Below are 229,520 nucleotides of genomic sequence, written 5' to 3'. Positions count from 1 at the left end.
CATGAAGAGGAGCAGCGAGACCTGCTGGCCGATGGAGAGGGGTTCGCCCATCGCCTCCGCGACGAAGATCGAGGACATCGTCAGATAGATGGCGGTGCCGTCGAGGTTGAAGGAGTAACCGGTGGGGACGGTGATGCCGACGACGGGCTTGCTGACGCCCAGGTGCTCCATCTTGGCGATGAGCCGCGGCAGCGCCGACTCGGACGACGAGGTGGAGAGGATCAGCAGGAACTCCCGCGCCAGATACTTCAGCAGCGCGAAGACGCTGACCCCGGCGACCAGCCGCAGGATCGTGCCGAGCACGAGGATCACGAAGAGCAGGCAGGTGACGTAGAAGCCGACCATGATGACGGCGAGCGACTTGAGCGCGTCCACGCCCGTCTCGCCGACGACCGCCGCCATCGCGCCGAACGCGCCGACCGGGGCCGCCCACATGATCATGGCCAGTACGCGGAAGACCAGCCGCTGGATGTGGCCGATGCCGCGCAGGACGGGTTCGCCGCTCGCGCCGAGGGCCTGGAGGCCGAAGCCGACGAGGAGGGCGACCAGCAGGGTCTGGAGGACCTCGCCCTTGGTGAAGGCGGAGACCATGGTGGTGGGGATGATGCCGAGGAGGAAGTCGACGGTGGAGCCGCCGTCCTTGGCCTGCGCCTCGCCCGCGTGCCGGACCGTCTCCGTCAGATGCAGTCCGCTGCCGGGCTCCAGGAGATTGCCGACGACCAGCCCGATGGCGAGGGCCACGGTCGACATCAGCATGAAGTAGACCAGTGCCAGGCCGCCGACCGCGCCGACCTTCGCCGCCTTGCGGACCGATCCGACGCCGAGCACGATCGTGCAGAAGATGATCGGCGAGATCATCATCTTGATCAGGTTCACGAACCCGGTGCCGAGCGGCTTCAGCTCCACGGCGACGCCGGGTGCGGCGAAGCCGACGAGGATGCCGAGGAGTACGGCGACGATGACCGCGATGTAGAGGAAGTGGGTGCGGTCCCTCTTCCCGGGCTTCGTGCTCTCCTGGCTCTTCGTCGGGGCCTGCTCGGGCCCGTCCGGCGACGGTGACGGTGAGGGTGTCTGCGCTGACACGGTGGTGCTCCTCGGTGGACGGCGTGCGGCTCTGGCGGCCCGCGCTCTCCCGACGAGTGGGGCCCCGCAGACTATGCACCCGTCTGTGACCGCGGTCACCCTTACGTGCATTACGTTCACGGCTCAACCGGAGGGCAGACTGTCGGCCATGCGCAGACCCCGCATATTCGGCATACGCCGCGTAGTACCTCGCGTAGTGCCCCGCGTACCCCGTGTGCCGCGCCCCCGCAGCCTGGCCGGCCAGCTCTTCGCGATGCAGATCGTGCTGGTCGCGGCCGTGGTGGCGGGGTGCGCGTTGTTCGCGTACGCCACGGGGCGCGGGCAGGCCGAGGACACGGCGCGCCGCCAGGTGACCGCGACGGCCGCCGCGGTGGCCGGCTCGCCGTCCGTACGGGACGCCGTCGGCTCCGCCGATCCCAGCGCGGCGCTCCAGCCGTACGCGGAGCGGGTGCGGCGCGACGCCGGGGTCACGTTTGTGACGATCATGGACCCGCGCGGGACGCGCTGGACGCACCCCGACGCGGCCCGCATCGGCCAGGAGTTCCTCGGCCACACCGAGCCCGCGCTGCGCGGGAAGGCGTTCTCCGAGACGTACACGGGGACGCTCGGGCCGTCCGTACGGGCGGTGGCGCCGATCCGCTCCGGGGCGCGGATCACGGGGCTGGTGAGCGTCGGCATCACGGTCGACGAGATCAGCGCCGAGGTGCGGCGGCAGGTCATGGCGCTGCTGGGGGTGGCGCTGGGGGCGCTGGCGCTCGGCGGCGTCGGCACGTACATCGTCAACGCCAGGCTGCGGCGGCACACGCACGGCATGAACGCCGCCGAGCTGAGCCGGATGCACGACTACCACCAGGCCGCGCTGCACGCGGTGCGCGAGGGGCTGGTGATGCTGGATGGGGAGCGCCGCATCGCCCTCATCAACGACGGCGCCCGCGACCTGCTGGGGCTCACGCCGGGGGCCGTCGGGCTGCACGTCACCGACCTCGGCCTGCCGGCCCCGCTCACCGAGACGCTGCTGGCGGCGGGCCCGTGCGTGGACGAACTCCATCTGACGGCCGACCGGATCGTCGTCGTCAACACCTCGCCGGTCAGCGGCGGGGAGCGCAGCGGCACCGTCGTCACCCTGCGGGACCACACCGAACTCCAGGCCCTTTCAGGTGAGTTGGACTCCGTACGCGGCTTCACCGAAGCCCTGCGCTCCCAGGCCCACGAGGCCGCCAATCGGCTGCACGCCGTGGTGTCCCTGATCGAACTCGGCCGCGCCGACGAAGCCGTCGACTTCGCCACCGCGGAACTCGAACTGGCCCAGGCCCTGACGGACCAGGTGGTCGCCGCCGTCGCCGAGCCCGTACTGGCAGCCCTCCTCCTGGGCAAGGCCGCCCAAGCCAACGAACACGGCGTCGAACTGACACTCACCCCCGACAGCCACATCGACGACGGCGTCCTGCCGACGGGCCTACCGGCGCGGGACCTGGTCACGATCCTGGGCAACTTGATCGACAACGCCGTCGACGCCAGCTCGGCTGCGCCGCAGCTTCCGGGCCTGGGTGCCCCGGGGGACCTGACCTCCGGCCTCCGGCCGGGGGGTGACGCGGCTACCGCCGCGGAGGGGCTTGCGGGCGGGGCGCCCGCTCCTGCGTCCGGCCTGCGGACGGGGGTTGGCGCGGCTACCGCCGCGGAGGGGGTTGCGGGCGGGGCGCCCGCTCCTGCGTCCGGCCTCCGGCCGGGGGATGGCGCGGCTACCGCCGCGGAGGGGGCTCCGGGCGAGCCGCCCGCTCCGTTCTCCGGCCCGGGGCCGGCGCCGGGCGCGGCTCACGGGAGCGCGACACCCGCCCCTGCGTCCGGCCTCCGGCCGGAGGCCGGCGCTGCTGCCGCGGCGGGGGACGGGGGCGGGACGCCCGCCCCTGTGTCCGGCCTGCGGCCGGAGGTCGGCGAGGCGACCGGCGCGCAGGGGGTTGCGGGCGAGCCGCCCGCTCCATCCTCCGGCCCGAGGCCGGTCCCGTGCGCGGCTCACGGGAGCGAGACACCCGCCCGTGCATCCGGCCTCCGGCCGGGGGATGGCGCGACTACCGCCGCGGTGAGCCTCGCGGGCGAGCCGCCCGCTCCGTTCTCCGGCCCGGGGCCGGCGCCGAGCGCGGCTCACGGGGGCGGGACGCCCGCCCCTGCGTTCGGCCTTCGGCCGGAAGAACGCGCGGCGTTCGGGCCAGGCGGAGGTGGGGGCGTGGCGTGCGCGGGTGAGAGGGGTGCTGCGGGGGCGGGTGAGCGGCGGTGTGTGACGGTGATGGTCAAGGCGGAGGGTGGGGAGTTGTTGGTGCGGGTGGCGGATACGGGGCCCGGGATCGATCCGGGGGCGGTCGAGGAAGTCTTCCGGCGGGGGTGGAGCACGAAGGCGCCGGGGCGCGGGCTCGGGCTGGCGCTGGTGCGGCAGGCGGCCCGCCGGAACGGCGGGGACGTGAGCGTGGCACCGGCATCGGCGGCGGGCGGGGCGCAGTTCACGGTGTCGCTGCCGCTGCGCGGCGGTGCCGTCGCGGCGGGCCCGGCCGGTCCCGTAGGAGCGCGCCGATGAGCGCGCCGCCGCCGGTCGACGCCGCCCCGATCCGGGTCCTCGTCGTCGAGGACGACCCGCTGGCGGCGGACGCGCACGCGCTGTACGTACGCCGGGTGCCGGGGTTCGCCGTGGCGGGGGTGGTGCGTTCGCGGGCCGACGCGTCGCAGTTCCTCAAGCGGACGGCGGTCGACCTGCTGTTGCTGGACCTGTTCCTGCCCGATGGGCACGGGCTCCAGCTCGTACGGTCGCTGCGCGCGGCCGGGCACACGGCCGATGTGATCGCCGTGACGTCGGCGCGGGATCTGGCGGTCGTACGCGAGGGCGTGTCGCTCGGCGTGGTGCAGTACGTACTGAAGCCGTTCACTTTTTCCACCCTCCGCGACCGGCTGGTGCGCTACGCGGATTTCCGCGCCGCCGCCGGGGAGGCGAGCGGTCAGGACGAGGTGGACCGCGCCCTGTCGGCGCTGCGGGCGCCGCAACCCGCCGCTCTGCCGAAGGGGTTGAGTCTGGACACGCTCCAGACGATCACCGAGGCGCTGCGCGCGGCCGGCGCGGACGGCCTGTCGGCGGGGGCGGCCGCGACCGCCGTGGGGATCTCGCGGATCACGGCCCGCCGCTATCTGGAGCACTTGGTCCATACGAGCCGTGCCGGCCGCACCCCGCAGTACGGGCATGTCGGGCGGCCCGAGCTGCGTTACCGGTGGTTGTCCCAAACCGGGCGCTAAGGGGCTATTCCCAGCGCCGCGCACGCGCCGTCCACCGTCGCCCGCCGCAGTTCCTCCGGCGGCGCGTCCGGGAACTGGATCGTGCAGTCCTGGATTCCGCCGAAGGCGATGGCGGCCCTGGTGGCCTGTTCCAGCGTGGGTTCGGGGCCGTGCAGCAGTTGTCCCAGCCGTCCGCGCCAGGCCATGACGCGGTCGATGAGGCCGAGGTCGGCGAGGGTGGTCAGCTCACTGAGCATGAGCACCATCTCGTCGCGGTGGCGGTAGTGGAAGTCGAAGTAGCCCTCCAGCAGGGCGCGCGGCTCCACCTCGGCCAGCGCCTCCTGCCGCGTCAGGAACTCCTCTTCCTCCTCCAGGATCGGCAGGACGATGCTGCGGACGAGTTCCTCGCGCGAGGAGAAGTGGTAGTAGAGCGCCGGTTTGGTGATGCCGAGGCGGGCGGCGATGTCCTGGAGGCTGGTGCGCTGCACCCCTTGTCGCAGGAACAGTTCGCGGGCGGCCTCCAGAATCCGCTGCTTGGTGTCGGAGGGCCGGGGGCGCGGCGGCCTGCCGGGGGAAGAAGTCACAGCGCGACCCTATCTGACTTATCGATAGGTAAGTACGCTGGAGACCTGCTTACCTACCGTTAAGTAAGGGAGCGATCATGCACGTCCTCATCTCCGGCGCCAGCATCGCCGGCCCGGCGCTGGCCTACTGGCTCACCCGGCACGGCTTCTCCGTCACCGTCGTCGAGCGCGCGCCCGCGCTCCGCAAGACCGGCGGCCACGCGGTCGACCTGTTCCGGCCCGCGATGGACATCACGGAGCGGATGGGCGTACTCCAGGCCGTGGCGGAACGGGCCACCGGGGCGCGGCGGATGACCCTCTTACGGGAGGGTGCGCGGCGGCCCGTTCGGGTGGACCTGGCCAGGATCTTCAGCGCCGCGTCCGACCGGCACGTCGAGATCATGCGCGACGACCTGAGCGAGATCTACTACGACGCCACGCGCGACGACGCCGAGTACGTCTTCGGCGACTCGATCACCGCGATCTCGCCCGACGGCGAGGTGCGGTTCGAGAACGCCGCGCCGCGCCGCTTCGACCTCGTCGTCGGCGCGGACGGGCTGCACTCCAACGTGCGCCGCCTCGCCTTCGGCGACGAGTCGCTCTTCGCCGAGTTCATCGGCGCCTACCTCGGGGTGCTGACCCTGCCCAGGTCCTACGCGCGCGACGGCGAAACCCTCATGCACGTCGGCGTCGGCCGCACCGCCGCGATGTACGGGGCGCGCCACCTCGACGACGCGCGGGCGCTGTTCCTGTTCCGCAGCGAGCGCGAACTCGACTGCCACCACCGGGATGTGCCCCGCCAGAAGGAACTGCTGCGCGACGCGTTCACCGGACTCCACGCCGACGTGGACCGCTGGCTGGCCGAGCTGGACCGCACCCCGGCGTTCTACTTCGACTCGATCACCCAGCTCCACATGGACACCTGGTCGCGGGGGCGGGTGACGCTCGTCGGCGACGCCGGCTACTGCCCGGGCCCGGCCGTCGGCGGCAGCACCACGCTGGCCATCGTCGGCGCGTACGTCCTCGCGGGCGAACTGGCCCGCGCGGGCGGCGACCACGAGCGCGCCTTCCCGGCGTACGAGGCCGCGATGGCGGACCATGTGCGCGGCAGTCGCGCCGCCGCCCTGAGCGCGGTGAAGACCCTCGTCCCCGCCTCCGGCCTCGGCGCCTGGGGCCTAGCCCAAGGCGCCCGCCTCCTGTCCGCCCTCCCCGCCGGCCCCAGCCGCGCCCTCGCCCGCCGCACCACCAAGAGCGCCCGCCTCTACGCCACCATGCCCCTCCCCGCCTACCCGCCCTCCCCCACCGCCTCACCGGCCCGTGCAGCAGAGGGCCACGGGCCCGGGGCGTGACGGCCGCCCGGCGGCCGGGAGTTCAGGGGAGGGGGTGCCCCGGGTCCCCGAGCCACGCGGTCTGGCCGCGCTCCGTCACGGTCAGGCCGAAGTCGAACAGGGAGGGCCGTCCCGCTTCGTCGCGCCACCAGTCGGCGGCCGCGCGGGTCTCGTCGTAGAGATCGCGCGGGCCCCACTGGTACACGGCCTCGCCGGTGGCGTAGGCCCAGGAGTCAGGGGCGCACCACCAGTGCCCGTCGCCCTGTTCCCAGTGGGCGACGCCGGGCAGCAGCAGGCCGATGGCGAAGGCGGCGTGCGGGTCGGTGAGGGCGAGGCCGTCCAGTCCCCCGCCGAGGGCGGATTCGCGCGCCTCCCGCCAGGTCTCGTCGGTGAACAGCTCGCCGATCGGGGAGCGCGGGCGTTGGCCGCGTACGGTCATGAAGGTCATGGCACCGGCGAAACGGCCCGTCGCCCGGCCGCCGTCGACGGTGAGGCGAGCGAGTCCGTGGGAACAGAACGCGGTGCGGAACGGGGTGAGGATCAGGCCCCCGGTGCGGGTCTGCTCGACCCAGGGGTAGGGGACGGTCAGTACGGCGGCGGTGGACAGCACCCGGTCGTAGGGCGCGCCCGGCGGATGACCGGCCTCTCCGTCCCCGTGCACCACGGTGACGTTCCCGCAGCCGGCGGCGGCGAGCGCGGCGCGGGCCCGGGCGTGCAGCGTCTTGTCGATCTCGACGGTGACGAGGCGGTCGCCGCCGACGCGCCGGGCGATGAGCGCGGCGTTGTATCCGGTCCCCGTGCCGATCTCCAGGACGGTGTCCGAGGTCCGCAGGTCGGCTTCGGCGAGCATGGTCAGCACGGCGTTCGGCGCGCTGATGGAGCAGGTCGGCAGGGTGCCGAGGCCGCCGGCGGGGGTGCGGCCGTCGTCGACCTGGGTGACGAGGCCGTCGCAGGGGTCGTACGCCGCCGCGGCCCATCGCCCGGGGTCGTCCGTACGGCCGTAGGCCCGGTAGCCGTCCGGCCCCTCGGCCCACACGGTGTCCGGTATGAACGCGTGGCGGGGCACGCACGCGAAGGCTTCGCGCAACCAGGGCCGCGCGAAGGCGCCCAGGCCGCCGAGCACCCCGGCGGCCTGGGCGCGCAGCGCGGTGAAGTCCATAGTCATGTTGGTCGCTTCGGTTCGCGGTGGCCGCCGTCACATCGGAATCAGGGACAGCAGGGCGGGCCTCTACGTCACCATAACGTCACGGGGAGTGCGCACCCGCCAAGCCCCCCGTTAGGAAACGTTCCTAACCACCGTCTTGTCGCGGGCATGACCTGTCGCTAGCGTTCACGCACGTTCACCCCACCCCCCATGGAGGTTCGACGTGCGTCGCAAGAGAATCGTCTCCGTGCTCTCCGTGCTGTCCGCCGCCGCGCTGGTCGGCGGGGGGCTCGCGGCCGGGGCGCAGGCCGCGCCCGCGCCCGGCCACGGGGCCGGCGCCGGGCAGGCCGCCGCGCCCAGTGGGCTCAATGGGCCCTATCTGTACCTCGGTTGGGGCAGTCCGCCCAAGGCGACGTCCGTGATGTCGGCCACCGGGATCAAGCAGTTCACGATGGCGTTCATGCTGTCCGACGGCGGGTGCAATCCGAAGTGGGACGGGAATCGGGCGCTGACCGGTGGGGTCGATCAGTCGACGATCAATTCGATACGGTCGGCCGGCGGCGATGTGACGGTGTCGTTCGGCGGTTGGAGCGGGAACAAGCTGGGCGAGAAGTGTTCGTCGGCGGGGGCGCTGGCGGGCGCGTATCAGAAGGTGATCGACGCCTATAAGTTGAAGTCGATCGATATCGACATCGAGAACACCGAGGTGTCGAACGCGACCGTGCGGCAGCGCGTCATCGACGCGCTGAAGACGACGCAGACGAAGAATCCGGGCCTGAAGATCTACGTCACGTTCGGCACGACCACCACCGGCCCGACCGCCGACGGCAAGGATCTCGTCAAGCGCGGCGCGGCCAAGAAGCTCGACGCGGAGTGGGCGGTGATGCCGTTCGACTTCGGCAAGGGCGCCGTGGACATGGCCGCCGCCACGAAGTCGGCGGTGGACGGGCTGAAGAACACCGTGGCGAGCGAGTACAAGCTGTCCTCGGACGCCGCGTACCGCAAGTCCGGCTTCTCCTCGATGAACGGCCACACCGACCAGGCCGGCGAGGTCGTCTCGGTCGCGGACTTCAAGTCGATGGTGGCGTACGCGACGAGCCACCACCTCTCCCGCGTCTCCTTCTGGTCGCTCAACCGCGACCGCAAGTGCGGATCGGGCGGCGGCGGTGACGCGTGCAGCGGCATCGACCAGGGAACGTACGACTTCACCAAGGTGCTGGCCGGTTACCACGGCTGACAGCCGCGGGGGCGATGCCCCCACCGGCGAGGGTCATACGGTCACCGGGCAGCCCGCCGAGGCGAGTTGGAGGTCGAGCCCGTGCGCCCCACCGTTCCACTGATCCTCGTCGCCGCCCTCGCCGCAGGCACGCTCACCGCCTGCGGCGTGGGGTCGGTCTCCCATCCGGACACCGTGAAGGTCGCTTACCAGCGGAATACCAACAGCAAGGTCCGTTATACCGACGACTATCTGGCCATGGTGAAGAAGGAGTTCGAGAAGACGCACCGGGGCAAGAAGGTCAAACTGATCCCGATACAGGCGTCCGAGAACGACTACTACGCCAAGATCCAGCAGATGATGCGGTCCGCGAAAACCTCGCCGGATCTCGTGTACGAGGACACGTTCCTCATCAACGCCGATATCAAGAGCGGCTATCTGCGCCCGCTGGACGACAAGATCAGCACATGGGCCGACTGGAAGCAGTTCGCACCGGCCGCCAAGGCCGCGACGAGAGCGGAGGACGGCAAGACGTACGGCGTGCAGGACGGCACCGACACCCGCGCCCTCTGGTACAACAAGGAAATCTTCGCCAAGGCCGGACTGCCCGCGAGATGGCAGCCGAAGACCTGGCAGGACGTGCTGGACACGGCCCGTACGATCAAGCGCGAGGTCCCCGGCGTCACCCCCTTCAATGTCTATACGGGAAAGGGGCCGGGCGAGGCGTCCGTGATGCAGACCTTCGAAATGCTGCTGTACGGCACGGGAAAGGACCCGCTCTACGACCCGGCGGCCAAGAAATGGGTCACGGGCAGCAAGGGATTCCGGGACTCGCTGGACTTCGTACGGAGCGTCTACGCCGAAAAGCTCGGGCCGGAGATCTCCGACGCCCTCGACCCGAACGTCGGCGTGCGCAACGTCAGCGAGTGGCTTCCGGCCGGTGAGGTCGCGATCAGCCTCGACGGCTCCTGGCTCGGCGAGTACTGGCTGCCCACCGGCGGCAAGCCGTGGCCGCGCTGGTCGAAGGTGATGGCGCAGGCGCCGTTCCCGACGCAGCACGGGCAGGCCCCCGGCAAGGTCAGCCTCTCCGGCGGCTGGGCCTGGTCGATCCCCGCCAAGTCCACCAACGCCGACCTGGCCTGGCAGTTCATCGAGACCCTCCAGTCCAAGCGGAACGCCGTCGAATGGGACATCCGGGGCGCGCAGATCGCGGTCCGCGACGATGTCGCCGCCGACGCCACGTATCTGAAGTCCATGCCCGGCATCGAATTCTTCACCTCGCTCGTCAAATACAGCCACTTCCGTCCCGCGCTGCCCGTCTACCCCAGGGTCTCCGCCGCGATCGGCGAGCAGATGGAGAACGTGACCACCGGGGACTCGTCGGTCGCCGAGGCCGCGAGGGCCTACGACAAGCAAGTCGCGTCGATCACCGACGGCGCGGTGGTGAGCAAGCCGTGAGCGCGCTCACCACGGCCCGCGGCCGCGGACCCCGCCTGCGCTGGCTGCCCATCGCCCCCGCCACCCTCCTGCTGCTGCTCTTCCTCGGCGGGCCCATCGCCTACTGCGTCTACATCGCCTTCACCGACATGCAGCTCACCGGTGCCTCGTCCACGCACTTCGTGGGTTTCGACAACTTCCGGCGGGCCTTCGCGGACGACAAGTTCCTCAACGCCGTCGTCCTGACCCTTGTCTTCACCGTGCTCTCCTCGATCGTCGGCCAGAACACCCTCGGCCTCGGCCTCGCCGCCCTGATGCGGCGCGCCTCCCGGCCCGTACGGACGCTGACCGGGGCGATCGTCATCGCCGCGTGGGTGCTGCCGGAGATCGTCGCCGGGTTTCTGCTCTACGCCTTCTTCGAACGGCGCGGCACCCTCAACGACATCCTCGGCCTGCTCCATCTGCCCAGCCAGAACTGGCTGTTCACGCTGCCCATCCTCGCCGTGTCGTTCGCCAACGTCTGGCGCGGCACCGCCTTCTCGATGCTCGTCTACTCCGCCGCGCTCGGCGACATCCCCCAGGAGATCACCGAGGCCGCCGAGGTGGACGGCGCGAGCGGCTGGCAGCGGATGTGGCGCGTCACGCTGCCGATGATCCGCCGCTCCATCGCCACCAATCTGATGCTCAACACGCTCCAGACCCTCTCGGTCTTCGGCCTGATCTGGGCGATGACGCGCGGCGGGCCCGGTACGCGCAGCCAGACGCTGCCCGTCTTCATGTACGACCAGGCGTTCTTGAAGGCGCTCATCGGCTACGGCACGGCGGTGGCGCTGCTGCTGCTCCTGGTGGGGGCGCTGTTCTCGCTGGTGTACCTGCGCCTGCTGCGCGAGGAGGTCTGAGATGCGCCGCTCAGCAAGCGGGGCCCAGCGACCACGCGCCCGTACGGCCAAGCTGCGGCGCGCCACCCGGCAGCGGCTCGCCGCCGACGCCGCGCTCCTCGTCGTCGCCATCGCCTTCGCCGTGCCGCTCGCCTGGCTGGTGCTCTCCTCCCTCGACGAACACGCCTCGCTCGACGTCTCCGTGCCGACGGAGCCCACGCTCGCCAACTTCGACGCCCTGATGAATTCGGAGATCACCTACCGGCCGATGCTCAACAGCCTGCTGCTGTGCGGCGGCGCCACGGCCCTGACCATCGGCTGCGCGGCCCTCGCCGCCTATCCTCTCTCGCGGTTCCGCTCCCGCTTCAAGCGCCCGTACCTCATGGCGGTGCTGTTCACCACCTGTCTGCCGGTCACCGCGATCATGGTCCCGGTGTACGGCCTCTTCGTGCGGATCAACCTCATCGACACCCTTTCCGGCACGGCCCTCTTCCTCGCGGCGACCCAGTTGCCGTTCGCCATCTGGCTGATGAAGAACTTCATGGACGCCATCCCCGTCAGCCTGGAGGAGGCCGCCTGGACCGACGGCGCGAACCCGATGCAGGCCCTGGCCCGGGTGGTGCTGCCGCTGATGGGGCCGGGTGTGGCCGTCGTGACGGTCTACAGCTTCATCATGATGTGGGGCAATTTCTTCGTCCCCTTCATGCTGCTGCTCACCCCGGACCAACTCCCGGCGTCCGTCTCGATCTTCACCTTCTTCGGCTACCGCGGAGAGGTGGCATACGGACAGCTCGCCGCCTTCTCCATCCTCTATTCGACGCCCGTGATCCTGCTGTACGTCCTGATCGCCCGGCGTCTGGGCGGCGGCTTCGCGCTGGGCGGCGCGGTGAAGGGGTGAGCGCCGTCCGGCCGGGGTCGCAGTTCGCCCGGAAGAGCGCCGGCCGGCCCGGGGCGCCGTTCGCCCGGAAGTCGGAGGCGCGTACATCCTGAGTACGACGTACGGGCCCGGCATCGGCCATTTGGCCGGTGCCGAGGTCGGGCCGTGCGGCCGAGGTGAGGAGGGGGGCGGGTGGCCGAGGATGGGGGAGCATTCATCCCCCGCTCTCCCAGGAGACCTTGTGTCCCGTTCCGCCCCCTTCCCCACGTCCGCCCCCTTCCCCACGTCCGGCGCCGCCGCCCCCGTCGCCGTCGCCGCGCGGGCGACCGAACTGAGCAAGGTGTACGGGCAGGGCGAGACCCGGGTGGTCGCGCTGGACGCGGTGTCCGTGGAGTTCCGGCGCGCGGAGTTCACCGCGATCATGGGGCCGTCCGGGTCGGGCAAGTCCACGCTCATGCACTGCATGGCGGGGCTCGACTCCCTCTCGTCCGGTTCGGCCCGGATAGGCGACGTCGAACTGGCCTCGCTGAACGACCGGGAGCTGACGCGGCTGCGCCGGGGCCGGGTCGGCTTCGTCTTCCAGGCGTTCAATCTGCTGCCGACGCTCAACGCGATCGAGAACATCACCCTGCCGATGGACATCGCGGGCCGCCGGCCCGACCAGGCGTGGCTGGACCAGATCGTCGCGACGATGGGGCTGTCCGCGCGGCTGACGCACCGGCCGTCGCAGCTCTCCGGCGGCCAGCAGCAGCGCGTCGCCGTGGCCCGCGCGCTCGCCTCCCAGCCGGAGATCATCTTCGCGGACGAGCCGACCGGCAACCTCGACTCCCGCTCCGGCGCGGAACTCCTGGGCTTCCTCCAGGAGTCGGTCCCCGCCCTCCGGCAGACGGTCGTGATGGTGACGCACGACCCGGTCGCCGCCTCGTACGCGGACCGCGTGATCTTCCTGGCCGACGGCCGGATCGTGGACGAGCTGCGCGGGCCGTCCGCCGACGCGGTCCTGGACCGGATGAAGGCGTTCGACTCCAAGGGCCGTACGAACTGAGGAACCCCCGCCCACCGCTCGACGCCGGACCCGGCACTCCCCGTCCCCCGCATTCCAGGACTGACACACGTGCTTCGCACCGCCCTGCGCAACGTATTCGCGCACAAAGCCCGGCTGGTGATGACCGCTCTGGCGATCATCCTCGGCACCGCCTTCGTCTCCGGCACGCTGATATTCGGCGACACCGCCGGCAACGCGTACCGCAACGTCTCGGCCAAGAACTACCGGGGCGTCGCCGTCCTGGTGACCGCCAACGAAGGCATTCGCGCCCCCGGCGACCAGCACCGGACGGCGCTCGACGAGCGGCTGGCCGACAAGATCCGGGCGCTGCCGGGCGTCGCCTCGGTGCGGCCGAGCGCCACGGGGTACGCCACGATCGCCGACAAGAAGCAGCGGCCCATGGGCGAGGAGTGGCAGTCGCTCGGCGCCGACTTCACGCCGGGCAAGGACGGCAAGGACAGCCGCTACCCGCTCACCTCCGGCCGCGGGCCCGCCGCCGCCGACGAGATCGCGCTGAGCACGAAGGCCGCCGCCGACGGCGGGTACCGGCTCGGCGACCGGGTCCGGTTCGCGATCGACGGGCCGGTGCTGACCAAGAAGCTGGTGGGCACCGTGGACACGACGGACCCGCGGGTCACCTCGGGCGGCACGCTGGCGCTGTTCGACACCGCGACCGCGCAGCGGCTGTACTCCGGCGCGGGCTCGTTCAGCGAGTTCTCGGTGGGGGCGCGGCCGGGCGTCGACGACGTCGAACTGACCGAGCGGATCCAGCGGATGCTGCCTGAGGAGAAGGCATCCGCGCAGAGCGGTTCGGAGCTGGCCCGTATCCAGGCCGACGAGATCACCATGAGCACCCGGTCGCTGACCAAGTCGCTGATGGTCTTCGCGGGCATCGCGCTGTTCGTCGGGGCGTTCATCGTCGCCAACACCTTCACCATGCTGATCTCGCAGCGCCGCCGGGAGATCGCGCTGCTGCGGGCGGTGGGCGCGTCCCGCCGCCAGGTGGTGCGCTCGACGCTGGTGGAGGCGGCGGTGCTGGGGCTGCTGGCGTCGGTGGCCGGGTTCGTGCTGGGTCTCGGGGTGGCGCTCGGGCTGCGGCCGCTGCTCAACTCGACGGGCGCGCACCTGCCGGACGGTCCGCTGATCGTCGAGCCGGCCTCGTTCGGGTACGCGCTGGTGATCGGCGTGGTCGTGACCGTGCTGTCCGCGTGGCTGCCGGCGCGGCGGGCGGCGCGTGTCGCCCCGGTGGAGGCGCTGTCCGAGATCGACCAGGCGCCCGCGCAGCGGAGCCTGGTGGTGCGCGGCGTGATCGGCGCGGTGCTCGGCGGCGCGGGCGTGGCGACCATGTTCTACGTGGCGACGAAGACGTCCAGCGAGGGCATCAACGCGGGCATGGCGGGGTCGGCGCTCGTCCTGGCGGGCGCGGCCGTGCTGGCCCCGCTGCTGTCGCGCCCGCTGGTGACGTTCGCGGGCAAGGGGCTGGCCCGGATGTTCCCGGCGAGCGGCCGGCTCGCGACGCGCAACGCCCTGCGCAATCCGCGCCGTACCGCCGCGACGGCGTCCGCGCTGATGATCGGCCTCACGCTGATCACCGGGCTGACGGTGCTGGGCCACTCGGCCACGCTGGGCGTCGACAAGATGATGGAGCGGCAGGGGCTGACGGCCGATTACCAGGTGAGTTCGGAGGGCGGCTGGGGGCTCGGGAAGGACGCCGCGGGCCGGCTGTCCGCCGTGCCGGGCGTCGCCGCGGCCGTGCCGCTGCGTACGGTCGGTGTCGACCTGGGGTCCGACGCGGGCGGCCTGACCGGCACGGACGTGTCGAACCTGGGGAAGGTGGCGGGCCTGCGGTTCACCAGCGGGTCGGCGGAGGCGGTACGGGCGAAGAACACCATCGCCGTGTCGGAGAAGACGGCGGGCGAACGCGGTCTGCGGACCGGGCAGCGCCTCAAGGTCACCTACAACGGCGACGAGAGCGGCGCGGAGGACGAGAAGCCGGGCCGTGCGAAGGGGCCGAAGACGGCCACGTACACGATCGGCGGCATCTACACCGACAACGAGGTGGTCCCCAAGGCGTTCGTGTCGCTGGCGACCATCGCGAGCCATGTGAACCAGCCGTCCCTCGCCAACGAGCGGATTCTGGTGAAGGCGGAGCCGGGCAAGGCGTCCGGTCTCGCCGACAAGCTCCGTTCGGCTCTCGGCAGCAACCCGCTGGTGAAGGTGAAGGACCAGTCGGTGCTGCGCGCCGAGCGCAGTGGGTCGATCGGCGACATCCTGAACATGACGTACGGGCTGCTGGGCATGGCCCTGGTCATCGCGGTGGTCGGGGTCGTCAACACGCTCGCCATGTCGGTCTTCGAGCGGACCCGGGAGATCGGGATGCTGCGGGCGATCGGGCTGGCGCGCCGCGACGTGAAGCGGATGGTGCGGCTGGAGTCCGTGATGATCTGTGTGTTCGGCGCGGTGCTGGGGATCGTGGTGGGCGGGTTCCTGGCCTGGTCGGGCGGGCATCTGGTGAAGTCGTCGTTCCCGGCGTACGAGTTCGGTCTGCCGTGGCCGCGGATCGGCCTGTTCCTGCTGATCGCGTTGGTGGTGGGCGTGCTGGCGGCGGTGTGGCCGGCGCGCCGGGCGGGCCGGCTGAGCCCGCTGGAGTCGATGGGCGTGCAGTAGGCCCGCGGGTACGCGAAACGGCGGTGGGCGCCCCTCAAGGAGAGGGGCGCCCACCGCCGTTCGGGTCGCTGCGGTGCGTCAGCCCTGCTGCGCGGGCTGCTGCTCGGCCTTCTGGCCGCCGAGGTGGTGCACCCGGACCATGTTGGTGGTGCCGGGGATGCCGGGGGGCGAACCGGCCGTGATGATCATGGTGTCGCCCTGGTTGTAGCGGTTGAGCTTGAGCAGCTCGGCGTCGACGAGGTCGACCATGGCGTCGGTGTTGTCGACGTGCGGGACGACGTACGTCTCGATGCCCCAGCTCAGCGTGAGCTGGTTGCGGGTGTCCGCGTCGGTGGTGAAGGCGAGGATCGGCTGGACCGCGCGGTAGCGGGAGAGCCGCTTGGCGGTGTCGCCGGACTTGGTGAACGCCACCAGGGCGGTCGCGTCGAGGAAGTCCGCGATCTCGCAGGCGGCGCGGGCGACGGAGCCGCCCTGGGTGCGCGGCTTCTTGCCCGGGACGAGCGGCTGGAGGCCGCGCGAGAGCAGTTCCTCCTCGGCCGCCTCGACGATGCGGGACATCGTCTTGACGGTCTCGATCGGGTACGAGCCGACGCTCGACTCGGCGGAGAGCATGACCGCGTCGGCGCCGTCGAGGATGGCGTTGGCGACGTCGGACGCCTCGGCGCGGGTCGGCCGCGAGTTGGTGATCATCGACTCCATCATCTGGGTCGCGACGATCACCGGCTTGGCGTTGCGGCGGCACAGCTCGATGAGGCGCTTCTGCACCATCGGGACCTTCTCCAGCGGGTACTCGACCGCCAGGTCGCCGCGGGCGACCATGATGGCGTCGAACGCCGCGACGACGGCCTCCATGTTCTCGACGGCCTGCGGCTTCTCCACCTTGGCGATCACCGGCACCCGGCGGCCGACCTCGTCCATGACGCGGTGCACGTCGCGCACGTCGTCGGCGTTGCGCACGAAGGAGAGCGCGACCATGTCGCAGCCCATGCGCAGCGCGAACCGCAGGTCCTCGACGTCCTTCTCGGCCAGGGCGGGCACGTTGACCGCCGCGCCGGGCAGGTTGATGCCCTTGTGGTCGGAGATGACCCCGCCCTCGATGACGATGGTCCGCACCCGCGGGCCGTCGACCTCGGTGACCCGCAGCTCGACGTTGCCGTCGTTGATCAGGACCTGGTCGCCCTTGGAGACGTCGCCGGGCAGCCCCTTGTACGTGGTGCCGCAGATCGTCTTGTCACCGGGGACGTCCTCGGTGGTGATGGTGAACTCGTCGCCGCGCTCCAGCTCGACCGGGCCGTCGGCGAACGTCTCCAGCCGGATCTTGGGGCCCTGGAGGTCGGCGAGGACGCCGACCGCGCGGCCGGACTCCTCGGCGGCCTTGCGGACGCGGTGGTACCGCTCCTCGTGGTCCGACTGGGTCCCGTGGCTGAAGTTGAAGCGGGCCACGTTCATGCCGGCCTCGATCAGCGCTTTGAGCTGGTCGTAGGAGTCGGCGGCGGGGCCCAGTGTGCAGACGATTTTGGAACGGCGCATAAAGCTGATCCTATCGGTTTGTTTCGGGGCGGAATAATCCAGTGGGGGGCAGGGGCGGTTCCCAGATGCGCGCCGCCGCCTGGCGGACGGCCCGTATCTAGGCGCTGACCAGCGCGTACGTCTGAGTGGCGATCTCCAGCTCCTCGTCGGTGGGGACCACGGCGACCGCGACGCGGCTGGTGTCCGCCGAGATCAGCCGCGCCGAGGAGCCGCGCACGGAGTTCCGTACCGCGTCCAGCTCGATGCCGAGCGCGCCCAGGCCGCGCATCGACGCCTCCCGGACGGCCGCGGAGTTCTCGCCCACGCCCGCCGTGAACGCGACGGCGTCCACCCGCCCGAGCACCGCCGTGTACGCGCCCACATACTTGCGCAGCCGGTGCACGTAGATCTCGAAGGCGAGCTGCGCGGCGCGGTCGCCCTCGCCCATCCGGCGGCCGATCTCGCGCATGTCGTTGTCGCCGCAGAGCCCGATCAGGCCGCTCTTCTTGTTGAGCAGTTCATCGACCTCGTCGACGCTCATCCCGGCCACCCGCCGCAGATGGAAGGTGACCGCGGGGTCGATGTCACCGGAGCGCGTACCCATCACCAGCCCCTCCAAGGGCGTCAGCCCCATGGAGGTGTCCACGCACCGGCCGCCCTCGACGGCGGAGGCGGAGGCGCCGTTGCCCAGGTGCAGCACGATGACGTTGACGTCGGTCACGTCCCGGCCCAGCAGCTTCGCGGTCTCGCGGGAGACGTACGCGTGCGAGGTGCCGTGGAATCCGTAGCGGCGGATGCGGTGCGCGTCGGCGGTCTCGACGTCGAGGGCGTAGCGGGCCGCGTGCTCCGGCATCGTGGTGTGGAAGGCGGTGTCGAAGACCGCGACCTGCGGCAGGTCCGGGCGCAGGCCCATGGCCGTGCGGATGCCGGTGATGTTGGCCGGGTTGTGCAGCGGGGCGACGGGGATCAGCCGCTCGATCTCCGCCAGCACCTCCCGGTCGATGACGGTCGGCCCGCTGAACCGCTGCCCGCCGTGCACGACGCGGTGGCCGATCGCGGCGAGCTTCGGCGAGTCGAGCCCCAGCCCGTCCGCGGTCAGCTCCTCGGTGACGGCCCGCAGCGCCTCCTCGTGGTCGGCGATGGGCTGCTCGCGCTCGCGCTTCGCGCCGCCGGTGGCGAGCGGCGCGTGCGTCACCCGGGAGGTCTCCTCGCCGATGCGCTCCACGAGGCCGGTGGCGAGGCGGGTGCTGTCGGCCATGTCGAGGAGCTGGTACTTGACCGAGGAGGACCCGGAGTTGAGGACCAGGACTTGGGTCGCCTCGGCCGGGGCATCGGCCTGGGCGGCGGCGGTGGCATCGGTGGCGGGGCCGGCGTTCGCGGTCATGGGCGGGCTTTCCGGTAGGCGGCGGACGGGTGGGCGGCGGTGCCGGGCGGCGGAATCACGGCTGCTCGCCCTGGGCCTGTACGGCCGTGATGGCGACGGTGTTCACGATGTCCTGCACCAGCGCGCCGCGGGAGAGGTCGTTGACCGGCTTGCGCAGCCCCTGGAGGACCGGGCCGACGGCGACGGCGCCCGCGGAGCGCTGCACGGCCTTGTACGTGTTGTTGCCGGTGTTCAGGTCCGGGAAGATCAGCACCGTGGCGCGGCCCGCGACCTTGGACTCGGGCAGCTTGGTGCGCGCGACCGCGGCGTCCACGGCCGCGTCGTACTGGATCGGCCCCTCCACCAACAGGTCCGGGCGGAGTTCGCGGACCAGCTCGGTGGCCTTGCGGACCTTGTCGACGTCCGCGCCGGAGCCGGAGGTGCCGGTGGAGTACGACAGCATCGCGATCCGCGGCTCGACGCCGAACCGGGCGGCGGTGGCGGCCGACTGGATGGCGATGTCCGCGAGCTGCTCGGCGTCCGGGTCGGGGTTGACGGCGCAGTCGCCGTAGACGAGGACCCGGTCGGCGAGGCACATGAAGAAGACGGACGACACGATCTGCGCGCCCGGCCTGGTCTTGATGATCTCGAAGGCGGGGCGGATGGTGGCGGCGGTGGAGTGCACGGCGCCGGAGACCATGCCGTCGGCCATGCCCTCCTGCACCATGAGCGTGCCGAAGTAGGACACGTCGGAGACCACGTCGTACGCCAGCTCGTAGCTGACGCCCTTGTGGGCGCGGAGCCGGGCGTACTGCTCGGCGAACCGCTCGCGCAGCGGGGAGGTGTGCGGGTCGATCAGGTCCGCGTCGCCGAGGTCGATGGAGAGTTCGGCGGCGCGCTTGCGGATCGCGGACTCCTCGCCGAGCAGCGTCAGATCGCACACGTCCCGGCGCAGCAGCACGTCGGCGGCGCGCAGCACGCGCTCCTCGGTGCCCTCGGGCAGGACGACCCGGCGGCGGCCGGCGCGGGACCGCTCGATCAGCTCGTGCTCGAACATCATCGGCGTGACCCGGCCGGAGCGGGCGACCGAGATACGGCGCGTCAGCTCCGCCGTGTCGACGTGCCGTTCGAAGAGGCCGAGGGCGGTCTCGGCCTTGCGCGGGGAGGCGGCGTCGAGCTTGCCCTCGATGGAGAAGAGCTGTTCGGCGGTGGGGAAGGAGCCGCCGGGCACGGAGACGACGGGCGTGCCGGGGGCGAGCCGGGAGGCGAGCGCGAGGATGTCGGGGCCGGGGCGCTCGTCGAGGGTGAGCACCACGCCGGCTATGGGCGGCGCCCCGGCGCTGTGCGCGGCGAGCGCGCCGACGATCAGGTCGGCGCGGTCCCCGGGGGTGACGACCATGCAGCCGTCGGTGAGGGCCTTGAGGAAGGTGGGCAGCATGGCGCCGCCGAAGACGAAGTCGCGGATGTCGCGGGCGAGCCCGGCGGCATCGCCGAGCAGCACCTCGGCGCCGAGGGCCTGCACGATCTGGGCGACGGTGGGCGCGGAGAGGGAGCCGTCCTCGGGCAGCGCGTAGCAGGGCACGGGGAGCCGGGCGGCGAGCCGTTCGACGACGGCGTCGCGGTCGCCGGGCGCGACCCGGTTGACGACCACGGCGACCACGTCGCAGCCCAGCGCCTCGTAGGCGCGGTAGGCGTTGCGGGCCTCGGACCGTACGGTCTCGGCGTTCTGGTCCTGGCCGCCGACGACGGGGACGACGAAGGCGCCGAACTCGTTGGCGAGCCGGGCGTTGAGGGCCAGTTCGTCGGGGAGGTTGGTGGCGCCGTAGTCGGTGCCGAGCACCAGGACGTACTCGTACTCGCGGCCGACGGCGAGGAAGCGCTCGACGAGCCGGGAGACCAGTTCGTCGGTGCCCTGCTCGGCCTGGAGGGCGGTGGCCTCCGCGTATGTCATGCCGGAGGCGGCCTCCGGCGTCTGACTGAGCCGATAGCGGGACCGCAGCAGGTCGAAGAGGCGGTCGGGGCCGTCGTGCAGGAGGGGGCGGAAGATGCCCACCCGGTCCACATGGCGGGTCAGGAGCTCCATCACCCCGAGTTCGACGACCTGCCGGCCGTCGCCGCGGTCGATCCCGGTCACGTATACGCTGCGCGTCACGCGTGTTCTCCTTGATCCATCTCGGTGCACCTCGGCCACTGACAGTTGTGCTTTTTGCCGGTTTTCCCGGCAAAAACACCCGGTATGGCGGGCTTGCCCTCTTGACAATACCCGCGCCCCTGGATAGGGCGCAGCGAGAGGTGGGGGCAGCGGTACCACCGGGGTCATGAAACAATCGGACTGGCTCACATGTACCGGTAGCGAGCAGGAGACACAGCACGATGCGCATCGGAGTTCTCACCGCAGGCGGCGACTGCCCCGGCCTCAACGCTGTCATCCGGTCGGTGGTGCACCGCGCGCTCGTCGGCCACGGCGACGAGGTCATCGGCTTCGAGGACGGCTTCAAGGGCCTCCTCGACGGACGGTTCCGCAAGCTCGACCTCGACGCGGTCAGCGGCATCCTGGCCCGCGGCGGCACCATCCTCGGCTCCGCCCGGCTGGAGCGCGCCCGGCTGCGCGAAGCGTGCGAGAGCGCCCAGGACTTCTCCCGCGCGTACGGCATCGACGTCCTCATCCCCATCGGCGGCGAGGGCACCCTGACCGCCGCCCGGATGCTCTCCGACGCGGGCGTCCCGGTGGTCGGCGTCCCCAAGACCATCGACAACGACATCTCCGCCACCGACCGCACCTTCGGCTTCGACACCGCCGTCGGCGTCGCCACCGAGGCCATCGACCGCCTCAAGACCACCGCCGAGTCCCACCAGCGCGTCATGGTCGTGGAGGTCATGGGACGGCACGCGGGCTGGATCGCCCTGGAGTCCGGCATGGCCGGCGGCGCGCACGGCATCTGCCTGCCGGAGCGCCGGTTCGAGGTCGGCGACCTGGTGAAGATGGTCGAGGAGCGCTTCGACCGCGGCAAGAAGTTCGCCGTCATCTGCGTCGCCGAGGGCGCGCACCCCGCCGAGGGCTCGATGGACTACGAGCGCGGCGCCATCGACCAGTTCGGCCACGAGCGCTTCGCGGGCATCGGCAACCGGCTCGCCGTCGAGCTGGAGAAGCGCCTCGGCAAGGAGGCCCGCCCCGTCATCCTCGGCCACGTCCAGCGCGGCGGCACCCCCACCGCGTACGACCGCGTCCTCGCCACCCGCTTCGGCTGGCACGCCGTCGAAGCCGCCCACCGGGGCGACTTCGGCAACATGACGGCGCTGCGCGGCACGGAGATCACGATGGTGCCGCTGGCGGAGGCGGTGACGGAGCTGAAGACGGTTCCGGAGAGCCGGATGAACGAGGCGGAGTCGGTCTTCTAGGAGGGCTTGAGGGGGGAGGGCGACCGGCCGCTCCCCCCTGGGCCGCTCGGCCCGGGGTCGCTACGGCCGGACTGCTACCGCTGGGCTGCTACGGCCGGGCCGCTTCGCCTTCACCTTCGGCTTTGCCTTCATCTTCGCCATCGCCTTCGCCTTCGGCTTCGCCGAGGAGGTCGGCCACGAGCCTGCGGGCGTACGCCGGTTCGAGGCCGGCAGGGCGGAAGAGGATGCGGTACATCAGAGGGGCGACGACGCGGTCCATCACCGTCTCGACGTCGGGGGCCGCCTCCTCGCGCCCGTCGCGGTCCTCGCGGTCGAGCACCCGGGCGAGGATGACGTCGACCTGTTCGGCCGCGTAGGCCGAGCACTGGCCGGCGTTGCTGCCGTCCGGGTCGCCGAGCAGCGCGTCGCGGATGTAGGCGCGGCCCGAGGGGGACGACATCTCGTCGAGGAACTGTTCGGCCCAGGCCGTCAGGTCCGAGCGCAGGTCGCCGAGGCGCTCCGGCTCGGTCTCGGGCCGCAGCCGCTCCACCGCGACGTCCGACAGCAGTTCCTGGAGGTCGCCCCAGCGGCGGTAGATCGTCGAGGGGGTGACCCCGGCGCGCTGGGCGACCAGCGGCACGGTCAGCGCGTCGCGGCCCTGCTCCGCCGCGATCTCACGGACGGCGGTGTGCACCGCCGCCTGGACCCGGGCGCTGCGCCCGCCCGGGCGCACCATCTGCTTACGACTCATAACGCCACCTTAAAGCACAGTCCTTGCTTTTAGAGGGGCGCCGCGTTCAGGCGACGGGCGCGAGCGAACGGGCGGACTGGGTCCGTTCGTAGGCGTGGCCCACGCGCAGCAGCGCCTGCTCGCCGAAGGGCCGCCCGAGGAGCTGCATGCCGATCGGCATGCCCGCCGTGTCATGGCCCACCGGGACGGACAGCGCGGGCACCCCGGTGATGTTGGCCGGGGCGGACAGCCGTACGTAGGCGTCGGAGACGGCCTCGGCCGTACCGTCGGCCCAGGTGACCGTCGTCTGGTCGGCCTTCACCGCGGTCATCGGGACCGACGGCGCGGCGATCACGTCGACCTCCTCCTGCATACGGGCCCACTCCTCCCGCATCAGCGTCCGGGAGCGCTGGGCGCGCAGGTAGTCGCCCGCGCCCATCAGCTCGCCGGCCTCCAGGAGGATGCGGACGTCCGCCTGGTAGCGGTCGGGGACCGTGCGCAGCGTGCCCTCGTGGTAGGCGGTGGCCTCCGGCACCATCAGCCCCCATTGGGTGGCCTGGATGTACCGGGTCATGGGGATGTCGACATCGACGAGGCGGGCCCCGAGCGCGGCGAGTTCCGCGATGCCCCGGCGGACGGCGGCCTCCACCTCCGGGTCGACGTGGTCGAAGTAGTAGTCGCGCGGCACCCCGACCCGTACGCCCGTCAGGTCCGGCTCCCCTTCCGTCAGGTGGGCGGCGTGGTCGAGGGCGGGCAGGTCCAGCGAGGCGGGGTCGCGCGGGTCGTGTCCGGCGAGGACGCCCAGGACGAGGGCCGCGTCCTCGACGGTGCGGGTGACGGGGCCGACGTGGTCCAGCGACCAGGACAGGGACGTGACGCCGTGGCGCGGCACCAGGCCGTAGGTGGGCTTGAGGCCGACGACGCCGTTGAGAGCCGCGGGGACCCGGATCGAGCCGCCGGTGTCGGTGCCGAGGGCGAAGGTCGCCGCGCCGGCCGCCACCGCGACGGCCGATCCGCCGCTGGAGCCTCCGGCGACCCGGCCCCGGTCCCAGGCGTTGCCGGTCTGCGGGGTGGTCAGGCCGTAGGCGAACTCGTGGGTGTGGGTCTTGCCGACGAGGACGGAGCCCGCGGCGCGGAGCCGGGCGGCCACCGTGCTGTCGGCGGCGGCGCGGTGCCCCTCCCGGACCCGGGAGCTGGCGGAGGTGGGCGAACCGGCGACATCGATCAGGTCCTTGAGCCCGGCCGGGACGCCGTGCAGGGGGCCGCGGAACGCGCCGCGGGCCGCTTCCCGCTCGGCCTCGCGCGCCGCGGCACGGGCATGCTCCGCGGTGACGGCGACGTACGCCCCGACGTGCGGGTCCACCGTGCCGATGCGGTCGAGGACCGAGTCCACCAGCTCGACGGGGGACAGCTCGCGGGCCCGTATCCGCCGCGCGGCGTCGGCGAGGGTCAGCTCATACGGCTGCATCGTGCTTCTCCTTTCCGGCGCGGTAGGCACCGGCTGTGGCGCGGTAGGCGCCGGCGGGCGGGGTGTCGCCGAAGTCCAGTTCGCGCAGGACCGCGACGACGGAGTGGATGTGGTTGGCGGTGGCGGCGGCCGCGGCGTGGCGGTCGTCGGGGAGGTGGAGCCCGGCGCGGGCGGCCCAGCGGGCGGCCTCGGGCGGTGTGAGGTCAGCGGGGGACACGACTTCTCTCCTGGTCAGGGGTGTGGCGACGGAGCACTCCGAGCCAAAAGCTAACGGTTTGCGTTAACCCGACTGTAGGCTCTACGGTCTCTTAAAGCAAACCCATTGCGTTTACGAAGGGAGTCTCAGCCCCATGCCCAGCGTCTTGTCCGACGCGCAAGCGCCGCGCCGCGCCCGACGAGCGGCCCGCGCCCGGTCGGCTGTCCTGGCGGTGGCGGGTGGCGACGCGCACCACACCGGTCGGGCCGCCCCCGTCCAGACGGGGGTACGTCCGCACTCGGCCAACCCCGCCCGTACGCAGCCCCGTACACGGCCGCGTACGGCGAACCGCGCGGCCTCCTTCGCCCTCGACGCGTCGATCCTGGCGGCCCTGCTGGCCGCGTCCAGCGCGCCGACCCCGCTCTACCCGCTCTACCAGGACCGATGGGGCCTCTCCGCGCTCGCCGTCACCGTCGTCTTCAGCGCGTACGCCCTGGCGCTGCTGCTGGCCCTCCTCACCACCGGCGCGCTCTCCGACCACCTCGGGCGGCGCCCCGTCCTGGCCGGCGCGCTGACCGTGGCCGCCGCATCCATGGCTCTGCTGGCCACGGCGGACGGCGCGGTGTCCCTGACGATCGCCCGGGTCCTGCAAGGTCTGGCCACCGGCGCGGCCACCAGCGCCGCGGGCGCGGCCCTCCTCGACCTGGAGAACCCCCGGCGGCCGGGCCGGTCCGCCCTGACCAACAGCGTGACCCCGGCCGCCGGGATGGCCGCCGGCGTGCTCGTCTCCACCCTGCTCGTCCGCTACGCCCCCACCCCCACCGTCACCGTCTACGCGCTGCTGGCGGCGGTGTTCCTCGCCCAGGCGATCGGGGTCGCGTTCATGACGGAGACGGCGCACCGCCATGCCGGCGCGCTGCGCTCCCTGCGCCCGCGGCCCAGCGTTCCGGCGACGGTCCGCCGCACCCTGCCGGCCGCCGGCGCCGCGGTCGCCACGGTCTGGGCGCTGGGCGGCTTCTACTCCTCGCTCGGCCCGGCCCTCGTACGGCTGGTGGCCCCCGACGCCCCGCAGGCGGCCCGCGGGATGGTCTTCTTCACCCTCAGCGCCACCGCCGCGCTCACCGTGTGGACGCTGCGCCGCCGGGCGCCCCGCGCCACGCTGACCGGCGGCGGCCTGGCCGTCCTGCCCGCCGCGGCCCTGACCCTGACCGGCCTGCACGGCGCCGGGCTGCCCGCGGTCTACGGCGGCGCGGCGCTGGCGGGCATCGCCTTCGGCGCGGTATCCCAGGGGGCGATGCGGATGCTCCTCGCCTCACTCGCCGAGCGGGACCGCGCCGCGACGCTGGCCGCGTACTACATCCTCAGCTACCTCTCCATGAGCCTGCCCGCCATCGCCGCGGGCGCCGCGACCCAGCGCTACGGGCTGGGGGCCACCGCACACGCCTACGCGATCGGCGCGGCCGTGCTCGCGCCGGCGGCCCTCGCGACGCTGAACGCGACACGGCGCCGGACGCCCGACGCCGCCACCTCCCACTGACCCGCCCGAAGAATCCGCAGAGAACGCAGAGAACGAAAGAAGCCCGCCATGCACACCGCCCCCACCACCTCCGCCACCCCCTTCTGGACCGTAGGCGGCATCACCGTCCACCGCGTCGACGAGATCGCCCTGCCGCCCGCGACCGGCCCCTGGCTGCTGCCCGACGCCACGTCCGAGGTGGTGAATGGCCAGGACTGGCTGCACCCCCACTTCGCCGACGAGGACGGCATCCTGCGCATCGACAGCCACAGCTTCGCGTTCGTCGTGGACGGGCTGCGCGTGCTCGTCGACACCGGGATCGGCAACGGCAAGGAGCGGGCCAACCCCGCCTGGCACGACCTGCGGACGGACTTCCTGGAGCGCCTGACCGTCGCCGGCTTCCCGCCGGACTCCGTCGACCTGGTGGTCCTCACCCACCTGCACGCGGACCACATCGGCTGGAACACCCGGCGGGTGAACGGCGCTTGGGCGCCCACCTTCCCCAACGCCCGTTACGTCACCGCCCGCGCCGAGCGGGAGTTCTGGGCCACGTACGACATGGAGGAGGCCCGCGCGCAGATGTTCCGCGACTCCGTGATCCCCGTCGAGGAGGCGGGCCTCCTGCACACGGTCGACGTCCCGGCCGAGGGCGTCGAGATCGCCCCGGGCGTGCGCCTGATCCCGACCCCCGGCCACACGCCCGGCCACGTGGCGGTGGAGCTGACCAGCGAGGGCCACACGGCGCTGATCTCGGGCGACTGCGTCCACCACCCCGTCCAGCTCACCCACCCCGCCATCGGCGCCTGCGTCGACATCGACCCCCAGCGGTCCGAGGCCACCCGCCGCACCCTCCTCGCCTCCCTCGCCGACACCGACACCCTCCTCCTCGGCACCCACTTCGCCGCCCCCACCGCCGGCCACGTCATCACCCACGGAGCCGCCTACCGGCTGGACCCCGTCCCCGCTTCCTGACACGCGCAGACGAGTCGGTGGCCGGTTCGGAGCCGGGTGCGCGCGCGACGGCAAGTCGCCCGCACCCGTGGCCGGAGCCCGCGCCCGAGGGAAAGCCAGGGGGCGCCCTCGGGTCTCATACGCCGGAGGTGGAGACGCCCCTCGCCCAGGCGTGTGCGGCGGATGCGGCGACCCTGTCGATACGGGAAGAGTCGACGACATGGTGCAGGTTGCCGCCGAGAGCCAGGGAGGCCACTCCGTGCGCGATCGCCCATAGCTCGGCGGCGCGGCCCACCACCTCCTCCCGGGGGACGTGGGGCTGGAGCGCCGCCTCCAGCCGTTCCTGGACGCGCCGTGTCTGTTCCAGCAGTTCGGGGTGGGACGCCTTGTCGATTCCGGAGGCGAACATGACCTCGAACCGGGCCGGGTCCTGGCGGGCGAAGGCCACGTAGGCGACGGCGATCCGCGCCGCGCATTCCGGGAGCGGTTCCTCCAGTACGAGCGCCGCGAATTGCGTTTCCAGTTCGGTGAAAGCGAGCTGGGCAGTGGCCGCGAGCATCGCGTCACGGTCGGCGAAGTGCCGGTAGGGAGCCGAGATGGACACCCCGGCCCGGCGAGCGGCCTCGGAGACGCTGAACCCCCGCGCCCCGCGCTCCTTCACCAGTTCCCTGGTCGCCCGCAGCAGCGCGTTGCGCAGGTCGCCGTGATGGTACGTGTTGCGCCCGGCCATGAAACCTCCTGATGTTGAAGCCTCTCACATTCTCGCCTACCCTCAAAGTGAGAGGTTCTTACATAGGCGTGGCCGACGGCGCCACGGACGAGGAGAGACCCATGCAGTACACGGATACGACCGCTCTGGTGACAGGTGCGAGTTCCGGGATCGGCACCGAGTTCGCACGCCAGTCGGCCCGTCGCGGTGCTGACGTCGTACTCGTCGGGCGGCGGGAGGACGCGCTGCGGGAGCTCGCGGCCGAGATCACCGCACAGACCGGGCGTACGGCCTGTCCCGTGGCTTTCGACCTGGGCGTCGAGCGCGGCGGGCAGCTCCTCAAAGAGCGGCTGGACGGACTCGGGGTCCGGGTGGACACCGTGGTCAACTGCGCGGGCGCGGGGCTGACCAAGCCGTTCGCGGACTCCACCGCGGACGAGGTGCGTGCGCAGTTGCAGCTCGACATCAACGCCGTGGTCGAGACGTCTCACGCGTTTCTGCCGGATCTGGTCGCCTCCGGGCGGGGGGCGCTGCTCAACATCGGCAGCCTGACGGGCTACATGCCGATGCCGGGCATGGCCGTCTACAGCGCGGCCAAGGCGTTCGTGATCCGCTTCACCGAGGCCCTCGCGTACGAGCAGCGCGCATCGGGCCTGACCGTGATGGCGGCATCCCCGGGACCGACGAGCACCGGGTTCTACGCGCGCTCCGGCACCAGCACCCAAGGCGCCCGGTTCCAGACGCCGGAGCAGGTGGTCACCACCGTGCTGGCGGCACTCGACCGGCGCACCCCTCCGGCCAGCATCGTGTCCGGCCGCGTGAACCGGCTCGTCAGCCGCCTCGTCCCGCTGTTCCCGACCCGGACCGTGCTCAAGATGTCCGAATCCCGCTCGGCCACCTGAACCGGCCCCGCTCCGCCATCTCCACCCTGCTTGGACACTCACGCCCACCTGTGGGAGGCCATCATGCGCGGCCTCACCTCCGACGGGAACCTGGTCGGCTTCCTCTGGGGCATCCGCTTCGCCCCCCTCCACACCCCCGAGGACCCGTACGCAGGCGTCTACGCGGGCGCCCTCGCCGCCCTGCACGGCGGCAAGTCGTACGCGGCCCAGCGCTGAGCGATTGAGCAACAGCCCATCACCACAGCCGTCTTCAAGCATTGAACGCCCTCCCGGTGTTCAACGGCGGGTCACATAGGGCCATTCGACAAGGCGCCGCCCCCGTGGAGTCGCGGGGGCGGCGCCTTTCCTGGTTTCGCAACCTAGGTGTATGCGGGGTGAACAGGCCCTGCCCGCAAGGGCTTTGGGCCTTCCGGACATGACCGATGGGACACGGAACGGAAGCCTCGGCTTCGGGTAGATCGTTCTTGACTCAACAGGCGCGCACCTGGCACGCTTCTTGAGTAACCTAAAGTCGGAAACCGACTCTTAGTCAGAACCTGGGGCAGGTTCAGCGCGGCTGGCCGCGCGGGACGGCCGGTGTGACTGCCGGTGGGTTACAGGGCCTCAACGTGCCTAACGGGGAATTACCAAGGGGAAACACGTGTCAGCGTCTGTGTCGTCCGTAATTCGACTTGATCGGGGGATCGCACCACCCGTGCATCTGCGGCCCAAGCCACCAAATCACGCCGTGGACACCACTCTTGACGTGGGAGCGTCCCTACTCACCGGGTGTTCGCCCTGACCGACACACGACCCATCCCCCCACACTCCCCGTCGCCTTCGCGGCGTTCCGCCGGCCTGGCGGCGCGCCCGCCGTCGCGTCGGCGCAATTCACGGCCCTAGGCCGGCGCGCGGTCGCACTGCCGCACTGCCGCACTGCCGCACTGCCGCACTGCCGCACTGCCGCACTGCCGCACTGCCGCCACGGCATTTTTCGTAGCCGTGCCGCCTCCGCGCCGCGCCTTTTACCTCCTCCTCGTATCCGCCCTCACTTCGCAGTGGCTCTTCGAGGCCGCTCGGGGTCGCCTGCCGCAATCCGCCCTGCGTGAACGGCCGCCGTAGTGCCATGCCGTTCCGCGATCCCCCATTCCATCGCCCGCAATGCGGCGCGGCATTTCCTATACCGACCGCACCACCACCGCCACCGCCCGCCTTCCACCGTCGCGGCGGCGCCATTTCCCGTGCCCGACCTATGACCGATCCATGACCGATCCATACCCGTAAGGAGCTTTTACGTGCCCGTATTCGAGTCGTCCGACAAAGCGGTCCGCATCTTCAGCGAACTGTTCACCATCCTCCTCAAGGACGAGACCTTCACCCAGCGCATGCGCGAGTCCGGGATATCCCTCCACCTCATCCAGGTGAAGCCCGACGTCGAACTGTTCGTCACGCCCGACGGCGTGAACGTCGGCGCTCCCCCGGCGCCCGCCGCGATCCGCATCAAGATGAGCAGCGACACCGCGCACAGCCTCTGGCTGGGCAAGCTGCTGATGCCGGTGGCCCTCGCCACCGGAAAGGTGCGTATCAAGGGCAGCGTGGCCAAGGTGCTGGAATTCGTGCCCCTCCTCCAGCCCGCCTTCGACCAGTACCCGACGATCGCCGCCGAAGACGGCCTGCCCGTCTGACGGGCCCCCGCGCCCGCAACTCGTAGGGCCTGCCCGCCCGACGTGGCCGACCCGCGCCCGTACCACCTCGAACACCACCCCTTCCCTGCGGCACCACGCCGACGGTTCCGCATGGCACAGCACCGGGCGTGTCTTTCGCGCGCCCAGAAAGAATGAACGGAAACCCATGAGCGACACTGCCTTCCACAGCGCCCCCGTCGACTTCCTCGCGGAACCGCCGCAGATCCAGGAACTGCGGGCGCGCGTCCGGGAGTTCGTCGACAAGGACGTACGCCCCCGGGTCGCGGACAACGACCGCGCGCCCGCCGAGGAATTCGACTGGGAGCTGGTGCGCCTCGGCCACGAGGCCGGGCTGCTGCGCCTGGTGGTCCCGAAGGAGTACGGCGGGCTGGGGCTGGGCGTGCTCGGTGTGGCGGTGGCCCTGGAGGAGATCGCGGCGGCCTGCGCCGGCACCGCCCTCATCTTCGGCGCGACGCTGCTGGGCCAGGCCCCGGTGCTGCTCTCCAGCGACCCGCGCCTCCAGGCCCGGTTCCTGCCGCTGTTCTCCGGCGACAACCCGGTCCTGGCCTGCAACGCGATCACCGAGGACCAGGCCGGCTGCGACCTGCTGATCCCGCAGAACGCGGAGCACGCCACCGACGTGGTCCAGGCCCGCCGGGACGGCGACAGCTATCTGCTCACCGGCCGCAAGCGGTTCATCACCAACGCCCGGCTCGCGGAGTTCGGCAGCGTGTACGCCAACATCGAGGGCCACCCCGGCGCCACCGGCCTCACCGCGTTCATCGTGCCGCTCGACTCCCCCGGCGTCACCCGCGGCCCGGTCGCCGACAAGCTGGGCTACCGCGCCTGCCTGGGCAGCGAATTGCTCTTCGACAACGTGCGCGTGCCCGCCGAGAACGTCGTCGGCGGCGAGGGCAACGGCATGCTCATCAACATCCAGCAGATGAACATGGCCCGCGCCACCGTCGCCGCGATCTCCACCGGCGTCGCCCGCGGCGCCTTCGACCTCGCCAAGGACTGGTGCGCCGAGCGCGTCCAGGGCGGAGTCCCGCTCCACCAGCACCAGTTCACCGCCCGCAAGCTCGCCGAGATGACCTCGAAGGTCGAGGCCGCCCGGCTGATGTACCTCAAGGCGGCGCAGGCGGCGGACACCGAGATCCCCGCCCCCGCGTACGAGCCCGCCACCGCGAAGCTCTTCGCCGACCAGGTCGCCATCGAGGTGGCGCAGGAGGCCATGTCCCTCATGGGCGCGCGCGGATACCTGCGGGAGAACGCCATGGAGAAGTTCGTACGGGAATCCTTCGGCGCCCGCATCTACGAGGGCACGCCCGAGGTGCTCGCCCTGGCCATCACCGAGGCCCTTTACGCGGAGGACGACTTCTGAGCGCCCGCACCGCCCAGGCCTCATTTCCGTTCTTCCCGTTCTCTCTGCCAACGTGAGGAGCACCAAATGACCACGACGACTCCGCCGGCGGCCGGCTCCGCCCACCCCTGGCTCGTGCCATTGGGCCTTCCCGCCGAAACCGAGGACTCCCCGGCGCCCGCGCCCGCCGAGCCCGAACCGGTCGTTCCCGCCGAACCGTTCGTCCCCGCCGGGGCCGATGCCCCCGCCCAGCCGGTCGCCCCCGCCAAGACCGGATCGCCGGTCGAAAGCGCCCCCGAAGGCACCCTCGAAGATGCCCCCGTCACCGGCCCCGGGCCCGACAGCGGTGTACGCCGCCGCTATATAGCCGACATACTCCGGCTGCACAGCCGGCTCAGCTTCGGCGGCCTCGCCGGCCGGCTGCACCGTACGGATTCCCATGTCTACCGAGCCGCCCACGGCAAGGGCGTCATCACCACGGCCGCGCCCACCGAGGCGATACCCGAGCGCTATCTGCTGGGCCTCGCCGGGTTCCGGCTCTCCGAATATCTGCGGGCGGGCTACGCGAGCGAGGACATCGTCTTCGACAACTCCCTGTTCTGCGAACCGGTGCAGGGAATCCACCAGTCGGATATCCACGTCATCACCACCGATCAGGTGACCGGCCGCATTCTCGGCTATGTCTCGCTCGCACACAGCGAGGACCACTCCCCGCGCCCCCTGGACGCCCCGGACCGCAGGCTGTTCCCCTGCGAACAGGCCCACAATCTGCGGCTGTTGTCGCTGCTCCCGCCCTCCGACGGGCTGACCACGCACTCCGTACGAGAAGTGAAGCGCTTCGTGCAAGCGCACTCCCTCACCGACCGCACCCTGCGGCTGCGCGTCATGCTGGGGCTGCTGGCCGGCATCTCGGGGATTCTCTGCCAGGAGCGCCACACGACCAGAATGCTGATCGGCGACGTGGAAAAACACGTGGCGCTGCGCCACCTGGTTCTCCTGGGCCTCGACGTGCATCTGCTGGACGGGACGACACCGCGCCTCGGCCTGAAGGAACTCATGCACCCCATGTACGTCACCCGCGAGAAGGTGTACCCCTTCCTCGCCCACCTCCCCTCGCCCGAGGAGACGGTCCGCCGCAGCGCCGTGGTCCAGCGGGCCGCCGCGGCCGACGCGCCCTTCAAGGCCGTACGGGACCTGCTGTCCGAACTCTCCGGCTCCGTACAGCACATCGAGGTGGCGGCGTAGTGACTGACATTTCGCTATCCGACGCCTCGGCATCAGGCAGTCGGGTGGCTTCCGACCGGCCGTCGGACCCGGGGCTCGCGATCCCCGCCGACCGCCGCGCCTTCTACGCCGAGTTCACCGTGCGCAACCGCGGCTTCATCTCCACCGCCACCCAGCAGCGACTCGAACAGGCCCGGCTGCTGATCGCCGGCTGCGGCTCGACCGGCGGGGCCGCCGTGGAGCCACTGGCCCGGATCGGCGTGCAGTCGTTCGTCATGGCCGACACGGGCAGCTTTGAGCTGAACAACCTCAACCGGCAGCACGCCGCCTTCGCCGACATCGGCCGGCACAAGGCGAAGGTGGCCGCGGAGCGGGTACGGGCCATCAACCCGTACGCCGAGGCCGAGACCGTCCTGGAGGGCATCACCGAGGACAACGCGGACAAGCTCGTCGCGGGGTGTTCGGTGGTGATCGACGGCGTCGACGTCACCGAGCGCTCGGGCTGGCAGGCCAAGTACGCGCTGCACCGCGCCGCCGCGCGGGCCCGCGTCCCCGTGCTCACGGGGTACGACATGGCGGGCACGCAGTACATCCGGTTCTACGACTACCGGCGGGCGGGGGCCGAGCCGTTCGACGGCAGGATCAGCGCGCACCAGGTCGACCACGGGGTCATCTGGGCGCTGCTCTTCCGCGTCATCCCCACCCGGTTCATCCCCCTGGAGATGCTCAAGAACGCCCGCGAGCACCTGGGCGAGGACGGCTACAGCGTGCCGCAACTCGTCTACGCGTCGCTACTGTTCGGCGCGCTCACCGCCCGGATGACCGCGGAGATCGTCTCCGGGGCGCCGGTCAAGCGCCACGTCGCCGTCAACGCGCACAGCGCCACCCGCCCACTGCCCCGCCGACTGGCAGCGGAACTGGAGAAGCCGCTCGTGCTCATCGGCGGACTCCGCAAGCTCGCTACGCGCAACCGCGCCGCGAGCGACGCGGCACGGAACGGCCGGGGCACCCCCGAAGCGGCTTCCTGAACCACACCCGGCACACGGGAGCCGTACGTACCCGGCGAAAGGGCCGGGCGGGGCGTCACACGATGACCCCCGCCCGGCCCGCCGCACGCTCTTGGACGCCCGTACGTACGGCGCGATTCGACTCGCCCGTACGCCTGAGGCGGCTCAGGGCCCGTACGCCCCGCGCCCGCACGTACGGCACGATTCGACGCACCCGTACGCCTGAGGCAGCTCAACGCCCGTACGCCCCGCGCCCGCACGTACGGCTCGACGGCGTCAGGCCGGCTTCCCCGGCGCCCCCGGCGCCGTTCGCGCCATCGGCTTGCGCAGGCCCTCCAGCATGTGGCCCACCACGACCGACATCTCCTCATAGGTCTGCGTGGGGTTGCGCGCGAAGGCGACCGATGTGGCCGCCTCGCAGAGGGTGCCGAAGACGACGACGGCCGTGGCGTCCAGCGACACGGGCTGGAGCTCGCCCCGCGCCCGTACGGACTCCAGCAGGCCCCGCATGTGCGGCAGGGCCAGCTCCTCGTCGATCTCCCGGCACCGCCGCACGCCGAGGACCTCGGCGGACTGGCGCAGCAGCGACCGCTTGAGCTCGTCCTCCACATAACCGCGCAGGAACGCCCGTACGGCCTCGGCCGCCACGTCCCACGGGGTGGCGCGCTCCCCGGGCACGGCCAGCGCCGCCTCCAGGACCCGCCCGATGGCGTCTTGTTGGGCGACCCGGAACACCTCGTCGAAGATGGCCCGCTTGTCCGCGAAGTGGTGGTAGACGGCGCCCTTGCTGACCCGGGCCGCGGCGGCGAGGTCGTCGATGGACGTGGCGTCGAACCCCTTCTCCGCGAACAGGCCCGAGGCCGCCTCCAAGAGCGCGGCGCGGGTGAGAGCCGCGTATTCCTCACGTCTGGACTTGACTGCCATAGTGCCCCCAAGGATACTCACCGACTGAGGGTCGGTGTTCGACTCGAAGTATTCCCGCTCTCCACTATCCCCACTGCCGCCCGACTTCTCCAGGCTCTGGGAGCCCTCACATGTCTGAACAGCTCTCCACCCCGCCCGCGTCCGCGTCGGCGCCCGCACCGGCGCCCGCGTCTCCGGACGGCGATCCGGCGGACGGCCCGGCGCGCCCGGACCTCGCCGCCCGCGCCTCCCGGCTGATCGGCCGGGCGCGTTGGCCGCTGCTGGGGGTGTGGCTCGTGGCGCTGGCGGTGTGCGGGCTGGGCGCGATGTCCATCGCGGGCTCGCTCAGCGGCGGCGGATGGTACGCGGCCGGGGCCGACTCGACCAAGACCGCGGCCCAGCTCGAACACGGCTTCAAGGGCCGGGGAGCGACGACGGTCACCCTGGTCGTGCACGACAGGCAACACCGCGCCGGCTCCCCGGAGTTCGACAAGCGCGTACGGGCCGTGGCCGCGCAGGTGATCGCCGACCCCGCGCTCAAGGCGACCGAGAGCTACGGCTGGACCACCCTCTCGGCCCAGAACCGCGCCGCCTACGTGGGCAAGGACCAGCGCACGGCGATCGACTCGGTGGCCCTCGCGCTCGACGACGGCACCGCGCGCCGCGAACTCCCCAAGATCCAGAAGAAGGTGGCGGACCGCTTCGGGCCGCAGGGCATGGACGTCTCCCTGGTCAGCCCGTCGTCGTTCTGGGGAGAGGTCAACGACCTGAGCCAGCAGAGCCTGATGAAGGCCGAGCTGATCACGATGCCGCTCATCATCGTCATCCTGCTGCTGCTCTTCCGCAGCGTGGTCGCCGCCCTGGTCTCGCTGGCCGTCGGGGTCAGCGCCATCGTCTTCACCCTCGGCCTGCTCTCCCCGGTGGCCCACCACTACGAGCTGTCGGTCTTCGTGGAGAACGCGGCCACCATGCTGGGCCTCGGCGTCGGCGTGGACTACTCGCTCTTCATGGTCACCCGGTTCAAGGAACAGCTCGCCAGAGGCCAGTCCGTCGAGGCCGCCGTGGCCGCCACCCTGCGCACCTCCGGACACACCGTCATCGCCTCGGGCATCACGGTCGTCCTGGCGATGTGCACGCTGTTCCTGATCGATCTGAACGTCATCCTCTCCATCGCGCTCGGCGCCATCGTCGTGGTCGCCTTCTCCGTACTGGCCGCCGTGCTCTTCCTGCCGGTCCTGCTGCATCTGCTGGGCGAGCGGATCAACGCCGGCCGGGTGCGGCTGCCGCGATGGCTGAGCGGGGGCCGCACCGGCCCCCGGGACGAGGAGTCCAGCCGCTGGTACCGGATCGCGCTGCGGGTGATGGGCCGCCCCGTGCTCTTCCTCGCGGGCAGCGCCGTCGTCCTGATCGCGCTGGCCGCCCCCGCCGCGCAGTTGCGCACCTTCTCCCCCGACGCGCGCATCCTGCCCAGCTCCTCGCCCGTACGGGTCGGCTACGACCATGTGCAGGACGCGTTCGGCGTCGGCCAGACCTCCCCCATCCAGGTGGTCGTCGGCTCCGACCGGCCGCTCGGCGAGAGCGACGAGGCGACGCAGGTCGTGCGCCTCCGCGACCGGCTGCGCGAACTCCCGCACGTCGTACGGGTCGACTCGGCCGTCGACACGCTGCGCACCGCCTCCCCCGACAAGCCCTTCGCCGCCCTGAACGGCTCCGTCCTGGGCCGGCTGCCCGCCGACGCCCGCGACACCGTCCGCCACTTCGCGGCCGCGGACGACCGGAAGACCGTCCTCGAAGTGATCATGGACGACCGCGCGGCGGGCGACGCCGCGCGCACCCTGCTTCGCCAGGTGCAGGACGAGGCCCGGACCCTGACCGGCCCGCTGCACGCGGTGGTCGGCGGCGAGACCGCCGAGGGCATCGACGCCAACCGCGTCATCCAGGACAAGCTGCCGGCCGTCATCCTGCTCATGCTCGTCGCCGTGTACGTGGTGCTGCTGCTGACGTTCCGGTCGCTGCTGCTGCCGCTGAAGGCCATCGCCATGAACCTGGTCTCCATCGGGGCGACGTACGGCGTCCTCGTCCTCGTCTTCCAGCACGGCTTCGGGACCGGCCCGCTCGGCTTCGAGAAGACCGACTACCTCCAGAACTTCGTGCCCGTGCTGCTCCTGGCCCTGCTCTTCAGCCTCAGCACGGACTACGAGGTGTTCCTGCTCGGCCGGGTCCGCGAGGAGTACCTGGCCACCGGCGACAACACCGTCTCCGTCGCCCGCGGCCTCACCCGCACCGCACCGCTGATCTCCGGCGCCGCCCTGCTGATGGTTGCCGTCTTCGGCTCCTTCGGCTTCACCGGCATCGTCCCCATGCAGCAACTCGGCTTCGGCATGGCGATAGCCATCCTCCTCGACGCCACGCTCGTACGCCTGCTGCTCGTACCGGCCGCCATGCGCCTGATGGGGCGCTGGAACTGGTGGCTCCCCGGCCGCCACGAGGGGCCGCGCTGACGCGGAGAGGCCGCGTCGACGCGGAGGGGCCGTGCTGACGCGAGGGGCCGCGTCGACGCGAGTGCCGGGGAACGTCGTGGGTGACGTTCCCCGGCACTTCGCGTGCGGCGGTCACTCCATGCCGCTGTGCAGCCCCGGAATGCGCAGCGTGCCGCCGAACTGGCCCGCCTGGATGGCGGTGAAACCGGTGAAGAAGATCTCCGGCGGCGTGATGGGCGGCGGGAAGTCGGGCGTGAAGGTGACCGGCAGCACCCCGAAGAGATTCCCCTTCAAGCTCTCCGTGTACATGGTGACCCCTCCGTCGATGGTGGAGGTGGTCCCCTTCCCCCCGCGTACGTACGTCCGCAGGCCGCCGACCTCCTGGTCGGCCGACTGGTCGAGGTTGTGGATCGACGCCGAGTCCATCGTGAACTTCAGCGCCTGCTTGGTCCGGCCGTCGGCCGTCCGCAGATTCACCACGCCGTGGTATTTGAGGTTGTGCATCGTGATCAGGTCGGACTTCAGCGTCCACGGCTGATTCGGCAGCCCTACGGGCGTCTGCTCATCCTTGCCGTCGGACTTCTTCTCCACGACACAGGGGTACGGCTTCTTGCCGTCGGCGTCCGGTTCGCCGGAGGGGGTGGCGGTCGGAGTGGGGTCGGGAGATGGGGTGGTGTCGGAGCTGGGGGTGGGAGGGGCCGAGGGGCCCTTCGCGTCGCCCTTGTCGACGTCGTCGGCCTTGGCGTCCTTCTTGCCCTGGTCGCCCTTCTCCGTCTCGTCGGATGACGAGTTCTCGGATTCGGATGACGAGTCGCCGGAAGGCTTGCCGGTGACGGACTTCTGACCCGAAGACTCGTCGGCGGCGGACTTCCCATCGGTCGGCGTGGCCGTCGGGCTCGGTGTGGTCGGCTGTGCGGACTTGCCCGCGGCCTTGCCGTAGCCCCCGTTGAGCAGGTCCTTGATCTTGTCGCCGATGCCCAGGGGATCGAGGGGGTTGCGCGTGGCGGACGGCGAGGGGGCGGGGCTGTGCGGAGAGGCGGGCGGGCTCTTGTCCTCGGACTTTTCCTCGGACTTGCCCTTGGTTTCCTTGTCACCGGAGGCGCTCGGGGAGGGTACGGTGTCGACCTTGCCGGTGACCGTCTTCTCGCCTTTGGGCTTATCGTTGCCCTGGCCGCCCTTGGCCTTGTCGTCGCCTTTATCGTCCTTGGACTTGCTGTCGTCCTGGGGCTTGCTGTCGTCCTTGGCCTTGTCGCCGTCTTTGGCCTTGCTGTCCTTGCCGTCGGCGTCCGCCGTCTGGTCCGGCGCCGTGACGCACGGCCCGTTCTGGAACGGATTCTTCGGCAGCGGCTTGGCCTGGGCGAGTTGGGGCGTGAACCCCAGGCCCATCAACACCGCGCTGGGCATGGCCGCGATGGCGATCGCCTTGCCCGCGGGCACGTGGAACCGAGTCAGCAGAGTCTTCCTCGGCGCCGCGTGCCGCGGACCGGCTCTGTCCCGGTCGGCGGCGGCCTCAGCGCCTCGCCCGTCCTGTTCTTCATCAGGCGGCACGGTACCTCCCGTTCATCGGGCTCGCCCCCGGCAGGTCACCGCCCAGGGAACCGCCCTTACCGGTGTTCTCTCCGCCCTCCGCGGGCCGCGTTCCCGTGTGCTGTTCGCCGGCGCCGTCGGCGCTCATCGCGGCGGTCGGCTCGGCGGTCGGCTCGGACGGCGATCTACGCGCCGGCTTGATGCCCGGCACCCACGACACCCCGAGCGCACCGCCTATGAGCCCCAGGAGGAAACCCACCAGGAAGGCCCCGAAGTTCGACACGACCAAGGAGACCAGGGCCAGCAGGATCGCCGCGACACCGGCGAACACCCGTGACTGCGGCTGGAACCACATGGTCAGGCCGAGCACGATCAGCAGAATGCCGATGATCAGCGAACCCGCGCCCGCCGTAGTCGCCAGTCGGACGGTCAGCGAACCGAGGGTGAGGTTCTGATAAGGGACGTACATGATCGGGACGCCGGCCAACAGCGTCAGCAGGCCGGCCCAGAAGGGGCGTTGTCCGCGCCACCCCCGGAAAGATCGGCGCATTCGGCCAAGCGTGTCGATCAGCCGTGGCCGCGTGTCGGCGCTCATGTCGTACAGCTCCTCAGGACTGGCGAATCGGTGGTACGTGAGCGGGTGTGCGGGCTCGACAAAAGCCGGCGCACGGGTGCGAGGGGCAGTCACCGCCCCGCACCCGTCCGTTCACTTCTTCAGCTTGCACTCAGCGTCGGAGCCCTTGCTGACTTCCATGTGCAGGCCCTTGAGTGTGAACGTGCCGGCGGTGGTCGCCCAAGCGCGCTGCTCGACGTTGTCGAACACCGCGACGTCCGCCTGTTGGGCGAAGGAACCGGGCTTGTACTTCCCCTTCGCTCTGTCGCCCGCCGACGGGCCGGTCTTGGTCTTGTCCACGTCCACACCGATGTCGATGTTTGTGAACTCCGCGTCGGCGTGCAGGTCGTCGGCGTCGATGTACAGCGTCTTGGCCTCGACCGGCTTCTGGCTGCCCGCTTGCAGCTTCATCGTCATCTTGCCGATGAGCGGCACCGGCACGACCACGGACTGGCAGAGATCATTGATCGTTGCCGATTTGAAGCCGACCACAGCCACCGGCTTGTTCTTGTCCTTGCCCGAATTGGTCGTGTCAGCCGCTCCGTACTGGACGAAGTCCTCGCCCACAAGGTGCGAGGCCGTGACCTTGAACTGTTGTCCCGACACACTGAACGAGGCCGCGAGCGCCCCCTGTGACAGGGCGACTCCAATCGCCGCCGTAGCGGCGACGCTCGGCACCATGACGACAGCGAACCGCTTCCATCTGGTCCCGCCACGAGCCAGGGACTCCATGACTTTCCTCCTTCTCGGACGTACATCTCCGGTACGGGCCGCGCTACTTGAGCCGGTCGTCATCCGGGATGGGAGAAGTGCTACGTCCTCGGGAAGGAGAGCGCCGTCATCGGAGGCGCGCACCGCGTTCCGAATCCATTGGCGATCACCCCCGAGCGACAACCACTGGCCGCGCTCCCGCGCAACCTGCTGGACAGGCCCCGCCGATGGCGACGGAGACCCCCCTGTCCACAGACCGGTGGCGGCGCCGCCGGCCGCTCGGTGGGGACCCATGCCCCAAGACGCGACCGGCTGCCGGGCTTCGGGAATGGACCGAGCTTGGCCGATCGTGGTCCATTCCCGGCCGAGGCACAAGGGGCTCGTTACTAGCGAGTAACGGACAGATCAACAATGCTCGACCGACCGCCATCGAGCGGGCACCGACGGTTGCGGCGAAGTGGTCGGAAACAAACGGAGAAATCGCAAAAATCCGGCCATAGCACCGGAGTTCTCTTACTGCGAGTAACAGCGGCCGCGTTTACCAAGTTTTGGTAAAGCGCGGCCGCTGCGTCGTTTGAGACAGGGGTGAGGCGGGAGTGAGCCAGGAGCGGTCAGAAGGCGGTCAGAAGAGCGCTCGGGAGAGCGCCATCCGGGCGGCCGTGACCCTCGGATCGTCGGCGCCGATCACCTCGAACAGCTCCAGCAGCCGGAGCCGGGCGGCCTCGCGGTCATCGCCCGCCGTGCGCTTCACCGTGTCGATCAGCCGGCCGAAGGCGTCCTCGACGTGGCCGCCGACCAGGTCGAGGTCGGCCGCGGCGATCTGCGCCGCCGCGTCCGCCGGGGACTCGGCCGCGGTCTTGCGTACCTGCTGCGGGTCCAGGTCCTGCACCCGCCGCAGCAGTTCGGCCTGGGCGAGCCCCGCCTTGGCCTCCTCATTGCCGGGGTCGTCCGAGAGCACGTTCTTGTACGCCTGGATGGCCCCGCCCAAGTCGCCCTCGTCCAGGGCCTGATGGGCCGCGCCCAGCGCGCTGTCGTACGGGCCGGCGGGCTGCTCCGGGGCCTCGGCGCCCTGCGCGCCGGCCGCGTCGGCGCCCGCCGCCGCGGGGTCGATCGGCGCGCCGACGATCCCGAACCGCTGCTCGGCGACCTGGACGAGCTGGTCCAGCACCTGCCGGATCTGCGCCTCCGGCGCCGAACCCTGGAACAGCGGCAGCGCCTGCCCGGCCACCACCGCGAACACGGCGGGGATGGACTGCACGCCGAACTGCTGGAAGAGCAGTTGATTGGCCTCGACGTCGATCTTGGCGAGCACGAACCGCCCGGCGTACTCGCCGGCCAGCCGGTCCAGCAGCGGGCTGAGCTGCTTGCAGGGCTCGCACCACTCGGCCCAGAAGTCGATGACGACCGGCACCTCGGCGGAGCGCTGGAGCACCTCCTGCTCGAACCCCGCCTCGTCGACGTCGAAGATCAGACGGGCGGCTCCGGCCGCCCCGGCGTCGCCGCCGCCGCGCGCGGCATCGGCGCGCGTCTGCTCCGCCTTCTGCTTCGCTTCCCCGGCCGCCTTCACCGCGGCGAGGTCGACCACTCCACTCATGGACATATTCCGTGGCTGCATGGGCCTATCCTCCCCCTTTTGCGAGGCGATCGGTAAAGCAAGTTGCGCAATGCACGGACCGGGCCCGACCGTAGCCCTCCGCCGGGTTGCGGGGCATACGGTCGCGCACGGCCCGAAAGTCCTGAAAAGCCCCGAAGGGCCAGATCGGCGCCGGGTCCCCACCCATGACGCTTGTGGCTGCCGCTCTTTCGCTACGCCTCGTAGCGTAACTGGAACGACCGACCCGGCAACAGGGCCTCTCCGTGATCTCACTCACGGATTCCACGCCCTGGGACAGTGGACTACCCGGCGGTAAGGTCACCGCATGAATCCCCCCGCCGGCCGTACGAGCCGTACCGGCCGCCCGGGCCGGCCGCGCAGTCCGGAAGCCGATCTCGCGATACTCGCCGCGACCCGGGCGGCGCTCGTCGAACTCGGCTGGTCCAAGCTCACCATGGGAGACGTCGCGGCGCGTGCCGGGGTTGCCAAGACCACCCTCTACCGCCGCTGGGCGGGCAAGAGCGAACTGGTCGTCGACGCCGTCGCCGCCCTCTTCGACGCCCACCTCGACCTCCCGGACCGGGGTAGCCTCCAGGCCGACGTGGAGGACGTGGTCCTGCGGTTCGCCGCCCTCCTGGAGCGCCCGGAGACCAAGACGGCCCTGATGGCCGTCGTCGCCGAGTCCACCCGTGACGACGCGCTGCGCGCCCGTATCCGCTCGGCCATCGTCGACCGGCAGAAGACGCTCGTGCTGCTCGGCCGGGAGCGCGCTCAGGCCCGCGGCGAGCTGCCGTACGAGGCCGACCCCGTCACGGCGGCCCGCAACGCGGACCTGATCTTCGACGTCATCGCGGGCGCGGTGGTGCACCGCGCGCTCGTGAGCGCCGAGCCGGTCGACCCCGACTGGGCCCGCGCCTTCACCGCCCTCCTGGTGGCGGGCCTCCGGGCGGCCCTCCCCCAGCCGCCGCCCGAAGGCCGCTGAGGGCGGGAAACACTGGGAGGGGCAGAGGGAGCCCGAGGCAATACGGACGTACGCCCGTGCTGTGCCGTACCGTGCCGCGCCTTGCCGACCGGACCCCCGTACCGCTCGCCCCGCGCCACCCCGGTCGGCCGGGCCTGCCGCGCCTACCGCCCGTACGCCCGTACCGCTCGTACCGTCCGACGGCCCGTACCGCTCAGAACCCCGCGGGCTCCGTGTACGTGCCCCACTCCTCGCGCAGCGCCTCGCAGATCTCGCCGAGCGTCGCCTCCGCCCGGACCGCCTCCAGCATGGGCTCGATCATGTTCGAGCCGTCGCGGGCGGCGGTGAGCAGGGCGGAGAGGGCGGCCGTGACCTGGGCGTCGTCGCGGGCGGCCCTGCGGGCGGCGAGCGTACGGACCTGCTCCCGCTCGACCTCGTGGCTGACGCGGAGGATTTCGAGGTCGCCCGTGACCGAGCCGTGGTGGCAGTTGACGCCGACGACGCGCTTGTCGCCCTTCTCCAGGGCCTGCTGGTAGCGGAAGGCGGATTCGGCGATCTCGCCGGTGAACCAGCCGTCCTCTATGCCGCGCAGGATGCCGCTGGTGATCGGGCCGATCGGGTGCTGTCCGTCGGGCACGGCGCGGGCGCCGCGCTCCTTTATCTGCTCGAAGATCTTCTCGGCGTCGGCCTCGATGCGGTCGGTGAGCTGCTCTATGTACCAGGAACCGCCCAGCGGGTCCGCGACGTTGGCGACGCCGGTCTCCTCCATCAGCACCTGCTGGGTGCGCAGGGCGATCTCGGCGGCCTGCTCGGAGGGGAGCGCCAGGGTCTCGTCGAGGGCGTTGGTGTGCAGGGAGTTGGTGCCGCCGAGCACCGCGGCCAGCGCCTCCACGGCGGTGCGGACCACGTTGTTGTAGGGCTGCTGGGCGGTCAGCGAGACGCCGGCGGTCTGGGTGTGGAAGCGCAGCCACTGCGCCTTGTCGGTCTTGGCACCGTAGACCTCCTTCATCCAGCGGGCCCAGATGCGGCGGGCGGCGCGGAACTTGGCGATCTCCTCGAAGAAATCGACGTGGGCGTCGAAGAAGAAGGAGAGGCCGGAGGCGAAGGCGTCCACGTCGAGGCCGCGGGAGAGGCCCAGTTCGACGTAGCCGAAGCCGTCGGCGAGGGTGTAGGCCAGCTCCTGCGCGGCCGTCGCCCCGGCCTCGCGGATGTGGTAGCCGGAGACGGACAGCGGCTTGTAGGCGGGGATGCTGCGGGCGCAGTGCTCCATCAGGTCGCCGATGAGGCGCAGGTGCGGCTCGGGCTGGAAGAGCCACTCCTTCTGGGCGATGTACTCCTTGAAGATGTCCGTCTGGAGCGTGCCGTTGAGCACACCGGGGTCGACGCCCTGGCGCTCCGCGGCGACCAGGTACATGCAGAAGACGGGGACGGCGGGGCCGCTGATGGTCATGGACGTCGTGACGTCGCCGAGGGGGATGTCCTTGAAGAGGACCTCCATGTCGGCGGCCGAGTCGATCGCGACGCCGCAGTGGCCGACCTCGCCGAGGGACTTCGGCTCGTCCGAGTCGCGGCCCATGAGGGTGGGCATGTCGAACGCCACGGAGAGGCCGCCGCCGCCCGCGGCGAGGATCATCTTGTAGCGCTCGTTGGTCTGCTCGGCGTTGCCGAAACCGGCGAACTGGCGGATGGTCCACGTCCGGCCGCGGTAGCCGGTGGGGTGCAGGCCGCGGGTGAAGGGGTACTCACCGGGCCAGCCGATCCGCTCGAACCCCTCGTAGGAGTCGCCGGGCGCGGGCCCGTAGACGGGCTCGACCGGGTCGCCGGACAGGGTCGAGAAGTCCGCGTCGCGCTTGCGCGCCTTGTCGTAGCGGGCCTGCCAGCGGCTGCGCCCTGCCTCGATCTCCTGTGCATCCATCGGTCTCTTCGCCTCTCCGCGCCCCGGCGCGAGTCTGTGACGTCGCCTTGATGACGCCGGCGGCCGGTTTCGACCGCACACAGATTTACTAGGACGTCCTAGTAAATGGTCGCGCAAGACCGCCCCGAGCACAAGGGGCGTCGGGGCGGCTGTGGATGGTGCGGCCTGGGGTGGGCTGTGGCCCGGGGTGGTGGGCTGTGGCCCGGGGTGGTGGGCTGTGGCCCGGCGGCCGGCCGGGCGGCGTCAGACCTTCGCGGGCGCGGCGGAGTCGTCCGCCACCAGCGGGGCGAGTTCCCGGGCGACCTTGCGCTCGACGAAGAAGGCGGCGGTCGGGATGGTGCCGGCGATCAGCACCCAGATGAGCTTGCCGAACGGGTACCGGGCCTTGGAGCCCATGTCGAACGCGAAGATCAGGTAGAGGACGTAGAGCCAGCCGTGCGCGATGGCGACGACCTTGGTGAAGTCCGCGGCGCCGTCCATGCCCAGCAGGTACTTGGCGATGCAGCCGAGAGTCAGGAGGACCAGCAGCACGCCGGTGACATAGGCCATCACGCGGTAGCGGGTCAGCACGCTTCGTTTCACTGGGGGTTCCCTCGCCTTGCCGTCTGGGGGCGGCCTCGTCCCGGCCGGGAGCCCGGGGGAAGGGCCCCGGGAGACTGCCGCATGGAGTCGAGCGTAACCGCACGTTCTGGGCGATCTTGCGGCCGGGGGGTGCGAAGTGGCCGTGCGGCCGGCTGTGGGTGCCGGGCTGGGGGCGGGCATGTCGGGCGGCTCGCGCGGCGGCCTGGGGCGGGCTGGTCGGCCGGCTCGCGCGCCGGCCCTGGGCGGGCTGGTCAGCCGGCTCGCGCGCCGGCGCTCCCCTCAGCGTTCCCCGGCGCCCGCCTTCTGCCTTTCCGCCCGGCTTTCTTCCGGGCTGCCCTCCCAGCCTTCCCCCCGCGCACCCTCCAGGTCTTCGTCCTGGCCGGCCCCTGGGCCGTTCCCTTGGCTGTCCCCTTGACGGTCCTCGAAGTCGCCCGCGGCGACCCGCAGCGGGCGGAGCATCGCGAAGATGTCCGTGCACTGGTCCGCGTCGTACGCCCCGAGGCCGAAGTCCATCGCCATCAGGTCGCGGGTCGCCCCCTCGACGACCTCGCGGCCCTTCTCCGTGATGGCGGCGAGCGTGCCGCGCCCGTCGTTCGGGTTGGGCCGCTTGTCCACGAGACCCGACTTGACCAGCCGGTCCACGGTGTTGGTCACGGACGTGGGATGCACCATCAGCCGCTCGCCGATCTTCGACATCGGCAGTTCGCCCGCCTTGGAGAAGGTCAGCAGCACCAGCGCCTCGTACCGCGCGAAGGTGAGGCCGTACGGCTTGACGACGGCGTCGACCTGGCCGATAAGGATCTGCTGCGCGCGCATGATCGAAGTGATCGCGGCCATGGAGGGGACGGCGCCCCACCGCTCCCGCCAGAGCTCGTCGGCGCGGGCGATGGGATCGAACGTGAGGCTGAGGGGCTTCGACACGGGGTCGAGCCTACCGGCCGGTCATATCGTGGTCATGGCCATCCCACACTCCGGAACGCCCACTTCCAGCCAACTCGCGGGCGTGCCGGGCACGCCGCTCGTGTGGTCGGCCACGGGCCGGGCTCGGCTCCCGCGAAGGCTTCGCCGCCCGCGCGGCGGGGCGGGATGCGGCGACGGCCGCCGGGAGAGCGCCACCGCTGGCACGGTTGGCGAAGGCCGGGGGCGGCCTCCGGCCGAGGCTTTGCCGCTTACGCGGCCCAGGGTGGGTCTGCGGCGGGCGCCGCACGGTCGAGCGGCGGCACTCGTATCGCCGGCCACGGGCCGGGCCGGGGCGCGGCGAAGCTTCGCCGCCTGCGCGGGCGGGGCGGAACGCGGCAACGGCCGCCGGGAAAGCGCCACCGCTGGCACGGCCAGCGAAGGCGTGGACGTCGGCCTCCGGCCGAGGCTTTGCCGCTTGCGCGGCCGGGGTGGGCTTCCGGCGGACGCCGCCGGTCGAGCGGCGGCGCCCGTACGGTCGGCCACGGGCCGGGCTTCGGGCAAGGCTTTGCCGCTTGCGCGGCCGGGGGGGTCTGGCGGGGGCCGCCGGGTGAGGGGTGGGGCTCGTACGGTGGGTGGGCGCCTTGGTGGGGGGATGGAGGGGGAGGGTGCGGTGGGGTATCGGATGTGGTTTGGGGCCGCGGATTTGTTGCGGTGCCGGTTCGCGATCTCGCCGTTGTGGGAGACGCAGGAGGCCGTGCGGACGCTGAGCCGGCCCGATCGGCACGGTTACCACCTGCCGTGGCTGCGCCGGATGCGGGAGGCGGCCGACGGGATCGATCTCGCGCCGGTCCGGCTGCTGATGCCGCCGCACGGCTACAACCCGGACTTCCTGTGCCCGCCGCCGACCGGCCCGTTCGCCTCGTTCGCGGACGAGTTGGCGCGCGTGCGGGCCGCCGACCCGCGCTCCGTACGCGCCGAGGTGGCCCGTTCACTCGCCGACACGCCCGGCGCGGCGGACACCCCGCGGGGGCGGGCGCTGCTGGCCGATCCGGCGCGGACCGTACGCGAATTGGCGGACCTGCTGGAGCAGGTCTGGGACGCGCTGGTCGCGCCCCATTGGCCGCGGCTGCGGGCGCTGCTGGAGGCCGATGTCGCCTTCCACTCGCGGCGGCTGGCCGACGGCGGTCTGGAACAGCTCTTCGCGGGCCTGCACCCGCGGCTGAGCTGGTCGGACGGCGTGCTGACGGTGGCGAACCGCTCGCCATCCCGGCACGCCCGGACCCTGACGGGCGAGGGGCTGATGCTCGTGCCCAGCGTTTTCGTCTGGCCCGATGTCGTCAGCGGCTTCGACCCGCCGTGGCAGGCGACCGTGGTCTACCCCGCGCGCGGCATCGGCTCCCTGTGGGCCGACCCACAACCGGGCGGGCAGGCCCTGGCCCGGCTGCTGGGCCCGAACCGTGCCACGCTCCTCGCGGGCCTCGACGCCCCCGCCACCACCACGGACCTCGCCCACCGCCACGGGCTGGCCCCCTCGTCCGTATCGGCGCACCTGTCCGTGCTCCGCGACGCCGGACTCCTCCGCTCCCGCCGCGACGGCCTGCGGGTTCTGTACGAGCGCACGCCGCTCGGGACAGCGCTGGCCGAGGGTCGCTGACAGCGCCGGAGGCGCGTCGGCGGCAGGGGACGCCCCGTCAGCCGCCGCGGCCCGGACGGGCCACCTGGGACGTCTGGGACACCTCCGTGATGTGGGCGTTCAGAGCCGCGCACATCTCGCGCAGGAATTCGTCGAAGCGGTCGAGCAGTTCGGGCGGGTAGCGCGTCAGCAGGGCGTCCACGCGGGCTCCGAGGGGGCCGAAGAACTCGTCGGCGCGCTCCTGGATGTGCGGGCTGCTGTGCAGGGTGACGATCCGCCGGTCGGCGTGCTCGCGGGTGCGGACGATGTGTCCGGCGGCTTCCAGGCGGTTCAGGAGGGCGGTCGTGGCGCCCGAGGACAGCGGGATGCGCTCGGCGAGCCGGGCCGGCGACAGCGCCGTGCCGCGCTCCTCCGCGCTGATGATCTCCAGCAGGGCGACCGCGTCGGTGGAGTGGAGGCCCAGCCAGGCGGCGAAGCCCCGGCTCAGTTCGGTGTGCTGGCCGCCGTAGGTCCGCAACCCCTCGACCAGCCGGTCGCGTCGCGCCGCGATGTCGCCGTGCGTCGGCGTCGGTTCCTCCGCCAAGACCCGCCGCCCTCCTTCCGTTCCCGTCGGTGATCCGAGATCCGAGCCCCCGGCTCGTCTTTGACAACCTATCGCCCCCCATCTACCTTCGCCGTGGAATTACTTCATCATGGAGGTACCGAGATGCGTGACCCTTCCCCAGCCCGCCGCTGGCTGGGCCTGATCGCCATCGCGCTGGGCGTGGCGCTGATCGTCGTGGACACGACGATCGTCAACGTGATCGTTCCGTCCGTCGTCGAGGACCTGGGCATCTCCTCCGGCCAGGCCCAATGGATCCAGGAGTCGTACGCGATCGTCATCGCGGCGCTGCTCCTGCTGGCCGGCCGGTGCGCGGACGCGCTCGGCGCCCGCCGCGTCTTCGTGACCGGCGTGGTCGTCTTCGGCGCGACCAGCGTGCTGGCCGGTCTCGCGCCCACCGGCGGGCTGCTCGTCCTGGCCCGCTTCCTCCAGGGCGCGGGCGCGGCCATGATCCTGCCGACCTCGCTGGCCCTGCTGAACGCGACGTTCACCGGCAAGGAGCGCGGTCAGGCGTTCGCCGTGTGGGGCTCGACCATCGGCGCCGCGTCGGCGCTCGGCCCGCTGCTGGGCGGCTGGCTCGCCGCGCACGCCTCCTGGCGCTGGGCGTTCGGCATCAACGTGCCGCTCGCCGCGCTGATCGCGGTCGGCGCGCTGCTGTTCCTGGCCCCCTCGCCCCGGGTCGCGGGGCGCGTCGACGCGGCCGGAGCGGTCCTGTCCGCGCTCGGCCTGGGCCTGCTCGCCTTCGGGCTCGTCGAGGGGCGTACGTACGGCTGGCTCGCCTCGATCCGCCCGCTGGACGCCCTCGGGTTCACGTGGGACGGCGGCCCCTCGCCGGTACTCGTCGCCCTGGTGCTCGCCCTCGTCGCCCTGGCCCTGTTCGTACGCCGCCAAGCCGTCCTCACCCGCGGCGACGACCCCGCGCGAGCCCTGATGGACATACGGCTGTTCTCCATCGCCTCGTTCCGCAACGGCAACATCGCCACCCTGATCATCGGCCTCGGCGAGTTCGGCATCGTCGCGGTGCTGCCGCTGTGGCTCCAGTTCACCCTCGGCTACAGCGCGCTCCAGGCGGGGCTCGCCCTCGTGCCGGTGGCCATCGGCAGTTTCGTCGCGAGCGGCGCGAGCTTCCCGATGTCGGCGAAGGTCGCGCCGCTCGGCCAGGTCCGCTTCGGGCTGGCCATGGAGGGCGTCGGGCTGGCCGGGCTCGGGCTGATCGCGGCCACGGACAGCCCCTGGTGGTCGATCGCGCTGGTGCTCTTCGCGTACGGCATCGGCGTGGGGTTCGCCACGGCCCAGGTCACCAATGTGGTCCTCGCGGAGGTCCCCGGCCACAGCGCGGGCCAGGGGTCCGGCATTCAGAGCGCCTTCCGCCAGTTGGGCTCCGCCCTGGGGATCGCCGTGCTGACCACGGCGTTCTTCACCACGCTCGGCTCCCGGCTGCGCGCCGGCCTCGGCGACGCCGGTCTGTCGGCGGCGGAGTCCGGCCGGTACGCGCACGCCGTCACCGACAGCGCGGGCGCCGCCATCGGCCCGCTGGCCGCGCACCCGGCGACCGCGCCGGTCGCCGACGCGGCGCGCTCGGCCATGACCACGGGCATCACCGTCGGCGGCCTCATCGCGGCGGGCTTCGTCGTCCTCGGGCTGATCGCCACCGCCCTGATCCCCGGCACACCGGCCGGGGCGTCCGCCGCCCCGGACCCGTCCCCGGCGGAACCGGAGCCCGCACGTCCGTAGGCAGCTCCCATCGACTCGCCCGTAGACACCAGAGCGGCCGATGCCGACCGGGGCCGGGCCCTTGAACCGGGCCGCGTGGCCATCCGTACGCTCCGGCGCTTCGCGGAGCCGGTACGCGTCGAAGCCGAGCCCGCGCGCGGGCGTCGAGGCCGAGGAGCCCGCCCGTACGCCGCAAGCCGAAGCCTCGTCCGTACGCGGACGCGCCGAGCCCCTGTGTGGGCACCGAGCCGACGACCGTACGTACGCGCCGAGCCGACCTTGTACGCACCCGGAGACGCCGAGCCCCTTCCGCACGCGCCAAGCCGGCGGCCGTACGGACGCGTCAGCGCCGATCCCGTACGGACGCGTCAGCGTCGGTCCTGTACGTACGGGCGCGGCGGCCGGTATCGCCGGGTCGCCGCCACCGTCGGCCGCGCTCCCCCTCACGCCCCGTCAGGGGGGCAGGTTCAGCGCCGGTCCTGTACGTGCGGACCCGGCCGCCGGTACCGCCGGGTCGCCGCCGCCGTCGGCCCCGTTCCCCCTCGCGCCCCGCCCCGTCAGGAGGACAGGTAGCGCTCGACCGTTTCGACCTTCTTGGTCAGGCCGTCGGTGACGCCTTGGCGGATGTCGGCCTTGAGGACCAGGGAGACGCGGCCGGAGCGGGCCTCGACGGCGGCGACGGCGCGCTTGATGACGTCCATCACCTCGTCCCAGTCGCCTTCGAGGGAGGTGAACATCGCGTCGGTGCGGTTCGGCAGGCCGGACTCGCGGACCACGCGGACCGCTTCGGCCACGTACTCGCCGACGTCCTCACCGACGCCGACCGGGGAGACGGAGAATGCGACGATCATGCGTTGACCACGCCTTCCTTGCGGGCGCGCGCGGCGATGAGGCTGGCCTCGGCCTCGCGGCGGAGCATGCGCTCGGCGAAGAAGCCGCCAGTGGGCAGGACGGAGAGGACGAAGTAGAGGGCCGCGGTCTTCACCGGCCACTTGGTGCGGTTCCAGGCGTCGGCCCAGAAGAGCACGTAGAGGACGAAGAGCACGCCGTGGATCATGCCCATGGCCGGCACGGCGTTGAAGTCGGTCGTCCGCTTGAGCACCGAGCAGACGATGAGCAGCAGGAACGAAATGGCCTCCGGGGCGGAGATCAGTCGGAGCCGGCGCAGGGCGGAGGCGGTCTTGATGTCCACGGATACCTCTTGTCGACAGTGGCGGCTCTTGTGAACGTGATCACAAGAGGAATCCATTATCGCCCCCGCCCGCGCGTTCTCCGCGCGCGGGGGCGGGGGCGGCGGCAGAAGCGCAGGCGGGAGGCGTGCCGGGCGGCGCGGCGCGCGGGCCGGGGCAGCGACGACCGGGCGGCACGGCGAGCCGCGCGGGCCGGCGGCGGCCACCCGGCCCCGGTGACGGCCCGCCCCGCGCCGGATAGCGTCTGGGGCGTGGCTCAGTTTCGGCTCCAGGGGAGCAAGATGCTCGCCGTCGACATGACGGGCGACGCGGTCAAGGCCAAGAACGGCGCGATGGTCGCGTACGACGGCGAGATGACGTTCAAGAAGCGCACGGGCGGCGGCGAGGGCCTGCGGGGCATGGTCACCCGCCGCCTCACGGGGGAACAGATGGAAGTCATGGAGGTGAAGGGCCGCGGCACCTGCTATTTCGCGGACCGGGCGAGCGAGATCAACCTGGTGAGCCTGCACGGCGAGAAGCTGTACGTCGAGGCGAGCAATCTGCTCTGCACGGACTCGGCGCTGCGCACCGGCACGACCTTCACCGGGCTGCGCGGCGCGTCCCAGGGCAATGGGCTCTTCACCACCAGCGTGGAGGGCACGGGGCAGGCGGCGATCCTCTCGGACGGCACGGCGATCGTGCTGCGCGTGACGCCGCAGACACCACTCCAGGTCGACCCCGGCGCGTACATAGCGCACACCGGCAATCTGAAGCAGCACTTCCAGTCGGGCGTGAACTTCCGCACGTTCATAGGGGAGGGCTCGGGCGAGGCGTTCCAGATCCGTTTCGAGGGGGACGGGCTGGTGTACGTGCAGCCGAGCGAGCGCAACACGATCGGGGGTGACGTGTAGTGCCGTTCCAGATGCTCAACTCGCGCATGGTGGAGGGCCGGGTCCTCCCCGGGCAGCGGATGTTCAGCCAGCGCGGCGCGATGCTCGCCTACCAGGGTGATGTGTCCTTCACGCCCAGCATCACGGGTGGCCAGGGCGGCGTGCTGTCGATGATCGGGCGGCGGGTGGCCAACGAGGCGACGCCGCTGATGATCGTGGAGGGCGACGGCACGGTGATGTTCGGCCACGGCGGGCACCATGTGCACGTCATCGAGCTGGCCGGCGACACCCTGTACGTGGAGTCGGACCGGCTGCTGGCCTTCGACGGGACGCTCGACCAGGGCACGATGTTCATGGGGTCGCAGGGCGGCGTGATGGGGATGGTGCGTGGCCAGGTCACCGGGCAGGGGCTGTTCACCACCACGCTCAAGGGACACGGGGCCGCGGCCGTGCTGGCGCACGGCGGCTTCGTCGAGCTGCCGATAGCCCCGGGCCGGCCCGTGCACGTGGACCCGCAGGCGTATGTGGCGCACCGCGGTGACGTGCGCAACAAGCTGTCCACGGCGATCGGCTGGCGGGAGATGGTGGGCCGCGGCTCGGGCGAGGCGTTCCAGTTGGAGCTGTCGGGCAGCGGCACCGTGTACGTACAGGCGTCGGAGGAAAAGCTGTGAACGGTCCGGAGATCTACGACGCGCAGACGCTGCCCTCCGACGACAACGTCAACTCGTACGCCTTCAGCGTGGACCTGGACGGCCAGTGGTTCCTCCAGAAGGGGAAGATGGTCGCCTATTACGGGCAGATCGACTTCCACGGCATCGGGCTGGGCCGGCTCGACAGCCTCATCGCGCACAGTTTCCACTCACCGCTGCACGCCTCGGACTGGGTGGTGGCCGAGGGCCGGGGCAAGATGGTGCTCGCGGACCGGGCCTTCGACGTCAACTCGTACGACCTGGAAGACGGCAATCTCACCGTACGCTCCGGCAATCTCTTGGCCTTTCAACCGTCCCTCTCGCTGAAGCAGTCGATCATTCCGGGGTTTCTGACGCTGATCGGCACGGGCAAGTTCGTCGCCGCGTCGAACGGGCCGGTGGTCTTCGTGGAGCCGCCGATCCGGGTCGATCCGCAGGCGCTGGTCGGCTGGGCCGACTGCCCTTCCCCCTGCCACCATTACGACCACCAGTACCTGCGCGGCGTACTGGGCGGCGTACGGGCGTGGACGGGGATCGGGGGCACGTCGGGCGAGGAGCATCAGTTCGAGTTCGTGGGCAGCGGCACGGTGCTGCTGCAGTCGACGGAGGAGCTGATGCCCGAGCTGGCGACGGGCGCGGTACCGCAGCAGGAAGGCGTTCCGAATGCAACCGGTGCAAACCAGCCATCCCAACCGGGCGGCTCCGGCCAGCTCGGGGCCCTCCAACGTCGTTTCGGGCTGTGAGCGGTACTCTGCAGAGGGTGACGTCGAACGCGTGACCATATAGCGTCGCCCCGCGCCGCCCGCACCCCGTCCGGTACGCCCCGAACGCTCGCGTACCGGCGCCGCCGGGCGGCAGGGTCCAGCACCGCCTCGCATGGCCGATAATGATTCATATTTCAACTTCCTTAGGTAGAATCCACCCATGGACACCGAGAACGGCACCCGCTGGCTCAGCGACGAGGAACAGCGCGCCTGGCGTGCCCACCTGGACGTCAGCCGGCTCCTGTCACACCAGCTCGAACGGGACCTCCAGCCCTTCGGCCTCACCAACAACGACTACGAGATCCTGGTCAATCTCTCGGAGTCCGAGGACCACCGGATGCGGATGAGCGACCTCGCCACCGCCACCCTCCAGTCCAAGAGCCGCCTCTCCCACCAGATCACCCGCATGGAGAACGCCGGGCTGGTCCGCCGCGAGAACTGCGAGTCCGACCGCCGCGGCCTCTACGCCGTCCTGACCGAGCAGGGCTGGGACACCATGCGCCAGGTCGCCCCGCACCACGTCGCCTCCGTGCGCAAGCACTTCATCGACCTGCTCACGACCGACGACCTCAAGGCGCTGTACGGCTCCCTCGCGCCCGTGGCCAAGCACCTGCGCTCCACGCGCGGCCGGGTCTGAGACGGCGGCGGGGGCTGGGGACTGGACGGCGGGCGGGTCTCCGTCGGCTACGGGCGGGTCTCCGTCGATTGCGGGCGGGTCGGGGCGCTCATGCCTGGGAACCCGCCCGTTCCAGCCGTAGTTCGAAGCACGCGCCGCCGCTGGGCGACGCGCGCACCGTGAGCGTCCCGCCGTGCCGCGCGGCCACATCGCGGGCGATGGCCAGCCCCAGCCCGGCCCCGCCGTCGTCCCGGCTGCGCGCGTCGTCGAGCCGTACGAACCGCTCGAAGATCCGCTCCCGTTCCGGCTCCGGCACCCCCGCCCCGTCGTCGGCGACGGCCAGTACCAGCCACCTTCCCTCGGCCCGTACGGAGACCACGACCTCCGACTCCGCGTGCCGGCACGCGTTGTCCACCAGGTTGCCCAGCACCCGCCCCAACTGCCCGCGCGAGCCCAGCACCTCGCCGGGCGCCAGCTCGGCCGCCCGTACCGCGACCCCGCCCCGCGCCGGGGCCGCCCGCCGGGCCGTCTCCTCGCGCGCCAGGCCCGCGAGGTCCACCCGCCCGTCCGCGGGCCGCTCCCCCGCGTCGAGCCGCGCCAGCAGCAGCAGGTCCGCCGCCAGGTTCTGGAGCCGTACGGTGTCCTCCACCGCGCCCGCCGCGTCCAGCAGCTCCGGATGGGCCACGCCCACCTCCAACTGCGTGCGCAGGCTGGCGATCGGGCTGCGCAGCTCGTGCGAGGCGTCGGCGACGAACCGCCGCTGCCGCTCCACCGACGCCTGGAGCGCCGCGAGCGTCTCGTTGGTCGTACGGGCCAGCCGGGCCACCTCGTCCCGCGCCCGCGGCTCCGGCACCCGCCGCGCCAGGTCCTCACTGGCCGTGATGGCGGCCATCTCGCGCCGGATGCCCTCCACGGGCCGCAGGGCGCGCCGCGTCACCAGCCAGGTCACGCCCGCCACGACGAGGAGCAGCAGCGGCAGCCCGATGAGCATCGCGCCGCGCACCGTGGCGACCGCGTCCTGCTCGGTGGCGAGCGGCGCGCCCACGTAGACGGTGACCTTCTCACCCTTGGGCGTACGGGCCTCCACGGCGGCGAAGCGGTAGTCGCCCGTCTTCCCGTGGACACGGGCCGTACCGGTGCTGATGTCGACGTCGTCGGAGACCTTGGCGCGGCCGGGCCCGGGCCCGCCCTCGGCCTCGTCGCTGTCGTCACCGTCGTCGCTGTCGTCGTCCTTGTCGTCCGCCTGGGACCCCTGGGCCTCCTGGGTCGGCGAGGGCTGGGCCTTGACGCTCTTGCTGCCCGTGCCGCTCACCGCCTCCAGGTGGTCGCTGACGGCCCGTACGCGCTTGTCGTCGTCCACGACCTGCATCGGATGGTGGTCCTCGGACTCCAGCTTCTTGAACGGCTCCCCCGTCGCGATCTGCGACGCCACGCCCCGCGCGTCCGCCTCCGCCTGGAGGTCGGCCTGGTCGGTGAGGTTGCCGCGCAGCACCGCCAGCACCGCGATCCCGGCGGCCACCAGGGCCACCGCCACCACCAGCGTCGCGCCCAGCGCGGCCCTCGCCCGTACGGAGCCGAACCCCCTACGCACGTGCCACCAGCCGGTATCCGGCGCCGCGCACCGTGGTGATGGACTCGGAACCGAGCTTGCGGCGCAGCGCGCTGATGTAGACCTCGACGATGTTGGGGTCCCCGTCGTAGGCGAAGTCCCAGACGTGCTCCAGGATCTCCGCCTTGGAGACGACCTCCCCGGCCCGTACCGCCAGGTGTTCCAGGACGGCGAACTCCTTGGCGGTCAGCGCCGCCTCCACGCCGTCCCGCCAGACCTTGCGCGCGGCCCGGTCGACGCTCAGGGCGCCGAGGGTGAGCACGGGCGCGGCGCCGGTGCCGCGGCGGCGCAGCAGGGCCCGTACCCGCGCCACCAGCACCACGTACGAGAAGGGCTTCGTCAGGTAGTCGTCGGCGCCGGTGTCGAGCCCCTCGGCCTCGTCGTACTCGCCGTCCTTCGCCGTGAGCATCAGGATCGGCACCTCGCTGCCCTCGGCGCGCAGGGCGGCGCAGATCCGGTAGCCGTTCAGGCCGGGCAGCATGATGTCGAGGATCAGCAGGTCGTACGAGCCTTCGCGGGCCCGGTGCAGCCCCTCCAGGCCGTCGTGGACGGCGTCCACGGCGAACCCCTCGGCGGTGAGCCCCTTGGCCAGCGAGAGCGCCAGCCGCTTCTCGTCCTCCACGATCAACAAGCGCATGGGACGACTCTGCCAAAGGGAGCCTGAAGAAATCTTCAGGCCGCTTCAGGCTGCCTTCAGGGACGGGGAGCCACTGTGGGGACCGTCGAGGGCGGACGACCCGCTCGACGACCCACTGACCCAGTGATCGGGAGGAATTCCTCATGAGGCGCAACATCGCCATCGCCACCGTGGCCGCGGCCGCCGTGATCGCCGGAGGCACCGCGACGGCCGTCGCCGTCACCAGCGACGGCGGCGGGACGGCGCACCACGCGTCGTCGCAGAGCCGGCCGGCGACGGACGACGGGCAGGCGTCGGGGAACGGGCACTCCTCCGACGACTCCGACGATCATGGCTCCTCCGCCGACCACGACTCGGCCGACGACCACGACTCGGCCGACCACGACTCCTCCGACGACCACGACGCGAAGGGGTACACCGGGCCGAAGTCGAGCCTGCGCGTCAAGGACGACGACGCGCACGAGGACCTCATCGAGGCCCGTACCGCCAAGATCACCGCACCGGAGGCGGCGGCCGCGGCGCTCAAGGCCGTGCCGGGCACCATCACGGAGATCGACCTCGACGAGGACGACCCGGGGCTGGTCTGGGAGCTGGACGTGCTCGGCAAGGACGGCAAGTTCCACGACGTCACCCTCGACGCCGGCAACGCCCGCGTCCTCGACCAGCACACCGAGCACAAGGACAACGGCTACCACGGCGTCTCCCACGCCCGTAAGGAGCTGAAGGGCGCCACCGTCGACGCCACCGAGGCCGCCCGCAAGGGGGCGCGCGACGGGGCGACGGTGACGAAGGTCGACCTCGACGACGACGGCGCACCACCCGACGGCCGGTACGCCGGCCGCGGGCGCGTCGTGGCTGATCGCGCAGTTCCCCGCGCCCCTGCGGGGCGCTGCCGGGAGGCGCCTGACGCGCCCGCCGGTCGGTGGCACGCGCCCCCTGCCGGGCGCTGCCGGGCCGGGCCCGCGCCCGGCGGACGGCGCCCGGCCGGCGCACCACCCGACGGCCGGTACGCCGGCCGCGGGCGCGTCGTGGCTGATCGCGCAGTTCCCCGCGCCCCTGCGGGGCGCTGCCGGGAGGCGCCTGACACGCCCGCCGGCCGGTGGCACGCGCCCCCTGCCGGGCGCTGCCGGGCCGGACCCGCGCCCGGCGGACGGCGCCCGGCCGCCGCGGGGCCGGGGCCCGCGCACCGGCAGCGGGCGACGGTGATCAGGGCCCGGCCCGGCGGACGGGCGGGAACCCGGTGCCGGGCTCAACGACGGAGTCAATGGGCGGCCACCGGGCCGGAGGCCCCCGTCAGTCGCTTTCGGTGATTCCGGCGACCAGTTCGTCGGCCGCTGTGTACGGGTCGAGCGTCCCCGTGATGATGCGCTCGGCCAGGGCGCCCAGCCGCCGGTCGCCGCGCAGGTCGCCGATCTTCTCCCGCAGGGCGGTGACGGCGATCGTCTCGACCTCGCGGGCGGCGCGCTGGGCGCGCCGCCCGGCGAGGGCGCCGTGTTCGTCCATCCAGGCGCGGTGCTTCTCCAGGGCCTCGACGACCTCGTCGGTGCCCTCGCCGCGGGCGGCGACCGTCTTGACGATGGGGGGCCGCCAGTCGCCGGGGGCGCGGGACTCGCCGAGGCCGAGCATGTGGTTGAGCTCGCGGGCGGTGGCGTCGGCGCCGTCGCGGTCGGCCTTGTTGACGACGTAGACGTCGCCGATCTCCAGGATTCCGGCCTTGGCGGCCTGGATGCCGTCGCCCATGCCGGGGGCCAGCAGCACCACGGAGGTGTCGGCCTGGGCGGCGATCTCCACCTCGGACTGTCCGACGCCGACGGTCTCGACGAGGATCACGTCGCAGCCGGCCGCGTCCAGCACCCGGATGGCCTGCGGCGCGGCCCAGGCGAGGCCGCCGAGGTGGCCGCGGGTGGCCATGGAGCGGATGTAGACGCCGGGGTCGGAGGCGTGCTCGGACATCCGCACCCGGTCGCCGAGGAGCGCGCCGCCGGAGAACGGCGAGGAGGGGTCGACGGCGAGCACGCCCACCCGCTTTCCGGCCCGGCGGTAGGCGCTGACCAGCGCGGACGTGGAGGTGGACTTGCCGACGCCGGGCGATCCGGTGAGCCCGACGACGTACGCGCCGCCGGTGAGCGGGGCCAGCGCGGCCATCACCTCGCGGAGCTGCGGGGACGCCCCCTCCACCAGTGAGATCAGCCGGGCCACCGCGCGCGGCCGGCCCTGGCGCGCCTGCTCGACCAGAGTGGGGACGTCCGCCATCACTGCTCCGTTCTCAGTACTCGTCAGTACTAGCTGTTCAAGTACTAGCTGTTCACTTACCCGGTACGCGGATGATCAGTGCGTCGCCCTGCCCGCCGCCGCCGCACAGGGCCGCGGCGCCGACCCCGCCGCCGCGCCGCTTCAGCTCCAGCGCCAGATGGAGTACGAGCCGGGCGCCGGACATCCCGATGGGGTGACCGAGCGCGATGGCCCCGCCGTTGACGTTCACCTTTTCCGGGGAGATTCCGAGGTCCTTCATTGACTGCGCGGCGACGGCGGCGAACGCCTCGTTGATCTCGATGAGGTCGAGGTCGTCGACGGTCAGTCCGGCCTTGTCCAGGGCGTGCCGGATGGCGTTGGAGGGCTGCGACTGGAGGGAGTTGTCGGGGCCGGCGACGTTGCCGTGCGCGCCGATCTCCGCGATCCACTCCAGGCCCAGCTCCTCGGCCCTGGCCTTGCTCATCACGACGACGGCGGCGGCGCCGTCGGAGATCTGCGAGGCGGTGCCGGCGGTGATCGTGCCGTCCTTGGCGAACGCGGGGCGCAGTTTGGCGAGCGATTCGGCGGTGGTCTCGCCGCGGATGCCCTCGTCCTGGGCGAAGATGACCGGTTCGCCCTTGCGCTGCGGGACCTGTACGGGCGTGATCTCGGCCTCGAAGAGGCCGTTCTTCTGGGCGGCGGCGGCGCGCTGGTGGGAGCGGGCGCCGATCTCGTCCTGTTCGGCCCGGCCGATGCCGAGGCGGGTGTTGTGCTTCTCGGTGGACTCGCCCATCGCGATGCCCTCGTAGGCGTCGGTGAGGCCGTCGAGCGCCATGGAGTCGAGCATTTCGACGGCGCCGTACTTGTAGCCCTCGCGGGACTTCGGGAGCAGGTGCGGGGCGTTGGTCATGGACTCCTGGCCGCCGGCCACGATGGTGTCGAACTCGCCCACGCGGATGAGCTGGTCGGCGAGGGCGATGGCGTCGAGGCCGGAGAGGCAGACCTTGTTGACGGTCAGCGCGGGCACGCTCATGGGGATGCCGGCGGCGACGGCCGCCTGCCGGGCGGGAATCTGGCCGGCGCCCGCCTGGAGCACCTGCCCCATGATCACGTACTGCACCTGGTCGCCGCCGATGCCGGCCCGGTCGAGGGCGGCCTTGATCGCGATGCCGCCGAGGTCGGCCCCGGAGAAGGACCGCAGGGAGCCGAGCAGGCGGCCCATGGGCGTGCGGGCGCCCGCGACGATCACAGAGGTGGTGCCGGTCGTACCAGTCATGGTGCGGCCCCTTCGCGCTGAGGGATGTTAACGAGGGTTCCCGTCAATGTACTGAGCGGTACCCGCCCGGTCACCGGGCAGCGGGTGTGATCGCGCGCACGTTGCGTAACCACGCGTGCGAGCGGTGCACTGGAGGCATGCTGACGCGAATCGACCACATCGGGATCGCCTGCTCCGACCTCGACGCGACCGTCGAGTTCTACCGTGCCACGTACGGCTTCGAGGTGTTCCACACCGAGATCAACGAGGAACAGGGCGTACGCGAGGCCATGCTGAAAATCAATGAGACGTCCGACGGCGGCGCCTCCTACCTCCAGCTCCTGGAGCCGATCCGCGAGGACAGCGCGGTCGGCAAGTGGCTCGCCAAGAACGGCGAGGGCGTGCATCACATCGCCTTCGGCACCGAGGACGTCGACGGGGACGCCGCGGCCGTACGGGACAAGGGCGTCCGGGTCCTCTACGACGAGCCGCGGCGGGGTTCGATGGGCTCCCGCATCACCTTCCTCCACCCCAAGGACTGCCACGGAGTCCTCACCGAACTCGTCACCGCGGCGACGGAGCACTGACCTCTGCCATCCCCGGCCGGTAGAGTGCAGGTTCGGCCGGGGTACGGGATCTGGGGCTCGGCCCAAGCTTTGCCGATGATCTGACACCATTTCCTCGGAAGGGCCGGCTCCGCGTTCGAACGAGCACGCAGGACGGAGCAGGCCGCCAACGCGACCAGGGGACGGATGGACCGCGCAGTGCGGGGCGACGACCGCTACGAGCCTGAAGACCACCTCTCGAAGTTCGAAGCCGAGATGAAGCGGCTGCGAACCGAGCGGGAGAAGGCCGTTCAGCACGCCGACGACCTCGGCTATCAGGTCGAGGTGTTGCGCGCCAAGCTGCACGAGGCGCGCCGCAGCCTCGCGGCACGCCCTGCCTACGACAGCGGCGACCTCGGCTACCAGGCCGAGCAACTGCTCCGTAACGCGCAGATCCAGGCCGATCAGCTCCGTACGGACGCCGAGCGCGAGGTGCGCGAGGCCCGGGCGCAGACGCAGCGGCTGCTCCAGGAGCACGCCGAGCGGCAGGCCCGGCTCGAATCCGAGCTGCACGCCGAGGCCGTGGCCCGCCGCCAGCGGCTCGACGAGGAGCTGGCGGAGCGCCGCCGCACCGTCGAGTCGCACGTCAACGAGAACGTGGCGTGGGCCGAGCAGTTGCGCGCCCGCACCGAGGGCCAGGCCCGCCGGCTGCTGGACGAGTCGCGGGCCGAGGCCGAGCAGGCGGTCGCCACGGCCCACGCGGAGGCCCAGCGGCTGACCGAGCGCGCCCGGGAGCGGCTCAACTCCGCCGCCGAGGACGCCCGCGCCGAGGCCGAGGCCATACTGCGGCGGGCCCGTACGGACGCGGAGCGGCTGCTGACCGCCGCCTCCACGCAGGCGCAGGAGGCCACCGACCACGCCGAGCGGCTGCGCACCGGCGCCGCCGGGGAGTCCGAGGAGGCCCGCCGGCGCGCCGCGGAGCTGACGCGGGCCGCCGAGGCGCGGATGCGGGAGGCCGAGACGGCGCTGCGCGAGGCGCGCGCCGAGTCGGAGAAGCTGGTCTCGGAGGCGACGGAGGCCGCGGCGAAGCGGCTGGCCGGCGCCGAGTCGGAGAACGAGCAGCGCACCCGTACCGCCAAGGCGGAGATCGCCCGGCTGGTCGCCGAGGCCACCAAGGAGGCCGAGGCGCTGCGCGCCGAGGCCGAGCAGGAGCGCGACGACGCCCGGGCGAAGGCGGAGCGGCTGGTCGCGGAGGCCGCCGAGGCGGCCCGCAGCGCCGCCGCCGAGGACTCCGCGGCGCAGCTCGCGAAGGCCGCCCGGCAGGCCGAGGAGGTGCTGACCAAGGCGTCCGAGGACGCGCAGGCCACCACCAAGGCCGCCGCGGCCGAGGCGGAGCGCATCCGCCGGGAGGCCGAGGCGGAGTCCGACCGGCTGCGCGAGCAGGCCGCGGAATCCGCCGAGCAGCTCAAGGGCGCGGCGAAGGACGACACGAAGGAGTACCGCGCCAAGACCGTCGAGCTCCAGGAGGAGGCGCGGCGGCTGCGCGGGGAGGCCGAGCAGTTGCGCTCGGAGGCGGTCGCCGAGGGCGAGCGGCTGCGCACGGAGGCGCGGCGCGAGGCGGTCCAGCAGATCGAGGAGGCGGCCCGTACCGCCGAGGAGCTGCTGACGAAGGCGAAGTCCGACGCGGAGGAGACCCGCGGCGGCGCGAGCGCCGACAGCGAGCGGGTACGGGCCGAGGCGGCCGAGCGGGCCGCGGCGCTGCGCAAGCAGGCCGAGGACACCGTCGAGAAGGCCCGCGCGGAGGCCGAGGAGACCCGCGCGGAGGCCGCGAGCCAGGCCGAACTGACGCGCGCGGAGGCCGAGGAGACGGCCCGTCGGACGCGGGAGGAGGCCGAGCGGGGCGCCGAGGCGCTGCGCGAGGAGGCCGCGGCGGAGCTGACGCGGCTGCGCGAGGAGGCCGAGACGCGGGTCGCCGCGGCGGAGACCGCGCTGGACGAGGCCCGTGCCGAGGCCAAGCGGCTGCGCAAGGAGGCGTCCGAGGAGACGGAGCGGCTGCGCTCGGAGGCCGCGGAGCGGCTGCGCACGCTCCAGCAGCAGGCGGAGGCCGAGGCGGAGCGGGTACGCGCCGAGGCGGTCGAGGAGGCGGCGAGCGCCCGCTCCGAGGGCGAGGCCGCGGCCGTGCGGCTGCGGGAGCGGGCCACGGCGGAGGCGGAGCGGCTGCGGGTCGAGGCCAAGGAGGCCGCCGACCGGGTGCGGAGCGAGGCGAGCGCCGCGGCGGAGCGCACCGAGGCGGAGGCCGCCGAGGCGCTGACGGCCGCTCAGGAGGAGGCGGCCCGGCGCCGCCGGGAAGCCGAGCAACTCCTCGGCGACGCCCGCTCCGAGGCGCAGGCCGAGCGCGAACAGGCCCACGAGCAGAGCGAGGAGCTGCTGGCCTCGGCCCGTAAGCGGGTCACGGAGGCGCAGGAGGAGGCGCAGCGGCTGTCCGCGGAGGCCGAGACGCGGGCGAGCGAGCTGGTCGCCGCGGCGGAGCAGACCGCGCAGCAGGTGCGGGACTCCGTGGCGGGCCTGCACGAGCAGGCCGAGGAGGAGATCTCCGGGCTGCGGTCGGCCGCCGAGCACAACGCGGAGCGCACCCGCACGGAGGCGCAGGAGGAGGCGGACCGGGTCCGCGCCGACGCGTACGCCGAGCGGGAGCGGGCCGCCGAGGACGCCGCGCGGGTCCGCAAGGAGGCCAAGGAGACCGCGGAGGCCGCCGACGCCGCGGCGGAGCGCACGGTCGCGGAGGCCACGGCCGAGGCGGAGCGGCTGACCGCCGAGGCGACGGCGGCGCTGGACGAGGCGCGGGAGGCGGCGAACGCCCGCCGCACGGAGGCCGCCGAGCAGGCCGACGAACTCCTCGCGATGGCGACGGAGGAGGCCGACCAGCAGCGCGCGGCGGCCGCCGAGACCGTCGAGAACGCCCGTACGGAGGCGGAGCGGCTGCTGGAGGAGGCGCGCGAGGCGGGCGACGCCCGGCGCGCCGAGGCCGCCGAGCAGGCCGACGCGCTGGTCACGGAGGCCACGGCGGAGGCGGAGCGGCTGCGCGCCGAGGCCGCGACGGCGCTGGAGGAGGCCCGCGCGGCGGCTGAGGAGCTGCGCGCGCAGGCCACCGCGTACTCCGACCAGTTGGTCGAGGACGCCACGGCGGAGGCCGAGCGGCTGCGCGCCGAGGCCACGACGACGCTGGAAGAGGCCCGCGAGGCCGCCGTGACGCACCGCGCGGAGGCCTCCGCGCACGCCGAGAAGGTCGTCGCGGACGCCACGGCGCGGGCCGAGCGGATGGTGGCGGACGCCTCCGCCAAGGCCCAGCAGTTGCGTACGGACGCCTCGGACGCGCTCGCCTCCTCGGAGCAGGACGCGAACCGCACCCGCGCCGAGGCCCGCGACGACGCGAACAAGATGCGCGCCGAGGCCGCCCAGCAGGCGGAGGGGGTGCGCGCGGAGGGCCGCGCCGAGGCCGAGCGCATCATCAACGAGGCCACGGAGCTGACCTCGTCGGCGCAGGAGGACGCGGACCGCATCCTCGACGAGGCGCGGGAGGCGGCGAACGCCCGCCGCACGGAGGCCGCCGAGCAGGCCGACCGGCTGATGTCGGAGGCGCTGACCGAGGCCGAGGCGCTGGTCACCGACGCCACGGCGAAGGCGGAGAAGCTGGGCGCGGACGCCGCCGAGGCGCTGGAGACCGCGCAGGCCGAGGCGGACCGTACGCTCGACGAGGCCCGCGAGGCGGCGGGCGCGCGCCGGAGCGAGGCGGCCGAGCAGGCCGACGCGCTGATCGCCGAGGCCACGAAGGAAGCGGACCGGCTGCGCGCCGAGGCCGCCGAGACGGTCACCTCCGCGCAGGAGCACGCGGCCCGTACCCGCGCCGAGGCGGAGCGCGTCAAGGCGGCGGCCGAGGAGGAGGCGGAGCGGCTGCGCGCCGAGGCGGCGGCGCAGGCGCAGGAGGCGCTGGACGAGGCGCGCCAGGAGTCGTCCAAGCGCCGCAACGACGCCGCGCGGCAGGCGGACCAGTTGGTCGCCAAGGCCCAGGAGGAGGCCGTACGGGCGGCGACGGCCGCCGAGGAGCAGGCCGACACCATGGTCGGCGCGGCCCGCAAGGAGGCCGAGCGGATCGTCACGGAGGCCACCGGCGAGGGCAATGCGCTGGTCGAGCAGGCCCGTACGGACGCGAACACGCTGCTGGCCGAGGCGCGCGGGGACGCGACGGCCATAAGGGAGCGGGCGGAGGAGCTGCGGGCCCGGATCGAGGCCGAGGTCGAGGAGTTGCACGACCGGGCCCGGCGCGAGGCGTCGGAGGCGATGCAGTCGGCGGGCGAGCGCTGCGACAAGCTGGTGGCGGCGGCGACCGAACAGCTCGCGGAGGCCAAGGAGAAGGCGGAGAAGCTGGTCTCGGACGCCGGCAGCGAGGCGAGCAAGGTCCGTATCGCCGCGGTGCGCAAGGCGGAGGGGCTGCTCAAGGAGGCCGAGCAGAAGAAGGCCGATTCGATCCGGGAGGCGGAGCGGCTGCGCGCCGAGGCCACCGCGGAGGCCCAGCGGATCGTGGACGAGGGCAAACAGGAACTGGAGGTGCTGGTACGTCGCCGCAAGGACATCAATACCGAGATTTCCCGCGTTCAGGACGTGTTGGAGGCGTTGGAGTCATTCGAGTCACCGAACGCCGCCGGGGGTAAGGACGGCGGCGGCGTCAAGGCGGCGGCCGGAGCGGGTTCCACCCGTACGAGTGGCAAGCAAAGCGATAACTAGCCACTCGAATGAGCGGACATTCTCCAGACCAATCGGACGTTGACTCGATGACACGCCGTTCGCACCCCTAGGATTCCCTCTATCACCTCACCGGTCTCTTTCGACAGGAACCCCATGAGCGACACTTCCTCCCCCTTCGGCTTCGAGCTCGTGCGGCGTGGATACGACCGCGGCCAGGTGGACGACCGCATTACCAAGCTCGTCGCCGACCGTGACAGTGCACTGGCCCGTATCACCTCTCTGGAAAAGCGGATCGAGGAGCTGCACCTCGAAACGCAGAACGCCCAGGCCCAGGTCAACGACGCGGAGCCGTCCTACGCCGGGCTCGGCGCCCGTGTCGAGAAGATCCTTCGGCTGGCCGAGGAAGAGGCCAAGGATCTGCGCGAGGAGGCCCGCCGCGCCGCCGAGCAGCACCGGGAGCTGGCCGAGTCCGCCGCCCAGCAAGTGCGCAACGACGCCGAGGCGTTCGCCGCCGAGCGGAAGTCGAAGGCCGAGGACGAGGGCGCCCGGATCGTCGAGAAGGCGAAGAGCGACGCCTCCACCCTGCGTGCCGAGGCGCAGAAGGACGCGCAGTCCAAGCGCGAGGAGGCGGACTCCCTCTTCGAGGAGACCCGCGCCAAGGCCGCTCAGGCCGCCGCCGACTTCGAGACGAACCTGGCCAAGCGCCGCGAGCAGTCCGAGCGCGACCTGGCGGCCCGTCAGGCGAAGGCGGAGAAGCGGCTGGCGGAGATCGAGCACCGCGCCGAGCAGCTCCGCCTGGAGGCCGAGAAGCTGCGTACGGACGCGGAGCGCCGGGCCCGGCAGACGGTGGAGACCGCGCAGCGCCAGGCCGAGGACATCGTGGCCGACGCGAACGCCAAGGCGGACCGTATCCGCAGCGAGTCCGAGCGGGAGCTGGCGGCGCTCACCAACCGCCGCGACTCCATCAACGCCCAGCTCACCAACGTCCGCGAGATGCTCGCGACGCTGACCGGCGCCGCGGTGGCCGCGGCCGGCTCGCCCGGCGACGACGAGGTCACGCGCGGCGTCCCCGCGCAGCAGACCCGCTGACGCCGGGCTGGGCTCGTCCGGGCACGGCTGGGCTCGGCTGGGCTCGTCGGGGCTCGGTGATGCGACAGGGAGCGCCCCCGCTCCGCCCTTGCGGCGGCGGGGGCGCTCCGGTGCGTAGGGGCCCCTGGAGTAGGCTCCGGCCGCCGTCCGGCCAGGGGTGGCGGAGGCCCGCATACCCCCTTAGCGTGAACGCATGATCGAGCTTGAGGGGCTGAGCAAGCGATACGGCGACAAGCTCGCCGTGGACGATCTCACGTTCACCGTGCGGCCCGGGATGGTCACCGGCTTCCTGGGGCCCAACGGCGCGGGGAAGTCCACGACGATGCGGATGATGCTGGACCTGGACAACCCGACCAGCGGCAGCGTACGGATCGACGGCAAGCACTACGCGCAGCTCACGGACCCGCTGCGGTCCATCGGGGCGCTGCTCGACGCGAAGGCGATGCACGGCGGCCGGACCGCGTACAACCATCTGCTGTGTCTGGCGCAGAGCAATGGCATCCCCACCGCCCGGGTGGGCGAGGTGCTGGAAATGGTCGGCCTGTCCGGGGTCGCGAAGAAGCGTTCCAAGGGATTCTCGCTCGGCATGGGACAGCGGCTCGGGATCGCGGGCGCGCTGTTGGGCGACCCGGAGATCCTGATGTTCGACGAGCCGGTCAATGGGCTCGACCCCGAGGGCATCCACTGGATTCGCAATCTGATGAAGTCGCTGGCCGCGCAGGGCCGTACGGTCTTCGTCTCCAGCCACTTGATGAGTGAAATGGCGCTCACCGCCGAGCATTTGGTCGTCATCGGCCAGGGGCGGTTGATGGCCGACACATCGATGGCCGAGTTCATTCGCGAGAATTCTCGTTCATACGTACGAATCAGTTCGCCGGAGTACGAGCGGCTGCTCGATGTGCTGGAGAGCGCCGGAATCACCGCGGTGACCGCCTCCGACGGCCATCTGGAAGTGGACGGCGTGGCCGCTTCGACGCTCGGCGAGCTGGCGGCCGAGCACCGGCTCGTACTGCACGAGCTGAGCCCGCAGCAGGCGTCCCTGGAGGAGGCCTTCATGCAGCTCACCGCCGGGTCCGTCGAGTACCACGCGCACTCGTCGGCGACGGGGCTCGCGGCGGAGGCGCCGATTCCGCCGGAGGCGGGCGCGGGTTACGCGGAGGGAGCGCCGCCGGCGGCCGGGTGGGGTGCGGGCTGGGAGCGGGAGCGCGAGAACCGGAAGAACCGGAAGAGGGGCCTCTGACGATGGCGGTCGTGCAACAGGTCCTCCGGTCGGAGTGGACCAAGATCAAATCGGTGCGGTCCACGGCGTGGACGCTGGGCCTCGCGGCCGTGGTGACGATCGCGCTCGGCGCGCTCATCAGCGCCGTGTCCGCGAACAGCTTCGACACCATGTCGCAGGAGGACCAGCTCACCTTCGACCCGACGCTCATCAGTTTCGCCGGCACCGGGCTCGGCCAGCTCGCGATGATCGTCTTCGGGGTGCTGGTGGTCTCCAACGAGTACAGCACCGGCATGATCCGCACCTCGCTGGCGGCCGTACCGCAGCGCGGCACGTTCCTCTTCGGCAAGGTCGCGGTCGCCACGGTGCTCGCCCTCGTCGTCGCCATGGTGACGTCGTTCCTGACGTTCTTCATCGGCCAGGCCATGCTGGGCGACCACAAGGCGACCCTCGGCGACCCCGGGGTGCTGCGCGCGGTCATCGGCGGCGGGCTCTACATGACGCTCATCACGATGTTCTCCATGGGCATCACCGCGGTGCTGCGCAGCCCGGTCCTCTCGCTCGGCATCCTCATGCCGTTCTTCTTCCTGATCACCAACATCCTCGGCACCGTCTCCGCCACCAAGAAAGTCGGCCAGTACTTTCCCGACCAGGCCGGCGGAAAGATCATGCAGACCGTGCCGACCAGTGACGATGCGCCCTACGGGCCGTGGGGCGGGTTCGGGATCATGGCGCTTTGGGTGGTGGCGGCGCTGGTGTTCGGGTATGTGACGCTTCGGCGGCGCGATGCGTAGCAGCTCCGCTGGGGTTGGGGCCTTGCACCTGCGGGTGCGTGGGGGTTTTTCGCGCAGTTCCCCGCGCCCCTGCTGGGGCGGGTCGTAGCCCGGCTGCGGGTGCGTCTGGGTTGAGCGCGCAGTTCCCCGCGCCCCTCCTGGGCTGGGGCGTACGTCGCCTGCGGGTGCGATTGGGTTGAGCGCGCAGTTCCCCGCGCCCCTGCTGGGCCGAGGGCGTACGTCACCTGCGGGTGCGTTGTGGCTGGGCGCGCAGTTCCCCGCGCCCCTCCTGGGCCGAGGGCGTACGACGCCTGCGGGTGCGTCTGGGTTGAGCGCGCAGTTCCCCGCGCCCCTGCTGGGCCGAGGGCGTGCGACGCCTGCGGGTGCGTTTGGGTTGAGCGCGCAGTTCCCCGCGCCCCTCCTGGGGCGGGGGCGTTCCTCGCGCCCCTTTTGGGGCGGGGTGTGCGGCATCTGTGGGGGTGTTCCTGCCTCATTCTCATTTAACGGGAACCGTCAATGCGTGGTTATCCTCCTAACGCTTACGGGGGCGTGCGCCCCGACCATCTCGTGAGGGGCGGAGAATGATCGAGGCAGCCGGCCTGACGAAGCGCTACGGCGCCAAGACGGCCGTGTACAACCTGTCGTTCCAGGTGCGGCCGGGGACCGTCACCGGATTTCTGGGGCCGAACGGCTCGGGGAAGTCGACGACGATGCGCATGGTCCTCGGTCTGGACCAGCCCACCTCGGGACGGGTCACCATCGGCGGTCACCCCTTCCGCGAGCTGCCCAACGCACCGCGCCAGGTCGGCGCCCTGCTCGACGCCAAGGCGGTGCACGGCGGCCGGAGCGCCCGGCAGCACCTGCTCTGCCTCGCGCAGCTCTCCGGCATCCCCGCGCGCCGCGTGGACGAGGTGCTCGGCGTCGTCGGACTCCAGGACGTCGCGCGGCGCCGGTCCAAGGGGTTCTCGCTGGGCATGGGCCAGCGGCTCGGGATCGCGGCGGCGCTGCTCGGCGACCCGCAGGTGCTGCTGTTCGACGAGCCCGTCAACGGTCTGGACCCGGAGGGCATCCTGTGGGTCCGCAACCTGATGAAGTCGCTGGCCGCCGAGGGCCGCACGGTCTTCGTCTCCAGCCACCTGATGAGTGAGATGGCTCTCACCGCCGAGCACCTGATCGTCATCGGCCGCGGCCAGCTCCTGTCCGACATGAGCGTCAAGGACTTCATCTCGCAGAACTCGGCGGACTTCGCGCGCGTCCGCACCCCCGACACGGAGCCGGAGCTGCGCGAGAAGCTGACCGCCGCGCTCATCGAGGCGGGCGGCCAGGTGCTGCCCGAGCAGGACGGCGGGCTGCGGGTCACCGGGCTGCCGCTGCCGCGGATCAGCGATGTGGCGCACGACGTGGACGTACGGCTGTGGGAGCTCTCGCCGCACCAGGCGTCGCTGGAGGAGGCGTACATGCGGCTCACGCAGGGCGCGGTCGACTACCGCTCCACGGCCGACCAGCGGATCGGCCTGCACCAGCAGGTGCCCGCCGGGTACACGCCGGTCGGCTACAACCCGGCCGACAGTTGGGGCGCGCAGGCCGCCGGCGCGCCCCAGCCGGGCGGCGGGTACGGGCAGCCCGGCGCGCAGCCCAATCCGTACGCGGCACCCCAGCCGCAGGCTCCGCCGCAGCCCCCGCGGAGTCCCGCCCCGGCCGATCTGAACAAGCGCGACAACGAGGACGCCCGATGACGACCCCGAACCAGCAGCAGGCCCCCCAGGAGCCCGTGCCGCCGCAGGGGCCGCACGCCGCTCACGCCCCGCAGCAGCCCCCGGCCGCGCCCGCGCAGCCGTACGGGCAGCCTCCCGTGCCGCAGGGTCCCCCGCCGCAGCAGCAGTGGCAGGGCCAGTACCCCGGCCCGTACGAGAACCAGGGGCAGCTCTACGGCTACGCCTCGCCGATCCCCGTGCGCCAGGCGAACCTCGGCGACGCCCTCGTCTCCGAGTGGACCAAGATCAAGTCGGTCCGGTCGACGATGTGGACGCTCGGCGTGATGGTCGCCCTCGTCATCGGCATCGGCCTGCTCGTCGCGGTGGCCGTCGGCGCCCAGGGCAACGAGGTCCACACGCCGCTGCCGAGCTTCGGCTTCTTCGGCGTGCTGCTCGGCTCGATCTGCGTGATCACGCTCGGCGCGCTCACGATGACCTCGGAGTACGGCACGGGGATGATCCGTACGACGCTGACCGCCTGCCCGAGCCGGGGCCGGGTGCTCGCCGCGAAGGGCCTGATCTTCTTCGCGGTGGCGTTCGTGATCACCCTCGTCACCACCACGCTCGTCGCGCTGATGCACTCCGCGCTGCTCAGCGGCACCGTCACCGACGCGGCGGACACCGGCGCCTGGCTGCGGGCGACGGTCGGCGTGAGCCTGTACGTCGCGACCCTCGGCCTGCTGGCGATGGCCGTCGGCACGCTGCTGCGGCACTCCGCGGGGGCCGTCACCGTCATGCTCGGCGTGGTGCTGCTGCCGCTGGTGCTGGGCCTGTTCATGTTCTCCGAGAGCCTGGAGAAGGTCCGCGAGTTCCTGTTCCTGTACTCGATCCCCAGCCAGCTCGGCGGGTTCTACGGCACCGCGGTCGGGGACGAGGGGCCGACGGGCTGGACGCCGCTGTGGATCATGCTGGGCGTCACGGCGGTCGTGATGGGCGGCGCGTACGCCTCGCTGACCAAGCGCGACGTCTGAAGGCATCCGAGAAGCCAGGAGAGAAGAGAAGCCGCGGCCCGTCAGTACCGCGGCGCGTTACGGGACCGCTGGAGCCGCGCGCTCCGGCGGTCCCGCGCGTTCCAGCAGGCCTTGTGCCAGTGCCGCCGGTCGTCCACGCCGCCGTGGTCGGGCCAGGCGACGACGTGCGGCACGCCGGGCGGGATCTCCTGGTCGCAGCCGGGGCAGCGGTAGTGCTTGGCCGCGGCGCCGCCGCCGACCATGCGGACGATCCACGGCTCGCCGCGCCAGTCCTCCGAGCGCTCCAGTCCGTACCGCTCGCTGGGGGCGCCGCCCTCGTCTCGCGCGGCGGATTTGTCGGCGCCGCCTCGCGGGCGGTTTCGGCGCGGGGACACGGGACACCTCATGGGGGTCTGGAGAGCTACGGGGCGTCACCAGGTTACGCGTCAGGGTCACCGCTCCGGGTACACGTAGGGCAGCCGCTCCCCTGGTCCCCCTCTGATCATCATGAAAGTTTATGCGAAGCCGTGCCCTTGGCACGTGTCACACGTTGTTGCCTACAGGGGGATGTCGCGTCGGTCGCTAGGAGGCGTAAGAGCGATGCGCGTTGGAGCTTTCGTCCTGGCAGCGCAGTTCCCCGGCCAGGGGCACGGGGAGGCGCTGCACCGGGCCGTACGGACCGCGGAGGTCGCCGAGGAGGCGGGGCTGGACGACGTCTGGCTCGCCGAGCACCACTTCGTGCCGTACGGCGTCTGCCCGTCCGCGATCACCCTCGCCGGGCTGCTGCTCGGCCGTACCCGCCGGATCGGCGTCGGCACCGCGGTCAGCGTGCTGCCGTCGGCGCACCCCGTCGCCCTGGGCGAGCAGGCGGCGCTGCTGCACCTCGTCTCCGGCGGCCGGTTCACCCTCGGGGTGGGGCGCGGCGGGCCGTGGGTGGATCTGGAGGTCTTCGGATCGGGGCTCGGCGCGTACGAGTCGGGCTTCCCGGAATCCCTCGAATTGCTGACGCGCTGGCTGCGTGAGCCGAGAGTGGCGGCGGATGGGGAGCGGTACGCCTTCCGCGAGGTCGCCGTCGTGCCGCGCGCGGACGAGCTGCCGGAGCTCGCCGAGCCACCCGTGATCGTCGCCTGCACGTCGCCGAAGACGGCGCGGCTCGCGGCCGAGCGCGGGCTGCCGATGCTGCTGGGCATGCACTGCGGGGACGACGAGAAGGCGGAGATGGTGGCCCTGTGGCGGCGGCACGCGCTGGCCGCGGGCCGCTCGCCCGAGGAGGTCGCGGCGGCCGGGCATGTGTCGGCCGGGGTCGTGCAGATCGCGGACGAGCCCGGCGCGGCGGCGGAGACGCTGCGCAAGTCGATGCCCGGCTGGCTGCGCCAGGGGCTGGCCGCCCATGTCACGGTCCACGGTGAGCGGCGGCCGATGCGGGACCCGGTGGCCTACACGGAGCTGCTGTGCGACCTGCACCCGGTCGGCCCGCCGCGGCTGTGCGCGGACCGCCTGGCGGCCTCGGCCGAACGCACCGGCGTCCGGCGGTTCGCCCTCCTCGCGGAGGGCTCGGGCGATCTCGCGGCGACGGAGGAGAACGTCCGCCGGCTCGGCGCCGAGGTGCTCCCGCTGCTCGGCTGACCGGGCCGGGGTGCTGCCGCCCTGGTGAGTGAACGCACCTCCCGCACACCGGGCGGCAGCGACGTCACCTCAGCAGTCCCGGAGCTCCGGCGACTGGTTCAGCAACTGGCCCCGCACCGAGGTGAAACGGGCGAGACGGTCGTCGGCCGCCGGGTCGAGCGGGAAGACCGCGACCCGGTGGCAGTTCTGGAAGGCCAGACGGACCCCGAAGTGCCGCTGGAGGGCGCCGCGGATCGCGTCACTCGCCAGCGCGCGCAGCAGTTGGCCGCGCGCCTGCTCGTTCGGGGGAGGCGTCTGGTTGTCGGCGAACTCGCCACCATCGACCTTGAGCTGGGCCACCAGGGAGCTGACCATCTCCCATGCGTAGGGCAGGGAGGTCCGGACGCAGTCGACGAATTCGGCTTCGTCGACCTCGCCTCGCTCGGCCTGTTCGAGGAGGGCCGGTGAGACGTCGAGCGACATGGGTTCTCCTCTCGCGACCCCGCGAGCGGGGTCTAAGGGATGGGCGGACGGTCGACAACGGAGAGTGCCCGTACGGCGACCGCCCCCTTCAACGGTAATTCGGCCACTGCCGACGCACCAGGAGAATGCGCCGACAACCGGCCATCGCCGTTTGGGTTCATCCGGGGCGAATCGCGTGGACGGCCCGGCGTCGAGTAGCGTGGCCGACCATGCGTCTCGTCATCGCCCGTTGCTCCGTGGACTACGCGGGCCGGCTCACCGCCCATCTCCCCTCGGCTCCGCGGCTCATCCTCGTGAAAGCCGACGGCAGTGTCTCCATTCACGCCGATGACCGGGCCTACAAGCCCCTCAACTGGATGTCGCCGCCCTGCACGCTGAAGGAGGGCGACGGCGATGTGTGGACCGTGGTGAACAAGGCGGGCGAGAAGCTCATCATCACCATGGAGGAGGTTCTGCACGATTCCTCGCACGAACTCGGCGTCGATCCCGGGCTCATCAAAGACGGCGTGGAAGCACATCTGCAGGAGCTCCTCGCCGATCGGATCGAGACACTTGGCGAGGGCTGGACGCTGATCCGGCGCGAATACCCCACCGCCATCGGCCCGGTGGACATCCTCTGCCGGGACGCGGACGGCGCGACGGTGGCCGTGGAGCTCAAGCGGCGCGGCGAGATCGACGGCGTCGAGCAGCTCACGCGCTACCTCGAACTCCTCAACCGGGACCCGCACCTCGCCCCGGTCAAGGGCATCTTCGCGGCCCAGGAGATCAAGCCCCAGGCGCGGGTGCTGGCCACCGACCGCGGCATCGGCTGCGTCGTGCTGGACTACGACGCGCTGCGCGGGATCGAGGACGACAAGCTCCGCCTCTTCTGAGCGCCATCTGGGCCTCTGGCCCTCTTTTGAGTACTAACCGCTCTTTTCAGACCGAGCCGTGAGTGTTACGGGCCGTACGGGAGGCTCCCGTACGGCCCGTTCCCATTCCGCTTCCGTCACGCCGCGTACGGGCCGGGGCGGGCCCATGAAGCCCATGAAGCCCCTGGAGCGGGGCCCCGGGCCCGTACGGCGGGTGCTAGGCGGTCCTCGACGCGGTGGGCGCCCCGGGGCCCGAGTGCGTCTGTGACGCGGGGGCCGACTGGGACGCCGACTGCGTCACCGTCTGGCTGGTCGACGGGCCGGTCGTCGGGGACTGCGGCGTCGTCGGCTCCTGCGTCGGCTTCGTCGGCGAGTCCGTCGGGGTCGGCTTGCCCGTCGGGCTCTGCGTGTGCGTCGGCGGGTTCGTGGGCCGCGACGGGGAGCCCGTCGGCTCGGTGGTGCCGTCCGTCGGCCGCGACGGCGAGGACGGCGTGTGCGAAGGCTCCCCGCTGCCGGTCGGGTCGTCCGGTGACGCGCTGCCCGACGGGCTCGGCGTCTGGGAGGGCCCGTCCGTGCTGGTCGTGGGCCCCGGCTTGCCGGCGGTGCCGGTGTGTCCCGGCGCGCCGCCGCGCCCGTTCTGGCCGCCGCCCGGCTTGTCGGCGGTCAGGCCGTCGTCGCCGTCCTGCTGGGCCGCCGACTGGCCGGGCTTGACCTTGTCGGAGGGGCCCTTGTCGCCGCCCGAGGTGGCCCCGAGGGTGACCACGGTGCCCAGGACCGCCGCGAGCAGCACGCCCGCGCCCGCCGCGACCAGGTTGCGCCGGGTGCCGCCGACGACCGTCTTGCGCGCCGGGGGCGGCGGCGGTACCGGGCTCGGGGCCGCTCCCCCGTCGGCGGCGAGCCGGGTGATGATCGTCGTCGTGTTGTCGTCGGGGCCGGCGGCGGCCGGCGGCGCCGAGAGGCCGCCGGGCGGCGACGCCGACTCCTCGGACCGCGCGTCCGGGACCTCCTCCCCCGCGGGCGTGTACCCGTCGGGCGTCGGCGGCGTCACGACGGGCCGCCCGGAGCGGTCCGCGACCAGGGCGAGCGCCCTGCGGCCGGCGACCGTGCCGCGCCGGTCGGCGAGCACGCCGCGCAGCCCGATGGACGCCTCCAGCTCGGCGCGGGCCCGGTCGAGGTTGCCGGTGCAGAGCGCGAGGATGCCCAACTCGTGGTGGAAGTACGCCTCTTCGGCGACCTCGCCGGCGATCCGGGCGGCCTCCTGCCCGTACCGCAGGCTGCGCTCCCAGGCGCTCCAGTGCAGCGCGGCGGCGAAGGCGGGCGCCGCCGTACGGGCCAGCAGCACGGCCGCGGCCGGGTGCCCGGCCTCCCTGCCGGCCACGAGGACGCCCATCGCGGCGAGGATCGCGTCGGCCTCGACCGCGATGCGCTCGGGGGTGACCGAGGGGTGCCCGGCCCACCAGGCGTAGTGCTGGGCGGCGAGCTGCGCGTGGGTGGCGGTGTCGGTGCCGTACCCGGCGGCCTGGAGCTGGGCGAGGACGCCGCCCGCCAGCCGGTAGTGGGCGCCGGCGGGGGTGATGAGCCCGCAGTCGATCAGCTCGCCGAGCGCGGCGTCGGCGTGGGCGTCCCCGACGAGGGCGGGGAGGTGCGCCTGGTGCGGGAGTTCGCCGCCGAGCGCCACGGCGATGCGCAGGGTGTCCTGGCCGGTCTCGCTGAGGCGGGCGGCGAGCAGCGCGGCGGGTTCGGCGGCCTCGGCGGTGGAGGGCAGCGGGACGCCGCTGCCGCCGGCCGCGTCGGCCGGCCGCTCGCCGAAGACGCTGTAGTCGCCCTGCTCGTCGAGGGAGGCGGCGTCGGCTCCGGAGCCGGCGCGGGCCGCGTCGCGCTGCCGCAGCAGCGCCCCGGCCTGTACGTACCGCAGCGGCAGCCCCTCGGACTCGAACCACAGGTCCGCCGCCCAGCCCGCCTCGTCCGCGGCCGGGGGCCGGCGCACGGCCCGCGCCAGCAGTTCCAGCCAGGTCTCGCGGCCGAGCCCGCCGAGGAAGACCTCTTCGAGGTGCGAGTCGGCGGAGGGCGCGGCGACGTCCGGAGTGGCGGCGATCAGGAAGGCGCACTCGGGGGTCGCGTCGAGGAGGTCGTCGAGCGCGGCGCCGCCGAATTCGAGGTCGTCGAGGACGACCACGGCCCCGATCCGGCCCACCAGGGCGAGGAGTTCGTCGCGGTCGGGGCGGTGCGGCGGGGCGCGGTGGACGGCGGCGAAGAGGTCGTACAGGAGGTCGGTGGAGGTGCGCCGGTAGCCGGAGAGGCGTACGACGCCGTCCGGGGCGAGGGTCGCGCAGTCCTCGGCGACGGCGTCGAGGAGCGTGGTGCGGCCCGCTCCGGGCGGCCCGGTGAGCCGTACGGACCGGCCGCGGGCCAGCAGCCGGACGAGCCGTTCGCGCTCCTCCTCGCGGCCCAGGAAGGGCAGTTCGGAGCCGGTGGTCCCGGGCGGGGGCGGCGGGGCCGCCGCCCGGCGCAGTTCGGCGCGCTCCTCCGGCAGGTGCTTGTCCGGGTGGCCGGGGCGGTCGGCCGGCGGGCAGACCTCGATCTCGCTGCCGTCCACGGGGTTGATCGTGAGGAGGTAGTCGCCGGCGATGAGCTGCGCGGTGCGGGCGAGCGCCGGGGCGTCGCCGCCGGGGCCCTGCGCGGTCCGCTCGTGCGCGGCCGGCCGCGGGGCGCCGTTCGTCGGTGTACGGCCGTCCCGGCGCTCGTCGCCGTCGCGGCCCTTGTGGTCTTCCGGTCCCCGGTCCATCGGGTCCATGGTCAAGCCCCCCAGATGCGTGGCGTGCCGTATTGCCCTCCCGGCCTGTCCGCACGCTCGCCGTCGCTTCTGGTCCGGTGCCCGCCGTAGGCTTTCGGAAAGCGGCGGGGACACCGAACCCTAAACCTTCCCACAGTATCCCCGCACCTGAGGGGTGTCGCGCCGGGCGGGACGTCACAGTCCGATGGCGGATTGACAGGACACGTCCTGATCTGGTCACCACCCCGCGCCGGTCCGGCCGGACGCGGCGGGGGTGTCAGACGCGCGGCAGCGACTCCGCCTCGATGCCGCCCTCGATGGCGAGGATGCGGTGCAGCCGCGTGGCGACCAGGAGGCGCTGCATCTGCGGCGGCACGCCGCGCAGCACGAGCCGCCGGCCCGTGCGGCCCGCGCGGCGGTGCGCGCCCATGATGACCCCGAGCCCGGTGGCGTCCCAGGAGTCCAGCTCGGTGAGGTCCAGGACCAGATCGCCGCGGCCGGAGTCGACGGCGGCGTGCAGGGCCGTACGGGCGTCCGCCGCGCTGCGGACGTCGAGGCGGCCCCCGACGACCAGCTCGGCGTGGTCGCCCCTGATATGCATATGCGCTCCCCGGATCCGGTACGTGATGTTGCCTCCGTGTCTACAGAACTGACTGCCTCTCATCCCGCAAAGTTGCCGTCTGTAAGCGAACCGATACCGAATTCACCCCTCGGGGTGATCCCGAAGTGGATGGTCCGCACAACCGCCTCTCAGTGCTGATAGAAGCCCTGGCCGCTCTTGCGGCCGAGGTCCCCCGCGTCGACCATGCGGCGCATGATCTCCGGCGGTGCGAACTTCTCGTCCTGGGACTCCGTGTAGATGTTGTCCGCGGCGTGCAGCAGGATGTCGACGCCCGTGAGGTCGGCGGTGGCCAGCGGGCCCATCGCGTGCCCGAAGCCCAGCTTGCAGGCGGTGTCGATGTCCTCCGCGGTGGCCACCCCGGACTCGTACAGCTTGGTCGCCTCGACGACCAGGGCCGAGATGAGGCGGGTGGTCACGAACCCCGCGACATCCCGGTTGACGACGATGCAGGTCTTGCCGACGCCCTCGGCGAACTCCCGCACGGCGGCGAGGGTTTCGTCACTCGTCTTGTACCCCCGGACGAGCTCGCACAACTGCATCATGGGCACGGGCGAGAAGAAGTGGGCGCCGACGACCCGCTCCGGGCGCTCCGTGGCGGCCGCGATCTTGGTGATCGGGATGGCCGAGGTGTTGGAGGCGAGCACGGTCTCGTCCCGGACCAGCCCGTCGAGGGTGCGGAAGATCTCCCGTTTGGTGTCGATGTTCTCGAAGACGGCCTCGACGACGATGTCGGCGTCGGCGGCGGCGTCGAGGTCGGTGGTGGTGGCGATGCGGCCGAGCGCGGCCTCGGCGTCGGCGGCCGCCAGCTTGCCCTTGGCGACGAACCGGTCGTACGACGTCTTGATGGCGTCCGTGCCGCGCGCCAGCGCCGCGTCGGTGACGTCGCGCAGGACGACGTCCCAGCCCGCCTGGGCGGAGACCTGGGCGATGCCGGAACCCATCAGGCCGGCTCCGATGACGGCGAGCTTCTTCGCCACGACACACACCTCTCCTCGACGCTGTTTGCCGGACCTTAACGCCCGTTCACCCTTCGTGGCAGCAGGGTGAGGTGCGCGTCACTGTGTGTTCTTCGCCGCATATCCGCCGCATATCCGCCGGGTGTCCACCGTGTAGTTGACGGCCCGTCCGCTGAGCTGGGACCGGCCGGATCTCGCCGTTCCGCCCCGTGACGGGCGGCACACATCCCGGCCGCGTGCCCGCTGCGTAGTTAGGCTCGTACACATGGTCAATCTGACGCGCATCTACACCCGCACCGGGGACGACGGCACCACCGCACTCGGCGACATGAGCCGCACCGTGAAGACGGACACCCGCATCGCGGCGTACGCCGACGCGAACGAGGCGAACGCCGCCATCGGGGTGGCCGTCGCGCTCGGGCAGTTGCCCGAGGAGGTCGTGAAGGTGCTCGTACGGGTCCAGAACGATCTCTTCGACGTGGGCGCCGACCTGTCGACCCCGGTCGTGGAGGACCCCGAGTTCCCGCCGCTGCGCGTCGAGCAGCCGTACATCGACAAGCTGGAGGCGGACTGCGACCGCTTCCTGGCGGAGCTGGAGAAGCTGCGCAGCTTCATCCTGCCGGGCGGCACGCCGGGCGCGGCCCTGCTGCACCAGGCGTGCACGGTGGTCCGGCGCGCTGAGCGCTCCACGTGGGCGGCGCTGGAGGTGCACGGCGACATCATGAACCCGCTGACCGCCACGTATCTCAACCGCCTCTCGGACCTGCTGTTCATCCTCGCGCGGACGGCCAACAAGGCGGTCGGGGACGTCCTGTGGGTCCCGGGCGGCGAGCGCTGACCACGCCGTCGGAGCACGTACGTACGACCGAAGGGGCCCCGCCCCGGGGCCCGTCACGCGCCACCTCGTACAACAGGAGAGATTGATGACGATCCGCCAGGTGAACCACATCGTCCTGTCCGTCAGCGACATCGAGGTCTCGACCCGCTTCTACCGCGACGTCCTGGGGCTGAAGGTGGTGGACAGCATCCCCGGGGACGGCCCCGTCCCCTTCATGGTCTTCCTGCGCACCGCGCAGGAGTCGGACAACCACCACGACCTGGGCCTGATCCGCGCCGAGGCGCCGGACGCGGTACGCCCCGACGCGGCCCCGCCGGGGCTGCTGCACGTCGCTTTCGAGGTCGGCACCCTGGACGAGCTGGCCGAGGTCAAGGAGCGGCTGGAGGCCGAGGGCCGGTTCAAGGAGACCTTCGACCAGGGGATGCACCTGTCGGTCTACGGCACCGACCCGGACGGGATCGAGATCGAGCTGCTGTGGCCGACACCCCGTGACTCCTGGACCTACGGCGAGCCGATCGTCCGCAAGCCGCTCGACCTCGACGAGGCGCGGCGGCGCTGGGGCGGCGCGGTCAGCGCCCGCTGAGGTCCCGTACCGCCTATTCCAGCTTCTTGCTGAACGAAGGCGACCGGTCCGTCTCACAGCCGGCCCCCTTGTGACCGAACGCCTCGCCGCCGGGCTCCGCGCCACCGCCCGGCGGCCGCTTCGGGAAGAACGTGTAGCTCCCCGCGATGATCAGGTTGATGCCGATCACCCAGACCATCTTCATCTGCCACGCGCGCAGCGAACCGGTGTCGCCGCCCTCCCCCACGTACCAGACGGCGCCCTGGAGCAGCGCCATCGCGACGACGGCGGCGAGGATCCAGCGGCCCGCGGTCTTCCACTCGTGCGCCGTGCGCGCCATGCCGTACTTCGGCGGCTTGGCGGGCCTGGGGGCGCCCGCCCAGCGGTGGGCCACATGCCCGTCGACCCACTTGATGGTCTGATGGCCGAGGCCCACCGTGAAGCCGATGTAGACGGCGGCGAGGCCGTGCTTCATGTCCGGCTCCGCGCCGTTCTTCAGGTCGATCGCGGTGACGGCGAGCAGGACCACCTCCAGGACCGGCTCCAGCAGCAGGACCGCGAGCCCCGCCCGTGGCATCTTCGCCAGGTAGCGCAGGCTCAGTCCCACGGCCAGCAGCACCCAGAAGGCCACCTCGCAGGCGACGATCAATGCGACGATCACGACTCTCTCCCGTCTCTCCCCTCCAGCGTCACCGGCGCCGCGGGCGTACGCGTCGTCGCCCGTGACGATCCGGCGCTGCATCCTTCGATGTAGTCGCCGGCCGGTACGCGCGCCCGCACGCCGACGCCCCCGGCCCGCCCCACGTGCTGTGATGGACCCATGCCCCGCCACCTTCCGGCCCGCCCGCACCGCCATGACGTGCTCATCGCGGCCGGCGGGCTGCTCGGCGGGCTCACGCTGTGGTTCCTCGGGCTGACCGGCGGCCGGCCGATCGACGGGTTCGCCGAGCCGCTGACCCTGGTGGCGCTCGCCGTGATGGCCGGGGCCGAGCTGCTGCGCCGCACCGCGCCGCAGACGGCGCTCGGCATCGGGGTCCTCGCGCTCGCCCTGGACCTGAGCACCAGCACGCTGATCGCCACCGTCGTGATGTTCACCGACTTGGTGTACGCGGCCGTGCTGTACGGCCCGCCGGCCGCCGCGCGCCGCGTCCCGCGCGGCTCCGAGCTGTTCACGGTGCTGGTGACGCTGGTGTCGCTGGCGGTGCTGCGCCGGCCCGAGGCGCTGCTCCTCGGCGTCGCGGCGGCGCTGGTGACCATCGCGCCCGCCTGGACGGGCGTCGGCATCCGGCAGTACCGGGACAGCGCGCGGGCGGCCCGGCTGGAGGCGGAGCGCACGGCGCTGCTGGCGGAGCTGGACCGGCGCGAGGCGGTCGGCGCGGAGCGCGCCCGGATGGCGCGGGAGCTGCACGACATGGTGGCCAACCACCTCTCGGCCATCGCCATCCACTCCACGGCCGCCCTGTCGATAGGCGAGCCGAAGGCGGCCGCCGACGCGCTGTCCGTGATCCGCGCGAACAGCGTGCAGGGGCTGGCGGAGATGCGCCGCCTGATCGGCCTGCTGCGGGACGCGGGCGGCGAGCAGGAGCCCGCCGCCGCCCCCCGGCTGGACGCCCTGGACGCGCTGGTCGAGCAGGCCCGTGCCAACGGCTCGGCGGCCGGGCTGCGCTTCGCCCTGCTCGACGAGCGCGCGCCGGGCCCGCTGCCGGCCCCCGTGGAGCTGGCGGCCTACCGCATCGTCCAGGAGTCGCTGACCAACGCCCTCAAGCACGCCGCGCCCGGCGAGGTGACGGTCCGCCTCGGCCGCCGCCCCGACGGCCCGCTGGAGGTCAGCGTGGCCAGCCCGTTCGGGGACCGGCCGGGGCCGCGCGCGCCCGGCTCGGGGGCGGGGCTGGTCGGGATGCGCGAGCGGGTGGCCCTGCTGGACGGGGAGTTCGAGGCGGGCCCGGTCGCGGACGGCAGTGACGATCGCAAGGCATGGCGCGTACGGGCCGTGCTCCCGCTGCACGAGAGAGGATCGCAGTGAGCGCAGAAACCCCCGGGGAGCCGGTCCGGGTGCTGGTGGCGGAGGACCAGTCGGCGGTACGGGCCGGGCTCGTCCTCATCCTCGGCTCGGCGCCGGGCGTCGAGGTGGCCGGGGAGGCGGCCGACGGCGAGGAGGCCGTGCGGCTCGCCCGTGAACTGCGCCCGGACGTCGTGCTGATGGATGTGCAGATGCCGCGCCTGGACGGCGTCTCGGCCACCCGGCGGATCACCGAGGAGCGGCTGGCCGACGTCCTCGTGCTGACCACCTTCGATCTCGACGAGTATGTCTTCGGTGCGCTGCGGGCGGGCGCGGCGGGGTTTCTGCTGAAGGACAGCGAGGCGGCCGAACTGGTCGCGGCCGTACGGACGGTGGCGCGCGGCGAGGGCATGATCGCCCCGGCCGTGACGCGCCGGCTGATCGCGGAGTTCGCGCGCCCGGCGCCGGCGCCCTCGCCGCACGCGCCCGATCCGGCCGTGCTGGAGGCGCTGACCCGCCGCGAGGGGGAGGTGCTGGTCTGCCTGGGCGAGGGGTGCTCGAACGCGGAGATCGCGCGGCGTCTCGATATGGCGGAGGCGACCGTCAAGACGCATGTCAGCCGCCTGCTCGCCAAGCTGGAGCTGCGCAGCCGGGTGCAAGCGGCGGTTTTGGCCCAGGAGTTGGGGCTGATCCGGCCCTCTTGACGTTGGTACAGACCTCTTGACCGCTGGTCCAGACCTTCTTACTCTCCCCTCACAACTGTGGTGAGCGTATTCACCGAGCCCACGCTCACCTGGCGGCACAGGTTCCCCATCGGACCTCTTCGAGGAGCACTCCTTGAGCACAGGAACCTTAGGACGCACCAATCGCTCCAGACGTACCGTCACCCGAGTCGGCGCGGCCCTCGCCTCGCTGCTCCTCCCCATCGCCGCACTCGTCGGCCTGACCGCGACGCCCGCGCAAGCGGCCACCGACGCCACGGCGGCCTTCGTGAAGACCTCCGACTGGGGCACCGGCTTTCAGGGCGAGTGGACCGTCAAGAACACCGGCACCTCCAGCATCAACGGTTGGACCGTCGAGTGGGACTTCCCCTCCGGCACCACCGTCGGCGCGTACTGGGACGCCCTGATCACCAGTTCCGGCACGCACTACACCGCGAAGAACCGCGAGTACAACGGCACCATCGAGCCCGGCGCCAGCGTCTCCTTCGGCTTCGTCGCGTCGGGCAACGGCGAGCCGAGCGGCTGCAAGCTCGACGGCGGCCCGTGCGACGGCTCCTCCCCCACCGACACCCCGCCGACCGCCCCCGGCCAGCCCACCACGACCGGCGTCACAGCCAGCACCATCTCGCTGACCTGGGCCGCCGCCACGGACGACAAGGGCGTCAAGAACTACGACGTCTACCGCGGCGACACCGTGGTCGGCACCGTCGGCGACACCTCCTTCACGGACACCGGGCTGAGCGCCGACACCGAGTACACGTACAAGATCGTCGCCCGCGACACGGCCGGCCAGACCGGCCCGGACTCGCCGTCGGCCACCTTCCGTACGAGCACCGGCGGCGGCACCGACAACCCGCCCTCCGCGCCCGGCGCCCCCCGGGCGACCGCGACCACCGACACCACGATCGCCCTCAAGTGGCCGGCGGCCACGGACGACAAGGGCATCAAGAACTACGACGTCTTCCGCGGCACCGTGAAGGTCGCGACCGTCGGCAAGCTCGCCTACACCGACACCGGGCTGACCCCGGGCACCGACTACACGTACACGGTCGTCGCCCGCGACACCGCCGACCAGGTCGGCCCCGCCTCCCCGCCGCTGACCGTGCGGACCACCGGCGGCGAGGAGCCGTCCACCGAGCGCATCAAGGCCGGCTACTTCGTGCAGTGGGGCATCTACGGCCGCGCCTACACCATGAAGAACCTGGTCTCGACGGGCGCCGCGGCCAAGCTCACCCACCTCAACTACTCCTTCTCCAACATCGACCCGAACAACCTCACCTGCCTCAACGGCGTCACCAAGGCCACCACCCCCAACCCGCAGGACCCCAACCAGGGCGACGGCGCGGGCGACTCCTGGGCCGACTACGAGAAGGGCTTCGGCGCGGGCGAGTCGGTCGACGGCGTCGGCGACACCTGGGACCAGCCGCTGGCCGGCAACTTCAACCAGCTCAAGAAGGTCCAGGCCAAGTACCCGAAGCTCAAGGCCCTCATCTCGATCGGCGGCTGGACGTACAGCAAGTACTTCTCGGACGTCGCCAAGACCGACGCCTCCCGGCAGAAGTTCGTGAAGTCCTGCATCGACATGTACATCAAGGGCGACCTGCCGGTCACCAACGGCCGCGGCGGCAAGGGCGCGGCGGCCGGGATCTTCGACGGCTTCGACATCGACTGGGAGTGGCCGGGCGCCGAGGGGCACGCCGGCAACCACATCTCCAAGGACGACAAGGCCAACAACACGCTGCTCTTCGCCGAGTTCCGCAAGCAGCTCAACGCCCTGTCCGCGGAGACCGGCAAGAAGTACCTGCTGACCGCCTTCACCCCGGCCGACCCCGCCAAGATCGACGCCGGCTGGGACATCACCACCAAGGACGGCACCCCCAGCGTCTTCGACTACATGGACTTCGCCAACGTCCAGGGGTACGACTTCCACGGCTCGGGCAGCGACAACAGTTGGGAGCCCAAGCGCACCGGCCACCAGGGCAACCTCTACCAGGACGCCAAGGACCCGTACGACACCAAGTTCAGCGTCGAGAAGACCGTGAACGCCTACCTCGACGCGGGCGTCAAGCCCAGCCAGGTGGCCCTCGGGCTCGCCTTCTACGGGCGCGGCTGGCAGCAGGTCGCGGACGGCGGCGCGAACGGCGTGTGGCAGACCGCGAACGGCGCGGCCCCCGGCCAGTTCCCGGAGGAAGCGGGCACCCGCGGCTACGACAACCTGATCGCGTCCGTACCGAACCTGAAGATCTACCACGACGAGCAGTCGGTGGCGACCTACGGCTACACCGGCAACAACGGCCAGTGGTGGACCTTCGACGACGTCTGGTCCATCAACAAGAAGACCGCCTGGCTCAAGACGAAGAAGCTCGGCGGCGCGATGATCTGGGAGATGACCGGTGACAGCGGCGCCCTGATGACCGCGGTGGACAACGGCCTGAAGTAACCGGGCCGCCATGAGACGGCCGGGGGCAGCGAGTCGCCCGCTGCCCCCGGTCTCGCGCGTACGGGCGTCTCGCGCGTACGGGCGTCCCGCGCGTACGGGCGTCCCGCGCGTACGGGCGTCCCGCGCGTACGGGCGTCCCGCGCGTACGGGCGTCCCGCGGGTATGGGTCCCGGCCCCGCGGGTGCGGGCGGGCCGCCGCCCCGGTTCAGGCCACGTTGACCCGCTGGCCCGGCGGCGCCGCCTCCAGCCAGGCCAGGAAGCCCGTCAGGGCGTCCTCGCTCATCGCCAGCTCCAGCCGCGTACCGCGGTGCACACAGACCAGGACGACGGCGTCGGAGAGCAGCGCCAGCTCCTCCTCGCCGCGCGGGGTGCGGCGGTCCAGGACCTCGATCGAGGCGCGCTCCAGGACGCGGCGCGGCCGGGGCGCGTACGAGAAGACGCGGAACCACTCGATCCGGTCACCGTTGTAGCGGGCCACCCCGTACACCCAGCCCTTGCCGCTGGGCTCCGGGTCCGCCTCGGTCACATTCCAGCGCAGGGAGCAGTCGAACGTCCCCCCGGAGCGCTGGATGAGCCGTCTGCGCAGCCCGAAGACGAAGAGTCCCACCAGGACCAGCAGGACGACGCTGCCGCTCACGAGCAGAGCGAGGGCCATCTTCACCGACCTCCTCGCGTCATCTAGTCCAACCGCACCTGCATCGCCTCAGCCGCGGACTGCCCTGGAGTGATCCAGTGCCGTCCGCGGCTGAGGATTGTGCGGGTCTCCGGGACACGTCCCGGAACCCACAGTACGTTCTTATGGGCCGTGGGTTCAGTGGACGCCCGCGACCGCGCGCAGCCGGACGTCCGCGCGCCGCTCGGCGGCCGCGTCCGTCTCCGCCTTGGCGCGCTCCAGCGCCCGCTCGGCGCGCTGGACATCGATCTCGTCCGACAGCTCGACGATCTCGGCCAGCAGCGAGAGCTTGTCGTCCGCGAACGAGACGAACCCTCCGTGCACCGCGGCGACGACGGTGCCGCCGTCGCTCGTACGGATGGTCACCGGGCCGGACTCCAGCACACCGAGCAGCGGCTGGTGGCCGGGCATGACGCCGATGTCACCCGATGCGGTGCGCGCGATGACCAGGGTGGCCTCGCCGGACCAGACGCTCCGGTCCGCCGCGACCAGCTCGACGTGCAGCTCAGCAGCCAACGTGGCTCCTCGGGTCTCCACCTGCCGGTTATGGCAGATGTGGGGTCGAATACTACGAATACTAGTGGCCGAGGCGGCCGGGGGCGGCAGGCGCCTGCCCCCGGCCGGTCGGCACGGGGTCAGGAGACGCCCAGCTCCTTGGCGTTGGCCTTCAGGTCCTCCAGGCCACCGCACATGAAGAACGCCTGCTCGGGGAAGTGGTCGTAGTCCCCGTCGCAGATCGCGTTGAACGCGGCGATCGACTCGTCGAGCGAGACATCCGAACCGTCCACGCCGGTGAACTGCTTGGCGACGTGGGTGTTCTGCGACAGGAAGCGCTCCACCCGGCGGGCGCGGAAGACGGTGAGCTTGTCCTCCTCGCCGAGCTCGTCGATGCCGAGGATCGCGATGATGTCCTGGAGGTCCTTGTACTTCTGCAGGATCGTCTTGACGCGCGAGGCGCAGTCGTAGTGGTCCTGCGAGATGTAGCGCGGGTCCAGGATGCGGGACGTCGAGTCCAGCGGGTCCACCGCCGGGTAGATGCCCTTCTCCGAGATCGGACGCGAGAGCACGGTCGTCGCGTCGAGGTGCGCGAAGGTCGTGGCCGGGGCCGGGTCGGTGAGGTCGTCCGCCGGCACGTAGATCGCCTGCATCGAGGTGATCGAGTGGCCGCGGGTCGAGGTGATGCGCTCCTGGAGGAGGCCCATCTCGTCCGCGAGGTTCGGCTGGTAGCCCACCGCGGACGGCATGCGGCCGAGCAGCGTGGACACCTCGGAACCGGCCTGGGTGTACCGGAAGATGTTGTCGATGAAGAAGAGCACGTCCTGCTTCTGCACATCGCGGAAGTACTCCGCCATGGTCAGACCGGCCAGGGCGACGCGGAGCCGGGTCCCCGGCGGCTCGTCCATCTGGCCGAAGACGAGCGCCGTCTTGTCGATGACGCCGGACTCCGTCATCTCCTCGATGAGGTCGTTGCCCTCACGGGTGCGCTCACCGACGCCCGCGAAGACGGAGACACCGTCGTGGTTGTTGGCGACGCGGTAGATCATCTCCTGGATGAGCACCGTCTTGCCGACGCCGGCGCCGCCGAACAGGCCGATCTTGCCGCCCTTGACGTACGGGGTCAGCAGGTCGATGACCTTGACGCCGGTCTCGAACATCTCGGTCTTCGACTCAAGCTGGTCGAAGCCGGGCGCCTTGCGGTGGATCGGCCACCGCTCGGTGATCTCCGACTCCGCCTCGGGCTTGTTCAGGATGGCGCCGAGGGTGTTGAAGACCTTGCCCTTGGTGATGTCGCCGACCGGCACGGTGATGCCCGCGCCGGTGTCGACCACCGTGGCCTGGCGGACCAGGCCGTCGGTGGGCTGCATCGAGATCGCGCGGACCAGGCCCTCGCCCAGGTGCTGGGCGACCTCAAGGGTCAGCGTCTTGCGCTTGCCCCCCTCGGCCGGGTCGTCGACCTCTACGTGCAGCGCGTTGTAGATCTCCGGCATCGCGTCGACGGGGAACTCCACGTCGACGACCGGCCCGATGACCCGCGCGACGCGGCCCGTGGCGGCCACGCCGGCCGCTGCGGCCGTCTCAACAGTGGTGGTCATGGTTATCGGTCACTCCCCGCGGTCGCGTCGGCCATGGCGCTCGCACCGCCGACGATCTCGCTGATTTCCTGGGTGATTTCGGCCTGGCGGGCCGCGTTGGCAAGCCGCGAGAGCGTCTTGATGAGCTCTCCGGCGTTGTCGGTAGCCGACTTCATCGCGCGGCGGGTGGCGGCGTGCTTGGAGGCGGCCGACTGCAGCAGTGCGTTGTAGATGCGGCTCTCGACGTACCGCGGCAGCAGGGCGTCGAGAACGCCCTCCGCCGACGGCTCGAAGTCGTAGAGCGGAAGGATCTCGTCCTTGGCGGCCGCGGCGCCGTCCGACGCCTCGGCCCCGCCCCCGGCGAGGGTCAGCGGCAGCAGCCGGTCGTCCACCGGCCGCTGCGTCATCATCGACACGAACTCCGTGAAGACGATGTGGAGTTCGTCCACGCCGCCCTCGGCGGTGTCCTGCTGTACGGCCTCGATCAGCGGTGCCGCGACCATCTTGGCGTCCGCGTACGTCGGGCTGTCGGTGAAGCCGGTCCACGACTGGGCGACCGCACGCTCCCGGAACTCGTAGTACGAGACACCCTTGCGGCCGATGATGTAGGTCATGACCTCCTTGCCCTCCGAGCGCAGCCGCTCGGTGAGCTTGTCCGCCGCCTTGATGGCGTTGGACGAGTAGCCGCCGGCCAGCCCGCGGTCGCTCGTGATGAGCAGCACCGCGGCCCGTACCGGATTCGCCACCTCGGTGGTCAGGGCGTGCTTGGTCTTCGAGCCGGTGGCCACCGCCGTCACCGCGCGGGTGAGCTCACTCGCGTACGGCGTCGATGCCGCCACCTGGCGCTGCGCCTTGACGATGCGCGAGGCGGCGATCATCTCCATCGCCTTGGTGATCTTCTTGGTCGCGGTGACGGAGCGGATGCGACGCTTGTAGACCCGGAGCTGGGCTCCCATGGATCAGGTCCCTTCCGTCGTCGTCACTTCGAGGTACCGGCCGGGGCGTCGTCACCGAGAAGATCGCCGCTCGAGGTCTCGAACTGCTTCTTGAAGGTGGCGACGGCGTCGGCGAGCGCCTGAATGGTGTCGTCGGACATCTTCGCGCCCTCGACGATGCTGTTCATGAGGCCCTTGTGCTCACGGCCCATGTAGTCGAGCAGCTCGCGCTCGAAGCGCTGGATGTCCTCGACCGGCACATCGTCCATCCGGCCGGTGGTGCCGGCCCAGACGGAGACGATCTGGTCCTCGATCGCGTACGGCGCGTACTGACCCTGCTTGAGCAGCTCGGTCATCCGCTTGCCGCGCTCCAACTGGGCCTTGGAGGCCGCGTCCAGGTCGGAGCCGAAGGCGGCGAACGCCTCCAGCTCGCGGAACTGGGCGAGGTCCACGCGGAGCCGGCCGGAGACCTGGCGCATCGCCTTGTGCTGGGCGGAGCCGCCGACGCGGGAGACCGAGATACCGACGTTCAGCGCCGGCCGCTGGCCCGCGTTGAACAGGTCGGACTCCAGGAAGCACTGGCCGTCGGTGATGGAGATGACGTTGGTCGGGATGAACGCCGAGACGTCGTTGGCCTTGGTCTCGACGATCGGCAGACCGGTCATCGAGCCCGCGCCCATGTCGTCGGAGAGCTTCGCGCAGCGCTCCAGCAGACGGGAGTGCAGGTAGAAGACGTCACCCGGGTACGCCTCGCGGCCCGGCGGGCGGCGCAGCAGCAGCGAGACGGCGCGGTAGGCGTCGGCCTGCTTCGACAGGTCGTCGAAGACGATCAGGACGTGCTTGCCCTGGTACATCCAGTGCTGGCCGATGGCCGAGCCGGTGTACGGGGCGATGTACTTGAAGCCGGCCGGGTCGGACGCCGGAGCCGCGACGATCGTCGTGTACTCCAGGGCGCCGGCCTCCTCCAGCGCGCCGCGCACGGACGCGATGGTGGAGCCCTTCTGACCGACGGCGACGTAGATGCAGCGGACCTGCTTCTTCGGGTCGCCGGAACGCCAGTTGTCGCGCTGGTTGATGATCGTGTCGACGGCCAGGGCGGTCTTGCCCGTCTGGCGGTCGCCGATGATCAGCTGACGCTGGCCGCGGCCGATCGGCACCATCGAGTCGACGGCCTTGAGGCCGGTCTGCATCGGCTCGTGCACGGACTTGCGGACCATGACGCCGGGCGCCTGGAGCTCCAGGGCGCGGCGGCCTTCCGTCTCGATCTCGCCGAGGCCGTCGATCGGGTTGCCGAGCGGGTCGACGACGCGGCCGAGGTAGCCCTCGCCCACCGCGACGGAGAGCACCTCACCGGTGCGCTGCACCGGCTGGCCCTCCTCGATGCCGCTGAACTCGCCGAGGACGACGGCACCGATCTCGCGCTCCTCAAGGTTGAGGGCGAGGCCGAGGGTGCCGTCCTCGAACTTCAGCAGTTCGTTCGCCATGGCCGAGGGAAGACCCTCGACCTTCGCGATGCCGTCGCCGGCAACGCTGACCGTACCGACCTCCTCGCGCGAGGCCGCGTCCGGCTTGTACGCCTGGACAAAGTTCTCCAGCGCGTCCCGGATCTCCTCCGGCCGGATCGTGAGCTCCGCCATCTGGGTTCCCTGCTCTCCTTGTTGGGCCCGAAGTTTCTTGCGGGGCCGGGGGGCCGAGCGGCGTGCGCCGCTCCTGTCACGGCCCCCTGGTTTTTCCGCTACGGCCCAACTCGGGCCGCGGTCTTGCTCTTGAGTTGGTGGTGGCCGGTCAGCCGGCCATCCGCCGGGTCGCCTCTTCGAGGCGGTCCGCGATGGTCCCGTTGACGATCTCGTCGCCCACGCGCACCGACACCCCGCCGAGGACCTCGGGGTCCACATCGAGGTTGAGGTGCACCTGCCGCCCGTACAGCCTGGCCAGCGCGGCGCCCAGGCGCTGCTTCTGCCCGTCGCTCAGCGGCACCGCGGAGCGAACCTCGGCGACCATGCGGTCGCGCCGTTCCGCGGCCAGCTTGGAGAGGGCGGTGAGCCCTCCCTCCAGGCTACGGCCTCGCGGCTGGGCGACAAGGCGGACGACCAGCCGCTCGGTGACCTGGTGCGCCCGGCCGCCGAGCAGGCTGCGCAGCAGCTCCGCCTTGGCCGTGGTGGTGGCCACCCGGTCGGTCAGCGCGGCCCGCAGCTCGGTCGAGGAGGAGACGATCCGGCCGAACCGGAAGATCTCGTCCTCGACGGCGTCGAGGGCGCCGGCCCGCTGCGCCGCGATGAGGTCGGCGGAGGACGCCAGCTCCTCGATCGAGTCGACCAGGTCGCGCGAGCGCGACCAGCGGGAGCGGACCATGCCGGAGACCAGGTCGGCGGCCTCGCCGCTCACCTGGCCGCCGAGCAGCCGGCCCGCCAGCTCGGCCTTGGACTCGCCGCTCTGCGCCGGGTCGGTCAGGACCCGGCGCAGCGACACCTCGCGGTCGAGCAGCGCGGTGACGGCGGCCAGGTCCTCGGCGAGCTTCGCCGCGTCGACGGACGTGTTGTCCGCCAGCGCGTCGAGGCGCTCACGCGCGGTGCCCAGTGCCTCACGGCTCGCGCCGTGCATCTCCGTCGCAGCCGTCATCGCTTGGCCTCGGCCGTCGCTGCGGTCTCCTCAAGTCCGTCGAGGAAGCGGTCGATGGTGCGGCTCTGCCGGGCGCTGTCCTCAAGGGACTCGCCGACGAGCTTGCTCGCCAGGTCGGTGGCGAGCTTGCCCACGTCCTGGCGGAGCGAGGCCGCCGCGGCCTTGCGGTCGGCGGCGATCTGGGCGTGGCCGGCAGCGATGATCTCCTCGCGCTGCCGCTGGCCCTCGGCCCTCATCTCGGCGATGAGTGCGACGCCCTGTTCCTGCGCCTCCTGGCGCATCCGCGCGGCCTCGTGGCGGGCGTCGGCGAGCTGGGCCCGGTAGTCCTCAAGGACCTGCTGAGCCTCGGCCTCGGCGGCCTCGGCCTTCTCCATGCCGCCCTCGATGGCCTCACGGCGCTCGTCCAGAACCTTGTTGATGTTCGGGAGGAGCTTCTTGGCGAGGAAGCCGAAGACGATGAAAAAGGCGATAAGGCCGATGACGAGCTCTGGGATCGGCGGGATGAGGGGGTTTTCCGCCTCCTCGGCCGCCATCTGTACCAGGGCGTTCACATCAATGCCTTTCGTCAAGAACTGCTGTCGGTACGCCTGGATCAGATGCCGTAGACGAACGGCAGCACGATGCCGATCAGGGCGAGCGCCTCACAGAAGGCGAAACCCATGATCTGGTTGGCGCGGATCAGGCCGGCCGCCTCGGGCTGACGGGCGAGGGCCGAGGTGCCGTTGCCGAAGATGATGCCGACGCCGACGCCGGGGCCGATGGCCGCGAGGCCGTAGCCGATGGAGCCGAGGGAGCCGTGGACGCCTTCGGCGGCAAGGGTCTGGAGAGCGGACATGCCGGTTCTTCCTTCTTTTCATGGGCCGGTGGGGGTTGGCCACCGGACGTCAATTGGTCTGGACGGGCAGGGGGCTCAGTGGTGCTCGGCGAGCGCGCCCTGCACGTAGGTGCAGGCCAGGAGGACGAAGATGTACGCCTGGACGGCCTGGATGAACAGCTCGAAGGCGGTCATCAGGATGGTCATCACGAACGAGACGCCGGAGTACGCGATGCCGATGCCGTTCAGCATGTACCAGCTCGCGATGGTGAACATGAGGATCAGCAGGTGTCCGGCAAACATGTTCGCGAAGAGTCGGACCGCGTGGGTGAACGGCCGGACCAGCACGTTCGAGAAGAACTCCAGGAACACGATCATGGGGAGGATCGGGCCCAGCGACTTGTCGTAGCCGGTGATGTTCTTCAGACCGCCGACGAAGCCGTGCTTCTTGAACGTCAGGTACATCCAGAGGACGTAGACGATCAGGGCGAGCCCCGCCGGGAAGGCGATGATCGACGTCACGGGGAACTGGGCGACCGGAATGATCGACCACAGGTTCATGATCCAGACGAAGAAGAACAGCGAGACCATGAAGGGGACGTACTTGTCGCCCACCTTCTTGCCGAGGGACTCGTAGACGATGCTCTTGCGCACGAAGTCGTAGCCGGACTCGCCGATCATCTGGAGCTTGCCCGGAACCACCTTGGCCCGGCCGAAAGCCGCCCAGAAGAACCCGATGATGACGACCGTGCTCAACAACGCCAGCAGCATTGGCTTGTTGACGTCATAGCCGCCGACGGTGAAGAGCGGTTCGAACATGAACGAGTGGAGGCCCGGAGCGGGAAAGCCACACCCGTCGAAGAGGTGGCAATCGGTCTCGAAGGCGAGCATCTGGTCAGCACTCACCGCGAGCTCCTTCAGCGTGGCGCATAGGTACGGCAACCTCGTTGTGTCGGCGCGGCGCACAGCCACGGAGCGGCACTGGACTGGTCTTACGGAATTGGGGGCGGCTGGTCGGCGCGGAGCCGAATGGCTCAGCAGGCATCAGCCGCATGGACTGCCGATTCCGTCCCTGGAAACTCGGGGGTTCGGCGGCCTGCGCGTGCTGTGCCTCAGATGGCACCGGACCATAGCAGGTGAGCGTGGCGGTGTTTATCGCGGCCCTACCGGTCATGACGGAGACCCGGCGGGCGCGGACTTCTTCGCGTCGGCGGGTTCCGGTTCCACGTAGAGAATCTTGGCCTTCAGGTGGGCGCGCGTCTGCGCGGCAATCCACACCAAAGTCACAACAAGCAGGGTCAGCCCGAACGCCTTGGTGTTGAACAGCGTCGTGTGTTTGAACACCGCGAGGAAGATCCCGACCAACAGGAACTGCGTCGCGTACAGCATCAGGCCCATGGCCTGGAAGAGGTGCGGGAGTTGTCGCGCGGTCCGCTGAAGGACGTAGTACCCCATCGCCATGATGCAGACCGACAGCAGCGTGCCGACGACTGACCCGATCGCGCCCTTGCCGCCGGCCAGGGCGGCGCTGACCACCGCGGCGACGCCGCCGGTGATGGCGGCCGGCACAGCGCAGAGCAGGAGTGTTCGGGCGTCGTTGGACTGCATGAAGGGTTTCTCCGGCGGGAGTCGGAAGCAACGATTCGTCGTGGACGAGCGTATCCCCGGAGGTGAGAGGACCTCGCGACCAAAGACCGCACGCACTACGGTCCTTCGGCTCTAGCACCGGGTTTAGTGAACGGTATCACAAACTATTTGATGAGGTCTTTACCTACATCGTGTGCTGCCCATCACACGGGAGAGTTAATCCCGGCATGTTCACCGGACAGGACGGCCATTGTCTGGTATACGGCGGACTGCACCAAATCAGCGGTGGCTGCTGATCTTCCTGGTATGAGTGAACCGGGACCGGTCGCCGACGGCCGTCGCGCCGTTCACCCCGGACGGCACCGGGTCCCGTTCCGCTTCCGCTTCCGCCCCAGAGGCGCCCTCGGCGGCCGTACGGGCCTGAGCCCCGGCCCCCGGGCCCCCGGCGGCCGCCGCGGCCTTGGCGGCCCGCTTGCGCGCCGTCAGCTCCAGGAAGGCCCGGCGGCGGTAGCGCGGCGGCACCAGGCGCTGCGCCCACAGCGGCGCGCGCGGCGTGAAGCGCGGCAGCAGCAGGAGGACCAGCCCGACGGCGCTGAGCAGCACGATCAACAGCACGATCCACATGCTGGCGGAGTTCACCGAGTAGGCGACCGCGCCGAAGGCGATCAGCCCGGACCAGAAGTACATGATCAGCACGGCGCGGCTGTGCGAGTGGCCGATCTCCAGCAGCCGGTGGTGCAGGTGGCCGCGGTCGGCCGCGAACGGCGACTGGCCGTTCCAGGTGCGCCGCACGATGGCCAGGATCAGGTCGGCGACCGGCACCATCACGACGGTCAGCGGCAGCAGCAGCGGGATGTAGACCGGCACCGTGCCGTGCACCGCGGCCCGCTCCGAGCCCGCGAACAGCCGCATCGCGTCCGGGTCCACCTGGCCGGTGATGGAGATCGCGCCCGCCGCCAGCACCAGCCCGATCAGCATCGACCCGGAGTCGCCCATGAAGATCCGCGCCGGGTGCATGTTGTGCGGCAGGAAGCCCAGGCACATGCCCATCAGGATCGCGGCGAACAGGGTGGCCGGGGCCGCCGCCTCGATGCCGTAGCCGAACCAGATCCGGTACGCGTACATGAAGAACGCGGCCGAGGCGATGCACACCATCCCGGCGGCCAACCCGTCCAGCCCATCGACGAAGTTGACGGCGTTGATGGTGAGCACGACCAGGGCGACCGTCAGCAGCGTGCCCTGCATCGGGGTCAGCGCGACCGTGCCGACGCCGGGCACCGGAATCCACAGGATGGTCAGGCCCTGCAGCACCATCACGCCCGCGGCGATCATCTGCCCGCCGAGCTTGACCAGCGCGTCCACGCCGAACTTGTCGTCCAGCACGCCCAGCAGCCAGATCAGCCCCGCCCCCGACAGCAGCGCCCGCGGCTCGTTCGACAGCTCGAAGACGCCCTTGAGGTTCTGCAAGTGGGCCGCGACCAGCAGCCCGGCGCACAGCCCGCCGAACATCGCGATCCCGCCGAGCCGCGGCGTCGGTTCGCGGTGCACGTCACGCGCGCGGATCTCCGGCACGGCGCCGGCCATCATCGCGAACTTCCGCACCGGTCCCGTCAGCAGATAGGTGACCGCGGCGGTGACGCACAGCGTCAGCAGGTATTCACGCACAGGCTGCCCCAGAGGTTTCGCTGGCCATCACAGCCCCACACCATATTCGCGTCCGCCCCCGAACAGTGAATGCGGCCCGGGACGTGCCTCGTTGGGGGATGGTTCCAGCCCTTAGCTGTGATCGGGATAAGGAGGGAATCTTCCGGCCAATTCCGCCACTTCCGCACGGGCCCCCGTCTCCTGCCGCAGCGCCGCCCCCACCAGCGCGCCGACACGCGCCATCTCCGGCTCCTCCATCCCCTGCGTGGAGACGGCCGCGCTGCCCACCCTGAGGCCCCTGGCGCGCCCGTCGGCGCACGGGAGACCGCAGGTGTCCACGGTGATCCCGCAGGCCGCCAGGCGGCCGCCGGCGGTCCGCGCGTCGATGCCCAGCGGCGCGACGTCCGCGGTGACCAGATGGGTGTCCGTGCCGCCCGTGCTCACCGCGAGCCCCTCGGCCGCCAGCGCCGCCGCCAGCACCCGCGCGTTCGCCACGCACTGGTGCGCGTACGCCGTGAAGGCCGGGGTCGCGGCCTCGCCGAAGGCCACCGCCTTCGCCGCGACCGTATGCATCTGCGCGCCGCCCTGCGTGAACGGGAAGACCGCCCGGTCGATGCGGTCCGCCAGCTCCGCGGTGCACAGGATCAGCCCGCCGCGCGGCCCCCGCAGCACCTTGTGCGTCGTCGCGCACACCACGTCCGCGTACGGCACGGGGCTGGGCGCCGCTCCCCCCGCGACCAGGCCGATCGGGTGCGCGGCGTCCGCGATCAGATACGCGCCGGCCTCGTCGGCGATCTCCCGGAAGGCCGCGTAGTCCACATGGCGCGAGTACGAGATCGAGCCGCAGACGATCGCCTTGGGGCGGTGCGTACGGGCCAGCTCGCGCACCTGCCCGTAATCGATCAGCCCGGTCTCCGGCGCGACCCCGTAGCCGACGAAGTCGAACCAGCGGCCGGAGAAGTTGGCGGGCGACCCGTGCGTGAGGTGCCCGCCCTGCGGGAGCGCCATGGCCAGCACCGTGTCGCCGGGGCGCAGCAGCGCCGCGTAGGCGGCGAGGACGGCGGAGGAGCCGGAGTGCGGCTGGACATTGGCGTGCGCGGCGCCGAAGAGCGACTTGGCGCGGTCGATCGCGATCCGCTCGGCGAGGTCCACCAGCTCGCAGCCGCCGTGGTGGCGGGCGCCCGGATAGCCCTCCGCGTACTTGTTGGCGAGCGGCGAGCCGAGGGCGGCCAGGACGGCGGGCGAGGTGAAGTTCTCGGCGGCGATGAGCTGGAGCCCGGCGGACTGCCGGACGAGCTCGGCGAGGAGCAGCCCCGCCAGCTCCGGGTCCTCGCGGCGCAGCGCGTCGAAGTCGGGGCCCCAGTGGGTGTGGGGTGCTGCTGCGGCGACCGGCATGGCACTGGCTCCGGACCTTGAGGGGTGGTCTCCCCAATGTAGGCCCGGTCCCCGGCGCCCGCAGCCGGTCAGGTCCGGGTGGGGACCCCGGTGAGGGCGGTGACGACCGGGTCCAGGGCCTGGTTGATCTCGTCGCCGATGGAGCGGAAGAAGGTGATGGGGGCGCCGTACGGGTCGTGGACCTCGTCGGCCTCGGCGTTCGGGGCCAGCAGCCAGCCGCGCAGCGCGGCGGCGGCCTGCACCAGCGCCCGGGCGCGGCCGACGACGCCGCCGTGCACGGGGTCGGGCAGCGTGGCGGGGTCTATGGCCCGTACGAGCCGGGTGAACTCCTTGAGCGTGAAGGTGCGCAGCCCCGCCGAGTGGCCCATCGAGATGACCTGGGCGCGGTGGTCGCGGGTGGCGGTCAGCACCAGGTCGGCGCGGATGACGTGCTCGTCGAGCAGCTCACGGCCGATGAAGCCGTCCGGGTCGGCCCCGAAGTCGGCGAGCACGGTCGCGGCGTGCGCCTCCATGGGCGCGCCCTCGTGGCCCCAGGTGCCGGCGCTCTCCACGACGAGGCCGCCGGCGAAGGGGTCGCCGAGCCGGTCGGTGAGGGCATAGCGGGTCAGCCGCTCGGTGATGGGCGAGCGGCAGACGTTGCCGGTGCTGACGTGGAGGATGCGGAAGGTGTCGGCGGTGAGGTCCGGTCCCGCTATGCCACGCCCCTGCGGGGCGATCAATTGGCCACCTCAAGATCGGGTACGACCTCGCGGAGCTGCTCGGCGCTGAGCGCGCCCGCCCGCAGCAGCACCGGGGTGCCGCGGGTGACATCGACGATGGAGGACGGCACGGCGGCCGGGGTGGGCCCGCCGTCGAGGTAGACGGAGACGGCGTCGCCGAGCATCTCCTGGGCCGCGTCGCAGTCCTGCGGGGAGGGGTGGCCGGTCAGGTTGGCGCTGGAGACGGCCATCGGGCCGAACTCGGTGAGCAGCTCGATGGCGACGGGGTGCAGCGGCATCCGGACCGCCACCGTGCCGCGGGTCTCCCCCAGGTCCCAGGTGAGCGACGGCTGGTGGTTGGCGACGATGGTCAGCGCGCCGGGCCAGAACGCGTCGACGAGCTCCCACGCCTGTTCGGAGAAGTCGGTGACGAGCCCGTGCAGGGTGTTCGGCGAGCCGACGAGGACGGGCGAGGGCATGGTCCGGCCGCGCCCCTTGGCCTCCAGCAGGTCGCCGACGGCCTCGGCGCTGAAGGCGTCCGCGCCGATGCCGTAGACGGTGTCGGTGGGCAGCACGACCAGTTCGCCGCGGCGGACCGCCGCCGTCGCCTCGCGCAGGCCGGTCTTGCGGTCGGTCGCGTCGCTGCAGTCGTATCGCCGTGCCATCACATCTCCTTCGCGAAGCGGTTACTGGGGTCGAGCGTGCGGGGTGCCGCGGTCACGGGGTCGCCCTGCGGGCCGTCGCGAACCGCGGGCGGTTGTTGAGATCGGGATGGTCGGCGGCGTCCGCCCAGCCGCGCTCCTCGGTGAAGATCCACGGCACCTGGCCGCCCTGGGTGTCGGCGTGCTCGATCACCACGACGCCGCCGGGGCGCAGCAGCCGGTGGGCGGTCCGCTCGATGCCCCGGATGGTGTCCAGGCCGTCCTCGCCGGAGAACAGCGCGAGCTCGGGGTCGTGGTCGCGGGCCTCCGGCGCGACGTACTCCCACTCGGTCAGCGGGATGTACGGCGGGTTGCTGACGAGCAGGTCGACCTGGCCGTCGAGCTCGGGCAGCGCGGTCAGCGCGTTCCCGTGGTGGAGAACGACGCGGGACCCCTCGACGTTCTTGCGGGCCCATGTCAGGGCGGCCTCGTCGAGCTCGACGGCGTGCACGCGCGAGCGCGGCACCTCCTGGGCGAGGGCGAGGGCGATGGCGCCGGAGCCGGTGCACAGGTCGACGATCAGCGGCTCGACGACGTCCATGGCGCGGACGGCGTCTATGGCCCAGCCGACGACCGACTCGGTCTCCGGGCGGGGCACGAACACCCCCGGGCCCACCTGGAGTTCGAGATAGCGGAAGAAGGCGCGGCCGGTGATGTGCTGGAGGGGTTCGCGGGCCTCGCGGCGGGCGACGGCCTCCCAGTAGCGGGCGTCGAAGTCGGCGTCGGCGACGTTGTGCAGCTCGCCGCGTTTGACGCCGTGCACGAACGCGGCGAGCTCCTCGGCGTCGAAGCGGGGCGAGGGGACGCCCGCGTCGGCCAGCCGCTGGGTGGCCTGGGCCACCTCGGCGAGCAGCACGGATCGGGGGTGCGGGGGTCGCCCCCCGGCGGATTGCTGCACGCTGTTCCTCCGGCTTGCGAACTTGCGAGAACGTTGGGACGGGACTGCTCGGGGCCGCGGGCCCCTGGGCCGCACAGGGCCCGCGGGGCCCCGGGAGCCTACTGGGCGGCCGCCAGCTTGGCCGCCGAGTCGGCGTCGACGCACGCCTGGATCACGGGGTCCAGTTCGCCGTCGAGGACCTGGTCCAAGTTGTACGCCTTGAAGCCGACCCGGTGGTCGGAGATGCGGTTTTCCGGGAAGTTGTACGTCCGGATGCGCTCGGACCGGTCCACCGTACGGACCTGGCTGCGCCGCGCGTCGGACGCCTCGCGCTCGGCCTCCTCCTGGGCGGCGGCCAGCAGCCGCGAGCGCAGGATGCGCAGCGCCTGCTCCTTGTTCTGGAGCTGGCTCTTCTCGTTCTGGCAGGAGACGACGATGCCGGTGGGCAAGTGGGTGATGCGCACGGCGGAGTCGGTGGTGTTGACGGACTGGCCGCCGGGGCCGGAGGAGCGGTAGACGTCGACGCGCAGGTCGTTGGGGCCGATCTCGACCTCGACCTCCTCCGCCTCCGGGGTGACGAGCACGCCCGCGGCGGAGGTGTGGATGCGGCCCTGCGACTCGGTGGCGGGCACCCGCTGCACGCGGTGCACCCCGCCCTCGTACTTCAGGCGCGCCCAGACGCCCTGACCGGGCTCGGTGGCGCCGCCACCGCCCTTGGTCTTCACCGCCACCTGTACGTCCTTGTAGCCGCCGAGATCGGACTCGTTGGCCTCCAGGATCTCGGTCTTCCAGCCGACGCGCTCGGCGTAGCGCAGGTACATCCGCAGCAGGTCGCCGGCGAACAGCGCGGACTCCTCGCCGCCCTCGCCGGCCTTGACCTCCAGGATCACGTCCTTGTCGTCGCTGGGGTCGCGCGGGACCAGCAGCAGCCGCAGCCTCTCGGTCAGCTCCTCGCGCTGCCGCTCCAGCTCCTTGACCTCGGCGGCGAAGTCGGGGTCGTCCTGGGCCAGCTCGCGAGCGGTCTCGATGTCGTCGCCGGTCCCCTTCCAGGCGCGGTAGGCGCCGATGATCGGGGTCAGCTCGGCGTAGCGCTTGTTGAGCTTGCGGGCGTTGGCCTGGTCCGCGTGGACGGCGGGGTCGGCGAGCCGCTTTTCGAGGTCGGCGTGTTCGCCGATCAGTTCCTCGACTGCCTCGAACATCAAGTTTCCCTAGCTGGAAGTGACGGGGCCTGCTGGACGACAAAGCGCCGGTCCGGTCGCCCCTCGTTGTCGAGAGGCGACCGAGGACCGGCGCCTGCGGGTCGCTACTTCTTGGCGGACCCGGCGTTCTTGCCGAAGCGGGCCTCGAACCGCGCCACCCGGCCACCGGTGTCGAGGATCTTCTGCTTGCCCGTGTAGAACGGGTGGCACTCGGAGCAGATGTCGGCACGGATGGTGCCGCCGGTCACCGCGGTGCTGCGCGTGGTGAAGGAGGCGCCGCAGGTGCAGCTCACCTGGGTCTCGATGTACTCGGGGTGGATGTCGCGCTTCAAGGGGAACTCCTAAGGTTCGGGAGGGCGCCGGGTCGTAGAGGCGGGATTGCCTTACGTGAACCGGGGCCAGCGGACCAGTTTGCCAGTACTGCCCGCATACCCCAAAACCGGGGGGCGGTGCCGGATATTCCCGGGGCCCGGCGGGGCGGCGGACAGGGCCGTACGGCCGCGCCGCGGGTACGGAGCGCAGGCGGGCGCGTACGGTCCGCAGCGGCGCGTACGGGCGCGGACGTGCGCGGACGCGGCGCGCCCGCCCGGGAGCGGCGCCCCGGCCCGTACGCCCGTCCCTCACTTGACCACGTCGTCGGCGCCCGTCTTGTCGCCCGCGGAGCCCTTGACGGCGTCCTCGGGGATCGGCTGGTCGTCGTGGAGCGCCTGCCAGATCCGGCTCGCCTTGGAGTCGAGCGGCACCACCCGGTTCGGGTCGCTGGCGTCGTAGGTGACCGGCAGCGTCACCATCCGCATGTCGCCGGAGCCGATGGACTTGAGGCCGTTGGCGAAGCCCAGCAACTTGTCGACGGAGGCCAGGTCGGAGTCGGTGGTGAGCGCCGAGGTGGCGGTGTCGGCGATCCCGTACAGCTTGCCGGGGCTGGTGAACAGGCCGATCGACTTCATCTGGTCGAGGAGCGCCTTGATGAACGCCTGCTGGAGCTTGATGCGGCCGAGGTCGCTGCCGTCGCCGACGCCGTGCCGGGTCCGTACGAGCCCGAGCGCCTGCTCGCCGTGGAGGGTGTGGGTGCCCGCCGCGAGGTCGAGGTGGCTGTCCTTGTCGTGTATCGGCTTGGTGGTGGTGAGCTTGACGCCGCCCAGCTTGTCGATGAGCTTCTGGAAGCCGGCGAAATCGACTTCGAGGTAGTGGTCCATGCGGATGCCGGTCATGGCCTCGACGGTCTTTACGGCGCAGGCCGGTCCGCCGACCGAGTAGGAGTCATTGAACATGGCGCTCTTGACCGCCGGCGTGGTCTTGCCGTCCGGGGTGGTGCATTCCGGTCGGGAGACGAGGGTGTCGCGGGGTATAGAGACCACGCTGGCCGTCTTATGGCCCTTATACACATGCACGATCATGGCGGTGTCGGAGCGGGCGCTGCCCTCGTCCTTGCCGTATTTGCCATTCGCGCCGGCCCGCGAGTCGGAGCCGAGCACGAGTATGTCCTGCGAGCCGTTGTCGACGTCCTTGGGGCGCTGTGTGCCGAGTGCGGCGTTGATGTCGACGCCGGTCAGATTCCCATTGAACTTGAAGTAGAGAAAGCCGAGACCGCCCCCGCCCAGCAGTACCAGGCCGGCGGCTATCCAGGCGGTGATCAGCAGCGCCTTGCGGCGCGGGCTGCGGGCCCTGCGGCGGCGGCCACGGGCGCGCCGACGGTGTCCGCCGCCTTGCCCGCCCTTGCTCTCCTGTGCCATCCGCTCCTCAATCCTCCGCTGTGCTCGGGTACCCCCTGCCGTATTGGTCAGGCGCGGTTTCTCGGTCGTCTGTGAGACGCCGAAGCCAGCGCCAGGGTTGCACAGCGGTCTTTAAGGACATTCTTAGAACCCGCTTGTCCCGACTCTTCGAGGCATACGCCTGCGCGCCTTCGACCTGCGATTTCAAGCGGAATGCGGGAGACCGTCCGGCATAGCGGTGCCGTTGATTCCTGTGTTGTAGATCTCAAGCCGACAGGCCCCCGCCACGGCTGTGACGGGGGCCTGCTGGATTTACCGCGACCTATGTTCCGATACGGGCTAGTCGTTGCCGTTCGGGGTCGTCTTGGCGATCTGCATCAGGAACTCGGCGTTCGACTTGGTCTGCTTCATCTTGTCCAGCAGCAGCTCGATGGCCTGCTGCGAGTCGAGCGCGTGCAGCACCCGGCGCAGCTTCCAGACGATGGCCAGCTCCTCCGAGTTGAGCAGGATCTCCTCCTTGCGGGTGCTGGACGCGTCCACGTCCACCGCCGGGAAGATGCGCTTGTCGGAGAGCTTCCGGTCGAGCTTGAGCTCCATGTTGCCGGTGCCCTTGAACTCCTCGAAGATCACCTCGTCCATCCGCGAGCCGGTGTCGACCAGCGCGGTGGCCAGGATGGTCAGCGAGCCGCCGTCCTCGATGTTGCGCGCGGCGCCGAAGAACTTCTTCGGCGGGTAGAGCGCGGTCGAGTCGACACCGCCGGAGAGGATGCGTCCGGAGGCGGGCGCGGCGAGGTTGTACGCGCGTCCCAGGCGGGTGATGGAGTCCAGCAGGACGACCACGTCGTGGCCCAGCTCGACGAGGCGCTTGGCGCGCTCGATGGCCAGCTCGGCGACGGTGGTGTGGTCCTCGGCCGGGCGGTCGAAGGTCGAGGAGATGACCTCGCCCTTGACCGACCGCTGCATGTCGGTGACCTCTTCCGGACGCTCGTCGACGAGGACGACCATCAGGTGGCACTCGGGGCTGTTGACCGTGATGGCGTTGGCGATCGCCTGCAGGATCATGGTCTTGCCGGTCTTCGGCGGCGCCACGATCAGCCCGCGCTGGCCCTTGCCGATCGGCGCGACCAGGTCGATGATCCGGGTCGTCAGGACGCCCGGGTCGGTCTCCAGGCGCAGCCGGTCCTGCGGATAGAGCGGGGTGAGCTTGCCGAACTCCGGCCGTCCGCGCCCGGATTCGGCCGCCATGCCGTTGGCCGAGTCGAGCCGGACGAGCGCGTTGAACTTCTCGCGGCGCTCGCCGTCCTTCGGCTGCCGTACGGCGCCGGTGACGTGGTCGCCCTTGCGCAGGCCGTTCTTGCGGACCTGGGCGAGGGAGACGTACACGTCGTTGGGGCCGGGCAGGTAGCCGGAGGTCCGGATGAACGCGTAGTTGTCGAGGATGTCGAGGATGCCCGCGACGGGGATCAGCACATCGTCCTCGCTGACCTGCGGCTCGTTGCCGAAGTCGTCACGGCCGCGGCGGCCGCGCCGGTCACGGTAACGGCCGCGGCGCCCGCGCCGGCCGCCCGTCTCGTCGTCGTAGCCGTCGTCCTGCTGGCCGCCGCGGTTGTCGCGCTGCTGGCGGTTGCCGCCGCCCTGCTGGCCGCCGGCGCCGCCGTCGTCGTGCTTGTTGCCCCGGCCGCTGCGGTCCTGCCGGTCCTGCCGGTCGCGCTGGTTGCCGCGGTCCTGGCGGTCCCGGCGGTCGTTCTTCTGGCCGCGGTCCTGCCGGTCGCCGCCGCCCTTGCCGGACCGGCCCTCGGCCCCGTCCTGAGCGGGCGCCGACGCGGCGGCCTCGGCCTTGGTGTCGGTCTTGATGTCGGTCTTCTCCTCGACCTTGACGTCCGCCTTCGCCTCGGCCTTGGTCTCGGCGGCCTCGGGGCTGCCCGACGGGGCGGTGGCCCGACGGCGGCGGCGCTCACCGGCCGGCTGCTCGTCGCTGTTCGGCTGGCCCGGGATCTCGATCTGCTGCTGGGCGCCCTGATCGGCGGCGGGCGCGCTCTTGGCGCCCCGCTCGGCCTTGTCGGCCCTGTCGGCCTTGTCAGCCCTGTCAGCCTTCTCGGCCTTGGGGGCCTTGCCGGTGTCGGCGGCGGCCTCGCCCTCGCCCGTACGGGCCTTGGAGGTCGTACGGCGCTTCGGCTTGGTCTCGGCGGCGGGGGCCTCGGCGGGCTTCTCGGCGCCCGAGCCCTGGCCCTGCTTCTCCTTGATGACCTCGATCAACTGGCCTTTGCGCATCCGCGCGGTGCCCTTGATGCCGAGGCTGGAGGCGAGCTGCTGGAGCTCCGCCAGGACCATGGCGTCGAGGCCCGTGCCCGAACGGCGCCGCCGGGAGGCACTGGCAGGGGCAGCACCGGTGGCAGGCGCGGCGGGAGCGTCCGTGGCGGGCGCGGAGGCATTGCCGACGGAACCGTCGGCGGTCACGCCCATCAGATCGGTGGTGTCGCTCACGAAGGGGTCCTTCCCTGGAGCGGGCGTCGGCCTGTCTGGCTCGGCGACCGGTTGTGCTGTCCGGCTGCGGTCCTTGGCTTGCGGACCGGGCCGGGGCGGTGGTCCGCCGGTACGGCGGAAAGATCAATTCATGGTTCCGGCGTGAAGGAGATCAGAAGTGATGCATCACCCATGTCGCTCACGCCGATTCCGGAGCGTGCTCGAAACTGCTCAGGCAGGCTGCTCAGGCAGTTGGGGAGGCTCCCGGAAGAAAGGCGGTCCCTGATCGGGACACTGCGCACCGCGCCGGTGTGGCGTCGAGTGCAGACTTGAGGTTAACACTACCGGGTCCAACAAATATTCCCCCTCTCCAAGACCCACAACCGTGTGTCGTCAGGTGCCGAGCGGCAGAACGCTCGCCCCGTGGGCGTCGAGAGCCAGCCGGTTGGCCGCCCACCCCTCGCCCGCCAGCCGTGCGACCTTGTCGGCCGCACCGTCCTCGGTCAGCGCGAGCACCGTCGGGCCCGCGCCGGAGATGACCGCGGGGACGCCGTCCGCGCGCAGTCGGTTGACCAGGGCCACGCTGTCCGGCATCGCCGGGGCGCGGTACTCCTGGTGGAGCCGGTCCTCGGTGGCCGCGAGCAGCAGCTCGGGGCGCCTGGTCAGCGCCTCGACCAGGAGCGCCGCGCGGCCCGCGTTGGCCGCCGCGTCCACGTGCGGGACGGTGCGCGGCAGCAGTCCGCGCGCGGTCTCGGTGAGCACCGCCTTGGCGGGCACGAAGACCACCGGAACGATGGAATCCGACGGACGCATCCGGACCGCGCGGGCGGCCCCGGACTCCGTCCAGGCCAGGGTGAAGCCGCCGAGCAGGCAGGCGGCGACGTTGTCCGGGTGGCCCTCGATCTCGGTGGCCAGCTCCAGCAGCGCCGCGTCGTCCAGCCGCTCGGCTCCGCCTATGGTCACGGCCCTGGCGGCGGTGATTCCGGCGCAGATCGCCGCGGAGGAGGAGCCGAGTCCGCGGCCGTGCGGGATGCGGTTGGCGCAGACCACTTCCAGGCCCCGCGGCTGCCCGCCGAGCACCTCGAAGGCGGTGCGCAGGGACCGTACGAGCAGGTGGCCCTCGTCCCGCGGCAGCGTGTCCGCGCCCTCGCCGGCGATGTCGATGTGCAGCCCGGAGTCGGCCACCCTGACCACGACGTCGTCGTAGAGCCCGAGGGACAGGCCGAGGGCGTCGAAGCCGGGACCGAGATTGGCGCTGGTCGCGGGGACGCGCACTCGGACGGCGGCGGCGCGGAAGGCGGGACCGGCCATCGCTCGATGACTCTCCTTGGTATGACAGTCCGGTGACTGGGGGGTCGGGTGTGGCTGGTGTGGCTCAGTGACGGTGTGGGGCGGAGAAGGTACGAGCGCCCTCAAGGGGCCACGACCACCATGACGCACAGCGGCGGCAGGGGTCTGCGGCGGGGCGGATTGAGTACAGCCTATCGAAGGAAGGTTCTGCGGCGACATAGGGCGCACAGGAGGCGCACGATGCGTGTCGCACGCCGTCCTGTGCTCCATTGCTGACGTTACGGCAGGTTGTGCCCCGTAATCACGGATATCCGGGGCCGGATTCAGCCGTTGTACGCGCCGCCCCGGCCCCGCCCCCGAGCCGGGCGGGTCTCAGGCGAGACCGAGCCGCCGCGCCGCCGCGTCCGCGTCGACGGGGACCGTCACGGGCTGCGGGGCACCGGCCACCGCCCAGTCCGGGTCCTTGAGCCCGTTGCCGGTCACCGTGCAGACGATGCGCTGACCGGGGTCGACCTTGCCCTGCTCGGCGGCGCTGAGCAGCCCGGCGACGCTCGCGGCGGAGGCGGGCTCGACGAACACGCCCTCCTGCGCGGCCAACAGCCGGTAGGCGGCCAGGATCTGTCGGTCGGTCACCGCGTCGATCAGACCGCCCGACTCGTCGCGCGCCTGCTCGGCCAAGTTCCACGAGGCCGGATTGCCGATGCGAATGGCGGTGGCGATCGTGTGCGGGTCCTTGACGACCTCACCGCGCACGATGGGCGCGGAACCGGAAGCCTGGAATCCCCACATCCGGGGCGTGCGCGAGGCCACCGCGTCGGCCGCGTACTCGCGGTATCCGCGCCAGTAGGCGGTGATGTTGCCGGCGTTGCCGACGGGCAGCACATGGATGTCGGGCGCGTCCCCGAGCGCGTCGACGATCTCGAACGCCGCGGTCTTCTGCCCCTCGATACGGGCCGGGTTGACCGAGTTGACCAGCGCCACCGGGTAGTTCTCGGAGAGGCCGCGGGCCAGCGTGAGGCAGTCGTCGAAGTTGCCGTCGACCTGGAGGATGCGCGCGCCGTGCACCAGCGCCTGGCCCATCTTGCCGAGCGCGATCTTGCCCTGCGGCACCAGCACCGCGCAGACCATCCCGGCCCGTACGGCGTAGGCGGCGGCCGACGCGGAGGTGTTGCCGGTGGAGGCGCAGATGACGGCCTTGGCGCCGGCCTCCTTGGCCTCGGTGATGGCCATGGTCATGCCGCGGTCCTTGAAGGACCCGGTGGGGTTCGCGCCCTCGACCTTGAGGTGCACCTCGCAGCCGGTGCGCTCGGAGAGCACCTGGGCGGGTACGAGCGGCGTGCCGCCCTCGCGCAGCGACACCACCGGGGTGCCCTCGTGGACCGGCAGCCGGTCCCGGTACTCCTCGATGATGCCGCGCCACTGGTGGGCGCCCGACACGCGCGGACTGGTGATTGCAGACATTGCTCCCGTTACTCCCCTTCGACCCGCATGATGCTCGCGACACCCCGCACGGTGTCGAGCCTGCGCAGCGCCTCGACCGTCGCCGACAGGGCGGCGTCGGCCGCCCGGTGGGTGACGACGACCAGCGACGCCTCGCCGTCCTTGCCCTGCTGGCGGACCGTGTCGATGGACACGTCGTGCTCGGCGAAGACCGTGGCGACCTGGGCGAGGACGCCCGGCTTGTCGGCCACGTCGAGGCTGATGTGGTAGCGCGTGACCACATCGCCCATCGGGCTCACCGGCAGCCGGGTATAGGCGGAGTCGCCCGGTCCGGTGGTGTTCGCCAGCCTGTTGCGGCAGGCCACGACCAGGTCGCCGAGGACCGCGGACGCGGTCGGCGAGCCGCCGGCGCCGGGCCCGTAGAACATGAGCTGCCCGGCCGCCTCGGCCTCGACGAAGACGGCGTTGTATGCCTCGCGCACGGAGGCCAGCGGGTGGCTCAGCGGAATCATCGCCGGGTGCACCCGGGCGGTGACCGACTTGCCGTCGGCGGCCCGCTCGCAGATGGCGAGGAGCTTGACCGTGCACCCCATGCGCTTCGCGGAGGCGATGTCGGCGGAGGTCACCTCGGTCAGACCCTCGCGGTGCACGTCGTCGAGGCGTACGCGGGTGTGGAAGGCGATGCCGGCCAGGATCGCGGCCTTCGCGGCGGCGTCGAACCCCTCGACGTCGGCGGTCGGGTCGGCCTCCGCGTACCCGAGCGCGGTGGCCTCGTCGAGCGCCTCGGAGTAGCCGGCTCCGCTGGAGTCCATCCGGTCCAGGATGAAGTTGGTCGTGCCGTTGACGATGCCCAGCACCCGGTTGACCTTGTCGCCCGCCAGCGACTCGCGCAGCGGCCGTACCAGCGGGATCGCGCCCGCGACGGCGGCCTCGTAATAGAGGTCGGCGTTCTGTTTCTCGGCGGCGGCGTGCAGCGCGGCGCCGTCCTCGGCGAGCAGCGCCTTGTTGGCGGAGACGACGCTCGCGCCGTGCTCGAAGGCGGTGGTGATCAGCGTCCGGGCCGGCTCGATGCCGCCGATGACCTCGACGACCACGTCGATGTCGCCGCGCTTGACGAGCGCGGTCGCGTCGGTGGTGATCAGCTCGGCGGGCACGCCCTCGCGCACCCGGTCGGGTCGGCGCACCGCGATCCCGGCCAGCTCGATCGGGGCCCCGATGCGCGCCGTGAGGTCGTCCGCGTGCGTCGTCATGATGCGCGCCACCTCTGAGCCGACAACACCACAGCCCAGCAGCGCCACTTTCAGCGGACGCGTACGCATCATCCGACCTCGTCTCTCATACATCTTCGGTGGTACACCAGTCTCACTCACCGGACGGGGGTTTCCGTCCCCCGTCCAGTATCCGAGATTGTTTTTTCCGCGGGCCGACACGGTGCGCGGACCGCCGCCGGAGCGCCCCGCGGACCGCCGGCCGAGGGGCTACGGGCCGCTGACCGGCGGGCCACGAGCCCCTCGTCAGCCGCCGCCTAGCCGACGTCGAGCCGCAGAAGGTCTTCTTCCGTTTCCCGCCGGACGATGACGCGGGCCTGGCCGTCGCGTACGGCCACGACCGGCGGGCGCAGCGCGTGGTTGTAGTTGCTGGCCATGGAGCGGCAGTACGCGCCGGTGGCGGGGACCGCGAGCAGGTCGCCGGGGGCGAGGTCGGCGGGGAGGAACGCGTCGCGCACGACGATGTCGCCGGATTCACAGTGCTTGCCGACGACGCGGGAGAGCATCGGCTCGGCGTCGGAGGAGCGGGAGACCAGCGCGACGGTGTAGTCGGCGTCGTAAAGGGCCGTACGGATGTTGTCGGACATGCCGCCGTCGACGGAGACGTACGTGCGCAGCCCGGCCAGTTCCTTGACCGTGCCGACCTCGTACAGCGTGAAGGCGGTGGGCCCGACGATGGCCCGCCCCGGCTCCACGGAGATCCGCGGCACGGCGAGCCCGGCGGACTCGCACTCGCGGCCGACGATGGCGCCGAGGGCCGCCGCGATCTCATGCGGCTCCCGCGGGTCGTCCTCGGAGGTGTAGGCGATGCCGAGGCCGCCCCCGAGGTCGATCTCGGGCAGTTCGACGCCGTGCTCGTCGCGCACCTCGGCCAGCAACTGCACGACGCGGCGGGCGGACACCTCGAAGCCGGCCATGTCGAAGATCTGCGAGCCGATGTGCGAGTGGATGCCCGTGAGCTCCAGCCCGTCCAGCTTGAGCACCCGGCGCACGGCCTCGGCGGCCTGCCCGCCGGCGAGCGCGATGCCGAACTTCTGGTCCTCGTGCGCGGTCGCGATGAACTCGTGGGTGTGCGCCTCGACGCCGACGGTCACCCGGATCTGTACGCGCTGCCGCTTGCCGAGCCGCTCGGCGATGTGCGCGACGCGCACGATCTCCTGGAACGAGTCGAGCACGATCCGCCCGACGCCGGCCTCGACGGCTCGGGTGATCTCGTCCACGGACTTGTTGTTGCCGTGCAGGGCGATCCGCTCGGCGGGCATGCCGGCCCCGAGGGCGGTGGCGAGTTCGCCGCCGGAGCAGACGTCGAGGTTCAGCCCCTCCTCGGCGAGCCAGCGCACGACGGCGCGGGAGAGGAACGCCTTGCCCGCGTAGAACACGTCGGCGTCCGCGCCGAACGCCTGCCGCCAGGCGCGGCAGCGGGCACGGAAATCGTCCTCGTCGAGGACGTAGGCGGGGCTGCCGAACTCCTCGGCGAGCTGCTTGACGCTGATTCCGCCGACGCTGACGACCCCGTCGGCGCCGCGCGCGACCGTACGGGCCCAGACGCGCGGATCGAGGGCGTTGAGGTCGTCGGCGGGGGCGGTGTAGTGCCCCTCGGGGAGCACGTCGGCGTGACGGGGCCCGGCGGGGTGGGCGGAACGGCTCATGGTTTCGGGAGCTTCCCCTCAGAGAGGTGCGAGGTCACAGGTGTGCAGGTCACAGGTGTGCAGGTCACACATGTGCGGGTGCGGTGATGCCGAGCTGGTGGAGGCCGTCTGCCAGCACGGCCCCGGTGGCTTCGGCGAGGGCCAGCCGGGCGCGGTGGACGGCCGAGGGTTTCTCGTCACCGAGGGGCAGGACCGGGCACTTGTGGTGCCAGTGGAGGAAGGCATCGGCAAGGCGCTCAAGGTAGCGAGCGAGGCGGGGAGGATCGGCGCGTTCGACAACGCGCTCCCGATCACCGAGCAGTCCAAGCAGCTCAGTGCTGCCGTCCAGTTCCCCCTCCCCAGGAGAGAACCCGAGGTCACGGGCGTTACGGAGGAGGGCCTGGGTACGGGAGTGGGCGTACCGCACACGGAAGAGCGGATTGGCGTCCTCCCGCTGTACGAGCAGCAGCTCCCGGTCGAGGCCGGGGGCGGTGACGAGACTCCAGCGGGCGGCGTCGGAACCGAGCCGGCGGACGAGGTCGTCGGGCGGCGAGAGCGGCAGAGCCGGGGACGGCGTGATGCCGCGGAGTTCTTCGACGAGCGCGGCGCGGGCGGCGCCATCGAGGGTGATGTTCAAGAACCCGGGCCCGGCGACATCGACGCGCCGCACTCCGGGCTCTCGGACGAGCCGGCGCCGCAGCACTTCGGCGACGTCGTGGGCGGGGCGGCCGGCGTCCTTGGCGAGCCGCAGAGCGACGTTGGTGGCGAAGTCCCCGCGGCCGGGGCCGGGCGGGGTGCGCACGGTGACCCGCTCGGGCACGGGGGCGACGAGCTCGCCGGCCTCGACGGCACGGCGCACGGCACGGCGCACGGTGCACGAGAGTTCGGCTGGGGTCACAGGACAAGCGTATGGGAGACCGGGGGCACCTCCGCGAACAGGTTTCACCCCGCGGGACGCCCCACCGACTCCGCGTCGGCCCCGCCGGGCGCGGCCGAGTCCGGCAGCCCGGCGTCCTCGCCCTCCTCGTCGCCGCCCCGCCCCATCAGCCGCCGCACCAGCCGCACCATCTCGGCGGGCTCGAACGGCTTGGCCAAAAACGCGTCCACCCCCACCGCCCGACCGCTGTCCACCTCGGGCTGGGTACAGGCGCTGATGATCGCGATGGGCAGCCCACTCGTCCGCGGATCGGCCCGCAGCCGGGCGGCGGTACGCAGCCCGTCGAGCCGGGGCATGACCACATCCAGCGTCACGACATCGGGCCGCACCCGATGAATGATCTCCAGACACTCGGCACCATCGGCCGCGGTCACGACCTCGAACCCTTCGAGTTCGAGGTTGACCCTGATCAGTTGCCGGATCACCTTGTTGTCATCCACGACAAGGACCCGGCCGGTCGCGCCCGGCACAACTAGAGGGTAGGCGCGCACCTCCTGCTGCGTCCGGGTTTTCCCCACTTCCGCCATGTGAGGGAGCACATCCAGGTCGAATCCCTCACGTATGGGAGATCCCCCAAAAATCCCCCACAAACTCCCCCCTCCCCCACGCTCCCCACCGCCCGCCCCGACCCCCGCGAATACCCGTTCCTGGGCACCCTCCCGAAGCTGGTAGTGTTCTACCCGTCGCCAGGCAAACGAGCGACACGCCCCCGTAGCTCAGGGGATAGAGCAACGGCCTCCGGAGCCGTGTGCGCAGGTTCGAATCCTGCCGGGGGCACCGCAGTTCAGGTGCCCGATAGGCCCTCTGATCAGGCACTAGGCCAGATCGGAGGGCCTACTGCTATATGCAGCGAGGTACCACCGAGAGCACCCTTAGGACACGCACTGCGGGACATACGCGGGATCGGACATTTGGCTCGCCAGCCGCCCAAGTCATCACCTAGCGAACGCCCCGAGGTGTTCACCTCGGGGCGTTCGGAGTGATCACCATCACGCGTATTCAAGTAGCAGATCTTCGATGCGCTTGTTGGCTACGACGTGGCGTCCATGGAGACACTTGGCGTATCGGGCCAGCAGCACCTCAACGGTGTTGCCTGCGCGTTCGGCGACCTCCGTGGGGTCGGCTCCGGCGTTGAGCCACGTGGACAGCGCCGAGTGGCACAGATCATACGGGCGGTCCGCCAGGGGGCTCTTGACCAGTTCGGGCGGCAGACCGAATTCCCGGGCTTCGGCCCACACGGCCGTACCGCCAGATCGCTACGAGCGGCGGCGGCAGGGGGGTCGGCCGCACCTCTTCGGGTTCGCGGTTCTTCAGCCCGCGGTCGTCATGAACCTCGCCGGTCTTAGGGCGCTCGATGGTGTTGCGTTGCTTGTAGCGCTCGGGATCGTAGGTGACCGGCCGCCCGCCGGCCGGGCCCTTCTTCTTCCGGTTGGCCTGCTGGTCGGTCCGATTCGTGATGCGCCGGCACGATCGTGGAGTCCACGCTGACCAGATGCAGGCCGACCTGCCCCCGCGCGGCCGCCTCGGCGATCAAGGCGGCCATCAGGCCCTGGAACACTCCGGCCCTGGCCCAGCCGCTGAACCGGGAGTAGACCGTGGACCAGGGCCCGTACCGCTCGGGAACGTCACGCCAGCCACTGCCGGTCCGAAACCGCCACAGCACCCCGTTGAACTGGTCCCGCACCCGCCGCGGCAACGGCCCGGTGGCCGCCACTGGCAGCAGCGGCTCGATCAAGGCCCACTCGGCATCCGTCACGTCAAAACGCGCCACACCCGAGTTCTACCAGCCACCCCAAACACGCCACCGAGCCACACCTGGAACCGAACTCCAAACAGCACCTAGGGCGCCGGAGATGCCGCACCGGTCGTCGGCGTGTACACCACGAGGCCCGTCCCCGGATGGGCGTCGATGCTGAAGGACGCGTACTGCATGGTCGTCTCCGACCCGTCAGGCAGGAGGAAGGTCTTCTTTCCCTCCCCCAGGTGCCCGACCTCGTTGCGCCGCCAGATCTCGTCGAACTCCGGCGAGGTGGTGCGCAGGTCGTGGATCAGTGCCTGTACCCGCGGGGAGCGGTCTTCCCAGCGGACCAGCTCTGAGCGGAACGTCGCGACGGCCAGTTTCGCCTCGGTGGGCCAGTCCCGGATCCGCCTGCGAGAGTCGGGATGCGTGAACAGGATGCGGAGCACGTTGCGTTCCGCGGCGGGCAGGGACGCGTAACCGGTCAGGACACGTGCTGCGGCGGCGTTCCATTCGAGGATGTCCCACGACGGGGACTTCAGATACGCAGGGCACGGTTCCAGCGCGTCGAGCACCACGCGCAGCTTGCGCCTCTCGTCAGGGCTCAGCTCCTGATGGGAGGCGCCGACCTTGCCGTAGGCGAGCAGGAAGGCGTGTTCCCGCTCCTTCGGCTTCAGCCGCAGGGCCTCGCAGATCGCTTCCAGGACTTGGATCGACGGGCGCCCGCCCCGCCCCTGCTCCAATCGCGAATACCACTCCACGCTGATACCGGCGGTGACCGCGACCTCGGATCTGCGCATGCCGGGCGTGCGTCGCCTGGACGACGCCCGTCCGGAATCCTGGGCAATCGTCGATCGCTCACGATGTGCGCGCAGGAACGTGCCCAGTGTGTCTGCGTTCTCGCCCGTCAGAGCTGGTCTCCACAGCAGTTGGTCACGGTTGGCTCCTCATGTGTGCGTGCAACCAGTCGAGGACCGGCTGCGGGCGTCGCTGGAACTCAAGATAACCATCCCACCGACGGTGTGTGTCCTCGACCCACTGCAACTCCTTGTCGTCGGTGTCGAGCATGGCAAACGCGGTCTCGATGTCGTGCGGCTCGGTCAGGGAGTCCTGGCGCACGGCGTACAGATACGTGGGGATGCGGACGTACCGTGCCCAGCTCGTATCGGGGCGAGCCGCGAAGGGAAGGGAGGTTCCCAGCATGACGCGGTGATCCAGCTCGGGAAGGCGCTGCTTCCCGAGGCCGAGGATCTCCAGCAGGCGTCCCATGATGACCAGGTCAGAGACCGGCTGGCAGGCGACGAGGCAGCGCACTTCGTCGAACTCCCCCGGCACTTGCCGCATGGCCGCGAACGTGGCGTTCGCACCGAGGCAGCGGCTGAAGAGGGCCACTCGCATCGACGCCGTGTCCGGACGGGCGCGAAGGTGTCGCAGGGAGCCCACCACATCACGCGCCTCGAACAGTCCGCTGGTCACCGCGCCCCCGTTGGCGGCACCGCTCAGGCCGAAGTTGCGCAAGTCGTACGTGAGCACGTTGTACCCGGCCTCGTGCAGGATGGCGTAGTCGGGCAGGAAGTCGACTTCTGTTCCGTTGCCGCTTGGGCCCCAAATCGACTGCCACGGCTCCAGGTTGGTCGGCTGACCGGCACGGCTGAAACCCATGGGATGGTTCAGGACGACGACGACGTCGCTGTCAGCCGGGATGAACCATCCTTCGAGGGGGACGCCGTCCGAGGACGGGAAGGTGACATTCTCGTAGTCGAGACCGACGTGCGAAGGATCCCTCATCACCGGGGAACGCAGCGGATTGACGAAGGAGCGGGCCACGTCGTCGAGGATCTCTTCAGCGCTCGGCCTGCTCATCGGCCGGCCCCCGCGGGGGTCAGGTCCATCAGCGCCTTTCCGGTGGCAAAGTCGATGGGCCATGAAACGTGGTCGTGGATCATCAGCCACTCTCCCTCGACGCGCCGGAAGCAGTTGGTCGTGCGCACCCACGAATCCATGGGGCGGCCGAACATGGTTCCGGCCATCCGGACAGCGCATCGCGCGATCGCGAGGTCGGCCTGCGCATCGACACGAAGGTCGGCCAGTTCCAGCTCGATCGGGCCGTCGAACGCCTCGTAGAAGTCCACCCAGTTCTTCCGCCACATCTCGCCTCCCTCGAAATGGAAGGGGGGCATCAAGTCGAATGCGGTGAAGCCCTCGGGCGCGTAGAACGCCATGATGGAGTCGACGTCCTTCGATTCGAAAGCCTTCTTCCATTCCTGCATGCGCGTACGAACTTCGTCGTCGGGGGAGGAAGGGGTGCTGCCGTTGGCCTTCATGGGATTCATCTCCTGTATCGCGGCCCGTTGCATCTGCGTCCAGTCTCGACCGGGGCAGGGACCGGAGCCAGCCCGAGATCATGGTGGTATGTGCAGTACCCCCTGGCCGATGCCGCCGGGCCAGGGCGGGTGCCGCCCGTCTCGGCCGGTCCCGGGGCGGACTGAGCAGCAAGATCCACTGCGCGGTCGATGCCGCGGGCCGGCTTTTGTCGTTCGTGCTCACGCCCGGCCAGGCCGCGGACAGGGCCTACTCCTCCAGGGGCGCTGCTTCCAGAAGATCAAGACCTGGCGCGGCCTGGCCACCCGCTACGACAAGGCACCCGAGAGTTACGAGGCCGGACTCCACCTCCGCGGATCGATCATGTGGCTGAAACTCCTCAGACATCCGTAGAAGTCGTCCCGGAAGTGGGAGGTGAAGTCGAATGCCGCGTCCCGGTCATTGTGGTGCAGCAGACTCATTTCCCACGGCCTTCGCTGGTCAAGTGCCTTCGTGGTCGGAGCACAGGATCAGGCGGGGCCGTGTTCGCGTCCCCAGAATCCTCATTCGAGCGATCACGTTCGGGGCATCGTTCGGTCAGCCGGGGAGTCAATGAGATCAAGGGTTCTCTTCGGGCCCGACGTGGCGAAGGACTGTCTCGTGCTCGCCTGCGGCGACGAGCCCGTCGATGACCTTGACCATCGACTGCACACCGGCGTCGCGCACGATGAGGCCGTCCCAGCACCACCAGTAGTCGCCCTCTGGATCGCCAGCCTGCCGCTGACGGTCCATGATCCGGTGCACCTCGTCGAGAGTGAACACGGTTCCGGACCAGCGATCGCCGTCATCACGGATGACCCACATGTCCACATTGCAGACCTTTTCAAGGTCCTCCCCGGCACCGGGCACGAAGCAGATCTCGTATCCGTCACGTCTGACTCGGTAGAAGGGGCCGTCCCACATGGTCACTCCGTCGCGCTCTGTCTCACGCCGTCTTCATCAACAAGCCGGACAGCCGACCAGTACTCCAGCACCAACTGCCGTGCCAGAAACCGTTCCGAACACCGTCAGGAGCGGTAGGCCCGCTTGGAGCGGCGGCTCATCTTCGTGTTCTGGAAGGCCACGCATTCCCAGCGCCCCGTGTGGCGGTGCAGCGTGAACGTCTGAAACTTGTCGAAGTCGATCCTGCCGCCCTTGCCGATGCCGCCGACGGTGGTCACCACCGCCGTGGACTCGTCCGGCATCCGCACGTCGATGGGCCTGACCGCCATGCGCGTGCCCTTCTGCCACCGGGTGAACACCTCATGATGGGTCCGCTCGATGGCGGCGCGCCCGAGCATCACGTCCCCCATGAAGATCACATATGACGCGTCCTCCGCGAACTGCGCCGCGTAGCCGCTCGCGTCCCCCGCGTCCCAGGCATCCCGGATCCGTTCGAGGAACCCCTCGACCGTGTCCTGGTTCGTGGCCGCCATCGCCATCGTCGTCTCCTGTGGTCGGCCGCCTCACGGCAGCGCCTCAATTCGTTCTCATTGAAATTATTCCAACCGAAACGATTTGCGCAAGCCCCCACGGCCGGCCAGTTGGGCAACCGGTCCGGAACGGGGCGATCACCAGGCCCGAACGGGCCGCCCTTCGGGTTCGACGGCGACGTTGGCGTAGACGATGCCGAGCAGCCGGCGCAGCTCGGACCGGTCCTCGGCCGTCAGCCCCGCCGTCAGCCGCTCTTCCGAGGCGCCCGCGAGCCGGGTCAGCTTCTCCAGTTCCCGCCGGCCCTCCTCCCGCAGGCGGACCAGCTTCACCCGAGCGTCGGTCGGCGACTCGCGCCGCTCCACCAGGCCCCTCTCGATCAGCGTCCCGAGCAGCCCCACAAGACGGCTGGCCGGGATGCCCAGCGAGGAGGCGAGCCGCTGCTGCGAGTGCTCCTCGCCGTCGCGCAGCCCGCGCAGGACGGCGAAGTGCCGTGGATGCAGGTGCTCCGCGGCCAGGGCGGACTCGAACGCGAGAGCCGCCGCGTTGCCCGCCGAAGCGATCACGAAGCCGAGCGGCTCGTTCGCCCCGACGCTTCGCGTGGCAGGTCCTTTCCTCATCCGGGAAACGTAGCAGCTGACCATTCCCACCGAAACGGTCCCCCGGCCCGTCCCCGGCCCTCCCCCGCTCCGCCCCGGCCGGTCAGGTGTGGCCGGTGGCGTACGGGGGCGTCCGGCCGGGGCTACGTCACGTCAGCCCGTATCGCACCTTTCGCGCCGCGGTCGATCGCTGCCGCGGATGGCCAACACCGCCGTCACAGCCAGCCGTTGGCCTCCGCGAGCCGGGCCGCCTCGGCGCGGGTACGGGCCTGCGTCTTGCCGATCGCCGCCGACAGGTGGTTGCGCACGGTGCCCTCGGACAGCCGGAGAGCCCTGGCGATGTCGGCCACGGTGCCGCCCTCGGCGGCCGTACGCAGCACGTCCGCCTCGCGCCCGGTCAACGGGCTCGCCCCGCGGGCCAGCGCTTCCGCGGCGAGGGCCGGATCCACGAAGCGCAGGCCGGCGTGGACGCGGCGGATCGCGTCGACCAGCTGTTCCGGCGGGGAATCCTTCACGACGTACCCGGACGCGCCCGCGGCCACCGCCCGCGCGAGGTAGCCGGGCCGGCTGAAGGTCGTACAGATGATGGTGCGGCAGCCGGGCAGCGCCCGCTGGAGATCGGCGGCTACGTCCAGGCCCTCACGGCCGGGCATCTGTACGTCCAGCAACGCGATGTCGGGCGTGGTCCGCCGCGCGGCGGCCGGCACCTCGGTGCCGGTGCCGACCTCGGCGACCACGTCGAAGTCGGGCTCCAGCCGGAGCACGGCCGCGAGGGCGCCGCGTACGAGGGCCTGGTCGTCGGCCAGCAGAATGCGGATCATGTCGGCTCGGCTTCCCGCGCGCAGGTGAGGGGCGTCGCCGGGTCCGGCCCGCGGGCGACGATACGGAAGCCGCCGCCGGGGGCGGGCCCGTGTTCGAGGGTGCCCGACACGGCGGTCAGCCGTTCCGCGAGGCCCGTGAGGCCGTTCCCGGCGCTCGCCCCGCCCGTGAAACCGCCGTTGTCGGTGACCTCGACCCAGTCGGGCCCGGTGCGGACGGTGCACAGTTCCGCGTCGGAGTGCCGCAGCACGTTGGTGGTCGCCTCCCGTACGACGTAGCCGAACACCTCGCGCAGCTCGGGGCGCACGGCATCGGTCGCGGCGGGCAGATCGGCCCGTATGCCGGCGGCGCGCAGCGCCATGTGGGCGCCGGCGAGTTCGCTGTCCAGCGACAGGGTGCGGTAGTCCGAGACGGTGGCCCGGATGTCGGACAGCGCCGTACGGGCCATGTTCTCCAGCTCGGTGACCTGGGCGACGGCGAGGGCCACGTCTCCGGAGGACTCCAGGATGCGACGCGTCAGCCCCAGTTTGACGGTCATCGTGGAGAGGCTGTGGCCGAGGACGTCGTGCATGTCCCGGGCGACCCGCTCCCGTTCCTGGTTCACGGCCAGCCTCTTGACCTGCTCGCGCGCGGCCCGCAGGTGGCCGATCGTGAAGTTGAGGGCGAAGACGGTGCCGAGCGCCGCGGTCACGCCGACGAGGATGCCGACCTGCGCCCAGGCCACCTCGCCCCGGTCGAGTCGCATCCAGACGATCTGCCCCAGCACCGTGACGAGACCGAGCAGCAGCGCGTGGCGCAGCGGCAGCAGCATGAGCCCGATCGCGAGGGCGTAGGTCAGGTCGGTCAGGTAGGACGGCGTCGCGAGCAGCACGGCCGGTGCCGCTCCGAGCAGGAAGGCCACGGCCACGATGGCGACGCGCTCGCGGCGCAGCGCCATCGGCCCGTACCAGGGCGCCAGTACGCAGACGATGCCGTAGCAGGCGACGAGGCCGATCGCGAGTGAGGTGAGCGGGAGCGGTCCCGTGCCGTGCGCGATGTCCTCGGCCCGTGCGATCAGGGTGAGGGAGGCGAGTGCCGCGGCCGTGGCGACGGCCGCGCGGCCCCTGCCCCTCCCCCGGCTGCCGGGACCTTCCGACGGGTCCTTCCAGAAGCTCCAGTCCGGCCACTGGCCGGCGGAGAACTCGTCCGGATCGCGTGCGCCCATGTCGATCATGATAGGGCCGGGGATGCCGCGGGAGGTCCGGGCGGCGGCCCGGTAAGTGGTGCGTGGGTCATGGGGCATACGGGCAAGCATCACCCGCCCGCGGCCGTCGGCCCTGTGCCGTTTGTCGCCCGGTCACGCATGACAAATGGCATGGGTACGAGCGGCGGGCCGATGCTGCGATGAGGCCATGTTGCACGCGAAGAGGGTCCGACTGCCGAGCCGGACGTACGAGTTCACCGAGGACGGGCGAGCGCTGACGACGTTCCCGTTGGACAGGGGCGGCGCCGGCGCGCGGTTCACGCTGCACGGGGTCGACTACCTCGTACGCGCTCACCGCTTCAGCGGTGTCCACGAACTGCTCGACGCCGGCGGGGAGGTGCTCGCGACCACGGACCGGGTGCGCCGAAGCTGGACCATGACGTGCTCCGGGCGCGTCATCTCGTTCCGTCGGACCGCGGCGGCGGACCGGGAGTACGTCATGATCCGCGACGACGGTGAGCCCGCCGGCGCGATCCGCCGCACCGGACACCTCCACGCCGAGGCGACCGCCGACCTGCCGGGCCTGGAACCCGCTCTCCAGATCTTCGCGGTCGTCGTCGTGCTGCTGCGCAGGCGGCGCAAGCGGACGGCGGCGGCCGTGCGGTCGGCCTCCCTCGGGGGCTGACGCCCGAGCGGCGCGTACCGACATCCATCCACTGCTCTCCAGGTGAGGAGAACAACCATGCGTAAGACCTGGTTCGCGGCGCTCGCCGTCGCAGTGGGCGCGACGGGGGTGACGGCGGTGACAGCAGTGACTGCGGCCTCGGGCGTATCGCAGACCGCCACGAGGAGCACACCGCGGCATTCACAGGCGAGTTCGCCGCCCCCGTCGCCGCTGCGGTGGGGCGCCTGCCCCAGCCCGACGGAGGCGGCGCTGCGGTGCGCGAGGCTCGCGGTGCCGCTCGACTACCGTCACCCCGACGGGCGGAAGATCAATATCGAGGTGTCCCGTCTGGCGAGTACGAAGCCGTCCGATACGAAACCGTCCGAGAAGCGCGGCGTGCTCCTCCTCAACCCCGGGGGGCCCGGCCTGCCCGGCCTCCCCGTGCCCGCGCTGATGAAGCTGCCCGAGAAGGTACGCGAGCGCTACGACGTGATCGGTTTCGACCCCCGCGGCGTCGGCCAGAGCACCCCTGTGACCTGCGGCTTCACCCGTGCTCAGGGTGCGGTGGCGAGCAACCCGCCCCATCCCGGCAACGCGGCCGACGTGGCGAGGCAGGCGGCGACCGCGAAGAGGCTCGCCGCGCAGTGCGCCACCTCGAAGACCGCGGACCTGCTGCCGCACATCACCACCGCGAACACCGCACGGGACATGGACCGGATCCGAGCGGCCCTCGGCGTGCCGAAGATCTCGTACTACGGCGAGTCCTACGGGACCTACCTCGGCGCGGTGTACACCACCCTCTTCCCCCACCGCGGCGACCGCATCGTGCTCGACAGCAGCCTGCCGCCCGAGGGCTACGACGTCGAGGCCCTGCGCGGCCAGGGCGCGGGCTTCGAGACCCGCTTCCCCGACTTCGCGAAGTTCGCGGCGGCCGCGCCCCGGCGGTACCACCTGGGCAGCACACCGGCCGCGGTACGCGCGAAGTACTTCCAACTCGCCGCGCGTCTCGACAAGAAGCCGGTCCAGGGGTACAGCGGCACGGACTTCCGCTACGTGACAGCGGGGCTGCTCCGCGCGGACAGCGACCGCTCCAAGCTCGCCGAGACCTGGCACGCCCTGGACACGAACCAGCCGCCCCCGGACTCCGGCGGCGCGGGCGGCGGCGCGTACAGCGACAACTACCCCGCCTCCTACCTCGGGGTGATCTGCGGCGACTCCCGCTGGCCGACGTCTGTCGCGACCTACCAGCACAACGTCGCGGTCGACCGCGTCCGCTACCCGATGTACGGCGCCATCACGGCCGACATCAGGCCGTGCGCCTTCTGGCCGGCACCCGCGGAGCCGAAGGTGCGGATCACCGACCGGGGGCCTTCCGACGTGCTCATGGTCCAGAACCTCCGCGATCCGGCGACCCCGCTGTCCGGGGCGCTTCGCACGCGCCGGGCCCTCGGGGAGCGGGCCCGGATGGTCACCGTCGACCAGGGCGGCCACGTGGCCTACCTGACGGGCTCGAACGCCTGCGGCAACGACGCGGTGACCGACTACCTGGTCACCGGGAAGCGGCCCGCACACGACACGCGCTGCTCGGCGCAGCCGGCCGCCCCGTGACCATCGTGACCATCGTGACCATCGTGACCATCGTGACCATTGAGCGTGGCTGCCCGGACGCAGTTCGCCGCGCGTTGTTCAGACGAGCGCCGGTGGGACAACGGGCAGGTAGGGGGTGATGTTGCGCCGGGCACGCTCGACGTACTCCTCCTTCTCGCCGACGGGGGCGACATAGTGCAGCGCGGCTTCGGCGGCGGTGTCGCCCACGAGGCGGGCGATGATCCAGGCGGCGAGGTAGTGCGAGGCCAGGCATCCGCCGGCGGTGGCGATGTTGTCCTCGGCGTAGAAGGGCTGGTTGAGCACTTCGACGCCGGCGGCGACGACCCACGGTTTGGTGGTCAGGTCGGTGCAGGCGGGGACGGAGTCGAGCAGGCCGAGCCTGGCCAGTACGAGCGCGCCGGAGCACTGCGCCGCGATGAGCCGGCGCGAGGGGTCCAGGCCGCGCAGGATGTTCATGATCGCCGGGTCTTCGACGACCTCGCGGGTGGCGATGCCGCTGCCGACGATGACGGCGTCGGCGGCGCACGCCTCCTCAAGAGTCGACATGCGCTCGATGACCACGCCGTTCATCGACGTCACCTTGGGCGGGATGCTTGAGGCTGGGCGCTGCCAACAAGCTCCATAGGCAACTGTCCAACTGGGTGAGACCGTGACGTACCACGGGCGGCCACTGCAGACACTGACGGACCATCGCAGCAGGTGAACGACCGCCAACCCCAGGGTAGAGCGCCGTTTGGGGCACAGCAGGCTGGCTCACAGCGCATCTTCGCCCACTCAGGGAACGCAACCAGCGCCTGTACGAATAGGCCGGACGATTCAGAGAGCCGGTGTCCGGGCTCCGGTTCAAGACATGCTGCAACACTCAGGACCAACTAGGCGTTGCAGCCAGTCGGCGAAGCCGACCTCATCAATGAGCGCACGAGCCGGAGGCGGCTTCCCACTTCGCACTATCTGCGATACAGAAGAGCACCCCACGCCTCCAATGATCAAGGAACCTGCTGGTCAGGTCCGACTTGCAAGCTGATCTCTGAACGTGCTCCGAAGCCGTGTGCGCAGGTTCGAATCCTGCCGGGGGCACCGTAGTGCAGGTGCCCGATAGGCCCTCTGATCAGGCAATGCGCCAGGTCGGAGGGTCTATTGCCATGTGCGGCGGGATGCCGCTGGGTGCATCTGCCGGCGAATGGCTCGGTGGCGGGAGAGTGGCACGGGTGTCGTTTCGGTCGCGGGGCGGAACGGCGCGGGATGGTTCGTTACGGGGTTCGGGGGCGGGGCACTCGGCGCGTATGGGATTCACATATGGCGCACACGGCATGCGGGGCTCGCGTGGTTTCGGTCGGGGGGCGGGCGCGGGGCCCGTTGGGATCGGGGTCGCGGCGGGCTTGGCGGCCGCGGCGGGGGCTCTGCTGGGCCGCAAGGCGGTTACGGTCAGCAAGGTCGGCAAGGGGCATCCGCTCAAGCACCGCGCGCTGGACCTGGCGGCCGGCACCGTACAGCGGAAATACCCGCTCGACGCGATGAGCACCTACCTCAACGGTTTCCATATGTACGCCGACGACATGGGCCGGCAGGTCGAAGCCACCCACTTCTGTATCCATCTCCAGCACGACCTGCACCAGTGCGTGATCTTCGACCGCAACGCGCCGGACGCCCGTCTGATCGGCATCGAGTACATCATCAGCGAGGAGCGCTTCCGCGGCCTGCCCGCGGACGAGAAGCGGCTGTGGCACAGCCACCACTACGAGGTGAAATCCGGCAGCCTCGTCGCCCCCGGCATCCCCGACCTGGCCGAACACGCCTACTTCGAGGACCTCGTCACGACCTACGGCAAGACGTTCCACACCTGGCAGTACGACCGCGACGACTTCCCCTACGGCATTCCGCAACTGATGATGGGCTTCACCCAGGACGGCCAGGCCGAGGACGAGATGATCCGCGCCCGCGACGACCGGCTCGGCATCTCGACGTCCCGCAAGCGGCGGAACCGGGCGGACATCCCCACGCCGGAAGTGGCCCCGGGCGCCAACGCGTGGGAGAGCGGGCGCACGGTGCAGACGCGTGTCGAGGAGATGGACCTGAAACACTGACAACACCGACAACGCTGGCAACATCGACGAACGCCGACAAGCGCTGCCCCTCCCTCGTTCCCTCAGGAGCCGACCAGGGCCTGGTGGATCGCTTCCAGGAAGGCGTCAAGGTCTTTCGGCGTCCGGGAGGTCACCAGGGTGTAGCCGCCCTCGGCATCGCTCACCACCGCCTCGTTCACCCAGGACTTGGCCCCCGCGTTGCGGATGTCGGTCCGCAGGGACGGGTACGACGTGAGCGTCTTGCCCCGTAGCACGTCCGCTTCCACCAGCGCCCAAGGGCCGTGGCAGATGGCCGCGATGGGGCGGCCGGAAGCCGCGAACTCCCGTACCAGGCCAATGGCCTTGTCGTTCAGCCGGAGGCTGTCGGCGTTGAGCGTGCCGCCGGGGAGGAGCAGCAATTGGTGGCCCGTGGCGTCCAGCGTCTCGAAGACGGCAGTGGGCTGTACGGTCTCGCCGGGCTCCTTGTCGCTCACCAGGGTCTGGATGGGGTCCATCGAGGCGGCGGCCACCGTGACTTCAGCGCCGTCCTCGCCCAACCGGTTGAGCGGGACCAGCAGTTCGTCCTGCTCGACACCGTAATTGGTGACGAGGGCCAGGACGCGGTGACCGTTGAGGGGCCTGTCAGCCATGATGCGTGCGCCTTTCTGCGGGTGGTACGCCTGGGCTCGCCCGGACGGGCGCGTTCCACGCCACGCCGGCCGTGCGCAACCCCCTCCAGTGCACCCCAGGCGGCTGACCGGCGCGAGCAGGGAGGGCCGACTGGCGGACCCGCTCACGCCTACGCCCTCGGCCGCCCCGTGGTCTTCGCCGTCGACGCCTTCTACGCCGTAGACACGAGGTCGAAAGGGGTCGGGGCATGCCCCTCCCAGATCTGACGGGAGGCCGCTTCCGGGTACGGACCGGTCGTCGACTCGATGTCCAGGACGCGGGTCAGGTCGCGTACGGGCCGGTGAGCGGGCCATCCCGGGTCGCAGGTCGTGGCGAACCGGACCCACGCCTGCCGCAGCTCCCGCGATGCCGCCGTGACCTCCGGCGTCGGCCGGTCGCCGAAGAGCTGTCGGCCGGCGGGGCTGTCCAGCGTGCCGAACGCCAGCGGGACGTCGAGGCTGTGGCAGGCGCCCAGGATTCCGCCGGAGGCGGTGGCGGCCAGGCTCATTTCGAAGAGATAGGAGGTGCCGCCGGCTGCTTGGTTGGCCTGGGCCAGGTGGAGTGAGGGCATCCGGAAGAGGGCGTCGGAGTAGACCACTTCGAGCAGTTCTTCGGGGGTGGCCCGAGGGTAGGCGGCGCGGTACGCGGCGGCGCCGTCCGGCGTCGGGGCGAACAGGTCCAGGGCCGTACGGGCGTCGTCCTCGGTGTAGCTGCCGCGTCGCCCCATCATGACGCTGAACAGCCGGAATTCGTCGCGGGTGTGGCCGGCGAGCAGGTCGATTCCGGCGGTACGGCCGCCGGCCAGCGCCTCCCACGGCGTTTCCGTGAGCAGCGCACCGTCGAGGACCGGGCACACGGCGACGCCGACCCGCGCGAGCCTGCCCCACCTCTCCCGGTGGCGGGGGTGGCCGGAAAGGCCCGCGCCGAGGGCGGTGAGCTCACCGGCGAGGCGCGAGGGGTCGACGCCGGACAGGGCTTCGGCGTCGGGAGCGACGCCGACCCGGTCGGCGAGTTCGGCGGCGACTTCCTGGGCCAGTGCGCGGGTGCACAGCGTGCCCGGCACGGAGTGCGCGATGGCCCTGCGGAACAGCCCGCGCGCCCGTTCCACCGTAAACAAGGCCGCGATCGACCCAGCGCCGGCGGACTGGCCGGCCACCGTGACCTGGTCGGGGTCTCCGCCGAAGGCGGCGATGTTGCGCCGTACCCATTCCAGGGCCGCGATCTGGTCGAGGAGCCCGCGGTTGGCCGGGGCGCCGTCCACGAGGGCGAAACCCTCGGCCGCCACCCGGTAGTTGATGCTCACCACGACCAGGCCCGCGCCGGTGAGGGCCGCCGGGTCGTACATCGGGTCGCTGGAGGCTCCCGCGATGTACGCGCCGCCGTGGATCCACACCAGTACGGGCAGCCCGGCCGCCCCCAGGGCGGGGGTGCTGACATTGAGCGTGAGCCAGTCGTCCCCGCGTGAATCCTCGGCCGTGGGCCCTGCCTGCGGAACCACCGGGCCGTACTCGACCGCCTGCCTCGTCCCGGCCCACCCCTCCACCGGCGCGGGCGCCATGAAGCGCAGCGGCCCGACCGGCGGCCGGGCGTACGGTATCCCGCGGAACACCGCGTGCTCTCCCCGCCGGCGCCCTTCGAGCAGCCCCTCCGCGATCCGCGCCCTCGGCCTTCCGGACATCCCACACCCTTCCCCCTGGTACGGGTGCACGGAGGCGCCTCCTCCGTGCCTCGTATCCGACACACAGGTCAACACAGGTCACACCCGCCCGACAGCGGTACGCCAGTCTCTCCCAGCCACTCCAGGCTCGCCACTACGTTCGAGGTTCGATGTTCGAGGTTCGACCTGCCTGGGCGGCCTGTGGCCGTCCTGGTCGGCCTGGCGGCCTGGTCGGCCTGGCGGCCTGGTCGGCCTGGCGGCCTGGTCGGCCATCGGGCGTACGGACTTCTGCCGGGCGCTCAGATGGGGCGGCCGGCAGCGAGGGCGATGAGGCGCCGCATGGTTACGGGCGGCACGGGGGCGGGGGTGTCGGGACGGTCGCGGGGCAGCAGGACGCGGAGGGCCGCGGGGCGCAGCGTGCACACGACGGGTGTGGGCATGTGCAGCGATTCGCCGTCGACTGCTACGGGGATCTCGGCGGTGCCGGGGGTGTCGGAGGTACCGGAGGTACTGGCGTCGTCAGAGGTGCCGGAGGTGTCAGGGGCATTGGGGGTTCCGGAGGTGCTGGCGGCGTCGGAGGCGTCAGAGGCGTCGGCGGTGCCGGAGGTGACCTCCACGCGCTGGGCCGTCGTGACGGTCAGTCCCATGGACTGGGAGCCGCGTACGGCCAGGTCGGCGGCTTCCGCGGCGTCGTTCACGCGGACGCCGAGTACGCCCAGTTCGCCGGTGTCGAGGCGGGGGCGGCGGTCGCCGCCGGTGAGGGCGTCGGGCGAGGTGTACGGGTTGTTGCTGATCAACAGGGCCTGTTGGGGCGGCAGGGCGGCGCTGTCCACGCGCGCCTCGATGCGGCGGGCGTCCTCGCCGGTCAGCAGGTCCGGCATGAGGGTCAGCGCGGTGCCCGCCTTGGCGTCGCGGTACTCGGGGCGCCGCACGATGTCGGCGTACACGCCGAACGACACGGTGTTCACGAAGGCCCGGCCGTCGACATCGCCGAGGTCGACGCGGATCTCCTCGCCGTCGGTCAGCGCGTCGAGGCAGCGGGACGGGTCGGAACGGTCGAGGCCGAGGTCCATGGCGAAGTGGTTGCGGGTGCCGGCGGAGACCACGAGGAACGGCAGGTCGTGCTCGGCGGCCACCGCCGCGACCAGCGCCTGAGTGCCGTCGCCGCCCGCGACGCCCAGCAGGTCCGCGCCCTCCGCCACGGCCCTTCGGGCCAGCTCGGCCACATCGCTCTGGACGGCGGGGTCGAGCAGGATCACCTGGGCGCCGAGCTTCTCGGCCCGTTCCACGAGCCCGAAGCGGCCGACCTTTCCGCCCCCTGACTTCGGGTTCATGATGAGGACCGGCCGCTTCGGCCTGCGGGCGGCGGTCGCCCGATGCGCCCGTTTCGGAAGCGAACTGCGCAGCGCCGCGTGGCCGCAGGCCAGGGTCGCACCCCAGCACAGGCCCAGTACCAGCGCCGTCAGCCACAGGCCGTCGTGGATGTAGAGCAGCACCAGGGCGGCGGGTGCGGCGACCGCGACGAGCGCTCCGAACAGCCGCGCCGCGCCGCGGTGCGCCAGGAACCACCAGACCCCGGCGACGCAGACGATCAGCCCGAGGATCTCGGCCACGACGATCAGCAGCCCGCCCGCCGTGACCGCCAGAACCAGCACCACCAGGGTGCCGACCGCCGCCAGCAGCGCACAACGCGCCAGCAGCCGCGCGAGCGGGCCGCCGCACGCCGATTCGGTCGCCGCGTCCGCCGCCGACCCGTCGTGGGGCTCCGGCGCCCGATCTTGGCTATGTCGCTCGCCCACGGCATGCTCGCCCTCTCCTCAGCCCGGCCCGTAACTCCAGAGCCCGGTCCGTAGGCCCGTAGGTTCCATAGGCCCGTAGGTTCCCTAGGCCCGTAGGCCCGTACGCCCGTCGGCCCGTCGGCCCGTAGCTCCAGCCTGCACGTTCTCGAAGCGAAGGGCGTTCGGGCCAGGCCGTACGGGTGAGGGCGGGGCGTACGGGTGGGTCAGCCGCTGCCGGCCATGGCGACGGCTCTGACCTCCACGAGCAGTTCGGGGCGGGCCAACTGAGTGACGCCGACCGCGGTCCAGGCGGGGTACCGGTCGGGGAAGCACTCGTCCTTGACCTGGGTGAACTCCGCGATGCCTGCACCGCGGAGATCGATATGGAAGGTCGTCAGCTCGACGGTGTCGGCCAGGCCGGCCCCCGCGGCTTCCAGGACGTTCCGTACGCCGTCGAACGCGAGCCGGGCCTGGGCCGCCATGCCGACGGCGGGCCGCAGGGTGTCGGGGTCGATTCCCACTTGGCCGGATACCCAGATGAGGTCGCCGACGCGGACGGCCTGCGAGAAGTGCAACTGATCGTAGAGCGCCCGCGTGTGGGGCGGGTTGATGAGCTGGCGTTTCATGGGCGGAAACCCTTCGCCGGTGCGGTCGGGTCAGAGGTCGGAGTCGGATGTCGGAGTCGGTGTCGGCTTCGGATGTCGGAGTCGGAGTCGGATGTCGGAGTCGGAGTCGGTGTCGGTGTCGGTGTCGGAGTCAGAGGAGCTGGCGGAAGACGGGCGAGCGGAAGGGGTCCCCTGGGTTCAGCTTCGCCATCTCGTCCGTGAAGAGGACGCCGTTACGGGCATAGCGCGCGTTCACGGTCGGCAGGGGACGGAACGCCGCGTCGTCGCCGAAGAAGCGCAGGACCAGCGTGTGGCGTTCCGGCGCCTCGGCGTCGACGCCGGCCCCGCCGTGCAGCGAGCGGGGATGCAGTACGACGACGTCGCCGGGGTCGACGGCCCACGAGAGCACGTCATAGGCCGCTCCAGAGCTCTCGTCGGAGGTCGCGTGGTGCGTGTCGCGACCTGCCGCGAGCTCCGCGTCGATGTCCGGCAGGCGGGGCAGGACGCCGCCGCCGTGCAGCGGCTCGGTCGGGTCGTCGAGGTTGAACGTGGTCCCGTCGTACTGCACGCCGCGGTGCGAGCCCCGCACGATCTCCAGCGAGTTCCGTTTCGGTACGTGCTGGAAGCTGATCCACGCGTTGCCCCAGTGCTCGCCCGCCCAGGGCAGGTACGCGGTGTCCTGATGCCAGCAGCTTCGGGCGCTCCGGCCGCCGGACTTGAGGAAGATCTCCTCGGCGAAGTACCACACGTGCTCCGAGCCCCACAGCTTCGCGAACAGCTCGCCGAACGGCAGCGACTGCACAAGCGCGTCCAGCCGCTCCTTGGCCAGCGGGTTGGCGTTGTCCACGTGCGAGCGTCGCTCGGTCCCGTCGTACATCGAGGTCGCGTAGGGGCCCGGATTCGCCACGGCCCAGTCGAACGCCTCGCGGCACCACCCTAACTCCGCCTCGTTCAGGCAGTTCTCGATGAGGGCGGCGCCGTCTTCCCTGAATGCTTCCCGAACAACTTTCTCGTTCATCGGTCGCTCTCCTTCAGGTTGGGAGATGCGAGCACGCTAGAAGACGGCAGCCTTTTACACAACGCTTGTTACGAAAAATATGTGACAGAATCGCGGGCGTTGGACTGGGAGTTGGAGCGGCCGCCGGAGGGGTGAGCCACCGGAGGCGCCGGTCACCGAAGGGAGGTACGGCCAGTGCCACTCAGCGGCGATGGGGCGACCGAGCAGGAGCGGGCCGTACGGCGCGGGCGTCCGGCCGGTGACCGCGCCGCGAAACGCGCGGAGCTCCTGAAGGCGGCGGCGTCGGTGATCGCGCGGGAGGGCTACGCCAACGCCTCACTGCGCAAGGTGGCCCAGCGCGCCGGATGTACGACCGGCGCGGTGACCTACTACTTCGCGAACAAGCAGGAACTCGTCACCGCGCTGGCCGAGAGCCGCTTCGACGCGTACGAGGCGATGCTCACCGCCGGCCACGACCGGACCGACGTTCGCGGCCTCCTGGAACGGTGGCTGAAACTCGTCACCGGCGACGCCGACTTCTGGCCCGTGATGTCCCAACTCCTCGCCCACGCACGGTACGAACCGGGCTTCGCCGCCCTCATCGAGCGGCGCTACGCCCGTTACCGCGAGGCGCAGGCCGAACTCCTCGCGGCCGGCCAGGCCCAAGGCACCGTCCGCTCCGACATCCCCGCCGACCTGCTCGCCGACCAGCTCAGCGCCATGGGCGACGGGTGGATGATGATGCACCCCTTCGAACCCGAACGCTTCACCCCCGAACGCGTCCGAGCCCTCATCGACGCCGCCGCCACCCTCATCGCCCCCGGGTCGGGGGCTGGGGAGAGTGGGGCTGGGGCTGGGGCTGGGGATGGGGCCCCGCCGGAGGTCTGCTGACACGCGCTCCCGCTCCCCGGCGCGTACGGACGCAAGGGGCCCGTCCGTCAGCCACTCTACGGGCCGTACGTGCCCAGGTAAGCCGTGAGGCACGTGCGCGCCTCGTCGATCACGGCGTCGTCACCGGCCGGGTCGCGTCGGAACGCCACGTCGAGGAACCGGTTGGCGACCTCGAAGGCGAGCAGCAGTACGAGCCGGGGCGTGTCGGCGGCGAGGAGGTTCCGCTCGACGAGGTACTGCCAGGTCTTCCCGGCCTGCTCCTCGTCGAACGCGCGGACCTGTTCCACGAGCAGGTCGTGGCGTCCGGCGAACCACAGCTCGGTGCAGCTCGGGTGGCGGCGGAAGTGGGCCAGCACGGGGTCGACGATGGCGTCGACCGCCTCGCGCAGCGTGCGTGGTTCCGGTGCGGAGCTCTGCAGCACGGCGGCGAAGACCTTGCCGAGCCCGTCCACATGGCGGCGCAGGATCTCGGCGTCGACCTCATGCCGGTCGGAGAAGTAGTGGTAGACGGAGGCGATGGGGATGCCGGCGCGCTCGCCGATCGCCTTGAGGGTCGCCGCCTCGTAGCCCCGCTCGCCCAGCAGGGCCTCCGCGGCGTCGACGATGGCCCGCCTGCGCTCCACCCCACGCCGCTGCACCGCGCCCCGGCGACTCCGACTCGGCGCCTGAGCTGCCGATTCTTTTTCGAACACGATTCGAGATCGTAACAGGGACGCCCCGAGGAGCCCGCGTCACCTGAGTTGACAGGGGGTCGATCCACCCTAGACTCAAACCCGATTCGAGTTCGAGAACTGGAGCCTGCTGCCCCCCGGCCTCGGCGTCAGCACCGGCGCCGGCATCGACTGGGCCCCTGGGGCGAACGGGAGGGAACGGAGTGGCCACGCCCAACAGTTGCGCCGCCGCGGCAATACCAACCGCCCCCAAATACCGCGCTTTCCCTGCGCCGAGCGAAACACTGAGCGGAATGCAGTGACCTGAGGCGGCGTCGAAATGGGGAGAGCCGAGGAACCCGAAGGCTTTCCCTCGAAGCGCAAGCCGCCATCCCGATCATCACATGACATGAGAGGAATGCACCGGGTGCACACCTGGCTTTCGGAACGCCGACGAGCGGCCTTGAGTACTTTCACCGCGGCCTTGGCGGCGGCGATTCTGCTGCTCGTTCGCGCATTCAACGGGGGCCCGAAATTCCTCTCGGGGGCGGATGTCGGCGTTTTCGCGATGTTCGCCTATCTTTCCGCTTACCTCACCGTCACACTGATCACCTTTTCGACTGTCTCCCCGGCGGCGATTCGCGGGTGGGCCCATCGCACGGCCCGCGGCACGCTGATCCAGCGCTACGTCCTCGGCACCGCCCCCGGCCCGGGCGCGTCGATCTTCGTCGCGGCGGCCGCCCTCGTCGTGGCGCTGATCTGGCGCCCCGGCCATATGGGAACCGCTCTCCCCGTCGTCGTACGAGTGGTGGTGGCCCTCGCGCTGGTCGCGGACGCCTGGGTCTGCGTGTTCGTGTCCTTCGCGGTCGCTTTCCATGCCGACAACCTCGTGGAGAACGAACAGGCCCTGGACTTTCCCGGCGGGGAATCGGCGGTCTGGGCCGATTACGTCTACTTCGCCGTATCGCTGATGACGACTTTCGGCGTGACCGACGTGACGGTGACCTCACGGGATATGCGGCGGACCGTCTCCGCGAACGCGGTCATCGCGTTCTTCTTCAACACCGTGACGGTGGCGAGCCTCGTAGCCGCCCTGACGTAACGCGCCGCAGCGCTGCACCGCCATCGTCGCCGACCCACCGAACGGACGAAAACGACAACTCTGCCGCCTCGACCGCGATCACATGCGGAGCGGCCCGGCCAATTCCTCATGGAGTTCAGAAATGGTCAACAACGGAATCTCAGATGGAGCCTCAGATGGAGCCTCGGATGGAATCTCGGATGGAATCTCGGATGGAGTCTCCTATGCGACGCACGGCTGGGACACCGCTCCGCCCGCCGATATCCGGCCCGCGCTCAAAGGTGAGCTCACGTGCGATGTCGCGGTCGTCGGGGGCGGCTATACGGGCATGGCGGCGGCGTTGCGGCTGGCGGAGCGGGGTGCGGACGTCGTGGTGCTCGACTCCGGTTTCTGCGGCTGCGGGGCGAGTTCACGTAACGCCGGCCAATTGTCGAGCGCCCCGGCGGGTGACCCCCAATTGTTGAGCACGCTCCACCCGCGCCGCTTCCGCGACATCGTGCGCTTGGGCGAGGGAGCGGCCCGCTTCACCGAGGAAATGATCGGGCGGCTGGGGCTCGACTGCGAGTACGAGGCGGCGGGCAACGTCGGCGCCGCCATATCCACGGGCCAGCTTCGGAAGGCGGAGCGCAACGCGCGGATACTGCGAAAGGCGGGAGCGGACGTCGGGTTCGGGGGCGGCCGCGAACTCGGCCTGCCCGACGGGTTTCTCGGCGGCTACCTGGAACGCGCCGGCGGACATCTCGATCCCGGGAAATTCGCGCTCGGTCTGCGCGCGGTGCTTCTCAAGACTTCGACGAGGGTTTTCGAGGAGTCTCCGGTAGGAGGGATATATCCCGATAGCAAGGGGGTCACCGTCACTGTCCCGAGGGGGCGCCTGCGCGCCGAGCGGGTGGTACTCGCCACGAACGCGTACTCCCGCGACCTCGCTATCGCCCCGAAGCGGATGGTGACGCCGGTCTGGACCCATGAGGTCGAGACCGGACCGATAGGACGTGAGCGTCTTGAGGCGATCGGCTGGACGAGCCGCGCCGGAATCATCACCCAGCACAATCTCCTGGAGAACTACCGCCCCACCGCGCGCGGCACGATCGTCTTCGGCGTCCGCCAATTGCGGTTGGGACGAGGAACGGTGCGTGACCGCGAGCCGGACCGGGCGGTCGTAGCGGATCTCGTCCGTGGTTTCCACGACCGGTTCCCATCGCTTCGCGATATCGCGCCGCGCCGGGCGTGGGGCGGGTGGGTCGCGATGACACCACCGTGGCTCCCGGTCGCCGGAGAGGCGGCGCGGAATGTGTTCTACGCGGCCGGTTACAACGGTCACGGCCTCGCCCAGGCCCCGTACCTGGGCACGCTGCTCGCCGACCGGCTCGCGGGCGGGGCGTTTCACGAGGACCTTGCTGCCGTATGGCGGGCGCGCCCGCGCTTCGCGCCCACGCCGGTCGCCAACCCGCTGACGCTGCGCGCCGGGTGGGCGACCGACCGGCTGGCGGACGGGCTGTCGAAGCGACGGCCGCACCGTGCGGCCGGGCGCTCCAGCCGGCACTGACGCCGAGCGTCATCACACTGACTACGCACTGACGCCACACTGACTAGGAAATCGAAGTCATTAGGATTTCGTAGTCAGTGTGTCTACAGTGGCACCATGGCGACGACTGATGAACCCGCTGCACCCACTGCACCCACTGCACCCCCTGCATCGGCGCAGCCGAGCCGGCGCGAGCGGAAGAAGGCGGCGACGCGGAAGGCCCTGTCCGACGCGGCGTTGGAACTCTTCTTGGAGCGGGGCTACGACAAGGTGACGGTGGCGGAGATCGCGGCGGCGGCGGATACGGCGGTCACGACGGTGTTCGCGCACTTCCCGGCGGGGAAGGAAGCGCTGATCCTCGACGACAGCGGGGAGCGGGAGGCGTCGCTGGCGGCCGCGGTGCGGGGGCGGCCGGCCGGGAGTTCCGCGCTGGACGCTCTGCACGCGTCCTTCGCCGCGCGGGCGCCCTTCGCGACGAATCTGCCGGAGGAATACCAGCGCCGAATGGACCTGGTGATGGGCACGCCCGCCCTGTGCGCCTACGCCCGCCGGGTGTGGGTCGCCTGTACGGACACCCTCGCCGCGCTGCTGGCCGAGGCCGCGGGCCGCGCGGAGGCCGATGACTCCTTGCGTGTGCTGGCGCGGTACGTGCTGGAGACGCCCGACCTCGCCTCCAGTTGCCCGGACCCCCAGGCCGCCCTCGCCGCCGCGTTCGCCCACCTCAAGCGCGGCTGGCCCGGCCTCTGACCACCGCCCCGCCTCCCCTCCGTAAAGGAACCCCATGCCCTGGAACGTCCGCCGGCCGCCCCGCGCCGAGCACCTGACCGCCCTCGTGACCGGCGGCAATGCCGGTATCGGCTACTTCATCGCCGAACAGCTCGCCGAGGCCGGGGCCACCGTCGTCCTGGGCAGCCGCAGTGCGGCGAAGGCCGCCGCGGCCAGGGATGCCATCAGAATCCGGGTGCCGCAGGCCCACGTGCACCACATGCCACTGGACCTCGCGGACCTGTCCTCGCTGAAGGCGTCGGTGGACGGCTTCCCCCTCGACCGCTTGGACGTTGCAGTCCTCAACGCCGGCATCGCGCTCGACGATCCGCCCCGCCGCGAGAACGCCGCCGGTCACGAGGCGATGTTCGCCACCAACCACCTCGGGCACTTCGCGCTGACCCACTGGCTGGCCCCGCTGCTCACGGCGGCCCCGGCCGCCCGGGTCATCACCATGGGCAGCTTCGCCGCCCGTACCGAACGGCTCGACCTGGACGACCTCCAGTGCACCCGCTCGTACGACCCGAAGCAGACGTACGGGCGCTCCAAACTCGCCCAGATGAGCTTCGCCTTCGAACTCGACCGCCGCCTGCGCGTCGCGGGCAGCACCTGCCAGAGCCTCGTCGCCCACCCCGGCGGCGCCCTCGACTCCCTCACCCCCACCCGCCCCGGCGTCCACACCAACCCCCTCCCCCGCCGCCTGCTGGGCCTCCCGGCCGGCGTCGTCCTCCAAGGCAAAGACGCCGGCGCCTGGCCCGCCGTACGCGCCGCCCTCGACCCCACCGCCCGCGGCGGCCAAATGTGGGGCCCCCGCATCTTCGGCCTACGCGGCCACCCCCGCCCCGAACTCCCACAACCCCACATGACGGACCCGGAGACGGCGGCCGCGCTGTGGTACGCAAGCGCCGAACTAACGGGCGTCGACCCTGCCGCATCGCTCTGACGATTGCGGGCGACATCAGTCCTCATGGAGAGGGATGCAGGAGGAAACAGACGCCGAACTCTAAGGAATGGGCGCTCCGTAGTGCTCCAACGCTCGTGTCCGCAGAGCCCACGCCGACGGACCTCGCCCATCATCGGCTGGCGCCCACCAGATCGGCGAGGCAGGTACGGACGCCCAATTCAAAGGCCGCACAGGGCACCTGGTATAGACATGCGCATGCATCTCTTCGCCGGGACAGTCGAGCAGGCACTTGAGTGCTTCGATGATGGCCGTGAGTTCGTCGCGAAATGCGCCGAACGCTTCGCGGAAACGCAAGGACGCCAGCCGGGAGAGGCTGAACTGCGTAGCTGGCGGCAGAGTTGGCCCCGGCTGCTGGAGGCGCTCTCCGCTGCCGAACTGCACGGGCTGCGGCTCTTCCTCGAGTACGAACTGCCCGGCACCAGCCAGCGGGTGGACGCACTGCTGTTGGGGGGCAGCGCGGAGGGTTCGGATCTCGTCGCGGTCGCGATAGAGCTCAAGCAGTGGACCCACGCCGCGCCGCATCCGGAGCAGAGTGGAAAGCTGACGGTGGGTAGTCGCGAAGTCCTGCATCCAGCTCGGCAAGTCGGCGGCTACGTCACGTACTTCCATGACTGGCTGCCCGACGATCTCGGCATTGACGTACGAGGGGTCGCGCTCCTGCACAATGCACCCACGGAACTCATCCGGAACCTTCGTACATCTGCCGGCATCGGGCCCAGCTCCGCGTTCCCGCTCCTCGGCAAGGAGGACGTGGCGGCCGCCGAGACGCCACGCGCACTGGCCGAACGCCTGCGCTGCCAGGACCTGCGGCCGGCCGCACCGCAGCGCATCGACGACTTCCTTCAGGCACGTCACCGCCCCTCGGCTTCGCTGCTTTCGCGGGTCGGCTCGGTCGTCAACGGCGCTGAAACGTTCCGCCTCATCGGTGACCAGGATGCCGCGCGTCAAGAGATCCACCGAGCCATCAACGCCAAGAGACGCGGGAGACCCGGGCATATCGTCGTCGTGACGGGAGGCCCGGGAACCGGCAAGACCGTCATCGCCAGCCGCGTTTTCGCGGACCTGTGCCTGGGGCCGGACAGCAACCCCCGCCTCTGTTCGCCTTCCGGCACGCTCAGCCAGCAGCTTCTACGGGCGGTAGGCGACGCCGGCAAGGGCCTCATCAGCACCTTGCTGACCAAGATCCCCGGCGGTCTGGACAAGGACGACAGCGTCGTTCTTCTGGACGAGGCGCATCGCGCCCGCACCGGGCTCGGGATGCGAAGCGCCGAATTTCCTCTGCTCTTCAAACAGTTCCTGGAGAACTGTGCAGTTTTCGTGCTGTTCCTCGATGAACATCAGATCGTACGGCCAGGCGAAGGCACCACTACCAGTGAACTCCGAAAGATGGCTAGCGATCACAATTGCACCTTCGCGCACGTCGACCTGCGCGCGCAGTTCCGCTGCAGCGGGTCCAGGGCCTATCTCGACTGGGTCGACACCCTCCTGGACCCCGCGGGACAGCCGACGCAGTGGGCAGGTTCGGGCTACGACCTCGCTGTCTGCGAAAACCCAGTCGAACTCGAAGAATGGGTCGACGGACATATCGCCGCAGGAGAAAGCGCCCGCATTACAGCAGGTTTCTGCTGGCCATGGGAGTCCCCAGACAAACCACCACTGCTGCCGGAGGTCTCCATCCCCTGGGAAGCGCCCGACGGGCAGAGACAGTGGAAAAGACCATGGAATTCCAGGTCCGATGCGACCCTTGCCGGCGATGGCACTCCCGGCCGGGCGTTCTGGGCCACCGATGAAGGAGGGCACAAGCAGATCGGTTGCATCTATACGGCCCAGGGCATGGAGTACGACTACAGCGCCGTCATCCTGGGCGGGGACCTCACATGGACTGCCGAGGGGTGGCGGGCACACCCGGAGAAGAGCGAGGACTCCCAGCTTCGCGGCCTCGATGCCCGTAGATACTTGACCTACGCGCTGAACACCTATCGGGTGCTGTTGACTCGCGGCACACGAGGCACCCGTCTCTACTCCACCGATGCCGATACCCAGCGTTTCCTGCGAACTCTCCTACCGGAGCACCGGACGCCTTTAGATGGGTACCCCTTGCCGCGGAAGAACGTGATCCGCAGCCGCACCTGAATGAGACCGCGCACGGTCGGGGTCCGGGCCTGGCTGGCCGACCTCAGCGGCGCCGTCGCGGCCCTGCGGGGAGCTGTCAGGTTTACGCGCTGGGAGTCGTGACGGCGCGTTCGCTGCGTAGCGGCGCGTATGCGTGTGGTGAGGACCCCCTCCTTGGCGGGATCAACCAGGCGATCGCCAGGCCTTGAATAAAATGACGCAGACCTGACAATACGGATCAGTTTTCGAAAATTTCTTGTCAGCATCGATCCGACTGCGTATCCTTCAATGGAAATTCTGGCAACAACAGACTTCCGGGCTCCCGGACACGTCTTCCGCCTACGTACGGAGTGCACACGTGCCTTCATTGCCGCTCGACGGCCATCTCTCGAGGTCGACTCGCTTCCCTCGACCGTCAGCGTTCGGACAGCACCCAGGCAGCAAGGGCTGCATACCGCCGCGTACCGGCGACGATCCCATCTCTGCCTGATCAGGTCTCCTCACCCGACCATCGCGTTCACATCTGCGAGAAAACGATCACTCGCAAGGGGCCGACGCGTGCGTCCGAAGGGAATTTCGTGCTGTCCAACCCCCTCATTTTCGTCGTCTGTGCGGCCGCCATGGCCGTCGTGAGCTGTTGTGCTCTCCTCGTCGCAGCCCGGGTCGCCAGCCAAGCGCTGCGTGACAGCAGCTCGGCCGATTGCCCGCAGATCCTCCGGTCGCTGGCCGACGTGTACCGCTATCTCCTGACGCCCTGGCGTCGCCGGAAGTAGAGCGCTCAAAAACCGCAGAGTTAGAGTTGACATCGATCATTCAAGCGGCCCGCCGGGCTTCCGCCGCCGACGGACGGACACCGTCTCGAGGCCGAAGGACAGGCCCCCACCCGCTCCAGCCATTCCGTGCTGCCTGGGGGCCCTTCCTTGCTAATTCGTGAATCCGCTACGACGGTCGCCGCCCGCAGCCTCGAAGAGTCGCTGGCTCTGCACCTGACGGAGCAGTTCGTCCACAAGCACGGCTACCAGCCCGGGGCTTCGGAGATCCGTTCATGGAAACGGAGCCTGCCTGCGCTGACCGCCGCGCTCCTCGACGCCGGCCTCGGGGACGTCGAGATGCTGATCGAGTACGGGCTGCCGCTGACCAGCAAGCGGGCCGATGTGGTGCTGGCCGGGGTGCATCCGCGTACGGGGGCGCCCTCGTACGTCGTCGTCGAACTCAAGCAGTGGAGCCAGGCGTACACCGAGGAAGGTGAGGACGCCACCCTCTGCCGGATCGACGCTTACCCCCGGCCCGTGCTGAACCCCATCGAGCAGGTCCGCGGGTATGCCGACTACCTGGTGTCGTTCAACGGAGCGCTGGCTGAGCATCCGGAGCGGGTATCGGGGGTCGCGTATCTGCACAATGCGACCGAGTTCGGTGTCAGTGGGCTCTACGAAGCGGTGCAGGACGAGCGCGGGCGCATGTTCACGGGGGACCGCCGGGGCGAATTCCTCGAATATCTGCGGTCGAAGCTCGCTCCGGCGTCCGGCGCCCAGGCCGCCGACGAGTTGCTGAGCGCCAAGGAGCAGCCGTCGAAGCAGTTGATGAGCGTGGCGGCTCAGGAGGTCCGCGAACGTGAGCAGTTCGTCCTGCTGGACGAGCAGCGGATCGCCTACGAGACGGTGCTCAGGGCCGTTCAGCATGCGCACGAGTCGGACAGCAAGGAGGTGGTGGTGGTGTCCGGCGGGCCGGGAACGGGGAAGAGCGTGATCGCGCTGTCCCTGCTCGGCGAGTTGTACCGCCGTGGTGTTCCGGCCCTGCACGCCACCGGCTCGCAGTCGTTCACCAAGACCATGCGCAAGGTCGCCGGGGCTCGGAAGAGCGAGGTGCAGAACCTCTTCAAGTACTTCAACAGCTTCATGACGGCACGCCCCAACAGCCTGGACGTGCTCATCTGCGACGAGGCGCATCGCATCCGCGAAACCTCCGCGAACCGCTACACCCGGGCCGAACACCGCACCGGCAAACCGCAGCTCACCGAGCTGATCGATGTCGCGCGCGTACCGGTCTTCCTGCTGGACGAGTACCAGGTCGTACGGCCGGGGGAGATGGGCACGGTCGGGCAGATCAAGGACGCCGCCGCCGCCAGGGGGCTGCGCTGCCGGGTGGTGGAGCTGGACAGCCAGTTCCGCTGCGGCGGCAGCGACGCGTATTTGCGGTGGGTGGTGCGGCTGCTTGGGCTCGAGGACGATGGTCCGGTGGAGTGGGAGCCCGACGGACGGATGCACTTGGAGGTAGCGGACTCGCCGGAAGAACTCGAGGCATTCTTGCGGGAGCGGCAGTCGCAGGGATACGGGGCGCGAATGTCCGCCGGCTACTGCTGGAAGTGGTCCGACGCGAAGCCCGGCGAACCGCTCCCCGCCGATGTGCGGATCGGCGGCTGGGAACGCCCGTGGAACCTCAAGGGCGACCGGTCCGTGATGGGCGCTCCCCCGTCCGCGCTGTGGGCCACCGACCCCGCCGGCTTCGGCCAGGTCGGCTGCGTGTACACGGCGCAGGGCTTCGAATACGACTGGAGCGGAGTCATCCTCGGGCCGGACCTCGTCTGGCGCGGCGACCGCTGGGTGGTCGACCGTACGGCGTCCAAGGACCCGGTCTTCAAGAAGGCGACCCCGGACGACCAGGTGCGGCGGCTCATCCTCCATACGTACAAGGTGCTGCTCACCCGCGGCATGATCGGGACGATCGTCTACTCGACCGACCCCGAGACCCGTGCCAAGCTGCGCGAGCTCGCAGTGCCGGCAGGGAAGCCGGTCACGGCCTCCGTACCCCCGTCGACCGCGGCAGCCGGGTCGATGCCGCACCTGGGCGGCGCTGGGGACCGGTCGACGGCTGGCATGATTTAGGGATGTCTGCCGAGTACATCATCGCCGCTTGCGACGGGGCGTCCAAAGGGAATCCGGGCCGGGCTGCCTGGGGCTGGGTTTGTGCGGATGCTGAGGGGCGTCCGGAGCGTTGGGAGGCGGGGCCGCTGGGGACCGCTACCAATAATGTCGCTGAATTGACGGCGCTTGCCGAGTTGCTGGAGGCCACGGACCCGGCCGCGCGGCTTGAGGTGCGGATGGATTCGCAGTATGCGATGAATGCCGTGACGAAATGGCTTCCCGGCTGGAAGCGCAATGGGTGGATGACCGCCTCGAAGAAGCCCGTGGCCAATCGGGAGCTTGTGGAGCGTATCGACTCGCTGCTCGGGGGCCGTGCGGTGGAATTCGTCTACGTACCCGCGCACCGCGCCGACGGTGACCACCTGAATGCCATCGCCGACCAGGCCGCCAGTGATGTCGCCGAAAGCCAGGTCGCCGCCGGCACCTCGCAGGGGGATCAGGATTTTCCGGTCCCGCGCCCCGCCTCCGCTCAGGGGCCCAAGAGCCCCAAGAAAGCGGCCAGCCGGCCCCGGTCAGGGGGCAGCAGGACCATCAAGGCCAAGTTCCCCGGACAGTGCGGCGGCTGCGGCCGGTCCTACGAGGCGGGGACCCAGGTCGCCAAGGGGGCTCGAAGCTGGGGGCATCCCGAGTGCCGGGAGCTCTGACCGGCTCCTCCTCCCATGCGTGTGGCCCCCGGCGCTCTGCGCCGGGGGCCACAGCCTGTGATTACTTCGAGCAGTCGCCGAGTTGCTTGTCGAGGGGGACGGCGATGTCGTGGAGCTGCTTCATGGCCTTGCTCGGGTCCTTGGCGTCGAGGCCCTTGCGGATGTCCTTGATGTGGGCGACGTACTTCTTGTACTCGGCCTGGTGGTCGGCCGGGACGTCCTTGGCGGCGTCGTCGAGGAGGCCGATCCAGCGGTCGAGCTGGGGCTTGACCTTGGCCGGGTCGTCGCTGGTGGCCAGGACGTCAAAGATGCTCTTGAGGACCTTGCAGTCCGGCGGGGTGGCCTTCGACGGGGCCGCCGTGACGGCCGTCGTCTGGGCGGCCGGGGCCGCGAAGGCGGCGCCGGCCGCGCCCGTCACCGCGGCGGCGGCGAGGAGCAGGGAGGCACCCGTCCTGGCAACAGTCGTGTTGAGCTTCATCAGAGTCTCCTCGTTTCAGTGGGGGGAAATGACTCGGTATCGGTATTCTTTTGTGGTTCTTCTCGGTGGGCCCTCAACTACAAGTTCGGGATCACCTTTTCGACGTACAGCTTCAGACTCGACATCATCTGGTCGAGGTTCTGGCCGCCGAAATCCACCTGCCACAGCAGGGTGTCCACGCCATACTCCTCACGGAATTCGTGGATGCGCTCCACCACCGTCTCCGGCGAACCGATCACGGCCGTGCCGTGCTTGCGAACATCGAAATCCCGCAGGTTCTTGGCATGCTTGCCCATGCTGTCGTAGCCCACATACGAGCCCGACTTCGTCGTCTCCCAGGACGACGCCGCCTCGGACCATACCGACATGTATTCGCGGTACAGCGGCTCCGCCACCCGGTATGCCTCTTCGTCCGTCTCCGCCACATACAGCGGAGTGCTCAGAGCAATTCCCGGGAGTTCCCGGTCCGCGCCGTGCTTCGCCGTGAACGCGTTGCGGTACAAGTCGATGACGTACTTGCTCAGGCCCACGTCCTGCTTGAGGGGGGCCAGCGCCAGCATGACGCCGAAGCCGTGCTCGCCCAGCCAGGTGAAGCTCTCCGGGGAGCGGACGGCGGCGCCCCAGACGGGCGGGTGGGGGTTCTGTACGACCCGTGGCAGGGAAGTCGCGTCGGTGAAGGCGAAGAACGGAGTGTCCTCCGTCACCTTCTCCTCCGTCCACAGGCGCAGTACCGCCTTGATCGTCGCCTCATAACGGGCCCGGCTCTCGTCCATCGGAACGCCGAACGCCTCGAACTCGTAAGGCAGCCAAGCCCTTCCGAAACCGAGGTCGAGCCGGCCCTCGCTGATCGCGTCGACCATCGCGGCGTGCGCTGCGATCTGAATCGGGTGATGGAAAGCGGGCAGTACCGCGCCCGTCATCAGCCTTATGCGCTCGGTCTGCGCGGCCACCGTGGACAGGAACGTCAGCGGGCTCGGGCAGTAACCGCCGTACTCGCCTATGTAGTGCTCCGTCATCTTGACGTAGTCGAGTCCGGCCTGGTCCGCGAACCGGGTCAGCGCCAGGGCATCCCGGTAGTACTCCACCGCCGAACGCCGGTCGGGACGACAGTCCGGGAGAAGTGAAATACCGTGCCTCATGGCGTTGTTCGTTCCTTTCCTTGGCCACATGTACTGCATACGCGATCAGACGGCAGCGCGTCTCTTTCAGCGGTGACGGCCGCAGGGCATCGGGCAGCCGCCCGACGCCTCGCGGCCACTACCGCCGCGTCGGGATCGGGATCACGCGCAGGTGCTGGTCGTGCTGGTCGTGGAGGACGAGCAGCTACTGCTGTCACAGCTCGTCGAGCTGCCGAGCAGCGTCTCGCTCACGTCCGCGTAGTCGTTGATCTCGAAGGTCTCCGACTCCAGCGCCAGCATCTCCTCGGCAAGGGAAGCCAGATCGGACTGCATCGCCATGATCACTCACTCTCCTGAGAAAGGGCCTCCCGACAGCCGGGGGCCACGGCAACTCGGGCACGCACCGTGCCCGCACACCGTTATCCCGTCCCCCGCTGGCATACGGGGCGGCGTACCGCTGACACCCTTCTGACACCCGGCTGTGCCGCGGCTACGGAGCCCCCGGCCCCAGGCACGCCAGCGCCCCCGCCGCCATCGCGTGCACCGCTCCCCGCAGCGTCGCCACCGCCTCCGGCGCGAACCTCGGGGAGTGGTTCGGCGGGAGGGACGCCAACTTCTCGCCCACCGGCACCTCGGCGGCCCCTCCCGCTCTCGACCACTGTTCCGCCCCCACCCCGCCCGTCATCCAGTACACCGTCGGCACCGCCGGGCCCTCGTACAGGCCCTCCTCCGCGCCCGCCCGCCCGTACCAGGGGAAGTCCTCCGACGCCGTCGACGACGGCCACCCCACGACCCGCCGCTCCCCCAGCTCCGCCGCGTGGGCGGCGCGGACCAGCGCCCCGTACCGCGCGTCGTTCACATTGCCGGGGGCGCGGGCCGTCACCTCGGTCTCCGGCGGGCGGGGGCTGCCCGCCGTCTCGCACTCCTCCCGCAGCGCCTCGCGCACCAGCTCCACGGCCGCCGTCACCGCCGCGTCGTCGGCCGCCCGTACGGTGATGCCAAGCGTGGCCCGGTCCGGTACGACGTTGGCGCGGGTACCGGCGTGCAGGGCGCCGACGGTCAGTACGGTGCCGGCGGGCGTACGGGCCTTCATACGGGCCACCGCCAGCGCGGCGATCTCCGCGGCGTTGACGGCGAGATGCGGCATCCCGGCGTGCCCGCCGCGCCCGTGCACCGTGGCCTCGACCGTGGCGGACGCCGCCGTCATCGGGCCCGTGCCGTGCGCGACCAGGCCCGCCGGGAACGGGGCCACGTGCTGCGCCAACGCCACGTCCGGCCGTGGGAAGCGGTCGTACAGCCCGTCCGCGAGCATCGCGCGCGCCCCGCTCAGCGTCTCCTCCGCCGGCTGGCCGACGATCACGACGGTCCCGGCCCACTCCGCGCGCAGCGCGGCGAGCACCCGCGCCGCGCCGGTCAGCGCCGCCGCGTGCGCGTCGTGTCCGCACGCGTGCATCACCGGCACCTCGACGCCGTCCGGGCCCGGCGCCCGCGCCTCGCTCGCGTACGGCAGGCCGGTGTCCTCCCGTACGGGCAGGGCGTCGAGTTCGGTGCGCAGCAGCACGGTCGGGCCCTCGCCGTTGCGCAGGACGCCCACCACGCCATGGCCGCCCACGCCCGTCGTGGCCGTCCAGCCCGCGGCGGTCAGCGCCGCGGCGAAGCGCGCGGCCGTACGTTCCTCCTGGCCCGACAGTTCCGGGTGCGCGTGCAGGTCCAGGTACAGCTTCAGGACGGGGGCGAGCGTGGCCGCCGCCGTCTCGCGGAGGGTCGTCGCCGGCGGAAGCACGGGTACGCCGGGCGCGGGGGTTTCTTGCATGGGGCTTCCTTCCGCGGAGCGGCGGCGTGGCGGCGCGCTCCGAGAGGTGTCAGAAGTGTGTCAGCGGGACGCCGGGGCGTTTGCCAGCGGGGCCGGGGATAACGGTGTGCGGGCACGGTGCGTGCCCGCTTCGCCGTGGCCCCCGGTTGCCGGGTGGCCCTTCCCCAGGAGAGTGAGTGATCATGGCCGCGCAGTCCGAGCTGGCTTCCCTTGCCGAAGAGATGCTGACGCTGGAGTCCGAGACCTTCGAGATCCAGGACCACGTCGACGTCACCGAGACGCTGTTCGACTCGACGAGCTGCACGAGCTGCAGCACGACGTCCAGCACCACCAGTTGCACGAGCTGCTGCGCCTGACCGCTTCGGCGCGTCGGCCTCAGCAGGTCCCAGCGGGCCGCCGGGTGCTCCGGCGGCCCGCTGTCGCGCGTACGGGCGCTCATCTACGTACGGCCGGGCCCACAGCACATACGTACGGCCGAGCCCACAGCGCATACATACGGCCGGGCTCACAGCGCATACGTACCGCCGAGCCCACGGCGCGGCTCACGGGAACGGATGCGGCACCTTGTGCAGTTCTGCCTCCGTGAGGTCGTCCGCGCGCCACCCCGCCCTGCGGAACGCCGTCCGCGTCCTCGGCATGTGCAGCGCTCGCTGCCGTGCCCAGCCGAAGTCGATGGGCAGCAGCCCCGGCACGATCACGCACACGGTGCGCAGCCCCAGCGCCTCCTGCTCCGGCGACGTCTGGTCCACGACGATCACGTCGTACCCGGCGCGTACCAGCTCGTCGCGGCAGTACCGCACGTCGTCCAGCAGCTCGGTCGAGCGCGGGCCCTCTTCCCGCCAGGAGCGGTAGACCTCCTCCTCCGGCCGCGCCGTCATCGGCCGCAGATAGCACTGAGCGTGCTCCGCCATCTCGGGTAGGGCGAACAACGCCGCGTGGTCCCGGAGTTGGAGCACCTTGTGGTAGTCGCGGGTCATGGCGACGGTCTCCTCGCGGCGCGTGCTGACGCGCAGCGGGAGTTCCGGGATGTAGGTCAGCGTCTCCGAGACGGCGGCGCGTACGGCCGTCGCGGGGTCCATGCTGGCGCCGGCCGCGAAGGACAGCGCGCCGTCTCCTCCGTCGCGCCGCACCGCCACGGCCGTGGCCACCGGTACGCGCAGGTCGATGCGGTTGTCGAACACCCTTAGGTCGTATCCGTGCAGGTCGGCGCGGTCCACCATGGTGCGCAGCTCGGTGTCTTCGGTGTCGGAGATGTCGATGCCGGGGAGTTCGGCGCCGCCGTACCAGCCGAGCAGGAACGCGTCCCGCTCGATGAGTTCGAGCATCCCGAAGAGGACGGCCTCTTCCAGACTGCCGCCGCTCGCGCAGCCGTTGGAGCATTCGAAGACGAAGTTGTCGCCTTCCGCGCCGGAGCTGTAGTAGGCGAGCCGGGAGGGCACGAGGAGGGGGCGTTCGTCGCGCAGCGAGTAGCCCCACACCCATGGGATGGGGCGGGCGGGGTCGAAGGGGGTGAGCATCGGGTCGTGCTCGTACGTGCGCGGGCCGTACATCCCCACGTCGCGCGGGTCGAGGGCGCGGTCGGCCACGGCGTCGTACGCCTCCACCAGCACGTCCTCGCGGTGTCGGCGGCGGGTGCCCGCGTACCGTTCGAGCCCTTCGAGGAACGCCAGGTTCCGGCTCTCCCCGTACGAGTTGGCCTGGCCGCTCCACGTCAGGTCGGTGAGCCCGGCGTGGCCGCGCATCATGACCCGGCCGGAGACGGGGGCGGTCGTCGGGGACATGACGTTCATGGCGGTGCCGGTGCCCAGCACCCCGCAGACCGGGTTGGCCAGCGCGTCGGCGTCCAGCCCGTACGACTCGGGGCGGCGCAGCCGGTACGCGGCCGGGGACGGCTTCGTACGGGAGGTCAGGGCAAGGTCGCGCGGGCTGTCGTCGCGGGTGCCGTGGCGGGCGCAGCTCGGGCAGAGCGGGTCGGCGAGGAGCGGGAACGTGCGCGTCTCCAGGGTGCGGAGGTCGACGCGGGTGACCCGTGGGCCACCGCCTACCGCGCCGGCCTCTACCGTCCCCTGATGCGCCAGCCGCACCGCGTCCACCAGGTACGCCGTGAGCACCGGCCAGGCGCCGTCCGCGTGCGGGGGCGCGCCGAATTCCAGCGCCTCGCGCTCGTACTTGGGGCGCAGCCGCTGCCAGCGCATCGCCAGGCAGTGCCCGCAGCCGGGGGCCGCCTCGCCGTCATCATTCGTACCCCACGGGCCGACCAGGATCGCCTGCGGCGTCACATGCACCGTCGCGCGGGCGCGGTCGGCCGCGAAGGGGTCCCGCGCCGGGTCCAGCGCGTCGGCCGTGCCCAGCGGTACGACCGTCGGGCCACCGCGCTCGTCCGCCGCCGGGCCGGCGGTCCCCCGCGACCGCCGTGCCAGCGCCGCGCGGAGCTCGGCCGCCACGGCGGCGGGGCCCGTCGCCGGCTCAGTCAGCACTCCGGTCACCGTCATGACTCCTTGCCCCACTTGAACGTCTTCGCCGCCAGCAGCGCGAAGACCGCCGCGAACACCAGCAGCCCGGCGCACGGCACGAGGAGGGACGAGGCGCCCTTGGTGCCGGAGAGGACGTTGGTGACGCCCTCGTTCATGTAGCGCAGCGGGAGAATGCGGGAGAAGCCCTGGAGCCAGCCCGGCGACTGGCTCATCGGGAAGAACGAGCCGGACAGGAACGCCATGGGGATCATCACGCAGTTGGCGATGGCGGCCACCGCGTCCGGCGAGTTGGCGTACGTGCCGACGATCAGGCCGATGCTGAAGAACGCGAGGATGCCCAGGAGCAGGACCGGCAGCGACAGCAGCACGCCCTGGGCCGTGACCGTCAGGCCGAAGACCGGAAGCGTCGCGATGGCGATGAACAGGGCGGCCTGGACGACGCCGATGCCCAGTACGACCACGAACCGGGAGGCCATCACGGTGAAGACGCTCGTCGGCGTCAGCCGGACCAGCCGCAGCACATCGCTGCGGCGCCAGTGCATCAGAGTGTAGGCGACGCCGAACAGCGCGCCGTTGCCGACGCCCCAGGCCATCACGCCGGGGGCCATGTAGTCGATGACGTGGCGGCCGCCGGGCACGGACTGGTCGCCGAAGAGCAGCCCGAACACCACGATGAAGATGAGGGGGAACGCGAAGGTGAAGAAGAGCGAGGTCTTGTCGCGGACGAACGCCCGGTAGTGCGCCTGGGTCAGCGCCGTGTAGCCGCTCATGCCTGGTACTCCGTCCCGGTCAGTTCGAGGTAGACGTCCTCCAGGGTCGCGGTCCGGGTCTGGACGTCCTGGAGTTCGGTGAGACCGCCGACGGCGGCGAGCACCCGGCCGACGGCGCGGGTGGTGATGACGGTCGAGAGCCCTTCCGTGGCCACCTCGTCCGCCCCTTCCAGCCCCTTGGCCTGCTCGGGCGTGAGCTGGGCGGTGGGGATCAGGACGCGGGTGGGCGCGTTGAGGCCGCGTACGAGGCTGGCGGGGGTATCGAGGGCGATCACCTCCCCGGCGCGGACGAAGGCGACGCGGTCGCAGAGCGACTCGGCCTCCTCCATGTGGTGCGTGGTGCAGACGATGGTCCGGCCCTCGGTGCGGATCTCCCGCAGCATCTCCCACAGGTTGCGGCGGGCCTGCGGGTCGAGGGCGGCGGTCGGCTCGTCGAGGAAGATCAGCTCGGGTTCGTGGGTGAGGGCGGAGGCGATGGCGAGCCGCTGCTTCTGGCCGCCGGACAGGTCGTCGACGAGGGTCTTGGCCTTGTCGGTGAGCCCGACCAGCTCCAGCGTCTCGCGGGCCCGCTTGCGGTCGCGGCCGTAGAGCGCGGCGACCGTCTCCAGGTGTTCGGCGGCGGTGAGCCGGACGAAGAACGCGGATGCCTGGGTCTGCACGCCGATGCGCGGCAGCAGCGACGTGTCGCGCGGCCAGGGCGAGCGGCCGAGGACGGACACCGAGCCGGAGTCGGCGCTGCGCAGCCCCTCCATGATCTCGATCAGGGTGGTCTTGCCGGCGCCGTTCGGGCCGAGGACGCCGAAGAACTCCCCTCGCTCGACGGTGAAAGAGACGCCGTTGACCGCGTGGACATCGCCGTACGACTTGTGCAGTCCCTCGACGGCTATCGCGGGTCCGGCGGCGGGGCCGGAGTCCTCCTTCATGGAACTCCCTCCTTTTCGGTGCGGGGTGGGTTTTTCGGTGCGGGGCGGGTCAGTGATCTGTGGTTCCGGTGCCGCCGTCGGGGCGGTTGGCCAGCAGCGCTTCGAGGCGCGCCGTGTAGTCCTCGAAGGCCCGGCGGCCGCGCTGGGTCAGCGAGACGTACGTGACCGGGGTGCGCCGCCGGTGGGTCTTCTCGACGTGCGTGTAGCCCGCGTCTTCGAGCTTGCGCAGGTGGGTGGAGAGGTTGCCCGCGGTCATCTCCAGGAGTTCCTGGAGCCGGGGGAAGGTCAGCCGGTCGCCGTCGGCGAGGCCGGAGAGGGTCACCATGACGCGCAGCCGGGCCTGCGCGTGGATCACCGGGTCGAGTTCGGGCCAGCCCTCGGTCATGGCCGCGCACCACCGGCCGGCCGGCGCAGCGCGTAGTAGAGGGCGAGGGCGAGGAGTCCGCCGCCGCCCGCGAGGGAGAGGACGAGAAAGTTCCCCGGCACCCCGGCGAGCACCCCGGCCACGGCGCTGGCCAGCAGCCAGACGCCCAGCAGGTATTGGGCGCGGTCCTGCCAGAGCATGCCGCCGGCCAGGTAGAGGACGCCCGCCACGGTCAGCGAGGAGCCGGTCCACAGCAGGGTGGTGAGGTCGGCGTCGAGGCCGCCGCGGGCCAGGGTGAGGTTGACGGTGGCGAGCGCCAGGAAGGCGAGGGCCCAGCAGGCCCCGTACATCGCGCCGGTCGTACGGGACGGTCCGCGCACCCCGCGTCCGGCCCGTACGCCCTGCACCACCGGCACCACCATCGCGGCCAGGCAGAGCGCGACCAGGACGGCGGCCGCCGCCCACATGGGCAGCGGGGCGGAGGGGCCGCCGGGGGCGGCGAGGTAGCACAGGCCGAAGCCGATGAGCCAGGCGATGCCCCAGCTCGCGAAGATCGGGGCGGGATTCACGCCCCGGCGGCGGAGCAGCCGGCCCCGTTCGCTCTCGATCAGCGCGAGGGAGGCGGCCGGGGACAGCGGGCCGCCGCCGCTGTCCGGTCCCGCCGGGGCGGCTGCCGCCGGGTCCGATCCCCGAGGGGCGGTGGGGTCGTCGTCGCTCACGCGCACTCCACTTTGTGATGCAAAGTTCCTGGCGCAACAGAGTACCCCCTGACCTCATCCGTTCCCCCACGTCGCACACGTCGTTCACGTCCCACACGTCTCCCGCCTCATCCGCCGGCGGCCCGGCGGGCCCGCGCCGCCAGCACCCGCGTGCCGATCGCCCGGGCCAGAGTCAGCGCCAGGACCAGCACGAGCAGCCCGCCCGCGATGTAGCGGCCGTACGGCTCCGGGGTCCACAGCACGATCAGCCACAGCACCCCGGCCGTCAGGGCCGCCGCGAGCAGCACGGACCCGACCGCGTAGCAGAGGTGGATGACGCGCGTCCGGCGCGGGTACGCGGCCGTCTCGTCGCCGCGACCCAGCAGCCGCCGGCCGAACAGCCGCGCGTAGCGGTAGCTCTCGGTGGACAGGTCGGTGACGTTCAGGGCGTGGCTGAGCATGACGTAGCCGTCCAGGTTCGGCACCGGCAGATAGTTCACGAGCCCCCGCACGCTGCCGAGGAGCAGCAGGGCTGCGAGGGCGTCGCGGGTGACGTCGTCGGGCGGGAACCACATCCACAGCGGGAAGAACGGCAGCAGGAATACGAGATTGGCCACCACCCCGGCCGCCGCCGTCGCGACGCGATGACGGCGCGGCCCGAAGAGCATCGTGCCCTCGGTCCGGCAGTACAGATAGGCCATCGGGGGCCGCCAGCGCAGGCCCACCTCGGAGGCCCCGCCGCCGAAGTGATGGGACGTCAGCCCGTGCGCCAGCTCGTGCAGTCCGGAGCTGACCCACAGCAGCCCGACCACGATCATCGCGAGGTCCGGGTGGCGCCACAGCGTGTGCGTCTGGTGGAGCAGTTCGGGGAGCCGGGCGGCGAGCACGGCCTCCATGGCGACGACCACGGCGAGCAGCGGGACCAGCGCGTACGGCGCGTACAGGAACCGCAGCCGCCGGTGCGCCCGGCCCAGCAGCCTCGACGGGTCGCCGAAGGAGATGTCGGTCCCCATCGGCCGGTACCCCCGCTTGGGCGCGGCGGCGGACTCCGGATCGGAAGCGGGCTCGGGGGCGGGCTCGGGCGGCGGGTTGCCGACGAGCAGCCGCCGGGCGGACAGCAGCCCGAGGAGCTGCCGCCACCCCGGCTCCCCGAGCCGCCGCCCGAACCGGCCCGCGTACTCCGTGCCGATCTCGGCGAGCGTGCGCTCGCCGTCCAGCCGGGAGATGACGAAGTGCTCCTTGGCCCCGACCTCGTAACTCCGGTTCACCCGGCGGTCCTTGATCAGGTGCAGCACGCGCGGGCCGCGCGCCAGCCCCGGCCCGACGACGATCTCCGGATGCCGGGCCGGCCGCAGCTCCAGCAGCGACGGCGGCGCGGACTCCGGGGGCCGCGTGGTCACGAGGAGCCCACCTCGGCGGCGTCCCGCAACGACCGGGCGAGCACGTACGACAGATACGCCTCGTCGCGGATGGTGACGTGCAGCCGGTTGTTGGTCATGTGCATATACGGCGACAGCAGGATCTGGAGCGCCTGGTCGGGGTCGGTGACCGTCTCCTGCCGCGCCCCGCCCCAGGCGCGGAACGTCAGGTCCCCGTTGACCGCCAGCCGCACGGCCTTCTCCCGCAGTTCGGCGCAGTGCTCGGACCAGGTGCGGATGAAGCCCGGCAACCGGCCGGTCGCCCCGGCGTCGTACGCGCCGCGGATCGCGTCGAACCGGCCGCGCACGGAGTCGGCCACGGACTCGTACGTACGGTCGTACACGCCGCCGGAGATCAGGTCGGTGCCGGAGAACGAGCGGTACCAGAACTGGTGGTAGCGCTCCAGATAGTCCGCCATCACCTCCCGCTCGCGCAGGAAGCCCGTGGTCATCACCATCATGAGCTGCGAGGCGAAGCCGAAGAGCACCGTGCGGACATGCACGTTCATGGTCCGCATGGCGTCCATGACGAGGTCCGCCGAGTGCTTGAAGTGCCACTCCGCCAGCTCGACGCCGGCCGGGCCGCCGTACTTGCCGTACTCCGGCGCGTACGGCTCCCAACTGAACGTGTTGATCGGGCGCAGCCGCATCCGGCCGTCCTCGCCGAGGTAGGGCTTCCGGTCCTCCTCGCTGAACTCCAGGTCGAAGAGGGAGTTGTACAGCTCGCGGTAGAAGTCGGACTTCACCTCGTACAGCGCGGGCCGCTCCCGCAGGAACGCGCCCACGGCCTCCTCGGCGCGGGCCCGGACCTCGGCCTCGGCGGCCTGCGACACGGGCTTGAAGCGGACCCGGATGTGCGGGCCCTCCAGCCAGTAGTTGAGGAAGAAGTAGCCGCTGACCAGCCCTTCCTCGGTCAGCCGGTCGAGGAGCGGGCGGATCGCCTGGGTGAGGATCGGCCGGGTGGAGCCGGTGTAGAAGATGTGCATCGCCTGCCACGCGCCCGCCGCCGTCTCGGGAACGGGCCGTGGGCCGGGGGTCCGGGTCTCTACGCTCTCGGTCATTTCAGCTCACCTGGTCCTTCACTCGGGTGGCGGGTTCCTCGGCCGTCATCTGGAGGGCGGGTGCCTCGGCGGGGTCCGCCGTTTCCGGCCGCCGCGGCGCGGTGCGGGTCTCGACGACCATCTCCGCCACGTGCCGGCCGTCCGGCGATGTCACACGGGCGTCCTCCTCGCCGGGCAGCGCCTCGCGCAGCTCGACGCGGGCGCCGGCCTCCTTGAGCCGGGTCTCGAAGACCGTCAGCGAGAGGTAGCTGTCGAAGTCGACGTACTGCGGCTTGTCGTTGGCGAGCGGCCCGGGGCCGCCGCCCTCCTCGCCCTCTTCGGCGGCCGGGGCCCGTACGGTCGCGAAGACCTGCGCGGGCACGCCGTGCCGCTGCCGCCACCGCTGCCAGCCCAGGTACCACTCGGCGTCGGACGTCTCGGGGGTACGGGCCGGGAGCGCGGCGGCCGGCGCCGACCAGCTCCGGCGGCTGACGACGACGCTGCCGTAGCGGACGCGGGGCCGCGTGGTGACGGCCTTCTCGGTCGCCGCCTCCTCCTCCGGGACGCCGCCCCAGAAGTCGACGGCGGGCACGGCGGCGGGCGACAGCAGGAGCAGCGCGCGCGGCACGTCCGGCAGGGCCATCGCCACGAGGTAGCCGAGGTAGACGGGGACGACCTCGCGGTCCAGCCGCTCGGAGCGCAGGACGAGCCGGTCCCCGGCGGCGTCGTGCACCACGTACAGGTCGTCGAGCGGAAGCTGCTCGGCGGGCGGCGCGGAGCTGGTCTCGCCGGGGCAGACCACTTCGTAGTCGGTGAGCCTGCCGTGCAGGTTCAGGTTGGTCGTGGCGTGGCCGCCGGTGACCTCGGCGAAGACGGCGCCGCTCGGCTGCGCGGCGCGCAGGTCGCGGCGGACCCGGCCGGCCAGGCCGCCGCCGTCCGTTTCCGAGGAGTCCGGGGCGTCTTCGAAGCAGTGCGTGAACCGTGAGAAGGGGAAGCCGATGCCTCCCCAGGAGCGGTTGAGCACGGCCAGGTCCTCACCGTCGCGCCGCGCGGGCTGGAGGAAGTGGCTCAGCGGCAGGAACCCGGTGCCGGCCGGGGCCAGTTCGTCCGCCACGGCGGCGAGGGACGCGTCGTCGAGCACCAGCTCCTCGGCGCCCGGCTCGCGCGTCTTCCACAACTCCCGCATACGGGAGACCAGTTCGCGCCGCGCGCGGTCGATGGCGGTGATGCCCGGCGAGTCGAGCCAGTTGTCCAGCTCGACGTAGTCGCCCGCGTCGTCGAAGGGGCGGCGCTGGGCGCTGATCCGCGCGTACTGGTCGAAGATGTCCTCGTGGAAGTCGTGGACGAACTTCAGCACGTCGTCGCAGCGGCCGCCGGGACCGAAGCGGGCGAGGAAGAACGCCTTCAGCAGCAGCCGCTGCGGCAGCGTGACGTCGAAGACCGGCAGGACGCGGCTCAGGGCGCGCAGCGACTCCCCCACCGTCTCCTCCCAGCCCCGCCGCTCCCACACCAGCGGTGCGGCGGCAGCGCGCGAGTCCTCGTAGACGAGGGTCTGCGGCAGCGACGGCCCGCTCGCGCCCAGCTCCTCCTGCACCGCGCCCAGCTCCTCGCGCAGTTCGGTCAGCAGCCGCCTGCGCTCGTCCAGTCCGGCGTGCGGGTAGCGGTCGAGCAGGGCGGCGGGGCCGCCGAGCCGGTCCGCGAGCCGCCGGCCCCAGTCCGTGCCGAGACCGCGTACGGCGTCGCGGAAGCCGCCGAGCGGGTCGGGGCTCTGGTTGGTGACGCTCAGGCCCGGCACCTGGAGGAGGCCGAGCCGCAGCAGGACGGACAGGAAGCGGTCGTAGTCGGCGGCCGGGGCCTCGCCGTTCGCGCTCAGCTCGGCGACCAGGTCCCCGTAGCGGATGGCGGGGCGCTGTCCGAAGAGGGTGAACAGCCGCTCCAGGCTGCCGCCCTGCTTGAGGTAGAACAGGCTCTCCTTGACCGCGTCGAAGCTGACGGTCGCCTCGTCGTCCCCGGCGGTGACCTTGCGCCGTACGTAGCGGATGCGGTCGGCCTCCACGCGCCACCCGGTGACCAGGGTGACGGGCAGGTCGGCGCGGTAGGCGTCGTGGTCGACGACGAGGTCGGCGAGGCGGCCGATCACGGCCACGTTGAGCCGGGGGTGGTCGCTCCACTCCGCGTCGATCCGCCCGCCGAACGCCCCGGAGCCGTCGCCGTCGCGGAACTCGCCCAGGGCCAGCCCGGTGAAGGCGGAGAACGGGCTGGTCTTGCACGCGGTGCGGTACACGTACTCCAGCAGCGAGCGCTCGATCCGCCGCTGCCGCTTGGTGAGCGCGGCGGCGCCCGCGCCCAGGTACGTGCCGAGGTAGCGGTCCAGCGACGGCGACGCCAGCACCAGGCCCTGCCGCAGCCGGGGCTCGACGGCCAGCTCGCGCAGCCGCTCACGGCCCCCGGCGAGTTCGGCGGCGAGGATCGCGGGGCCGGAGCGGACCAGGTCGGCCAGGGCCTGCCGGTCGCGCAGCCAGGCGGCGAGCCGGGCGCCGGTCTCCCCGCCGACCGCCTCGGCCGCGCCGAGGGCGGCGGCCGGGTCGCGGGGCAGCTTGTTGTTGAACACCTGCCGGCGGATGTTGACGAGGGCGCGCCGCAGGCCGTCGTCGGTGTTGGCGCTGATCACCTCGTACAGCCGGTCGCTGATGTCCTCGGCGCGCCCGGCCAGCCGGGCCTCGGCGGCGCACACCTCCTCCGCCCAGCGGCGGGTGTCCGGCGTGCGCAGGGCGCGCACCGACTCGACCGGGAGCCCGGCGACGCGGACCATGAACCGCTCGCCGAGCGCCCAGGGCGGCGCGCTGGTGGCCACTGCGGGCCGGGGGTCAGTAGTCCTCATCGCTCGTCCCCGTATCTCGTGCTCTGTCGTCCCGTACGGCGTCTCGTACGGAGGGTGCTGCGTCGTCGTCCCATACGGCGTCTCGTACGGGGGTGCTGCGTCGTCGTCCCGTACGGCCTTCTCGTACGGGGGTGCTGCGTCGTCGTCCCGTACGGCCTTCTCGTACGGGAGGTCCCGCTTGGTGCCGTACGCCGACCCGTACGGCGTCTCATGCGGCATCGCGTCCGGCATCCCGCGCGGCTCAGGCGATCTCGTAGCGGAAGTCGGCCCCGTCGGACCGCTCGTTGCCGATGAGGGTGATCAGCAGCGGCACCTCGTCCGTGCCGTCCAGCCCCATGCGGTCGATGTACGAGATGTTGTCGAAGCCCAGGGCCGCGCCGCAGCCGAGGCCGAGCGCCCCGCACGCCGAGTACGTGGCCTGCGCCACCGCCCCGACGACGGCGTTGACCAGCCGGTAGCCGCGGTCGCCGACGGCGTCGAGCACGGCGGCGGCGCGGACCGTGGGCACCAGGACGACGCCGGCCTGTTCCACGTTGTAGTTGGACAGGAAGTAGTTCTGCTGGAGGAAGCTGCCCTGCGGGCCGTCCGCCACCGGGCGCAGGGTGTTGCCGTCGGGCGCGTACTCGTAGACGCCCGGCGCGATGCCCTCGACGTGGTTGACGAAGGCGTACATCTTGACGAGGGACGGGCCCTCGCCGCCGGCCGGGGCGACGTCGCAGGGCAGCGCGCCGCCGGCCACGGCCGCGTACAGGATGGCGCTCAACTGCTCCTCGGAGAGCGGGCGTTCGGCGGCGAACCGGCCGAAGCTGCTGCGCCGGGCGCGCAGCGCGCCGCGCACGGTGGCGTCCAGCGGCGCGGGCTCGGGGAGCGCGATGGCGTCCCCGGCGCGCGGCGGGCGGGCGCGGGCGGCGGCCAGGGCCGTACGGTCCGGCCGGTCGGCCGCGCCGAGCCGGGTGGCCGCGTGCATGGCCTCCAGGGTCTCGAAGGTTCTTAGCTCACGGGACTTCTCCTGCTCGGTGTGGCGCACGCGGGGGCCTTCGGCGGGCGCCTTCGCCGGGCGACCGGGCGCACCGCCCGCCGCCGCGCCGCTCGCCATGCCGCCGCCCGCCGCCGCGTCCCAGCGCAGCGGGATGACCGCGAAGAACCCCTCGTCGGCGGCGTCGGCGCCGAGCAGCGCGGTCAGCCTCTCCTCGTCGAACCAGAAGGCGGGCTCGACGCTCAGCCCCCGGGCGCGGGCCCACATCCGCCAGCTCTGGGTGATGGTGCCGATGTCCATCGTGGTGGCGTGGTAGCTGAAGCTGTTGTATTTGAAGGCGTTCTGCCAGAACTTGATGCCGAGTACGAGGAACTGGTCGGTGTCCTCGGGCAGTTCGGGCAGGTCGAGGGCGGCGCGTACGTCCGGGGTGACATCGCCGGTGAGCAGGCGGCGCAGCGCGTGGTGCGAGGTGTCGTAGTAGTGCACGCCGGGGGTGAGCGGGCCGCTGGGGCCGTTGACCCAGTAGACGCTGACGGGGTAGAGGCCGCCGCCGGAGGCCGTGCCGCGCGCCCAGTTGGCGCCCGCGTAGAACGGCAGGGACGCGAGGTCGTCGTTGGCGTGGATGGCGAGCCGCCGCGACAGCAGCCCGTACGAGTCGCGGAGCATCCCGCCGAGCGTCGTCAGGTCGAAGGGGGCCGGGTCGGCCGGGGGCGGCAGCAGCCCGAGGTCGAAGGTGGCGGCCTCGGGGTCGTCGCCCTGGGGCAGCGGGAAGGTCTGGGCGTCGGGGTAGTACTTGCCGAGCCGGGGCTTGTCGGCCCAGTTCGGCACGTAGCCGATGGGGGGCATGCCGACCCGGCTGCGCCGCATCACCGCGCTGAGGTAGTCGTGGGCTGTACCCATCACAGGTCCTTTCGGCCGCGGGCCCGGCGGCCTGGTCGCCGGTTCACGGAGGTCTGGTGGAGCGCCGGGCCGGGGCCCGGTCTCGGGAGGCTTCAGGGGACTTCGGGGGACGTCAGGGGAAGGGGTGCGGCGCGGGATTGAGGTCGGCGGGCTCCAGGTCGCGGTCGGCGAGGCCGGCCCGGCGCAGCCCGGTGCGCATCCGGGGCAGGTGCGGGGCCCGCTGCCGGTCCCAGCCGAAGTCGATGGGCAGCAGGCCGGGCACGATCACGCTGACCGTGTGGAGGCCGATGGCCCGCTGCTCCGGCAGCGTCTGGTCGACGGCGATGGTGTCGAACCCCTCGGCGGCCAGCGCGTCCACGCAGCCGCGCACGTCCTGGCCCAGGTCGGCGGAGGGGCGCAGGGCGCGGGCCGGGTCGCGGTACGCCTCGTCCAGCGGGCGCAGCGGGGGGCGCGGCGCGCCCGCCTCCCCCAGCAGGAACGACGCGTGCCGGGCCATCTCGGGCAGCCCGTATACCAGCGGGTGGTCGTGCAGGGCGCGCACGTTGCCGAAGTCGGCGGCCATGGCCTTCAGTTCGGCGCGGTTCCATTCCGTACGGCGGCGCAGGTGCAGTGAGTCGGTGGCGATCTCCGCGAGCCCGGCCCGCAGCGCGGCCTCGGGGTCGAGGCTCGCGCCCGCGCCGAAGCACAGGGCGCCCTCGCCGCCGTCCACGCGTGTGGCGGTCGCGATGACGACGGGGACGGGCAGGGTCATCCGGGCGTCGAAGAACCGCGCCTCGTAGCCGTACATCGCGAGCCGGTCGACCAACTCGCGGGTGGCGGCGTCCCGGCTGCTGTACGGGTCGAGTTCGGGCAGGGCGGCCCGGCCGTACCAGGTCAGCAGGAATGCGTCGCGCTCCACCAACTCCATCAGGCCGTAGTAGACGGCCTCGGACAGGGAGCCGCCGGAGGCGCAGCCGTTGGAGCACTCCTGCACGAACCGCTGCTCCAGCGGCGCCGAGTGGTAGTACGTCAGGATCTCCGGTACGAGCACGGGCCGTTCGTCGCGCAGCGAGTGGCCCCACACCCAGGGGATGCGGGCGTCCTCGCCGAACGGCCGTACGCGCGACTGCGCGGCGTAGAACGCGTCCGGGTAGACGCCGCACTCGCGCGGGTCCAGCACCCGGTCGGGCCCCTCGCGCAGCTCGGCGAGGGAGGCGACGACGCTGGTGGCCTTGGCGCGGGAGCGCATGCCCGCGTACCGCTCCAGGCCCTCCAGGACGCCGATGCGGACGCTGTCGCCGTAGCGGTAGGAGTGCCCGCCCCAGAACGTCTCGTGCAGGTAGTTCCCGGTCCGCAGGCCGAAGTTGCCGACCGTGGAGGCCGTGGTCGGGGCGTCGAGTTCCCGCGCGACCCCCGCGCCGAGCGTGCCGCAGACGGGGTTGGCGAACGCGGTGAGCGGGATGTCCAGCTCGTCGAGGTTCCGTACCCGGAACGAGCCGGGGGCGGCCTTCGGCGACGGGTCGAGGACGACCGGCGCGGGCGCGTCGGCCGGCCGCCGGTCGCAGGCCGGGCACTGCGGGTCGGGCACCAGGGGGAACGAGCGGACCCGCAGGCTCTCCAGGTGCAGACGGTGGATTAGCGGGTAGCCGCCCTCGCCGGGCGTGGACCCGGCGGCCTGGGAGGCGATGAGCGCGGCCAGCGCGTCGAGCGCGAACGGCGTCAGATGCGGCGGCTCGCCGGCGGCCCGGGTCGGGCCGCCGAGTTCGAGGGCGTCGCGCAGCGGCTTGTGGCGCACGGCCTGCCAGCGCCGGGCCAGGCAGTGGCCGCACGGCCGGGGCTCCGCGCCGGGCGGCGGTACGGGCCCGAGCACGGCGGTGTGCCCGTACACGTACACGGGGGCGACGGGCCGGCCCGGCGCGCTCAGGGCGGCGGGCGGCGCACTGGCCAGCTCGTCCCGGACGCCGAGCTGCAGGACGGCGATCTCCAGCTCACGGCCCGTACGGCCCGCGAGCCGGGCGCGCAGCGCCGCCTCGGCCGCCGCGGCCCAGGGCTCGGCAGCGGGCCGGGCTTCTGTCATCAGGGCGGTCATGCGGACTTCCGGCCGGTGAGCAGGGCGCGTACGGAGTGCGCGCCGCCGAGCAGCAGGTCGTCCGAGGCGGTCGGCACGACCAGCACGTCGCGGCCCGTCGACCGCAGCCGCTCCAGGACCGCCTCGGCGGTGGTGGCGGCGGTCAGGTCCGGCGCGGCGGGGCCGGAGACGGTCACGGCGGCCGGCTCGAACGCGCCGAGCAGCGTGTCCCCCAGGTCCGGCGCCCCGTCCTCGGGGTGTTCGCGGGTGAGCTGGACGCTCCCCGCGAGGTCGCGGAGCGCGGCCGTCGCGGCGCCCTGCCAGGTGAGGTCGGCGCCGACCGCCCAGCGGCCCCCTGCGGCCCGCGCGAGCAGCACGTACGCGCCGGAGCCGGCAGTCTCGGTCTCAGGAGCGTTGTCGGCCTCGCTCTCGCCGAGGTCGAGGAGGTCGGCGTCGGTGTCCAGGTTGGCGAGGGAGCGCAGGAGGAAGCGGAGTTCGGCGTCGCCCTCCAGCGCGGCCCGCGGCACCTCGGTGACGCGCCGGGCGCCGCGCGCCGCCGCTTCGAGCGCGTCGTAGGCGAGGGCGGACATCAGCGCGTGGTGCAGCGCCTCGGGCAGCGTGCCGCCCGCGCCGGAGCCCGCGCTGGTCGGCACGTACGCGCGGGCGGCGTTGTGCGCCCCGAACGTACGGACTGCCGCCGCCGGTACGAGGACCCGCTCGCCGCAGGAGAGCGACGTGGCCGTCACCCACGCGTCGACGGAGGCGGCCGTCACCGGCAGGCCGCTCGCGGTGGACAGCGAGGCGGGGTCGACGGTGGGCAGGACGGCGCGGGCGTCGGCCAGCGCGGCGCCGCGCAGCACGCCGGGCAGCGGCACGGCGTGCTCGACGTAGACGTCGACGGCGGTGCGCAGGGCGCGCAGCCGGGCGCCCGCCGCGTGGTGCACGTCGAACGCGGCGACCGTGCGCCGCCGCCCGCCGCCGGTGCCGAGCACGAGCCGGGTGGCCTTCAGCGGCGTCTGCGTCAGGTCGTCGTCGGCGAACCGGGTGAAGACCCCGGCCACCGCGCCGACCAGCTCGCTCTCGGCGTTGAGCTGGGCCAGCACCGCCTCCGCGTCGTCGGCGGTGGGCGCCGTGGCGACGCGCGGCGCGGCCGGGAGCGTACCGGCGACGGCGGGCGCGGCGGGGCGGCCGTCGGCGGCGCGGCAGAACGAGCAGTCGGGGTGCGGGAGGACGCGTTCGGTGAGGGTGTCCATGGAGTCCAGTTCCTGGACGATGATCCGGCCCTCGGTCTCGGCGGCCGGGGCCTGGGCGGTCAGCCGGAACACCTCGTAGCCGAGGAGGTTGCCGAGCTGGGCCGCCGGATTCTGGCCGAGCGCGGTCTCGGCGGCGCGCGGACCGGGGAGGCTCACGCGGCTCCAGACGCCGGCGGCGTGGGCCGTGCCCTCCTCGTTGGCGGCGAGCCGGAGCATGGCGCACGCCCAGCAGCCGGGGCGGCCCGCGGTCATCGAGGGGCCGGCGACGGCGCGGTCGCCGAGGACGGTGAGCGGCAGCACGGTGCGGCCGGCGGGGATGCCCTCGGTGAGCAGCCGGTGGATCTGGCGGGGCGCGTCGGGTCCGGTGCAGACGACGACGTCGTACGCGCCGAGGTCGGCCCAGCCCAGCGGTTCCTCGCCGTGCGGGAGCAGGCCCAGTTCGGCGGGCGCGCCGCGCTCGGCGAGCCGCTGGACCTCGGCCCGTACGGCGCCGAGTCCGCCCGCCTCCGCCGTCTCGTCGTGCGCCGTGGCGGCGGGCACGACGTCGACCCGGGCGCCGCCGTTGCGTATGAGGGACAGGGCGCACCAGCGGGCGACGGGGCCGTCGCCGAGGACCGCGACGCGGCCGGCCCGGAAGCGGGCGAAGCGCTCCGCCGCGCCGTCCTCGAAGTGGTCAATATAGTTGATCTGCGCCGCGAACTCCTCGGCCACTTCGGCCGGGAGCGCGGGCGCGGCCTCCTCGGCGGGCACGGCACGGGCGAAGCCGCGCTCGTACAGCGTCCCGACGAGGTCGGTCACCATGGTGCGCCGGTCCGCGGGGAGCCCGGCGCACAGCTCGTCGACCCGGTGCCGGCCGTTGAGGTGCGGGACGATCAGCGAGGCGAAGCGGTAGGCGGACTTCGCGGCGAGGTGGAAGCCGCCGTGCGCGTTGTGGAAGAGCACGCCCTCGGCCGTCTCGGTGAACAGGACGTCCCGGCCGATGCGGGGGCGGGTGGCGGCGATCTTCTCGTACGCGGTGGTCGCCGTGGTCGCAGTTGCCTCGGGGGTTTCAGTGGTCATTCTCGGAACCCTTGTCAGGTGGGGTGGGCCCGGCCGCAGACGGACCGCGCGTGGTCGGACGGCCGCGGGTGAGGGCACGGCCGGGTGCTCGGCGCCGGTCCGGCGGGACCGGCCCGGCGGCGTCGAGGAGGTGGAGTCGTCTCCCCGGCCCGCGGAAGGCGGGACGGCGGAAGGCTGGTAGGCGGAAGGCTGGTCAGCGGAGAGGCGGGAGGCGGAACGGCCTGTGGCGCGGCTCAGTTGGAGAGGGCGACGTCCGCGTCGCGGCGCACGAAGGCCCGTAGCAGGGCGGGCATCCGGTACTGGCCCGGCGCGTCGCCCTCCAGCAGGCTCGCGTCGATGAGCTGGTCCAGCACCGCCGAGGCGTCGACCAGCGAGAGGCCCAGGGCGGCGGCGCACTCGTCGAGCGACAGGAGCCGCCGGGGGCTGTTGCCGAGGGTCTGGCAGGCGCGGATCGCGGGGAGGCTGAGCCCGCCGAGAAAGGTGCCGAAGGTCTGGGCGAGGGACATGGCGGGGGTGCCGACGACGGAGAGCCGGCCCACCGGGTCGTCGCGCAGCCACTGGACGTCGTCGGCGATCTGGTGGCGCGGGCGGAGCAGGAGCCGGGTGGCGGCGATGCGCAGGGCGAGCGGGAAGTGGCCGCAGAGGTCGGCCAGTTCGTCGGTGGGGCCGGGTTCGGCGGCGACGCGGCGGGGGCCGAGGACCGAGGTGAGCAGGGCGCGCGACTCGTCGGCGGCGAGCGCGCCGAGCCGGTAGACGCTGGCGCCGCGGCTCGCGGCGAGGCCGGCCAGGCTCATCCGGCTGGTGATGAGGGCGGCGCTGCCCTTGGCGGTGGGCAGGGCGGCCTGTATCTGCTCCACGGTGCGGACGTCGTCGAGGACGACGAGGGTGCGCCGCTCGCCGTCGCCGTCGGCCACGGGCAGCGGTTTCGGCGTGTTGGGCTCGCCCGCCTCCCCGTCCTCGGGCCCGACGGGTACGAAGTACTGGCCGTCGGGGAAGGCGTCGCGGACCTGCTGGGCGACGTGCGCCGCGAGGGCGGTCTTGCCGATGCCGGGCGGGCCGGAGACGACGGCGAGGACCGGGCCGCCGCGGTCGGCGGTGAGCCGTTCCACCAGCTCGGCGCTCTCGCGCTCGCGGCCGGTGAAGTCGGGCAGGTCGGCGGGGAGGGCGAGGCCGGGGTCGTACGGGCCGGGGCCGGCGCCGGGGGCCGGGCCGCGGGCCGTTTCCGGGGCGGCGGGGGCGGCGGGCGCGTCGGCGCCCATGGACTCGCCGCGCAGGATGGTCATCTCCAGCTTGCGGAGCGAGGGGCCGGGGTCCACGCCCAGCTCCGTGCTCAGGTACTCCTTGACGGTGCGGTACTCGGCGAGGGCGTCGGACTGCCGCCCGGTGCGGTAGAGGGCCTCGATCAGGCGCTCCCAGAACCGCTCGTGGCCGGGGTGGGCGCGGGCCACCGAACGGAGTTCGGGGAGCGCCTGGCGACACCTGCCCAGGGAGAGTTCGACGTCGAAGCGGCGCTCGGCGGCGCGCAGCCACTCCTCGCGGAGCGCGGGCACCTCGTCCCGGTGCAACACCTCGGACTGCACGTTCGAGATCGGCGGGCCCTCCCAGAGGGCGAGCGCCTCGCCCAGCAGCCGGGACTCGTCCTCGGGGTCCTCGGCGCGCTCGGAGGCGCGCAGCAGCTCGCGGAAGCGCGCGAGGTCGAGGGTGTCGCCGCTGACCGGGAGCCGGTAGCCGCCGGGCATGGTCTCGATGGCGTCGTTGGAGATGCCGAACTTCGCGAAGAGGCGGCGCAGCCGCATGACGTAGGTGTGGAGAGTGGCCTTGGCGGTGGCGGGCGGCGCCTCGCCCCAGACGGCGCGCTGCAGGAACTCCGTGGAGACCACGGCGCCGGGGCGCAGCAGCATCGCGGCGAGCAGCGTGGTCGGTTTAGAGGGTGGAAGAGCGACGGTGCTTTCCCCGTCGGAAATACTCATCAGGCCCAGCACAGAGAATCGAACCGCAGCGCACAAACCAGCCCCCATTACTTTACGCTTCAAACAATGGGGCGTCGACCACGGCCGCACGCGACAAGGTCTGAACCAGCCCTGCCGTGCGCGCCGAACTGGACCGCATAGGCCATGCCTAATCAGCCAGTACGACCAGATCGCCCCCGAATCGCCACTGCACCGTACATACAGCCATGCCTGAGGTCAATCACCGTTTCCACAGGTCAAGGCAGTCAAGTCAATGCATCTCGGGCGGTTTTGAACCACCGGGCGAGAGAACGGAAGAAGCAAAGAAAACGCAAAACTCCTCTCGCTCCGATCCTTCCTGGAAAAGCCCTATGCCGCCTCCCTGACAAACCTCGGACACCTCACTGACACTTCGCTGACACCGCCCCGCTCATGACGCACCCCTTGACGCCCCGCATTGAATAGACGGACCCTTTGCCGAGGCATCGCCGCTAACCCGGTACGAAGCCGAAATGACGGGGGAGAAAACAGAGATGGGATATTGCGGAGGGCGCGGACGCCCAGCCGGCGGCCCGCTGAGCCGAGCCCCCGCCCGTAACGGGCCGCGGGCCCCACGGCCGGGGGTTCGGCGGGTCCGCGACCGTACCTCCACGTATCGCCCATAAGACGATAATCCTCATGACACCCTGGCCCCGTGACTACTTCAACGGGCAAGGCGGCGGCCGTCGGTGACGGCGGACTGCGGCTGAGGGAGCCGGAGAACCGGCTGGAGCGCAGGGTCGTCTGGTACTGGGCGGTCCACGCCCTGCTCGGGTGGCTGGCGTTCGCTGCGGCGCAGACGGTGTGGATGCTGCTGCGGGACGACGGCCCGGTGGAGTGGCACCAGGCAGGGCTGGTCCTCACCGCCGCGCTGGGCGCGGCGCACGTCGTGGTGATGCCGCCCTGGCGCTACCGCGTGCACCGGTGGGAGACGACCCCCGAGGCGATCTACACCCAGACCGGGTGGTTCGTGGAGGAGCGGCGGCTCGCGCCCGTATCGCGGGTGCAGACCGTCGACAGTGAACGCGGCCCGCTGGAGCGGCTGTTCAAGCTGACCAACGTCACCGCCACCACGGCGTCGGCCGCCGGCCCGATCAAGATCCACGGGCTCGACCACGCCACCGGGCGACGGCTCGTCGCCGACATCACCGCCGCGGCGCAGGCCACCCGCGGGGACGCGACGTGAGCGACGCACACGACGTGAGCGGCATGGGCGGTGGTACGGACGGCGGCACGAACAGCACTCCGTCCACCACCCCCCGGCCCGGCGAACTCCCCGCCGACACCCCCACCGAACTCCCCTGGAAGCGGCTGAGCCCGCGCATGCTGTTCGTGCACCCGGTCCAGGAGCTGGGCAAGACCGCCCCGGCGCTGCTCGTGGCCCTGGTCGCCGGATCGGGCTCCGGTCACCGCCACGTCTACGCCCTCGGCGCCGGCGCGCTGACCGTCGTCCTCGCGTTGCTCCGCTGGTACACCACCACCTACCGCGTCTCGACCGAACTCGTGGAACTGCGCCGGGGCCTGATTCGCCGTCAGGTCAGCTCCGTGCCCATGGACCGGGTGCGCGCGGTCGACCTCACCGCGCACATGGCGCACCGCGTGCTCGGCCTCACCCGGGTCACCGTGGGGACCGGGCACGCCGCCACATCGCACGAGGACGAGCTGAAGCTCGACGCCCTGACGCGGGACGAGGCGGCGCTGCTGCGGGAGCGGTTGCTGGGCGCGGCACGGGGCGCCGACCGCCCGGCGGAACCCGTGGAGCGGGACGGGGCCGGCCCCCCGCCGCCCGCCGACGACCCCGCCCTGGCCCGTATGCGCCCCGGCTGGCTGCGCTACAGCCCGTTCTCGGTCTCGGGCTTCGTCGTCCTCGTGGTCCTGGCGTGCGTGCTGGAAGAAGCGGGCGTGGACGTGCTCCACCTCGGCCCCGTCCAGAGCCTCCTCAACGGGCTCGGCGGCGGGCACGGGCCGCTTCCGGTCATCGAGACGGTGGCGGGCGTGCTGCTCCTGGGGACGCTCCTCAACCTGTCCCAGTCCGTGCTGAAGTACTGGAACTTCGCGCTCCACCGCCGCCAGGGCGGCAATCTGGAGACCACGCACGGGCTCCTCACCGTCCGTGCCATCACCCTGGAGGAGCGGCGGGTGCGCGGCGTGGAGGTCGGCGCGTCGCTGCCGCTGCGGCTGCTCGGCGGGGCGCGCTGCCTGGCGATCGCCACCGGGGTGCGCGGCCCGCAGCACAACGCGATGCTCGTGCCGCCGGGGCCGCGCGACGAGGTCGTACGGGCGGCCGGCGCCGTGCTCCGCGACCCGGCCGCGCTGACCGGCCCCCTGGTCCCGCACGGCGCGGCGGCGCTCCGCCGCCGGTACGCCCGCGCCCTCGCCCCGTGCGCCCTGGCCGTCGCGGTGTGCGGCGCGCTGTGGTGGGTCGGCGACGTGCCCCTCTGGGCCTGGCTCGCCTCGGCGCTCCTGCTGCCGCTCGGCGCGCTGCTCGCCCGGGACCGCTACCGCTCCCTCGGCCACGCCCTCACCGGCGACTACCTGGTCATCGGGCACGGGGAGGGCGTCGGGGCGCGTCGGCGGGTGGCGCTCGCCCGCGAGGGGATCATCGGCTGGAACGTACGCCGGTCGCTGTTCCAGCGCCGGGCGGGCGTGTTGACGCTGACCGCGACCACGGCGGCGGGGCGCAAGCGGTACGCGGTGCGGGACATCGGCGCCGGGGAGGCCGTACGGCTCGCGGAGGGGGCCGTGTCGGGCCTGATGGCCCCGTTCCTCGTGGCGGAACCGGCGGCGGGGCCGGTGCCGAATCCGGCGCCGGAGTCGGTACTGAAGCCAGTGCCGGAGCCCGTTCCGGAACCGGCGGCGGGCCCCGCCGCGGCACCGGTGGCGGACCCCTGACAGCCCCCGCCCCGGAACCACCCAAGTCGCCTACAGCAGCCCCGCGTTCAAGTCGTTGAACAGGCGGATGGCCGAAGGGGACTCGTTCAGGCGGCGCAGCTCCGCGCGGGCTATCTGCTTGCGGAAGGCTCCCCCGTACGACGCGTCGCCGGCGTTGTGCATCAGGTCGGTGAGCCAGACCGCGTACGCCTGGTAGTTCCAGACGTGGCGCAGGCAGGTGTCGGAGTACGCGTCGAGCAGGCTCCCGTCGCCCTCCTTGACCTGGGCGAGGAGCGCGCGCACGAACACCTCGGTGTCGTACAGGGCGAGGTGGATGCCCTTGGCGCTCATCGGGGGGACGATGTGGGCCGCGTCGCCGAGCAGGAAGAGGCGGCCGTAGCGCATCGGGTCGAACACCACCGACCGCAGCGGCACGATCCGCTTGTCGACGATGGGGCCGGTGGGCGCCTCGGCGCCGAAGCGGGCGCTCACCTCGGTCCAGACGCGGTCGTCGGGCCAGTCCTCGGGCGTGGCGTCGCCCGGGACCTGGAGATAGAGACGGCTGGCGTCGGCCCCCCTGGGGAACCGCGCGGCCAGCCCGTGGTCATGGATCGCCATGCCGTAGGGCGCGCAGGTCGCCTCGGCCAGGACGCTGAGCCAGGAGTACGGGAACTCGTGGGAGTGGACGGTGAGCCGGCCGGCCGGGACGGAGGCCCGGCTGACGCCGTGGAACCCGTCGCAGCCGGCCACGTAGTCGCAGGTGATGGCCTTGGCCGAGCCGTCGGCAGCGCGGTAGCGCACGGTCGGGCGCTCGCTGTCGAGGTCTTCCGGGGCGACGTCGAGGGCTTCGTAGCGCAGGTCGCCGCCCGCCTCCAGGAAGGCGGTGGTGAGGTTGCGGACGAGGACCTGCTGGGGGCAGAAGACGGCCTCGCTCTCGTCGTCCCCGAACGCGATGTCATACCTGACCCCGTCGATGAAGGTGCCGCCCGTGATCTTCGCCGGGGAGGAGCTGTCCTTGACGACGTGCTCCATCCCCCACTCGCGGAACATCCGCACCCCGCGGGTGTCGACGACGCCGGCGCGCTGCCGCCGCTCGACGTACGCGCGGTCGCGCTTCTCGACGACGACGCAGTCGACGCCGCTGCGCAGGAGGAAGTTGCCGACCGTCATCCCGGCGACTCCGGCGCCGATGATGACGACGGTGGTGTTCTCCACGGTCTCCACGGCCTCCGCGGTCTCAGCGGCCTTCGCGGTCTCAGCGGCCTTCGCGGTCTCAGCGGTCTCAGCGGTCTCAGCGGCCTCCGCGGCCTCCGCGATCTCCGCCGCCTCGGGCGTCGCGGCTGCCTTACGTGTTCCAGTCATGACTTTTCGAGCCTTCCGGCGAGAGGAATGAACCAGCCGGCCGTACGGGGCGCGCGGCCTGTCACCACTCTCGGCGCGGCGGCGAGCGCCGCCAACCGGGATGCGGGCAGCGGATACCGGAAACCCGCCAACGTGCGCGAGGGCCGTAAGAGCACCGGGCGCGCGGGCGGTACGAGCGCCCCTCGCCAAGCGCGCCTGCGCAGGCCGTACGAGCGCCCCTCGCCTGGCCCCACCTACCTCCGGTGACCGCGCGACTCGGCCTGGTACCGGCCGGGGGTCTGGCCGACCAGCTCGGTGAACGCGTCGATGAAGCTCGACGGGTTCGACCAGCCGCACTCCATCGCCGTGTCGGTGACGGAACGGCCGTCGCTGAGCAGCGCCAGGGCGTGGTGCACGCGCAGCGTGGTGCGCCAGCGGTGGAAGCTCATGCCGAGTTCGGTGTGGCACAGCCGGCTCAGGGTCCGTTCGCTGGCCCCCGCGACGCGCCCCAGCTCGGCCAGGGTCGTACCGAGTCCGGGGTCGGCGTGCAGCAGGACGGTGACCGCGCGCAGCCGGTCGTCGCGGGGTTCGGGCAGGTGCAGGGACTGCTCGGGGGTCTCGGCGAGTTCGTCGATCACCACGGCGAGCAGCCGCCGTACGGCGCCGGGGCGGGGCTCCGCGCGGTCGGTCAGCGCCAGCAGCGCCTCCCGCAGCAGCGGGCTCACCGCGAACACGCTGGGGTGCGCCACCAGCTCGCCGCACAGGTCGGCCGGCACCGTGACGAGCCGGGCGTCGGTGCTGCCGTAGAAGCGGTGCGCGTGCTCGAACCCCGGCGGCGTCCACGTCACGCGGTGCGCGGGCGCGACCCAGACCCCGCGCTCGGTCCGCGTGGCGACGGCCCCGGCCGCCGCGTACACGAGCTGGCCATCGGAGTGGGAGTGCGCGTCGAACTGGAAGCCGTGCGGAAACCACGCGGCGCCGTTCGGCCCGGACGACGGGGGCGGGAGAGACGGCGCGGCGGCGGGCGCCTGGCGGGTTTTCGGCATAGTGCGTCACTTTGCCGCTCCGACGGCGGCCACTCAAGCCGCGACCACTCAACTGACGACCAATCAACTGACAAGCTCTCAACCGACGACCGTTCAACCGACGACCGCTCAACCGGCGGCCGCACCAGTTCGCGCCCCGGCGCGGGGGCCACTAGGCGTACGGGCGCGGGGCCACAAGGCGTACGGCCTCGGGACCGCAAGGCGTACGGCCGCGGGGGCCGCAAGGCGTACGTACAGCCAGGCTCCGTTCCGTACGGCCCGCCCCCGCTGACAGGCCGTCCGTCCATCCGTCATCGCCTCGACCCCGGTCGCGAGCGGGCCCGGCCCCGCCCGTCAGCGCAGATACACCGGCAGCGAGTCGACGCCGAAGACGGCGGAGTACTTGCGGAAGGCCAGTTCCGTCTCCGGCACGGCGAGCCGCAGCTCCGGGAACCGGCGCAGCAGCGCCGGATAGGCGGCGCGCAGCTCCATACGGGCGAGCTCGGCGCCGATGCAGCGGTGGATGCCGTGGCCGAAGGCCAGGTGGGAGGAGGCGGCGGGGCGGGTGGGGTCGAAGGTGTCCATGTGGGCGCCGAGGGCGGAGTCCCGGTCGGCGCCGCTCAGGGAGCAGAGCACGACGTCGCCGGCGGATATCCGCTCGCCCGCTATCTCCATGTCCTCGCGGGCGAAGCGCGGGAAGGCGACCTGAACCACCGTCAGGTACCGCAGCAGCTCCTCGACGAAGGGGTCGACGGCCGCGTCCTCGTCGCGCAGCGCGACGAGGTGTTCGGGGTGGCGGAGGAAGACGAGGGTGCCGAGGGCGAGCATGCTGGCGGTGGTCTCCAGCCCGCCGGTCAGCACGCCGTCGGCGAGGCCCGCCAGCTCCTCGTCGTCGATGGCGTCGCCGTGCTCCTTCACCAGCATGCCGAGCAGCCCGTCGCCGGGGTTCTCGCGCTGCTTCTTGACGATGTCGCGCAGGTAGGACAGGGACTCGGATATCGCGCCGAGCGAGGCGTCCGCGCCCGCGAAGAGGTCGAAGCGGGTGGTGCCGAGGCGCTGGAACTCCTCGCGGTCCTCGTACGGGACGCCGAGGAGTTCGCAGATGACCAGCGAGGGGATCGGCATCGCGAACGCCTGGACGAGGTCGACGGGGTCACCCGCCTTGCCCAGCACCTCCATCTCGTCCAGCCGCTCCTCGACGAGGGCGTGGATGCGGGGGGTGAGCCGGCCGAGGCGGCGCATGGTGAATTCGGGGGTCAGCAGGCGGCGCAGCCGGGAGTGGACGGGCGGATCGCTGAAGCCGAGGCCGCCGGGGTTGTGGTTCTCGGTCACGCCGGCGTTGCCGACGAGGTTGGAGAAGTCGTTGCTGAAGCCGTCGGCCCGGCCCAGTACCGTGCGCGCCTCGTCGTACCCCGTGACCAGCCACACATTCAGGTTGAGCGGCACGGAGAGCTTGGTGATCGGGGACTTTTCCCGCATCTCGCCCAGCTCGGGCACCGGGTCCACGCCGGTACGGCGCAGCGGCATCAGCGTGGACTCGGGGAGGAGCCCCGCTTTGGACAGATCAAAACCACCCTTGCGGACATTTGCCAAGAATCTCCGCGTCAGCCAGGCGCTGACACGCGTACGAATGTTCATCATGCGCGCAATACTGCCCGGTCCCGCCCCCTGCGCGCCCCGGCGGACAGGGTCATCGCCAGGAGGGCGAGGGCCGCGAGTGCGCCGCCGCACCACAGCACGGCGGTGAGCGAGAAGGCGTCGAGCACCCGGCCGCCGACCAGCGCGCCGAGCGCGATGGCCGCGTTGAAGACGGCGACGAAGAGGGACGAGGCCGACTCGCGGGCCTGGGGGGCGAGGGCCAGCAGCCAGGTCTGGGCGGTCACGGAGACCCCGCCGTAGCCGAGGCCCCACGCCACCACGAGGGCGACCGCCCCCGGCACCGTACGGCCGAGCAGGGGCGCGAGCAGGACGGCCGCGGCCAGCAGCGCGGTGAGGGCCAGCAGCGTCCGGCGCGCGTCGCGGGTGGCGGCGGCGCCGGCCAGGAAGTTGCTGACCACCCCGGCCAGCCCGTAGCCGAGGAGGAGCGCGCTGATGAGGGTCGGGGTGCTGCCGGAGACGTCTTCGAGCACCGGCCGGATATAGGTGTAGGCCGCGAAGTGGCCGGTGACCAGGGCGAGCGTGACGACGAGGGCGCCGCGCACCCGGGCGTCGCGCAGCAGCGCGGGCACGTCGTCGAGGCGCGCGGGGCGGGTCACCGGAAGCGGGGGCATGGTCAGCCACAGCGCGGCCAGCACCAGCGCCGAGAGGGCGGCCATGGCGGTGAATCCGGCGCGCCAGTCGGCGACTTCGCCGAGCTGGGTGCCGGCCGGGACGCCGAGGACGGAGGCGACGGCGATGCCGCTGAACGCGAGCGAGGTGGCGGTGCCGGCGTTGCGCTCCGGCACCAGCCGAACGACGAGGCTCGCGACGATCGACCAGACGCCGCCGATGCTGACGCCGACCAGGACGCGGGCGGCGAGCAGCACCGCGAAGTTCGGGGCGAGCGCGGAGCCGGCGTTGGCGACGAGCAGCAGCGCGATGAGCCCGCAGAACAGCAGCCGCCGCTCCACGCGGGCGCAGCCCAGGGTGACGGCGGGCGCGGAGAGCGCGGCCACGATGCCGGGCACGGTCACGACTAGGCCGGCCACTCCGTCCGTGACGTGCATCGACGCGCCGATGGGGGTGAGCAGGCCGATGGGCAGCAGCTCGCTGGTGACGTCCGCAAAGGTGGCGGCGGCGACGGCGAGGACCGCGAGCCAGGCGCGGCGGGTGGCCGTGGCCGGGGCGGCGGGGGGTTCTTCGGTGATGCGCGACATGACCCAAGCCTTTTCCCGAGCGGGGGCGGGAACAACAGTGAAGGGCTCATCCTTGGATGAGGCGGGCTAATCGATGGGGCCGACAGGTCCTATGCGGCTGACGGGACCGACGGGGCGGCGGGTCATGGGCGGACTGGAGATGCGGGAGCTGGAGTGCTTCCTCGCGCTGAGCGAGGAACTGCACTTCGGGCGCGCGGCGGAGCGGCTGTACGTGTCCCAGGGCCGGGTGAGCCAGCTCCTGCGGTCGCTGGAGGGCCGGATCGGGGCGCGGCTGCTGGACCGCACCAGCCGCCGGGTGGCGCTGACCCCGCTCGGCGCCCGCTTCCTGGCGGAGCTGCGCCCGGCGTACGACACGCTGCACCGCGCCGTCGAGGGCGCCCGCGCCGCCGCCCGGGGCCTCGCGGGCGTGGTGCGCGTCGGATTCCAGGGCAACGTGGACGAGCAGGTCACCGAGGCCGTACGGGCGTTCCGCGCGCTGCATCCCGACTGCGAGGTGGAGATCGTGGAGGTGGCCCTGGGCGATCCGTTCGGGGCGGTGCGGCGCGGCGAGGTGGACGCGGCGATCGTGCTGATGCCGGTGGCGGAGCCGGATCTGGTGGTGGGCGCGGTGTTCCCCGCGCAGCCGCAGACGCTGGCCGTGTCCGTACGCCACCCGTTCGCGCGCCGGGCGTCCATCGGCGCGGAGGAGCTGGCGGACGGCCCGCTGATCGGGGTCGCCGGCCCCGCGCCCGGGTACTGGCTCGCGTTCATGGCGCCCCCGGCCACGCCGGGCGGCCGCCCGATCCCGCGCGGCCCGCTGGTCCGTACGAACCAGGAGGCGCTGCTGGCGGTCGCGGCGGAGCGCGGCGCGATGGTCTTCTGCGCGCCGACGGCGGCGTACTACGGGCGGCGCGACATCGTCTTCGTGCCGGTCGCGGGGCTGCCGCCGTCGCGGCTGTGCGTGGTGTGGCCGCGCCACGCGGAGACGGAGCGGGTACGGGCGTTCAACCGGGCGGTGGCGGTGGGGCTGGCGGGAGGGGGCGCGGGGGACGAGGGGGACGGCGCCCCCAGCCTCAGTCCGGCCGGCTAGGAAACATGCGGGCAGATTAGCAACATCCATAAGGGACATAAGTCGCATACCTTGCTAGGTTGCGACCCATGAGCGCAACGCCGGCCGACGCTCCCCCTCCCCTGCTCCGGCTCCCCAAACGCCGGGGCACCGAACTGGGCCTCCTCATCGGGGCCGTGCTGATCTCGGTCTACGGCTACATCGCCGTAGGGCTGGCGGCCGAGAACACCGTCCCCAAGGACGCCGCGAGCTACGGCGCGGGGCTCGGCGTCCTCGCCCTCCTCGCGCATCTCGTGGTCCGCTTCCGCGCCCCGTACGCCGATCCGCTGCTGCTGCCCATCGCCGTCCTGCTCAACGGCATCGGCCTGGTCCTCATCTACCGGCTCGACCTCCAGACCCCCGAGAACCGGGCCGCGCCCACCCAGCTCGTCTGGTCCACGCTGGGCGTCGCCCTGTTCATCGCGGTCGTCCTCTTCCTCCGCGACCACCGGCTGCTCCAGCGCTACGCCTATATCTGCGTCGTCGCCGCGCTCGTCCTGATGGTCGTGCCGATCGGCTTCCCGGCCATCAACGGCGCGAAGATCTGGATCCGGATAGGCGCGTTCTCCATCCAGCCCGGCGAGTTCGCCAAGATCCTGCTCGCGGTGTTCTTCGCCGCCTACCTCGCCGCCAACCGGCACGCCCTCGCCTACACCGGCCGCAAGATCCACCGCCTGCAACTGCCCACCGGCCGGGTGCTCGGCCCCGTCGTCGCGATCTGGCTGGTCAGCGTCGGCGTGCTGGTGCTGGAGCGGGACCTGGGCACCTCGCTGCTCTTCTTCGGCCTCTTCGTCGTGATGCTGTACGTGGCCACCGGCCGCACCGGCTGGATCGCGGTCGGCCTGCTGCTCTGCGCGGTCGGCGCGGTGGCCGTCGGCTCCCTGGAGCCCCATGTGCACAGCCGCGTCGAGGACTGGCTGCACCCCTTCGCCACCATCGAGGCCGGCCAGGGCGCCTCGCAGCTCGCCCAGTCGCTCTTCGCCTTCGCCGCGGGCGGCATCCTCGGTACGGGCCTGGGCCTGGGCCACTCGTATCTGATCGGCTTCGCGATGAAGTCGGACTTCGTCCTGGCCACGGTCGGCGAGGAGTTGGGGCTCACGGGGCTGACCGTCGTCTTCCTGCTGTACGCGTTCCTCGTCGCCCGCGGCTACCGGGCCGGGCTGGCGCTGCGCGACCCCTTCGGCCGGCTGCTCGCCATCGGCCTGGCCTCCATCATCGCGCTCCAGGTCTTCGTGATCGCGGGCGGCGTGATGGACCTGATCCCGCTCACGGGGATGGCGATGCCGTTCCTCGCGCAGGGCGGCTCGTCCGTCGTCACCAACTGGATCATCATCGCGCTGCTGATGAAGATGAGCGACAGCGCCCGCAGACCGCAACCGACGGCGGCGGCGACGGGCGTCATCGCGGCGGCCCCGCCCGGCACGGGGCCGCTGAGCGAACTGAACGGCATGGACGACCCGTACGACCCGCCCGGTCCTGGTCCCGGTCCTGGGCCCGGCCCTGGTCCCGAGCCTGGTCCTGGGCCCGGCCCAGGTGCCGAGCCTGGTCCTGGGCCCGGCCCCGAGGAGGACGAACGGTGATCCGCTATATCCGGCACGCGGCGGCCTTCTGCCTGCTCCTGCTGGTGGCGCTGCTCCTGAACGCCGGCCGCGTCCAGGTCTTCAAGGCCGACGACTACGACAAGAACCAGGCCAACCGCCGCCAGACCATCGCCCGTTACGGCCAGCCGCGCGGCGACATCCTCGTCGGCGGGCGGCCGGTGACCGGCTCCAAGGACAGCGGCCAGCAGCTCCGCTACGAACGCACGTACCGCCAGGGCCCGTTGTACGCGCCGGTCACCGGGTACGCCTCGCAGACGTACGGCACCTCGCTCATCGAGAACGCCGAGGACGACGTGCTCTCCGGCACCGACCCCCGCCTCGCGCCGGTCCCGTTCTGGCACGAGGTCACACGCGGGCAGCAGGACGGCGGCGACGTGCACACCACCATCGACGCCGCCGCCCAGCGGGCGGCGTTCGACGGGCTCGGCGGCAAGCGGGGCGCGGTCGCCGCCGTCGAGCCGGACACCGGCAAGGTGCTGGCGCTCGCCTCCACCCCCTCGTACGACCCGAACGGAATCTCCGGCACCGGCTCGGCGGCCACCCGCGACTGGTCGCGGCTGAACGCCGCCGACGCCCAGCCGATGCTGAACCGCGCCCTCAAGCAGGTCTATCCGCCCGGCTCCACCTTCAAGGTCGTCACCGCCGCCGCGGCCCTGGAACACGGGGCCGTCGACGACCCGGACGCGACGACGGGCACCCCGAGCCCGTACACCCTCCCCGGCACCGCCACCAAGCTCACGAACGAGGCGGAGGGGTGCGAGAACGCGACGCTGACCCACGCCTTCGAGGTCTCCTGCAACACCGTCTTCGCCCGCCTCGGCGTGGACGTCGGCCTGGACGGCATGGTCGAGACCGCCCGGAACTTCGGCTTCAACGACGGCCGCCTGCGCATCCCGTCGGCCGTCGTGCGCAGCAACTTCGACAGCGAGATGAACGACTCGCAGGTCGCGCTCTCCGCCATCGGCCAGTACGACACCACCGCGACCCCGCTCCAGATGGCCATGGTCGCGGCGGCGGTCGCCTCGGGCGGCGAGGTGCGCAAGCCGTACCTGGTGGACAAGATCACCGCCGCCGACGGCGACACCGTCTCCACCACCCGCCCCAGCACCCTGCACCGCGCGATGAGCACCGGCACCGCGGAAACCCTCCAGAAGCTGATGGTGAACGTCGTCACCAAGGGCACCGGCACCAACGCCGCCATCGACGGCGTGACCGTCGGCGGCAAGACCGGCACCGCTCAGCACGGCGTCGACAACAAGGGCACCCCGTACGCCTGGTTCATCTCCTGGGCCAAGGCCGACGGGGACGGCCCGGCGGTGGCCGTGGCGGTGGTGGTCGAGGACGCGGCCGCGAACCGGGCCGACATCAGCGGGGGCGGGAACGCGGCGCCGATCGCGAGGTCGGTGATGCGGGCGGCGCTGAAGCGCTGAGACTCCGAGGGGGGCCGGGTCCACGTGGCTGAGGCTCCGGGGGCCGGGTCCATGTGGCCGAGACTCCAGGGGCCGGGTCCACGTGGCGGACAGCCCGGCGAAAAGGTGCACTGTGCAGCTAGCCTCCGGTGGCACGGCAGTGTAGGGCGCGAGGAGGCAGTGCGATGAGTGCGCCGGATACGAGTGGAAACCAGGCCGAGCGGACCGGCCGGGTAGTGGCGGCCCTCGACGGAGTGGGCGTCCGCCGCCTCACCACGGGCCAGATCATCCTCGACGAGATCGACTGGACCGTACGTTCCGGTGAGCACTGGGCGCTCCTCGGCGCGAACGGGGCCGGGAAGACGACGATCCTCAAGCTCATCGGCGCGACCATGCACCCCACGACGGGTTCCGTGGAGGTGCTGGGCCACCGCCTCGGCCGCGTCGACATGCGCGAGCTGCGGGCCCTGATCGGCCTGGTCTCCTCCGCCCAGAAGGTCCCGCTGGACGCCACCGGCCACACCGTGGTGCTGACGGGAGCGACAGGGACCGTGCAGCCGCTGTGGGGGAAGTACGACGCCGCGGTGCGCGAGCGCGCCCACGAACTGCTGGCCGAGCTGGACTGCAAGGACCTGGCCGACCGCCCGTACGGCGTCTGCTCCGGCGGCCAGCGCGCCCGCCTCCTCATCGCCCGCGCCCTGATGGCCGACCCGGCCCTGCTCCTCCTGGACGAGCCCTTCAACGCCCTCGACCTGCCGTCCCGCGAAGACCTCATCGACACCATGCACCGCCTGGCCGCGAACCGCCCCGACCTGGCGACGGTCACGGTCACCCACCACCTGGAAGAACTCTCCCCGAGCATCGGCCACGCCCTGCTGCTCCGCGAGGGCCGTGTGCAGGCGCGGGGCCCGGTGGAGCAGGTGCTGACGGGGGAGCGGATGACGGGGTGCTTCGGACGGGCGATCGAGGTGACGCGGCACGAGGGCCGCTGGCTGGCGAGGTCGGGGGCGGCGGCGCGGTAAGCGGGTCGCTGGGCCTCGGGGCAACGGTCGGCGCGGCCTACAGCTCGCGCCGCATGCAGATCCGGGGCCACCGGTCGAGCCCGAGCTCGGCCTCGTGGCGCCGGATCGCGCGCAGGCCAGGCGTCAGCTCGTCGTCGGTGAGAGCCCGGAAACCACACCTCGCGTAGTACGGCGCGTTCCAGGGCACGTCGGAGAAGGTGGTCAGGGTCAGGGCGCGCAGCCCACGCCCGGCGGCCCACTCGGCGACGTGCTCGATAAGGGCCCGCCCGACCCCACGCCGGGCGAGGTCCGGATGGACCGTCACCTGCTCGATGTGGGCGGCACCATCGACGAGATCGACGAGGAGATAGGCGCGGGGCCGATCGTCGGCGTCGAGCGCGACCCAGGCCCGCCCGTCCTCCTGATAACGGGCGAGGTCGTCAAGCGAGGGCGGCGCGTCATCGGCGATCTCGGGCATCCCGACACCATGGAAGGCGAGCCCGCCGGCCCGTTCGATGTCCTGAAGAACAGGCAGGTCATCGGCCGAGCACGGCCGGATGCGGGGGGTCTCCATGATCAGATCTTAGTAAATCTGGGGGAAACTGAACCCGTACCCCTGCTCCTTGAGCCACGGCAGCAACTGCCCGAGCGCGGCCACGGTCTCACTGCGCTCGCCGCCCCCGTCGTGGAAGAGGATGGTCGGCCCGTTCGACAGCTCCTGCTTGACGGTGTTGATGATGCCCTGGACGCCGGGGCGCTCGAAGTCCTTGGTGTCGATGTTCCAGCCGAGGGGGCGCATGCCGTGTGCTGCCGCGATCTTGCGGCTGTCCGGGGTGAAGGCGCCGCCGGGCGCCCGGTAGTACTGCACCTTGGCGCCGCCCGCCGCGCCCTCGATCATCTGCTGGGCGTCGAGGATCTGCTGCTTCTGGAAGTCGACGGACTTGTGGTCCATGGTGACGTCGTGGTCGATGGTGTGGTCACAGAGCCGGTGCCCGGCGGCCACGACCTTCTTGACCAGTTCGGGGTGTTCCTTGGCCTGCGGCCCGATCATGCAGAACGTGGCCTTCACGTCGTACTGCTTGAGCAGGTCGAGCACCTTGGGCGTCCAGACGGGGTCGGGCCCGTCATCGATGGTGATGTTGACGGCCTTGCCGCCACTCTCGGTGGCGTGCACAATCCCGAGCGGTATCTCCTTGCGCGGCGTGGGCTTGGCCGCCGGCTCCTCCTGCCGCACCTGCTGCTGCCCCTGACCACCCCCGAAGCCATGGGTGACCGCGGCCACCGTCCCGGTGATCCCCGCGGTAGCGACCACAGCCGCGGCAACAGCCATCGCAACACGCCGCCGGCCGGCGGTCAGTCGTGCCATGAGAACGTCCCACTCCCTCTGTGCGTCTCAGTACGGCAGGACTGAACGCGGTACGGCTCCCCGATTACTGCTCCCAAAGATGCCGCGCGCGCCGCCATTGGTTCCAATGATTCGCGTGTGTGACGAGTCACCCGCCGAAGGTTGCCTCCCCCACAAAAAGAGGCCGCCAACTGGCGGCCTCCTCCCCCTCACATTGCCTCCCAGGCAACGAACTCAACGCCCCATCAGCCCACCCGGCCTCCGCCGAAGACTCCTGCCTTGACTCGCGCCATCAGCATCCGCATCGCTGCCGGGCCGGTGCTCACGACATCGCCGGGGCGGCCGCTCTCCCGCAGGAGCATCGGGCCGCCGGGGCGGGCGGCGACCTCAACGCACTCGCCGTGGTCGCCGGTGCTGAACGAGGACTTCTGCCATGCGAGGTCAAGCATCGGGCCCCCTTACCGTTCGTCCCTTCCGAGGTCGAACTCCGCGGCCTTGATACGCCGCACCAGCCCCCGCAGCCCGGCAACCGGCACAGCGAGGACGACACCGGGTTGGTCACTCTCCCTCAGGAGCGCCAGTCCGTCGGGGGCGGCGGCGACCTCGACGCACTCGCCGTTTCCTCCACCGCTGAATGAGGACTTGCGCCATACAAGCTCGGACATCGGTCTCCTTCTACAGGCTGTACATCACGTGCTGGATGAGACTCAGCGAATCGCGGCACTCATGTGATTCCGGCGTCGACTCCGGGTCCACCGGGCCGAGTGCCAGACCGGACAGCTTCTCGAACATCTTGGCGTACTCATGGATGGCCTCTCCATCCCTCAGGAATACCGAGTTCTGCGGGTGTTCCAGGTAGACCGTGTTGAGTTCGGGGGTACCGCCGCCGAAGATGGCGAAGGACCGGCTGTACGCCGAGTACGCTCCCGCCTCGAACGGGAAAACCTGCACGGTTACGTTCGGCAATCGCGACGCCTCGATGAGCCGAAGCAACTGCCGACGCATCGTCTTCGGCCCCCCGATGTGCGCGTGCAACGCGCCTTCGTGGATGACCGCGCGGTAGGACACGGGCGACTCACCCTCCAGCACACGCTGGCGCGCCATTCTGAACGCCACAAACCGGTCGACCCGTTGCGGGTCGGACTCAGAAACCGAGATCACCGCTCGCGCGTAGTCCTCCGTCTGAAGCATCCCCGGCACGAAGAGCGGCTCGTGCGTCCGAAGGGCCCTGGACCGCGACTCCAGCTCGGCGAGATCGACCCCGGTCGGCGCCAGGACATCGCGGTACGAGTCCCACCAGCCCTTGCCCAACTCCTGAGCCATCTCCATGAGCCCGTCGAAGAGCGCCCCGGGAGGACACCCGTACTCACGCAGCAGCTTGTACAGCCGGTTGCGCGAGACGTCGATCCGCCCGGCCTCGATGTTGCTGATACGGGCGCGGTCGGCGTCCAGGATCGCGGCGGCCTGGTCCCCGGACAGCCCCGCACGGTTCCGCAGCCTGCGCAGCTCTGCCCCGAGCCGGCGTTGCCGTTCCGTGGGTTGGCTCCTGGGTGCCATCTGCCCCTCCTCGTGTCTTCACGCAGTTTGCCGACCCTGTTCTGCACGGTCCATTCGCAGAGGCCCTCGCCCCTCGTACGAGGGAATGTCCCCTCGAAAAGTTGCGGCATAGGAAAACCTTTCCCTACCGTCGGAGGCGACCCGCCCGCCAGGCGCGACGCCGGAAGTGCGCTGTCCTCAAACGAAGTTGGGGAGGGCGACGCCACCGCAAAGCGCATCGCGGGCCCGGCGCCCAACGGAGGTCGCGCCATGTACCCACACCCCTCGCCCCAGCCACCCTGCTCCCCCGGCTCGCCGCTCGTCTCGCTGGTCTTTCCGCCCGACCCCGTCTGGGTGCGCGCGGCGCGCGAGGCCGTACGGTCGCTGCTCGCGGCGGCCCGTAGGACCGATCTCGCGGATGCCGCGCTGCTGCTCACGTCCGAGGCCGTCACCAACTCCGTCAATGCCTGTCTGGCCAATCGCTGCACCATCCCCGTGACGCTCTTCGCGGAGTGGAACAACCCGCACCGTCTCCGCGTCCTCGTGCACGATGAAGCGCCGGGGCTGCCTGTGTGTCAGTTGCCGTCGGCCGAGACCGAGCGCGGGCGCGGGATGATGCTCATCTCGCGGGGTGCGGACGCGTGGGGCGTGTGCAACCACGGTCCGGGCAGGGGAAAGGCGACCTGGTTCGAGCTGGGGATAAGGGGCTGAGGGACAGCCGTGTCTGGCCGCGCCGAGCGCTCATCGGCTCTGGCCGAACGCGAAGGCGGAGGCTTCGGGGTTGGTGCGTCGGGGCTCAGTAGTCGGCGCGGAGACTGTATATGGGAGTCCGGTCGCCCCGAACGTGACTGCCTCCGCTCAGGTGACCCGCGCGGCCACCAGGGTCTCGAAGGTATAGGGGCGCAGCCCATCGGTACGGTCGGCGAAGTACCGCTGCTGTAGGTCCGCATGTGCGGGATGGTCCACGACCTTCAGCCCGCACCGGCCGATCAGCCTCTCGATCTCGGTCGCCGGCCAGCCGGGCTGAAGAGGCTCGCCGGCGGAAGCCGCGATCGGCGTGTAGATCCGGGCGAATTCCGTCCCCACGTTGTCCAGCACACCGTCCTCGGCCCGGTAGGAGAACACCACCTCGGACCCGGGAGCGGCCGCCGCGATCGTGCGCAACGTCGACTCGATCGCCCGCGCCGTCAGATAGGGAGCGACACCCGTCCAGCAGAACATCGCCGGCCGCGCCCAGTCGAATCCGGCCGCGCCCAGACCATCCTGAACCCGCTCGGCCTCGAAATCGACCGGCACGAATACCTGCGCGTCGCTGAGCGGCAGGCCGAGCGCCCTGACCCGCTGGAGCTTCCACGTCTGGGAAGCGGGGTGATCAACCTCGAACACCGTCAGTGAGCCGAGCAGATCCGGCTGCCGCCACGCGAACGAGTCGAGCCCCGCGCCGAGAATCACGTACTGCGTGAAGGCGCCGGCAGCCAGCCGGTCCTCGGCGTACCGGCTGCGGGTGCAGACAGCCGCGCGGGACTCGCGACGGACCGGGGCGGGGAACAGCGGATCGAACCGGTCTCGCAGCTCCTGCCATACCGGGCCGACGAGCACCAGGGCCAGCACATCGTCCAGTACCCACGGCGACGCCGTCTCCAGGCGAAACAATCCACGTGACACGGCCGCGAACATCGCCGTCCTGCTCGGCGCGCTCTCCATGCGTTCCTCCTCGCCGCCCAGAACCGACGCGCGCCCACTCCGCGCCCTTCACAGGATGCGCCTGAAGCGCCCTGACGGCCACAGAAAAAGCACCTGCCCGCCCGACGCGTGAGTCGGGCGGGCGGCGGGCGGGGCGTCAGCGGGGGCGTTGGGCGTAGGCGAGCACGTAGGCGATGGCGAGGAGCAGGCCCAGAACGCCGATTCCCGCGAACGCCAGGATCTCCAGTACACCGGCGTCGCCGGAAACGGCGCTGACGGTGCCCGTGGCGCCGGCGAGCGCTCCGATCACGCCGGCGACGAGGGTTCTGTGATGGCCCAGCAGGGCCCGCAGGGGGCCCTGGTTCGGTGCGCCTCGGTGTGTCATGTGCGGGCGCCTCACTTCCAGTGGACTCGGCCGGGGTCCTTGGGGGCCATGATTTTGGCGTCGGGGCGTTCGGAGGCGTGCATGGCCGGGGTGTAGTAGAAGTCCAGGCCGGTGGCGACGATGCCGGCGGGGACGCCGAAGACCTTGCCGCCGAAGGAGCCCGCCTTGTTCATGAGGGTCGGCTTGCGGTGGCGGCCGCCGCCGCCGGAGGTTTCCATGAGGGAGGCCTCCATGCCGGCCGCGTAGGCGGGGGTGCCGTCGATGAAATACGACTTGGCGCTGGCCCAGTCGCCCTTCTGGACGCTGTCGGCGCTGTTGAGCCAGGCGCGGTAGCTGAGGAATTCGGCCACCGGCTTGATGGTGGAATTCCCGAACTTGCCGTCCGCCGCGTGGTCCATCTTGGTCTGGATCTCTTTGTCGGACAGCTCCTTGAGCGAGATCTTCTTGTCGCTCTGGTGCGCGCGTTCCTTCCGCATGCCGCGCGCGTCGGCGAGGCTGACCGGGGCCGTCGGGAGGAACCCGATGTCGTAGCTGTGCTTCATCTCCTGGAGCGACCACCGCAGGGTGGAGTCGGTCTCGGCGGCGTCGTCGAGGGCTTGGCGGGTGCGGTCCTTGTAGGACTTGATGGTGGGCTCGTACGCCGTCTTCAGTTCGGCCAGGTCGTCCGGTTCCACCTTGGCGGCGTCCACGTAGACGGAGCCGTCGCTCGGCCTGATCGAAAGGTGTTCGTGCCCCGCCAGCTCCTCCGCGATGTCGGTCAGCGCCTTCTTCGCCGCGCGGAACGACTTGAGGCAGTTGTCGAGGAATTCATGGACGCTGACGGCCTCGTTCTCCGCGTTGTCGAGCTGGTATCCCAGCCCGCGGATGGTGGTGAAGGCGGCCTGCGCCGTGTCGCCTTCCCAGTCGGAGTTCTGCAGCCCCTTCGCCACCTCGGTGTCGAAGGTCTTCGCGGCCTTCTGGACGCGCTTGGGCAGGTGCGACCAGGCGTCGACGGCCGAGGCGAACTTCTCCAGGTTCACGGACTTCAGGTCCGTGTAGCTCACTGACATGCCGCCCCCCTCAGATGACGTCGCCGGGCTTGTATGTGTACTTCTTCTCGAAACTTCGCTTCCGCTCGTGGTCCTCGGTCTCGAAGGAATCCGCGGCCGACCGCAATGCGCCGCCCAGTCCCTCTTTCCCGATCTGCCCGGCCACGTACTTCGCGCCCTTTTCCCAGGAGTCCACGAAATCCGAGAAGGCACCGGCCGAAGAGAACCCCTTCATCGAACCGGGGATCTCCGCTGTCTTGGCCAGTACGTCCTTGTGCGCGTCCTTGAACTCCTTCGACGCCTCGTTCTCGGCCTTGTTCGCCCGGCCCCGCAGAAGGGACGGCGTCACATGCAGCTTTCCCTTTCCTCCGGAACCGCCGCCGGTGCCATTGAGCCGCGTACCCGTGGCCTGCTCCGCCTGAGCATTGGCCTTGAGCTGCGCCCACTCGTCATCAAAAGACAACTTTCCCCCGTTCGGATCACGCTGCGCAAGCAGCCGTTCACCATCCACGAGCTCGGTGGACGGCCGCGCCTGTACGGTAACCCGGAGTTCCGTTCGCACGCATCTGCCGACCGCCTCCCGGAAACAAACCCCGTTCCCGTTTCGCCGCGCAATGCGCGTAAAGCCCACGGCCTTTTCGGGCGGCCGTCGCCGCCGGGGAGGGGATATCGAAGCCGCGGATGGCCCGCAGATGGACCGCCGGTTACGCAATGACCAATTCCTGTGACGCCCTTGCCAGTTGAGACCCCTGTGGCTCATGGTTCGATCTCAAGCCTGAGCCGGGTACGCACGTACGACCGACGCTCGTCGAACCCGGTGCCGGCGCCCGTTCAGGAGAAGGGTTGACGACCACCGTGCTCTCCCCCACCGTGCTCTCCCCCACCGCGCACTCCCCGCGCCGCAACCGGGTCCTCGGCTGCGGCATAGCCCTGGCGCTCGCCGCCGGTTCCGCCGCGCTGTCCCTGCCGGCCTCCGCGGCGGCGGCGCCCGGCAAGCCGTCCATCAAGCTGTCCGCCGGCTATCTGTCCGGCGCGGTCGGCGCCACGGGCGACCCGACCGTCACCGTCACGGTCGCCCAGAGCGGGGCCGACGGCGACGCGCTCAAGGTCAGCGCCACCGCCAGCTCCCGTGACGCGGTCGCGAAGGCGGGCGACGTACGGATCACCGGGAGCGGCGCCAGCCGGCAGGTGGCCGTCAAGGCGCGCGGGCGCGGATACGCCGACCTCACGCTGAAGGTGGAGGGAGCGGGCGGGAAGAGCGCCACCACCACCCTGCACTACGCCGCCTCCGGCGCGGTCCACGACGCCGCCGCCGACACCCGCTACCTCACCGGGGCCGGCGACTCCTCCGCCGCGGTGGACGTCGGCGGCGGCTACATGGTCGTCGCCGACGACGAGAACAACACCCTGCGGCTGTACCGCCGCGACGCCTCCGGCGGGCCGGTCAAGACCTGGGACTTCAGCTCGAAGCTCGGCGTCGACGCGGAGATCGACATCGAGGCCGCGACCCGCGTCGGCGACACGATCTACTGGACCGGGTCCATGGGCAACAGCAAGAAGGGCAAGCCGAAGCCGGACCGCTCCACGCTGTTCACCACCACCGTCACCGGCTCCGGCGCGGACACGGAGCTGAAGCTCGGCGGCTCGTACCACGGGCTCCGCGACGACCTCGTCAAGTGGGACCAGGACCACGGGAACCGCTTCGGATTCGCCGACGGCACCGCCGACGGCCAGGCGCCCAAGCAGATCGACGGCTTCAACGTGGAGGGGATGGAGTTCGCGCCGGGCAGCTCCAGCACCGCCTACGTCGGCTTCCGGGCGCCGCTGGTCCCGCCGAAGAAGGGCGGCAAGGCGCTGCTCGTACCGGTCACCAACATGGACAAGCTCACGAAGGCCGACAAGGGGACCGGCAAGGGGGAAAAGGCCGTGCACGCCGCCTTCGGCGAGCCGATCACCCTCGACCTCGGCGGCCTCAGCGTCCGCGACATCCGGCGCAACGCCGCCGGCCAGTACCTGATCGTCGCCGGCTCCTGGGCCGCCGAGGACAACAGCGAGCCGTACGCGCTGTACGCCTGGGACGGCGTCGCCAGGCACCAGCCGGTCAAGCGGCTCGACCTGCCGACCGCCGACCCCGGCGGCTGGGAGGCCGTCGTCGACGTCCCCGACCTCACCGCGCCCGGCGCCAAGGTGCAGGTCATCACGGACGCCGGCTCGGCCGACCTGTACGGCGACGGCACCGAGGCCAAGGAGCTGCCGCACGCCGAGTGGAAGAAGTCACGGGCCGTCTGGTTCCCGCTCGGCTCCTGACCGGCTGACCGACTGACTGACTGACCCGCGTACGGACACCGGGGCGCGGGCCGCGTCAACGCGCTCACGGCGACGTGACGCGGACCTCGTCCCGTACCGCCGCAGCCCGCTGCGCCAGCGCCCGCACGTCGTCCGGCGTGCCGCCGCCGTTCGCCACGCCGCCCGTCTCCAGCACCGTGGCCACGGTGCTGTGGTCGCTCCACGCGCAGACGGGCATGGTCCCGGACGCGCCCGCGCGCTTGAGGCTGATCACCTGGCAGCGCACCGGCTCGTGCGCGCCGGGCGGCGTGATGGTGCGGGCGGGCGTGGTGACCTCGGTCCCGTCCGCCTCGCCGACGCCCCTGAGCATGCTGTCCACGGCCACGTCCGGGTCGGCGATGTCGCCGTACATGCCCGAGAAGACCAGCGTGGTCGGCGTCCCCCCGGACGCGGACAGGTACTGGCCACCGGCGTTGCGCATGCCGCGCTCGTTCGGCCCCGAGTTGCGGGGGCCCAGCTTGTCGTCGAGCGAGCTGGTCAGATCCTTGGCCAGGGTGTACTTGCCGCCCGCCAGGGACTTGGGGACGGTCAGCCGGTACTCCGCCGACGGCGCGTCCGGCGCCGACGAGGGCCCGCCCGAGGGCGCGTCCGAGGGTGAGGACGGCGCCGAGGGGGAGGACGAGTCCGCCGGGGCGGCGGACGACGACTTCGACGAGCCGCCGTTCGACGTGATCGCGGTCACCACGGCGCCCAGGACCACGATCCCGGCCAGGGACCCGGCCACGATGGCGACGATCTTGCCCGGTCCCATCCCGCGCCGCGGCGGGACCGGAGGCGGCATCGGCGGCTGCCCCCAGCCGCCGGGGTACCCCTGCGGATAGCCCTGCTGGGGGTACTGAGGGAACTGCGGATATTGGGGGTACTGGGGAGGCTGCCCGTACGCCCCAGGCGCCCCCTGCCCGTACGGCCCCTGCGCCCCCGATCCGTTCGGCGGCGGTGACGATGGCGGTGGTGGCGGCGGTGTCGACATCGGTGTGTCCCCCTCAGTACTCATCCCCGTTCATGAGCACCGTACGTCACCCTCTTCGCACCCATCGGATCGCTATCCTTCCGCGCCCCGCGCGATCGCCTCGGCGACCTCCGCCGTACGCGCCGCCTCCTCCGCCTCGAAGCGCCGCGCGTCCAGCCGCTCGGCGATCTCCTCGTCCTGCGCCATAAGCAGATCCAGGTTGGAGTCGCCCAGTTCGAAGACGCCCATGTCGGCGTAGGCGCGCTGCAGCCGCTCGCCCCACAGGCCGATGTCCTTGACGCACGGCACGATGCGGCTGAACAGGAGCTTCCGGAAGAGCTGGAGATACTCGGAGCCCTCGCTCAACTCGGCCGCCTCGCGCTCGGGGATGCCGAAGCCGGTCAGGACCTCGTCGCCGCGCAGCCGGTCGCGCATCAGATAGCAGCCCTCGATGACGAACTCCTCGCGCTCGCGCAGCTCCGCGTCGGTCAACTGCCGGTAGTAGTCGCGCAGCGCCATCCGCCCGAACGCGACGTGCCGCGCCTCGTCCTGCATCACGTAGGCGAGGATCTGCCGGGGCAGCGGCTTGTCCGTGGTGTCGCGGAGCATGCCGAAGGCGGCGAGCGCGAGCCCCTCGATCAGCACCTGCATGCCGAGGTACGGCATGTCCCAGCGGGAGTCGCGCAGGGTGTCGCCGAGCAGCGCCTGGAGGTTGTCGTTGATGGGATAGACCAGGCCGACCTTCTCGTGCAGGAAGCGGCCGTAGACCTCCGCGTGCCGGGCCTCGTCCATGGTCTGGGTGGCGGAGTAGAACTTCGCGTCGAGGTCGGGGGCGGACTCCACGATGCGGGCCGCGCACACCATCGCGCCCTGTTCGCCGTGGAGGAACTGGCTGAACTGCCAGGAGCCGTAGTGGCGGCGCAAGTCCGCCCGGTTGCGCTCGCTCATCCGGTCCCAGTACGGGCTGCCGTAGATGGTCATGTTCTCGTCGGGGACACCGAGCGGGTCGTACGGGTCCACTTCGAGGTCCCAGTCGATGCGGCGGGCCGAGTCCCACTGCTTGTCCTTGCCCTTCTGGTAGAGGGCGAGGAGCCGTTCGCGGCCGGCGCCGTCCGCCTGGCCCGGGTACATCGCCTCCCAGCTGAAACGGGCCGCGCCGCTCGCGGGCACCTCCCAGCTCCGTTCTCCGAACTCCTGTGGCAGCGGCTTCCGTGTCGGCATGTGGCGCCTCCCGTCCCGTGTACCAAGGGTCGTTGGGCAGGCTCACACGCCCGTTACCGCTGGGTCAACAAGTTGCGCGAGGGGGATTGACGGCCTTGCTGACAAGCAGTCTCATAAGGGAGTGACCGCGGGTAACCCAACGATGAGGTGTACTCAGCCATGACCACCGCTCCCCAAAAGACCGCGTCCGAAAGGTCCGAGGCGACCGAGCACGATGTCGCCGTCCTGCGGGACGCGCTCGGCCTCCTCAAGGACCGCGAGCAGGTCGCCGAGCGGCTGCTCGCCTCCTCCGCCAAGCACTCCTTCGACCCGGACACCGAACTCGACTGGGTCTCCCCCGTCGAGGACGGCAAGTGGTACTGGCCGCCGGAGCTGCTCTCCCTCTACGACACCCCGATGTGGCACCGGATGCCGCACGAGCAGCGGCTCGAACTCTCCCGCCACGAGGCCGCGTCGCTCGCCTCCCTCGGCATCTGGTTCGAGATCATCCTGATGCAGCTCCTGGTCCGGCACGTCTACGACAAGTCCGTGACCAGCGCGCACGTCCGGTACGCGCTCACCGAGATAGCCGACGAGTGCCGCCACTCCAAGATGTTCGCCCGCATGATCGAGAAGGGCGGCGCCCCCACCTACCCGGTCTCCCGCTTCCACCACAACCTGGCGCGCGTCCTGAAGACCGTCTCCACGACGCCCGGTTCGTTCGCGTGCACACTGCTCGGCGAGGAGATCCTCGACTACATGCAGCGGCTCACCTTCCCCGACGAGCGCGTGCAGACCATCGTCCGCGGCGTCACCCGCATCCACGTCGTGGAAGAGGCCCGGCACGTCCGGTACGCGCGCGAGGAGCTGCGCCGCCAGATGGTCTCCTGCCCGCGCTGGGAGGCCCAGTTGACCCGCCTCAGCTCCGGCGAGGCCGCCCGTGTCTTCTCCATCGCCTTCGTCAACCCCGAGGTCTACACCAACGTCGGGCTCGACCGGCGCGAGGCCGTCCGGCAGGTGAAGGAGAGCGGCCACCGCCGCGAGGTGATGCAGACGGGCGCCAAGCGGCTCACCGACTTCCTGGACGACATCGGCGTGATGCGCGGCGTCGGCCGCCGGCTGTGGCGCAGCTCGGGCCTGCTGGCCTGACCCCGTAGGCCCCACGGGCCCGGCCCCGCCACCGCCACGCGAGTCCGGCCCGTACGCGCGCCCGGCCGGCGAGCGAGCCCGGCCCGTACGCGCCTCCCCGCCCGTACGCGCCCCCGCCCGCGAGCCGCCCGTCCGCACTCCCCCACCGCCCCGACCGCCGTCCCGGCATGGCGGTTACGCTGCGGAGTATGAGCAACAGCCGCGCGCCCCAGGAGCTGAACCCGAGATCAGGCGGCACGCGGCGGGACCCGGTCGCGCGCGGCTCGTACCGCAGGCTCAGCGTCGAGGAGCGCCGGGCGCAGCTCATCACGGCCGCGCTGGGGCTCTTCGCCCACAGCGCCCCCGAGGACATCTCGTTGGACGACGTCGCCGCCGCGGCCGAGGTCTCCCGGCCGCTGGTCTACCGCTACTTCCCGGGCGGCAAGCAGCAGTTGTACGAGGCCGCGCTGCGCAGCGCGGCCGACGAGCTGGAGCTGTGCTTCGCCGTACCGCGCACCGGGCCGCTCACCCACCGGCTCGCGGCGGCCCTCGACCGCTACCTCGCGTTCGTCGACGAGCACGACGCGGGGTTCAGCGCGCTGCTCCAGGGCGGGAGCGTGGTGGAGACGTCCCGTACGGGCGCGATCGTGGACGAGGTGCGGCGGGCCGCCGCCGACCAGATCCTCACCCACCTCCAGGTCCCCGAGCCGGGCCCGCGGCTGCGGATGATGGTGCGCACCTGGATAACGGCCGTCGAGGCGGCCTCCCTGATCTGGCTGGACGAGGGGAAGCGGCCGCCGGTGGACGAGTTGCGCGACTGGCTCGTGGACCACTTCGTGGCGATGCTGACGGCGACCTCGGCGAGCGACGAGCAGACGGCGCGCGTGACGCGGGCCGCCCTGGCCATGGAGCTGCCGGACGGCGCGGCGGGCCGCCTGGCACGGGCCGTCCTCCCGGTCGTCTCCGACGCGGCCCACCTGCTCTGACGCGCGTACGCACGTAAGGGCGCGGGCAGTGGAGACCCGGGCCCCTTGGCCGTACGAGCCCGCCCCCCTTGACCGTACGAGCCCGCGCCGCGCCCCGGCACGCCGCCGCCCCGCGCGCCGTCGCGCGTGGCGCGGGATTCGGGGCGCTCTGGCGGAGACTGGTGGGGTGAGAAGCGAAGACACCCTGTTCGTGGGCGGGCCGCTGGACGGGCGGGTGCTGCCGGTGCTGGTGGGGGCGACCGGGCAGCCGCCGAAGGTGTACGAGATCCCGGTGCCGAACGACGACGGGCGGCCGCCGACCGTCCACGTGTACCTCCGGGCCCCGGCCGGTACGACGAAGCGGCTGGGGCTGCCGCGGGGGTGGCGGTACGAGTATGCGCCGGAGGGCCGGCCGGCCAGTCGGCTGAAGTGGCCGTGGACGCGGGACGGTTGACCGCGGGGGGACGGACCGGCGGGGTTTGGTCCGGACCATTGACACCAGTGGTCCAGACCGGTTTGCTGCTGGACCAGAGGGGTCCGCCTTGGCGAACTCCCTGGCTCCGTGTCCGAAGGCTCCGCGCCTGCCGCGCCCGGGGCCGGACCGGAGCCGGTCCCTCCCCTGCGAGGGCGGCCCCCTCTCCCGACCGCTCGACCGGCACGCCCCCACCACCCGTACCGCCGTCGACACCAAGGAGCACCCCCCATGCCCCTGCGCGAGAGAACGCTGTCCGCATCGCTTGCGGCGGTCGCCGCCGCCGCTCTGCTCTCCACCGCCGCGTACCTTCCCACCGCCCACGCGGAGGCCCGTTCCGCCCCCGCCCGCACGGCCACCGCCGAGACCGCCACCGCCAAGACCGCGGCCGCCCTGCCCGAGCACGCGCTCGTGGGCTATCTGCACGCCAGCTTCGCCAACGGTTCCGGATACGTACGGATGGCCGACGTGCCGGACAGTTGGGACGTCATCGACCTGGCCTTCGGCGAGCCGACCTCCACCACCTCGGGCGACATCCGCTTCGACCGCTGCCCCAAGAGCGAGTGTCCGAACGTGGAGTCCGAGGACGAGTTCAAGGCCGCGATCAAGGCCAAGCAGGCGGCGGGCAAGAAGGTCCTCATCTCCATCGGCGGCCAGAACGGCCAGGTGCGGCTGACCACCACCGCCGCCCGCGACGCGTTCGTCAGGTCCGTCGGCGCGATCATCGACCGGTACGGGCTCGACGGCCTGGACATCGACTTCGAGGGCCACTCGCTCTCCCTGAACACCGGCGACACCGACTTCAAGAACCCCAAGACCCCCGTCATCGTGAACCTGATCTCGGCGGTCAAGACCCTGAAGGCGAAGTACGGCGCCGGCTTCACGCTCACCATGGCGCCGGAGACCTTCTTCGTGCAGCTCGGCTACCAGTACTACGGCTCGGGCAAGTGGGGCGGGCAGGACCCGCGCGCGGGCGCGTACCTGCCGGTCATCCACGCCCTGCGCGACGACCTCACCCTGCTGCACGTACAGGACTACAACTCGGGCCCGATCACCGGGCTCGACAACCAGTACCACTCGATGGGCGGCGCGGACTTCCACATCGCCATGACGGACATGCTGCTCACCGGCTTCCCCGTCGCGGGCGACAAGAACAACGTCTTCCCCGCCCTGAAGCCCTCCCAGGTCGCCATCGGCCTGCCCGCGAGCCCCACCGCGGGCAACGGCCACACCACGCCCGGCGAGGTGAACAAAGCCCTCGACTGCCTGACGAAGAAGACCTCGTGCGGCGGCTACGCCACCCACGGCACCTGGCCCGCGCTGCGCGGGCTGATGGCCTGGTCGGTGAATTGGGACTCCTTCAACAAGCGGGAGTTCTCCAAGAATTTCGACGCCTACTACCGGCGCTAGCGTCCCAGGGCCCCCGCCGGTCAGGTGACGCGAAGGCGGCCATTCAGTGGCGAGGTGGGGCGGAATCGCCCGTACCACTGCCGTTAATAGCATTGGTCATGGCACGATCCCTTCCTGGGCCAAATGATCTAGGCCATTGATCTGGGCCACTCATGGAGGTAATCGTGTCCGGACGGTTCGTACGGTCGGTGTGCACGGCGGCGGTGGTCGCCACGGCGGCGTTCGCACTGCCCGCGCCCATGGCCTTCGCGTCACCGAAGGACCCCCCGGACGTCCCGGTCAGCGAGCTCCTCACCCAGCTCCAGACGCTGTATCAGAAGGCCGAGGAGGCCACCGAGACATACAACGGGACCGAGGAGAAGCTGAAGAAGCAGCGGGCCCGCGTCGACCAGCTCAACACCGAGCTGGCCGACGTCCGGGTCGCGCTCGCCAACAGCAGGAACGACGCCGGACGGCTCGCCCGCGAGCAGTACCGCGGCGGCACCGGCGCCCTCTCCCCGTACGTACGGTTCCTGCTCAGCCGCGACCCGCAGGAGGCCCTGGACCAGGGCCACCAGCTCAAGCGCGAGGCCGACCGGCGGGCCGCGCTGATCAAGCGGCTCACCGGCGGCGAACAGCAGGCCGACCAGCTCGCGACCGACGCGCTGGCCGCCCTCGACGTGCAGGAATCCCTCGCGGCCACCCAGAAGAAGCAGCGCGACACCGTCAAGCAGCGGCTCGCCGAGGTCGAGAAGATGCTGGCGTCGCTGACCGGCGATCAGCTCGCCGAGCTCCAGCGGCTGGAACAGCGGGACGTCGGCGAGGCCCAGGACAAGCTGCTGGCGAGCGGCGCGCTGAGCGGATCGCGGGCCCCCTCCAAGGACGGCGAGGCCGCCGTCGCGTACGCCTTCAAGCAGCTCGGCAAGCCCTACGTCTGGGGCGCCACCGGGCCGGACTCCTTCGACTGCTCGGGCCTCACCTCCCAGGCGTGGGCGCACGCGGGCGACCCGATCCCGCGCACCAGCCAGGAGCAGTGGAAGACCCTGCCGCGGGTGCCCCTCAACCAACTGCGCCCCGGCGACCTGGTCGTCTACTTCAAGGGGGCCACCCACGTCGCCCTCTACACAGGGGACGGCCTGGTGGTGCAGGCGCCGCGGCCCGGCGCGAAGGTGAAGGTGTCGCCCATAGCGGCGAACCCGCTGCTCGGGGCCGTCCGCCCGGACCAGGGCAAGGAGCCGGTGAAGGACTACAAGCCGCCGCGGCTGCCCGCGGGCGCGGCGGCCGGCTCGGACACCGGCTACGGCTCCGCCGGGGCGCCGAAGAGCTGAGAGCCTGTGTCATATCCCTGACCGCGCGGCGGTACGGCGAAGGGGTGCGGCCGTGGCAGACCGCACCCCTTGCGCCCGCCCGGGGTCAGACCCGGGCCGCGACCTCGCCGAGATACGCCTCGGCCTTGGCCGGGTCGTAGAAGAAGTTCTCGAAGTCCGACGGGTCGTCGAAGCCGTTGGCGAACCGGTCCGCTATCGGCTGGAACTGGCCGGCCGCGCCGATGATGTTCAGGACGTGCTCCGGCGGCGGGGCCAGCATCGCGTTGGTCCACTTGGTGACGTGCTGGGCGGTCCGCCAGTAGCGGTCGAACGTCTCCCGCATCCACTGCTCGTCGAAGGGCTCCTCGCCGCGCTCGACGATCGAGGCGAGGTACGAGGCCGCGCACTTGGACGCCGAGTTGGAGCCCTGCCCGGTGATCGGGTCGTTGGCCACGACCACGTCCCCGACGCCGAGCACCAGGCCGCCGCCGGGCAGCCGCCCGACGGGGTCGCGGACGGTCGGGGTGTAGCGCCCGGCCAGCGTGCCGTTGGCGTCGGTCAGCTCCACCTTGGTGGAGCGCGCGTACTCCCAGGGGAGGTACCGCTCCAGCAGCTCCAAGGTGACCGCGAGGTGTTCGTTGGGGTCCTTCATGCCCTGGAAGACATCGAGCGGGCCGCCGGGCAAGCCCTCCCAGAAGAGGATGTCGGCCCGGCCGGAGTTGGTGAGCGTCGGCATGACGAACAGCTCGCCGACCCCGGGCACCAGATTGCAGCGGACCGCGTCGAAGTCCGGGTGCTCGGGGCGCGGCCCCATGCCGTGCACATAGGCGACGGCCAGCGCCCGCTGCGGCGCGGTGTACGGGGAGCGCGCCGCGTCCCGGCCGAACATCGACACCAGCTCGCCCTTGCCCGCGGAGACCAGCACCAGGTCGTAGCGGCGGGCGAAGAAGTCGAGGTCGGAAACGGCCGCCCCGTGGATGACGAGCTGCCCGCCGCGCTGCGCGAACGTCTCCATCCAGCCGGCCATCTTGATCCGCTGGTCGACCGACTGCGCGTAGCCGTCCAGCATGCCGACCCAGTCGACGGCGCGCGAGGAGTCGGGGGCCGCGACGGAGACGCCGAGCCCCTGGATGCGGGGGGCCTGGCTCTCCCAGAAGTTGATCTGGAGGTCGCGCTCGTGCTGGAGCGCCGTGTCGAACATGCACTGGGTGGACATGACCCGGCCGGCGCGGACCTCGTCGGCGGTGCGGTTGGACATCAGGGTGACCTCGTAGCCCTGCGACTGCAGACCGAGGGCCAACTGGAGGCCGGACTGACCGGCTCCTACGACGAGTATCTTCCGCATGGTTCTCCAGCTCTTATTCGGGGGTGGAGTCGTACGCGTGGCCGACCATGGCCAGCAGGGATTCGACCACCGTGATACGTCTGCGCGCGTCCATGATCACCACGGGTACGCGCGGCGGTACGGAGAGCGCGTCGCGCACGTCCTCCTCCTCATAGCGGGTCGTGCCCTCGAAGTGGTTGACCGCGACGATGTACGGCAGCCCGTAGCTCTCGAAGTAGTCGAGCGCCGGGAAGCAGTCCGCCAGCCGCCGGGTGTCGGCCATGACCACCGCGCCGATCGCGCCGCGCACCAGGTCGTCCCACATGAACCAGTAGCGCTTCTGGCCGGGCGTGCCGAAGAGATAGAGCACGAGGTCGGAGTCGAGCGTGATCCGGCCGAAGTCCATGGCGACCGTGGTCGTGGTCTTCTCCGGCGTCGCCGCGAGGTCGTCGAGCTCCTCACTGGCCGTGGTCATCACGGCCTCGGTGGTCAGCGGGGTGATCTCCGAGACCGTGCCCACGAACGTCGTCTTGCCGACGCCGAAACCGCCGGCCACCACTATCTTCGTGGCGATCGGCGCCCGGCTCCGGTCGGTCTGCCAGCTCTGCAACCCCTCCTCGGCGGCCGGCGAGGCCATCACCGTGTCAGAGTCTGCGAAGTCCACTCAACACCCTTTCCAGCAGCGCGCGGTCGGGCTGGCCGGTGCCGTGCCCGGTGCCGTAGACGCGGATCTTTCCTTGGTCGGCCAGGTCGCTGACGAGCACGCGCACGACGCCGAGCGGCATCTTGAGCAGCGCGGAGATCTCGGCGACCGACCGCATCCGGCGGCAGAGCTCGACGATGGCCCGCATCTCGGGCATGACCCGTGAGCCCAGGCCGCCGGATTCCAGCTCCCGCCGCTCCTCGGGGGCGTCCAGCGCCGCCACGAAGGTCTCGACGAGCAGGACGTGTCCGAAGCGGGTCCGTCCGCCGGTGAGCGAGTACGGGCGGACGCGCCCGGGCCTCCGGCCCGAGCCGCGGGCGGGCAGTCGGTGTGCGGAGGTCACTGTTCTGCCTGCCTTGGCTCCATCGACTTCCGCAGCTCGCTGCGGAGTTCGGGGGTGAGGACATGACCCGCCCGGCCGACGAAGAGCGCCATGTGGTACGCGACGACGCTCATGTCGCAGTCCGGGGCGGCCTGCACGCCGAGCAGCGAACCGTCGCTGATCGCCATGACGAACAGGCTGCCCTCGTCCATGGCCACCATCGTCTGTTTGACGATCCCGGCCTCCATGAGCTTGGCGGCGCCCGTCGTCAGGCTGCCGAGGCCCGAGACGATGGTGGCGAGATCCGCGCTGGAGCCGCGCGGCCCGTCGTGCGCCGCCGGGCCGGCGGCCGCGGCCGCGTTCTGCTCCGGGTCGGAGGAGAGGAGCATCAGGCCGTCCGAGGAGACGACGGTCACCGACCGTACGCCCGGCACCTCTTCGACCAGGTTGTCCAGCAGCCAGTGCAGGTTACGGGCCTCGGTGCTCAGCCCGTACGTACTCGGCGCATTCAATCGCGTGCCTCCTCGGCAGTGCCAGCCTCGTCCAGCGCCCCCGCTTGCTGATGGTCAGTGTTCCGCATGGTGATCCCCGCCGTGATCTCCGCCTCGGCGGCCAGCCGGCCTTCCCGGGCCCCCTGCTGGAAGCCGCCGAGCTGGCGGCGCAGCGCCTCCGCGTCGATCCCCCGGCGCTGACGTGGCGCGGAGCCGGGCAGCGTGATCACCCGCGGGGTGCGCTTGGGCAGGCCGCTGTCCGTGGTCCGTTCATCCGTCCGGTCGACCTCGTCGGCCCCGTCGGCCGACGGGTCGGCGGGGCGGTGCCGGGCCGTTCCGGCGGGGTGCGGCGGGTCGGCCGCGGGCCGGGCGTGCTCGTCGGCGGCGGGCGGGTACGCGCTCGCGAGCAGGCCGGTCACGGGTGGCGGCACGACCCCGGCGGGGCCGTTCGGCTTGGGTCGTACGGGCCGTTCGGACGCGTCCGGTGGGGTGGTTTCCGTGCCGGAGGCGGCCTCGCCGGACCGCCGGGCGTGTCGGCCGGTCGGCTGCTGTTCCCGTTCCTGGTCCTGGTCTTGTTCCTGGTCTTGTTCCTGGTCTCGTTCCTGGTCTCGTTCCCGTTGCTCCTGTTGTTTTCGCTGCGGGTCGGGGATGGCGGCGAGCTGGATGGTGCGTTCAGCCGCGTCGATGAGGGGGTCGCTGAGGGGGTCGGCTCCCGGGCCGGGGTGCTGCCTCGGCACCGTCGCCGGTTCGGGGGGCGAAGTACGCGACGTATTGACCGGGAGCGTGTTGGAGTTCGCCTCCGCTATCGAGCCGGGGAGCTGGAAGGCGGGGGCCCCGGCGCCGCCCGGCACGACCGGTGCCGGGCCCAGGCCGGAGGGCCCGGTGGGCAGGAGGGTGTTCGGGAGGACGACGACGGCGGTCGTGCCGCCCTGCTGCTGCGCCCGTAGCTGCACCCGCACGCCGAGCCGGGAGGCGAGCCGCGCCACCACGTAGAGCCCGAGGCCCAGCGTCCGCTCGCCGTCCGCGGCGTGCGCCTCCTGCGGGTCCGGGGCGGCCAGCAGAGCGTTGATCGCGGCGAGCCGGTCGCCCGGCACGCCGATGCCCTCGTCCTGGACGGAGAGCATGACGTCGCCGCTCTCCAGCAGCCAGCCGGAGAGCTGTACGCGCGCGTCGGGCGGCGAGAACCCCGTCGCGTTCTCCAGCAGCTCCGCGACCAGGTGGCTGGCGTCGTCCGCCGCGAAGCCGGCGACCTGCGCGTGCGGCGGCAGGGCCTGGATCTCCACCCGTTCGTACTTCTCGGTCTCGCTGATGGCGGCGCGCAGCACGTCCAGCAGGGGTACGGTCCCGGCGTGCCCGGAGCCGTGTTCCGCGCCCGCCAGGACCAGCAGGTTCTCGCTGTGGCGGCGCATGCGGGTGGCGAGGTGGTCGAGCTTGAAGAGGGTTTCCAGGCGCTCGGGGTCCTGTTCGTTCGCCTCCATGGACTCGATGACGGTCAACTGCCGTTCGACGAGGCCGAGGGTGCGCAGCGAGAGGTTGACGTAGGTGCCGTGCACGGTGCCGGTGAGCGCGTCGATACGTCCGCGCAGCCGCGCCTGCTGGGCCTGGAGCGCCTCGCGTTCGTCGGCGAGGGCCTGGCGGGCGCCGATGAGCCGGGTCCGCTCGCCCGCCAGTTGGGTGATGCGCTCCCGCTGGTTCGCGGCCGTCTCGTGGAGTGCGTTGACGGACCGTACGACCTCGGCGAACTCGTCGTCGCGCCCCGTCGGGGCGATCGGCTCGCCGGCCGGGTCGGCGGCCAGGCGCCGGGCGCCGAGGCGCAGGGCGGCGAGCGGGCGGGTCATGGAGCGGGCGGCCTGGGCGGCGGCGCCGACGGCGACGAGGAGGCAGAGGGCGAGCAGCGCGGCGGCCAGCTCCAGGGCGGTGACGTCGCTGTTCCGCAGCTTCTCCAGCCGGGTGATCTCGTCGCCGGCGAGGGCCGACTCGACGCCGCGCATCCGGTCGATGCGGGCGGTGAGGGCGGAGTCGACGCCGTCCTCGGGGAGGTCGCGGTCGGCCGTGGAGAGTTCGGGGCGGGCGGTGAGGCGGGTGAGGTAGTTCTCGGCGGTGGTGACGTCGGGGCCGTTGACGGTGGCGCTGTAGGAGTCGCGGGCGGCGGGCGGCGCGAGCTGTTCGAAGTCGGCGAGCGCGGTCTTCTCGCGCAGCTCCGTGCCCTGGGCGGTGGCGGTCAGCGCGGACTGCGTGGAGCCGCGCGAGGAGAGCGCGCCGAGCAGCAGCCCGCGGGTGGCCGAGGCCTCTTCGACGGCCCGGCCGAGCGGCGGCAGGGCGGCGGCGGAGCCGGTGCCGGCGCGGGCCGGCAGCCGGTGGGCGAGGGTGTCGGCGACGCCGTGCAGGGCCTGGACGGTCTTGGTGTAGGCGTCGAAGGTGTCGACGGCCTTGCCGGTGCCGGTGAGGGCCTGCTGGCGGGTCTTGGGGAGGGCGTCGAGCAGGGCGCGTACGGGCGACGGGGCCTGGCCGCGGTACTCGGCGATCTGGCGGTCCACACGGGCGCGCTGGCTCTCGGTGACGCCGCCGGTGCCGGTGGCGCGGCCCGCGGCGACGAACCGGGTCATCGCGTCGCGCTCGTCGGCCAGGGAGTGCGCGAGGGCGACGGCGCCTCTGTTGGCCTTGGCGAGGTCGACGAGGCGCTGTGCCTCGTGGAGGTCGTCGGCCTCGCCGAGTACGCCGGGGGCGCCCGCGCCGAGCACGGCGAGGGCCACGACCGCGGCGGAGCCGGCCAGCCGGTTGCGTACGCGAGTGGTGCGCCGCCGCGCGACCGTCGCCTGCTGCTCGTGTGTACCGCCCCGAGGCCGCTTTTTCCGCACCGGTGCTCACAATCCTCGCTCGCCTGTCCCTATGTGGTGCCAGGAGGTGACGACGGTTCGGTCAACGGCGCGGACCACCCCTGGTGCCGATTTCGACTTTTGACCCTTTCAGCCCGGATCGGGGGCGGGTGCTCATCGCCGACCCAGCCACTCCAAGGAGTGAATATCGATCAGGTCTTGACCATCGGCTCCGTCCCCCGCGCGACCCGCGCCGCGCGGCGCCGCGGGGCCTCCGGCAGACTGGCCGGATGCGCATCGAACTCGCCACCCGGCCCGGAGATCCCCAACGCCCCAACGAGGACTTCGTGTCGGTGGCGCTGCCCGCGGGTGGACACGGTGGAGTACTGGTCCTGCTGGACGGCGTGACGCCGCCCCCGGCCGACACCGGCTGCACGCACGGCGTCCCCTGGTTCACGTCCCGGCTGGGCGGGGCGCTGCTCGAACTGTGCGCCGCGCGCCGGGAACTGACGCTCGCCGCGTGCCTGGCCGAGGCCATCGCGCGCACCGCCGCGGCCCACCACGAGAGCTGTGACCTTTCTCACGTTCGCACCCCGCAGGCGACCGTCGTCGCCGCGCGCTGGGACGAGGAACGCGTCGAACATCTCGTTCTGTCCGATTCCGCGCTGCTGATCGAGCACCAGGACGGCTCGGTGACCCCGGTCCTCGACGGCCGCATCGAGGCGCTGGCCGCGCTCGGCCCGGTGACGGACGGGCAGCGCAACGCCGAGGGCGGCTTCTTCACCGCCGCGGCCGACCCCGCCGTGGTCGCCCGCGCGGTCACGGGGACGACGCCGCGTACGGACGTACGGGCGCTGGCCGCGCTCACCGACGGGGCGGCGCGCTGGGTGGAGATGTTCGGGGAGGGGAGCTGGCAGGACTGCGTGGGGGTGCTGCGCAAGGAGGGGCCCGACGCGCTGATCGACCGGGTGCGCGCGGTGGAGGCCGCCGATCCGGACGGCGGGGCGTTCCGCCGCTGGAAGCGCCACGACGACGCGGCCGCCGCCTTCGTCGAGCCCTGACCGGCCGGCCGCGCGGGGCGGCGCTTCCAGCGGCGGCGGATCGGGCGCCCGCGCGGGCGTCACAGCCGGGTCAGGCTTCCGCCAGTGCTCCAGAAAGCCGTTCAGGCTTCCGCGCGGCCTTGGAGCCGGGTCAGGCTTCCGCCGGGGCTTTGAAGCCGCTTCAGGCGTCCGCGCGGCCTTGGAGCCGGGTCAGGCTTCCGCCGGGGCCTTGAAGCCGCTTCAGGCTTCCGCCAGTACCTTGATGCCGCTTCAGGCTTCCGCGCGGGCGTTGAACTGGTGGAGCAGCCGGGCCAGTTCGGCGATCTCCCCGCGGTCCCAGTCGGCGAGCCGGTGCACGTACTGCGCGCGGCGGGCGTCCCGTACGCGCGTGAAGCGGGCGCGGCCCTCGTCGGTGAGGGAGAGGAGCGAGGCGCGGCCGTCGGCCGGGTCGGGGGCGCGGGTGACCAGGCCCAGCTCGTCCAGGGCGCGCAGTTGGCGGCTCATGGTGGCCTTGCCGACGCCGAAGTAGGCGGCGAGGTCGGTGGCGCGCTGCGGGCCGCACTCCTCCAGCCGGACCAGGAGCCCGTAGGCCGCGGCCTCCAGTTCGGGGTGGACCGCGCGCGCCATCTCGCCCGACGAGGCGCGGGCCCGACGCAGGAAGACCGCCAACTCGCGTTCCAGGGCGAGGAACGCGCGGTCCTGCATGGATCCGGCCACGGTGCGGTCGTCGCCGCCCCCGGCGGGCGGCGGGGTCCCGGTGTTGTGCACGTCAGCGCCCTCTCCAGCTCTTCGGCTCGGAAACTTTCCGCTCTCCGCGGCCGTATCGCCGCAGCTTGGCCAGTATTTCGCAGGATTAGACCAACGGCAGCACCCGGCCCCTCTATCGCCGCACCGGCTCCGGACGTAGCGTCTGACATGTCATGGCCACTCCAATTCGTGGTTTCTCCATCGACAAGGAGCGGGAATAAGTCATGATGTATGAGGACATACCCCACTAGGTCCCTCGGAGGCATGCATGCCCGAGCACAGATCCGGTCCGGTCCGCCGCGGACTCCGCGCGCCGGCCGGCCGCCCCTCCGCCCTCGTCCCCCTCTGCTCCGCCCTCGTCCTCCTGCTCTCCCTGCTGGCGCTGCCCGCCACGGCCGCCGCCGCGGACCGCCCCGATCCCGCCGCGAACCGCACCGGTCACACCTCCAAAGCGGACCGCTCCGAGCCCGCCCACCCGGACCGCGACTGGATGGGCTCGACCCTCCCCTCCCACGAGCCCCACGCGCGCGCCGGCCAGGGCGCCCATCCGCGCCCCCGGCTGACCGCCTCCGTGGAGGGCGTGGACGTCTCCAGCCACAACGGCAACGTCAACTGGCAGACGCTGTGGAACAGCGGCGTCCGCTGGGCCTATGTGAAGGCGACCGAGTCCACCGGCTACACCAACCCGTACTTCGCGCAGCAGTACAACGGCTCGTACAACGTCGGCATGATCCGCGGCGCGTACCACTTCGCGACCCCCGACACCTCCTCCGGCGCCGCCCAGGCCGCCCACTTCCTCGCCCACGGCGGCGGCTGGTCGCGGGACGGCAAGACGCTGCCGGGCGCGCTCGACATGGAGTACAACCCGTACGGCGCGGCCTGCTACGGCAAGAGCCCGAGCGCCATGGTCGGTTGGGTCCGCGACTTCTTCACCGCCTACCGGGCCAAGACCGGCCGGGACCCGGTGATCTACACCTCGACGAGCTGGTGGAAGGCGTGCACCGGCAACTACGCGGGCTTCGGCGCCACCAACCCGCTGTGGATCCCCCGCTACAGCTCCTCGGTCGGCGAACTCCCCGCCGGCTGGGGCTTCCACACGATGTGGCAGTACACCTCGACGGGCCCGACCGTCGGCGACCACAGTGTCTTCAACGGCGCGTACGACCGGCTCCAGGCGCTCGCCAACGGCTGACGGGCCGTCGGCATCGCAGGCACGGCCCCCACCGACGTGTGTACGGGCGGACGCGTCCGTACACACAAGGGCGGGCCCCCGGGCATCGGTGCCGGGGGCCCGCTCGCTCGTTCCGATCGGTCAGCTCACGTACGTACGGTCTCGTCCGGCCGGCGCGTCAGCCGCACAGGCCCGCCGGGCGGGAGCGTGTGACCAGGTCGGTGTAGCCGGTGGTGCCGTCGATCCACACCACCTGCTTGCCGTCGGCCGCCGCGGGCGCGATCTGCTCGCCGCGGTTGCACGAGACCCGGTTCTTCGCCTTGCCGTCCAGCGAGAACTGCCACAGCTTGGGCAGCGACTCGTTGTGGTACTCCGGGTCGGGCAGCTCCGTGTTGACCGTCACCGCCTCCTCGGAGACCGTCAGGTCGAGGGGGAAGAGCGCGTCCGCGCCCGTCTCCTTGCTGAGGTCCGCCGCGCCGGTGCCGTCGTGGTTCGCGCGGCGCACCGCCATCTGCCCCTGGTCGGTGATCACCTCGTCCACCAGCCAGTAGACGCCGGAGCCGTTGATGCCGGTCTGGCCGATGCCCTGGGGCTCGCCGAGCTGCCCCATGAGCGTGGCCTTGCCGGTCTTCAGGTCGAGCACCTCGGTGCCCAGCTTGTACGTGCCGCCCTGCGGGTAGAGCTTGGCGTACGCGATCTTGCCGCCGTGGATCGACGGGAGCGCGGTGCTGATCTTGGACGTGCCGCCGTCCACCCAGGTCGGCTCCCGGTCGCCGGACTTGAGGTAGCCGACGTGCCGGCCGCCGGACAGGTCGATCGACTCGAAGGTCACCACGCCGCCCTCGACGCGCATGCCGGAGACGTCGCCGCCGGTGCTGGTGTAGAGCTTCTTGATCGGGCCGCCGGCCAGCGGCCGGGACACGATGTCCACATCGGTCTTCCCGTAGGCCGCCCAGACCACGGTCTTGCCGTCGGTCGCCGGGTTGACGTGGAAGCGCCCGTCGTTGGGGCTGATGAGCTTGGGGTGGCCGGTGCCGTCGGTGCGGCCCGCGTAGATCGAGTACGGCTCGGAGCCGTCGTCGTTCGACTTGGCGGCGGTCCACCAGCCGCCGCCCGCGCCCACGCCCGTACCGGCGGTGTTGAGCTTGCCGAAGAGCTGGTCGGAGTCGACGCCCAGCGCGTTCTCCCAGCCGGGCACGATGCCGTGGGCGGTGAACGACCGCTTGACGGTGTTCAGTTGCTTCGCCGTGACGCCCAGGTCCTTGGCGGCGGCGAGGACGGCGTTGCGGCCGTCGGTGAAGCCGTCGAGCGGGGTCATGTACGCGGTCAGCGCCTTGTAGACGATCTTGTCGGCGAGGGTGCGGCCGAGGTCCTCGCGGATGTCCCACAGCGCGCCGGAGAAGATCGTCGAGTTGAGGTGCACGCCGCCGTTGTCGGTGCCGAAGCCGGCGCCCAGGAAGTTCTTGGACGTGGTGTGGCCGTCGTTGAGGTCGCGGAGGGCGCACTCGCGCGGGGCCTTGGTGCGGCACAGGTTCTCGCCCAGCAGCCCCGAGTCCGGGTCGTCCATCGCCATGCCGGCCGCGTCCGTGTCGATGGCGTTGCCGAAGTAGTCGGCTATGCCCTCGTTGAGCGCGCCGGACTGCCCCGCGTAGACGAGGTTGGCGCTGTTCTCGACGACGCCGTGCGTCATCTCGTGGCCGACCACGTCGAGATCGGCGGAGAGCGTCCGGTACTCGGCGTCGCCCGAGCCGTACACCATCTTGGTGCCGTCCCAGAAGGCGTTGACGTACGGCATGCCGTAGAAGGTGACGCCGACCAGGGAGTTGATGGTGCCGCCGCGCCCGTCGAGGCTGTCCCGGCCGTGCACCTTCTTGTAGTAGTCGTAGACCTTGCCCGCCGCCCAGTGCGCGTCGACGGCGCCGGCCTCGGTGGCGTCCTTGCCGAAGGCCGGCGTCGGCGAGCCGAACTCCTTGATGCCGGCGGGCCACTGCCCGGACGCCTCGCTGACGTCGACGCCGCGCGCGTCCCAGGTGGAGATCAGGTTCTTGCTGGTGCCCCACATCCGCGAGTAGTCGTTCATCGTGTACTCGCCCCGGGCGGCGTCCTTGTAGAGCTGGAGCGGGACGGTGTTGCCGTCGTACTTGACGCCGGAACCGGTGGTGCCGGGGAAGTCGTCGGCGGCGGCCCGCCGCATCGCGCCCTTCGCCCCGCTTCCTCGCGCTTCGGCCATCTTGGGTGATTCGGCGGTTTTGGCCGTCGGTGCGCCGAACGTCTTGATGCTGCTGTACTGGAGGAGCGGGAATCCGGCCTTCGCGTCGACATAAACCTCGCGCTGAACCGGTTCGCCGGTGGCCGGATTCGTACCCCGTACGGTGACGTGGTGCGCGAGCAGCCCCTCGCCCTTGGGCAGCACGACCAGCCCGTGGGACGTGCCGGTCAGCGCCTTGGCCGACGCGGTACGCGCCCCCTCGGCCGGTGTGACGTCGCTCTTGTCCAGCTTGGCGCCGCCGAGTTCACGGGCCGTCGCGGTGACGGCCCGCTGGACGGCGACCCGCTCGGAGACGGCCGCCTTCGTGTCGACCTTCAGCCCGGTGAAGTACTTGCCGGAGGTGCCGGTGACGGTCCGCTTGCCGCCCTTGTGCTCCATGCGCACGACGTACTGGCCGCCGAGCACGTCGATGCCGCGGTGCTTCTGCTGGAGCCGTACGGTCTCGTCCGCGCCGCTGCGCACCGACTGGGCGGGCGCGAGGTCGCGCCGCGGGTCGGCGATGCGGTAGCGGCTCTCCTTGCCGGCGAGGTGGCCGCGGGCCGCGTCGGCCGCGCTGCCGGAGCCGTCGGCGGCCTCGTGGATGCCGGACACCAGGGCCGGGGTCTCGGTGCCCGTACCGGGGATCACCTCGGTCCCGGGCGCCTGTCGCGGGGTGTCGGCCTGGGCGGGGGCCGCGGTGACGACGAGAGCGGCGGCGCCGATGAGCGCCGCCACCCCGGTCATGCCGCCGGCCCCGCCGGCTCTCGATCTTCCTGTACGTGCTCTGGACTTACGCAAGGTTCCCCTCCCGTACGTGCCTGACCGCCGGAACATCTTTGGGCAGCGATATGCAACCCGTGATGTGTCGGACTATCAATGGGGCGGGGTGGGTTGGGGTCAGTTATCGGACACATGTGCCGACTTGGAGTCGGAGCGTGGTTGTGGATACCATGATTTTGGTTGCCTTCGGCAACTAAAAGTTTGGCAAAGCACCCCACGCACCGAGCCGTTCACACCGCCGGACCGCGCTCACGCGCGCCCCGGCCACAGGAGGAACACTCAATGTCCAACACCGCCCCCACATTCCGCAGCTACGTGGAGGACATCCTTGAAGCACTGACCGACGCGCCCGAGCGCGAGGCCCTCGTCCACGACGAACGGCGCATCAGCGCCGGGGAGTTGACCGGCCTCGTGCACCGCATGGCGCGAGCGCTGGCGGCCCTGGGCGTGACCCGCGGCCAGACCGTGACGCTGCTCAGCGGCAACCTCCCGGAGACCGTGGCCGCCCGCTACGCCGCCGGCCTGCTCGGCTGCCGCGTCAACCACCTCTACAACAAGCTCTCCGCCGAGTCCCAGGCCGCCATCGTGCGCGACGTCGAGACCCGCGCCCTGATAGTCGACCCGCGCCTCGCCGAGCGGGCGGCGGCCGTCGTCGCCCAGGCCCCGGTGGAAGCGGTGCTGACACTCGGCCCGGTGGCGACGGAGCCGGCGACGCCGGCGGGCGCGGCGGCACCGGGCGCCGACCTGCTGGAGCTGGCGGCCGACCAGCCCGCCGACCCCTTCCCCAGCCAGGCGCGCCCCGAGGATGTCGCCGTCATCCGCCACACCGGCGGCACCACCGGCCACCCCAAGGGCATCTGCACCACCTACGGGCAGGGCCGCTGGTTCCGCCACTCGACGCTGGACCTGGAGAGCGCCCACCGGCAGTTGGTGTGCACCACCCTCGCGCACGCCGCGGGCATGATGGCCGACGCCACCCTGACCGGCGGCGGCACCGTGGTGCTGCACGACGACTTCGACCCCGCGGCCGTACTCGCGACCATCGAGCGCGAGCGGATCACGCAGATGTTCACGCTGCCGCCGCTGCTCTACCGGATGATGGACCACCCGGACGCCGCGCACACCGACACCTCCAGCCTGCGCAACCTCGTCTACGGCGGCTGCCAGTCCTCCCCCGCCCGGATCGCCGACGCCATCCGGCGGTTCGGCCCGGTGCTGGTCCAGGGCTACGGCCAGAACGAGGCCGGCGGCATCAGCGTGCTCACCGCCGAGGACCACGACCCCGACCGCCCGGACCGGCTGCGCTCCGCCGGGAGGGTCCTGCCCGATGTCGAGGTCGCCATCCGCGACGAGTCGGGCCGCGACCTGCCGCACGGCGAACACGGCGAGGTCTGCGTCCGCTCCGCCCACATCATGGCGGGCTACTGGAAGCAGCCCGAGCTGACGGCGGAGGTGCTGCGGGACGGCTGGCTGCACACCGGCGACATCGGATTCCTCGACGCCGACGGGTACCTGACCATCGTCGACCGGCTCAAGGACATGATCGTCGTGGTCGGCGGCCACGTGTACACGACCGAGCTGGAGGATCTGCTCAACTCGCACCCCCGCGTCCTGCAGAGCGCCGTCTTCGGCGTCCGGGACGCCGACCGCATGGAGCGCGTACACGCCGTGGTGGTACCGGCGCCGGGTAGCGAAACCGAGGGGGCCGCCGGATTCGACGGGGCCGCCGCCGAGCGGGAACTGCGGGACATGGTGCGCGAGCAGCGCGGCGCGATGTACGAACCGGCGCGCATCTCCTTCATGGCCACGCTGCCGCTGACGGACGCCGGGAAGCCGGACAAGAAGGAGCTGCGGCGCCTGGCTGAGGCGGAGCAGGAGCGCGAGCAGGGGCGCGAGGGTCAGGAAAACCAGGAGGTGCAGGAGGGGCAGCGGGAGCTGACGCCGGCTCACTGACACGGTCCGCGGGCGGGCGGCGGCGCGTACGGCCCGTACCGTACGGGCAAGGGCCGGGCGGGCCGTACGCGCGAGGGCCGGGCAGTCCCTGGCGGAGAACCGCCGCACCCATACGGAACCGGCCCCTCCCCCGAGTCGCCTGGGCGACCTGGGTGGAGGGGCCGGTTCCGCCGGGAGGCGGCCCGGGCGCGTCCGTCACGCCGCGACCGGGGCCTCCACGCCCGGCACGGCGGCCGCGGCGGGCTGGAGCGCGAGCTCCAGGACCTGGCGGACGTCCGAGACCGGGTGCACGTCGAGCCGGTCGAGGATCTCGGCGGGCACGTCGTCGAGGTCCGGCTCATTGCGCTTGGGGATGACCACCGTGGTGATGCCGGCCCGGTGCGCGGCGAGCAGCTTCTGCTTGACGCCGCCGATGGGCAGGACCCGGCCGGTCAGCGACACCTCGCCGGTCATGGCCACGTCCGGGCGGACCTGGCGGCCGGAGAGCAGCGAGGCCAGCGCGGTGGTCATGGTGACGCCCGCGCTCGGCCCGTCCTTCGGCACCGCCCCCGCCGGCACGTGCAGGTGGACGCCGCGCTCCTTCAGGTCGCCGACGGGCAGCTCCAGTTCGGCGCCGTGCGAGCGCAGGAAGGAGAGCGCGATCTGCGCGGACTCCTTCATGACGTCGCCGAGCTGCCCGGTCAGCGTCAGCCCCGCGGCGCCGGACTCGGCGTCGGCGAGCGACGCCTCGACGTACAGGACATCGCCGCCCGCGCCGGTCACGGCGAGGCCGGTGACCACGCCGGGCACGGCGGTGCGCCGCTCGGCCGGGTCCTGGGCGGACTCGGGGGTGTGGTGCGGCCGGCCGATCAGGCCGCGCAGGTCCCCCTCGCCGACGGTGAACGGCAGTTCCCGCTCGCCGAGTTCGTGCTGGGCCGCGACCTTGCGCAGCAGCCGCGCGATGGAGCGCTCCAGGTTCCGTACGCCCGCCTCGCGGGTGTACTCGCCGGCGAGCTTGCGCAGCGCCGCCTCCTCCAGCACCACCTCGTCGTCGCCGAGGCCCGCGCGCTCCAACTGCCGTCCCAGCAGGTGGTCGCGGGCGATGGTGACCTTCTCGTCCTCGGTGTAGCCGTCGAGGCGGACCAGCTCCATGCGGTCGAGCAGGGCCTCCGGGATGGCTTCGAGGACGTTGGCGGTGGCGAGGAAGACGACGTCGGAGAGGTCGAGTTCGACCTCCAGGTAGTGGTCGCGGAAGGTGTGGTTCTGCGCCGGGTCGAGGACTTCGAGGAGGGCGGCGGCGGGGTCGCCCCGGAAGTCGGAGCCGACCTTGTCGATCTCGTCGAGGAGGATGACGGGGTTCATGGACCCGGCCTCCTTGACGGCCCGTACGATCCGGCCGGGCAGCGCGCCCACGTACGTACGGCGGTGGCCGCGGATCTCGGCCTCGTCGCGGACGCCGCCGAGGGCGACGCGCACGAACTTGCGCCCCATGGCGCGGGCGACACTCTCGCCGAGGCTGGTCTTACCGACGCCCGGCGGGCCGACGAGCGCGAGCACCGCGCCGCCGCGCCGCCCGCCGACGAGCCCGAGGCCCCGGTCGGCGCGGCGCTTGCGGACCGCGAGGTACTCGGTGATCCGCTCCTTGACGTCCTCCAGCCCGGCGTGGTCGGCGTCCAGGACGGCCTTCGCGCCGGTGATGTCGTACGCGTCCTCGGTGCGCTCGTTCCAGGGCAGCTCCAGGACGGTGTCCAGCCAGGTCCGGATCCAGGACCCCTCGGGGCTCTGGTCGGAGGACCGCTCCAGCTTGTCGGCCTCCTTGAGGGCGGCCTTGCGCACGTCCTCGGGCAGGTCGGCGGCCTCGACGCGGGCCCGGTAGTCGTCACCCTCGTCTTCGGGATCGCCATTGAGCTCGGACAGTTCCTTACGGACCGCTTCGAGCTGGCGGCGGAGCAGGAACTCGCGCTGCTGCTTGTCGACGCCCTCCTGGACGTCCTTGGCGATGGACTCGGCGACGTCCTGCTCGGCGAGGTGGTCGCTGAGCCAGGAGACGGCGAGCCGCAGCCGGGCCACCGGGTCGGCGGTCTCCAGCAGCTCGACGCGCTGCTGAACGGTCAGGAACGGGGAATATCCGGAGTTGTCCGCGAGCTGAGAGACATCGTCGATCTGCTGCACCCGGTCCACGACCTGCCAGGCGCCGCGCTTGCGGAGCCAACTGGTGGCGAGGGCCTTGTACTCCTTCATCAGCTCGGCGACGGCCCCGGGCACGGGCCCGTCGGGCGAGCTCTCCTCGATCTGGACCCCCTCCACCCAGAGCGCGGCCCCGGGCCCGGTCGTCCCGGCCCCGATCCGCACCCGGTGCACGCCGCGGATCAGCGCGCCGGGGTCCCCGTCGGAGAGCCGGCCGACCTGCTCCACGGTGCCGAGCGTGCCGACGGCGGCGTACGTCCCGTCGACCCGCGGCACCAGCAGCACCCGCGGCTTCCCGCCGCTGGACCGCGCGGCGGCCTGGGCGGCCTCCACGGCGGCCCGTACGTCGTTGTCCGAGAGATCCAGCGGCACCACCATGCCGGGCAGCACGACCTCGTCGTCGAGGGGCAGTACGGGCAGAGTGAGCGGTGTGGACGTCGAAGCCATGATCTTCCCTCCGGCAGGCAAGTTGAGCTATGTGGACTCAATGCATATGAGGCTCCTGATGTTCCCCAGCGGCTGTTCGCTGTGAGCGATCAAAGGGAGGCAGCGAGCGGCACGGCTCGACCGTGCGGCGTCCGCCGCGGCACGAAGGCGGCCTCGCGGCCGCTGTCAGGGGAGCGGGGCGTCCAGGTCGGCGTGGTGGTGGACGACGGCGTGGGCGACGTCCTGGAGCGGGCGGTTGTGGGTGAAGGCGTAGGCGCGCAGGCGGATGAGGGCCTGGTCGACGGAGAGGCCCAGGCGGACGGTGAGGGCGCCGGCGGCCTGGTGGACGATGGCCCGGTGCAGGGCCAGCGGCTCGTCGCTGCCCATGTCGCGGATGCCCTGGGGGGTGGTGAGGATCGCGGTGGCGCCTTCGGCGAGCGCGAGGAGGTGGGCCATCTGGGAGCGGGTGAGCGGCCCGGGAGTGCTGCGGTATCCGGTCAGGGTGCCGAGATGGACGGCGCCCAGGTTCAGGGGGACGGCTTTGACGGTGCGGGGGGCCTTGTGGCGGGTGGCCGACAGCAGGACGGGCCAGCGGCTCTCGGGCACGTCGCGCAGGTCGGCCACGAGGACGGGTTCACCGGTGCGGGCCGCGTCCAGGGTGGGCCCCTCGCCGAGGGTGTACTGGAGGTCTTCGAAGGCGGTCCCGGCGGTGTCCGCGGGGTCGTACCAGACCAGTTCGAGGCCGGAGGCGTTGAGCAGACCCAGGGTGAGGCCGTCGAAGCCGAGCGCGAGCGCGCAGGAGGCGGGCGAGAGCGCGCTCAGACCGTGGCCGGCGCGGGTGGCGGCGGCCAGGAGTGCGGGAATGTCGGGGGCGTCTGCGGGCACCGCGGGTACTCCTTGGCTGTGTGCGGTGGGACGCCGGTGGCGTGGGCCGCGGGACGGTGGATGCGGAGAGCGTCACCGGTGCTGCGGACCGTCAAGGGGGGACGAACTCGTCGGCGGGCACCCGGCCCTCGACGACGCGTCGGCACAGCAGGGTCAGGGACGTGCCGCGGGCGCGGGCGTAGGCGCGCAGGCGCTCGAAGGCCGCGTCGGGGGCGATGTCCAGACGGGCCCCGAGGGCGCCTTTGGCCTGTTCGATGATGATCCGGCTGTTCAGCGCGGTCTGTAGCTGACCGACCCGCTCGGCCTGGTCCTGGGAGAGGCGCTGGTGCAGGATGCCGATGGTCGCGGCATCGGTCAGCGCCTGCCCCAGGCGCAGGCTCTCCGGACGCAGGGCCCCGGGGCGGGCGTGGAAGACGTCGACCGCGCCGATGACCTCCTCGCGCAGGCGCAGCGGGAGCGCGGCCACCGTGACGAATCCGGCCGCGCGGGCCGCTTCGGTGAAGCGCGGCCAGCGTTCGGCGGCCGCGTCCTCGGTGAGGTCGACGGGGCCGACCCGCTCCCGCAGTCGGCGACTGTCCTGGCACGGGCCCTCGCCGAACTCGATCTGGGCCTCTTCCAGTTGCTGCGCGGCGTGGGTGGTCGCGGTCACGCCCACGAGCCGCCCCTGGGCGTCGATCATGACGACCCCGACAGCGGTCACGTCCAGGAGCGCGAGCATGTGGTCGGACAGCACATGCAGGAAGTCGACCAGGTAGAAGCCCTCCGTCAGGGTGTCGGCCAGTTCCAGGAACGCTCGCGCGAGGCGTTCGTCCCGCTCCCACCGCGCCATCGCGCGCCCCCTTCGCACCTCCCACCACGACCGGCCGGGGTGAGACTCCGGTTGGGTGGCAGTATCCCGCGCGACGGCCCGCCCCGGAACCGTACGGCGGCCGGACGCGCGGCGCGCGGCGCGCCCTCGTCAGCGGGCGCGGTCGCCGGGCGCGGCGCGCGGCGCGCCCTCGTCAGCGGGCGCGGTCGCCCTGGGCGCGCGGCAGTTCCACGGTGACGCGGAGGCCGCCGGCGGGGCGCGGGGTGAGGGTGAGCGTTCCGTCGTGGGCGTGGGTGATGGTCTTGATGATGGTCAGGCCGAGGCCGACGCCCGCCTGGTCGGTGTGGACGCGTTTGGTGCCGCGCTGGAAGGGTTCGGTGAGGGTCGAGGCCAGCTCGGGGGAGATGGCCTCGCCGGTGTTCTCGACGGTGAGCACCGCCCGGTCGGGGCGGACGCCGGTGCTCACCCGTACGAGGCCGCGCTCGGGCAGGTTGTGGACGATCGCGTTCTGCACGAGGTTCGTGGTCAGTTGCAGCAGGAGCGCCTGCGACCCGTGGGCCAGGGCGATGTCGCCGGACGTCTCGATGGTGACGCCGCGCTTCTCGGCGAGCGGGAGCAGCGTCTCGGTGGCCTCTTCCGCGAGGAGGGACAGGTCGACGTCCTCCCGGGTGAAGGACCGCTGGTCGGCGCGGCTGAGCACGAGCAGCGCCTCGGTGAGGTCGATGGCGCGCGTGTTGACGGCGCGCAGGCGCTCGACGAGTCTGCCGGGCTCCCGGGTCGGGTCGTCGCGGGCCACGTCGAGGAGCGACTGCGAGATCGCGAGCGGGGTGCGCAGTTCGTGGGAGGCGTTGGCGGCGAACCTCCGCTGCTCGGCGACGTGGGCTTCGAGCCGTGCGAGCATCGTGTCGAAGGCGTCGGCGAGCTCGCGGAACTCGTCCCTGCGGCCCGGCAGCCGGATGCGGTGGGAGAGCGATCCGTCCGTGGCCATGCGGGTGGCGTCGGTGATGCGGTTGAGCGGGGCGAGCATACGGCCGGCGAGGACCCAGCCCCCGAGGAGGCCGAATACCAGGAGGAAGAGCAGTACGGCCGCCGCGGTCGGGGCGAAGCCGACGACGAAGTCGGTGCCCGGGGTCCGCCGCCAGGCCCCCTCCTCGTTGGTCTGCAGCCACCCCTGCTGGAGGAGGAACGCGCCGATGGCGCCGAGCAGCAGGACGCCCGCCAGCATGAGGAACCCGGCGTAGCTGAGGGTGAGTTTGACGCGGACGCTCAGGCCGGGCCGCCTACCCACGGTCGCGTCCCGCGCTTCCCTCGCCCTGCGGCGCTTCCTGGATGTGGTAGCCGACGCCGGGCACGGTGGCGATGATCCAGGGTTCGCCCAGCCGCTTGCGCAGGGCCGAGACGGTGATGCGCACGGCGTTGGTGAACGGGTCGGCGTTCTCGTCCCACGCCCGTTCCAGCAGCTCTTCGGCGCTGACGACGCCCCCGTCGGCGGCGACGAGCACTTCGAGCAGGGCGAACTGCTTCCGGGTCAGCGCGACGTAGCGGCCGTCGCGGTAGACCTCGCGGCGGAACGGGTCGAGGCGCAGGCCGGCGATCTCGCGGACGGGCGGCCGGCTGTGGGCGCGCCTGCGGTCGAGCGCCCTGAGCCGCAGGACGAGTTCGCGCAGCTCGAAGGGTTTGGTGAGGTAGTCGTCGGCGCCGAGCTCGAACCCGGTGGCCTTGTCGTCGAGGCGGTCGGCCGCGGTGAGCATGAGGATCGGCATGCCGCTGCCGGAGGCGACGATGTGCCGCGCGACCTCGTCGCCGGACGGGCCGGGGATGTCCCGGTCGAGGACGGCGATGTCGTAGGTGTTGACGCTCAGCAGCTCCAGGGCCGTACCGCCGTCCCCCGCGATGTCGGAGGCGATCGCGGCCAGGCGCAGGCCGTCGTGGATGGCCTCGGCCAGATAGGGCTCGTCCTCGACGATCAGCACACGCATGGCACCAAGGCTACGAGTCCGGACATATCGTCAGCGTATGGAAAAGCGCATACGCGCCGGCAACACCCCGCTGCCTTGGCTGGCCGCATGTCCTACAGCGAACCACTCCGAACAGCCGCCGAGGCTCCGGCGTTCCCGGGCGCGGGCGCGGGCCTGACGGTCGCGTCCATCAGCGCCGCCGAGCACCTGGCGTTCGTACGGCGGCAGCGGTCCGTCAGCTTCCTCCAGACCCCGGCGTGGGGCCGCGTCAAGACCGAGTGGCGCTGCGAATCCCTCGGCTGGTACGACGGCCCGCGGCTGGTCGGGGCCGGGCTCGTCCTGCACCGCCCGGTGCCCCGGCTCGACCGCCGCACGCTGGCCTACCTGGCCGAGGGCCCGGTCATCGACTGGACCGGCGAGCTCGGCCGCTGGCTCGATCCGCTGGCGGCCCACCTCAAGCGCCACGGCGCGTTCGCGCTCCGGCTCGGCCCGCCGGTGCGTACGCACACCTGGAGCGCCGCCCAGGTCAAGGAGGGCATCGCCGACCCGGGCAGCGCGCGGCTCACCGATCTCTCCGGCCACTGGACCGATCCGGTGGGCGCCCACGTGACCAGGTACCTCGAAGCCGCCGGCTGGCTGCCGCAGAGCCCGCGGGACGGCTTCGGCGCCGGGCACCCGCAGTTCAAGTACGAGATCCCGCTGGCCGGAAAGACCGAGGACGACCTGCTCGGCGCCATGAACCAGCTCTGGCGCCGCAACATCAAGAAGGCCGCCAAGGCGGGCGTGGCGGTCGCGTTCGGCGAGGACCGCGCGGACCTGCGGGCCTTTCACGAGCTGTACGTCCACACCGCCGAGCGCGACCGCTTCACGCCACGGCCGCTGCACTACTTCGAGACCATGTTCGCCGCGCTGAGCGCCGAGGACCCCGAGCGCGTCCGGCTCTACCTGGCCCGCCACCGGGGCGGCCTGGCCGCCGCCACCGTCCTGATCCGCGTCGGCGCCCACGCCGTGTACGCGTACGGCGCGTCCGCCACCGACAAGCGCGAGGTGCGCGGCTCCAACGCCTGCCAGTGGGCCATGATCCGCGACTCCCTGGCGGCCGGCTGCGACGTGTTCGACCTGCGCGGCATCACCCCCACCCTCGACGCGGACGACCCGCACGTCGGACTGGTCCAGTTCAAGGCCGGCGCCGGCGGCCAGGCGGTGCGGTACGTCGGCGAATGGGACCTGCCCCTGCGCCCGCTGGCCTACCGGGCCTTCGACCTCTACATGAGGCGCCGCGAGGGCCTTCGGCGGCGCGGGGGGTCGTGAGCCCGCACCGGGGCAAGGGGCGGGCGTGCGCGGCTGTCCGGCGCGGGCCGGCGGGCTACGTGAGGGCGGCGGCGACCTCGTCGAGGCGGGCGCCGCGGGAGGCCTTGACGAGGATCACGTCGCCGGGGGCGAGGCGGGGGCGCAGCCAGTCGGCGGCGGCGGCGTTGTCGGCCAGCGGCACCGCTCGTACGCCCGCGCCGTCGGCGATCGGGCGGCCGCCCGGGCCGACCGTGACCACCAGGTCGGCCCGGGCTGCGGCGTACGCGCCGAGCGCGCGGTGCTCGGCCGCGCTCCGCTCCCCCAGTTCGAGCATTTCGCCGAGGACGGCGATGCGGCGTTCGCCCTCGATCGCCGCCAGCGCGTCCAGGGCGGCGCGGGCGGAGTCGGGGTTGGCGTTGTAGGAGTCGTCGAGCAGCGTCGCGCCCCCGGCGAGGCGGTGCGGCTCCATGCGCCACCTCGACAGCGAGGCCGTGCCCAGCGCCGCCGCGGCCGCCTCCAGGGGCACCCCGGCCGCCAGCCCCGCCGCTGCGGCGGCCGACGCGTTGAGCGCCTGGTGGGCGCCGATGAGCGGCAGCGCGACGTGCGCCGAGGCGTCGGCGGTCCGCAGCGTGAAGGACGGCCGCCCGAACCGGTCGAGCGCCAGGTCGCGTACGCGTACGTCGGCGTGCCGGGCCCGCCCGAAGGTCACCACGGGCCCGTCGGTGAGCGCGCGCATCGCGGTCACGCGGGGGTCGTCGGCGTTCAGGACGGCGGTCCCGCCGGGCGCCAGCCCCGCCACCATCTCCCCCTTGGTCCTGGCGATGGCCCCGCGCGAGCCGAACTCGCCGAGGTGGGCCTGGCCGACGTTGAGGACGACGCCGATGTCGGGCGCGACCAGGCCGGTGAGCGCGGCGATGTCGCCGATGCGGCGGGCGCCCATCTCCAGGACGAGGTACCGGGTGCCCCGCTCGGCGCGGAGCATGGTGAGCGGCACGCCGAGTTCGTTGTTGAGCGAGCCGATGGTGGCGGTCGTCGGCGCGGCGTCCGCGAGTACGGCCGTCAGCAGGTCCTTGGTGCTGGTCTTGCCCTGGGAGCCGGTCAGCCCGACGACGGTCAGCCGGTCCCGCAGCCGGGCGACGGCGTGCGCGGCCAGCGCTTGCAGCGCCGCCCGCACGTCCTCGACGACGACGGTGGGCAGCGGCGTCGGCCGGGAGCCGAGCACGGCCACCGCCCCGGCCCGCCCGGCCTGGCCGGCGTAGTCGTGGCCGTCGGCACGGTCGCCGGCCAGGGCGACGAAGAGGCCGCCCGGTTCGGCCCGCCGGCCGTCGAGCACGGCCGGCGCGGTCACCGTCACGGCGCTGTCGCCCCCAGCGACGGTTCCGCCGACGACCGCGGCGATCTCCCCGAGGCTGAGCGGGACGGCGCCCGCGTCGCGCGGCGGCCGGTCAGCGGCAGTGACGCCGCGGGGGCGGAGGGGCGAGGGCGCAGATGCTGGTTCGCTGTAGGTCACGCCTCCAAGTCAAGGAAGCGCCGTGTTGCCGGCGCGTATGCGCTTTTCCATATACGGGCAATATGCTACCGAGCGGTAATATATTGTCCGCGTATCAAAATCCGCATACGTTCCGGCAACGCCATTTCGCCTTGACTCCAAGGCATGACCTACAGCGAATCAGCACCAGCGGTCGCCCGCCGCACCCCATCGCTGGCGTCCTCGCGCCCCACCGCCGCCGCGACCACGGGAATCACGGTGTACGGGTGCGAGAAGGACGAGGCCGCGCTCTTCCGGGCAATGGCGCCACGCGTCGGCGTGTCCCCCACCATCACCGCGGCGCCGGCGACGGAAGCCAACGCCGCGCTGGCGGCCGGAAACCGCTGCGTCAGCGTCAGCCACAAGACCGACATCACGCCTGCCACGCTCCTCGCGCTGAGCCGGGCCGGCGTGGCCTATATCTCCACGAGGAGCGTCGGCCGCGACCACATCGACGTGGAGTACGCGGCGCGCGTCGGTATCTCCGTGGGAAACGTCGCCTATTCCCCGGACAGCGTGGCCGACTACACCGTGATGCTGATGCTGATGGCCATACGGCACGCGAAATCCGTCATCCGCCGCGCGGACGTCCACGATTACCGGCTGAGCGAATTTCGCGGGAGAGAACTGCGCGACCTGACCGTCGGAGTCGTGGGAACGGGCCGCATCGGCACGGCGGTCATGGACCGGCTGCGGGGTTTCGGATGCCGGATTCTGGCCCATGACGGTCGCGCCGATGGCCGCGTCACGGGCGGTGCCGGAAAAGGGGCCGCGAGCGTTACCGAGCGCGGCGCCGAGCACGTACCGCTGGACCGGCTGCTGCGGCAGAGCGACATCGTCACGCTCCATACGCCGCTCACCGCCGGTACGCACCACCTCCTGAACCGCCGCCGCGTCGAGCGGATGAAATACGGCGCGTTCGTCATCAATACGGGACGCGGAGCCCTCGTCGACACCGAGGCTCTGATGTCCGCGCTGGAAAGCGGCCGGCTGGGCGGCGCGGCGCTGGACGTCCTCGAAGGCGAGGAAGGGATCTTCTACGCCGACTGCCGGGACAGGCCCATCGACAGCAAGGCGCTGCTGCGGCTGCAAGAGCTGCCGAACGTGATCGTGAGCCCGCACACCGCCTACTACACGGACCACGCCCTGAGGGACACGGTCGAGAACTCCCTCATCAACTGCCTGGAATTCGAAAGCGGGAATGAGCATGCGTAAGGTGAAGGTCGGCATCCTCTTCGGCGGCTGCTCCGAGGAGCACCCCGTCTCCGTCAAATCGGCGCACGAGGTCGCGAAGAGCATCGACCTCGACAAGTACGAGCCGCTCTATATCGGGATCACGAGGAGCGGCGAGTGGAAGCTGTGCGACAGCCCCGGCCCGGACTGGGAGAGCGGCGACTGCCGTACGGCCGTACTGTCGCCGGACCGGAGCGTACGAGGGCTGCTGGTCCTGGAAGAGGGGCGTTACAGCACCATAGGTCTGGACGTCGTACTGCCCGTGCTGCACGGCAAGTTGGGCGAGGACGGCGCGGTGCAGGGCTTGCTGGAAATCGCCGGGATTCCCTACGCGGGCTGCGACGTGCAGAGTTCCGCCATTTGCATGGACAAGACCCTCGCCTACCGCATCGTCAGGGACGCGGGAATCGCCACTCCGGACTTCTGGACCGTCGCGGCGGACGAGAAGGCGGACCCCGAGCGGTTGACGTATCCCGTCTTCACGAAACCGGCCCGTTCGGGGTCGTCCTTCGGGGTCAGCAAGGTGTCCGGCAAAGAAGAACTGCTGCCGGCCGTGGAGGCCGCGCGGCAGTACGACGCGAAGGTGCTCATCGAAGAGGCCGTCGTCGGCAGCGAAGTCGGATGCGCCCTTCTGGGGAACGAAGGGGAGCTGATCGCGGGCGAGGTGGACCGCGTCGCGCTCTCGCACGGCTTTTTCCATATCCATCAGGAGCAGGACCCGGAGCACGGGTCCGAGAATTCGACGTTCATCGTGCCCGCCGACATCCCGGCAGAGGCGCGCTCGCTCGTCCAGGCGACGGCGAAGGCCGTCTACCGCGCCCTGGGGTGCGACGGCCTGGCGCGGGTGGACCTGTTCCTCAAGGAGGACGGAAGTCTCGTCCTCAACGAGGTCAACACCTTCCCCGGCCTGACCTCCTACAGCCGTTACCCGAGGATGATGGCGGCCGCGGGGCTGACGCTGACCGACGTGATCGACCGGCTGGTGGCGCTGGCGCTGGCGGGGAGGGCCCGATGAACGACTCCTTCGCCTTCCTCGACGAATACGCGCCCGGAATACGCTGGGACGCCAAGTACGCCACCTGGGACAACTTCACCGGAAAACCCGTGGACGGCTATCTGGCCAATCGCATCGTCGGCACCAAGGCGCTGTGCGCGGCCCTGGAGCGGGCTCGGGAAAAGGCCCGCTCCCACGGTTTCGGCCTGCTTCTGTGGGACGGCTACCGCCCTCAACGCGCCGTGGACTGTTTCCTGCGCTGGGCGCGGCAGCCGGAGGACGGCCGTACGAAGCAGCGGCACTATCCGCACATCGACAGGGCCGAGATGTTCGAGAGGGGATATGTCGCCGCGCGGTCCGGCCACAGCCGGGGCAGCACCGTCGACTTGACGCTCTACCGCCTCGACACCGGGGAACTCGCCGCCATGGGCGGTGACCACGATCTGATGGACCCCATATCGCATCACGGGGCGCAGGGGATCACCGCGTCCGAGGCGGAGAACCGGCGCCGCCTCCGCTCCATCATGGAGGGCTGCGGGTTCAGCGCGTACGACTGCGAATGGTGGCATTACACGCTGAAGGACGAGCCGTACCCGGACACCTATTTCGACTTTCCCGTCGCGTGACGGGGCCGGGGCGGACCGGTCCGAAGAGACCGCTCTTCCGCTGCCGACCGCTCGGCGCCCGGCCGCTCCCGGCCGGGCGCCCGCGGGTCATCGGGGCGGCGTCATGCCCAGGGTCTTGGCCAGGAAGGCCAGCCACTCGGTCTCCTGGGTGAGCAGGACCTCCTTGTCGGTGGCCCAGCCGTGCCCGGAATCGCGCCAGATGTGGAGGAGCACCGGAGCGTCGCCGCTCGTGGCGGCCTGGAGCCTGGCCGCGAACTTCCGGGCGTGCCACGGCGGGCACCGCGGGTCGGTGTCACCGGCCACGATGAACGTCGCCGGGTAGTCCACGCCGTCGCGCACCAGGTGGTAGGGCGAGAACCCGGCGAGGCGCCGGACCTCGTCCGGGTCGTCCACCCGCGCGTACTCCGTGTCGACCACGTACCGCCCGTAGCCGTCGCGGCAGGCGCCGACGAGGTCGAGGATCGGCACCTGCGGCACCACGGCCCGCCACAGGTGCGGCCGCTGCGTCGCGGCGACGCCGGACAGCAGCCCGCCGCCCGACGCCCCGGACACCGCGAGCAGGTTCGGGCTGGTGACCCCGGTGGCCACCAGGTCCTCGGCGATCGCGTAGAGGTCGGCGAACCCGTTCTGCTTGTTGCGGAGCCGACCACCGTCCCACCAGCCCCGGCCGAACTCCGACCCGCCCCGCAGGTGCGTGTGGACCAGCACCCCGCCGGAGGCCACGAAGGCCGCCATCGGGCCGGGGAACTGCGGCAGCCAGGGCGCGCCGAACCCGCCGTACCCCACCATCAGGGCCGGGCGCGGCCGGTTCAGCAGCACGTCCCGGCGCCGCACCAGGTGGTACGGGACGCGGGTGCCGTCCTCGGAGGTGGCCCAGCCGTCCTCGACGACGCAGTCCTCCAGCCCGACCGCGGGCTCGCGGACCGTCTCCAGCCGCGGGGCGTCCGGCCGGTGCCGGTAGACGCCCCAGGAGCGGGTCAACGTCGAGAAGGCGAAGACCAGTTGGTCGTCGGCCACGGGCCCGAGGATGTTCATCAGCGCGAACGGCAGGTCGCCCACCGCGCCCCGCCCCGGCAGCGGGACGTTCCCCCGGGGCGTCCCGTCGCGGTCGACGACGCGCAGTTCGGAGTAGGTGTCGACGAACGCGTGCACGTACAGCGCGTCGCCCACCGGGCGCACCGTCCGCAGGGCCGCCTCGGACTCCGCCACGACCGTGCGCCACGCACGGCCGTCGTTCGGGTCCGCGGCGTCGAGGCCGATGGCCACCACGCGGCCGCGCGGCGCGCCCTCGTCGGTGACCGCGATCCACTCGTCGCCGACCAGGAACCCCGGGAGGTTCAGCGAGGCGTCGGTGACGAAGGGCCGCCACTTCGGGGCCGCCGGGTCGTCCAGATCCGCCACGGCCACCGGGACCGGGTCGAACAGCCCCTGCACGGCCACCAGACGGCGGCCGTCCCCCGAGGCGACCACGGCACGGTAGTCCCCGCCCGGCAGCCACGGCGCGTCGACCGCCACCGTCGTCGGCGCGGACCGCCGCAGGTGGAGCCAGATCTGGTGCGCCGCGCTGACCGGGTCGTCGTCGGTCGCGGTGAAGAAGAACCCGGAGGAGTCCGGCAGCCACTTCGCCCCGCCGGTCCAACTGTCCTTGAGCGGCTGGGCGGGCGCGTCCGGCAGCGGTTCGCCGCTTGCCACGTCCACCAGCCGTATGGTGTTGCGCTCGCTGCCGTCGGCGCACACCCCGACCGCGAGGACGGTGCCGTCGGGCGACGGGGAGATCCACGACAGGAACGGCGGCTTCTCGGAGCCCTGGGCCGCGGGGTCGAACAGGACCCGGCCCGGGCCGTAGGGCTCGTCGGCCACCACCGCGCAGGGCCGCGCGGACCCGGCGTCCGGCTCGACGCGGAACCAGCGGCCGCCCCCGGCCAGCGGCACGGACGCCACCCGCTCCGAGTCGTAGTGCGCCACCAGTTCGCGCAGCCGGTCGAAGTGCGGCCAGTCGCGCACGTAGGCCGCGGCGGCCGCGCCCTGCGCGTCCTGCCAGGCGTCGACCTCCTCGGACTCCGCCTCCAGCCACCGGTACGGATCGGCGAACCGGACCCCGGCCGCCTCGTCGACGTCGTCACCGGCGCGGGTACCCGGGGGATGCGTGTCACTCATGTGCCCTGATCCTTCTACTGGGAGAACCGCTGTCGGCAGATCAAACGATCAACGACCCACGACAGTGCCCGACTTCACCGCGCCGACCTGCACGGACACGGCCGGGGACGCGGGCGGCGGGCGTAGGCGGCGGGCGTAGGCAACAGGCGGCGTCAGGCCCCGCCGGGCGCCGCGGGCCGCCCCCGCGACTGGCGCCAGGCGCCCGGGGACAGGCCCTCGCGGCGGAGGAAGGCGCGGCTCAGGGCGCTCCCGGTGTCGTAGCCGACACGGACGGCGATCTCCTGGACGCTGAGCGGGGACTCCCGCAGAAGGGTCTTCACGCGGTACATGCGCCAGGCGGTGAGGTAGCCGAGGGGGGTGTCGCCCGCCTTCTCCTTGAAGAGGGCGGCGAAGGCGGAGCGGGACATGCCCGCCTCGCGCGCGAGGGCGTCGACGGTCCAGGGGCGGGCCAGATCCTCGTGCAGCGCGCGCAGGGCCGGGGCGAGGCGGGGGTCGCGGAGGGCGGCGAGCCAGCCGACCGCGCCGCCGCCGAACTCCGCGCAGCAGGCCCGCAGCGCCTGGACGAACAGCACGTCGGACAGGCGGCTCATGACGAAGCCCGCGCCGATCCGGCCGGTCGCGCCCTCGGCCGCGATGAGGTCGAAGGTGGCGCGCAGCAGGTGGCCGGCCGTGTCGTCCAGGTGCAGCCGGAACAGCGGGGGCAGAAGGGTGAACAGCGGCTCGGCCGCCACCGCGTCGAAGGCGAAGCGGCTGGAGACGATCTCGGTCGGCGCGCCGTCGCCGCCGGCCCGCGCCGTGCCGCCGGGGCCCCGTACGAACGCCTCCTCGCAGTCGACGACCGGCCGGCCGCGCTCGTCCTGGAGCGTGAAGCCGACGCCCGCCCGCACCAGAAAGCAGTCATCGGCCCCCAGCCGCCGCGGCCCGTCGAGGACGTCCGAGGTCAGCCAGCAGGAGCCGGTGGAAATCAGCACCAGCCGGGCGAGGTGGCGGGGCGGGAAGGAGATGCCCCACGGGGCGCGGGCCGTCACCCGCGTGTACCGGGCGTCCTCGATCCTCATCGTGGCGAGGAGGTCGTCGATCGGGTCCAAGCCGCCTCCTCCCTCTGGACGATCGGCACCAAATCCTGGACCGAATGATACTTTCCATCCAGCCGCGCGGTCCTAGCGTGAAGGCGTGAGAGCTACAGCTACCAGCGAAGAGCGGTTCATGCGCACGTACCAGGTGAGCGGCGGCGCCGACGCCCCGGTCGTCCCCGTGGAGCGGCCGGTGCCGGTCCCGGCCGCCGGCCACCTGCTCGTACGGGTGAAGGCCGCCGCGCTCAACGCACGCGACCGGCTCATCGTCAGCGGCACGTACACGGCCCCGGTGCCGCCGGGGCGCGTCCCGCTCTCCGACGGCGCGGGCGTCGTGGCGGCGGTCGGGGACGGCGTCACGCGGTTCCGGGTCGGCGACCGCGTCCTGAGCGGCTTCCATCCGGACTGGATCCACGGGCCGTTCACCGGCTGGGGCGACCTGTACGGGGTGCAGCGCGACGGCTGGCTCACCGAGTACATCGCCGTCCACGAGCGGAGCGTGGCCGCCGTGCCGGACCACCTCTCCTTCGAGGAGGCCGCCACGCTCCCGTGCGCCGCGCTCACGGCGTGGTCGGCCGTCGACGGCGTCGGCCCCGGCGACACGGTGCTCGTCCAGGGCTCCGGCGGCGTCTCCGTCTTCGCGCTCCAATTCGCCCGCCTGGCCGGAGCGCGCGTACTGGCCACCTCGTCCAGCCCCGAGAAGGCCGAGCGCCTGCGGGCCCTCGGCGCGTCCGAGGTCGTCGACTACGTCCGTACGCCCGAGTGGGGCGCCGCGGTACGGGAACTGGCCGACGGCCGCGGCGCCGATCTGATCGTGGAGATCGGCGGCGCCGGGACGGTCTCCCAGTCGCTCGACGCCCTCGCCGACGGCGGGCGGATCTCCCTCGTCGGCAACCTCGCGTCGGGCGGCGGCCTGGATCTGACGCGGTTCTTCCGGCGCGGCGCGGCGCTGCGGACCATCACCGTCGGCAGCCGGAGCGACCTGGAGCGGATGAACCAGGTCATCGGCCGGCACCGGCTGCGGCCGGTCATCGACCGCGTCTTCCCGTTCGCCGCCGCGCCGGACGCGTTCGCCTACTTCGAGAAGGGGGCGGGCATGGGGAAGGTCGTCATCAGCCTCTGACGCCTTCCCCGGACGGCGGGGCCGCCGTCAGTGGATGACGGACACGATCCGGCAGGCGGCCCCGGCCAGTTCGCGGTCGCCGTCGATACGGGCGTGGGCCAGCGCGTCGGCGGGCTGGATGCCGCGGGTGCACAGCCGCCAGGCGGTCTCCGCGTCCAAGTGGAGGGTGGCGGCGGGCTGTCGGGGCCCGTCCGAGGGGGCCAGGGACCACGCGCCGCCGTCGGCGGCGGTCGCCGTCCAGCTACCGCCCGCCGGGCCGGCCACGCTCACCCGCACCCGCGTCCCGGCCGGCGCCTCGGTCCCGCGCAGCGTGTGCGGCAGCGCCCGCATGAAGGTGTCCAGGACCACGGAGAGGAACCGCGGTTCGGGGTCGGTGCCCTGGCCCACGGCGTGCCGGAGCTGCTGGCGGTGCGTCCAGAACTCGGTGAGGTCGCGGGCGCTGTCCAGCCACATGGGCGCCGGGTCGACGCCGGCCCAGGACACCCCCAGCGACGGCGCGCCGGGGTCGGCGGCCTCGAAGAACCGGACCGCCTGCCCGCCGATCAGCTCCAGCGTGTCGGTGAGCGCGGCCGGGCTCACTCGGGACAGGGCGTCCACCCATTCCTGGTTGACGCGGTGGATGAACGCCTCCAGCGTCTCGCCCGCGGCGAAGCCGGGCCCCTCCTGGTGGCCGTCGCGGTCGCGGGAGAGTCGCCCGTAGAAGTCGCCCAGGAGGTGCGCGGCGAGATCGCGTACGGTCCAGCCGGGCACGGCCTCCGCCCGCCAGTCGTCGGGGGTCAGGCCGCGCAGGGTGGCCATGAGCGCGGCGTGCTCCGGCGCGAAGAGCGGGCGGGCGTCGATGGGGGCGCCCAGCCAGGGCGGGCTCAGGGCGTCATCCGGTCGGAAGTTCATGGCCACAGCCTGCCGGAGAGCGGCGGCGGGCACGACCGAATACCGCGGCGGTACGGAGCGGGCGGGGCCCTTACAAAGAGGGCGAGGGCCCTGGCAAGCGGGCGGGCCGCCCGTCATCCGGGCGGCCCGCTCCCCTGTGGCACCGATCCTCCGAGCGCCCGCGCCCGTACGCCCCCGCTCAGGAGGCCCCGGCCGCCGGTCCGCGGGACGGTGTCGAACAGGCCGGGCACCAGTAGCCCTCGCCGCCCTGAAGGAAGATCCAGCCCAGCTCGGCGATGTACGGGACCGCCTGCTTGGCCTCATGGAGCAGGAAGTTGGTGAGATCCAGCTCCTCGTCCGGTGGTGGTTCGGAGATCACCAGGTCGAAGGTGACCCGTTCCGTGCAGCCCCCGCGGTCGCAGGCGAGATAGAAACGCACCGGACCCGGGGCGCGGCCTTCGGTCGTCAGGCTCATAGGGCATCGTTACGGAGCCCGGCCGCATCCGGCAACCCGTCGTCGCGGGATACCACCGGCATCGGCCGGGCATCGCTCCGGCATACGCCCGGCGGCGGTCCGGCGAACGCCCCGGGCGCTCCCGCCGGGGGCGCGCGGCGGGCCGTACGGGCGGCCGGATCAGGCCGCTCCGGCTCCGAACTTCCGCCGCCAGGCCAGGGATACGTAGACCAGCCCGATCAGCACCGGCACCTCGATGAGCGGGCCGACGACGCCGGAGAGGGCCTGCCCGGAGGTGACGCCGAAGGTGGCGATGGCGACCGCGATGGCGAGTTCGAAGTTGTTGCCCGCCGCGGTGAACGCGAGGGTCGCCGTGCGGTCGTACGGGAGGCCGAGCCCCTTGCCGAGGGCGAACGAGCCGAACCACATGAGCGCGAAGTAGGCGAGCAGCGGCAGCGCGATGCGGGCGACGTCCAGCGGCTGCGAGGTGATCGTCCGGCCCTGGAGGGCGAAGAGGACGACGATGGTGAACAGCAGCCCGTACAGCGCCCACGGCCCGATCCTCGGCAGCACCCTCGCCTCGTACCGCTCCCGGCCCAGCTTCCGCTCCCCCAGGCGGCGGGTGAGGAAGCCGGCGACCAGCGGGACGCCGAGGAAGACGACGACGTTCAGGGCGATCTTGCCCATGGAGATGTCGAGGCGGTGGCCGTCGCCGAGGCCGAGCCAGCCCGGCAGCAGATCGAGGTAGAACCAGCCGAGCAGGCCGAAGGCGACGACCTGGAAGACGGAGTTCAGGGCGACGAGCACGGCGGCGGCCTCGCGGTCGCCGCAGGCCAGGTCGTTCCAGATGATGACCATCGCGATGCAGCGGGCGAGGCCGACGACGATCAGGCCGGTGCGGTACTCGGGCAGGTCCGGCAGGAAGATCCAGGCCAGCGCGAACATCACGGCGGGCCCGAGCAGCCAGTTGACGACCAGTGAGGAGACCATCAGCCGCTTGTCGCCGGTGACCGCGTCGAGCCGGTCGTAGCGGACCTTCGCGAGGACCGGGTACATCATGATCAGCAGGCCGACGGCGATCGGCAGCGAGACCCCGCCGATCTCGACCGCCGCGAGGGCGTCGTTCAGGCCGGGCACCAGCCGGCCCAGCCCCAGCCCGAGCCCCATGGCCAGCAGGATCCAGACCGCGAGGAACCGGTCGAGCGTGGAGAGCCGCGCGGCGACGGCGGAGTCGGCGGGCGCGCCATCCGTACGGGCGTCCGTACGGCCTTGAGAGTCCGTACGGCCTTTGGCGGTCGGCGCGGGGTCGGCGCGGCTCACAGGCACGGCCTCCTGCGGTCGGCGGCGGCGGTCTCGCGGGCGGCGGCGGCCAGCTCCGTGAACGAGCCGGCCAGCGCCTCGATGACCTGCGGCCGCAGCCGGTAGTACGTGTAGTTGCCGCACGGCTCGGTGTCCACGACCCCGGCCTCGCGCAGCACCTTGAGGTGGTTGGAGAGGTTGGTCTGCCGGGCGCCGGTCTCCTCGACCAGATGCGTGGTGCACAGCGTCTCGCGGGCGAGCAGCGACACGATCCGGAGTCTGAGCGGGGAGGACAGGACCTGGAGCAGATCAGCCTCGACTGATGTCAGCATGGACTGATGCTGACACACCGGCCGCCGCGCTCGCACCCCCGCGCCCGGGCGGCACCGCGGGCGTACGGGTCAGCCCCAGTGGCCCGGCCGGGTCAGCGCCTTGGGCAGCTTGGTGGCGGCGTCGCCCTTGGCCGCGTTGAGCTGGGCCTGGGTGAGGAAGATGCTGCCGGTGAGGTCCGCGCCGGCGAGGTTCGCGTCGCGGAGGTCGGCGCCGATCAGGTCGGCGGAGCGCAGGTCCGCGCCCTTCAGATCGGCGGCGATGAGGTACGCGCCGCGCAGGTTGGCCCCGCGCAGGTTCGCGCCGCGCAGCCGGGCGCCGATGAGGTCGGCGCCCCGGTGCTGCTTCTTGCGCCCCGCCACCCCGGCCCGTACCAGCTCGCTCGTGCGCAGCAGCAGTTCGTTGACCTCGCCCCGGTGCGCCGCCACGTCCAGCTCCGCCAGCTCCTCGGCGCCCGCCTCGGTGAGCCGTTCGGTCCGGCGCAGGGCGGCGCGCAGCTCGCCGTGGACGGGGCGGGCGGCGGGCAGCGTCAGCGCCTCGGCGAGGTACCACAGGAGTTCGTGGAGCTGCCGCATCACGGGGAACACGTCGAACATCCGGCGCGCCGTCTCCGGCGCCTGCCGCCAGTCCCGGCCGCCGAAGGTGACCTGCGAGACCTTCTGGCCCGCGCCGAAGCAGTCGAAGACGGTGCAGCCCGAGAAGCCGCGCTGCCGCAGGTCGGCGTGGATGCCGCAGCGGAAGTCCGTCCGCAGATTGCGGCAGGGCTTGCCGGCGTCCTTGTCGATCGCGAAGTCCGCCGAGGCCGCGAAGGGCAGCGCGACGCAGCACAGCCCGAAGCAGCTCGAACAGTCGGCGCGCAGGCCGAGCGCGTCGTCGGCGGCGGCGGCTCCGGCGTCGACGGCGGCGGCTTCGGCCGCGACAGCGGCTCCGGCTTCGACGTCGGTGGTGCCGGGGGACGGTTGGGCGCGGTCGGCGTCGGACAACGTGCGTGGACTCCTGGTGCGTGGCGGATGCCGCCCGGCGGGGCGGACCCCCATTCTCGCAGCCCGCGCCCGTACCCCTCAGCGGCCGCTCACAGCCGCGTCATCGCCCGTTCCAGCGCCCGCGCCCGTACCCGCCGCCGTACGAGCGGCCAGCAGGCGACGCCGACCAGTCCGGCCAGCGGATGGCCCCAGGCGGCCAGCGGGTCGAGGTATTCCAGCAGGTCCCGGGCGCACAGCAGCCCGGCCGACCCCAGCAGCGTCCAGCGCGCCCAGGGCGGCAGCAGCCCGGCGAGCGCGCCCGTACACGCCATCAGCCCGAAGCTGATGCCGTAGTCGAGGCGGTGCAGGGAGGCCGTCGGCAGCTCGCCCATGGCCACGCCCCAGGCCACCGGCAGTTCGGTGGCGAGGGTGGCGACAACGTGGCCGAGGAGGAAGACGCCCGCGGTGCGCAGGCCGCCGACGCGCCGTTCGAGCGCCGTGAGGATGAAGAGGAACGCGAGCCCGTACGCCGACTGGAGCCCGCCCGCGACCCACAGCGCGCTCGCCACGAGGACGAGCAGCGGCCGGTCCGAGAGGTGCGCGACATCGGTGCTGGAGTCACGGAGCAGCCTGCCCACGGTCTCCTGGTCGCCGTAGTCGGCGTACGCGGCGGTGGCCATCAGGAGAAGGGCGTAGCCGAAGGTGAACGGGGTGCCGAGCGGGGTCGGCAGCAGCCGCCAGGGGCGCGCCGCCACGGCCCGCCCCAGCCATCCCGGCGCGGTGGGGCGCGCGGTCTCCGACTGGGTGACAACCGGTACGTCGGCAGCGTTCACCAAGGTCACGGCGGTCGGGCCCCTCCTTCTGGTTCCCCTCCAGGCGGCCATACCCCTCGGCCGCTTCCAGAAGATTAGGGTGCGGGCCGGGCCCGGCAATCAACCCCCGCCCGTGACTCGCGTCACAGCAGGCAACCTAAAATCGGTACGAGGCGTCCCGACTCCACACGTTTCCCCTTCGCGCCCCTGCCCGGCCCTACCGGCCCGCTCCGTCCACCCGACCCGATCACCGCCGAGTCATCCGGAGGTCCCGCACCATGTCGCCGCAGTACGACGCCGCCATCGACGCCCCCGTCACCCTGGAGCGCCGCGAGGGGCCGTACGGCGAGGTGGTGCTCCGGCGGCGCCCGGCGCCCCCCGGCACGCCGGCCGGCAGGGCAGGCGGCGACATCTACGAGATCATCGCCAACGGCTGCTTCCTGATGGACACCTCCGACGGCCGCTCCGAGCGGCTGCTGATCGACGCGGCGCTCGCCGCGCTGCCGCCGGAGCGCCCGGCGCCCGCCCTGCTGATCGGCGGCCTCGGCGTCGGCTTCTCCCTCGCGCGGGCCGCCGCCGAGCCGCGCTGGGGCCGGATCTCGGTCGTCGAGCGCGAGGCGGCCGTCATCGACTGGCACCGGGCCGGGCCGCTCGCCGCGCTCTCGGCCGACGCGCTCGCCGACCCCCGGACCGAGATCCTGCGCACCGATCTCGTCGCGTACCTGAGTGACGCTCCGCACACCTACGACGCGCTCTGCCTGGACATCGACAACGGCCCCGACTGGACCGTCACCGACGGCAACGGGGGCCTCTACTCCCCCGCCGGGCTCGCCGCCTGCCGCGCCCGGCTGAGCCCCGGCGGGGTGCTCGCCGTCTGGTCCGCGCAGCCCTCCCCGGCCTTCGACGCGGCGCTCCAAAATGCCGGGTTCACGGGCGTACGGACGGAAGAGATCGCAGTTGCCCGAGGCGTACCGGACGTGGTCCACCTGGCCGTTCGGGGCGCGTAGCCGTCCCTTGCCACCTGCCCGTACTCTGCTTTTCGTAGAAGCGACCAGGCACGCACGAGCCAGGCGTGACCAAGCACGACCGGGCACGGAAAGACGCTAAGGGCGGGGCGCATGGAGCAGACACACATCAGCCCGGGCGGCGCCGCGGCCACTCCGGGCGCACAGCGCAGGGTGCTGGTCGTCGAGGACGACCAGACGCTGGTCGACGCCATCGCGGCACGGCTGCGCGCCGAGGGGTTCCAGGTACAGACCGCGGGCGACGGGCCCGCCGCCGTGGAGACGGCCCAGGCGTGGCAGCCCGACGCCCTCGTGCTGGACATCATGCTGCCCGGCTTCGACGGCCTGGAGGTCTGCCGCCGGGTGCAGGCGCAGCGGCCGGTGCCGGTCCTGATGCTGACCGCCCGCGACGACGAGACCGACATGCTGGTCGGGCTCGGCGTCGGCGCGGACGACTACATGACCAAGCCGTTCTCGATGCGGGAGCTGGCGGCGCGGGTGCACGTGCTGCTGCGCCGGGTGGAGCGGGCGGCGCAGGCCGCGCACACGCCGCGCACCGGCATCCTGCGCCTGGGCGAGCTGGAGATCGACCACGCGCAGCGCCGGGTGCGGGTGCGCGGCAGCGACGTGCATCTGACGCCCACCGAGTTCGACCTGCTGGTCTGCCTCGCCAACACGCCGCGCGCGGTCCTCTCCCGAGAGCAGTTGCTGGCCGAGGTGTGGGACTGGGCCGACGCCTCCGGGACCCGGACCGTGGACAGCCACATCAAGGCGCTGCGCCGGAAGATCGGGGCCGAGCGCATCCGCACGGTCCACGGCGTGGGCTACGCGCTGGAGACCCCGGCCGCATGACGGGCCGCATACGCGGCGACGCCACGGGCCGCGGCACCCACCCGCGACGCCCGGGCCCCGGCGCGTACGGGCGCGAGGCGTACGGACATCGGGCACGCAGGCGCGAGACGGCGCCGGGTCCCGGCGCATACGGGCGCGAGGCGTACGGCCGCGAGACGTACGGTCCCGGCCCGTACGGGCCCGAGGCGAGCCGCGCCGGCGGCGGCGGCGCGCGGTGACCGGCACCGAGCGCGAGGAGCGCGCCGGGGCCTGGGGCCGGGTGTGGGAGGCGCTGCGCCCCCTGGACCCGTACCGGTCGGTCAAGGCGGCGCTCGGCGCCCTCGTCATCGGGTCGGTGATCATCACCACCCTGCTGGTGTTCGTCGCGATCCACTCCGCGACCGAGCTGCGCATCATCACCATCTTCTCGATCATCGCCTCGCTCCTGATCACCCAGTTCGTGGCGCAGGGGCTGACCGCGCCGCTGGACGAGATGACCGAGATCACCGGGGCCATGGCGCACGGCGACTACACCCGGCGGGTCCGGGCCGACCGGCGCGACGAGTTCGGCGACCTGGCGACCGCGTTCAACCACATGGCCGCCGATCTGGAGGCCGTGGACACCCACCGCAAGGAGCTGGTCGCCAACGTCTCGCACGAGCTGCGGACCCCGATCGCGGGGCTGCGCGCGGTGCTGGAGAACGTCGTCGACGGCGTCTCGGAGGCGGACCCGGAGACGATGCGGATCGCGCTGCGCCAGACGCAGCGGCTGGGCCGGCTCGTGGAGCAGTTGCTGGACCTGTCCCGGCTGGACAACGGCGTCGTGCCGCTGCGCTCGCGGCGGTTCGAGGTCTGGCCGTACCTGGCGGGCGTCCTGAAGGAGGCCAGCATGGCCAGCGGCAGCGGTTCCGCGCCGCACACCCGCAAGGACGTCCATCTCCACCTGGACGTATACCCGCCGGAGCTGACCGCGTACGCGGACGTGGAGCGGCTGCACCAGGTGGTGGCCAACCTGGTCGACAACGCGGTCAAGCACAGTCCGCAGCGCGGCCGGGTCACGGTCCGGGCCCGGCGCGGCGAGGACGACGAGGCGCTGGCGCTGGAAGTCATCGACGAGGGGCCCGGCATCCCGGAGTCCGAGCGGCACCGGGTCTTCGAGCGGTTCAACCGCGGCGGCTCGGGTCAGCAGGGGCCGGGCACGGACGGCGGTACGGGGCTGGGGCTGGCGATCGCGCGCTGGGCGGTCGATCTGCACGGTGGCCGGATCGGTGTGGCCGAATCCCCCCGTGGGTGCCGCATCCGGGTCACTCTTCCGGGGACGCCTCGGCAGGCGGGTTGACGTAGGGTCGACGGTGGAAGCACACATTCGAGGGTTGTGGGCGCTGTCGGCCGAACCCTCGGAGAGCCTTGGGGACCTCAAGGACAGCGAAACTCCGTGTGTTTCCCGCCAAGTCATGCCCCGAAACCCACCCAACAATGTGACTTGCGCGACGACTGGCCCGTGTGGCCTGCAAGCAAGGTCCCAAGAGGCGTAGCCTTTATTCCCGCTGTCCACCACCTTAGGAAGCGGAAGAGGGCGGTTGCCGCCGTGTCGCCACAGTCCCCCAACACCTCGAGCATCTCGACCGAAGAGAACGGGCCGGGCAAGAGTCCGGCCGATGTCTTCGGGCCCAATGAGTGGCTCGTCGACGAGATCTACCAGCAGTACCTCCAGGACCCGAACTCGGTCGACCGAGCCTGGTGGGACTTCTTCGCCGACTACAAGCCGGGCGCCCCGGCGGCCCAGCCGCCACAGGGCGCCACGGGCGCCGATACCCCGGCCCCCGCCGCCGCCCCACCGGCCGCCGCGCAGGCGCGGCCGGCGCAGGCCGCTCCGCAGCCGGCCCCCGCCGCCCCGGCGGCCCAGGCCGCGCCCGCGGCGCCGGCCGC

Annotated in this window: 202 protein-coding genes, 1 tRNA gene and 4 pseudogenes (1 of these 207 running past the window's edge); 82 read left to right on the top strand and 125 right to left on the bottom strand. The window is 71.8% G+C overall.

Annotation, left to right across the window (positions count from 1 at the left end; all coding sequences use genetic code 11):
* Positions 1-1,083, bottom strand: partial view of a cation:dicarboxylate symporter family transporter gene (locus tag IF55_RS27775; RefSeq protein WP_048832553.1) — the 5' portion only. 369 nt of this gene lie to the left of the window's left edge; only the first 1,083 of its 1,452 coding nucleotides appear in the window; the start codon lies at positions 1,081-1,083; its stop codon lies off the left edge, out of view.
* 253 nt (positions 1,084-1,336) lie between these two features.
* Here IF55_RS27775 and IF55_RS27770 point away from each other — a divergent pair, with 253 nt between their 5' ends.
* A complete protein-coding gene (locus IF55_RS27770) occupies positions 1,337-3,649 on the top strand; it encodes an ATP-binding protein (RefSeq protein WP_245661452.1) in 2,313 nt (770 codons plus the stop codon).
* Complete coding sequence (locus tag IF55_RS27765) at positions 3,646-4,356, top strand: response regulator (protein WP_030889821.1); 711 nt, start codon at positions 3,646-3,648, stop codon at positions 4,354-4,356. Before IF55_RS27770 ends, IF55_RS27765 begins: the two co-directional genes overlap by 4 nt.
* On the opposite strand, the gene IF55_RS27760 is transcribed toward IF55_RS27765, so the two are convergent.
* Positions 4,353-4,919 carry a TetR/AcrR family transcriptional regulator gene (locus IF55_RS27760; protein ID WP_048832551.1) on the bottom strand — a complete coding sequence of 189 codons (567 nt, stop codon included), beginning with the start codon at positions 4,917-4,919 and terminating at the stop codon, positions 4,353-4,355. The genes IF55_RS27765 and IF55_RS27760 overlap by 4 nt on opposite strands.
* A 77-nt stretch (positions 4,920-4,996) precedes the next feature.
* Between IF55_RS27760 and IF55_RS27755 the strand changes: the two genes are divergently transcribed.
* Positions 4,997-6,247 carry an FAD-dependent monooxygenase gene (locus IF55_RS27755; RefSeq protein ID WP_037966799.1) on the top strand — a complete coding sequence of 417 codons (1,251 nt, stop codon included), beginning with the start codon at positions 4,997-4,999 and terminating at the stop codon, positions 6,245-6,247.
* Positions 6,248-6,269: 22 nt separating this feature from the next.
* Here IF55_RS27755 and IF55_RS27750 read toward each other — a convergent pair whose 3' ends face one another.
* Positions 6,270-7,391: a methyltransferase domain-containing protein gene (locus IF55_RS27750; RefSeq protein ID WP_030889831.1), complete on the bottom strand. Its 1,122-nt coding sequence runs from the start codon at positions 7,389-7,391 to the stop codon at positions 6,270-6,272.
* Positions 7,392-7,593: 202 nt separating this feature from the next.
* Here IF55_RS27750 and IF55_RS27745 point away from each other — a divergent pair, with 202 nt between their 5' ends.
* The 6 genes from IF55_RS27745 (at position 7,594) to IF55_RS27720 (ending at position 15,490) form a co-directional block, all read left to right on the top strand.
* A complete protein-coding gene (locus tag IF55_RS27745; RefSeq protein ID WP_030889834.1) occupies positions 7,594-8,607 on the top strand; it encodes a chitinase in 1,014 nt (337 codons plus the stop codon).
* Positions 8,608-8,688: 81 nt separating this feature from the next.
* Positions 8,689-10,044: an extracellular solute-binding protein gene (locus IF55_RS27740; RefSeq protein ID WP_030889837.1), complete on the top strand. Its 1,356-nt coding sequence runs from the start codon at positions 8,689-8,691 to the stop codon at positions 10,042-10,044.
* Positions 10,041-10,922 carry a carbohydrate ABC transporter permease gene (locus IF55_RS27735; protein WP_030889840.1) on the top strand — a complete coding sequence of 294 codons (882 nt, stop codon included), beginning with the start codon at positions 10,041-10,043 and terminating at the stop codon, positions 10,920-10,922. The genes IF55_RS27740 and IF55_RS27735 overlap by 4 nt, the downstream gene beginning before the upstream one ends.
* Position 10,923: 1 nt before the next feature.
* Positions 10,924-11,799 carry a carbohydrate ABC transporter permease gene (locus IF55_RS27730; RefSeq protein ID WP_048832550.1) on the top strand — a complete coding sequence of 292 codons (876 nt, stop codon included), beginning with the start codon at positions 10,924-10,926 and terminating at the stop codon, positions 11,797-11,799.
* A 310-nt stretch (positions 11,800-12,109) separates the two neighbouring features.
* The gene (locus IF55_RS27725) at positions 12,110-12,823 is read left to right on the top strand and encodes an ABC transporter ATP-binding protein (RefSeq protein WP_245661451.1); all 714 of its coding nucleotides are present in this window, start codon (positions 12,110-12,112) and stop codon (positions 12,821-12,823) included.
* Between the two features lie 69 nt (positions 12,824-12,892).
* Positions 12,893-15,490: an ABC transporter permease gene (locus tag IF55_RS27720; RefSeq protein ID WP_030889848.1), complete on the top strand. Its 2,598-nt coding sequence runs from the start codon at positions 12,893-12,895 to the stop codon at positions 15,488-15,490.
* A 78-nt stretch (positions 15,491-15,568) separates the two neighbouring features.
* On the opposite strand, the gene pyk is transcribed toward IF55_RS27720, so the two are convergent.
* From pyk to pta, 3 genes are all read right to left on the bottom strand, one after another.
* Positions 15,569-17,020 (bottom strand): pyruvate kinase, encoded by a 1,452-nt coding sequence (gene pyk, locus IF55_RS27715; RefSeq protein ID WP_030889851.1) that lies wholly within the window; start codon positions 17,018-17,020, stop codon positions 15,569-15,571.
* 97 nt (positions 17,021-17,117) lie between these two features.
* Positions 17,118-18,383 (bottom strand): acetate kinase, encoded by a 1,266-nt coding sequence (locus IF55_RS27710; RefSeq protein ID WP_030889854.1) that lies wholly within the window; start codon positions 18,381-18,383, stop codon positions 17,118-17,120.
* A gap of 55 nt (positions 18,384-18,438) precedes the next feature.
* Positions 18,439-20,514 (bottom strand): phosphate acetyltransferase, encoded by a 2,076-nt coding sequence (pta, locus tag IF55_RS27705; RefSeq protein ID WP_030889857.1) that lies wholly within the window; start codon positions 20,512-20,514, stop codon positions 18,439-18,441.
* Positions 20,515-20,735: 221 nt separating this feature from the next.
* Here pta and IF55_RS27700 point away from each other — a divergent pair, with 221 nt between their 5' ends.
* On the top strand, positions 20,736-21,761 hold the full coding sequence (locus IF55_RS27700) for an ATP-dependent 6-phosphofructokinase (RefSeq protein ID WP_030889860.1): 1,026 nt from the start codon (positions 20,736-20,738) through the stop codon (positions 21,759-21,761).
* A gap of 88 nt (positions 21,762-21,849) precedes the next feature.
* Here the strand turns inward: IF55_RS27700 and IF55_RS27695 are convergent, their stop codons facing one another.
* The 3 genes from IF55_RS27695 to IF55_RS27685 are packed head-to-tail and all read right to left on the bottom strand — an operon-like array spanning position 21,850 to position 24,155.
* Positions 21,850-22,491 (bottom strand): TetR/AcrR family transcriptional regulator, encoded by a 642-nt coding sequence (locus IF55_RS27695; protein ID WP_030889863.1) that lies wholly within the window; start codon positions 22,489-22,491, stop codon positions 21,850-21,852.
* Between the two features lie 46 nt (positions 22,492-22,537).
* Complete coding sequence (locus tag IF55_RS27690; protein WP_030889865.1) at positions 22,538-23,938, bottom strand: amidase; 1,401 nt, start codon at positions 23,936-23,938, stop codon at positions 22,538-22,540.
* A complete protein-coding gene (locus IF55_RS27685; RefSeq protein ID WP_030889867.1) occupies positions 23,925-24,155 on the bottom strand; it encodes a hypothetical protein in 231 nt (76 codons plus the stop codon). The genes IF55_RS27690 and IF55_RS27685 overlap by 14 nt, the downstream gene beginning before the upstream one ends.
* Before the next feature lie 133 nt (positions 24,156-24,288).
* On the opposite strand from IF55_RS27685, the gene IF55_RS27680 reads away from it, so the two are divergent.
* Both IF55_RS27680 and IF55_RS27675 read left to right on the top strand, forming a co-directional pair.
* On the top strand, positions 24,289-25,671 hold the full coding sequence (locus IF55_RS27680) for an MFS transporter (RefSeq protein ID WP_078645313.1): 1,383 nt from the start codon (positions 24,289-24,291) through the stop codon (positions 25,669-25,671).
* A gap of 48 nt (positions 25,672-25,719) precedes the next feature.
* Complete coding sequence (locus IF55_RS27675) at positions 25,720-26,622, top strand: MBL fold metallo-hydrolase (RefSeq protein WP_030889873.1); 903 nt, start codon at positions 25,720-25,722, stop codon at positions 26,620-26,622.
* A 115-nt stretch (positions 26,623-26,737) separates the two neighbouring features.
* On the opposite strand, the gene IF55_RS27670 is transcribed toward IF55_RS27675, so the two are convergent.
* Positions 26,738-27,331, bottom strand: a complete 594-nt coding sequence (locus IF55_RS27670; RefSeq protein ID WP_030889876.1) for a TetR/AcrR family transcriptional regulator — start codon at positions 27,329-27,331, stop codon at positions 26,738-26,740.
* 101 nt (positions 27,332-27,432) lie between these two features.
* On the opposite strand from IF55_RS27670, the gene IF55_RS27665 reads away from it, so the two are divergent.
* The 6 genes from IF55_RS27665 to IF55_RS39545 all read left to right on the top strand — a co-directional run bounded on the left by IF55_RS27665 (position 27,433) and on the right by IF55_RS39545 (position 33,491).
* Entirely contained in the window at positions 27,433-28,212 is a 780-nt protein-coding gene (locus tag IF55_RS27665) for an SDR family NAD(P)-dependent oxidoreductase (protein ID WP_030889881.1), read from the top strand.
* Positions 28,213-28,242: 30 nt separating this feature from the next.
* The gene (locus IF55_RS27660) at positions 28,243-28,428 is read left to right on the top strand and encodes a hypothetical protein (RefSeq protein WP_030889884.1); all 186 of its coding nucleotides are present in this window, start codon (positions 28,243-28,245) and stop codon (positions 28,426-28,428) included.
* 1,058 nt (positions 28,429-29,486) lie between these two features.
* Complete coding sequence (locus IF55_RS36090) at positions 29,487-29,876, top strand: SCP2 sterol-binding domain-containing protein (protein ID WP_051776228.1); 390 nt, start codon at positions 29,487-29,489, stop codon at positions 29,874-29,876.
* A 166-nt stretch (positions 29,877-30,042) separates the two neighbouring features.
* Positions 30,043-31,260 (top strand): acyl-CoA dehydrogenase family protein, encoded by a 1,218-nt coding sequence (locus IF55_RS27650; protein ID WP_030889890.1) that lies wholly within the window; start codon positions 30,043-30,045, stop codon positions 31,258-31,260.
* Positions 31,261-31,326: 66 nt separating this feature from the next.
* On the top strand, positions 31,327-32,484 hold the full coding sequence (locus IF55_RS39550; RefSeq protein ID WP_030889892.1) for a hypothetical protein: 1,158 nt from the start codon (positions 31,327-31,329) through the stop codon (positions 32,482-32,484).
* 44 nt (positions 32,485-32,528) lie between these two features.
* Positions 32,529-33,491, top strand: coding sequence for a ThiF family adenylyltransferase (locus IF55_RS39545; RefSeq protein WP_063764051.1), 963 nt, complete (start codon positions 32,529-32,531; stop codon positions 33,489-33,491).
* Between the two features lie 255 nt (positions 33,492-33,746).
* Here IF55_RS39545 and IF55_RS27635 read toward each other — a convergent pair whose 3' ends face one another.
* Positions 33,747-34,394 carry a TetR/AcrR family transcriptional regulator gene (locus tag IF55_RS27635; protein ID WP_030889899.1) on the bottom strand — a complete coding sequence of 216 codons (648 nt, stop codon included), beginning with the start codon at positions 34,392-34,394 and terminating at the stop codon, positions 33,747-33,749.
* A 110-nt stretch (positions 34,395-34,504) separates the two neighbouring features.
* Here IF55_RS27635 and IF55_RS27630 point away from each other — a divergent pair, with 110 nt between their 5' ends.
* Positions 34,505-36,874, top strand: a complete 2,370-nt coding sequence (locus tag IF55_RS27630; protein ID WP_048832546.1) for an MMPL family transporter — start codon at positions 34,505-34,507, stop codon at positions 36,872-36,874.
* A 111-nt stretch (positions 36,875-36,985) separates the two neighbouring features.
* Here the strand turns inward: IF55_RS27630 and IF55_RS27625 are convergent, their stop codons facing one another.
* The 4 genes from IF55_RS27625 to IF55_RS27610 all read right to left on the bottom strand — a co-directional run bounded on the left by IF55_RS27625 (position 36,986) and on the right by IF55_RS27610 (position 41,319).
* Positions 36,986-38,290, bottom strand: a complete 1,305-nt coding sequence (locus tag IF55_RS27625) for a hypothetical protein (protein ID WP_048832544.1) — start codon at positions 38,288-38,290, stop codon at positions 36,986-36,988.
* Between the two features lie 100 nt (positions 38,291-38,390).
* On the bottom strand, positions 38,391-38,975 hold the full coding sequence (locus IF55_RS27620) for a DUF6114 domain-containing protein (protein ID WP_030889907.1): 585 nt from the start codon (positions 38,973-38,975) through the stop codon (positions 38,391-38,393).
* A gap of 111 nt (positions 38,976-39,086) precedes the next feature.
* Positions 39,087-39,725 carry a DUF6230 family protein gene (locus IF55_RS27615; RefSeq protein WP_030889911.1) on the bottom strand — a complete coding sequence of 213 codons (639 nt, stop codon included), beginning with the start codon at positions 39,723-39,725 and terminating at the stop codon, positions 39,087-39,089.
* Between the two features lie 601 nt (positions 39,726-40,326).
* Positions 40,327-41,319, bottom strand: a complete 993-nt coding sequence (locus IF55_RS27610) for a tetratricopeptide repeat protein (protein ID WP_030889913.1) — start codon at positions 41,317-41,319, stop codon at positions 40,327-40,329.
* 304 nt (positions 41,320-41,623) lie between these two features.
* Here IF55_RS27610 and IF55_RS27605 point away from each other — a divergent pair, with 304 nt between their 5' ends.
* Positions 41,624-42,280 carry a TetR/AcrR family transcriptional regulator gene (locus IF55_RS27605; RefSeq protein ID WP_030889917.1) on the top strand — a complete coding sequence of 219 codons (657 nt, stop codon included), beginning with the start codon at positions 41,624-41,626 and terminating at the stop codon, positions 42,278-42,280.
* Positions 42,281-42,473: 193 nt separating this feature from the next.
* Here the strand turns inward: IF55_RS27605 and icmA are convergent, their stop codons facing one another.
* From icmA to IF55_RS27590, 3 genes and pseudogenes are all read right to left on the bottom strand, one after another.
* Entirely contained in the window at positions 42,474-44,174 is a 1,701-nt protein-coding gene (gene icmA, locus IF55_RS27600; protein WP_030889919.1) for a coenzyme B12-dependent isobutyryl-CoA mutase large subunit, read from the bottom strand.
* A 243-nt stretch (positions 44,175-44,417) separates the two neighbouring features.
* A complete protein-coding gene (locus tag IF55_RS27595; RefSeq protein WP_030889922.1) occupies positions 44,418-44,756 on the bottom strand; it encodes a DUF3817 domain-containing protein in 339 nt (112 codons plus the stop codon).
* 414 nt (positions 44,757-45,170) lie between these two features.
* A pseudogene (locus tag IF55_RS27590) lies at positions 45,171-45,677 on the bottom strand (MarR family winged helix-turn-helix transcriptional regulator); the annotation flags it as partial.
* A gap of 631 nt (positions 45,678-46,308) precedes the next feature.
* On the opposite strand from IF55_RS27590, the gene IF55_RS27585 reads away from it, so the two are divergent.
* Positions 46,309-47,310 carry an ArsR/SmtB family transcription factor gene (locus tag IF55_RS27585; RefSeq protein ID WP_030889774.1) on the top strand — a complete coding sequence of 334 codons (1,002 nt, stop codon included), beginning with the start codon at positions 46,309-46,311 and terminating at the stop codon, positions 47,308-47,310.
* A gap of 37 nt (positions 47,311-47,347) precedes the next feature.
* Here the strand turns inward: IF55_RS27585 and IF55_RS27580 are convergent, their stop codons facing one another.
* Positions 47,348-47,872 (bottom strand): MarR family winged helix-turn-helix transcriptional regulator, encoded by a 525-nt coding sequence (locus tag IF55_RS27580; protein WP_037966762.1) that lies wholly within the window; start codon positions 47,870-47,872, stop codon positions 47,348-47,350.
* Between the two features lie 123 nt (positions 47,873-47,995).
* On the opposite strand from IF55_RS27580, the gene IF55_RS27575 reads away from it, so the two are divergent.
* Positions 47,996-49,624: a DHA2 family efflux MFS transporter permease subunit gene (locus IF55_RS27575; RefSeq protein WP_030889768.1), complete on the top strand. Its 1,629-nt coding sequence runs from the start codon at positions 47,996-47,998 to the stop codon at positions 49,622-49,624.
* A 536-nt stretch (positions 49,625-50,160) separates the two neighbouring features.
* Here IF55_RS27575 and IF55_RS27570 read toward each other — a convergent pair.
* Entirely contained in the window at positions 50,161-50,454 is a 294-nt protein-coding gene (locus tag IF55_RS27570; RefSeq protein ID WP_030889765.1) for an MTH1187 family thiamine-binding protein, read from the bottom strand.
* Positions 50,451-50,795: a DUF3817 domain-containing protein gene (locus IF55_RS27565; RefSeq protein WP_030889763.1), complete on the bottom strand. Its 345-nt coding sequence runs from the start codon at positions 50,793-50,795 to the stop codon at positions 50,451-50,453. Before IF55_RS27565 ends, IF55_RS27570 begins: the two co-directional genes overlap by 4 nt.
* Positions 50,796-51,044: 249 nt before the next feature.
* On the opposite strand from IF55_RS27565, the gene IF55_RS27560 reads away from it, so the two are divergent.
* From IF55_RS27560 to IF55_RS27545, 4 genes are all read left to right on the top strand, one after another.
* Positions 51,045-51,683 (top strand): AIM24 family protein, encoded by a 639-nt coding sequence (locus tag IF55_RS27560; protein WP_078645309.1) that lies wholly within the window; start codon positions 51,045-51,047, stop codon positions 51,681-51,683.
* Positions 51,683-52,333: an AIM24 family protein gene (locus IF55_RS27555; RefSeq protein ID WP_030889759.1), complete on the top strand. Its 651-nt coding sequence runs from the start codon at positions 51,683-51,685 to the stop codon at positions 52,331-52,333. The genes IF55_RS27560 and IF55_RS27555 overlap by 1 nt, the downstream gene beginning before the upstream one ends.
* The gene (locus IF55_RS27550; protein ID WP_030889757.1) at positions 52,330-53,094 is read left to right on the top strand and encodes an AIM24 family protein; all 765 of its coding nucleotides are present in this window, start codon (positions 52,330-52,332) and stop codon (positions 53,092-53,094) included. Before IF55_RS27555 ends, IF55_RS27550 begins: the two co-directional genes overlap by 4 nt.
* 181 nt (positions 53,095-53,275) lie before the next feature.
* Positions 53,276-53,752, top strand: a complete 477-nt coding sequence (locus IF55_RS27545) for a MarR family winged helix-turn-helix transcriptional regulator (protein WP_030889755.1) — start codon at positions 53,276-53,278, stop codon at positions 53,750-53,752.
* An 88-nt stretch (positions 53,753-53,840) separates the two neighbouring features.
* Here the strand turns inward: IF55_RS27545 and IF55_RS27540 are convergent, their stop codons facing one another.
* Positions 53,841-55,322: a sensor histidine kinase gene (locus IF55_RS27540; RefSeq protein ID WP_030889753.1), complete on the bottom strand. Its 1,482-nt coding sequence runs from the start codon at positions 55,320-55,322 to the stop codon at positions 53,841-53,843.
* Entirely contained in the window at positions 55,315-55,977 is a 663-nt protein-coding gene (locus IF55_RS27535; RefSeq protein WP_030889751.1) for a response regulator transcription factor, read from the bottom strand. Before IF55_RS27535 ends, IF55_RS27540 begins: the two co-directional genes overlap by 8 nt.
* Positions 55,978-56,120: 143 nt before the next feature.
* On the opposite strand from IF55_RS27535, the gene IF55_RS40840 reads away from it, so the two are divergent.
* The gene (locus IF55_RS40840) at positions 56,121-57,287 is read left to right on the top strand and encodes a PepSY domain-containing protein (protein WP_048832541.1); all 1,167 of its coding nucleotides are present in this window, start codon (positions 56,121-56,123) and stop codon (positions 57,285-57,287) included.
* Here the strand turns inward: IF55_RS40840 and meaB are convergent.
* The gene (gene meaB / locus IF55_RS27525) at positions 57,271-58,230 is read right to left on the bottom strand and encodes a methylmalonyl Co-A mutase-associated GTPase MeaB (protein WP_030889747.1); all 960 of its coding nucleotides are present in this window, start codon (positions 58,228-58,230) and stop codon (positions 57,271-57,273) included. The two genes, IF55_RS40840 and meaB, sit on opposite strands and share 17 nt — an antisense overlap.
* A 52-nt stretch (positions 58,231-58,282) precedes the next feature.
* Positions 58,283-59,458, bottom strand: a complete 1,176-nt coding sequence (locus IF55_RS27520) for an acetyl-CoA C-acetyltransferase (RefSeq protein ID WP_030889744.1) — start codon at positions 59,456-59,458, stop codon at positions 58,283-58,285.
* A 164-nt stretch (positions 59,459-59,622) separates the two neighbouring features.
* Between IF55_RS27520 and mce the strand changes: the two genes are divergently transcribed.
* The 7 genes from mce to IF55_RS27485 all read left to right on the top strand — a co-directional run bounded on the left by mce (position 59,623) and on the right by IF55_RS27485 (position 70,558).
* Positions 59,623-60,051, top strand: a complete 429-nt coding sequence (gene mce / locus IF55_RS27515) for a methylmalonyl-CoA epimerase (RefSeq protein ID WP_030889742.1) — start codon at positions 59,623-59,625, stop codon at positions 60,049-60,051.
* A 165-nt stretch (positions 60,052-60,216) separates the two neighbouring features.
* On the top strand, positions 60,217-64,791 hold the full coding sequence (scy, locus tag IF55_RS27510) for a polarized growth protein Scy (RefSeq protein ID WP_211270043.1): 4,575 nt from the start codon (positions 60,217-60,219) through the stop codon (positions 64,789-64,791).
* A gap of 114 nt (positions 64,792-64,905) precedes the next feature.
* A complete protein-coding gene (locus tag IF55_RS27505; protein WP_030889736.1) occupies positions 64,906-65,841 on the top strand; it encodes a coiled-coil domain-containing protein in 936 nt (311 codons plus the stop codon).
* 193 nt (positions 65,842-66,034) lie between these two features.
* Positions 66,035-67,081 carry an ABC transporter ATP-binding protein gene (locus IF55_RS27500; RefSeq protein WP_048832539.1) on the top strand — a complete coding sequence of 349 codons (1,047 nt, stop codon included), beginning with the start codon at positions 66,035-66,037 and terminating at the stop codon, positions 67,079-67,081.
* A 2-nt stretch (positions 67,082-67,083) separates the two neighbouring features.
* Positions 67,084-67,854: an ABC transporter permease gene (locus IF55_RS27495; RefSeq protein WP_030889729.1), complete on the top strand. Its 771-nt coding sequence runs from the start codon at positions 67,084-67,086 to the stop codon at positions 67,852-67,854.
* 560 nt (positions 67,855-68,414) lie between these two features.
* Positions 68,415-69,569 (top strand): ABC transporter ATP-binding protein, encoded by a 1,155-nt coding sequence (locus tag IF55_RS27490; protein WP_030889726.1) that lies wholly within the window; start codon positions 68,415-68,417, stop codon positions 69,567-69,569.
* Complete coding sequence (locus IF55_RS27485; protein WP_078645307.1) at positions 69,566-70,558, top strand: ABC transporter permease; 993 nt, start codon at positions 69,566-69,568, stop codon at positions 70,556-70,558. The genes IF55_RS27490 and IF55_RS27485 overlap by 4 nt, the downstream gene beginning before the upstream one ends.
* A 41-nt stretch (positions 70,559-70,599) precedes the next feature.
* On the opposite strand, the gene IF55_RS27480 is transcribed toward IF55_RS27485, so the two are convergent.
* Complete coding sequence (locus tag IF55_RS27480) at positions 70,600-70,932, bottom strand: hypothetical protein (RefSeq protein WP_030889721.1); 333 nt, start codon at positions 70,930-70,932, stop codon at positions 70,600-70,602.
* Positions 70,933-71,137: 205 nt separating this feature from the next.
* On the opposite strand from IF55_RS27480, the gene IF55_RS27475 reads away from it, so the two are divergent.
* Positions 71,138-72,163: an LLM class flavin-dependent oxidoreductase gene (locus IF55_RS27475; RefSeq protein ID WP_030889718.1), complete on the top strand. Its 1,026-nt coding sequence runs from the start codon at positions 71,138-71,140 to the stop codon at positions 72,161-72,163.
* A 69-nt stretch (positions 72,164-72,232) separates the two neighbouring features.
* On the opposite strand, the gene IF55_RS27470 is transcribed toward IF55_RS27475, so the two are convergent.
* Positions 72,233-72,625, bottom strand: a complete 393-nt coding sequence (locus tag IF55_RS27470; protein WP_030889715.1) for an SCO5389 family protein — start codon at positions 72,623-72,625, stop codon at positions 72,233-72,235.
* Between the two features lie 209 nt (positions 72,626-72,834).
* Between IF55_RS27470 and nucS the strand changes: the two genes are divergently transcribed.
* Positions 72,835-73,497: an endonuclease NucS gene (nucS, locus tag IF55_RS27465; protein WP_030889712.1), complete on the top strand. Its 663-nt coding sequence runs from the start codon at positions 72,835-72,837 to the stop codon at positions 73,495-73,497.
* Positions 73,498-73,693: 196 nt separating this feature from the next.
* On the opposite strand, the gene IF55_RS27460 is transcribed toward nucS, so the two are convergent.
* The 3 genes from IF55_RS27460 to IF55_RS27450 all read right to left on the bottom strand — a co-directional run bounded on the left by IF55_RS27460 (position 73,694) and on the right by IF55_RS27450 (position 77,848).
* The gene (locus tag IF55_RS27460) at positions 73,694-76,270 is read right to left on the bottom strand and encodes an ATP-binding protein (RefSeq protein WP_030889710.1); all 2,577 of its coding nucleotides are present in this window, start codon (positions 76,268-76,270) and stop codon (positions 73,694-73,696) included.
* 256 nt (positions 76,271-76,526) lie between these two features.
* Positions 76,527-76,850, bottom strand: a complete 324-nt coding sequence (locus tag IF55_RS27455) for an STAS domain-containing protein (protein ID WP_030889708.1) — start codon at positions 76,848-76,850, stop codon at positions 76,527-76,529.
* Between the two features lie 149 nt (positions 76,851-76,999).
* Positions 77,000-77,848 (bottom strand): 3-hydroxyacyl-CoA dehydrogenase family protein, encoded by an 849-nt coding sequence (locus IF55_RS27450; RefSeq protein ID WP_030889706.1) that lies wholly within the window; start codon positions 77,846-77,848, stop codon positions 77,000-77,002.
* A gap of 244 nt (positions 77,849-78,092) precedes the next feature.
* On the opposite strand from IF55_RS27450, the gene IF55_RS27445 reads away from it, so the two are divergent.
* Together IF55_RS27445 and IF55_RS27440 are read left to right on the top strand one after the other, a co-directional pair.
* Complete coding sequence (locus IF55_RS27445; protein ID WP_030889704.1) at positions 78,093-78,665, top strand: cob(I)yrinic acid a,c-diamide adenosyltransferase; 573 nt, start codon at positions 78,093-78,095, stop codon at positions 78,663-78,665.
* An 85-nt stretch (positions 78,666-78,750) separates the two neighbouring features.
* Complete coding sequence (locus IF55_RS27440) at positions 78,751-79,248, top strand: VOC family protein (RefSeq protein WP_030889701.1); 498 nt, start codon at positions 78,751-78,753, stop codon at positions 79,246-79,248.
* Positions 79,249-79,261: 13 nt separating this feature from the next.
* Here the strand turns inward: IF55_RS27440 and IF55_RS27435 are convergent, their stop codons facing one another.
* Positions 79,262-79,888 (bottom strand): hypothetical protein, encoded by a 627-nt coding sequence (locus tag IF55_RS27435; protein ID WP_245661447.1) that lies wholly within the window; start codon positions 79,886-79,888, stop codon positions 79,262-79,264.
* 159 nt (positions 79,889-80,047) lie between these two features.
* On the opposite strand from IF55_RS27435, the gene IF55_RS27430 reads away from it, so the two are divergent.
* From IF55_RS27430 to IF55_RS27420, 3 genes are all read left to right on the top strand, one after another.
* Positions 80,048-81,250: a sensor histidine kinase gene (locus IF55_RS27430; protein ID WP_030889695.1), complete on the top strand. Its 1,203-nt coding sequence runs from the start codon at positions 80,048-80,050 to the stop codon at positions 81,248-81,250.
* A complete protein-coding gene (locus IF55_RS27425) occupies positions 81,247-81,930 on the top strand; it encodes a response regulator (protein WP_030889692.1) in 684 nt (227 codons plus the stop codon). The genes IF55_RS27430 and IF55_RS27425 overlap by 4 nt, the downstream gene beginning before the upstream one ends.
* A 133-nt stretch (positions 81,931-82,063) precedes the next feature.
* The gene (locus IF55_RS27420) at positions 82,064-84,388 is read left to right on the top strand and encodes a glycoside hydrolase family 18 chitinase (RefSeq protein WP_030889688.1); all 2,325 of its coding nucleotides are present in this window, start codon (positions 82,064-82,066) and stop codon (positions 84,386-84,388) included.
* 205 nt (positions 84,389-84,593) lie between these two features.
* Here the strand turns inward: IF55_RS27420 and IF55_RS27415 are convergent, their stop codons facing one another.
* The 25 genes from IF55_RS27415 to IF55_RS27300 all read right to left on the bottom strand — a co-directional run bounded on the left by IF55_RS27415 (position 84,594) and on the right by IF55_RS27300 (position 110,867).
* A complete protein-coding gene (locus tag IF55_RS27415; protein WP_030889686.1) occupies positions 84,594-85,043 on the bottom strand; it encodes a DUF2550 domain-containing protein in 450 nt (149 codons plus the stop codon).
* Between the two features lie 156 nt (positions 85,044-85,199).
* Positions 85,200-85,577 (bottom strand): F0F1 ATP synthase subunit epsilon, encoded by a 378-nt coding sequence (locus tag IF55_RS27410; RefSeq protein ID WP_030889682.1) that lies wholly within the window; start codon positions 85,575-85,577, stop codon positions 85,200-85,202.
* A gap of 119 nt (positions 85,578-85,696) precedes the next feature.
* Positions 85,697-87,154 (bottom strand): F0F1 ATP synthase subunit beta, encoded by a 1,458-nt coding sequence (atpD, locus tag IF55_RS27405; protein WP_030889679.1) that lies wholly within the window; start codon positions 87,152-87,154, stop codon positions 85,697-85,699.
* A 2-nt stretch (positions 87,155-87,156) separates the two neighbouring features.
* Positions 87,157-88,089, bottom strand: coding sequence for a F0F1 ATP synthase subunit gamma (locus tag IF55_RS27400; protein WP_030889676.1), 933 nt, complete (start codon positions 88,087-88,089; stop codon positions 87,157-87,159).
* A gap of 23 nt (positions 88,090-88,112) precedes the next feature.
* Positions 88,113-89,705, bottom strand: coding sequence for a F0F1 ATP synthase subunit alpha (gene atpA, locus IF55_RS27395; protein ID WP_030889674.1), 1,593 nt, complete (start codon positions 89,703-89,705; stop codon positions 88,113-88,115).
* A gap of 148 nt (positions 89,706-89,853) precedes the next feature.
* Positions 89,854-90,669: a F0F1 ATP synthase subunit delta gene (locus IF55_RS27390; protein WP_030889672.1), complete on the bottom strand. Its 816-nt coding sequence runs from the start codon at positions 90,667-90,669 to the stop codon at positions 89,854-89,856.
* 14 nt (positions 90,670-90,683) lie between these two features.
* Positions 90,684-91,238: a F0F1 ATP synthase subunit B gene (locus IF55_RS27385; protein WP_030889669.1), complete on the bottom strand. Its 555-nt coding sequence runs from the start codon at positions 91,236-91,238 to the stop codon at positions 90,684-90,686.
* A 41-nt stretch (positions 91,239-91,279) separates the two neighbouring features.
* A complete protein-coding gene (locus IF55_RS27380; protein ID WP_030889667.1) occupies positions 91,280-91,522 on the bottom strand; it encodes an ATP synthase subunit c family protein in 243 nt (80 codons plus the stop codon).
* A gap of 75 nt (positions 91,523-91,597) precedes the next feature.
* Entirely contained in the window at positions 91,598-92,392 is a 795-nt protein-coding gene (atpB, locus tag IF55_RS27375; protein ID WP_030889664.1) for a F0F1 ATP synthase subunit A, read from the bottom strand.
* A gap of 279 nt (positions 92,393-92,671) precedes the next feature.
* Positions 92,672-93,109 (bottom strand): Cg1360 family ATP-synthase-associated protein, encoded by a 438-nt coding sequence (locus tag IF55_RS27370; RefSeq protein WP_030889661.1) that lies wholly within the window; start codon positions 93,107-93,109, stop codon positions 92,672-92,674.
* 258 nt (positions 93,110-93,367) lie between these two features.
* The gene (locus IF55_RS27365; protein ID WP_078645299.1) at positions 93,368-94,765 is read right to left on the bottom strand and encodes an MraY family glycosyltransferase; all 1,398 of its coding nucleotides are present in this window, start codon (positions 94,763-94,765) and stop codon (positions 93,368-93,370) included.
* A gap of 99 nt (positions 94,766-94,864) precedes the next feature.
* The gene (locus IF55_RS27360; protein WP_030889657.1) at positions 94,865-96,127 is read right to left on the bottom strand and encodes a serine hydroxymethyltransferase; all 1,263 of its coding nucleotides are present in this window, start codon (positions 96,125-96,127) and stop codon (positions 94,865-94,867) included.
* Between the two features lie 68 nt (positions 96,128-96,195).
* Positions 96,196-96,846 (bottom strand): arsenate reductase/protein-tyrosine-phosphatase family protein, encoded by a 651-nt coding sequence (locus IF55_RS27355; protein ID WP_030889656.1) that lies wholly within the window; start codon positions 96,844-96,846, stop codon positions 96,196-96,198.
* Positions 96,843-97,490: an L-threonylcarbamoyladenylate synthase gene (locus IF55_RS27350; RefSeq protein ID WP_030889654.1), complete on the bottom strand. Its 648-nt coding sequence runs from the start codon at positions 97,488-97,490 to the stop codon at positions 96,843-96,845. Before IF55_RS27350 ends, IF55_RS27355 begins: the two co-directional genes overlap by 4 nt.
* A gap of 52 nt (positions 97,491-97,542) precedes the next feature.
* Positions 97,543-98,424 (bottom strand): peptide chain release factor N(5)-glutamine methyltransferase, encoded by an 882-nt coding sequence (gene prmC, locus IF55_RS27345; RefSeq protein WP_048832537.1) that lies wholly within the window; start codon positions 98,422-98,424, stop codon positions 97,543-97,545.
* Positions 98,425-98,522: 98 nt separating this feature from the next.
* Positions 98,523-99,602: a peptide chain release factor 1 gene (gene prfA / locus IF55_RS27340; RefSeq protein ID WP_030889650.1), complete on the bottom strand. Its 1,080-nt coding sequence runs from the start codon at positions 99,600-99,602 to the stop codon at positions 98,523-98,525.
* Between the two features lie 104 nt (positions 99,603-99,706).
* Entirely contained in the window at positions 99,707-99,934 is a 228-nt protein-coding gene (rpmE, locus tag IF55_RS27335; RefSeq protein ID WP_030889647.1) for a 50S ribosomal protein L31, read from the bottom strand.
* A 288-nt stretch (positions 99,935-100,222) separates the two neighbouring features.
* Complete coding sequence (locus tag IF55_RS27330; protein WP_030889645.1) at positions 100,223-101,335, bottom strand: LCP family protein; 1,113 nt, start codon at positions 101,333-101,335, stop codon at positions 100,223-100,225.
* A 318-nt stretch (positions 101,336-101,653) separates the two neighbouring features.
* Positions 101,654-103,798 carry a transcription termination factor Rho gene (gene rho / locus IF55_RS27325; RefSeq protein WP_030889642.1) on the bottom strand — a complete coding sequence of 715 codons (2,145 nt, stop codon included), beginning with the start codon at positions 103,796-103,798 and terminating at the stop codon, positions 101,654-101,656.
* Positions 103,799-104,170: 372 nt separating this feature from the next.
* On the bottom strand, positions 104,171-105,088 hold the full coding sequence (gene thrB / locus IF55_RS27320; RefSeq protein ID WP_030889639.1) for a homoserine kinase: 918 nt from the start codon (positions 105,086-105,088) through the stop codon (positions 104,171-104,173).
* A 351-nt stretch (positions 105,089-105,439) separates the two neighbouring features.
* Positions 105,440-106,528: a threonine synthase gene (gene thrC / locus IF55_RS27315; RefSeq protein ID WP_030889637.1), complete on the bottom strand. Its 1,089-nt coding sequence runs from the start codon at positions 106,526-106,528 to the stop codon at positions 105,440-105,442.
* 8 nt (positions 106,529-106,536) lie between these two features.
* Positions 106,537-107,829, bottom strand: a complete 1,293-nt coding sequence (locus IF55_RS27310; RefSeq protein ID WP_030889634.1) for a homoserine dehydrogenase — start codon at positions 107,827-107,829, stop codon at positions 106,537-106,539.
* Positions 107,830-108,032: 203 nt separating this feature from the next.
* Positions 108,033-109,424, bottom strand: coding sequence for a diaminopimelate decarboxylase (gene lysA / locus IF55_RS27305; RefSeq protein ID WP_030889631.1), 1,392 nt, complete (start codon positions 109,422-109,424; stop codon positions 108,033-108,035).
* 64 nt (positions 109,425-109,488) lie between these two features.
* On the bottom strand, positions 109,489-110,301 hold the full coding sequence (gene nrtL / locus IF55_RS36460; RefSeq protein ID WP_030889628.1) for an ArgS-related anticodon-binding protein NrtL: 813 nt from the start codon (positions 110,299-110,301) through the stop codon (positions 109,489-109,491).
* Positions 110,302-110,345: 44 nt separating this feature from the next.
* Entirely contained in the window at positions 110,346-110,867 is a 522-nt protein-coding gene (locus tag IF55_RS27300) for a response regulator (protein ID WP_030889626.1), read from the bottom strand.
* 178 nt (positions 110,868-111,045) lie between these two features.
* Between IF55_RS27300 and IF55_RS27295 the strand changes: the two genes are divergently transcribed.
* Positions 111,046-111,117, top strand: a tRNA-Arg gene (locus IF55_RS27295).
* A 212-nt stretch (positions 111,118-111,329) separates the two neighbouring features.
* Here the strand turns inward: IF55_RS27295 and IF55_RS27290 are convergent.
* The 5 genes and pseudogenes from IF55_RS27290 to IF55_RS27270 all read right to left on the bottom strand — a co-directional run.
* Positions 111,330-111,681: pseudogene (locus IF55_RS27290) on the bottom strand (site-specific integrase); the annotation flags it as partial.
* A gap of 1 nt (position 111,682) precedes the next feature.
* Positions 111,683-112,111, bottom strand: a complete 429-nt coding sequence (locus IF55_RS41255; RefSeq protein ID WP_425428529.1) for a transposase — start codon at positions 112,109-112,111, stop codon at positions 111,683-111,685.
* A 68-nt stretch (positions 112,112-112,179) separates the two neighbouring features.
* Positions 112,180-112,953, bottom strand: coding sequence for a helix-turn-helix transcriptional regulator (locus IF55_RS27280; protein WP_281181067.1), 774 nt, complete (start codon positions 112,951-112,953; stop codon positions 112,180-112,182).
* 58 nt (positions 112,954-113,011) lie between these two features.
* Positions 113,012-113,941, bottom strand: coding sequence for an alpha/beta hydrolase (locus tag IF55_RS27275; RefSeq protein ID WP_030889619.1), 930 nt, complete (start codon positions 113,939-113,941; stop codon positions 113,012-113,014).
* Positions 113,938-114,402 (bottom strand): YybH family protein, encoded by a 465-nt coding sequence (locus tag IF55_RS27270; RefSeq protein ID WP_048832533.1) that lies wholly within the window; start codon positions 114,400-114,402, stop codon positions 113,938-113,940. Before IF55_RS27270 ends, IF55_RS27275 begins: the two co-directional genes overlap by 4 nt.
* A 107-nt stretch (positions 114,403-114,509) precedes the next feature.
* Between IF55_RS27270 and IF55_RS40835 the strand changes: the two are divergent.
* Positions 114,510-114,793 (top strand): annotated as a pseudogene (locus IF55_RS40835) (hypothetical protein); the annotation flags it as partial.
* Positions 114,794-114,997: 204 nt separating this feature from the next.
* Here IF55_RS40835 and IF55_RS27265 read toward each other — a convergent pair.
* The 5 genes from IF55_RS27265 to IF55_RS27245 form a co-directional block, all read right to left on the bottom strand.
* Positions 114,998-115,342 carry a hypothetical protein gene (locus tag IF55_RS27265; RefSeq protein WP_030889614.1) on the bottom strand — a complete coding sequence of 115 codons (345 nt, stop codon included), beginning with the start codon at positions 115,340-115,342 and terminating at the stop codon, positions 114,998-115,000.
* A gap of 104 nt (positions 115,343-115,446) precedes the next feature.
* Positions 115,447-115,860, bottom strand: a complete 414-nt coding sequence (locus IF55_RS27260) for an SgcJ/EcaC family oxidoreductase (RefSeq protein WP_245661444.1) — start codon at positions 115,858-115,860, stop codon at positions 115,447-115,449.
* Between the two features lie 129 nt (positions 115,861-115,989).
* On the bottom strand, positions 115,990-116,469 hold the full coding sequence (locus IF55_RS27255) for a MarR family winged helix-turn-helix transcriptional regulator (RefSeq protein ID WP_063764050.1): 480 nt from the start codon (positions 116,467-116,469) through the stop codon (positions 115,990-115,992).
* Positions 116,470-116,663: 194 nt separating this feature from the next.
* Positions 116,664-117,269: a response regulator transcription factor gene (locus tag IF55_RS27250; RefSeq protein ID WP_030889607.1), complete on the bottom strand. Its 606-nt coding sequence runs from the start codon at positions 117,267-117,269 to the stop codon at positions 116,664-116,666.
* Complete coding sequence (locus IF55_RS27245) at positions 117,266-118,471, bottom strand: sensor histidine kinase (RefSeq protein WP_245661443.1); 1,206 nt, start codon at positions 118,469-118,471, stop codon at positions 117,266-117,268. Before IF55_RS27245 ends, IF55_RS27250 begins: the two co-directional genes overlap by 4 nt.
* A 187-nt stretch (positions 118,472-118,658) precedes the next feature.
* Here IF55_RS27245 and IF55_RS27240 point away from each other — a divergent pair, with 187 nt between their 5' ends.
* Positions 118,659-119,135 carry a hypothetical protein gene (locus tag IF55_RS27240; protein WP_030889599.1) on the top strand — a complete coding sequence of 159 codons (477 nt, stop codon included), beginning with the start codon at positions 118,659-118,661 and terminating at the stop codon, positions 119,133-119,135.
* Between the two features lie 57 nt (positions 119,136-119,192).
* Positions 119,193-120,722: an alpha/beta hydrolase gene (locus IF55_RS27235; RefSeq protein ID WP_030889595.1), complete on the top strand. Its 1,530-nt coding sequence runs from the start codon at positions 119,193-119,195 to the stop codon at positions 120,720-120,722.
* Between the two features lie 78 nt (positions 120,723-120,800).
* On the opposite strand, the gene IF55_RS41250 is transcribed toward IF55_RS27235, so the two are convergent.
* Entirely contained in the window at positions 120,801-121,292 is a 492-nt protein-coding gene (locus tag IF55_RS41250) for a DJ-1/PfpI family protein (RefSeq protein ID WP_078645287.1), read from the bottom strand.
* 809 nt (positions 121,293-122,101) lie between these two features.
* On the opposite strand from IF55_RS41250, the gene IF55_RS27225 reads away from it, so the two are divergent.
* Positions 122,102-122,806, top strand: a complete 705-nt coding sequence (locus IF55_RS27225) for an OBAP family protein (RefSeq protein WP_245661441.1) — start codon at positions 122,102-122,104, stop codon at positions 122,804-122,806.
* A gap of 62 nt (positions 122,807-122,868) precedes the next feature.
* Here IF55_RS27225 and IF55_RS27220 read toward each other — a convergent pair whose 3' ends face one another.
* From IF55_RS27220 to IF55_RS27200, 5 genes are all read right to left on the bottom strand, one after another.
* Positions 122,869-123,435, bottom strand: coding sequence for a type 1 glutamine amidotransferase domain-containing protein (locus IF55_RS27220; protein WP_030889587.1), 567 nt, complete (start codon positions 123,433-123,435; stop codon positions 122,869-122,871).
* A gap of 191 nt (positions 123,436-123,626) precedes the next feature.
* On the bottom strand, positions 123,627-125,132 hold the full coding sequence (locus IF55_RS27215) for a carboxylesterase/lipase family protein (RefSeq protein ID WP_030889585.1): 1,506 nt from the start codon (positions 125,130-125,132) through the stop codon (positions 123,627-123,629).
* Between the two features lie 278 nt (positions 125,133-125,410).
* On the bottom strand, positions 125,411-126,811 hold the full coding sequence (locus IF55_RS27210; protein ID WP_037966769.1) for a diacylglycerol/lipid kinase family protein: 1,401 nt from the start codon (positions 126,809-126,811) through the stop codon (positions 125,411-125,413).
* Positions 126,812-127,113: 302 nt separating this feature from the next.
* A complete protein-coding gene (locus IF55_RS27205; protein ID WP_030889580.1) occupies positions 127,114-127,515 on the bottom strand; it encodes a RidA family protein in 402 nt (133 codons plus the stop codon).
* Positions 127,516-127,645: 130 nt separating this feature from the next.
* Entirely contained in the window at positions 127,646-128,512 is an 867-nt protein-coding gene (locus IF55_RS27200) for a phytanoyl-CoA dioxygenase family protein (RefSeq protein ID WP_030889577.1), read from the bottom strand.
* A gap of 174 nt (positions 128,513-128,686) precedes the next feature.
* On the opposite strand from IF55_RS27200, the gene IF55_RS27195 reads away from it, so the two are divergent.
* Positions 128,687-129,382, top strand: coding sequence for a TetR/AcrR family transcriptional regulator (locus IF55_RS27195; RefSeq protein ID WP_048832529.1), 696 nt, complete (start codon positions 128,687-128,689; stop codon positions 129,380-129,382).
* Positions 129,383-129,438: 56 nt separating this feature from the next.
* On the opposite strand, the gene IF55_RS27190 is transcribed toward IF55_RS27195, so the two are convergent.
* The gene (locus IF55_RS27190) at positions 129,439-130,005 is read right to left on the bottom strand and encodes a TetR/AcrR family transcriptional regulator (RefSeq protein WP_245661439.1); all 567 of its coding nucleotides are present in this window, start codon (positions 130,003-130,005) and stop codon (positions 129,439-129,441) included.
* A 454-nt stretch (positions 130,006-130,459) separates the two neighbouring features.
* On the opposite strand from IF55_RS27190, the gene IF55_RS27185 reads away from it, so the two are divergent.
* The 8 genes from IF55_RS27185 (at position 130,460) to IF55_RS27150 (ending at position 140,044) form a co-directional block, all read left to right on the top strand.
* Positions 130,460-131,134: a DUF1345 domain-containing protein gene (locus IF55_RS27185; RefSeq protein ID WP_245661438.1), complete on the top strand. Its 675-nt coding sequence runs from the start codon at positions 130,460-130,462 to the stop codon at positions 131,132-131,134.
* A gap of 121 nt (positions 131,135-131,255) precedes the next feature.
* The gene (locus tag IF55_RS27180; RefSeq protein ID WP_106980488.1) at positions 131,256-132,659 is read left to right on the top strand and encodes an NAD(P)/FAD-dependent oxidoreductase; all 1,404 of its coding nucleotides are present in this window, start codon (positions 131,256-131,258) and stop codon (positions 132,657-132,659) included.
* 96 nt (positions 132,660-132,755) lie between these two features.
* A complete protein-coding gene (locus IF55_RS27175) occupies positions 132,756-133,385 on the top strand; it encodes a TetR/AcrR family transcriptional regulator (protein WP_063764049.1) in 630 nt (209 codons plus the stop codon).
* Positions 133,386-133,419: 34 nt separating this feature from the next.
* Complete coding sequence (locus tag IF55_RS27170) at positions 133,420-134,346, top strand: SDR family NAD(P)-dependent oxidoreductase (protein ID WP_048832526.1); 927 nt, start codon at positions 133,420-133,422, stop codon at positions 134,344-134,346.
* A gap of 216 nt (positions 134,347-134,562) precedes the next feature.
* The gene (locus IF55_RS27165) at positions 134,563-136,500 is read left to right on the top strand and encodes a DNA/RNA helicase domain-containing protein (protein ID WP_048832580.1); all 1,938 of its coding nucleotides are present in this window, start codon (positions 134,563-134,565) and stop codon (positions 136,498-136,500) included.
* 557 nt (positions 136,501-137,057) lie between these two features.
* A complete protein-coding gene (locus IF55_RS27160) occupies positions 137,058-137,252 on the top strand; it encodes a hypothetical protein (protein ID WP_030879047.1) in 195 nt (64 codons plus the stop codon).
* Between the two features lie 147 nt (positions 137,253-137,399).
* Complete coding sequence (locus IF55_RS27155) at positions 137,400-139,361, top strand: DNA/RNA helicase domain-containing protein (protein ID WP_048832524.1); 1,962 nt, start codon at positions 137,400-137,402, stop codon at positions 139,359-139,361.
* A gap of 2 nt (positions 139,362-139,363) precedes the next feature.
* The gene (locus IF55_RS27150; RefSeq protein ID WP_030879041.1) at positions 139,364-140,044 is read left to right on the top strand and encodes a ribonuclease H family protein; all 681 of its coding nucleotides are present in this window, start codon (positions 139,364-139,366) and stop codon (positions 140,042-140,044) included.
* A gap of 61 nt (positions 140,045-140,105) precedes the next feature.
* Here IF55_RS27150 and IF55_RS27145 read toward each other — a convergent pair whose 3' ends face one another.
* From IF55_RS27145 to IF55_RS27130, 4 genes are all read right to left on the bottom strand, one after another.
* Complete coding sequence (locus tag IF55_RS27145) at positions 140,106-140,522, bottom strand: hypothetical protein (RefSeq protein ID WP_030879038.1); 417 nt, start codon at positions 140,520-140,522, stop codon at positions 140,106-140,108.
* Positions 140,523-140,599: 77 nt separating this feature from the next.
* Positions 140,600-141,700 carry an LLM class flavin-dependent oxidoreductase gene (locus IF55_RS36080; protein WP_078645282.1) on the bottom strand — a complete coding sequence of 367 codons (1,101 nt, stop codon included), beginning with the start codon at positions 141,698-141,700 and terminating at the stop codon, positions 140,600-140,602.
* Positions 141,701-141,802: 102 nt separating this feature from the next.
* Positions 141,803-141,979, bottom strand: a complete 177-nt coding sequence (locus tag IF55_RS27135) for a thiazolylpeptide-type bacteriocin (protein ID WP_030879033.1) — start codon at positions 141,977-141,979, stop codon at positions 141,803-141,805.
* Between the two features lie 151 nt (positions 141,980-142,130).
* Positions 142,131-143,453: an amidohydrolase gene (locus IF55_RS27130; protein WP_051776126.1), complete on the bottom strand. Its 1,323-nt coding sequence runs from the start codon at positions 143,451-143,453 to the stop codon at positions 142,131-142,133.
* Between the two features lie 182 nt (positions 143,454-143,635).
* Here IF55_RS27130 and IF55_RS27125 point away from each other — a divergent pair, with 182 nt between their 5' ends.
* A complete protein-coding gene (locus IF55_RS27125) occupies positions 143,636-143,809 on the top strand; it encodes a thiazolylpeptide-type bacteriocin (RefSeq protein WP_030879025.1) in 174 nt (57 codons plus the stop codon).
* A gap of 186 nt (positions 143,810-143,995) precedes the next feature.
* Here IF55_RS27125 and IF55_RS27120 read toward each other — a convergent pair whose 3' ends face one another.
* The 12 genes from IF55_RS27120 to IF55_RS27065 all read right to left on the bottom strand — a co-directional run bounded on the left by IF55_RS27120 (position 143,996) and on the right by IF55_RS27065 (position 162,226).
* Entirely contained in the window at positions 143,996-145,945 is a 1,950-nt protein-coding gene (locus IF55_RS27120) for a TOMM precursor leader peptide-binding protein (RefSeq protein WP_030879023.1), read from the bottom strand.
* The gene (locus IF55_RS27115; protein ID WP_030879019.1) at positions 145,942-146,697 is read right to left on the bottom strand and encodes an ABC transporter permease; all 756 of its coding nucleotides are present in this window, start codon (positions 146,695-146,697) and stop codon (positions 145,942-145,944) included. Before IF55_RS27115 ends, IF55_RS27120 begins: the two co-directional genes overlap by 4 nt.
* Positions 146,694-147,620: an ABC transporter ATP-binding protein gene (locus IF55_RS27110; RefSeq protein ID WP_030879015.1), complete on the bottom strand. Its 927-nt coding sequence runs from the start codon at positions 147,618-147,620 to the stop codon at positions 146,694-146,696. Before IF55_RS27110 ends, IF55_RS27115 begins: the two co-directional genes overlap by 4 nt.
* 49 nt (positions 147,621-147,669) lie before the next feature.
* Positions 147,670-148,005, bottom strand: coding sequence for a transcriptional regulator (locus IF55_RS27105; RefSeq protein ID WP_037963526.1), 336 nt, complete (start codon positions 148,003-148,005; stop codon positions 147,670-147,672).
* Entirely contained in the window at positions 148,002-148,703 is a 702-nt protein-coding gene (locus IF55_RS27100; protein WP_169767275.1) for a hypothetical protein, read from the bottom strand. The genes IF55_RS27105 and IF55_RS27100 overlap by 4 nt, the downstream gene beginning before the upstream one ends.
* Before the next feature lie 107 nt (positions 148,704-148,810).
* Positions 148,811-150,082 (bottom strand): hypothetical protein, encoded by a 1,272-nt coding sequence (locus IF55_RS27095; protein WP_048832522.1) that lies wholly within the window; start codon positions 150,080-150,082, stop codon positions 148,811-148,813.
* Positions 150,079-151,161, bottom strand: coding sequence for a lantibiotic dehydratase C-terminal domain-containing protein (locus IF55_RS27090; protein WP_030879002.1), 1,083 nt, complete (start codon positions 151,159-151,161; stop codon positions 150,079-150,081). Before IF55_RS27090 ends, IF55_RS27095 begins: the two co-directional genes overlap by 4 nt.
* A 1-nt stretch (position 151,162) precedes the next feature.
* Entirely contained in the window at positions 151,163-154,240 is a 3,078-nt protein-coding gene (locus IF55_RS27085) for a lantibiotic dehydratase (protein ID WP_245661437.1), read from the bottom strand.
* 22 nt (positions 154,241-154,262) lie between these two features.
* Positions 154,263-155,897, bottom strand: coding sequence for a SagB/ThcOx family dehydrogenase (locus tag IF55_RS27080; RefSeq protein ID WP_030878995.1), 1,635 nt, complete (start codon positions 155,895-155,897; stop codon positions 154,263-154,265).
* Between the two features lie 112 nt (positions 155,898-156,009).
* Positions 156,010-157,965, bottom strand: coding sequence for a TOMM precursor leader peptide-binding protein (locus tag IF55_RS27075; protein WP_030878992.1), 1,956 nt, complete (start codon positions 157,963-157,965; stop codon positions 156,010-156,012).
* Positions 157,962-160,256, bottom strand: coding sequence for a TOMM precursor leader peptide-binding protein (locus IF55_RS27070; RefSeq protein ID WP_030878989.1), 2,295 nt, complete (start codon positions 160,254-160,256; stop codon positions 157,962-157,964). The genes IF55_RS27075 and IF55_RS27070 overlap by 4 nt, the downstream gene beginning before the upstream one ends.
* A 233-nt stretch (positions 160,257-160,489) precedes the next feature.
* Positions 160,490-162,226 carry an AfsR/SARP family transcriptional regulator gene (locus IF55_RS27065; protein ID WP_245661436.1) on the bottom strand — a complete coding sequence of 579 codons (1,737 nt, stop codon included), beginning with the start codon at positions 162,224-162,226 and terminating at the stop codon, positions 160,490-160,492.
* Between the two features lie 673 nt (positions 162,227-162,899).
* On the opposite strand from IF55_RS27065, the gene IF55_RS27060 reads away from it, so the two are divergent.
* Positions 162,900-163,430, top strand: a complete 531-nt coding sequence (locus IF55_RS27060) for a PH domain-containing protein (RefSeq protein ID WP_037963522.1) — start codon at positions 162,900-162,902, stop codon at positions 163,428-163,430.
* Complete coding sequence (locus IF55_RS27055; RefSeq protein WP_051776124.1) at positions 163,427-165,136, top strand: PH domain-containing protein; 1,710 nt, start codon at positions 163,427-163,429, stop codon at positions 165,134-165,136. The genes IF55_RS27060 and IF55_RS27055 overlap by 4 nt, the downstream gene beginning before the upstream one ends.
* A gap of 30 nt (positions 165,137-165,166) precedes the next feature.
* Here the strand turns inward: IF55_RS27055 and IF55_RS27050 are convergent, their stop codons facing one another.
* From IF55_RS27050 to IF55_RS27035, 4 genes are all read right to left on the bottom strand, one after another.
* Positions 165,167-166,477, bottom strand: coding sequence for a 4-hydroxybenzoate 3-monooxygenase (locus IF55_RS27050; RefSeq protein ID WP_078645279.1), 1,311 nt, complete (start codon positions 166,475-166,477; stop codon positions 165,167-165,169).
* 233 nt (positions 166,478-166,710) lie between these two features.
* The gene (locus IF55_RS27045; protein WP_030878973.1) at positions 166,711-167,502 is read right to left on the bottom strand and encodes a helix-turn-helix domain-containing protein; all 792 of its coding nucleotides are present in this window, start codon (positions 167,500-167,502) and stop codon (positions 166,711-166,713) included.
* A gap of 333 nt (positions 167,503-167,835) precedes the next feature.
* A complete protein-coding gene (locus IF55_RS27040) occupies positions 167,836-169,122 on the bottom strand; it encodes a cytochrome P450 (RefSeq protein WP_030878970.1) in 1,287 nt (428 codons plus the stop codon).
* Complete coding sequence (locus IF55_RS27035) at positions 169,119-170,336, bottom strand: MFS transporter (RefSeq protein WP_037963519.1); 1,218 nt, start codon at positions 170,334-170,336, stop codon at positions 169,119-169,121. Before IF55_RS27035 ends, IF55_RS27040 begins: the two co-directional genes overlap by 4 nt.
* Positions 170,337-170,460: 124 nt before the next feature.
* On the opposite strand from IF55_RS27035, the gene IF55_RS27030 reads away from it, so the two are divergent.
* From IF55_RS27030 to IF55_RS27015, 4 genes are all read left to right on the top strand, one after another.
* On the top strand, positions 170,461-171,405 hold the full coding sequence (locus IF55_RS27030; RefSeq protein WP_048832569.1) for a LysR family transcriptional regulator: 945 nt from the start codon (positions 170,461-170,463) through the stop codon (positions 171,403-171,405).
* A gap of 68 nt (positions 171,406-171,473) precedes the next feature.
* The gene (locus IF55_RS27025) at positions 171,474-173,003 is read left to right on the top strand and encodes an FtsW/RodA/SpoVE family cell cycle protein (protein WP_078645276.1); all 1,530 of its coding nucleotides are present in this window, start codon (positions 171,474-171,476) and stop codon (positions 173,001-173,003) included.
* Positions 173,000-174,454: a penicillin-binding transpeptidase domain-containing protein gene (locus IF55_RS27020; RefSeq protein WP_030878958.1), complete on the top strand. Its 1,455-nt coding sequence runs from the start codon at positions 173,000-173,002 to the stop codon at positions 174,452-174,454. Before IF55_RS27025 ends, IF55_RS27020 begins: the two co-directional genes overlap by 4 nt.
* A gap of 164 nt (positions 174,455-174,618) precedes the next feature.
* On the top strand, positions 174,619-175,455 hold the full coding sequence (locus tag IF55_RS27015) for an ABC transporter ATP-binding protein (protein ID WP_030878956.1): 837 nt from the start codon (positions 174,619-174,621) through the stop codon (positions 175,453-175,455).
* Between the two features lie 37 nt (positions 175,456-175,492).
* Here IF55_RS27015 and IF55_RS27010 read toward each other — a convergent pair whose 3' ends face one another.
* The 5 genes from IF55_RS27010 to IF55_RS26990 form a co-directional block, all read right to left on the bottom strand.
* On the bottom strand, positions 175,493-176,008 hold the full coding sequence (locus IF55_RS27010) for a GNAT family N-acetyltransferase (RefSeq protein ID WP_030878954.1): 516 nt from the start codon (positions 176,006-176,008) through the stop codon (positions 175,493-175,495).
* Positions 176,009-176,017: 9 nt separating this feature from the next.
* Entirely contained in the window at positions 176,018-176,764 is a 747-nt protein-coding gene (locus IF55_RS27005; protein ID WP_106980486.1) for a polysaccharide deacetylase family protein, read from the bottom strand.
* Positions 176,765-177,024: 260 nt separating this feature from the next.
* Positions 177,025-177,228: a DUF397 domain-containing protein gene (locus IF55_RS27000; RefSeq protein ID WP_030878948.1), complete on the bottom strand. Its 204-nt coding sequence runs from the start codon at positions 177,226-177,228 to the stop codon at positions 177,025-177,027.
* Between the two features lie 9 nt (positions 177,229-177,237).
* A complete protein-coding gene (locus tag IF55_RS26995; protein WP_030878945.1) occupies positions 177,238-177,444 on the bottom strand; it encodes a DUF397 domain-containing protein in 207 nt (68 codons plus the stop codon).
* A gap of 10 nt (positions 177,445-177,454) precedes the next feature.
* Positions 177,455-178,336: a helix-turn-helix domain-containing protein gene (locus tag IF55_RS26990; protein ID WP_030878942.1), complete on the bottom strand. Its 882-nt coding sequence runs from the start codon at positions 178,334-178,336 to the stop codon at positions 177,455-177,457.
* A gap of 249 nt (positions 178,337-178,585) precedes the next feature.
* Here IF55_RS26990 and IF55_RS26985 point away from each other — a divergent pair, with 249 nt between their 5' ends.
* Positions 178,586-179,026 carry an ATP-binding protein gene (locus IF55_RS26985; protein WP_048832518.1) on the top strand — a complete coding sequence of 147 codons (441 nt, stop codon included), beginning with the start codon at positions 178,586-178,588 and terminating at the stop codon, positions 179,024-179,026.
* A 147-nt stretch (positions 179,027-179,173) separates the two neighbouring features.
* Here IF55_RS26985 and IF55_RS26980 read toward each other — a convergent pair whose 3' ends face one another.
* The 4 genes from IF55_RS26980 to IF55_RS39540 all read right to left on the bottom strand — a co-directional run bounded on the left by IF55_RS26980 (position 179,174) and on the right by IF55_RS39540 (position 181,973).
* On the bottom strand, positions 179,174-180,019 hold the full coding sequence (locus IF55_RS26980; RefSeq protein ID WP_030878936.1) for a class I SAM-dependent methyltransferase: 846 nt from the start codon (positions 180,017-180,019) through the stop codon (positions 179,174-179,176).
* Positions 180,020-180,155: 136 nt separating this feature from the next.
* Positions 180,156-180,383 carry a hypothetical protein gene (locus tag IF55_RS26975; RefSeq protein ID WP_030878934.1) on the bottom strand — a complete coding sequence of 76 codons (228 nt, stop codon included), beginning with the start codon at positions 180,381-180,383 and terminating at the stop codon, positions 180,156-180,158.
* 11 nt (positions 180,384-180,394) lie between these two features.
* Entirely contained in the window at positions 180,395-181,432 is a 1,038-nt protein-coding gene (locus tag IF55_RS26970; protein ID WP_030878931.1) for a hypothetical protein, read from the bottom strand.
* A 10-nt stretch (positions 181,433-181,442) separates the two neighbouring features.
* Positions 181,443-181,973, bottom strand: coding sequence for a hypothetical protein (locus tag IF55_RS39540; RefSeq protein WP_157854302.1), 531 nt, complete (start codon positions 181,971-181,973; stop codon positions 181,443-181,445).
* Between the two features lie 281 nt (positions 181,974-182,254).
* On the opposite strand from IF55_RS39540, the gene IF55_RS26960 reads away from it, so the two are divergent.
* Positions 182,255-183,718 (top strand): hypothetical protein, encoded by a 1,464-nt coding sequence (locus tag IF55_RS26960; protein WP_398243090.1) that lies wholly within the window; start codon positions 182,255-182,257, stop codon positions 183,716-183,718.
* 64 nt (positions 183,719-183,782) lie between these two features.
* Here the strand turns inward: IF55_RS26960 and IF55_RS26955 are convergent, their stop codons facing one another.
* Together IF55_RS26955 and IF55_RS26950 are read right to left on the bottom strand one after the other, a co-directional pair.
* On the bottom strand, positions 183,783-184,481 hold the full coding sequence (locus IF55_RS26955; RefSeq protein WP_157854301.1) for a hypothetical protein: 699 nt from the start codon (positions 184,479-184,481) through the stop codon (positions 183,783-183,785).
* 318 nt (positions 184,482-184,799) lie between these two features.
* Complete coding sequence (locus IF55_RS26950; protein ID WP_030878919.1) at positions 184,800-185,927, bottom strand: ferritin-like domain-containing protein; 1,128 nt, start codon at positions 185,925-185,927, stop codon at positions 184,800-184,802.
* Between the two features lie 159 nt (positions 185,928-186,086).
* Here IF55_RS26950 and IF55_RS26945 point away from each other — a divergent pair, with 159 nt between their 5' ends.
* From IF55_RS26945 to IF55_RS26925, 5 genes and pseudogenes are all read left to right on the top strand, one after another.
* Positions 186,087-187,055 carry an AurF N-oxygenase family protein gene (locus IF55_RS26945; protein ID WP_030878916.1) on the top strand — a complete coding sequence of 323 codons (969 nt, stop codon included), beginning with the start codon at positions 186,087-186,089 and terminating at the stop codon, positions 187,053-187,055.
* 188 nt (positions 187,056-187,243) lie between these two features.
* Positions 187,244-188,020, top strand: a complete 777-nt coding sequence (locus IF55_RS26940; RefSeq protein WP_078645273.1) for a TetR/AcrR family transcriptional regulator — start codon at positions 187,244-187,246, stop codon at positions 188,018-188,020.
* A 166-nt stretch (positions 188,021-188,186) separates the two neighbouring features.
* Complete coding sequence (locus IF55_RS26935) at positions 188,187-188,453, top strand: hypothetical protein (protein ID WP_030878911.1); 267 nt, start codon at positions 188,187-188,189, stop codon at positions 188,451-188,453.
* A 354-nt stretch (positions 188,454-188,807) separates the two neighbouring features.
* Positions 188,808-189,881 (top strand): annotated as a pseudogene (locus IF55_RS26930) (chitinase); the annotation flags it as partial.
* A 164-nt stretch (positions 189,882-190,045) separates the two neighbouring features.
* Positions 190,046-191,188: a C40 family peptidase gene (locus tag IF55_RS26925; protein WP_030878906.1), complete on the top strand. Its 1,143-nt coding sequence runs from the start codon at positions 190,046-190,048 to the stop codon at positions 191,186-191,188.
* 85 nt (positions 191,189-191,273) lie between these two features.
* Here IF55_RS26925 and IF55_RS26920 read toward each other — a convergent pair whose 3' ends face one another.
* From IF55_RS26920 to IF55_RS26900, 5 genes are read right to left on the bottom strand one after another with little or no spacing between them, the layout of a single operon-like run.
* A complete protein-coding gene (locus IF55_RS26920; protein WP_030878903.1) occupies positions 191,274-192,512 on the bottom strand; it encodes a styrene monooxygenase/indole monooxygenase family protein in 1,239 nt (412 codons plus the stop codon).
* A gap of 13 nt (positions 192,513-192,525) precedes the next feature.
* Positions 192,526-193,128 carry a GTP-binding protein gene (locus IF55_RS26915; protein ID WP_211270045.1) on the bottom strand — a complete coding sequence of 201 codons (603 nt, stop codon included), beginning with the start codon at positions 193,126-193,128 and terminating at the stop codon, positions 192,526-192,528.
* 7 nt (positions 193,129-193,135) lie between these two features.
* Complete coding sequence (locus tag IF55_RS26910; protein WP_030878896.1) at positions 193,136-193,537, bottom strand: DUF742 domain-containing protein; 402 nt, start codon at positions 193,535-193,537, stop codon at positions 193,136-193,138.
* The gene (locus tag IF55_RS26905; protein ID WP_030878894.1) at positions 193,534-194,028 is read right to left on the bottom strand and encodes a roadblock/LC7 domain-containing protein; all 495 of its coding nucleotides are present in this window, start codon (positions 194,026-194,028) and stop codon (positions 193,534-193,536) included. Before IF55_RS26905 ends, IF55_RS26910 begins: the two co-directional genes overlap by 4 nt.
* Positions 194,025-196,865, bottom strand: coding sequence for a sensor histidine kinase (locus IF55_RS26900; RefSeq protein WP_030878891.1), 2,841 nt, complete (start codon positions 196,863-196,865; stop codon positions 194,025-194,027). The genes IF55_RS26905 and IF55_RS26900 overlap by 4 nt, the downstream gene beginning before the upstream one ends.
* Positions 196,866-197,113: 248 nt before the next feature.
* Here IF55_RS26900 and IF55_RS26895 point away from each other — a divergent pair, with 248 nt between their 5' ends.
* Positions 197,114-197,884, top strand: coding sequence for a protein phosphatase 2C domain-containing protein (locus IF55_RS26895; protein ID WP_030878889.1), 771 nt, complete (start codon positions 197,114-197,116; stop codon positions 197,882-197,884).
* A 249-nt stretch (positions 197,885-198,133) separates the two neighbouring features.
* Here the strand turns inward: IF55_RS26895 and IF55_RS26890 are convergent, their stop codons facing one another.
* Entirely contained in the window at positions 198,134-198,568 is a 435-nt protein-coding gene (locus IF55_RS26890) for a MarR family winged helix-turn-helix transcriptional regulator (protein WP_048832565.1), read from the bottom strand.
* A 310-nt stretch (positions 198,569-198,878) separates the two neighbouring features.
* On the opposite strand from IF55_RS26890, the gene IF55_RS26885 reads away from it, so the two are divergent.
* Positions 198,879-199,802: a lysozyme gene (locus tag IF55_RS26885; protein WP_030878882.1), complete on the top strand. Its 924-nt coding sequence runs from the start codon at positions 198,879-198,881 to the stop codon at positions 199,800-199,802.
* Between the two features lie 157 nt (positions 199,803-199,959).
* On the opposite strand, the gene IF55_RS26880 is transcribed toward IF55_RS26885, so the two are convergent.
* Complete coding sequence (locus IF55_RS26880; RefSeq protein ID WP_211270042.1) at positions 199,960-202,773, bottom strand: M4 family metallopeptidase; 2,814 nt, start codon at positions 202,771-202,773, stop codon at positions 199,960-199,962.
* A 318-nt stretch (positions 202,774-203,091) separates the two neighbouring features.
* On the opposite strand from IF55_RS26880, the gene IF55_RS26875 reads away from it, so the two are divergent.
* Positions 203,092-204,762, top strand: coding sequence for an AMP-binding protein (locus IF55_RS26875; RefSeq protein ID WP_078645268.1), 1,671 nt, complete (start codon positions 203,092-203,094; stop codon positions 204,760-204,762).
* A 195-nt stretch (positions 204,763-204,957) separates the two neighbouring features.
* Here IF55_RS26875 and lon read toward each other — a convergent pair whose 3' ends face one another.
* The 5 genes from lon to IF55_RS26850 form a co-directional block, all read right to left on the bottom strand.
* Positions 204,958-207,375 carry an endopeptidase La gene (gene lon / locus IF55_RS26870; RefSeq protein ID WP_030878873.1) on the bottom strand — a complete coding sequence of 806 codons (2,418 nt, stop codon included), beginning with the start codon at positions 207,373-207,375 and terminating at the stop codon, positions 204,958-204,960.
* A 165-nt stretch (positions 207,376-207,540) separates the two neighbouring features.
* Positions 207,541-208,239, bottom strand: coding sequence for a GAF and ANTAR domain-containing protein (locus IF55_RS26865; protein ID WP_048832513.1), 699 nt, complete (start codon positions 208,237-208,239; stop codon positions 207,541-207,543).
* A 91-nt stretch (positions 208,240-208,330) separates the two neighbouring features.
* A complete protein-coding gene (locus IF55_RS26860) occupies positions 208,331-209,068 on the bottom strand; it encodes a GAF and ANTAR domain-containing protein (RefSeq protein ID WP_030878869.1) in 738 nt (245 codons plus the stop codon).
* Between the two features lie 172 nt (positions 209,069-209,240).
* Positions 209,241-210,335: a sensor histidine kinase gene (locus tag IF55_RS26855; protein ID WP_030878867.1), complete on the bottom strand. Its 1,095-nt coding sequence runs from the start codon at positions 210,333-210,335 to the stop codon at positions 209,241-209,243.
* Positions 210,328-211,026, bottom strand: coding sequence for a response regulator transcription factor (locus tag IF55_RS26850; RefSeq protein ID WP_030878866.1), 699 nt, complete (start codon positions 211,024-211,026; stop codon positions 210,328-210,330). The genes IF55_RS26855 and IF55_RS26850 overlap by 8 nt, the downstream gene beginning before the upstream one ends.
* Before the next feature lie 87 nt (positions 211,027-211,113).
* On the opposite strand from IF55_RS26850, the gene IF55_RS26845 reads away from it, so the two are divergent.
* Positions 211,114-212,316, top strand: coding sequence for a lipid II:glycine glycyltransferase FemX (locus tag IF55_RS26845; protein WP_030878864.1), 1,203 nt, complete (start codon positions 211,114-211,116; stop codon positions 212,314-212,316).
* A 55-nt stretch (positions 212,317-212,371) separates the two neighbouring features.
* On the opposite strand, the gene IF55_RS26840 is transcribed toward IF55_RS26845, so the two are convergent.
* Complete coding sequence (locus tag IF55_RS26840) at positions 212,372-213,694, bottom strand: UDP-N-acetylmuramoyl-tripeptide--D-alanyl-D-alanine ligase (protein ID WP_030878862.1); 1,323 nt, start codon at positions 213,692-213,694, stop codon at positions 212,372-212,374.
* Between the two features lie 390 nt (positions 213,695-214,084).
* On the opposite strand from IF55_RS26840, the gene IF55_RS26835 reads away from it, so the two are divergent.
* From IF55_RS26835 to vanX, 3 genes are read left to right on the top strand one after another with little or no spacing between them, the layout of a single operon-like run.
* Complete coding sequence (locus IF55_RS26835) at positions 214,085-215,038, top strand: NAD(P)-dependent oxidoreductase (protein WP_211270044.1); 954 nt, start codon at positions 214,085-214,087, stop codon at positions 215,036-215,038.
* Positions 215,031-216,071 (top strand): D-alanine--(R)-lactate ligase, encoded by a 1,041-nt coding sequence (gene vanA / locus IF55_RS26830; protein ID WP_030878858.1) that lies wholly within the window; start codon positions 215,031-215,033, stop codon positions 216,069-216,071. Before IF55_RS26835 ends, vanA begins: the two co-directional genes overlap by 8 nt.
* On the top strand, positions 216,068-216,676 hold the full coding sequence (vanX, locus tag IF55_RS26825) for a D-Ala-D-Ala dipeptidase VanX (protein ID WP_030878855.1): 609 nt from the start codon (positions 216,068-216,070) through the stop codon (positions 216,674-216,676). The genes vanA and vanX overlap by 4 nt, the downstream gene beginning before the upstream one ends.
* A gap of 87 nt (positions 216,677-216,763) precedes the next feature.
* Here vanX and IF55_RS26820 read toward each other — a convergent pair whose 3' ends face one another.
* On the bottom strand, positions 216,764-218,833 hold the full coding sequence (locus tag IF55_RS26820; protein ID WP_030878853.1) for a prolyl oligopeptidase family serine peptidase: 2,070 nt from the start codon (positions 218,831-218,833) through the stop codon (positions 216,764-216,766).
* A gap of 152 nt (positions 218,834-218,985) precedes the next feature.
* Positions 218,986-219,921, bottom strand: a complete 936-nt coding sequence (locus IF55_RS26815) for an AraC family transcriptional regulator (RefSeq protein WP_030878851.1) — start codon at positions 219,919-219,921, stop codon at positions 218,986-218,988.
* Positions 219,922-220,006: 85 nt separating this feature from the next.
* Here IF55_RS26815 and IF55_RS26810 point away from each other — a divergent pair, with 85 nt between their 5' ends.
* Entirely contained in the window at positions 220,007-221,029 is a 1,023-nt protein-coding gene (locus IF55_RS26810) for a zinc-dependent alcohol dehydrogenase family protein (protein WP_245661435.1), read from the top strand.
* 27 nt (positions 221,030-221,056) lie between these two features.
* Here the strand turns inward: IF55_RS26810 and IF55_RS26805 are convergent, their stop codons facing one another.
* From IF55_RS26805 to IF55_RS26780, 6 genes are all read right to left on the bottom strand, one after another.
* Positions 221,057-221,920 carry a maleylpyruvate isomerase family mycothiol-dependent enzyme gene (locus tag IF55_RS26805; protein ID WP_030878846.1) on the bottom strand — a complete coding sequence of 288 codons (864 nt, stop codon included), beginning with the start codon at positions 221,918-221,920 and terminating at the stop codon, positions 221,057-221,059.
* Positions 221,921-222,098: 178 nt separating this feature from the next.
* Positions 222,099-222,374, bottom strand: a complete 276-nt coding sequence (locus tag IF55_RS26800; protein ID WP_030878843.1) for a hypothetical protein — start codon at positions 222,372-222,374, stop codon at positions 222,099-222,101.
* Between the two features lie 159 nt (positions 222,375-222,533).
* The gene (gene arsB, locus IF55_RS26795; RefSeq protein ID WP_030878840.1) at positions 222,534-223,673 is read right to left on the bottom strand and encodes an ACR3 family arsenite efflux transporter; all 1,140 of its coding nucleotides are present in this window, start codon (positions 223,671-223,673) and stop codon (positions 222,534-222,536) included.
* Complete coding sequence (locus IF55_RS26790; protein ID WP_030878838.1) at positions 223,670-223,984, bottom strand: ArsR/SmtB family transcription factor; 315 nt, start codon at positions 223,982-223,984, stop codon at positions 223,670-223,672. The genes arsB and IF55_RS26790 overlap by 4 nt, the downstream gene beginning before the upstream one ends.
* Before the next feature lie 69 nt (positions 223,985-224,053).
* On the bottom strand, positions 224,054-224,965 hold the full coding sequence (locus IF55_RS26785) for a pentapeptide repeat-containing protein (RefSeq protein WP_398243105.1): 912 nt from the start codon (positions 224,963-224,965) through the stop codon (positions 224,054-224,056).
* Between the two features lie 89 nt (positions 224,966-225,054).
* Complete coding sequence (locus tag IF55_RS26780; protein ID WP_342668344.1) at positions 225,055-225,786, bottom strand: rhomboid-like protein; 732 nt, start codon at positions 225,784-225,786, stop codon at positions 225,055-225,057.
* 248 nt (positions 225,787-226,034) lie between these two features.
* On the opposite strand from IF55_RS26780, the gene IF55_RS26775 reads away from it, so the two are divergent.
* The 5 genes from IF55_RS26775 to IF55_RS26755 form a co-directional block, all read left to right on the top strand.
* Positions 226,035-226,763: a polyamine aminopropyltransferase gene (locus tag IF55_RS26775; protein WP_030878833.1), complete on the top strand. Its 729-nt coding sequence runs from the start codon at positions 226,035-226,037 to the stop codon at positions 226,761-226,763.
* A gap of 111 nt (positions 226,764-226,874) precedes the next feature.
* Complete coding sequence (locus IF55_RS26770; protein WP_030878831.1) at positions 226,875-227,612, top strand: response regulator transcription factor; 738 nt, start codon at positions 226,875-226,877, stop codon at positions 227,610-227,612.
* Positions 227,609-227,830, top strand: coding sequence for a hypothetical protein (locus tag IF55_RS26765; protein ID WP_030878829.1), 222 nt, complete (start codon positions 227,609-227,611; stop codon positions 227,828-227,830). Before IF55_RS26770 ends, IF55_RS26765 begins: the two co-directional genes overlap by 4 nt.
* Positions 227,827-228,930 carry a sensor histidine kinase gene (locus IF55_RS26760; RefSeq protein WP_048832511.1) on the top strand — a complete coding sequence of 368 codons (1,104 nt, stop codon included), beginning with the start codon at positions 227,827-227,829 and terminating at the stop codon, positions 228,928-228,930. Before IF55_RS26765 ends, IF55_RS26760 begins: the two co-directional genes overlap by 4 nt.
* 249 nt (positions 228,931-229,179) lie before the next feature.
* Positions 229,180-229,520 (top strand): 2-oxoglutarate dehydrogenase E1 subunit family protein (locus IF55_RS26755; protein WP_048832510.1); only part of this gene is annotated, 341 nt, incomplete at its 3' end.

The organism is Streptomyces varsoviensis, from assembly GCF_000718635.1.
Lineage (GTDB): Bacteria > Actinomycetota > Actinomycetes > Streptomycetales > Streptomycetaceae > Streptomyces > Streptomyces varsoviensis.
This window is presented reverse-complemented; position numbering and strand designations above follow the sequence as displayed.

Excerpts from the sequence above, each read along its gene's own strand:
- IF55_RS27770 (WP_245661452.1), top strand. The coding sequence starts at position 1,337 with ATGCAGATCGTGCTGGTCGCGGCCGTGGTGGCGGGGTGCGCGTTGTTC.
- IF55_RS27765 (WP_030889821.1), top strand. The coding sequence starts at position 3,646 with ATGAGCGCGCCGCCGCCGGTCGACGCCGCCCCGATCCGGGTCCTCGTC.
- IF55_RS27755 (WP_037966799.1), top strand. The coding sequence starts at position 4,997 with ATGCACGTCCTCATCTCCGGCGCCAGCATCGCCGGCCCGGCGCTGGCC.
- IF55_RS27750 (WP_030889831.1), bottom strand. The coding sequence starts at position 7,391 with ATGACTATGGACTTCACCGCGCTGCGCGCCCAGGCCGCCGGGGTGCTC.
- IF55_RS27730 (WP_048832550.1), top strand. The coding sequence starts at position 10,924 with ATGCGCCGCTCAGCAAGCGGGGCCCAGCGACCACGCGCCCGTACGGCC.
- pyk (WP_030889851.1), bottom strand. The coding sequence starts at position 17,020 with ATGCGCCGTTCCAAAATCGTCTGCACACTGGGCCCCGCCGCCGACTCC.
- IF55_RS27710 (WP_030889854.1), bottom strand. The coding sequence starts at position 18,383 with ATGACCGCGAACGCCGGCCCCGCCACCGATGCCACCGCCGCCGCCCAG.
- IF55_RS27700 (WP_030889860.1), top strand. The coding sequence starts at position 20,736 with ATGCGCATCGGAGTTCTCACCGCAGGCGGCGACTGCCCCGGCCTCAAC.
- IF55_RS27695 (WP_030889863.1), bottom strand. The coding sequence starts at position 22,491 with ATGAGTCGTAAGCAGATGGTGCGCCCGGGCGGGCGCAGCGCCCGGGTC.
- IF55_RS27690 (WP_030889865.1), bottom strand. The coding sequence starts at position 23,938 with ATGCAGCCGTATGAGCTGACCCTCGCCGACGCCGCGCGGCGGATACGG.
- IF55_RS27680 (WP_078645313.1), top strand. The coding sequence starts at position 24,289 with ATGCCCAGCGTCTTGTCCGACGCGCAAGCGCCGCGCCGCGCCCGACGA.
- IF55_RS27675 (WP_030889873.1), top strand. The coding sequence starts at position 25,720 with ATGCACACCGCCCCCACCACCTCCGCCACCCCCTTCTGGACCGTAGGC.
- IF55_RS27670 (WP_030889876.1), bottom strand. The coding sequence starts at position 27,331 with ATGGCCGGGCGCAACACGTACCATCACGGCGACCTGCGCAACGCGCTG.
- IF55_RS27665 (WP_030889881.1), top strand. The coding sequence starts at position 27,433 with ATGCAGTACACGGATACGACCGCTCTGGTGACAGGTGCGAGTTCCGGG.
- IF55_RS27650 (WP_030889890.1), top strand. The coding sequence starts at position 30,043 with ATGAGCGACACTGCCTTCCACAGCGCCCCCGTCGACTTCCTCGCGGAA.
- IF55_RS39550 (WP_030889892.1), top strand. The coding sequence starts at position 31,327 with ATGACCACGACGACTCCGCCGGCGGCCGGCTCCGCCCACCCCTGGCTC.
- IF55_RS27635 (WP_030889899.1), bottom strand. The coding sequence starts at position 34,394 with ATGGCAGTCAAGTCCAGACGTGAGGAATACGCGGCTCTCACCCGCGCC.
- IF55_RS27630 (WP_048832546.1), top strand. The coding sequence starts at position 34,505 with ATGTCTGAACAGCTCTCCACCCCGCCCGCGTCCGCGTCGGCGCCCGCA.
- IF55_RS27620 (WP_030889907.1), bottom strand. The coding sequence starts at position 38,975 with ATGAGCGCCGACACGCGGCCACGGCTGATCGACACGCTTGGCCGAATG.
- IF55_RS27615 (WP_030889911.1), bottom strand. The coding sequence starts at position 39,725 with ATGGAGTCCCTGGCTCGTGGCGGGACCAGATGGAAGCGGTTCGCTGTC.
- IF55_RS27610 (WP_030889913.1), bottom strand. The coding sequence starts at position 41,319 with ATGCAGCCACGGAATATGTCCATGAGTGGAGTGGTCGACCTCGCCGCG.
- IF55_RS27605 (WP_030889917.1), top strand. The coding sequence starts at position 41,624 with ATGAATCCCCCCGCCGGCCGTACGAGCCGTACCGGCCGCCCGGGCCGG.
- icmA (WP_030889919.1), bottom strand. The coding sequence starts at position 44,174 with ATGGATGCACAGGAGATCGAGGCAGGGCGCAGCCGCTGGCAGGCCCGC.
- IF55_RS27585 (WP_030889774.1), top strand. The coding sequence starts at position 46,309 with ATGGAGGGGGAGGGTGCGGTGGGGTATCGGATGTGGTTTGGGGCCGCG.
- IF55_RS27575 (WP_030889768.1), top strand. The coding sequence starts at position 47,996 with ATGCGTGACCCTTCCCCAGCCCGCCGCTGGCTGGGCCTGATCGCCATC.
- IF55_RS27570 (WP_030889765.1), bottom strand. The coding sequence starts at position 50,454 with ATGATCGTCGCATTCTCCGTCTCCCCGGTCGGCGTCGGTGAGGACGTC.
- IF55_RS27545 (WP_030889755.1), top strand. The coding sequence starts at position 53,276 with ATGGACACCGAGAACGGCACCCGCTGGCTCAGCGACGAGGAACAGCGC.
- IF55_RS27535 (WP_030889751.1), bottom strand. The coding sequence starts at position 55,977 with ATGCGCTTGTTGATCGTGGAGGACGAGAAGCGGCTGGCGCTCTCGCTG.
- IF55_RS40840 (WP_048832541.1), top strand. The coding sequence starts at position 56,121 with ATGAGGCGCAACATCGCCATCGCCACCGTGGCCGCGGCCGCCGTGATC.
- meaB (WP_030889747.1), bottom strand. The coding sequence starts at position 58,230 with ATGGCGGACGTCCCCACTCTGGTCGAGCAGGCGCGCCAGGGCCGGCCG.
- mce (WP_030889742.1), top strand. The coding sequence starts at position 59,623 with ATGCTGACGCGAATCGACCACATCGGGATCGCCTGCTCCGACCTCGAC.
- scy (WP_211270043.1), top strand. The coding sequence starts at position 60,217 with ATGGACCGCGCAGTGCGGGGCGACGACCGCTACGAGCCTGAAGACCAC.
- IF55_RS27505 (WP_030889736.1), top strand. The coding sequence starts at position 64,906 with ATGAGCGACACTTCCTCCCCCTTCGGCTTCGAGCTCGTGCGGCGTGGA.
- IF55_RS27500 (WP_048832539.1), top strand. The coding sequence starts at position 66,035 with ATGATCGAGCTTGAGGGGCTGAGCAAGCGATACGGCGACAAGCTCGCC.
- IF55_RS27495 (WP_030889729.1), top strand. The coding sequence starts at position 67,084 with ATGGCGGTCGTGCAACAGGTCCTCCGGTCGGAGTGGACCAAGATCAAA.
- IF55_RS27490 (WP_030889726.1), top strand. The coding sequence starts at position 68,415 with ATGATCGAGGCAGCCGGCCTGACGAAGCGCTACGGCGCCAAGACGGCC.
- IF55_RS27485 (WP_078645307.1), top strand. The coding sequence starts at position 69,566 with ATGACGACCCCGAACCAGCAGCAGGCCCCCCAGGAGCCCGTGCCGCCG.
- IF55_RS27475 (WP_030889718.1), top strand. The coding sequence starts at position 71,138 with ATGCGCGTTGGAGCTTTCGTCCTGGCAGCGCAGTTCCCCGGCCAGGGG.
- IF55_RS27470 (WP_030889715.1), bottom strand. The coding sequence starts at position 72,625 with ATGTCGCTCGACGTCTCACCGGCCCTCCTCGAACAGGCCGAGCGAGGC.
- nucS (WP_030889712.1), top strand. The coding sequence starts at position 72,835 with ATGCGTCTCGTCATCGCCCGTTGCTCCGTGGACTACGCGGGCCGGCTC.
- IF55_RS27460 (WP_030889710.1), bottom strand. The coding sequence starts at position 76,270 with ATGGACCCGATGGACCGGGGACCGGAAGACCACAAGGGCCGCGACGGC.
- IF55_RS27455 (WP_030889708.1), bottom strand. The coding sequence starts at position 76,850 with ATGCATATCAGGGGCGACCACGCCGAGCTGGTCGTCGGGGGCCGCCTC.
- IF55_RS27445 (WP_030889704.1), top strand. The coding sequence starts at position 78,093 with ATGGTCAATCTGACGCGCATCTACACCCGCACCGGGGACGACGGCACC.
- IF55_RS27440 (WP_030889701.1), top strand. The coding sequence starts at position 78,751 with ATGACGATCCGCCAGGTGAACCACATCGTCCTGTCCGTCAGCGACATC.
- IF55_RS27430 (WP_030889695.1), top strand. The coding sequence starts at position 80,048 with ATGCCCCGCCACCTTCCGGCCCGCCCGCACCGCCATGACGTGCTCATC.
- IF55_RS27415 (WP_030889686.1), bottom strand. The coding sequence starts at position 85,043 with ATGGCCCTCGCTCTGCTCGTGAGCGGCAGCGTCGTCCTGCTGGTCCTG.
- atpD (WP_030889679.1), bottom strand. The coding sequence starts at position 87,154 with ATGACCACCACTGTTGAGACGGCCGCAGCGGCCGGCGTGGCCGCCACG.
- IF55_RS27400 (WP_030889676.1), bottom strand. The coding sequence starts at position 88,089 with ATGGGAGCCCAGCTCCGGGTCTACAAGCGTCGCATCCGCTCCGTCACC.
- atpA (WP_030889674.1), bottom strand. The coding sequence starts at position 89,705 with ATGGCGGAGCTCACGATCCGGCCGGAGGAGATCCGGGACGCGCTGGAG.
- IF55_RS27390 (WP_030889672.1), bottom strand. The coding sequence starts at position 90,669 with ATGCACGGCGCGAGCCGTGAGGCACTGGGCACCGCGCGTGAGCGCCTC.
- IF55_RS27380 (WP_030889667.1), bottom strand. The coding sequence starts at position 91,522 with ATGTCCGCTCTCCAGACCCTTGCCGCCGAAGGCGTCCACGGCTCCCTC.
- atpB (WP_030889664.1), bottom strand. The coding sequence starts at position 92,392 with ATGCTCGCCTTCGAGACCGATTGCCACCTCTTCGACGGGTGTGGCTTT.
- IF55_RS27370 (WP_030889661.1), bottom strand. The coding sequence starts at position 93,109 with ATGCAGTCCAACGACGCCCGAACACTCCTGCTCTGCGCTGTGCCGGCC.
- IF55_RS27360 (WP_030889657.1), bottom strand. The coding sequence starts at position 96,127 with ATGCCGGTCGCCGCAGCAGCACCCCACACCCACTGGGGCCCCGACTTC.
- IF55_RS27350 (WP_030889654.1), bottom strand. The coding sequence starts at position 97,490 with ATGGCACGGCGATACGACTGCAGCGACGCGACCGACCGCAAGACCGGC.
- prfA (WP_030889650.1), bottom strand. The coding sequence starts at position 99,602 with ATGTTCGAGGCAGTCGAGGAACTGATCGGCGAACACGCCGACCTCGAA.
- IF55_RS27330 (WP_030889645.1), bottom strand. The coding sequence starts at position 101,335 with ATGGCACAGGAGAGCAAGGGCGGGCAAGGCGGCGGACACCGTCGGCGC.
- thrB (WP_030889639.1), bottom strand. The coding sequence starts at position 105,088 with ATGGCCGGTCCCGCCTTCCGCGCCGCCGCCGTCCGAGTGCGCGTCCCC.
- thrC (WP_030889637.1), bottom strand. The coding sequence starts at position 106,528 with ATGTCTGCAATCACCAGTCCGCGCGTGTCGGGCGCCCACCAGTGGCGC.
- IF55_RS27310 (WP_030889634.1), bottom strand. The coding sequence starts at position 107,829 with ATGATGCGTACGCGTCCGCTGAAAGTGGCGCTGCTGGGCTGTGGTGTT.
- lysA (WP_030889631.1), bottom strand. The coding sequence starts at position 109,424 with ATGAGCCGTTCCGCCCACCCCGCCGGGCCCCGTCACGCCGACGTGCTC.
- IF55_RS27300 (WP_030889626.1), bottom strand. The coding sequence starts at position 110,867 with ATGGCGGAAGTGGGGAAAACCCGGACGCAGCAGGAGGTGCGCGCCTAC.
- IF55_RS27275 (WP_030889619.1), bottom strand. The coding sequence starts at position 113,941 with ATGAGCAGGCCGAGCGCTGAAGAGATCCTCGACGACGTGGCCCGCTCC.
- IF55_RS27270 (WP_048832533.1), bottom strand. The coding sequence starts at position 114,402 with ATGAAGGCCAACGGCAGCACCCCTTCCTCCCCCGACGACGAAGTTCGT.
- IF55_RS27265 (WP_030889614.1), bottom strand. The coding sequence starts at position 115,342 with ATGTGGGACGGCCCCTTCTACCGAGTCAGACGTGACGGATACGAGATC.
- IF55_RS27260 (WP_245661444.1), bottom strand. The coding sequence starts at position 115,860 with ATGGCGATGGCGGCCACGAACCAGGACACGGTCGAGGGGTTCCTCGAA.
- IF55_RS27255 (WP_063764050.1), bottom strand. The coding sequence starts at position 116,469 with ATGAGGAAAGGACCTGCCACGCGAAGCGTCGGGGCGAACGAGCCGCTC.
- IF55_RS27250 (WP_030889607.1), bottom strand. The coding sequence starts at position 117,269 with ATGATCCGCATTCTGCTGGCCGACGACCAGGCCCTCGTACGCGGCGCC.
- IF55_RS27245 (WP_245661443.1), bottom strand. The coding sequence starts at position 118,471 with ATGGGCGCACGCGATCCGGACGAGTTCTCCGCCGGCCAGTGGCCGGAC.
- IF55_RS27240 (WP_030889599.1), top strand. The coding sequence starts at position 118,659 with ATGTTGCACGCGAAGAGGGTCCGACTGCCGAGCCGGACGTACGAGTTC.
- IF55_RS27235 (WP_030889595.1), top strand. The coding sequence starts at position 119,193 with ATGCGTAAGACCTGGTTCGCGGCGCTCGCCGTCGCAGTGGGCGCGACG.
- IF55_RS41250 (WP_078645287.1), bottom strand. The coding sequence starts at position 121,292 with ATGAACGGCGTGGTCATCGAGCGCATGTCGACTCTTGAGGAGGCGTGC.
- IF55_RS27220 (WP_030889587.1), bottom strand. The coding sequence starts at position 123,435 with ATGGCTGACAGGCCCCTCAACGGTCACCGCGTCCTGGCCCTCGTCACC.
- IF55_RS27215 (WP_030889585.1), bottom strand. The coding sequence starts at position 125,132 with ATGTCCGGAAGGCCGAGGGCGCGGATCGCGGAGGGGCTGCTCGAAGGG.
- IF55_RS27205 (WP_030889580.1), bottom strand. The coding sequence starts at position 127,515 with ATGAAACGCCAGCTCATCAACCCGCCCCACACGCGGGCGCTCTACGAT.
- IF55_RS27200 (WP_030889577.1), bottom strand. The coding sequence starts at position 128,512 with ATGAACGAGAAAGTTGTTCGGGAAGCATTCAGGGAAGACGGCGCCGCC.
- IF55_RS27180 (WP_106980488.1), top strand. The coding sequence starts at position 131,256 with ATGGTCAACAACGGAATCTCAGATGGAGCCTCAGATGGAGCCTCGGAT.
- IF55_RS27175 (WP_063764049.1), top strand. The coding sequence starts at position 132,756 with ATGGCGACGACTGATGAACCCGCTGCACCCACTGCACCCACTGCACCC.
- IF55_RS27170 (WP_048832526.1), top strand. The coding sequence starts at position 133,420 with ATGCCCTGGAACGTCCGCCGGCCGCCCCGCGCCGAGCACCTGACCGCC.
- IF55_RS27165 (WP_048832580.1), top strand. The coding sequence starts at position 134,563 with ATGCATCTCTTCGCCGGGACAGTCGAGCAGGCACTTGAGTGCTTCGAT.
- IF55_RS27150 (WP_030879041.1), top strand. The coding sequence starts at position 139,364 with ATGTCTGCCGAGTACATCATCGCCGCTTGCGACGGGGCGTCCAAAGGG.
- IF55_RS27145 (WP_030879038.1), bottom strand. The coding sequence starts at position 140,522 with ATGAAGCTCAACACGACTGTTGCCAGGACGGGTGCCTCCCTGCTCCTC.
- IF55_RS36080 (WP_078645282.1), bottom strand. The coding sequence starts at position 141,700 with ATGCAGTACATGTGGCCAAGGAAAGGAACGAACAACGCCATGAGGCAC.
- IF55_RS27135 (WP_030879033.1), bottom strand. The coding sequence starts at position 141,979 with ATGGCGATGCAGTCCGATCTGGCTTCCCTTGCCGAGGAGATGCTGGCG.
- IF55_RS27130 (WP_051776126.1), bottom strand. The coding sequence starts at position 143,453 with ATGCAAGAAACCCCCGCGCCCGGCGTACCCGTGCTTCCGCCGGCGACG.
- IF55_RS27125 (WP_030879025.1), top strand. The coding sequence starts at position 143,636 with ATGGCCGCGCAGTCCGAGCTGGCTTCCCTTGCCGAAGAGATGCTGACG.
- IF55_RS27120 (WP_030879023.1), bottom strand. The coding sequence starts at position 145,945 with ATGACGGTGACCGGAGTGCTGACTGAGCCGGCGACGGGCCCCGCCGCC.
- IF55_RS27115 (WP_030879019.1), bottom strand. The coding sequence starts at position 146,697 with ATGAGCGGCTACACGGCGCTGACCCAGGCGCACTACCGGGCGTTCGTC.
- IF55_RS27110 (WP_030879015.1), bottom strand. The coding sequence starts at position 147,620 with ATGAAGGAGGACTCCGGCCCCGCCGCCGGACCCGCGATAGCCGTCGAG.
- IF55_RS27105 (WP_037963526.1), bottom strand. The coding sequence starts at position 148,005 with ATGACCGAGGGCTGGCCCGAACTCGACCCGGTGATCCACGCGCAGGCC.
- IF55_RS27090 (WP_030879002.1), bottom strand. The coding sequence starts at position 151,161 with ATGACCGAGAGCGTAGAGACCCGGACCCCCGGCCCACGGCCCGTTCCC.
- IF55_RS27085 (WP_245661437.1), bottom strand. The coding sequence starts at position 154,240 with ATGCCGCATGAGACGCCGTACGGGTCGGCGTACGGCACCAAGCGGGAC.
- IF55_RS27080 (WP_030878995.1), bottom strand. The coding sequence starts at position 155,897 with ATGGGTACAGCCCACGACTACCTCAGCGCGGTGATGCGGCGCAGCCGG.
- IF55_RS27075 (WP_030878992.1), bottom strand. The coding sequence starts at position 157,965 with ATGACCGCCCTGATGACAGAAGCCCGGCCCGCTGCCGAGCCCTGGGCC.
- IF55_RS27070 (WP_030878989.1), bottom strand. The coding sequence starts at position 160,256 with ATGACCACTGAAACCCCCGAGGCAACTGCGACCACGGCGACCACCGCG.
- IF55_RS27065 (WP_245661436.1), bottom strand. The coding sequence starts at position 162,226 with ATGAGTATTTCCGACGGGGAAAGCACCGTCGCTCTTCCACCCTCTAAA.
- IF55_RS27050 (WP_078645279.1), bottom strand. The coding sequence starts at position 166,477 with ATGACTGGAACACGTAAGGCAGCCGCGACGCCCGAGGCGGCGGAGATC.
- IF55_RS27045 (WP_030878973.1), bottom strand. The coding sequence starts at position 167,502 with ATGCCGAAAACCCGCCAGGCGCCCGCCGCCGCGCCGTCTCTCCCGCCC.
- IF55_RS27040 (WP_030878970.1), bottom strand. The coding sequence starts at position 169,122 with ATGATGAACATTCGTACGCGTGTCAGCGCCTGGCTGACGCGGAGATTC.
- IF55_RS27035 (WP_037963519.1), bottom strand. The coding sequence starts at position 170,336 with ATGTCGCGCATCACCGAAGAACCCCCCGCCGCCCCGGCCACGGCCACC.
- IF55_RS27030 (WP_048832569.1), top strand. The coding sequence starts at position 170,461 with ATGGGCGGACTGGAGATGCGGGAGCTGGAGTGCTTCCTCGCGCTGAGC.
- IF55_RS27025 (WP_078645276.1), top strand. The coding sequence starts at position 171,474 with ATGAGCGCAACGCCGGCCGACGCTCCCCCTCCCCTGCTCCGGCTCCCC.
- IF55_RS27015 (WP_030878956.1), top strand. The coding sequence starts at position 174,619 with ATGAGTGCGCCGGATACGAGTGGAAACCAGGCCGAGCGGACCGGCCGG.
- IF55_RS27010 (WP_030878954.1), bottom strand. The coding sequence starts at position 176,008 with ATGGAGACCCCCCGCATCCGGCCGTGCTCGGCCGATGACCTGCCTGTT.
- IF55_RS27005 (WP_106980486.1), bottom strand. The coding sequence starts at position 176,764 with ATGGCTGTTGCCGCGGCTGTGGTCGCTACCGCGGGGATCACCGGGACG.
- IF55_RS27000 (WP_030878948.1), bottom strand. The coding sequence starts at position 177,228 with ATGCTTGACCTCGCATGGCAGAAGTCCTCGTTCAGCACCGGCGACCAC.
- IF55_RS26995 (WP_030878945.1), bottom strand. The coding sequence starts at position 177,444 with ATGTCCGAGCTTGTATGGCGCAAGTCCTCATTCAGCGGTGGAGGAAAC.
- IF55_RS26990 (WP_030878942.1), bottom strand. The coding sequence starts at position 178,336 with ATGGCACCCAGGAGCCAACCCACGGAACGGCAACGCCGGCTCGGGGCA.
- IF55_RS26985 (WP_048832518.1), top strand. The coding sequence starts at position 178,586 with ATGTACCCACACCCCTCGCCCCAGCCACCCTGCTCCCCCGGCTCGCCG.
- IF55_RS26980 (WP_030878936.1), bottom strand. The coding sequence starts at position 180,019 with ATGGAGAGCGCGCCGAGCAGGACGGCGATGTTCGCGGCCGTGTCACGT.
- IF55_RS26975 (WP_030878934.1), bottom strand. The coding sequence starts at position 180,383 with ATGACACACCGAGGCGCACCGAACCAGGGCCCCCTGCGGGCCCTGCTG.
- IF55_RS26970 (WP_030878931.1), bottom strand. The coding sequence starts at position 181,432 with ATGTCAGTGAGCTACACGGACCTGAAGTCCGTGAACCTGGAGAAGTTC.
- IF55_RS26950 (WP_030878919.1), bottom strand. The coding sequence starts at position 185,927 with ATGCCGACACGGAAGCCGCTGCCACAGGAGTTCGGAGAACGGAGCTGG.
- IF55_RS26945 (WP_030878916.1), top strand. The coding sequence starts at position 186,087 with ATGACCACCGCTCCCCAAAAGACCGCGTCCGAAAGGTCCGAGGCGACC.
- IF55_RS26940 (WP_078645273.1), top strand. The coding sequence starts at position 187,244 with ATGAGCAACAGCCGCGCGCCCCAGGAGCTGAACCCGAGATCAGGCGGC.
- IF55_RS26920 (WP_030878903.1), bottom strand. The coding sequence starts at position 192,512 with ATGCGGAAGATACTCGTCGTAGGAGCCGGTCAGTCCGGCCTCCAGTTG.
- IF55_RS26915 (WP_211270045.1), bottom strand. The coding sequence starts at position 193,128 with ATGGCCTCGCCGGCCGCCGAGGAGGGGTTGCAGAGCTGGCAGACCGAC.
- IF55_RS26895 (WP_030878889.1), top strand. The coding sequence starts at position 197,114 with ATGCGCATCGAACTCGCCACCCGGCCCGGAGATCCCCAACGCCCCAAC.
- IF55_RS26890 (WP_048832565.1), bottom strand. The coding sequence starts at position 198,568 with ATGCAGGACCGCGCGTTCCTCGCCCTGGAACGCGAGTTGGCGGTCTTC.
- IF55_RS26885 (WP_030878882.1), top strand. The coding sequence starts at position 198,879 with ATGCCCGAGCACAGATCCGGTCCGGTCCGCCGCGGACTCCGCGCGCCG.
- IF55_RS26880 (WP_211270042.1), bottom strand. The coding sequence starts at position 202,773 with ATGACCGGGGTGGCGGCGCTCATCGGCGCCGCCGCTCTCGTCGTCACC.
- IF55_RS26875 (WP_078645268.1), top strand. The coding sequence starts at position 203,092 with ATGTCCAACACCGCCCCCACATTCCGCAGCTACGTGGAGGACATCCTT.
- lon (WP_030878873.1), bottom strand. The coding sequence starts at position 207,375 with ATGGCTTCGACGTCCACACCGCTCACTCTGCCCGTACTGCCCCTCGAC.
- IF55_RS26860 (WP_030878869.1), bottom strand. The coding sequence starts at position 209,068 with ATGGCGCGGTGGGAGCGGGACGAACGCCTCGCGCGAGCGTTCCTGGAA.
- IF55_RS26850 (WP_030878866.1), bottom strand. The coding sequence starts at position 211,026 with ATGCGTGTGCTGATCGTCGAGGACGAGCCCTATCTGGCCGAGGCCATC.
- IF55_RS26845 (WP_030878864.1), top strand. The coding sequence starts at position 211,114 with ATGTCCTACAGCGAACCACTCCGAACAGCCGCCGAGGCTCCGGCGTTC.
- IF55_RS26835 (WP_211270044.1), top strand. The coding sequence starts at position 214,085 with ATGGCGCCACGCGTCGGCGTGTCCCCCACCATCACCGCGGCGCCGGCG.
- vanA (WP_030878858.1), top strand. The coding sequence starts at position 215,031 with ATGCGTAAGGTGAAGGTCGGCATCCTCTTCGGCGGCTGCTCCGAGGAG.
- vanX (WP_030878855.1), top strand. The coding sequence starts at position 216,068 with ATGAACGACTCCTTCGCCTTCCTCGACGAATACGCGCCCGGAATACGC.
- IF55_RS26820 (WP_030878853.1), bottom strand. The coding sequence starts at position 218,833 with ATGAGTGACACGCATCCCCCGGGTACCCGCGCCGGTGACGACGTCGAC.
- IF55_RS26805 (WP_030878846.1), bottom strand. The coding sequence starts at position 221,920 with ATGAACTTCCGACCGGATGACGCCCTGAGCCCGCCCTGGCTGGGCGCC.
- IF55_RS26800 (WP_030878843.1), bottom strand. The coding sequence starts at position 222,374 with ATGAGCCTGACGACCGAAGGCCGCGCCCCGGGTCCGGTGCGTTTCTAT.
- IF55_RS26790 (WP_030878838.1), bottom strand. The coding sequence starts at position 223,984 with ATGCTGACATCAGTCGAGGCTGATCTGCTCCAGGTCCTGTCCTCCCCG.
- IF55_RS26775 (WP_030878833.1), top strand. The coding sequence starts at position 226,035 with ATGTCGCCGCAGTACGACGCCGCCATCGACGCCCCCGTCACCCTGGAG.
- IF55_RS26770 (WP_030878831.1), top strand. The coding sequence starts at position 226,875 with ATGGAGCAGACACACATCAGCCCGGGCGGCGCCGCGGCCACTCCGGGC.
- IF55_RS26765 (WP_030878829.1), top strand. The coding sequence starts at position 227,609 with ATGACGGGCCGCATACGCGGCGACGCCACGGGCCGCGGCACCCACCCG.